General features: G+C 64.5%; 159 protein-coding genes, 5 pseudogenes and 1 riboswitch (2 of these 165 running past the window's edge). Of the genes and pseudogenes, 73 read left to right on the plus strand and 91 right to left on the minus strand.

Features of this window, described 5'->3' with window-relative positions; translation table 11 throughout:
• Window positions 1-763 carry the 3' portion of a 6-phosphofructokinase gene (locus FLG15_RS16990; protein ID WP_057679818.1) on the plus strand. The gene continues 494 nt to the left of window position 1, outside the view, so only the last 763 of its 1,257 coding nucleotides appear in the window; the start codon falls outside the window, past its left edge; the stop codon is at window positions 761-763.
• Between the two features lie 268 nt (window positions 764-1,031).
• Here FLG15_RS16990 and FLG15_RS16995 read toward each other — a convergent pair whose 3' ends face one another.
• Entirely contained in the window at window positions 1,032-1,556 is a 525-nt protein-coding gene (locus FLG15_RS16995) for a hypothetical protein (protein WP_011348509.1), read from the minus strand.
• Between the two features lie 250 nt (window positions 1,557-1,806).
• Here FLG15_RS16995 and FLG15_RS17000 point away from each other — a divergent pair, with 250 nt between their 5' ends.
• Window positions 1,807-3,834, plus strand: a complete 2,028-nt coding sequence (locus FLG15_RS17000; RefSeq protein WP_150146852.1) for a sodium-translocating pyrophosphatase — start codon at window positions 1,807-1,809, stop codon at window positions 3,832-3,834.
• A gap of 299 nt (window positions 3,835-4,133) precedes the next feature.
• Here the strand turns inward: FLG15_RS17000 and FLG15_RS17005 are convergent, their stop codons facing one another.
• Window positions 4,134-4,616 (minus strand): hypothetical protein, encoded by a 483-nt coding sequence (locus FLG15_RS17005; RefSeq protein ID WP_057679816.1) that lies wholly within the window; start codon window positions 4,614-4,616, stop codon window positions 4,134-4,136.
• Between the two features lie 197 nt (window positions 4,617-4,813).
• On the opposite strand from FLG15_RS17005, the gene ppa reads away from it, so the two are divergent.
• Together ppa and FLG15_RS17015 are read left to right on the plus strand one after the other, a co-directional pair.
• Window positions 4,814-5,350, plus strand: a complete 537-nt coding sequence (ppa, locus tag FLG15_RS17010) for an inorganic diphosphatase (protein ID WP_017156830.1) — start codon at window positions 4,814-4,816, stop codon at window positions 5,348-5,350.
• A 113-nt stretch (window positions 5,351-5,463) separates the two neighbouring features.
• Window positions 5,464-6,612: an HDOD domain-containing protein gene (locus FLG15_RS17015; protein WP_017156829.1), complete on the plus strand. Its 1,149-nt coding sequence runs from the start codon at window positions 5,464-5,466 to the stop codon at window positions 6,610-6,612.
• Between the two features lie 418 nt (window positions 6,613-7,030).
• Here the strand turns inward: FLG15_RS17015 and FLG15_RS17020 are convergent, their stop codons facing one another.
• From FLG15_RS17020 to thiC, 4 genes are all read right to left on the minus strand, one after another.
• A complete protein-coding gene (locus FLG15_RS17020; RefSeq protein ID WP_017160076.1) occupies window positions 7,031-9,874 on the minus strand; it encodes a TonB-dependent receptor plug domain-containing protein in 2,844 nt (947 codons plus the stop codon).
• 48 nt (window positions 9,875-9,922) lie between these two features.
• On the minus strand, window positions 9,923-10,816 hold the full coding sequence (locus FLG15_RS17025; RefSeq protein WP_057679240.1) for a helix-turn-helix domain-containing protein: 894 nt from the start codon (window positions 10,814-10,816) through the stop codon (window positions 9,923-9,925).
• Window positions 10,817-10,926: 110 nt separating this feature from the next.
• The gene (locus FLG15_RS17030) at window positions 10,927-13,281 is read right to left on the minus strand and encodes a winged helix-turn-helix domain-containing protein (RefSeq protein ID WP_169790134.1); all 2,355 of its coding nucleotides are present in this window, start codon (window positions 13,279-13,281) and stop codon (window positions 10,927-10,929) included.
• A gap of 425 nt (window positions 13,282-13,706) precedes the next feature.
• On the minus strand, window positions 13,707-15,584 hold the full coding sequence (thiC, locus tag FLG15_RS17035; protein WP_057679242.1) for a phosphomethylpyrimidine synthase ThiC: 1,878 nt from the start codon (window positions 15,582-15,584) through the stop codon (window positions 13,707-13,709).
• A 91-nt stretch (window positions 15,585-15,675) separates the two neighbouring features.
• Window positions 15,676-15,773: riboswitch (TPP riboswitch) on the minus strand.
• A gap of 433 nt (window positions 15,774-16,206) precedes the next feature.
• On the opposite strand from thiC, the gene FLG15_RS17045 reads away from it, so the two are divergent.
• Window positions 16,207-18,978 carry a TonB-dependent receptor gene (locus FLG15_RS17045; protein WP_057679243.1) on the plus strand — a complete coding sequence of 924 codons (2,772 nt, stop codon included), beginning with the start codon at window positions 16,207-16,209 and terminating at the stop codon, window positions 18,976-18,978.
• A 263-nt stretch (window positions 18,979-19,241) separates the two neighbouring features.
• On the opposite strand, the gene FLG15_RS17050 is transcribed toward FLG15_RS17045, so the two are convergent.
• Both FLG15_RS17050 and ggt read right to left on the minus strand, forming a co-directional pair.
• Window positions 19,242-21,098 carry a methyl-accepting chemotaxis protein gene (locus FLG15_RS17050; RefSeq protein WP_170922377.1) on the minus strand — a complete coding sequence of 619 codons (1,857 nt, stop codon included), beginning with the start codon at window positions 21,096-21,098 and terminating at the stop codon, window positions 19,242-19,244.
• 58 nt (window positions 21,099-21,156) lie between these two features.
• Window positions 21,157-22,866, minus strand: a complete 1,710-nt coding sequence (ggt, locus tag FLG15_RS17055) for a gamma-glutamyltransferase (RefSeq protein ID WP_150146855.1) — start codon at window positions 22,864-22,866, stop codon at window positions 21,157-21,159.
• 649 nt (window positions 22,867-23,515) lie between these two features.
• Here ggt and ilvC point away from each other — a divergent pair.
• The 5 genes from ilvC (at window position 23,516) to FLG15_RS17080 (ending at window position 29,288) form a co-directional block, all read left to right on the plus strand.
• The gene (gene ilvC / locus FLG15_RS17060) at window positions 23,516-24,517 is read left to right on the plus strand and encodes a ketol-acid reductoisomerase (protein ID WP_017156821.1); all 1,002 of its coding nucleotides are present in this window, start codon (window positions 23,516-23,518) and stop codon (window positions 24,515-24,517) included.
• 43 nt (window positions 24,518-24,560) lie between these two features.
• Window positions 24,561-26,282 (plus strand): acetolactate synthase 2 catalytic subunit, encoded by a 1,722-nt coding sequence (ilvG, locus tag FLG15_RS17065; RefSeq protein ID WP_150146858.1) that lies wholly within the window; start codon window positions 24,561-24,563, stop codon window positions 26,280-26,282.
• Window positions 26,266-26,523, plus strand: coding sequence for an ACT domain-containing protein (locus FLG15_RS17070; protein ID WP_003483347.1), 258 nt, complete (start codon window positions 26,266-26,268; stop codon window positions 26,521-26,523). The genes ilvG and FLG15_RS17070 overlap by 17 nt, the downstream gene beginning before the upstream one ends.
• A 75-nt stretch (window positions 26,524-26,598) precedes the next feature.
• Complete coding sequence (locus tag FLG15_RS17075) at window positions 26,599-27,729, plus strand: threonine dehydratase (RefSeq protein ID WP_150146860.1); 1,131 nt, start codon at window positions 26,599-26,601, stop codon at window positions 27,727-27,729.
• A complete protein-coding gene (locus tag FLG15_RS17080; RefSeq protein ID WP_017156818.1) occupies window positions 27,726-29,288 on the plus strand; it encodes a 2-isopropylmalate synthase in 1,563 nt (520 codons plus the stop codon). Before FLG15_RS17075 ends, FLG15_RS17080 begins: the two co-directional genes overlap by 4 nt.
• A gap of 868 nt (window positions 29,289-30,156) precedes the next feature.
• Here the strand turns inward: FLG15_RS17080 and leuB are convergent.
• The 3 genes from leuB to leuC all read right to left on the minus strand — a co-directional run bounded on the left by leuB (window position 30,157) and on the right by leuC (window position 33,477).
• Window positions 30,157-31,230, minus strand: coding sequence for a 3-isopropylmalate dehydrogenase (gene leuB / locus FLG15_RS17085; protein ID WP_017157472.1), 1,074 nt, complete (start codon window positions 31,228-31,230; stop codon window positions 30,157-30,159).
• Between the two features lie 90 nt (window positions 31,231-31,320).
• Window positions 31,321-31,968 (minus strand): 3-isopropylmalate dehydratase small subunit, encoded by a 648-nt coding sequence (leuD, locus tag FLG15_RS17090; RefSeq protein WP_007967735.1) that lies wholly within the window; start codon window positions 31,966-31,968, stop codon window positions 31,321-31,323.
• A 69-nt stretch (window positions 31,969-32,037) separates the two neighbouring features.
• Window positions 32,038-33,477, minus strand: a complete 1,440-nt coding sequence (gene leuC, locus FLG15_RS17095) for a 3-isopropylmalate dehydratase large subunit (RefSeq protein ID WP_057679898.1) — start codon at window positions 33,475-33,477, stop codon at window positions 32,038-32,040.
• Window positions 33,478-33,597: 120 nt separating this feature from the next.
• Between leuC and FLG15_RS17100 the strand changes: the two genes are divergently transcribed.
• Window positions 33,598-34,482: a LysR family transcriptional regulator gene (locus FLG15_RS17100; protein WP_039572640.1), complete on the plus strand. Its 885-nt coding sequence runs from the start codon at window positions 33,598-33,600 to the stop codon at window positions 34,480-34,482.
• 238 nt (window positions 34,483-34,720) lie between these two features.
• Here FLG15_RS17100 and FLG15_RS17105 read toward each other — a convergent pair.
• Window positions 34,721-37,722 (minus strand): annotated as a pseudogene (locus tag FLG15_RS17105) (two-component regulator propeller domain-containing protein).
• 217 nt (window positions 37,723-37,939) lie between these two features.
• Between FLG15_RS17105 and FLG15_RS17110 the strand changes: the two are divergent.
• From FLG15_RS17110 to FLG15_RS17120, 3 genes are all read left to right on the plus strand, one after another.
• Window positions 37,940-38,593 (plus strand): TetR/AcrR family transcriptional regulator, encoded by a 654-nt coding sequence (locus FLG15_RS17110; protein ID WP_057679900.1) that lies wholly within the window; start codon window positions 37,940-37,942, stop codon window positions 38,591-38,593.
• 128 nt (window positions 38,594-38,721) lie between these two features.
• Window positions 38,722-39,378 (plus strand): protein-L-isoaspartate O-methyltransferase family protein, encoded by a 657-nt coding sequence (locus FLG15_RS17115; protein WP_017157477.1) that lies wholly within the window; start codon window positions 38,722-38,724, stop codon window positions 39,376-39,378.
• A gap of 20 nt (window positions 39,379-39,398) precedes the next feature.
• Window positions 39,399-40,781, plus strand: a complete 1,383-nt coding sequence (locus FLG15_RS17120; protein WP_017157478.1) for a TolC family outer membrane protein — start codon at window positions 39,399-39,401, stop codon at window positions 40,779-40,781.
• A gap of 266 nt (window positions 40,782-41,047) precedes the next feature.
• On the opposite strand, the gene waaA is transcribed toward FLG15_RS17120, so the two are convergent.
• Window positions 41,048-42,364, minus strand: coding sequence for a lipid IV(A) 3-deoxy-D-manno-octulosonic acid transferase (gene waaA, locus FLG15_RS17125; RefSeq protein ID WP_150146863.1), 1,317 nt, complete (start codon window positions 42,362-42,364; stop codon window positions 41,048-41,050).
• A 76-nt stretch (window positions 42,365-42,440) separates the two neighbouring features.
• Here waaA and FLG15_RS17130 point away from each other — a divergent pair, with 76 nt between their 5' ends.
• Entirely contained in the window at window positions 42,441-43,361 is a 921-nt protein-coding gene (locus FLG15_RS17130) for an LpxL/LpxP family Kdo(2)-lipid IV(A) lauroyl/palmitoleoyl acyltransferase (RefSeq protein WP_017157480.1), read from the plus strand.
• Between the two features lie 93 nt (window positions 43,362-43,454).
• Here FLG15_RS17130 and FLG15_RS17135 read toward each other — a convergent pair whose 3' ends face one another.
• From FLG15_RS17135 to FLG15_RS17145, 3 genes are read right to left on the minus strand one after another with little or no spacing between them, the layout of a single operon-like run.
• The gene (locus tag FLG15_RS17135) at window positions 43,455-44,786 is read right to left on the minus strand and encodes an O-antigen ligase family protein (RefSeq protein ID WP_150146866.1); all 1,332 of its coding nucleotides are present in this window, start codon (window positions 44,784-44,786) and stop codon (window positions 43,455-43,457) included.
• Window positions 44,767-45,879 carry a glycosyltransferase gene (locus FLG15_RS17140; RefSeq protein WP_150146868.1) on the minus strand — a complete coding sequence of 371 codons (1,113 nt, stop codon included), beginning with the start codon at window positions 45,877-45,879 and terminating at the stop codon, window positions 44,767-44,769. The genes FLG15_RS17135 and FLG15_RS17140 overlap by 20 nt, the downstream gene beginning before the upstream one ends.
• Window positions 45,880-45,889: 10 nt before the next feature.
• Window positions 45,890-46,087, minus strand: coding sequence for a zinc-finger domain-containing protein (locus tag FLG15_RS17145; protein ID WP_010364353.1), 198 nt, complete (start codon window positions 46,085-46,087; stop codon window positions 45,890-45,892).
• A gap of 311 nt (window positions 46,088-46,398) precedes the next feature.
• Between FLG15_RS17145 and FLG15_RS17150 the strand changes: the two genes are divergently transcribed.
• Window positions 46,399-49,761, plus strand: coding sequence for a GH92 family glycosyl hydrolase (locus FLG15_RS17150; protein ID WP_057679904.1), 3,363 nt, complete (start codon window positions 46,399-46,401; stop codon window positions 49,759-49,761).
• 567 nt (window positions 49,762-50,328) lie between these two features.
• Here the strand turns inward: FLG15_RS17150 and FLG15_RS17155 are convergent.
• Window positions 50,329-52,638 (minus strand): NADP-dependent malic enzyme, encoded by a 2,310-nt coding sequence (locus tag FLG15_RS17155; RefSeq protein ID WP_039572618.1) that lies wholly within the window; start codon window positions 52,636-52,638, stop codon window positions 50,329-50,331.
• Window positions 52,639-52,834: 196 nt separating this feature from the next.
• Entirely contained in the window at window positions 52,835-54,208 is a 1,374-nt protein-coding gene (locus tag FLG15_RS17160; RefSeq protein WP_003483384.1) for a dicarboxylate/amino acid:cation symporter, read from the minus strand.
• 283 nt (window positions 54,209-54,491) lie between these two features.
• On the opposite strand from FLG15_RS17160, the gene FLG15_RS17165 reads away from it, so the two are divergent.
• The 4 genes from FLG15_RS17165 to FLG15_RS17180 all read left to right on the plus strand — a co-directional run bounded on the left by FLG15_RS17165 (window position 54,492) and on the right by FLG15_RS17180 (window position 61,089).
• A complete protein-coding gene (locus tag FLG15_RS17165; RefSeq protein ID WP_057679151.1) occupies window positions 54,492-55,664 on the plus strand; it encodes an OprO/OprP family phosphate-selective porin in 1,173 nt (390 codons plus the stop codon).
• Window positions 55,665-56,026: 362 nt separating this feature from the next.
• Window positions 56,027-58,672, plus strand: coding sequence for a hybrid sensor histidine kinase/response regulator (locus FLG15_RS17170; protein WP_150146871.1), 2,646 nt, complete (start codon window positions 56,027-56,029; stop codon window positions 58,670-58,672).
• 294 nt (window positions 58,673-58,966) lie between these two features.
• Complete coding sequence (locus FLG15_RS17175; RefSeq protein WP_057679669.1) at window positions 58,967-60,313, plus strand: MFS transporter; 1,347 nt, start codon at window positions 58,967-58,969, stop codon at window positions 60,311-60,313.
• A gap of 8 nt (window positions 60,314-60,321) precedes the next feature.
• Complete coding sequence (locus FLG15_RS17180; RefSeq protein ID WP_057679670.1) at window positions 60,322-61,089, plus strand: substrate-binding domain-containing protein; 768 nt, start codon at window positions 60,322-60,324, stop codon at window positions 61,087-61,089.
• On the opposite strand, the gene FLG15_RS17185 is transcribed toward FLG15_RS17180, so the two are convergent.
• Window positions 61,081-61,983, minus strand: a complete 903-nt coding sequence (locus FLG15_RS17185) for a LysR family transcriptional regulator (protein ID WP_057679671.1) — start codon at window positions 61,981-61,983, stop codon at window positions 61,081-61,083. The two genes, FLG15_RS17180 and FLG15_RS17185, sit on opposite strands and share 9 nt — an antisense overlap.
• 304 nt (window positions 61,984-62,287) lie before the next feature.
• Between FLG15_RS17185 and FLG15_RS17195 the strand changes: the two genes are divergently transcribed.
• The 3 genes and pseudogenes from FLG15_RS17195 (at window position 62,288) to FLG15_RS17205 (ending at window position 64,300) form a co-directional block, all read left to right on the plus strand.
• Window positions 62,288-63,358: an aldo/keto reductase gene (locus tag FLG15_RS17195; protein WP_057679673.1), complete on the plus strand. Its 1,071-nt coding sequence runs from the start codon at window positions 62,288-62,290 to the stop codon at window positions 63,356-63,358.
• Between the two features lie 16 nt (window positions 63,359-63,374).
• Window positions 63,375-63,920: pseudogene (locus tag FLG15_RS17200) on the plus strand (nuclear transport factor 2 family protein).
• Window positions 63,921-63,931: 11 nt separating this feature from the next.
• The gene (locus tag FLG15_RS17205; RefSeq protein ID WP_057679675.1) at window positions 63,932-64,300 is read left to right on the plus strand and encodes an Atu4866 domain-containing protein; all 369 of its coding nucleotides are present in this window, start codon (window positions 63,932-63,934) and stop codon (window positions 64,298-64,300) included.
• A 119-nt stretch (window positions 64,301-64,419) separates the two neighbouring features.
• Here the strand turns inward: FLG15_RS17205 and FLG15_RS17210 are convergent, their stop codons facing one another.
• The 4 genes from FLG15_RS17210 to FLG15_RS17230 form a co-directional block, all read right to left on the minus strand.
• The gene (locus tag FLG15_RS17210; RefSeq protein ID WP_003483405.1) at window positions 64,420-65,058 is read right to left on the minus strand and encodes a response regulator; all 639 of its coding nucleotides are present in this window, start codon (window positions 65,056-65,058) and stop codon (window positions 64,420-64,422) included.
• 303 nt (window positions 65,059-65,361) lie between these two features.
• Window positions 65,362-66,411 (minus strand): ABC transporter substrate-binding protein, encoded by a 1,050-nt coding sequence (locus FLG15_RS17220; protein WP_150147727.1) that lies wholly within the window; start codon window positions 66,409-66,411, stop codon window positions 65,362-65,364.
• Between the two features lie 14 nt (window positions 66,412-66,425).
• Window positions 66,426-67,811, minus strand: coding sequence for a sensor histidine kinase (locus FLG15_RS17225; RefSeq protein ID WP_150146874.1), 1,386 nt, complete (start codon window positions 67,809-67,811; stop codon window positions 66,426-66,428).
• Window positions 67,804-68,505: a response regulator gene (locus FLG15_RS17230; protein ID WP_017157497.1), complete on the minus strand. Its 702-nt coding sequence runs from the start codon at window positions 68,503-68,505 to the stop codon at window positions 67,804-67,806. Before FLG15_RS17230 ends, FLG15_RS17225 begins: the two co-directional genes overlap by 8 nt.
• 278 nt (window positions 68,506-68,783) lie before the next feature.
• Here FLG15_RS17230 and FLG15_RS17235 point away from each other — a divergent pair, with 278 nt between their 5' ends.
• The 4 genes from FLG15_RS17235 (at window position 68,784) to FLG15_RS17255 (ending at window position 73,679) form a co-directional block, all read left to right on the plus strand.
• On the plus strand, window positions 68,784-69,977 hold the full coding sequence (locus FLG15_RS17235) for an OprO/OprP family phosphate-selective porin (protein ID WP_017157498.1): 1,194 nt from the start codon (window positions 68,784-68,786) through the stop codon (window positions 69,975-69,977).
• A 226-nt stretch (window positions 69,978-70,203) separates the two neighbouring features.
• Window positions 70,204-71,532: a CitMHS family transporter gene (locus FLG15_RS17245; RefSeq protein ID WP_057679486.1), complete on the plus strand. Its 1,329-nt coding sequence runs from the start codon at window positions 70,204-70,206 to the stop codon at window positions 71,530-71,532.
• A 164-nt stretch (window positions 71,533-71,696) separates the two neighbouring features.
• Window positions 71,697-72,437 (plus strand): acetoacetyl-CoA reductase, encoded by a 741-nt coding sequence (gene phbB, locus FLG15_RS17250; RefSeq protein ID WP_017157500.1) that lies wholly within the window; start codon window positions 71,697-71,699, stop codon window positions 72,435-72,437.
• A gap of 210 nt (window positions 72,438-72,647) precedes the next feature.
• Entirely contained in the window at window positions 72,648-73,679 is a 1,032-nt protein-coding gene (locus FLG15_RS17255) for a LacI family DNA-binding transcriptional regulator (protein WP_017157501.1), read from the plus strand.
• Between the two features lie 299 nt (window positions 73,680-73,978).
• Here FLG15_RS17255 and FLG15_RS17265 read toward each other — a convergent pair whose 3' ends face one another.
• Window positions 73,979-75,304, minus strand: a complete 1,326-nt coding sequence (locus tag FLG15_RS17265) for an MFS transporter (protein ID WP_057678303.1) — start codon at window positions 75,302-75,304, stop codon at window positions 73,979-73,981.
• Window positions 75,305-75,571: 267 nt separating this feature from the next.
• Between FLG15_RS17265 and FLG15_RS17270 the strand changes: the two genes are divergently transcribed.
• On the plus strand, window positions 75,572-78,028 hold the full coding sequence (locus FLG15_RS17270) for a TonB-dependent receptor (RefSeq protein ID WP_057678302.1): 2,457 nt from the start codon (window positions 75,572-75,574) through the stop codon (window positions 78,026-78,028).
• Between the two features lie 34 nt (window positions 78,029-78,062).
• A complete protein-coding gene (locus FLG15_RS17275; RefSeq protein WP_150146880.1) occupies window positions 78,063-79,982 on the plus strand; it encodes an alpha-amylase family protein in 1,920 nt (639 codons plus the stop codon).
• 184 nt (window positions 79,983-80,166) lie between these two features.
• Here FLG15_RS17275 and FLG15_RS17280 read toward each other — a convergent pair whose 3' ends face one another.
• The 7 genes from FLG15_RS17280 to FLG15_RS17310 form a co-directional block, all read right to left on the minus strand.
• A complete protein-coding gene (locus FLG15_RS17280) occupies window positions 80,167-80,847 on the minus strand; it encodes a type 1 glutamine amidotransferase domain-containing protein (RefSeq protein WP_057678300.1) in 681 nt (226 codons plus the stop codon).
• A gap of 287 nt (window positions 80,848-81,134) precedes the next feature.
• Window positions 81,135-82,397, minus strand: a complete 1,263-nt coding sequence (locus FLG15_RS17285; RefSeq protein WP_057678299.1) for a flavohemoglobin expression-modulating QEGLA motif protein — start codon at window positions 82,395-82,397, stop codon at window positions 81,135-81,137.
• On the minus strand, window positions 82,397-83,488 hold the full coding sequence (gene rsgA, locus FLG15_RS17290) for a ribosome small subunit-dependent GTPase A (RefSeq protein WP_057678298.1): 1,092 nt from the start codon (window positions 83,486-83,488) through the stop codon (window positions 82,397-82,399). The genes FLG15_RS17285 and rsgA overlap by 1 nt, the downstream gene beginning before the upstream one ends.
• A gap of 161 nt (window positions 83,489-83,649) precedes the next feature.
• A protein-coding gene (locus tag FLG15_RS17295; protein ID WP_223842567.1) for an IS3-like element ISXcd1 family transposase occupies window positions 83,650-84,737 on the minus strand; the annotation gives its coding sequence in 2 pieces (ribosomal slippage) (window positions 83,650-84,485 and window positions 84,485-84,737; 1,089 coding nt in all).
• Window positions 84,738-84,922: 185 nt separating this feature from the next.
• Window positions 84,923-89,470 carry a beta strand repeat-containing protein gene (locus FLG15_RS17300; RefSeq protein ID WP_150146882.1) on the minus strand — a complete coding sequence of 1,516 codons (4,548 nt, stop codon included), beginning with the start codon at window positions 89,468-89,470 and terminating at the stop codon, window positions 84,923-84,925.
• 169 nt (window positions 89,471-89,639) lie between these two features.
• Window positions 89,640-91,061, minus strand: coding sequence for an HlyD family type I secretion periplasmic adaptor subunit (locus FLG15_RS17305; protein ID WP_057680120.1), 1,422 nt, complete (start codon window positions 91,059-91,061; stop codon window positions 89,640-89,642).
• Window positions 91,058-93,223 carry a type I secretion system permease/ATPase gene (locus FLG15_RS17310; RefSeq protein WP_150146885.1) on the minus strand — a complete coding sequence of 722 codons (2,166 nt, stop codon included), beginning with the start codon at window positions 93,221-93,223 and terminating at the stop codon, window positions 91,058-91,060. Before FLG15_RS17310 ends, FLG15_RS17305 begins: the two co-directional genes overlap by 4 nt.
• A 288-nt stretch (window positions 93,224-93,511) precedes the next feature.
• Here FLG15_RS17310 and FLG15_RS17315 point away from each other — a divergent pair, with 288 nt between their 5' ends.
• The 3 genes from FLG15_RS17315 (at window position 93,512) to FLG15_RS17325 (ending at window position 96,557) form a co-directional block, all read left to right on the plus strand.
• Entirely contained in the window at window positions 93,512-94,783 is a 1,272-nt protein-coding gene (locus FLG15_RS17315) for a pyridoxal phosphate-dependent aminotransferase (RefSeq protein WP_057680118.1), read from the plus strand.
• Window positions 94,783-95,433 (plus strand): SGNH/GDSL hydrolase family protein, encoded by a 651-nt coding sequence (locus FLG15_RS17320; RefSeq protein WP_057680117.1) that lies wholly within the window; start codon window positions 94,783-94,785, stop codon window positions 95,431-95,433. The genes FLG15_RS17315 and FLG15_RS17320 overlap by 1 nt, the downstream gene beginning before the upstream one ends.
• Window positions 95,434-95,885: 452 nt before the next feature.
• Complete coding sequence (locus FLG15_RS17325; RefSeq protein WP_057680116.1) at window positions 95,886-96,557, plus strand: methyltransferase; 672 nt, start codon at window positions 95,886-95,888, stop codon at window positions 96,555-96,557.
• A 138-nt stretch (window positions 96,558-96,695) separates the two neighbouring features.
• Here the strand turns inward: FLG15_RS17325 and FLG15_RS17330 are convergent, their stop codons facing one another.
• Window positions 96,696-97,487 (minus strand): polysaccharide deacetylase family protein, encoded by a 792-nt coding sequence (locus FLG15_RS17330; RefSeq protein ID WP_170922342.1) that lies wholly within the window; start codon window positions 97,485-97,487, stop codon window positions 96,696-96,698.
• A gap of 45 nt (window positions 97,488-97,532) precedes the next feature.
• Here FLG15_RS17330 and grxD point away from each other — a divergent pair, with 45 nt between their 5' ends.
• Window positions 97,533-98,459 carry a Grx4 family monothiol glutaredoxin gene (gene grxD, locus FLG15_RS17335; protein WP_005913558.1) on the plus strand — a complete coding sequence of 309 codons (927 nt, stop codon included), beginning with the start codon at window positions 97,533-97,535 and terminating at the stop codon, window positions 98,457-98,459.
• A 198-nt stretch (window positions 98,460-98,657) separates the two neighbouring features.
• Window positions 98,658-99,527 carry a hypothetical protein gene (locus tag FLG15_RS17340; RefSeq protein ID WP_057680114.1) on the plus strand — a complete coding sequence of 290 codons (870 nt, stop codon included), beginning with the start codon at window positions 98,658-98,660 and terminating at the stop codon, window positions 99,525-99,527.
• A 154-nt stretch (window positions 99,528-99,681) separates the two neighbouring features.
• On the opposite strand, the gene FLG15_RS17345 is transcribed toward FLG15_RS17340, so the two are convergent.
• Complete coding sequence (locus FLG15_RS17345) at window positions 99,682-100,248, minus strand: DUF924 family protein (RefSeq protein WP_170922343.1); 567 nt, start codon at window positions 100,246-100,248, stop codon at window positions 99,682-99,684.
• Window positions 100,249-100,381: 133 nt separating this feature from the next.
• On the opposite strand from FLG15_RS17345, the gene FLG15_RS17350 reads away from it, so the two are divergent.
• The 5 genes and pseudogenes from FLG15_RS17350 to FLG15_RS17370 form a co-directional block, all read left to right on the plus strand.
• Window positions 100,382-101,791: an amidohydrolase gene (locus tag FLG15_RS17350; protein ID WP_150146887.1), complete on the plus strand. Its 1,410-nt coding sequence runs from the start codon at window positions 100,382-100,384 to the stop codon at window positions 101,789-101,791.
• Window positions 101,788-103,068, plus strand: coding sequence for an amidohydrolase family protein (locus tag FLG15_RS17355; protein WP_057680040.1), 1,281 nt, complete (start codon window positions 101,788-101,790; stop codon window positions 103,066-103,068). Before FLG15_RS17350 ends, FLG15_RS17355 begins: the two co-directional genes overlap by 4 nt.
• Window positions 103,069-103,368: 300 nt before the next feature.
• The gene (locus tag FLG15_RS17360) at window positions 103,369-103,695 is read left to right on the plus strand and encodes a hypothetical protein (protein ID WP_057680044.1); all 327 of its coding nucleotides are present in this window, start codon (window positions 103,369-103,371) and stop codon (window positions 103,693-103,695) included.
• A gap of 354 nt (window positions 103,696-104,049) precedes the next feature.
• Window positions 104,050-105,663: a rhamnogalacturonan lyase B N-terminal domain-containing protein gene (locus FLG15_RS17365; protein ID WP_150147730.1), complete on the plus strand. Its 1,614-nt coding sequence runs from the start codon at window positions 104,050-104,052 to the stop codon at window positions 105,661-105,663.
• Between the two features lie 151 nt (window positions 105,664-105,814).
• A pseudogene (locus FLG15_RS17370) lies at window positions 105,815-106,204 on the plus strand (PA domain-containing protein); the annotation flags it as partial.
• A 271-nt stretch (window positions 106,205-106,475) separates the two neighbouring features.
• Here the strand turns inward: FLG15_RS17370 and FLG15_RS17375 are convergent.
• The 12 genes from FLG15_RS17375 to FLG15_RS17430 all read right to left on the minus strand — a co-directional run bounded on the left by FLG15_RS17375 (window position 106,476) and on the right by FLG15_RS17430 (window position 125,715).
• Window positions 106,476-111,002, minus strand: a complete 4,527-nt coding sequence (locus FLG15_RS17375; RefSeq protein ID WP_057679846.1) for a cellulose biosynthesis protein BcsC — start codon at window positions 111,000-111,002, stop codon at window positions 106,476-106,478.
• Window positions 110,984-112,165, minus strand: a complete 1,182-nt coding sequence (gene bcsZ / locus FLG15_RS17380) for a cellulose synthase complex periplasmic endoglucanase BcsZ (protein WP_057679847.1) — start codon at window positions 112,163-112,165, stop codon at window positions 110,984-110,986. Before bcsZ ends, FLG15_RS17375 begins: the two co-directional genes overlap by 19 nt.
• A complete protein-coding gene (gene bcsB / locus FLG15_RS17385) occupies window positions 112,162-114,489 on the minus strand; it encodes a cellulose biosynthesis cyclic di-GMP-binding regulatory protein BcsB (protein WP_244665587.1) in 2,328 nt (775 codons plus the stop codon). The genes bcsZ and bcsB overlap by 4 nt, the downstream gene beginning before the upstream one ends.
• 44 nt (window positions 114,490-114,533) lie before the next feature.
• A complete protein-coding gene (bcsA, locus tag FLG15_RS17390) occupies window positions 114,534-116,678 on the minus strand; it encodes a UDP-forming cellulose synthase catalytic subunit (protein ID WP_057679849.1) in 2,145 nt (714 codons plus the stop codon).
• Window positions 116,679-116,762: 84 nt separating this feature from the next.
• Window positions 116,763-117,239 carry a hypothetical protein gene (locus tag FLG15_RS17395; protein ID WP_057679850.1) on the minus strand — a complete coding sequence of 159 codons (477 nt, stop codon included), beginning with the start codon at window positions 117,237-117,239 and terminating at the stop codon, window positions 116,763-116,765.
• Between the two features lie 28 nt (window positions 117,240-117,267).
• Window positions 117,268-117,723 (minus strand): cellulose biosynthesis protein BcsD, encoded by a 456-nt coding sequence (gene bcsD / locus FLG15_RS17400; protein WP_057679851.1) that lies wholly within the window; start codon window positions 117,721-117,723, stop codon window positions 117,268-117,270.
• Window positions 117,724-117,928: 205 nt separating this feature from the next.
• The gene (gene pncB, locus FLG15_RS17405) at window positions 117,929-119,107 is read right to left on the minus strand and encodes a nicotinate phosphoribosyltransferase (RefSeq protein ID WP_057679852.1); all 1,179 of its coding nucleotides are present in this window, start codon (window positions 119,105-119,107) and stop codon (window positions 117,929-117,931) included.
• Window positions 119,108-119,499: 392 nt separating this feature from the next.
• Entirely contained in the window at window positions 119,500-120,468 is a 969-nt protein-coding gene (locus FLG15_RS17410; RefSeq protein ID WP_057679853.1) for a glycoside hydrolase family 113, read from the minus strand.
• The gene (locus FLG15_RS17415) at window positions 120,450-121,745 is read right to left on the minus strand and encodes a hypothetical protein (protein WP_057679854.1); all 1,296 of its coding nucleotides are present in this window, start codon (window positions 121,743-121,745) and stop codon (window positions 120,450-120,452) included. The genes FLG15_RS17410 and FLG15_RS17415 overlap by 19 nt, the downstream gene beginning before the upstream one ends.
• Window positions 121,746-121,794: 49 nt before the next feature.
• Window positions 121,795-123,702 carry a glycosyltransferase family 2 protein gene (locus FLG15_RS17420; protein WP_150146893.1) on the minus strand — a complete coding sequence of 636 codons (1,908 nt, stop codon included), beginning with the start codon at window positions 123,700-123,702 and terminating at the stop codon, window positions 121,795-121,797.
• A 10-nt stretch (window positions 123,703-123,712) separates the two neighbouring features.
• Window positions 123,713-124,747 (minus strand): hypothetical protein, encoded by a 1,035-nt coding sequence (locus FLG15_RS17425; RefSeq protein ID WP_057679856.1) that lies wholly within the window; start codon window positions 124,745-124,747, stop codon window positions 123,713-123,715.
• Between the two features lie 128 nt (window positions 124,748-124,875).
• Entirely contained in the window at window positions 124,876-125,715 is an 840-nt protein-coding gene (locus tag FLG15_RS17430) for a glycosyltransferase family 2 protein (RefSeq protein ID WP_057679857.1), read from the minus strand.
• 601 nt (window positions 125,716-126,316) lie between these two features.
• Between FLG15_RS17430 and FLG15_RS17435 the strand changes: the two genes are divergently transcribed.
• The 4 genes from FLG15_RS17435 (at window position 126,317) to FLG15_RS17450 (ending at window position 131,331) form a co-directional block, all read left to right on the plus strand.
• Window positions 126,317-127,474, plus strand: a complete 1,158-nt coding sequence (locus tag FLG15_RS17435) for a phosphotransferase enzyme family protein (RefSeq protein WP_150146896.1) — start codon at window positions 126,317-126,319, stop codon at window positions 127,472-127,474.
• A gap of 31 nt (window positions 127,475-127,505) precedes the next feature.
• A complete protein-coding gene (locus FLG15_RS17440; protein WP_150146899.1) occupies window positions 127,506-129,668 on the plus strand; it encodes a TonB-dependent receptor in 2,163 nt (720 codons plus the stop codon).
• A 253-nt stretch (window positions 129,669-129,921) separates the two neighbouring features.
• The gene (pnuC, locus tag FLG15_RS17445; RefSeq protein ID WP_057679365.1) at window positions 129,922-130,497 is read left to right on the plus strand and encodes a nicotinamide riboside transporter PnuC; all 576 of its coding nucleotides are present in this window, start codon (window positions 129,922-129,924) and stop codon (window positions 130,495-130,497) included.
• A gap of 105 nt (window positions 130,498-130,602) precedes the next feature.
• Window positions 130,603-131,331, plus strand: coding sequence for a UTRA domain-containing protein (locus tag FLG15_RS17450; RefSeq protein WP_057679366.1), 729 nt, complete (start codon window positions 130,603-130,605; stop codon window positions 131,329-131,331).
• A 419-nt stretch (window positions 131,332-131,750) separates the two neighbouring features.
• On the opposite strand, the gene FLG15_RS17455 is transcribed toward FLG15_RS17450, so the two are convergent.
• The 21 genes and pseudogenes from FLG15_RS17455 to xerD all read right to left on the minus strand — a co-directional run bounded on the left by FLG15_RS17455 (window position 131,751) and on the right by xerD (window position 166,594).
• Window positions 131,751-132,581, minus strand: coding sequence for a glycosyltransferase family 2 protein (locus tag FLG15_RS17455; RefSeq protein ID WP_057679367.1), 831 nt, complete (start codon window positions 132,579-132,581; stop codon window positions 131,751-131,753).
• A gap of 107 nt (window positions 132,582-132,688) precedes the next feature.
• Window positions 132,689-132,997 (minus strand): hypothetical protein, encoded by a 309-nt coding sequence (locus FLG15_RS23570; protein WP_139790958.1) that lies wholly within the window; start codon window positions 132,995-132,997, stop codon window positions 132,689-132,691.
• Between the two features lie 35 nt (window positions 132,998-133,032).
• Complete coding sequence (gene gspD, locus FLG15_RS17460) at window positions 133,033-135,318, minus strand: type II secretion system secretin GspD (RefSeq protein WP_057687040.1); 2,286 nt, start codon at window positions 135,316-135,318, stop codon at window positions 133,033-133,035.
• Window positions 135,315-136,112, minus strand: a complete 798-nt coding sequence (gene xpsN / locus FLG15_RS17465; RefSeq protein WP_150146901.1) for a type II secretion system protein XpsN — start codon at window positions 136,110-136,112, stop codon at window positions 135,315-135,317. Before xpsN ends, gspD begins: the two co-directional genes overlap by 4 nt.
• Window positions 136,102-136,755 (minus strand): type II secretion system protein GspM, encoded by a 654-nt coding sequence (gspM, locus tag FLG15_RS17470; RefSeq protein WP_017158142.1) that lies wholly within the window; start codon window positions 136,753-136,755, stop codon window positions 136,102-136,104. Before gspM ends, xpsN begins: the two co-directional genes overlap by 11 nt.
• Complete coding sequence (locus tag FLG15_RS17475; RefSeq protein ID WP_057679016.1) at window positions 136,739-137,860, minus strand: PilN domain-containing protein; 1,122 nt, start codon at window positions 137,858-137,860, stop codon at window positions 136,739-136,741. The genes gspM and FLG15_RS17475 overlap by 17 nt, the downstream gene beginning before the upstream one ends.
• Window positions 137,857-138,708, minus strand: coding sequence for a type II secretion system minor pseudopilin (locus FLG15_RS17480; protein ID WP_057679017.1), 852 nt, complete (start codon window positions 138,706-138,708; stop codon window positions 137,857-137,859). Before FLG15_RS17480 ends, FLG15_RS17475 begins: the two co-directional genes overlap by 4 nt.
• Window positions 138,705-139,340, minus strand: a complete 636-nt coding sequence (locus tag FLG15_RS17485) for a type II secretion system protein J (RefSeq protein ID WP_057679018.1) — start codon at window positions 139,338-139,340, stop codon at window positions 138,705-138,707. The genes FLG15_RS17480 and FLG15_RS17485 overlap by 4 nt, the downstream gene beginning before the upstream one ends.
• A complete protein-coding gene (gene xpsI, locus FLG15_RS17490; protein ID WP_039572946.1) occupies window positions 139,337-139,753 on the minus strand; it encodes a type II secretion system protein XpsI in 417 nt (138 codons plus the stop codon). Before xpsI ends, FLG15_RS17485 begins: the two co-directional genes overlap by 4 nt.
• Complete coding sequence (gene xpsH / locus FLG15_RS17495) at window positions 139,750-140,259, minus strand: type II secretion system protein XpsH (RefSeq protein WP_057679019.1); 510 nt, start codon at window positions 140,257-140,259, stop codon at window positions 139,750-139,752. Before xpsH ends, xpsI begins: the two co-directional genes overlap by 4 nt.
• Before the next feature lie 9 nt (window positions 140,260-140,268).
• Window positions 140,269-140,700, minus strand: a complete 432-nt coding sequence (gene gspG, locus FLG15_RS17500) for a type II secretion system major pseudopilin GspG (protein WP_003490502.1) — start codon at window positions 140,698-140,700, stop codon at window positions 140,269-140,271.
• 269 nt (window positions 140,701-140,969) lie between these two features.
• Entirely contained in the window at window positions 140,970-142,187 is a 1,218-nt protein-coding gene (gene xpsF, locus FLG15_RS17505) for a type II secretion system protein XpsF (protein WP_057679020.1), read from the minus strand.
• A gap of 175 nt (window positions 142,188-142,362) precedes the next feature.
• Window positions 142,363-144,090, minus strand: a complete 1,728-nt coding sequence (gspE, locus tag FLG15_RS17510; protein WP_209228233.1) for a type II secretion system ATPase GspE — start codon at window positions 144,088-144,090, stop codon at window positions 142,363-142,365.
• A gap of 129 nt (window positions 144,091-144,219) precedes the next feature.
• On the minus strand, window positions 144,220-146,103 hold the full coding sequence (locus FLG15_RS17515; RefSeq protein WP_057679022.1) for a diffusible signal factor-regulated S8 family serine peptidase: 1,884 nt from the start codon (window positions 146,101-146,103) through the stop codon (window positions 144,220-144,222).
• Between the two features lie 223 nt (window positions 146,104-146,326).
• The gene (locus tag FLG15_RS17520) at window positions 146,327-153,397 is read right to left on the minus strand and encodes an ESPR-type extended signal peptide-containing protein (protein ID WP_150146907.1); all 7,071 of its coding nucleotides are present in this window, start codon (window positions 153,395-153,397) and stop codon (window positions 146,327-146,329) included.
• Window positions 153,398-153,936: 539 nt separating this feature from the next.
• Window positions 153,937-155,814 (minus strand): S8 family peptidase, encoded by a 1,878-nt coding sequence (locus tag FLG15_RS17525; RefSeq protein WP_057679706.1) that lies wholly within the window; start codon window positions 155,812-155,814, stop codon window positions 153,937-153,939.
• Between the two features lie 102 nt (window positions 155,815-155,916).
• On the minus strand, window positions 155,917-159,111 hold the full coding sequence (locus FLG15_RS17530; protein ID WP_150146909.1) for a YadA-like family protein: 3,195 nt from the start codon (window positions 159,109-159,111) through the stop codon (window positions 155,917-155,919).
• Window positions 159,112-159,784: 673 nt separating this feature from the next.
• Complete coding sequence (gene purL / locus FLG15_RS17535; protein WP_057678016.1) at window positions 159,785-163,831, minus strand: phosphoribosylformylglycinamidine synthase; 4,047 nt, start codon at window positions 163,829-163,831, stop codon at window positions 159,785-159,787.
• 518 nt (window positions 163,832-164,349) lie between these two features.
• Window positions 164,350-165,147, minus strand: a complete 798-nt coding sequence (locus FLG15_RS17540) for a DsbC family protein (RefSeq protein WP_008571787.1) — start codon at window positions 165,145-165,147, stop codon at window positions 164,350-164,352.
• 227 nt (window positions 165,148-165,374) lie between these two features.
• A pseudogene (locus FLG15_RS17550) lies at window positions 165,375-165,599 on the minus strand (hypothetical protein); the annotation flags it as partial.
• 23 nt (window positions 165,600-165,622) lie between these two features.
• Window positions 165,623-166,594, minus strand: a complete 972-nt coding sequence (xerD, locus tag FLG15_RS17555) for a site-specific tyrosine recombinase XerD (RefSeq protein ID WP_057678018.1) — start codon at window positions 166,592-166,594, stop codon at window positions 165,623-165,625.
• A 387-nt stretch (window positions 166,595-166,981) separates the two neighbouring features.
• Here xerD and FLG15_RS17560 point away from each other — a divergent pair, with 387 nt between their 5' ends.
• A complete protein-coding gene (locus tag FLG15_RS17560; RefSeq protein ID WP_057678019.1) occupies window positions 166,982-167,449 on the plus strand; it encodes an RDD family protein in 468 nt (155 codons plus the stop codon).
• Between the two features lie 110 nt (window positions 167,450-167,559).
• Here FLG15_RS17560 and FLG15_RS17565 read toward each other — a convergent pair whose 3' ends face one another.
• The 3 genes from FLG15_RS17565 to lptF are packed head-to-tail and all read right to left on the minus strand — an operon-like array spanning window position 167,560 to window position 170,049.
• Window positions 167,560-167,859 (minus strand): hypothetical protein, encoded by a 300-nt coding sequence (locus tag FLG15_RS17565; RefSeq protein WP_057678020.1) that lies wholly within the window; start codon window positions 167,857-167,859, stop codon window positions 167,560-167,562.
• A gap of 4 nt (window positions 167,860-167,863) precedes the next feature.
• Entirely contained in the window at window positions 167,864-168,970 is a 1,107-nt protein-coding gene (gene lptG / locus FLG15_RS17570; RefSeq protein WP_033473963.1) for an LPS export ABC transporter permease LptG, read from the minus strand.
• Window positions 168,967-170,049, minus strand: coding sequence for an LPS export ABC transporter permease LptF (lptF, locus tag FLG15_RS17575; RefSeq protein WP_007970560.1), 1,083 nt, complete (start codon window positions 170,047-170,049; stop codon window positions 168,967-168,969). The genes lptG and lptF overlap by 4 nt, the downstream gene beginning before the upstream one ends.
• 107 nt (window positions 170,050-170,156) lie before the next feature.
• On the opposite strand from lptF, the gene FLG15_RS17580 reads away from it, so the two are divergent.
• The 4 genes from FLG15_RS17580 (at window position 170,157) to FLG15_RS17595 (ending at window position 175,378) form a co-directional block, all read left to right on the plus strand.
• Window positions 170,157-171,629: a leucyl aminopeptidase gene (locus tag FLG15_RS17580; protein WP_057678021.1), complete on the plus strand. Its 1,473-nt coding sequence runs from the start codon at window positions 170,157-170,159 to the stop codon at window positions 171,627-171,629.
• Window positions 171,629-172,000 carry a hypothetical protein gene (locus FLG15_RS17585; RefSeq protein WP_057678022.1) on the plus strand — a complete coding sequence of 124 codons (372 nt, stop codon included), beginning with the start codon at window positions 171,629-171,631 and terminating at the stop codon, window positions 171,998-172,000. Before FLG15_RS17580 ends, FLG15_RS17585 begins: the two co-directional genes overlap by 1 nt.
• Window positions 172,000-172,425, plus strand: a complete 426-nt coding sequence (locus tag FLG15_RS17590; RefSeq protein ID WP_057678023.1) for a DNA polymerase III subunit chi — start codon at window positions 172,000-172,002, stop codon at window positions 172,423-172,425. The genes FLG15_RS17585 and FLG15_RS17590 overlap by 1 nt, the downstream gene beginning before the upstream one ends.
• Window positions 172,426-172,543: 118 nt before the next feature.
• Entirely contained in the window at window positions 172,544-175,378 is a 2,835-nt protein-coding gene (locus FLG15_RS17595; protein ID WP_057678024.1) for a valine--tRNA ligase, read from the plus strand.
• 545 nt (window positions 175,379-175,923) lie between these two features.
• Here the strand turns inward: FLG15_RS17595 and FLG15_RS17605 are convergent.
• A complete protein-coding gene (locus FLG15_RS17605; protein WP_150146912.1) occupies window positions 175,924-178,803 on the minus strand; it encodes a TonB-dependent receptor in 2,880 nt (959 codons plus the stop codon).
• A gap of 259 nt (window positions 178,804-179,062) precedes the next feature.
• On the opposite strand from FLG15_RS17605, the gene FLG15_RS17610 reads away from it, so the two are divergent.
• On the plus strand, window positions 179,063-181,036 hold the full coding sequence (locus FLG15_RS17610) for a lytic murein transglycosylase (RefSeq protein WP_057678026.1): 1,974 nt from the start codon (window positions 179,063-179,065) through the stop codon (window positions 181,034-181,036).
• A gap of 304 nt (window positions 181,037-181,340) precedes the next feature.
• Here the strand turns inward: FLG15_RS17610 and FLG15_RS17615 are convergent, their stop codons facing one another.
• The 4 genes from FLG15_RS17615 to pssA form a co-directional block, all read right to left on the minus strand.
• Window positions 181,341-182,474, minus strand: a complete 1,134-nt coding sequence (locus FLG15_RS17615; protein WP_150146913.1) for a pectate lyase family protein — start codon at window positions 182,472-182,474, stop codon at window positions 181,341-181,343.
• An 825-nt stretch (window positions 182,475-183,299) separates the two neighbouring features.
• On the minus strand, window positions 183,300-183,782 hold the full coding sequence (gene rimI, locus FLG15_RS17620) for a ribosomal protein S18-alanine N-acetyltransferase (RefSeq protein ID WP_057678034.1): 483 nt from the start codon (window positions 183,780-183,782) through the stop codon (window positions 183,300-183,302).
• Window positions 183,779-184,234 (minus strand): hypothetical protein, encoded by a 456-nt coding sequence (locus FLG15_RS17625; protein ID WP_057678028.1) that lies wholly within the window; start codon window positions 184,232-184,234, stop codon window positions 183,779-183,781. The genes rimI and FLG15_RS17625 overlap by 4 nt, the downstream gene beginning before the upstream one ends.
• 22 nt (window positions 184,235-184,256) lie before the next feature.
• Window positions 184,257-185,030 carry a CDP-diacylglycerol--serine O-phosphatidyltransferase gene (gene pssA / locus FLG15_RS17630; RefSeq protein ID WP_005913472.1) on the minus strand — a complete coding sequence of 258 codons (774 nt, stop codon included), beginning with the start codon at window positions 185,028-185,030 and terminating at the stop codon, window positions 184,257-184,259.
• 131 nt (window positions 185,031-185,161) lie between these two features.
• Between pssA and FLG15_RS17635 the strand changes: the two genes are divergently transcribed.
• The 3 genes from FLG15_RS17635 to FLG15_RS17645 all read left to right on the plus strand — a co-directional run bounded on the left by FLG15_RS17635 (window position 185,162) and on the right by FLG15_RS17645 (window position 188,276).
• The gene (locus FLG15_RS17635; RefSeq protein ID WP_008576986.1) at window positions 185,162-185,563 is read left to right on the plus strand and encodes a DUF4124 domain-containing protein; all 402 of its coding nucleotides are present in this window, start codon (window positions 185,162-185,164) and stop codon (window positions 185,561-185,563) included.
• Between the two features lie 413 nt (window positions 185,564-185,976).
• Window positions 185,977-187,671: a proline--tRNA ligase gene (locus FLG15_RS17640; RefSeq protein ID WP_150146916.1), complete on the plus strand. Its 1,695-nt coding sequence runs from the start codon at window positions 185,977-185,979 to the stop codon at window positions 187,669-187,671.
• A gap of 143 nt (window positions 187,672-187,814) precedes the next feature.
• Window positions 187,815-188,276, plus strand: coding sequence for an H-NS histone family protein (locus FLG15_RS17645; protein ID WP_017159792.1), 462 nt, complete (start codon window positions 187,815-187,817; stop codon window positions 188,274-188,276).
• A gap of 56 nt (window positions 188,277-188,332) precedes the next feature.
• On the opposite strand, the gene FLG15_RS17650 is transcribed toward FLG15_RS17645, so the two are convergent.
• A complete protein-coding gene (locus FLG15_RS17650) occupies window positions 188,333-189,592 on the minus strand; it encodes a threonine/serine exporter family protein (protein WP_017157645.1) in 1,260 nt (419 codons plus the stop codon).
• A 51-nt stretch (window positions 189,593-189,643) separates the two neighbouring features.
• Here FLG15_RS17650 and FLG15_RS17655 point away from each other — a divergent pair, with 51 nt between their 5' ends.
• The 4 genes from FLG15_RS17655 to FLG15_RS17670 all read left to right on the plus strand — a co-directional run bounded on the left by FLG15_RS17655 (window position 189,644) and on the right by FLG15_RS17670 (window position 193,365).
• Complete coding sequence (locus tag FLG15_RS17655) at window positions 189,644-190,873, plus strand: MlaE family ABC transporter permease (protein WP_170922359.1); 1,230 nt, start codon at window positions 189,644-189,646, stop codon at window positions 190,871-190,873.
• Between the two features lie 85 nt (window positions 190,874-190,958).
• A complete protein-coding gene (locus FLG15_RS17660; protein ID WP_150146919.1) occupies window positions 190,959-191,795 on the plus strand; it encodes an ABC transporter ATP-binding protein in 837 nt (278 codons plus the stop codon).
• Between the two features lie 2 nt (window positions 191,796-191,797).
• A complete protein-coding gene (locus FLG15_RS17665) occupies window positions 191,798-192,724 on the plus strand; it encodes an MlaD family protein (RefSeq protein WP_003484185.1) in 927 nt (308 codons plus the stop codon).
• Window positions 192,721-193,365, plus strand: coding sequence for an ABC-type transport auxiliary lipoprotein family protein (locus FLG15_RS17670; RefSeq protein ID WP_057678033.1), 645 nt, complete (start codon window positions 192,721-192,723; stop codon window positions 193,363-193,365). The genes FLG15_RS17665 and FLG15_RS17670 overlap by 4 nt, the downstream gene beginning before the upstream one ends.
• Window positions 193,366-193,841: 476 nt before the next feature.
• Here FLG15_RS17670 and FLG15_RS17675 read toward each other — a convergent pair whose 3' ends face one another.
• Entirely contained in the window at window positions 193,842-194,438 is a 597-nt protein-coding gene (locus FLG15_RS17675) for an alpha-ketoglutarate-dependent dioxygenase AlkB family protein (RefSeq protein WP_057679581.1), read from the minus strand.
• Window positions 194,439-194,563: 125 nt separating this feature from the next.
• Between FLG15_RS17675 and FLG15_RS17680 the strand changes: the two genes are divergently transcribed.
• Window positions 194,564-196,213 carry an electron transfer flavoprotein-ubiquinone oxidoreductase gene (locus tag FLG15_RS17680; protein WP_057679580.1) on the plus strand — a complete coding sequence of 550 codons (1,650 nt, stop codon included), beginning with the start codon at window positions 194,564-194,566 and terminating at the stop codon, window positions 196,211-196,213.
• Window positions 196,210-198,297 carry a glycoside hydrolase family 99-like domain-containing protein gene (locus FLG15_RS17685; protein ID WP_150146922.1) on the plus strand — a complete coding sequence of 696 codons (2,088 nt, stop codon included), beginning with the start codon at window positions 196,210-196,212 and terminating at the stop codon, window positions 198,295-198,297. The genes FLG15_RS17680 and FLG15_RS17685 overlap by 4 nt, the downstream gene beginning before the upstream one ends.
• 56 nt (window positions 198,298-198,353) lie before the next feature.
• Here FLG15_RS17685 and FLG15_RS17690 read toward each other — a convergent pair whose 3' ends face one another.
• Together FLG15_RS17690 and FLG15_RS17695 are read right to left on the minus strand one after the other, a co-directional pair.
• Window positions 198,354-198,983 carry a CoA transferase subunit B gene (locus FLG15_RS17690; protein WP_057679578.1) on the minus strand — a complete coding sequence of 210 codons (630 nt, stop codon included), beginning with the start codon at window positions 198,981-198,983 and terminating at the stop codon, window positions 198,354-198,356.
• Window positions 198,983-199,714 (minus strand): CoA transferase subunit A, encoded by a 732-nt coding sequence (locus FLG15_RS17695; RefSeq protein WP_150146926.1) that lies wholly within the window; start codon window positions 199,712-199,714, stop codon window positions 198,983-198,985. The genes FLG15_RS17690 and FLG15_RS17695 overlap by 1 nt, the downstream gene beginning before the upstream one ends.
• Window positions 199,715-199,848: 134 nt before the next feature.
• On the opposite strand from FLG15_RS17695, the gene FLG15_RS17700 reads away from it, so the two are divergent.
• Both FLG15_RS17700 and FLG15_RS17705 read left to right on the plus strand, forming a co-directional pair.
• On the plus strand, window positions 199,849-201,195 hold the full coding sequence (locus FLG15_RS17700) for a phosphohexomutase domain-containing protein (RefSeq protein WP_150146928.1): 1,347 nt from the start codon (window positions 199,849-199,851) through the stop codon (window positions 201,193-201,195).
• A 47-nt stretch (window positions 201,196-201,242) separates the two neighbouring features.
• Window positions 201,243-202,646: a mannose-1-phosphate guanylyltransferase/mannose-6-phosphate isomerase gene (locus tag FLG15_RS17705; RefSeq protein ID WP_057679576.1), complete on the plus strand. Its 1,404-nt coding sequence runs from the start codon at window positions 201,243-201,245 to the stop codon at window positions 202,644-202,646.
• 302 nt (window positions 202,647-202,948) lie between these two features.
• On the opposite strand, the gene FLG15_RS17710 is transcribed toward FLG15_RS17705, so the two are convergent.
• The 5 genes from FLG15_RS17710 to rfbB form a co-directional block, all read right to left on the minus strand.
• Window positions 202,949-204,115, minus strand: coding sequence for a nucleotide sugar dehydrogenase (locus tag FLG15_RS17710; RefSeq protein WP_057679575.1), 1,167 nt, complete (start codon window positions 204,113-204,115; stop codon window positions 202,949-202,951).
• Between the two features lie 340 nt (window positions 204,116-204,455).
• Window positions 204,456-205,355 (minus strand): dTDP-4-dehydrorhamnose reductase, encoded by a 900-nt coding sequence (rfbD, locus tag FLG15_RS17715; RefSeq protein WP_057679574.1) that lies wholly within the window; start codon window positions 205,353-205,355, stop codon window positions 204,456-204,458.
• Window positions 205,352-205,909: a dTDP-4-dehydrorhamnose 3,5-epimerase gene (gene rfbC, locus FLG15_RS17720; protein WP_150146931.1), complete on the minus strand. Its 558-nt coding sequence runs from the start codon at window positions 205,907-205,909 to the stop codon at window positions 205,352-205,354. The genes rfbD and rfbC overlap by 4 nt, the downstream gene beginning before the upstream one ends.
• Window positions 205,906-206,793, minus strand: coding sequence for a glucose-1-phosphate thymidylyltransferase RfbA (rfbA, locus tag FLG15_RS17725; RefSeq protein WP_057679572.1), 888 nt, complete (start codon window positions 206,791-206,793; stop codon window positions 205,906-205,908). Before rfbA ends, rfbC begins: the two co-directional genes overlap by 4 nt.
• A 45-nt stretch (window positions 206,794-206,838) precedes the next feature.
• Window positions 206,839-207,894 (minus strand): dTDP-glucose 4,6-dehydratase, encoded by a 1,056-nt coding sequence (gene rfbB, locus FLG15_RS17730; RefSeq protein WP_057679571.1) that lies wholly within the window; start codon window positions 207,892-207,894, stop codon window positions 206,839-206,841.
• A gap of 223 nt (window positions 207,895-208,117) precedes the next feature.
• Between rfbB and FLG15_RS17735 the strand changes: the two genes are divergently transcribed.
• From FLG15_RS17735 to FLG15_RS17785, 11 genes and pseudogenes are all read left to right on the plus strand, one after another.
• A complete protein-coding gene (locus FLG15_RS17735; protein WP_057679570.1) occupies window positions 208,118-208,864 on the plus strand; it encodes an electron transfer flavoprotein subunit beta/FixA family protein in 747 nt (248 codons plus the stop codon).
• Window positions 208,864-209,808, plus strand: a complete 945-nt coding sequence (locus tag FLG15_RS17740) for an electron transfer flavoprotein subunit alpha/FixB family protein (RefSeq protein WP_150146934.1) — start codon at window positions 208,864-208,866, stop codon at window positions 209,806-209,808. Before FLG15_RS17735 ends, FLG15_RS17740 begins: the two co-directional genes overlap by 1 nt.
• Before the next feature lie 15 nt (window positions 209,809-209,823).
• Window positions 209,824-210,845 (plus strand): annotated as a pseudogene (locus FLG15_RS17745) (lysylphosphatidylglycerol synthase transmembrane domain-containing protein).
• Between the two features lie 102 nt (window positions 210,846-210,947).
• On the plus strand, window positions 210,948-212,336 hold the full coding sequence (locus FLG15_RS17750; protein WP_150147733.1) for a UbiA family prenyltransferase: 1,389 nt from the start codon (window positions 210,948-210,950) through the stop codon (window positions 212,334-212,336).
• The gene (locus FLG15_RS17755; RefSeq protein WP_057679567.1) at window positions 212,336-213,637 is read left to right on the plus strand and encodes an FAD-binding oxidoreductase; all 1,302 of its coding nucleotides are present in this window, start codon (window positions 212,336-212,338) and stop codon (window positions 213,635-213,637) included. Before FLG15_RS17750 ends, FLG15_RS17755 begins: the two co-directional genes overlap by 1 nt.
• Before the next feature lie 2 nt (window positions 213,638-213,639).
• The gene (locus FLG15_RS17760) at window positions 213,640-214,368 is read left to right on the plus strand and encodes an SDR family oxidoreductase (protein ID WP_057679566.1); all 729 of its coding nucleotides are present in this window, start codon (window positions 213,640-213,642) and stop codon (window positions 214,366-214,368) included.
• A 29-nt stretch (window positions 214,369-214,397) separates the two neighbouring features.
• Complete coding sequence (locus FLG15_RS17765; RefSeq protein ID WP_057679565.1) at window positions 214,398-215,069, plus strand: class I SAM-dependent methyltransferase; 672 nt, start codon at window positions 214,398-214,400, stop codon at window positions 215,067-215,069.
• A 31-nt stretch (window positions 215,070-215,100) separates the two neighbouring features.
• Window positions 215,101-216,045, plus strand: coding sequence for an NAD-dependent epimerase/dehydratase family protein (locus FLG15_RS17770; RefSeq protein ID WP_057679564.1), 945 nt, complete (start codon window positions 215,101-215,103; stop codon window positions 216,043-216,045).
• Window positions 216,046-216,085: 40 nt separating this feature from the next.
• The gene (locus FLG15_RS17775) at window positions 216,086-217,384 is read left to right on the plus strand and encodes an NAD(P)/FAD-dependent oxidoreductase (RefSeq protein WP_057679563.1); all 1,299 of its coding nucleotides are present in this window, start codon (window positions 216,086-216,088) and stop codon (window positions 217,382-217,384) included.
• A complete protein-coding gene (locus FLG15_RS17780) occupies window positions 217,381-217,773 on the plus strand; it encodes a GtrA family protein (RefSeq protein ID WP_057679562.1) in 393 nt (130 codons plus the stop codon). The genes FLG15_RS17775 and FLG15_RS17780 overlap by 4 nt, the downstream gene beginning before the upstream one ends.
• Before the next feature lie 69 nt (window positions 217,774-217,842).
• On the plus strand, window positions 217,843-219,327 hold the full coding sequence (locus tag FLG15_RS17785; protein WP_057679561.1) for a hypothetical protein: 1,485 nt from the start codon (window positions 217,843-217,845) through the stop codon (window positions 219,325-219,327).
• 40 nt (window positions 219,328-219,367) lie between these two features.
• On the opposite strand, the gene FLG15_RS17790 is transcribed toward FLG15_RS17785, so the two are convergent.
• Both FLG15_RS17790 and FLG15_RS17795 read right to left on the minus strand, forming a co-directional pair.
• Window positions 219,368-219,889 (minus strand): hypothetical protein, encoded by a 522-nt coding sequence (locus tag FLG15_RS17790; RefSeq protein WP_150146937.1) that lies wholly within the window; start codon window positions 219,887-219,889, stop codon window positions 219,368-219,370.
• 20 nt (window positions 219,890-219,909) lie between these two features.
• Window positions 219,910-221,514 carry a glycosyltransferase family protein gene (locus FLG15_RS17795; protein ID WP_057679559.1) on the minus strand — a complete coding sequence of 535 codons (1,605 nt, stop codon included), beginning with the start codon at window positions 221,512-221,514 and terminating at the stop codon, window positions 219,910-219,912.
• A 206-nt stretch (window positions 221,515-221,720) separates the two neighbouring features.
• On the opposite strand from FLG15_RS17795, the gene FLG15_RS17800 reads away from it, so the two are divergent.
• Entirely contained in the window at window positions 221,721-223,436 is a 1,716-nt protein-coding gene (locus FLG15_RS17800) for a hypothetical protein (protein ID WP_057679558.1), read from the plus strand.
• On the plus strand, window positions 223,391-224,044 hold the full coding sequence (locus FLG15_RS17805; protein WP_150117270.1) for a hypothetical protein: 654 nt from the start codon (window positions 223,391-223,393) through the stop codon (window positions 224,042-224,044). The genes FLG15_RS17800 and FLG15_RS17805 overlap by 46 nt, the downstream gene beginning before the upstream one ends.
• Window positions 224,045-224,090: 46 nt before the next feature.
• Here the strand turns inward: FLG15_RS17805 and FLG15_RS17810 are convergent, their stop codons facing one another.
• The 6 genes in view from FLG15_RS17810 to FLG15_RS17835 are tightly spaced (at most 57 nt apart) and all read right to left on the minus strand, a layout consistent with a single transcriptional unit that may run on beyond the window.
• Entirely contained in the window at window positions 224,091-225,068 is a 978-nt protein-coding gene (locus FLG15_RS17810) for a CgeB family protein (protein WP_057679557.1), read from the minus strand.
• Entirely contained in the window at window positions 225,065-227,572 is a 2,508-nt protein-coding gene (locus FLG15_RS17815; RefSeq protein WP_150146940.1) for a glycosyltransferase family protein, read from the minus strand. The genes FLG15_RS17810 and FLG15_RS17815 overlap by 4 nt, the downstream gene beginning before the upstream one ends.
• Window positions 227,573-227,618: 46 nt before the next feature.
• On the minus strand, window positions 227,619-228,635 hold the full coding sequence (locus tag FLG15_RS17820; protein WP_081022969.1) for a class I SAM-dependent methyltransferase: 1,017 nt from the start codon (window positions 228,633-228,635) through the stop codon (window positions 227,619-227,621).
• A 57-nt stretch (window positions 228,636-228,692) separates the two neighbouring features.
• Window positions 228,693-229,250 (minus strand): CatB-related O-acetyltransferase, encoded by a 558-nt coding sequence (locus FLG15_RS17825; RefSeq protein WP_057679554.1) that lies wholly within the window; start codon window positions 229,248-229,250, stop codon window positions 228,693-228,695.
• Window positions 229,247-230,593, minus strand: a complete 1,347-nt coding sequence (locus FLG15_RS17830; protein WP_057679553.1) for an ABC transporter ATP-binding protein — start codon at window positions 230,591-230,593, stop codon at window positions 229,247-229,249. The genes FLG15_RS17825 and FLG15_RS17830 overlap by 4 nt, the downstream gene beginning before the upstream one ends.
• Before the next feature lie 41 nt (window positions 230,594-230,634).
• Window positions 230,635-230,686: the end of an ABC transporter permease gene (locus tag FLG15_RS17835; protein ID WP_057679552.1), read on the minus strand. 767 nt of this gene lie beyond the right edge of the window; 52 of the gene's 819 nt are visible here — the last part of the coding sequence; the start codon falls outside the window, past its right edge; its stop codon occupies window positions 230,635-230,637.

Here is a 230,686-nt window from a genome sequence, read left to right on the forward strand (position 1 = left end):
CGAGGCCGCACTGGATGTCGCCGCCATGGCCGACACCTCCACCAAGGTCTTCATCTATGAGGCGATGGGCCGCCATGCCGGTTGGCTGGCCGCAGCGGCAGGCCTGGCCGGGCAAGATCCGGACGACGCCCCGCAGATCATCCTGCTGCCCGAACGCGCCTTTGATCAGACTGCATTCCTGGCCAAGGTGAAGCAGGTGGTGGACAAGGTCGGCTGGTGCGTGGTGGTGGCCAGCGAGGGCATCCAGGACGCGCACGGCAAGTTCGTCGCCGATGCCGGCGGTGCGGCCGACTCGTTCGGCCACGCGCAGCTCGGCGGCGTGGCCGCGTTCCTGGCCGCGCAGGTCAAGCAGGAGCTCGGCTACAAGGTGCACTGGACGCTGCCCGATTACCTGCAGCGCTCCGCGCGCCATCTCGCATCGAAGACAGACTGGGAACAGGCGCAAGCGGTCGGCAAGGCCGCCGTGCAATACGCACTCAAGGGCATGAACGCCGTGATCCCGGTGATCGAACGCGTCAGCGACGCACCATACCGCTGGAAGATCGTGCCCGCGCCCCTGCACAAGGTGGCCAACCACGAAAAGAAGATGCCGCCCAGCTTCCTGCGCAAGGACGGCTTCGGCATCACCGAACGCGCCCGCCGCTATTTCGCCCCGTTGATCAAGGGCGAAGCCCCGCTTGCCTACGGCAGCGATGGCTTGCCGAAGTATGTGACGTTGAAGAACGTGGCGGTGGCCAAGAAGCTGCCGGCTTGGGAGGGGTGAGATCGAAGCCGCGTGGGATGCACAGCGATGTTCAACGCTCCGCCGAGGTGGCGGCAGATCGGGCGACTTACACGCGTGGCCTGCGCACTAACGGATGTGACGCCGAAGGCGTGGGTCATACGACAGGATCATGAAAGCGCGTGGTCTAGGCGATTGTCGAAGTAACTGATCCACCTGTGCATGTACTGCTGATCCACTTGTGCATGTACTGAAAACGAACCCCGGCCTGGCCGGGGTTCGTTGTTGCGGATGCAGAGCAACATCTGACTTACTGACACGCCTTGCCTTCCACCGTCATCTGCGCAGCGAACATGGGTACCTGCGGAATCTTGCCGGCAGCGGCTTGCTGCTTGGCGTCTTCCAAGTAGATGCGCGACTGGCCTTGTCCATCGAGTTGCGGTTTCGCATCCACCGGCTTGCGCCATACGCGCACGACCGCTTGCTGTGACGGGCAGGCTGCGCTCGGTACGCGGATCACATCGTTGAAGATCCAGCCCGAGGCAACACTGGGCGCGGCCTTGGCGAAATCCACGAACCGTGCACGCGGCTGGCAGGTGGGGCTGCTGCGGACTACCGACAATGTATACGGCTGTGCAGCATTTCCGGTAAATACGCCTTCCAGACGTGCGCAGGCTTCCGGGATCTGACGCAAGGTGTGCACGGCGCCGACCGCTTGCGCGGTGCCGGGTGCGCGCGGCTTGAGTTCGGGCGTGGGATCGGCTGCAAACGCTTGGCTCGTCAGCAACAGCGTCGCGAGCATCGCGGCATATTTTTGCGCGGCATGGTGGGACATGGACACTCCTGGGTCGACCGAATCGCGTTGGCCGCAGGCTGTCATGCCGCAACTGAACGACGCGCCAAAGCCGTAATGCTGGTCGCCATGCCAGGCGCGGCGCATACTCGGTCGCGATCCGGCCACCTGAACATTCGCGACGCGCATTACGGCCCGGCGGCCGTCGAGTCCGTATTCGTCAATCCACTCGGTGTGTGCATCGCCCTTGGTTCGTCCCGACCGGACGACATCCATTCTCTTGGGAGGGGTCATGCTGGAACACTACGGGTTGTGGCTTGCGCTGGGTTGTGCGGTCTTGGCAATCGTCCATGGAATCGTGTCGGCGCGCTGGGTGGTCGCGCAGCCGAGCGGCAATGCACGCATGCAGGAGATCGCCGCCGCGATCCAGGAAGGCGCGCGCGCCTATCTCAACCGGCAATACCTCACCATTTCGGTTGCTGGGGCAGTGCTGTTCGTGTTGGTCGGGCTGTTCCTGAGTTGGTACACCGCGATCGGCTTTGCATTGGGTGCCGTGTTGTCCGGGTTAGCCGGCTACATCGGCATGAACGTCTCGGTACGTGCCAATGTCCGCACTGCCGAAGCCGCGCGGCATGGCATCGGCAAGGCGATGGACGTGGCGTTTCGCGGCGGCGCGATCACCGGCATGCTGGTGGTCGGCCTCGGGCTGCTTGGCGTGGCCGGCTACTTTGCCGTGCTGCAAGGCATGGGGCTGCCACTGGAGCAAAACCTGCACGCACTCGTGGGGTTGGCGTTCGGGTCGTCGTTGATCTCGATCTTCGCGCGCCTGGGTGGCGGCATTTTCACCAAGGGTGCGGACGTGGGCGCCGATCTTGTCGGCAAGGTCGAGGCCGGTATTCCCGAGGACGATCCACGCAACCCGGCGGTGATTGCCGACAATGTCGGCGACAACGTGGGCGACTGCGCCGGCATGGCCGCAGATCTGTTCGAAACCTACGCAGTCACCGTGATCGCCACGATGCTGCTCGGCAGCCTGACGCTAGCCGAAACCGGCTCACATGCCGTGCTCTATCCATTGGTGCTCGGCGGGGTATCGATCATTGCTTCGATCGTGGGCGCGGCCTTCGTCAAGGTCAAGGACGGCGGTTCGATCATGGGTGCGCTGTACAAAGGCGTGATCGTATCGGGCGTACTGGCGGCATTGGCCTACTGGCCCATCACCCAATCGCTGATGCGCGACAACACCCACGGCGCCGCGGCGTTGTACGCCTGCGCATTGATCGGCTTGGTGCTCACCGGCCTGATCGTGTGGATTACCGAGTACTACACCGGCACGCACTACACCCCGGTGCAGCATGTTGCATCGGCCAGCACCACCGGACACGGCACCAACATCATCGCAGGCCTCGGTATTTCGATGAAATCTACCGCGCTGCCGGTGATCGCGGTCTGCGCAGCGATCTGGGGTGCGTTTCATTTCGGCGGCTTGTATGGCATTGCGATTGCAGCAACGGCCATGCTGTCGATGGCCGGCATGATCGTTGCGCTGGATGCATATGGGCCGATTACCGATAACGCTGGCGGCATCGCCGAGATGGCCGAGCTCCCGCCCGAGGTCCGCAACATTACCGACCCGCTGGATGCGGTAGGCAACACCACCAAGGCAGTCACCAAGGGCTACGCGATCGGATCGGCGGCGCTGGCTGCATTGGTGCTGTTTGCCGACTACACGCACAACCTGCAGGCGGCCAATCCCGGCCAGGTGTACGCCTTCGATCTATCCGACCACACGGTGATCATCGGGCTACTGATTGGCGGGCTGATTCCGTATCTCTTCGGCGCGATGGCGATGGAAGCGGTCGGCCGCGCCGCGGGCGCCGTGGTGGAAGAAGTGCGCCGCCAGTTCCGCGAACTTCCCGGCATCATGGCCGGCACCGCCAAGCCGCAGTACGACCGCGCCGTCGACATGCTGACCCGCTCGGCGATTGGCGAAATGATCGTGCCTTCGCTGCTGCCGGTGGTGGTTCCGATCGTTGTCGGGTTGCTACTGGGGCCGCGTGCGTTGGGTGGCTTGTTGATCGGCACGATCGTCACTGGCTTGTTCCTGGCGATTTCGATGACCACGGGCGGCGGCGCGTGGGACAACGCCAAGAAATACATCGAGGACGGCCACTTCGGCGGGAAGGGCAGCGAGGCGCACAAGGCTGCGATTACCGGCGACACGGTCGGTGACCCGTATAAAGACACCGCGGGGCCGGCGATCAACCCGTTGATCAAGATCATCAACATCGTGGCGTTATTGCTCGTGCCCCTGCTGTAACGCTCTGTAACGCTGCAATGACCGCAGGTCGCGTGGCCTGCGGTCATGACGACGGGCAGCAGCCGACCGACTAGACGAGTCGCGGCAGGCCGGAACCGGTCACTGCCGCAAGCGGCAACGCTGGGGCATGGGAACCGGGCCACCAAGGACGTCGCCTGGCCGGGTCATTTGCCCTTACCAGCTCAGGATCGGCATCACGCCGGCGCCTGCTGGCGGCGCCCGTCGTCGATGCGAAGATGGGCGCCCCAGGCAGAAGGGGCTGGCCTGTGCCGGCAAGCCCGCCCCGCGCCGGCGAACAATCACAGGCAGCCGATCAAACCGTCATAGATCGGCGGTGCGCCGCCCGGCAGTGGCTTGAACAGCGGATTGGCCACCGCAAGCGTGCGATACATCTCATCCAGGCGGGTACCGGCCTTCAACGGTGCCGTGCAGCGCCACACCCGGCTGTCCGACCGCAGGTAACCGCTGCGCGGGTCGACGCTGACCTCACTGGCGCCGAAGGTCCAGATGCAGCTCCGCACCACGCCGGTGACGCGATGCACCGAGCAGCGGAAGCGCAGCGGCTGGTAGTCGCTGAAGTCGCCGCCACAAAAGGTGTCGCCGCAGATATTGTCGAAATCGCGGTCCAGCCGCTGCTCCAGATCGATGAACGCCTCCCAGCCCTCGCCATTGGCGGGCCAGTCCACCGCATCCACATAGGTGGGTGGAGGCGTGCCGGCGACGGCGACCTGGGCGGTAAGGGACAGCAGCAAGAGAACGAGCAAACGCGCAAGCCTGGACATGGGCACTTCCTATGCGGTGGATGAGCCTGCAGCGTGCGCCGCCGGCCGGGCCGCGACGATCAGCCAGCCACCCGTGATGAACACGGGCTATGCCGCACGCAGCGGTCAGGAGATTGCCCATTCAGTGTCGCTGCAGCGCAACAGCCGAACGCGTAGAATCGCGCTCCACACACTGCTGACGCCTCGGAGCTACCCGCATGGGCCTTGAACTGGTCACCTCTGGCAAGAACCTGCCGGAAGAAATCAACGTCGTCATCGAGATCCCCAAGGATTCCGAGCCGGTCAAGTACGAAGTCGACAAGGCCAGCGGGGCGATCTTCGTCGACCGCATCCTGTCGACCCCGATGCGTTATCCCTGCAACTATGGCTACGTACCCAACACCCTGTGCGGCGATGGCGACCCGGCCGACGTGCTGGTGGTGCTGCCGTTGCCTTTGGTGCCGGGTTCGGTGGTGCGCTGCCGTCCGGTGGGCGTGCTGCGCATGAGCGACGAGGCCGGCAGCGACGAAAAGATCCTGGCTGTGCCGATCGAGAAGATCTTCTCCGGTTACGCGCACATCGAAGACATCAACCAGGTGTCCAGCCACTGGATGGAGCGCATCGGCCACTTCTTCGAGCATTACAAGGACTTGGAGAAGGGCAAGTGGGTCAAGCTGGATGGCTGGGGCGGCGCGGCCGAGGCCAAGCGCATCCTGACCGAGGCGGTGGAACGCTACAATTCCGACGCACCCTGATCCATCGATGGTGATGCTGCCCTGCGTGTAGGGGGCGATCGGGATCACGCTTCTGGCGTGATCCCGGTGACCGCAGTCGGCAGATTGGGTACATTGCCGAAAGCGTTTGGCCGGTGTCTGTCACCGGTGACTTCTGGGGAAGTGTCTTGCGTATTCTGTTTGTTGGGGACGAAGCCAGTCTTCCGTCCGACCTTGTCGCCTACGTCGCCGACCTGGGCGACCAGTGGCAGGCGCAGCAGGTGGCCGATGGCAATTCGGCGATCGAAGCTGCCGCGCTGTCGCCGTTCGACGCCGTCATCGTTGCGCCGGTGCTGCCGGACCTGACTGCCGCCACCTTGCTGGGGCAAATCCGCACGCTGCGCCCGGACACCATTCGTATCGCGCTGATCGATGCGCAAGGCGGCCAGCGCACGCCGCCGGCCCGCATCATCGGCGTAGCGCATCGCTTCTTGCCGATGCCGCTGGCACCCGAAGTGCTGCTCGAAGCGGTCACCAGCCTGGAAGAACTACGCGAGCTGCTCAGCAATCCGCGCCTGCGCGCGGCGATTGGGCGGATCGAAAAGCTCCCCTCGCCTCCGCATTTGTACCTGAGCCTGATGCATGCGCTGGAAGAGGACGACGGCGCCGATGCGGCCGATATCGCCAAGCTGATCGCCGGCGACCCGGCGATCGCGGCGAAAGTGCTGCAATTGTGCAATTCGGCGTTCTTTTCCGGTGGCCGCAGCATCACCGACCTGCGCACGGCGGTGACCCGCCTGGGCGTGGCGACGCTGCGCGACCTGGTGCTGGCCAGCGAAGTGTTTTCGGTCCAGACGCTCACACCGGCCGAGCGCAATGCGATGCAGCGCCGCGCCCTGCTCTCGTCGCGCCTGGCGGCCAAGGTGCTTCCGCCGACCAGCGCAGAACTCGGTTCCACCGCTGCATTGCTGGCCGATATCGGCCTGCTGCTGCCGGGCGTGCGCGATGAGCGCGAACCGCCGGCCGAAGGCGGCGACGAACGCCTGGGTCACACCGAAGCCGGCGCCTACCTGCTCGGTCTGTGGGGCTTGCCGATGCCCATCATCGAAGCGGTGGCTTTCCATCGCCATCCGCTGCGTTCCAGCATGCGCAGCTTCTGGGTCACCGGTGCCGTGCATGTCGCCACGGCATTGGCCAGCGGCGAAAGCGTGGACGAAGAGTACCTGACCAAGGTTGGCGTCATCGCCCGCCTGCCGAGCTGGCGCGAACAGGCCGACACGTTGCTGGGGCTTGCCGAGGCGTAAGTTACTCGCATGCGGCATCCGGAAAGAAGCGCGGCCAAGGCCGCGTTTTTTTATGCCGTTTCTTCGCCCCCGCTGCATGGGGCCGTTGCGCCAGCGCCGCGCATGTCAAACCTTGCGCTGGGGCGATGTGTCACGTCACTCACCCGATGCGCACCGCACCACGGGCAGGCAATGCGCTCGAGCGTTGCGGCAGCTGCACGCGCATAAAGACTGCAGTTCTTTTCGAGCCGCATCGCTCGGCAACGTCCACGTCGTGCGTGCGTTCTTTGCGGGAATGCACACCGCATGAGCCGCGCAACGGCTGCTTTGCGTCCGAATCACGCGTTGCGTTCGCGGCCCCCTCATCGCAACAGCGCATTGCAAATAAAAAAAGACGGGCCTTGCGGCCCGTCTTTCATTCACTACGCGCGTCGATGGATCAGAAGCGCTGGGTGTACTTCATGTACATGAAACGACCGATTTCGAAGCCGCCGTAGTAGGCAAAGCTGCTGTTCGGTGCCGAATACTGCAGCGGACCGCGGTGATCGAACACATTGTTCGCGCCGAGTGCGATCGTTGCATCCCACGGCGCCTTCCAGTTGACCTGCAGGTCGTGGAAGGTGTTGGCGCCGGTGTGACGCAGCGGGTCGGACTCGCCGTTGGCGATATGGTCCGGCGCATCGCAATAGCCTTCGGCCAGCGTGATGCAGCTTTCCTTCATGCCCGAGTAGTAACGCAGGGTGTAGTTGACGCCGAAATCACCCAGCGACCAGTTCACGCCAACGTTCGAACGCACGCGGAAGATGCCCGGCTCGCCGACACGGCCAATCATGATGGCGTTGCCTGCGCTGTCCTGGCCGGCTTCGTCGTACTTGCTGACGTAGCTGGTCTGCCAGTCGAAGGTGAAGGAACCGATGGCCGTTTCCGGCAGGCGGTACTTCACACCCAGGTCGTAGCCTTCGGTTTCCATCTGACCGAGATTGGCCACGCCGTAGCTCATCGCCGAGATATGACCATCGGCTGCGCGCGTGACATTGGCGCAACGTTCCGAATTGCCGAGCACATAGCAGTCGCGCAGGATGCGGTCGACGCTATCGGCGATGATCATGTCGTTGATCTCGTAGCGGTACCAATCCAGCGAGATGTCCAGACCCTGCACCCAACGCGGGCTCCAGACCAGACCGGCGGTCTTGCTGGTGGAGGTTTCCGGCTTCAGGTTCGGGTTGGCGCCGCTGATGAATTCATCAGGCGTCTGGCACGGATAGGTCGTGCAAGGCACGAAGCCCTGGCCGAGCTGGGTGTAGCCCAGCGGCACGCCGGCGTTGGTGCAGGCCGCGTTGCCGTTGACGCTGTTGGGGGCGCCGACGCCGCAAGGATCGATGTAAGACTCGAAGCTGCTGCTCAGGCCACCGTACAGGTCGCTGATGGTCGGCGCACGGAAACCTTCCGCATACGTCGCACGCACCAGCAGGTCTTCCAGCGGACGCCAGGTCAGGCCGAACTTCGAGTTCAGCGTGTTACCGAAGTTGCTGTAGTCCGAATAACGCGTTGCAGCGTTGAAGGTCAGTTCCTTGGCGAAGGCGACATCGCTCAGGAGCGGAACATTCAATTCGAGGTAAACCTCGTCCAGCGAGTACTGGCCCTGCGTGGTCTTGGCACCCAGGCCGGTGCTTTCGCCCGACTGCGCAAACGCATCTGGAGAGAAGCGACCTTCTTCCTTGCGGTGTTCGTAGCCCACCGCAACGCCCAGATCGCCAGCCGGCAGCTCGACCACCGAACCGGACAGGTTTGCGGTGAAGCTGGTGGTCTTGGTCAGACCGGTATCGGTGAAGGTCGGGAACAGGAATTCCTGCAGCGCCGGGTCGGCAAGCGAGCCCTGACCTGCGACGTTGTACGGCAGCAGCGGGTTCCACGGACGGCAGGCCGAAAGCGAGATCGGGTCTGCAGCGGTACCGCACTGCGCAACGCCCTGGCCGTTGATGAAGGACGGGCCCAGCGCCTGACGCGACGCGATCAGGCTCATGTCGCCACGGCTGCGCTTGGTGTTCTCGTTGCGGTTCCACAACGCACCCACATCCCAGTCCCAGGTCTTGCCGCCGATGTCGAAGTAGCCACTCAAGGTCGGCGCGAAGCGCAGGGTCTTGAGCTGGTTTTCGCTGGCGCGCGGCACTTCCCACAGACGACGACGGAAGTCGACATCCTGGCCGATCGGATTGAACGCGCTGCTGCCTTCCAGTGGAGTGCCGAACGAACCGGACTGATACGGGTAGCCCGCGATCTGCCCGTCGGTGGTGCGCTCGTTGTAGGCAATATCGGCGTTGAAGGTGATGGCATCGGCAACGTCGTAGTTGACGTTCGCAAAGACCGACTTCCGCTCGATACCGGTCTGCACCATCATCTGCTGGTTCGAGTTGGCGTACTCGGCCGGCGTGATCGGGTGATAGTCGGCCGGGTTGTTCGGGTTGCCGCCGGCATTGAGCGTCTGCCACACCGCGGTGTCCGGATCATCGCAATCGACCTGCAGCGGATTGCACCACGAGCCGTTCTGACTGATCGGGCTCCAGCTGTTCGGGGTCGAGTTGGGACCACGCGAACCATCGCGGCTGAACCAACGGTTCTTGGCGAACACCGGGTCCTGCTTGGAATATTCGGCAGACAGCGTCACGCCACCGCGCTCGCCCTGCGAGCCAACAGTGAAGGAGTACTGCGTGGTGTCGCCGTCGCCCTGGCCGAACTGGCCGAACTGCACGCTGGCTTCAGCGCCGTCGAAACGCTTACGCGTGATCACGTTGACCACACCGGCGATCGCGTCGGAGCCGTAGATGGACGAGGCGCCGTCCTTCAGCACTTCAATACGCTCGATGGCCGACATCGGAATCTGGCTGAGATCCTGCAGACCGGAGGTCGACGCACCCAGACGCTTACCGTTCACCAGCACCAACGTACGCTGCGCGCCGAGGTTACGCAGGTCGACGTAGTAACCGCCAACGTCTTCGCCGGACGACAGCGCGTCAGCGCGCGAGATGGCCGGGGAGCCGGCGGAGGTCAGGTTCTGCAGCACATCGGCAACAGACGTCAGGCCCTGCTTTTCCAGCGCTTGACGGTCAAGCGTCAAGATCGGCTGCTGCGTTTCGACGTCGGCGCTGCGAATGCGCGAGCCGGTGATCTCGATACGATCAAGCGTGGTGGTCGACTCTTGTGCGGCGGCAAAAGCCGGCGTCAACGCGATCGCAATACCGGCGGGCAACAGGCCCAGCCGCACTGCGGAGGTGCGAAGGTTCATCAATCTCTCCAGGGTTCGTTAGTGGCGCGTTAAGCGCCCCTGTGCAAATTACGATTGCGTGAACGCCGTCGCTTTGCGCGTCACGTTACGTGGCTTTGCCGAATCTGGCGGATTTGCCGTTTGGTCGCGGTAGTGCGATGCGGAGACACCGAAGCGCGCACGGAATGCGCGCGCGAAGCTGCAGCAATTGTCGAAGCCGCTTGCCGCTGCAACCTCGCCGATCATCATCGAGGTATCGCGCAACAAATCGGAGGCACGTTCCAGACGCAAGCGCGCAGACAGCGCCTGCGGGCTTTCTTCGTACAAACTCTGAAACGTCTTGGAGACGTACCAACTGGAAAAGTTGGTCAGCTGCGCCAGTTCGCTGATGCGTACCACCCGGTCGCTATTGCCTTCCAGATACAGCCGTGCACGCTGCATGCGCCCGAACACCTGACGCCGCCGGCTGCGCGAGCGGCCCGGGCAACGCTGTTCCTGCGCAATGAAATCGCGCTGCATCGCCGCCAGGTGCAGCAGCAACGGCCGCGCGGAGGCACTGCCGCTTTGTGCGGCAGCATTGCGCCACAGGCGCAAGGCGATGCGCAGGTCACCGCGCGATAACTGGGCGCGGCCGGGATACAGCGTGGCATCGGTCAGTTCAGCGAGCGACTGCAGGCTCTCGCCATCCAGACCGACGCCCACGCACAGCGCGCTGCGGTCTGCCTGCACGGTGGGATGGGAATCCTTGTCGAAGGCGATCCAGTCCCCGGCACGCAGACGAAAGCGGCCCTCCTTGGATTCCACCCATGCGCGTCCGCGTAGCTGTATCCACAGGGTGAATGTCGCTGCGCTAGTACGGATGCTGCCGAGCCGCGAGACCGCCAGACAGGTCGTCGATGTCGACTCGCTGGCGCTGTCCAGCGCGAGCGCAAGCCCACGATCTGCGGTGATGACCTGTTGCATGTTGGCAGCCCCCTGTACAAAAGAGGGCGTAGTGTTTTGCCGAATGTGGCGTCGGTCAGGAAGTTTTGACGAAACTGTGCCGAAATTGCCACGAAGCCTTTCCGAAAAACTTACGAAGCGATTTTTTTCAATACCGACAACAGGTTAGCAGCGACGCCAACAGGCGCCACGGAATGCTGCGGCAACGGCATGTAGGCGATGGCGCTGCCATCTTCTTCGGCCAGCGACACATACAGTGTGCCGTCGTGCTGGTTCAGGCTGAATCCGTTGATGGTGGTGAACTTGACCGCATCCAGACACTGGCTGCGGCCGCTGCGCAGCTCGCTATCGTAGGCAGCGCAACTGTCGGTCGACGACAGGTAATGCAGCTGGCCATGCGCCCCCGGCGCCCAGCTGCGATACCGCCAACGCGACGGCCGCTGCGGATCGACGGCATGCAAGGTGTCGGCGGCCAGCGATGGAGCGACCTGCCACACACCGCCACCGCTGAGACGGGTCAACAAGACCTGTCCGCTGACGCGGTCCAGCCGCAACTGAGAGACGTCCTGCAGCGTCGCCAGCGCACGCCAGGGGCGACTGCGTCGGTCGTACAGCGTTGCGAAGGTATGCCCGTCGGCGGCGGCGGCAAGTACCAGCAGCCGGTCGGGGTCGGGAAGATGGATCGCCTGCAGCGGGCGCGGCTGCGGCACCGGCAGTCGTACCACCTGGCCGCTGCCGGGGGTCACTTCGAATAGCGCTGCATGCCCGGCCGCATCGCTGCCGCTGACCAGCACACGTTGCGAATCGGCTGACCAGTCGGCGGCCTGGCGCGAATCCGGGCGCGGCCCTTCGATCAAGCGCACCGAGCCGGGTTTGCTGACATCGCCCCACCACAGCCCGTACGCACCGGATCGGTTGGATGCAAAGATCAGCTGCCGCCCATCCGGCGCAATCATCGGCTGATCGTCGCGCCCGCTGGATGGAAACAGGCGGCGGCGAATGTAGCCACCGTTCATCGTGTCGCCAATGACCTGATAGACGCCAAATTGCGGTTTGCGCTGCACGAATACCAGATGGCCGTTCGCCACGTCCGGTGCTTGCGCATCGTCCACCCCCACATCCTGCAAACTGTGGTCCCGCAGATCGAGCAGATACAGCCGCGCCTCGCTGTCCACGCGACGTCCGAAGATCAGACCGCTTCCGTCGGGCAGCCAGCTCCATCCACGGATATCGGCGTTGTCATGGGTAAGCCGTTCGGCAACGCCGCCTTCGGCCGGAATTCGCCACAGGTCCCCGAGCTGCGGATTACGCAGGAATACGATCCAATTCCCATCGGGCGAATACCGCGGCGCGTAATCGAAATCACCTGCCTGCGCCGGGTAGTCCAGCGTCTGCCACTGCCCGGTTGCCAGATCCAGGCGACGCATGCGGGCCGCGCCATGCGGGCCGGTCATGCTGCCGAACACCAGCGCGCGCCCATCCGGCGACCAGCTGAAACTCAGCATGTCGGCACCGTCGCACCGCATGACCTCGCGCGAGGCCACAGGCCCGTTGGCTGCGGCGATCATGACCCGGCAGCTGCCATCGGGCGCCTGCCTGGAAAACGCGATCTGCCGCCCATCCGGCGACCACGCCGGCAAACGATCGGAAACGCCGGGCGCGGGCGTCTCCAGTACCCGCGGATAGGCGTTATCGGTGGTCTTGACCAGGATCGAGGTGCCGGCACGATCGCGGGTCAACGAGGCGTACGCCACCTGCGCGCCATCGGGCGACAGGCTTGGCGTGAGGTCGAATCCACCGCCTGCGGTAATCACCTGATACGGCCGCTTGGGGCTGCCCAACACCGCATGCGCTTGCTCGGTAGAAGGCGCCGGGGCACGGCGCCATGAGGTCCATACCGCAAGGCTCAGCACGACCAGCAACGCCACGCTGGCGACTGCCAGCGCCAGCGCGCGCCGGTGTCGTGACGCGGCCGGCGTCGAAGCGGCCGGTTCCGCAGCGACGGGCGATACGGGCTGGCCAGGCGCGGTGTGGAGGGGGGGCGTGGCAGCGTCGGACTGGTCGGTAACGGCCGCCACGCCTGCGTCCGGCTGCGCCGGCCCGAGCGCGTCCGAACCAGGTGCCTCGCCGGGCAGCGTCGCCGCTGCAGTTGCATGCGCCTCCCACACCACCGCCGCCATCAAGCGATACCCGGTCTTGGCGATGGTCTCGATGTGCTCCGAGCGCTGCCCGCCGTGGCTGGCAAACGCCTTGCGCAGCTGCGTGACCGCCTGGGTCACCACATCGTTGGTCGGCAAGGTATCGGGCCAGACCTCGGCAAGCAGCTGCTCGCGCGTGACCACCTGGCCCGGATGCCGCGCCAGGGTCAGCAACACCGCCAGGGATTTGGGCGCCAGCCGCAGCGGACGCTTTGCGCCGGGTGCGTGCACCTCGCGCGAGGCAACGTCGACCACGCATTGACCGACACGTAGGCGGCCCGCTGGCACTGCGATAACGGGAGGAACACTCATCGGCAAAAACACGCGTCGGCATGCAAGAACAACAAAGAGCGCCCCGCGCAATCCGCGAAACGCCAAATTCAGCAAAGGACGACGACCAACTGTGTCATGCATCCATTTGGTGCAAATTTTACGCTATGCCCCGTTGCTTCCTATGACAGGCGGCAGCGTCAGGCTCTCTCTCTCTCTCGCCGACGAATTCGAATAATGACGATGTACCCTTCGCGCCTTCTGGCGCGATTTTTTTATCTGCGATTCAGCTAGATCAGCCGAAACCCTTATTTCCTGGAATCGCTTGCAACCCTGCCATCGCGCGGCACTTGCGCACCGCGCTGCAATCTGTGCAGTACAAAACTGAACTTCTCCTAAGCAGGCGCTACATCACGTTCTGTGAAACGCGGCCATGTAACGCGTCACGTGGCGCGATAGACCTGCGCGCCCTGCGCGACGAATTGCGCGGACTTTTCCTGCATGCCCGTCGATAACGCCTGCGCCTCGCTCATGCCGTGCTCGGCTGCGTAATCACGCACGTCCTGGGTAATCTTCATCGAACAGAAGTGCGGCCCGCACATCGAGCAGAAGTGGGCCAGCTTGTGCGCGTCCTTGGGCAGCGTCTCATCGTGGAACTCCTTGGCCTTTTCCGGATCCAGGCCAAGATGGAACTGGTCGTCCCAACGGAACTCGAAACGCGCCTTGCTCAGGGCGTTGTCGCGTACCTGCGCGCCCGGATGCCCCTTGGCCAGGTCGGCCGCATGCGCGGCGATCTTGTAGGCCATGATGCCGTCGCGCACGTCCTGCCCGTTGGGCAGGCCCAGGTGTTCTTTCGGAGTGACGTAGCAGAGCATTGCGGTGCCGAACCAGCCGATCATCGCCGCACCGATCGCACTGGTGATGTGGTCGTAGCCCGGCGCGATGTCGGTGGTCAGCGGGCCCAAGGTGTAGAACGGCGCCTCGCCGCATTCGCGCAGCTGCTTGTCCATGTTTTCCTTGATCAATTGCATCGGCACATGGCCCGGGCCTTCGATCATGGTCTGCACATCGTGCTTCCAGGCGAGCTTGGTCAGTTCGCCCAGCGTTTCCAGCTCGCCGAATTGCGCCGCATCGTTGGCATCGGCAATGCAGCCGGGGCGTAGGCCATCGCCCAACGAAAACGCCACGTCGTAGGCCTGCATGATCTGGCAGATGTCTTCGAAGTGCGTGTAGAGAAAGTTCTCCTTGTGATGCGCCAGGCACCACTTGGCCATGATCGAACCGCCACGCGACACGATGCCGGTCACGCGCTTTGCGGTCAGCGGCACGTAGCGCAGCAGCACGCCGGCGTGGATGGTGAAGTAATCCACGCCCTGTTCGGCCTGTTCGATCAAGGTGTCGCGGAAGATGTCCCAGGTGAGTTCTTCGGCGCGCCCATCGACCTTTTCCAATGCCTGATAGATCGGCACCGTGCCGATCGGTACCGGCGAGTTGCGGATGATCCACTCGCGCGTTTCATGGATGTGCTTGCCGGTGGACAGATCCATGACCGTGTCCCCGCCCCAGCGGATCGACCACACCAGCTTCTCGACTTCTTCGGCAATGCCCGAAGACACCGCGCTGTTGCCGATGTTGGCATTGATCTTGGTCAGGAAATTGCGACCGATGATCATCGGCTCGCTTTCGGGGTGATTGATGTTGTTGGGCAAGATCGCGCGGCCCCGTGCGATCTCTTCGCGCACGAACTCCGGCGTCATGCGTTGCTGGATCGAGGCACCAAACGCCTGGCCCGGATGCTGCTTGCGCAAGCTGGCATCGGTCACCGCTTCCAGGCGCTGATTTTCGCGGATCGCCACGTATTCCATTTCCGGCGTGATGATGCCGCGGCGCGCGTAATGCATCTGGGTGACGTTGGCGCCCGGGCGCGCTACCCGCGGCAGACGCCGCGCCGGGAAGCGCACTGCATCCAGACGCGCGTCGTGCTCGCGGCCACGCCCGAAACTGGAGCTCAGTCCGTCCAGGGCGACGGTGTCGTCACGCTCGGCAATCCACTGCGCACGCAGTGGTGCCAGGCCGGCTGCCAGATCGATCGCCACCCGCGGATCGGTGTAAGGCCCGGACGTGTCGTAGACGCTGAGCGGCGGATTCTCTTCGCCACCGAACAGGGTGGGCGTGCGCGTCAACGCGATCTCGCGCATCGGCACCTGCAGATCCGCACGCGAGCCTTGCACGAAGATCTTGCGTGAACCGGGAATCGGCTGGGTGACAGCCTCCGACAACGACTGGGCTTGTTGCTGCAAAACGGTGGGCGCGGCATTCATGGCATTCGTCCTGTGTGCTGGCCCTGCGAAGGAGTCGCAGTGCGGACGAAGCGGCGGCGCTCGATACGGATCGCCCGTGCACGCACGAACCATCGCATCTGACGAAGCTTCCCTACGCCGGTATCAGCCGGATCAGGTTCGAAGGGACTATCTCAACCGCAGCACGCTGCGGTACCCCCACTTCGGCGGCGATTAAACCACATCCCCCCCCTGCGCGGCTAAACAAACGCCGCCAGAGACCTGCGGCGCGCATGGCGCCAAGCCAAACCCATAGGGCATACCGCACTGACGCGGCGCCCGCACCGGCCTGCTGTTGCGCGTGGCAAGGTTGTCGCGTCCGGCGGCGACATATGTCCGCACAGGTCATCCCACGTCGCTGCAGCACACGCCCTGCGTTGCGCAGGCATTACATGGCGCGCCAATGCATTGCGCGCGTGGCCACGCAACAAGGCGCCGATTGACGAAAAACGGCGGCGAAACCCGCTCGTTAAATTCCCGCTAAGCCTGCAGGGCATGCCGGAAACGCCGCGCGCATGCAGGTGTCATTCACGGGGATCGCGCTGTCGCTCCTCCTCTACCGGGAACCGCCGTACATATGACTATGACAACGCTCCACCCGACCATGCGTCGGGGCTCGCTCGCGATCGCCATCAGCCTGTGCGTCAGCACGAGCGCCATCGCCCAGGAACAAACCGACAAGAGTCCGACCAACCTGGACAAGATCGAAGTCACCGGCTCGCGCATCCGCTCGGTCGATGTGGAAAATTCGCAACCGGTGCTGGTCCTGACGCGCCAGGACATCGAAAAGCAGGGCCTGACCTCGGTTGCCGACGTTCTCAAGCGCATCCCTTCCAACGGTGCAACGATGAACAGCACCGTCAACAACGGCGGCGACGGCTCGGCCACGGTCAGCCTGCGCAACCTGGGCGCCTCTCGCACGCTGGTGCTGGTCAACGGCCGGCGCTGGGTCTCGGGCCTGTCCGGTTCGGTGGATCTGAACACCATTCCCTCGGCCATCGTGGAGCGCGTGGAAGTCCTCAAGGATGGCGCCTCGTCGATCTATGGCTCCGATGCCATCGCCGGCGTGGTCAACATCATCACCCGTACCAATTTCGATGGTGCCGAAGTCAACGCCTACGTTGGCCAATATGGCCAGGGCGATGGCCAGCGCACCTCCTTCGATGCCACCGTGGGCGCCACCGGCGAGCGCGGCAACCTGGTCATCGGCTTGTCCAGCGTCAAGGAAGATGCGGTGATGGCAGGCGACCGGGAGATCTCCGCCGAGCCGGTGTACGGCGCGGGCTCTTCGGCCTACAGCAGCTACTCGGCAAGCGGCCGCCTCCGTGCAAATGGCACCAGCGGCGCATGGACGGTGTTGCCCGACAGTGCTACCGCCAGCGGCGACAGCAGGTATCCGCGCTACGGCCTGGACCAGTACACCGCCTTCAATACATCCGAATATGGCTACAACTACGCCAAGGACAATTACCTGGTGACACCACAGAAGCGCGACGCGTTGTATGTGCAGGGCAACTACGCACTCACCGACAACGTGCGCTTCAAGTTCGATGGACTGTATAACCGCCGCCAGTCGTCGCAGCAATTGGCCGGCTTTCCGCTGGCTTCGGTCAACACCGGCATCCTGTTGAGCGGCGACAGCTACTACAACCCGTACAACACGGCCTACGGCGGCGACGGGCGCGATGTGGGCTGGTCGCATCGCTTGACCGAATTCGCGCGCACCTACCAGCAGGACGTCAAGACCTCGCACGTGTACACCGGGCTGGAAGGCGACTTCCAGTTTGCCGACCGGCAGTTCAGTTGGGATGTGGGCTTTGCGCACAACCAGACCGACCAGACCGAAACCCAGTATGGCGATGTCAATCTGCTCAACCTGAGCAATGCGCTCGGGGCATCGGCCATCGTCAATGGCACCCTGGCGTGCCTGGACAGCGGCGGCGCCGTCATTACCGGCTGCGTACCGTTCAACCCCTTGTCGCCGGCCGGTGGCGTGACCCAGGAAATGCTGGACTACATCCTGTTCACTGCGCACAACACCTATCAATACAAAAACAGCAGCTTCACCGCCAACCTCACCGGCGACCTGTTCGAGCTGCCCGCCGGCTGGATGAGTTTTGCCGCCGGTGTCGAACACCGCGAGGAAAGCGGGTTCTCCTCACCGGATGCCCTGATCTCTGCCGGCTATACCTCGGGCAATTCGTTCACGCCCACCTCCGGCTCGTACACGCTCAACGACTACTACACCGAAGTGGCGATTCCGCTGCTGAAGGATGTGCCTGGTGCGCAGTTGCTGGAGTTGAGCGCGGCTGTGCGCTATTCGGACTACAACACCTTCGGCAGCACCACCAATAGCAAGTTCGGCTTCAAGTGGAAGCCGGTCGCCGACCTGCTGATTCGCGGCAATTACGCCACCGGTTTCCGCGCGCCATCGATCGAAGATCTGTATCTGGGCGCGTCGGACAGTTTCGATACCTACTCCGATCCCTGCTCGACCAACAGCACCTCCTACACCAGCGCGATTGCGGCCGCATGCGCCGCCCGCGGCGTGCCTGCCAATTACGTTGCCGAATACAACAGCGCCAGCGGCAACTCCGGCCAGACCATCTATCCGTTCACCTACACCAGCAACGCCAATCTGCAACCGGAAAAGTCCAAGAACACCACGCTTGGCTTTGTCTACAGCCCGGCTTCGGTGCAGGGCCTGGACGTGTCGCTGGACTGGTGGAAGATCCAGATCACCGACGCCATCACCGAATTCAGCGCCAATCAGATCCTGACGCAGTGCTACCAGTTCAACGTCTCGGCGTTCTGCGACCTGGTGACCCGCGATGCGACCGGGACCATCACCGGCCTGGTGATCCAGCCGGTGAATGTCGGCGAGCAACGCATGCAGGGCTACGATTTCACCGCGCGTTACAAACTGCCGCAGACCGCAATCGGCCAGTTCATGCTGACGCTGGATTCGACCTACGTGGCGGTCAACGAGCAGAAGCAGGACGACAATTCTGCGTGGGAAAGCTACAACGGCATCTACCACACCAATAATCCGAACTGGCGCACCCGCGGCACGCTCACCCTGGACTGGAGCTACGGCAATCTGGCCGCCAACTGGGCCGTGCGTTACTACTCGGGCATGAAGGACTACGATTCGGAACTGGACGACAACGGAAACTATCGCCACGTTGCGGCGACTGCGTTCAACGACATGCAGGTGTCTTACCAGCTTCCGTGGAATGCGACCGTGCGGCTGGGCCTGAACAACGTCTTCGACCGCGACCCGCCGGTCGCGCTCAGCGCCTCGGCCAACTCGTTCGATCCGGCCTACGCCATCCCGGGACGCTACAGCTACCTGCAGTACACCCAGCGCTTCTGAGCACGCTGTCCTGATCCACGTGGTGTCACAACGGCCTCCTTCGGGAGGTCGTTGTCTGTGTGCCACGGCTAACACGCAATCGAGCGCCTGGCACACGGCACGGCGATGGCGACATGCACAGACATTTCCACGGCACATCGCACCGTTAGCCTGCAGCCACTACAACAAGAAACCTGCTCTCTCTCCCTGCCGCCGATCTTCGGCGGCTTTTTTTTGTTGCCCGGGTTGACGCACAGCCGCCAAACGCCGGCCGGTCAACGCCATCACTCCAACGTATAGCCCACCCGCAAGCCGCCCCAGTGCTTGCCGCCGACGAAGATCGGCGCGGATAGGTCGAACATGATCTGGCCGGTATCGCGGCGATAGACCTGGAGGCGGTATGGGTCGGTGTGCGCGCCCACGCTGCGCCCAACGCGGTCGGTAAACTTGCGCTTGGTGCGGTTGCCGACCAGATCGCGCTTGGCATCGCCGGTCAACGGTTGCGTGAAGCGCAGATTGTGCGTGGGCACATAGCCATCGGGATTGGCGCAGATGGCGAAGACGATCCACGGGTGCGCGTCCAGCAGCGGCTCTTGCAAAGCGGGCAGTACCTGGTCGCAGAGCGCATCGAAGTCGGTATTGAACTTGGGCGGCTCCACGCCGGCGATCGGCGTATAGGTGCGCGCGAACAATGCAGCCTGCTCAATTTGCCCGCGCGCAATGGCCTGCGCCAGCGCACTGCCGATCTTGCCGGCCGTGGCAACGGCCAGCTCCTTGACCCGCGCGTGCCTGGGCACCAGCAGTGGGTCCGGCGGCAACCGGAACAAGCCCACGCAATCGCGCAGGGTTTCGGTGCCGCGCCCCAGCGCTTCGCTGCGTTCGGCCACGTGCGCAGCATGCTGCAGATTGCTGCGGCCCAACGCCACCACGCCATCTACCGCACGCTCGATCCCGCGAATTTCCCCGTCCTGCGCCTGGATGCGCCCGGCCACCGTGGTCATCGCGCTGCTGGCCTGCCCGAGCACGCGGGTGATGCCATCGAGCACCGCTTCGGTACCACGTGCAGAGGCTGCGCCCTCCCCCACGGCGGCGCTGGTTTCGGCCAGGATCGCGCGCACGTCGCGCGCCGCCGCTGCGGCGCGTTCGGCCAGCCGCCGGATCTCGGTGGCCACCACCGCAAACCCGCGCCCGGCATCGCCGGCATGCGCGGCTTCGATGCTGGCGTTGATCGACAGGATATTGGTCTGGAACGCCACCGAATCGATGACTTCGATGACTTCGCCCGCGCGCGACGCTCGGCGCTCCACTTCATGCATCGCCTGGCCCAGCGCATGCGCGGCGGCCACGCCTTGGCGCGCACTGTCGTCGGCGCTGGCGGCCAGCGCGATCACCTGTGCCAGCTCGGCATTGACGTCCTGCAGGCTCGACGACAACCGCTCCACCGCGGTGCGCGCGCCGTCCAGCGCCTCGTTCTGCGCCTGCGACTGGCGCACCATTTCATCGTTTTCGGCCACCAGCGGCGGCACTTCGGCGGCGATCTGCACCGACAAGGCCACTGCCTGACGGATGGCCTCGGCCAGATTGCCGAACCCGGCTTGCAGGCGCCGGCCCATCTCGGTTTCTGCCAGTCCTGGCGGCAACAACAGTTCGAGTTCGCAGCCGGCCAGCGCCTGCGCGGTGCGCTCGAGCACCGTGCGGTCTTCGTGCTCGGCCTGCAGACGCGCAACCAGCGGTTGCAGCAGGGGCGAGATCGGCACCGGCCGGCTGCCGTCGGCCAGACGCGTGGCCTCGCGCAGCAGGATCGCGGTTTCCACATGCGGCAGCGACAGCATCCAGCCGCCCTGCGCGCGGTCGCGCACATAGCGCACGCGCCGCGCCGGGTCGTCGCCCGGGGCAGCCCAGACGCCTTCTTCGCCCACCAGATCGGCGGCGCTCAACCCCCACACCACCGAGGCCGGCGCCCCCTGCAGCTCGGCCGCGGTCTTGCCCAGCACATCCAGGCCAACGCGGTTGCAGGCCACCACACACGCCTCGGCAGATAGGCGCAGCAAGGCCACGGGCGCATCCGGGAGCACGGCCGTCTGGGCCTGCGACGGCGGGTCGGGCTGTTGCATCGAATTCATGAGGGGCTCCTGCTCCATCCCGTGATTAGCGGCGTGCGGCGGCCGGAATTGAGCGGCAACCTCGACCGTACCGCGCTCAATATCCGGCCGCCTGTCCGTCCTTGCGGCTTTCCGAGGCACCGTAGTACACGCCGCTGGCCGGATCGCGGGCGATCGCCTGATACCCGCCGTACGGGCCGTCGGCAAAGATCACCCGGTGGCCTTTGCGCATCAGCGCGCGGATGGTGTCGTAGGAGAAGCCGGTTTCCAGGTTGACCTCGCCGCCATCGCTCATCGCGGTGGCCTGGCCGGTGGGCTCGGTGGAGCCCTCGTGCTGGATGCGCGGCGCGTCACCGGCTTCCTGCAGGTTCATGTGGAAGTCCACCAGGTTCATCACGATCTGCACATGCCCCTGCGGCTGCATCGCCCCGCCCATCACGCCGAAGCTCAGCCAGGGCTTGCCGTCCTTGGTGACGAAGGCCGGGATGATGGTCTGGAACGGCCGCTTGCCCGGCGCATAGCCGTTGGGGTGATCCTTCTTCAGCACGAACATCTCGCCGCGGTCCTGCAGGATGAAACCCAGCCCCGGCGGCGCCATGCCGCTGCCCATGCCACGGTAGTTGGATTGGATCAGCGACACCATCATGCCGTCGGCATCGGCCACGGTCATATAAATGGTGTCGCCTTCTTCCAGTTGCTTGGGTGTCCCCGGTTGTACTTCCTTGAGCGCCTTGTCCATCGAAATCAGCGCACGCCGCTGACTGGCGTAGTCCTTGGAGATCAGCCTGGCCAGCGGTGCCGGCTGAAACGCCGGGTCGGCATAGAAGCGTGCGCGGTCGGCGAAGGCCAGCTTCTTGGCTTCGGTGAACAAGTGCACGTGCTCGGCCGAGCCGAACGGAATCTTCGAGAAATCGTAGCCTTCCAGGATGTTGAGCATCTGCAACGCGGCGATGCCCTGGCTGTTGGGCGGCAGTTCCCACACATCAACGCCGCGATAGTTGGTGCTGACCGGCTCTACCCACTCACCCTGGTGGCTGGCCATGTCGTCGTAACTCAGATACCCGCCATTGGCCTTGAAGTAGGCGCCAATGGTGCGCGCGATCTCGCCCTTGTAGAACGCATCGCGGCCGCCGTCGGCAATCTGCTGCAGCGTGTTGGCCAGGTTCGGGTTCTTCCACAGCTCGCCCTTGCGCGGCGCGTGGCCGTCGATGGTGAATTGCTCCTTGAAACCCGGGTATTGCGACAGCCGCGGCACCGAACGGTCCCAGTAGTAGGCGATGGTTTCGGCCACCGGGTGGCCTTCGCGCGCGTAGCGGATGGCCGGCGCCAGGTTCTGCGCCATCGGCTTGCGCCCGAAGCGCGCGTGCAGCGCGAACCAGCCATCCACCGCGCCCGGCACCGACACCGGCAACGGTCCGGTCGGCGGAATGTCCTTCAGGCCGCGGCGCTGGAATTCAGCCAGGGTCAGCGATTTGGGCGAGCGGCCCGAGCCGTTGTAGCCATAGAGTTTGCTGGTCTTGGGGTCCCAGACGATCGCGAACAGATCCCCTCCCACGCCATTGCCGGTTGGCTCCATCAGGCCCAGCGCCGCATTGGCCGCGATCGCTGCATCCACCGCCGAGCCGCCGTCCTTCATCACATCCAGCGCGATCTGGGTGGCCAGCGGTTGCGAGGTGGCGGCCATGGCATGCGGCGCAATGACTTCCGAACGGGTGGCAAACGGCAGCCCGGTGACGCGGTCGGCAGCGCCGAGAGGTGACGCGAGCAGCGCCAGAGCAGACACCAACAAGACAGGTACGCGACGCATGTGCAGGCAACTCCCCAAGACACAACAGTGGATGACCCACCATACCAGCGGCCCGGGGCACAGCGCCCGATCAACAGTGCGAGTTACGATAAACCCGCGCAGTTGGTGATCCAGGTCGGCTCTGCAGATCATGAGACGATGCGGTTTCAGCGGTAACCATGCTGCTGCCATGCGGCTTCGCACGATACGTGCAGCGGGCCCGCGGATGTTTCACCCGCAAGGGTTGACACCTCACCGGCGGCGATGGTTATCTCAACCCATGCTGCACCGCCCCACCACCTCGAATGCTCTGATGTCCGCGCCCTTCGGCGCGTCGGCCGCGTCGCTTCTCGTGCTCGTACTTATTACCTCGCCAACCGGTGCGGGACGAGACTTCGTGTAGGCAACAGACACACAAGGCTTCGATCAGACCCCGCACCGGCAACGGCGCGGGGTTTCGCGTTTCAGGGATCACCAAAAGTTTCGAATGACATGAACGACATCATTGCCACATCCGCAACATCGCCGTGCGCCCAGACGCGCATGGCCGCCTGTGGTTGCCTGCGCCGTGTCATCGCGCGTCCCCGCTTTGCTCAGCCGGCCAGTGCCCGCACTGCCGGCTGATCCATTTATCGACCCATCTCCACTGCCAACTCCGCAAGGACATCCCATGAGCAACGACACCCAACCGAAAATCGCGATCATCGGCTACGGCAGCCAGGGCCGCGCACACGCGCTGAACCTGCGCGATTCCGGCTTCGACGTCACCGTCGGCCTGCGTGCCGGTGGCCCGACCGAAGCCAAGGCCCAGGCCGACGGCTTCACCGTCGTGGCACCGTCCGAGGCGGTCAAGAGCGCTGACCTGGTCGCCATCCTGACCCCGGACATGGTGCAGAAGAAGCTCTACGAAGACGTCATCGCGCCGAACATGAAGCAGGGCGCCTGCCTGCTGTTCGCGCATGGCCTGAACGTGCACTTCGACATGATCAAACCGCGCGCCGATCTGGACGTGGTGCTGGTCGCGCCCAAGGGCCCGGGTGCGCTGGTGCGTCGCGAATACGAGATCGGCCGCGGCGTGCCGTGCATCTATGCGGTGTACCAGGACACCAGCGGCAAGGCCGAGCAGTTCGCGCTGACCTATGCCGGCGGCCTGGGTGGCGCGCGCGCCAACATCATCAAGACCACGTTCAAGGAAGAAACCGAAACCGATCTGTTCGGCGAGCAGGCCGTGCTGTGCGGCGGCGCCTCGTCGCTGGTGCAGGCCGGTTTCGAAGTGCTGGTCGAGGCCGGCTATCAGCCGGAAATCGCATACTACGAAGTGCTGCACGAATTGAAGTTGATCGTGGACCTGTTTTACGAAGGCGGCATCACCCGCATGCTGGAATTCGTGTCCGAAACCGCGCAATACGGCGATTATGTCAGCGGCCCACGCGTGATCGATGCCAGCACCAAGGCGCGCATGAAGGACGTGCTGACCGACATCCAAAACGGCACCTTCACCAAGAACTGGGTGGCCGAATACGACGCCGGCCTGCCGAACTACAACAAGTTCAAGCAGGCCGACCTGGAGCACCCGATCGAGGAAGTGGGCAAGAAGCTCCGCGCCAAGATGGTGTGGCTCAACGGGCAACAGCAAGCCGCTGCCGCACCTGCGAATCAACAGGCGGCATAACGCCGCCGCCTCCCCCACCGCTTAAACCGAAGGTCCGCAACGCATGAACACCTCCGCACACAGCACGCCCCGCAATGGCGCGCGCTGGCTGACGCAGGCCCTGGAAGCCGAAGGCGTGGAAACGCTATTCGGCTATCCGGGCGGCACCATCATGCCGTTCTACGATGCCCTGGTGGATTCCAGGCTCAAGCACATCCTGGTTCGTCACGAACAGGGCGCTGCACTGGCTGCCAACGGCTATGCCCGTGCCAGCGGCCGGGTCGGCGTGTGCGTGGCCACCTCCGGCCCGGGCGCGTCCAACCTGGTCACCGGCATCGCCGATGCGATGCTCGACTCGGTGCCGATGATCTGCCTGACCGGCCAGGTCGCCACCCCGTTGCTGGGCACCGATGCATTCCAGGAGCTGGACGTGTTCGGCATGACCATGCCGATCGTCAAGCACAGCTTTCTGGTGCGGCGCGTGGAGGAGCTTCCGGAGATGGTGCGCCAGGCATTTCGCATCGCGCGCGAAGGACGTCCCGGGCCGGTGCTGATCGACCTGCCCAAGGACGTGCAGGTGGCAGATGCCTCGCATCTGCCGCCGCATGTTCCGGCAGCCGTGCAGCCGCCGCCGGCGCCAGCGGACGCGAAACTGGCCGAAGCACTGGCGGCGATCGCCGGCGCCGAACGCCCGGTGGTGTACGGCGGGGGCGGGATCGCGCTGGCGGGCGCGGTGGAGCCGTTCCGGCGCTTTGTCGAAGCCACCGGCATCCCGACCGCGCTGACCTTGCGCGGCCTGGGTGCGCTGCCGCATGCGCATCCCGATTACCTGGGCATGCTGGGCATGCACGGCACCCGTGCGGCCAACATGGCCATCCAGGAATGCGATCTGCTGGTGGTGGTCGGTGCGCGCTTCGACGACCGTGCCACCGGCAAGCTGAGCGAGTTCGCACCGTTTGCGCGCGTCATCCACCTGGATGCCGACGCGTATGAAATTTCCAAGCTGCGCACTGCCGACATCGCAGTGCCCGGCGACGTGGCCACCAGTCTCAAGGCACTGAGCGCAGCCCGGGCCAACTGCCAGGCCTGGCGCACGCGTTGTTTTGCCAACCGCGAAAAATTCGGCGCGCGTTACGACGCGCCCGGTACCGACATCTATGCCCCGGCGCTGCTCAAGCGCCTGAGCGAAGTGGCTCCGGCCGACACCATCATCGCCTGCGATGTGGGTCAGCATCAGATGTGGGTGGCGCAGCATTGCCGCTTCAACGACCCGCGCAATCACCTCACCAGCGGCGCGCTCGGCACCATGGGCTTCGGTCTGCCGGCCGCGATGGGCGCGCAGTTCGCCTGCCCTGACCGCACCGTGGTGCTGGTTTCCGGCGACGGCAGTTTCATGATGAACGTGCAGGAGCTGGTGACCATTGCGCGCTGCAAGCTGCCGGTGAAGATCGTGCTGCTGGACAACAGCTCGCTGGGCATGGTGCGGCAGTGGCAGGAACTGTTCTTTGCCGAGCGCTACAGCGAGATCGACCTGTCCGACAACCCGGATTTTGCGGCGCTGGCGCAGGTGTTCGGCATCCCGGCCAAGCGCATCATCGCCCGCGGTGACGTGGATGCGGCGCTGGCCGATTTGCTGGCGCAGCCCGGTCCCGGCCTGTTGCATGTGGCGATCAACGCGCGTGCCAACGTGTGGCCGCTGGTGCCGCCCAACAACGCCAACAGCACCATGCTGGACAGCAATCCCGCACACGCGGCCAAGGAGACATCGCATGCGTTACCGGCTTGATCTGGTGCTGAAGCCGGCAGAAGGCGCGTTGGTGCGGGTGATCGGCATGACCGAACGCCGCGGCTTCCGCCCATGCGCGATCCAGGGCGCAGCAGCGCCAGACGATGCCGGGCGCTGGCATCTGCTGCTGGATGTGGACAGCAACCGTCCGCCGGAAACGCTGCGCCTGCAGCTGGAAAAGGTCTACGACTGCGAATCGGTGGTGATCACCGCACTGGAATCGGTCGAGGCGGCGGCATGAGCATGCAGACCTCGCGCGACCATCAGACTGCCGTCCGGAGGTGTCTTCTTCCGGATCGCCCGCGCGCGTGCCGCAATGCCTGATTCCGGCCGCCCTTCCGCACAGGAGCCAGAGGTAGGCGACGTGGCCGTCGGCGTGGCCGTCAGCGTGGCCGACGTCCTGGCCGCGCAGGCACGCCTGCGCAAGTACCTGTCGCCCACGCCGCTGCACTACGCCGAACGCTTCGGTGTGTGGTTGAAGCTGGAGAATCTGCAGCGCACCGGTTCCTACAAGGTGCGCGGCGCCTTGAATGCCTTGCTGGCCGGCCTGGAACGCGGCGACGAGCGCCCGGTGATCTGCGCCTCGGCCGGCAACCACGCGCAAGGTGTGGCGTGGTCGGCGTACCGGCTGGGCGTGCAGGCCATCACGGTGATGCCCTATGGCGCGCCGCAGACCAAGATCGCCGGTGTCGCGCATTGGGGCGCCACCGTACGCCAGCACGGCAACAGCTACGATGAAGCGTTCGCATTTGCGCGCGAGCTGGCCGAGCAGAACGGCTATCGCTTCCTGTCCGCCTTCGACGACCCGGACGTGATCGCCGGCCAGGGCACCGTCGGCATCGAGCTGGCGGCGCATGCGCCGGACGTGGTGATCGTGCCGATCGGCGGCGGCGGCCTGGCCTCCGGGGTGGCGCTGGCATTGAAGTCGCAAGGCGTGCGCGTGGTCGGGGCGCAGGTGGAAGGCGTGGATTCGATGGCGCGCGCCGTCCGCGGCGATCTGCGCGAAATCACCCCGGTACCGACGCTCGCCGATGGCGTGAAGGTCAAGATTCCAGGCCTGCTCACGCGCCGCCTGTGCTCGAGCCTGCTCGATGATGTGGTGATCGTGCGCGAGGCCGAACTGCGCGAAACATTGGTGCGCCTGGCACTGGAAGAACACGTCATTGCCGAGGGCGCTGGCGCCCTCGCCCTGGCCGCCGGTCGCCGCGTTTCCGGCAAACGCAAATGTGCGGTGGTCTCTGGCGGTAATATCGACGCAACCGTGCTGGCTACACTCTTGTCGGAGGTGCGGCCGCGTCCGCCACGCAAGCCGCGCCGTCGCAATACCGAGCGACTCCGCAACGAACGCAGCGCCAATCCGCCACCCGCCACACACGTTCTTTCCCGCCCATCCGCAGTCGCTTCAACGCCTGTCACCGCCATCGCCGTAGAGGAGTCTTCCTGGTGAACACGACCGTATCCAACCAGACCCCGCGTATCCGAATTTTCGACACCACCCTGCGCGACGGCGAGCAATCCCCCGGCTGCAGCATGACGCCCCAGCAGAAGCTGGTCATGGCGCGCGCGCTGGACGAACTCGGCGTGGACATCATCGAAACCGGTTTTCCTGCCAGCTCGCATTCGGACCGCGAAGCGGTGGCGATGATGGGCCGCGAACTGCGCCGCCCCACCCTGGCGGTGTTGTCGCGCTGCCTGCAGGCCGATATCGAAACCTCGGCCAAGGCGCTGGAATCGGCAGCCAATCCGCGGCTGCATGTGTTCCTGTCCACCAGCCCGCTGCACCGCGAACACAAACTGCGTATGAGCCGCGAGCAGGTGCTGGAGTCGGTGCACAAACATGTGACGCTGGCGCGCGGCTATATCGACGACATCGAATTCTCCGCCGAGGATGCGACCCGCACCGAAGAAGATTTCCTGGCCGAGGTCACCCGCGTGGCGATTTCCGCCGGCGCCACCACCATCAATTTGCCCGACACGGTCGGCTTCACCACGCCGGAAGAAATCCGCGGCATGTTCTCGCGCCTGATCGCCAGCGTGGACGGTGCCGACAAGGTCATCTTCAGCGCGCACTGCCACAACGATCTGGGCCTGGCGGTGGCCAACTCGCTGGCGGCCATCGAAGGCGGTGCGCGCCAGGTGGAATGCACCATCAACGGCATCGGCGAGCGTGCGGGCAATTGCGCGCTGGAAGAGATCACCATGGCGCTGAAGGTGCGTGGCGCGTTCTACAACATCGATTCGGCAATCAATACGCCGCGCATCGTGTCCACGTCGCAATTGTTGCAACGCCTGGTCGGCATGCCGGTGCAGCGCAACAAGGCGGTGGTGGGTGGCAACGCATTCGCGCACGAGTCGGGCATTCATCAGCACGGCATGCTGCGCCATCGCGGCACCTACGAAATCATGCGCCCGGAAGATGTGGGCTGGGAATCCTCGCAAATGGTGCTGGGCCGCCACAGCGGCCGCGCCGCGGTCGAGCAGCGCCTGCGTGCGCTGGGTTATCTGCTGGAGGAAGAAGAAGTCAAGCTGGTGTTCGAACAGTTCAAGGCGCTGTGCGAGAAGCAGCGCGTGGTGACCGATGCCGATCTGCAGGCATTGATGCAGGACGCCACGGTGCAGGAAGGCTATCGCCTGGCATCGATGACCATCAGCGATGTGGGCAGCCGCGCCAATGCATTGGTGGAGTTGTCCGACCCGGAAGGCAACCGTGTGGCCGAAACCGCGCAAGGCAACGGGCCAGTGGATGCACTGTTCGGTGCCTTGGCCTCGGCGACCGGCGTGAGGCTGGAACTGGACAGCTACCAGGTGCACAGCGTGGGCATCGGCGCGGACGCGCGCGGCGAAGCCAGCTTGAGCGTGCGTCACGACGGCGTGGAATACGAAGGCACCGGCACCAGCAAGGACATCATCGAAGCCAGCGCGCTTGCGTGGCTCGATGTGGCCAACCGCTTGTTGCGTCAGCGCGAGCGTGGCGTGGTGGCCGGCAAGACGGCTGCGGTGGCGTAACCGGCCCTGCGCTGGACGATGCAAACCTGACGGCCGGCAGAGTGATCTGCTGGCCGTTCTGGTAATTGTTGCTTCACTTTTGCAGGCGCGTGGATTTGCTACCGGCGCCTGTGGGTATACGTATGCTGGAAACGGCGCTGCGCCAAGGACCAGCCTGGCGGGCGACGTCTGCGAGTTCTGTACGAATACGTCGGTCTGTGGAGGCGCTTGCATTCGTGCCGACATCGGGCACATACCTCGCATTCGAGGCCTTGCGGGCGGTGTCTGCGAGTTCTGTATGAATGCTTCGGTTTGCTGCGGGCGCTCGCACGCGTACCGGCCCGGGACACGCCGCAAGTACGTCCATGTAGGCGCTGGCGCGGCATCCATGCCGCTCAAGGTCCCACATCGGTACGCGCGCAAGCACCACCGATTTCTGTCGGTCGCGGAACGAAATGCCGACAGCCAGATGGACTGCCCGTTTTTCCGGGCACCCATTCCTTGAGATGCAAGAGCAGATAAATGCCTTGACGATTACATCGGCCACGAAGTGCTCAGGCATCAACACCTGCTTGAAGCATTGCGTGCCGATCAGCAGTAGCAATCTTGAGAGCACGGTGTCGCGCCCGGTGGCGGGACCGTGTGGCGGCATGGATGCCGCCACCGAGCCTGCATGGACGGATCCACGGCGTGTCCCGACACTGGATGCGGCACCGCGCTGCCGACCGCCCCTGGATACCGACCAGTGCTGCACACGACATCCGCCGATTTCATGCCAGCGCTTCGGTCGAATGATGTGATCACGAATCGGTCAACCAAACGAAAGTGGCTATCGTCCGAAGACGATAGCCACCCGCAAAGCCACAACCGGTCGGCGACGCGAACGCTCTTACAGCGCGGCCACCACTGCATCGCCCATTGCCACGGTACCGACCTTGGTGGTGCCTTCCGACCAGATGTCGGCCGTGCGCAGGCCTTGATCGAGCACCTTGCCAACTGCGTGTTCGATCGCATCCGCCGCAGCGGCCTGCGCGAAGGTGTAGCGCAACATCATCGCCACCGACAGGATCGTCGCCAGCGGATTGGCGATGCCCTTGCCGGCGATGTCCGGTGCCGAGCCGTGGCACGGTTCGTACATGCCCTTGCTGTTGGCATCCAGCGAGGCCGACGGCAGCATGCCGATGGAACCGGTGAGCATCGAGGCCTGGTCGGACAGGATGTCGCCGAACATGTTGTCGGTCACGATCACGTCGAACTGCTTGGGCGCGCGCACCAACTGCATCGCCGCGTTGTCCACGTACATATGCGACAGCGCGATATCCGGGTAGTCCTTGGCCACTTCCTCGACCACCGCACGCCATAGCTGGCTCGACGCCAGTACGTTGGCCTTGTCCACCGAACACAACTTCTTGCCGCGCAGGCGTGCCATGTCGAAGCCTGCCTTGGCGATGCGGCGAATCTCGCTCTCGCTATACGGCAAGGTGTCGTAGGCCTGGCGCTCGCCGTTGTCCAAGGTGCGGTTGCCACGCGGCTGGCCGAAATAGATGCCGCCGGTGAGTTCGCGCAGGATCAGCAGATCCAGCCCGGCCACGACCTCCGGCTTGAGCGTGGACGCATCGGCCAGCTGCGGGTACAGCAAGGCCGGCCGCAGGTTGGCGAACAGGCCCAGCTGCGAGCGGATCTTGAGCAGCCCACGCTCCGGCCGCAGCGCCGGGTCGATGGTGTCCCACTGCGGGCCACCCACCGCACCCAGCAGCACCGCATCGGCGGCACGCGCGCGCTCCAGCGTTTCATCGGCCAACGGGCTGCCGTATTTGTCGTACGCAGCGCCGCCCAGCTCGTCATACACCAGCTCGAAACCCAGACCATGTTGCGCGTCAATGCGCTTCAACACCTTGACCGCTTCGGCCATGATCTCCGGCCCGATCCCGTCGCCGGGAAGAATCAGAATCTGCTTGCTCATGCCACCCTCGTGAAGTGACGCCGCAGCGTCATTGAATTCATTGCAATAAGCGCACGCTGCACGATCAACGCACCCGCGTGCGGCTCGACATCACTGCAACGCGCCAAACAACCATGGCTGGCGTGCGCGATGACCCTGCTCGAAGCGCCCGATGGCATCGGCGTCCTGCAAGGTGAGGCCGATATCGTCCAGCCCGTTGAGCAGGCAATGCTTGCGGAAGGCATCGATGTCAAAGCCGTACTCCACGCCATCGGGGCGGCGCACGCGTTGTGCGGCCAGATCCACGGTGAGTTGGTAGCCCTCGGTCGCCAGGCATTGCTCGAACAACGCATCGACCTGCGCTTCGGCCAGCACGATCGGCAGCAGGCCGTTCTTGAAACTGTTGTTGTAGAAGATGTCGGCAAAGCTCGGCGCGATCACGGTGCGAAATCCGTATTCATCCAGCGCCCACGGCGCATGCTCGCGCGAGGAACCGCAGCCGAAGTTTTCCCGGGCCAGCAATACGCTGGCGCCCTGATAGCGCGGGAAATTGAGCACGAATTCCGGATTGAGCGGGCGCGTGCTGTTGTCGCGACCCGGCTCGCCGATATCCAGATAGCGCCACTCGTCGAACAGGTTCGGCCCGAAGCCGGTGCGCTTGATCGACTTCAGGAATTGCTTGGGAATGATCTGGTCGGTATCGACATTGGCGCGATCCAGCGGCGCGACCAGTCCGGTGTGTTGGGTAAAAGGGGTCATGAGAGAGGCCGAGAATGGGGAATGGGGAGTCGGGAATGGGCAGAGCGGGAAGCAGGACTTTGCGATTCCCTATTCCCGACTCTCGATTCCCTGCAGTTCACGCACATCGACAAAATGACCGCTCACCGCCGCAGCCGCCGCCATCGCCGGGCTGACCAGATGCGTGCGGCCGCCGGCGCCCTGGCGGCCTTCGAAGTTGCGGTTGGAGGTCGAAGCGCAATGCTCGCCGCTGCCCAGCTTGTCCGGGTTCATGGCCAGACACATCGAGCAGCCTGGCTCGCGCCATTCGAAACCGGCATCCAGAAACACCTTGTCCAGGCCTTCGGCTTCGGCCTGTGCCTTCACCAGGCCCGAGCCCGGCACCACCAACGCCTGCTTGATGGTGGAAGCCACCTTGCGGCCCTTGGCCACGGCAGCGGCGGCACGCAGGTCTTCGATCCGCGAGTTGGTGCACGAGCCAATGAACACGCGATCCAGGCGAATGGCGGTGACCGGCTGGTTGGCGGTCAATCCCATGTATTTGAGCGCGCGCTCGATCGAATCGCGCCTGGTCGGGTCCTGCTCGGCGGCCGGATCGGGCACGTGCTGATCGATGGCCAGCACCATTTCCGGCGAAGTGCCCCAGCTGACCTGCGGCTTGATGTCTTCGGCGCGCAACTCCACCACGGTGTCGAAGTGCGCGTCCGGATCGGAGACCAGCGTGCTCCATAGCGCCACCGCCGCTTCCCAGTCGGCGCCCTTGGGCGCGAACGGGCGCCCTTTGACGTAGGCAATGGTCTTCTCGTCCACCGCCACCATGCCCACGCGCGCACCGGCTTCGATGGCCATGTTGCAGATGGTCATACGGCCTTCCATCGACAGCGCGCGGATGGCGCTGCCGGCAAATTCCAGCGCATGCCCATTGCCGCCGGCGGTGCCGATCTTGCCGATCACCGCCAGCACGATGTCCTTGGCGGTCACCCCGAACGGCAACGTGCCTTCCACGCGCACCTGCATGTTCTTCATCTTCTTGGCGATCAGGCACTGCGTGGCCAGCACGTGCTCGACCTCGGAGGTGCCGATGCCATGCGCCAACGCGCCGAACGCGCCATGCGTGGAGGTATGCGAATCGCCGCAGACCAAGGTCATGCCCGGCAAGGTGGCGCCCTGCTCCGGGCCGACCACATGCACGATGCCCTGGCGCGCATCGTTCATCTTGAACTCGAGGATGCCGAAGTCGTCGCAGTTCTCGTCCAGCGTCTGCACCTGCAGGCGCGAGACCTCGTCGGAGATCGACTCCAGCCCGCCCTGGCGCTCGGCGCGCGTGGTCGGCACGTTATGGTCGGGCGTGGCGATATTGGCGTCGATGCGCCACGGCTTGCGCCCGGCCAGGCGCAGGCCCTCGAAGGCTTGCGGCGAGGTCACCTCGTGCAGGATGTGGCGGTCGATGTAGATCAGCGACGAACCATCGTCACGGCGTGTGACCTCATGCAGGTCCCACAGCTTGTCGTACAGGGTCTTGGCAGTCATCGCGGCAATCCGAGTGGCGGATGGTGGGTGCGCCCACCTGGCTGAGATCGATGCTAGGAGCTTGCCTTGGATTACGCAAATTCATATTGTTTATTCAAGAAATGAATTTTAGGAATAGCAATGGACCTGGCGAGCCTCAATGCCTTCGTGGCGATCGCCGAGAGCGGCAGCTTTTCGGCAGCCGGCGAGGCCTTGCACCTGACCCAGCCAGCGGTAAGCAAACGCATCGCACTGCTGGAGGCGCAATTGTCGGCGCGGCTGTTCGATCGCCTGGGTCGGCAGGTGGTGTTGACCGAAGCCGGCCAGGCATTGCTGCCGCGCGCGCAACGCATCCTGGCCGAGCTGCAGGACACCCGCCGCGTGCTGGAGCATTTGGGTGCAGCCGTCGGCGGCCGCTTGAGCCTGGCCACCAGCCACCATGTGGGGCTGCACCGCCTGCCGGCCTTGTTGCGCGGTTTTGCCACGCAACATCCGCAGGCGGCGCTGGACATCCAGTTTCTGGATTCGGAGCTGGCGTACGCCGCGGTGCTGCGCGGCGAGGTGGAGCTGGCAGTGACGACCCTGGCACCGGACACGCGCGCTCCGCTGCGCGCGCAGCCGATCTGGCACGACCGCCTGCAGTTCGTCGTTGCACCCGATCACCCGTTGGCAGCACGGCCTGCGGTGTCCCTGGACGATGTGGTGGCGCACCCGGCGGTGTTGCCGGATCCGGGCACCTTCACCCATCGCATCGTTGCCAACCTGTTCGCCGAGCGCGGCCTGGTGCCGAGTCTGCGCATGACCACCAATTACCTGGAAACGATCAAGATGCTGGTGTCGGTAGGCCTGGCCTGGAGCGTGCTGCCCGAGCGCATGATCGACCACCAGATCGTGGCGCTGCCGCTGGCCGATGTGGCGTTATCCCGCGAGCTGGGTTGCGTCACCCATGGCGGGCGCACCTTGTCGCGTGCGGCGCAGGCGTTTGTTGCGTTGTTGCATGCGCAGGCGGACCTGGCGCAGGCGTAGGCTGCCGGCGATATGTCTGCAGCGTGCTGCACGTGTCGGCGAAAGATGACGTCAGCAGTTCGATCTCGGCACGAGCGCACGAGAGGTGCGATGGGTCACACGCGGTTTGTTGACTCGGCGGTGCCGCGGCCTGGCCGGCAATGCGGCGATGGTTCTTCGCCACGCGCCACCCGTGCAATGCAACAACGCCTGTCTGCATCGGGCACACGTTCGACACGTCATGCAACGGCGCAACGCCTTACGGCCCGATCAAACGATTCCGCCCCTGCCGCTTGGCTTCGTACAGACGATGGTCGGCCAACGCCAGCAATTCGCGCCGGCTGGGCGCCTCCTCGCTCATCGCCATGCCCATGCTGGCGGTACAACGCACGGTCATGCCTTGCGCATCGACTTGGATGTCGGCCAGTCGCTGTCGCATGCGCTCGAACAGCGCGCGCGCCTGCACTGCATCCAGCCCGGTGGCCGCCAGCAGGAATTCTTCGCCGCCGTGACGCGCGGCGAAGCAATGCGCCTGCTCCTGCTCGCCCAGCACCTCGCCGATGGCCGATAGCACCGCATCGCCCACCTCATGGCCGTAGTCGTCGTTTATGCGCTTGAAATGATCGATATCCATCAACGCCAGCGCCAACGCCGCGCCACCGGCGTGCGCCTCATCGAACCAGTGCTGCAGCACACGCTCGGCTTCGCGTCGGTTCGGCAAGGCCGTCAGCACGTCGTGGCTGGCGCGGTATTCCAGCTGGCGCATCAACGCTTCGCGCTCCTGGCTGGCCTGCTGCAGCGCCAGGTTCTTGTCGCTCAGTTCGCGCGTGCGCCGGTCGATGACGGTATTGAGCTGGCGCTGACGCAGGCGATAGCTGGCGGTACGCCACAGATACAAGCCGTAGATCACGCTGGCCAGGCCAAGGATGCCCAGGCCGATCACTTCGCCTCGGCGCCACCACGGCGGCGCCAGTTCGATGACCAGGCTGGCTTCGCCCAGCAGATCGTCTTGCCGCCAATCCACCGGCAGCGACATGGCTTGCACGCGGAAGCGGAAACGGCCCGGCGGCAAATTGGTGTAGACCGCTTCGCTGGCATTGTCGGCATCCACCCACTCCGGGTCGAAGCCTTCCAGCCGGTAGCGATACCGCACCTTGTCCGGGCCGCGGAAATTCAGCCCGGCATACACGATCGCGATACGCCGGGTCTCGGCGCCGAACCGGTGCGGGCCACTGAGCGGCTGCACCATGCCATCGACCAGCAGGCGCTCGAAGACGATCGGCACCCGATGGCCTTGCAAGGTGCCCACGCGGGCCGGGTCGATCACGCCCAGGCCTGCGGCGGTGGGGAACAGCAACTGCCCGGACTGGGTCAGCCAGCCAGCCGGTGCGCTGCTGCCGTTGCCCTGGTTGCTGGGCATGCCGTCGCTGCGGTCGACCACCTCCACGCTCAATTGCTCGCGCGTGCCCGCATCGAGCTGGTCGAAGTTATCGCGTGCGATGCGGAACACCCCGTGGTTGCTCGACAACCAGAAATAGCCACGGCCGTCGTCGATCACGCGAAACACCTTGTCGCGCGGCAGCCCGACCCGGTGGTCGTAGACGCGGAAGCTGTCGCCGCGCAACCGCAGCAGGCCGCGATCGCTGGCAATCCACACATCGCCAGCGGCATCGCGCAGGAAATCGAAGGCGTTCTGCCCGGGGAAATCCTGCTCGCCCAGCCAGGCGCGGGTGCTGCCGTCCGGCGAAAGCGCGGTCACGCCGCGATCGGTGCCGATCCAGACAATGCCCTGCGCATCGCGGTACAACACCTGCACCGACCCATCCGGTACGCCGTCGGCGGCGGTGTAGCGGCGCGCCTTGCCGTTGCGCCAGCGCACCAGCCCGGCGGTGGTGCCGATCCACAGATCGTCGCCGTCCGGCAACACCGCACGCACCGACATGGAGGGCAGTCCATCGGCCGCGCCGATGCGCACCAGCACGTGGCCTTGCGCGTCCAGACGCACCACGCCCTGGCTATAGGTACCGGCCCAGACGCCGCCATCGCCAGCATCGGCCAGCGCCAGCACCGATTGCTCGAGCACGCGCCCACCTTCGCTGGGCGACAGCGACACCCGGCTGATGGTGCCGTCGCGCCAACGATCCAGGCCGACGGCATTGCCCACCCACACCGTGCCCTCGCCGGTCTGCAGCACGCAGCGCACGTAGTCCGAACTCAGGCCTTCGTCGTGGGTGACGCCGTGCGCGGCGCCCTCGGCAATACGGAACAGCCCGTGGGTGCTGCCGACCCAGATCAGGCCTTCGGCGTCTTCCAGCAGCGCCGGGCTGGCGACGCCGGAAATGGCGATTGCTCGTCCGGGTCGTTCGGGCCGCTGTGCACCACCAGCATTCCCGAAGACAGGCTCATCCACAGGTGCCCGCGGCGGTCCAGCAACACCGAATCCACGCGTTGCCCCTGGCGGAAGCGCTGCAGGCCACCGCCACGGCTCCACCACCACACGCCATCGTCGCCGGCGACCAGCAGGCCGCCCTGACGGTCGCTGGCCAGCCGCCGCACCGGCGCATCGCGCATCCCGTGCGCCCTTCCCCAGGCCGCAGCCTGGCCGCCATCGTGCGGCAGGCGATACAGCCCGACCTCGGTGCCGACCCACAGGTCGCCGCTTTCGTCTGCAGTCAGTGCGGTGACGCGCGCGCGCGGCAAGCTGGTCTGGCGGCCGACGTCGACCACCCGCCCGTCGCCCTCGATGCGGTACAGCGTCTGCGGCGTGCCCACCCACAGCGCGCCATCGGCACGCCGCAGCAGGGCGCTGACCGCAAGATGGCGCGCCGACGCATCGCCCAGCTGCCGCCAGTGACCGTCCTGATAGTGGTAGACGCCGTCGAACGCAGTGCCGAACAGCATGCCGCCGGTGCTGTCGCGAACCACCACAAATACCCCGCCCAGCTCGACGCCGGGAGTGTTCTGACGGTCGTACACGGTGAAATCGCGCCCATTGAAGCGCGCCACGCCTTCCCAGGTACCCAGCCAGATCAGCCCGTCTTCGCCCTGGGCCACCGCGTGCACCAGGTTGTGCGGCAGGCCGTCGTCCATGTTCCAGCGCGTGACGGTGTGGTAAGCGGAGTGCTTGAGCACCTGCGCGTCGGCAGGCCAGGCGTTGAGCATGGCGCAGCACAGCAGCAGCCACAGCCACGCGTGCCCGATCCGCCGCACGCACGTGCTGCGAACGCAGCTTGTGTGCGCCTGCGTACCGCCCCTTCCCACGCTCCCCGTCCCCTCGTCCGTGCTCGCTGGAGATACCTGCCCGTATGCACTGGCAGGCCTACGGCAAATTTATCACCGGGGTTTTGGTGCCGCCTTCGGTGGATCCCTGACAGCTGCCGGGAGCGGCACGACACCGGGAACCGGGCAGACGGAACCGTTAACGTCGCGGTTGGGCGCCGAGTATAAATATAGAACCCCATGGTCTAGTATTGACGACATGTCCAGCTCGTCCCCCCTCACTTCCAAGACCAAGAGCAACGGCCCTGGCCGTCCCAAGGATCTTGGAAAGCGTGCCGCCATCCTGGGTGCCGCCCGCACCATGTTCATGGAACAGGGCTATGCAGGGGTCAGCATGGATGGGATCGCCGCGCAGGCCGGCGTCTCCAAGCTGACCGTGTACAGCCACTTCGGCGACAAGGAGAGCCTGTTTTCCGAGGCGATCCGCACGCAATGTCAGCACATGATGCCGGACGACCTGTTCGATCATGCTCCCAAGGGCGCGTTGCGCGACCAGCTCACCGAGATTGCCCATGCGTTCTTCGCCATGGTCAGCACCGAATCGGCCATCTCCACCCACCGCATGATGATGGCGCCCGGCACCGGCGACGTGCATATCCGCGAGATGTTCTGGGATGCAGGCCCCAAGCGCACGCAGGGGGCGCTGGCGGATTTCCTGTCCGCGCGGGTGGCCGACGGCCAGCTGGAGATCCCGGACGTCGCGCGCGCCGCCTCGCAATTCTTCTGCCTGCTCAAGGGCGAGCTCTACGCCCTGATGATGTGCGGCCTGCACGGCCAGCCCACCCGCGCCCAGGTCGATGAGCACATCGACACCAGCGTCGACTTCTTTTTGAGGGCCTATGCGCCGCGTTGAGCGTCCCCGGCCTTTGGTGGCGATGACTTCCGGCACTGCGCCGGATGGCAGCGCGCGGCGATGCTAGATGCGCCAGGTGCCTCGCGCACCGGTAAAATGTTCGCCCCACCGCGTTGGATACCCGCACCATGACGATCGATTTCACCCAGGCCCGCGAAAAGATGGTCGAGCAGCAGATCCGGCCGTGGGACGTGCTGGACCTGCGCGTACTCGACGTGCTGGCGCGCCTGCCGCGCGAAGCCTTCGTGCCGGAGGCCTACAAGACGCTGGCCTATGTCGACGTGGAAATTCCGCTGTCGGCCGGCCACAAGATGATGAAGCCGGTGGTCGAAGGCCGCATGTTGCAGGCACTGGACCTGCAACCGGGCGAGGACGTGCTGGAAGTCGGCACCGGCAGCGGCTTTGCCACCGCCTGCCTGGCCGCGCTGGCACGCGAAGTGCTCAGCCTGGAGATCGACCCGGCGCTGGCTGCGGCTGCGCGCGCCAATCTGGATCGCACCGGCCTGGGCAGCAACGTCCGCATCGAAACCGCCGATGTCTTCGGCTGGCAGAGCGAGCGTCGCTTCGACGCCATCTGCGTGACTGGCGCGGTCGACACCCTGCCCGTCCAGTGGCTGCAGTGGTTGCGCCCGAACGGCCGGTTGTTCGTCGTGCGCGGTCACGACCCGGTGATGGAAGCGGTCCTGGTCCGTGGCGAGGTCAACGCCCCGCGCATCGAATCGTTGTTCGAAACCGACCTCGCCTATCTCCAGGGCGCCGCACCGACGCCCCGATTCCAATTCTGATTCCCAAGGAAGCTTCCCCGATGATCCGCCGATCCCTCGTCCTGGCCCTGGCCGCCGCCCTGTCTCCCATGGCTGCGCACGCCACCGACCTGCTGCAGGTCTACGAAATGGCCCGCAACGGCGATCCGCAGTTGGCCGTGGCCGAGTCCACGCGCCTGGTCAATCGGGAGGGTCAGGTGCAGGCGCGTGCGGCGCTGCTGCCGCAGCTGGACGGTAGCGCCAGCTACACCCAGTCGCACCGTGAGCTGGAAGGCGTCGATGGCCGCTCCACGACCAAGCAGCGCCAGTACGCGATCCAGGGCAGCCAGACCATCTTCAACTGGGCGCAGTTTTCCAACCTGCGTGCGCAGCGCGAAGTGGCCAAGGCTGCGGACTTCACCCTGGCATCGGCCAACAACGACCTGATCACCCGCACCTCGGCGGCGTATTTCCAGGTACTGGTGGGGATCGAGTCGCTGGCGGCGGCCGAGACCAACGAAGCGGCCGCAAAGAAGCAGTTCGACTACGCCGACAAGCGTCTGGAAGTGGGTCTTGCACCGATCACCGACGTGCACGAAGCCCGCGCCCAGTACGACCAGGCGCGCGCCGACACCATTACCGCGCGCAATACGCTCAAGGACTACTACCAGGCATTGACCGAGCTGACCGGCCAGCCGGTGGTCGGCTTGCGCGCGTTGCCGGATGAGTTCCGTCCCGAAGTGCCGGCCGCCTACAGCAACGTGGATCAGTTGGTCGCCACCGCGATCGCCGATAACCCCGCATTGAAGGCGCAGCAGTTGCAGGTCAGCGCTGCCGAGGCGCAGGTCAGTGCCGCGCGTGCCGGCCATCTGCCCACGCTGAGCCTGGGTGCCAATGTCGGCCGCAGCAACAGCTGGGGCGGCCAGGGAACGGTCGATGAGGCGGCAGGCAACTTCACCACCGCAGGTCGCGACATCGATACCGATTCGGTGGGCATCACGCTGACGATTCCGATCTTTGCCGGCGGCGCAACCCAGTCGGCCGTGCGTCAGGCACTGTCGCAGCGCGATATCCAGCAGGACACCTACGAGCAGCAGAAGCGCGCACTGGATCGCAACACCCGCAATGCCTACCAGACCGTGGTTGCCGGTATCAGCGAAGTGGAAGCCCGCCGCCTGGCCGTGGTGTCGGCGCAAGCCGCCTACGACGCCTCGCAGGTGGGTCTGGAAGTGGGCACGCGCACCGTGCTGGACGTGGTGCAAAACCAGCGCACGCTGTTCCAGGCGCAGCTGAACTACGCACAGTCGCGTTACAACTTCCTGCAGAACCGCCTGCTGCTGGGCCAGGCCATCGGCAAGCTCGACATCACCGATCTGCAGGACGTCAACCGCCTGCTATCGCAGGATGCCGAGTCCAAGCTGCAGGGCAGTGGTTCGTTGCAGTAAGGCCAGCTGGATGCACAAAAAAGCGGGCCACGGCCCGCTTTTTTTGTGCGCGATGCAACCGCATGCGCACCTGTCGTGACGGCTGCTGCAAGTGCGGTAAATCGGCAACGCCGACATGCAGCCTCCGACGCAAGCGATCCCACCACGCGCATCTCACTGCCCGACGCACACGCTCACTGCGGACCGCAACGAAGGCTGCACTCCGGCGCCAGGCGCGGTGGAGTGCAGCACGTCCATGCACGCCGCCACGCAACGAGCGACACCCCTCACGCCACAACGCCCGCGCTCGCCAGCGGCGGCAGATCGGGCGCGATCTGCACCAAGGTGCGGGCCACGGCGCCCTTGCCGTTGGCGACCAGCGCCAGGCCTGCAGCGGTCATCGCCTCGCGTTGTGCGGGGTCGGCGAGCAGGCGCGCCAACGCCTGGTAGACGCACTCGGCATCCTCGCAGATGGCAACGGCATCGGCTTCGCGCATGCGCCGCGAAATCTCCGAGAAGTTATGCAGATGCGGGCCGGTGATTGCCGGCGTTCCGACGGCGGCCGGCTCGAGCAGGTTATGCCCGCCGATCGGCTGCAAGCTGCCACCGACGAAAGCCACCTGCGCGCACGCATAGAAGCTCATCAGCTCGCCCAGGGTGTCGATGACGAAGACCTTGTCGCCTGCCTGCGGCCATTGCTGCGCCTTGCGCGTGGCAACGCGCCAACCTCGCTCGCGTGCCACTGTCTCGACCTTGGGAAAGCGCTCGGGATGGCGCGGTGCCCACAACAGCAGCACGTCCGGGAATTGCAGCAGCAAACGCGCGTGGATATCGGCAACGGCCGCCTCTTCGCCTTCGTGCGTGCTGGCGGCGATCCACACCGGGCGCGTGGCCGGCACGTGCATGCGGAACTGCGCGACCAACGCCTGCAATTGCGCTGGCGCGGCGATATCGAACTTGAGATTGCCCAGCGCAATCACCTGATCCGGGCGCGCGCCCAGGGTGACAAAGCGCTCGGCATCGTCCTGCGACTGCGCCGCCACGCAGGTAACGGTGCGCAGCGCGCGACTGATCAACGGTGCCAGCAACCGGTACCCGCGCAACGAACGCGCCGACAACCGTGCGTTGAGGATGTACACCGGAATCTGGCGATCGCGGCAGCCGAACAACATGTTCGGCCACAGCTCGGTTTCCAGGATCAACGCCAGCCGCGGGCGGAAGTGTTCGAGAAACCGCCCCACGCTGCCCGGCACGTCGTAGGGCAGATACACATGGTCCACCGCATCGCCCCACAGGGCGCGCACGCGCTCGGAGCCGGTGGGGGTGATGGTGGTGATGACCCAACGGATATCGGGGCGCTGCGCACGTAGCGCATTGACCAGCGGTGCGGCCGCGTTGACTTCGCCCACCGACACCGCATGCACCCACGCGCGCGGGCGCCCGCAGGCATGCGTGTAGGACGCATAGCGCTCGTTCCAGCGATTGAAGTATTCGCGCACGCGAAAGCCACGCCACACCAAGTGGTACACCGTGACCGGCAGCAACAGGTACAACAGCGCCGAGTACAGCCCGCGCAACAGCCATTCGATCGGGTCTTTCCGCATCGGTGCAGGATACGGGAGCGTCCGTGCGTGCGCATGTGCACGCTGCCCGCTAGGCGCAATCCCTTAGAATTGGCGCATGTCCGAGCCCGCCAACGTCGCCGTCCGCCCTTCCCTGCGCAACCCCAAGCACTGGCCGATGTATCTGGGCCTGGCGGTAATGGTGGTGGCCGGGCGCCTGCCCTGGACGCTGCAACGTGCAGTGGGCCGCGGCGTGGGCTGGATTGCAATGCGCCTGGCGGGCACGCGTCGGCGCGCGGCCGAGGTCAACCTGAAACTGTGTTTCCCCGAGCAGGACGATGCCTGGCGGGCGCGGCTGTTGCGCGACAGTTTCGACGCGCTGGGCGTGGGCCTGTTCGAGTTCGCGCGCGCCTGGTGGGGCAGCATCGACGCCATTCGACCAGGCGTACAGATCGAGGGCCTGGAGCATCTGCAGCAACTGCAGCAGCAAGAACGCGGCGTGTTGCTGGTGTCCGGCCACTTCATGACGCTGGAAATGTGCGGGCGCCTGCTCTGCGACTACGTGCCGCTGGCCGGCATGTACCGCAGGCATCGCAACCCGGTGTTCGAGTGGGCGGTCAAGCGTGGGCGCTTGCGCTATGCCACGCACATGTTCGCCAACGAAGACCTGCGCGCCACCATCAAGCATCTCAAGCGCGGCGGTTTTCTGTGGTATGCGCCGGATCAGGACATGCGCGGCAAGGACACCGTGTTCGTGCCGTTCTTCGGACATCCGGCCTCCACCATCACCGCCACGCATCAGCTGGCACGGTTGACCGGCTGCGCGGTCGTGCCGTACTTCCATCGTCGCGAAGGCGGCCGCTACATCCTCAAGATCGCACCGCCGCTGGCCGACATTCCGTCCGATGACGTCATCGCCGATACCACGCAGGTCAATGCCGCCATCGAAGACATGGTGCGCGAAGCGCCGGACCAATACCTGTGGATCCATCGGCGCTTCAAGCGCCAGCCGGGCGGACGTAGCGCGTTCTATCGCTGACGCCGGCGCGGCGAATGCCTGCAACGCATGCGTGGGCGTTGCGCTGCATAGCGCGCAAATCGAACGAGGTGCCGATCAACCGCACGCACCGCGTTACTGCGGCGCGCGGTCCGCATCGTCGTTGAGCAATGCACCGGCATACAGCCCGGCCAGCATCAGGCTCAGCCCGCCCCAGAAGCTGGAATAGAACGCCAGATGGGTGTTGAACGGAAACACCGTGGCCACCAGCGCGATCATCGCCGGCCGCGCCTGCTCGCGCGCCACCGCGCTTGAGTAGCGCCACGCGCGCCATGCCTGCGCCGCGCCGGCCAGCCAGAGCAGCAAACCGATCACGCCGGTTTCGGCCAGGATTTCGAGCACGATCTGATGCGCATGAAAGGCCGGCCCACCGCCCCACGCCGGCGCTTGGCCAGGTGCCGGATTGCAGGCCGGATAGGCCTGCCGGAACCCGCGCGCGCCCACGCCGTTGAGCGGATGCGTGCGGATCATGCACAGCGCCGCCTCCCAGATCTGGGCGCGCCCGGACAGGGCCTGGTCCACGCCCTGTTCGCCATTGCCGAACGCCAGCGTGGTGCGCTGGATGCGCTCGCGCGCCTGTGGCGCCACCGCCACCACCGCCACGGCCAGCAATGCGCCGGCCACCGCCACGGCCAGCAAACGATGCCCGCCCAGCAGCTGCCAGCCCGACAGCAGCACGATCACGCCATAGGTGATCCACGACGCGCGCGAGCCGGCCAAGACCAACACGATGCCGACCGCCGCCGCACCCACAAGCCAGGCCAAGACATGACGCCGCCCCAACGCCAGCAACAGGAACGGCGACAGGCTGGCCAGGGTCTGCCCGAACTTCAGATTGCAGGGGCCCAGCACGCCGCTCAACCGGTCCACCAGCGCCAGTTCCTGGGCCGTGCACAGGCCATGGCCGCTGATCAGTTGCTTGACCTGATCGATGCCAAAGAACAATGGGCTGGTACCGAAGGCGGCCTGCAGCAACGCGTCCAGCGTCCACACGCCACCGATGACCGCCAGCCCGGTAAACGTGCGACGCCGACGCTGTGCATTGGCCACGGCGATGGCGCATAACCACATGAACGGCAGGTAGCGCAGATCGGTGGCCGACTTGCGCAGCGCGCGGCCGGCATCCACCGCGTCGAACGCCGACAGGATCTGCGGCAACCAGTACGCCAGGAACAACACGCTGGTCAGCGCCCAGGCCGCGCCGCTGAGCAGGCGCGTGCCGCCGCGAAAGCGCGCGTGCAACAGGCGGTACGCCGCGAACAACGCACCCAGCGACAACACCGTTTCCGCCAAGCCGGGCGTGGGCCACAACGCCACGAACACGATCACCCACAGTGGCGCCCAGCGGCCGGCATCGGGCGTCAACACGGGCGCCTGCGGGATGGCCTCAGCGGCGGAGTTCGTCATAGACCTTCAGGGTGGCCGTTTGCATGGCCTGCAACGTGTAGGGGATCACGGCCGGCGCTGCCGGGGCATGCTGCAGCAACTGCAGCGCCTGCGTGCATAAGGCCTGGGCATCGAAGGCAGCGACCGCGCCACCGGGCTGCAACTCGGCCAGCAGTTCGCCGACGCCGCCGTGTGCCCAGCCCAGCACCGGCCGGCCGACCGCCAGCGCCTCCACCACGGTGCGGCCGAAGGCTTCCGGCTTGCGCGAAAGCTGCAGCACCAGATCGCTGGCCGCGTAGGCCTGGGCGATGCGCGCGGTGGGCTCGGTCAAGGCGACCGCCTCGGCAATGCCCAGCTTGGCGGCTTCCGTCTCCAGCTCCCGTACATACGCCTCGCGCCCGGGCTCGCGTGCGCCGGGCAACCACAAAAAGGCCGGCACGCCGGCTGCACGGATGTCGGCGAGCAGCTGCAGGCCATCGGCATGGCCCTTCAGGCGCGTGCCGCGGCCCGGTAGCAGGAGCAGCGGTGCATCGGCCGGCAGTCCGGGCAGCAGCGTCTGTACCCAAGCACGAGCGCGGCGGTCCGGCTGCAGCCGGCGCGGGAACTGCGCGATATCCACCCCGCGCGGAATGGTGCGCAGGCGCGCCGGATCGGTCTGTGGGTAGTGCGTGCACACGTATTCGCGCACCGTGTCGGACACGCAGATCACGCGCTCGCCGTAGGTCATCACGGCGCTATAGCGGCTGGGCGAATTGAGCCCATGCACGGTGGTCACCAGGCGCGGCCGCGTCGCCGCGGGCATGCCGCGCAGCGCGTACCAGCCCAGCCAGGCCGGCAGCCGCGAACGTGCATGCACGATGTCGGCCCCGAGTTCGGCGAACAAGCGGCGCAAGCCGGCCACATGCCGCAGCGTCAGCAGCGATTTGCGGCCGATCTCCAGCGTGAGATGTTCCCCGCCAGCGTCCAGCAAGGGCTGGACCAGGCGGCCGCCGGCCGAGACGACGAAGGCGCGATGACCGGCGCGCACCAGCGCGGCAGCGATTTCCAGGGTGGAGCGCTCGACGCCGCCGGACTGCAGTGCCGGCAGCAGTTGCACCACGGTCAGGCGGTGCATCCGGCCAGTATCAGTCGGCGAGCACGAACAGCGCGCCGCAATACGGGCACTTGGCTTCGCCGTTGGGCTCGTCTTCGATCGGCAGGTACACGCGCGGATGCGAGTTCCACAGCGCCATCTGCGGCGTCGGGCAGCTCAGCGGCAGGTCGCCGCGGTGCACGGTGTAACGCGTTTGCGCATTGGCGGGCGCGGTGGCGGTCTGGCTCATGGCGGTGCGATCGGAAGGCAAAGGCAGAGCGCGGATTCTAGCAGCCTGCGTGGTGATCGGCCCATCGACCGGGCGTGCAGGCCCGCGCGGGAGTTCGTTGCAAGCGTTGCCAATCCAATCGCCGAGGCCGCTATGACGACAGCGATCCTGCAGCACACCCCAATCGGCAGCGCGGCAGTGCAACGACACCGCACCGCGCATGCCGCCTATCATCGGGAGCCAGCGTTTCGCCAACCGGCGACGTGAACCATACCGGGCGCAACATCGGCCCAGCGCACGTCCCGCTACGTGCCCCAAGGAGACACTGCCCCGTGACCTTGCCTGTTGTCCTGCTGCATCCGCGTGGTCTACCGCGCGCCATCGCCGTTGCTCTGCTCGGTCTCGCTGCGCTGCCGGCGATGGCCGCCACGCACTTCGCAAGCGCGTTCGAGCACGGCGACCCCGTACCGGCGCAGGCGACCGACACCGCCGTGCAGGTTGCCATCGGCGCCGGCCCGGCAGCGCCGTACGCCGCCAAGCCGAACGCCGGCTACAGCGGAGCGCAGGCGTTGCATTACGCGAGCAACGGCGCGGGTGGGCGACGCGCGTTGTTCACCACCGATCTGCTGATCCAGACGCAGACCACGCTGTCGTGGATGGTCTTGCCCGAAAGCGTGGGCAGCGATCATGTGGCCTCGACCTATGTGTCACTGGATCTGCTGCTGGATGACGGCACACATGTCTCTGCCAGCGCAGTGCGCGATCAACATGGCGTGGCATTGGGTGCGCAGGCGCAAGGCGATTCGAAGACGCTGTACCCACAGCAGTGGGCGCGCAAGCAGGTGCGGTTGGGAGATGTGCCCGGACTGCGTGGGCGGCGCGTGCGCGCGATCGAGCTGGAGGTGGCGCCACCGGCCGGCGCGCGCGCTGCCGGGTGGATCGACAATATCGCCATTGCCGAGGTGCCGCTGGCAACAGCAGGGCGGCCCTCCGATTGGGTGCTGACCACGCGCGGCACGCAATCCAATGGCACGTTTTCGCGCGGCAATAATTTTCCTGCCACGGCCGTGCCGCACGGTTTCAACTTCTGGACGCCGGTCACCGATGCGGGAACGCTGACCTGGCTGTATCGCTGGAACGAGCACAACGGTGCCGACAATCGCCCGCGCCTGCAGGCGCTGTCGCTGAGCCATCAACCCAGCCCATGGATGGGCGACCGACAGACGTTTCAGGTGATGCCCTCGCTGACTGCCGGCGTGCCGGACGCCGATCGCAGCAAACGAGCACTGGGGTTTTCGCATGACGACGAAACTGCCCGCCCCTATCGCTACGCGGTGCAGTTGGATAACGGCATCCATGCCGAGATCGCACCGACCGATCACGCGGCGCTGTTTCGCTTTCGCTTCCCGGCGCGCGGCGATGCCAATCTGCTGTTCGACAACGTGGATGCGCGCGGCGGGCTAACGCTGGATGCGGCGACCCAGACACTGTCCGGCTACACCGATGTACGCAGCGGTCTGTCGACGGGCGCAACGCGCATGTACGTCTATGCCAGCTTCGACAGGCCCTGGCACAGCAGCGGCCTGCTCGACACCGGCCGCCCTACCGGATGGATCAAGTTCGATGCCGGCAGCGCGCGGCAGGTACAGATGCGCATCGCCACGTCGCTGATTTCGGTGGAGCAGGCCAAGCACAATGCAGCCCTGGAAATTGCCGCAGACGCGAGCTTCGAGCAGGTGGCCGCGCGCGCGCAGGAGGCCTGGGATGCAGTGCTGGGGCGCTTCGAGGTGCCCGACGCCACTGCCGACCAGGCCACCACGCTGTATTCCAACCTGTACCGGTTGTACCTGTATCCGAACTCGGCGCACGAAAACGTGGGCACTGCGACTGCGCCGGATTGGCGCTACGCCAGCCAGAACAGCTGGTCGGACGACAATATCGACGGCAGCGCGGTGCGCAGCTTCGCACCGATCCGCGATGGCCGGGTGTACGTCAACAACGGGCTATGGGATACGTTTCGCACGGCCTGGCCCGCGTATGCCCTGTTTGCGCCCGATGATGCCGGTGCCCTGGTGCAGGGGTTTGTCGAGCAATCGCGGGCAGGTGGCTGGATCGCACGGTGGTCATCGCCCGGCTATGCCGACCTGATGGTGGGCACCAGCTCGGATGTGGCGTTTGCCGATGCATGGCGCAAAGGCGTGCAAGGCTTCGACCCGGCTGAGGCCTACGCCGCTGCACTGAAAAACGCCACTGTCGTTGCGCCGGACCGGCATGTGGGTCGCAAGGGCATGGCGCGCTCCACCTTCCGCGGCTACACCGACACCGAAACGCACGAAGGCATGTCGTGGTCGATGGAGGGCGCCCTCAACGATTTCGGCATCGCCAACATGGCCGAGGCATTGTCCAGCCAGGCCGCGACTGCGGCAGCGCGCGAACGCTATGCGACCGAGGCGCAGTATTTTCGCCACCGCGCGGCCGGGTATGCGGCATTGTTCGATCCGGCGGTCGGCTTCTTCCAGGGTCGCAAGCCCGACGGTGCCTGGCGCGTGGGTGCGGCGCAGTACGACCCCCGCGTGTGGGGCAACGATTACACCGAATCCAGCGGCTGGACGTTTGCATTCACCGCGCCGCACGATGGCGAAGGCCTGGCTGCGCTCTACGGCGGCCGCGCGGCCTTGGCCGCCAAGTTGGACATGTTTTTTTCCACGCCCGAAACTGCTCAAGCGCAGTTTGCAGGCTCGTATGGCAACACCATTCACGAGATGACCGAAGCGCGCGATGTGCGCATGGGCATGTACGCGCACAGCAACCAGACTGCGCACCACATTCCATGGATGTATCTGTATGCCGGGCAACCGTGGAAGACACAGCGCATTACCCGCGACATTCTGGCGCGTCTGTACTTGGGGAGCGAGATCGGCCAGGGTTACCCTGGCGACGAAGACAATGGCGAGATGTCGGCATGGTATCTGTTCGCTGCGCTGGGGCTGTATCCGTTGCGAATGGGAGCGCCGGAGTATGTGATCGGCTCGCCGCTGTTCAAGCAGGCGCGCGTGCGCTTGCCGGGTGGCGGCACCCTGACGGTCAATGCGCCGCAGAATTCGCCGCAGAATGTGTATGTGCAGTCGCTCAAACTCAACGGCAAGCCGTGGCACAAGACCTGGTTACCGCATGCGGTAATCGCCAAAGGTGCAACGCTGGACTTCGTGATGGGGCCAATGCCCTCGCGCTGGGGCAGCGCACCGGACGATGTGCCGCCGTCGTTGACCACGCCAGGCAAGCGCCCTGCCCCGTTGCGTGACCTGCTGGGTGCCAGCGCACGCGTGACGCAGGCAGATGGTCGCGCGCTGGCGGCTTTGCATGACGACGATGCGGGCAGCGCGAGCGCGGTGTCGCCGGCTACGGTGCTGACGCTGAGCGGTCTTGATCGCGGTGAGGCCATGCTTTACACCGTGACCAGCGGCGACGCTGCGATTGCGTCGGCTGCGTGGACGCTGGAAGCACGCACTGCAGGAGGCAAATGGCGCGTCGTCGATACGCGCCGCGAGGAGCGTTTTCAATGGCCGCTTCAAACGCGCCCGTTCCGGATCGCGACGCCCGGTTCGTATGCGGAGTATCGGCTGCATTGGACCGCGCCCGCGCGTGCACAGGTGGCGGAGATCGAGTTACTGGGTGCGGTGCCGGATGGGCGCTGAGGCCTGAGGTTTGAGCGTGATCGCTTGGGATGACGACGACCCGCGACGCCTGCCGTTTGCGTAGCTCGTCAACGTTTTGGATGGTCGACGCTGAGTCGCTGCCAAGGGTAGGCCGTACCCTCACCCCTCTACCGCGCGGAGAGGGGCTTGTGGGTCGTTGCTGTTGGCTGGGTGCTGAGTTGTTGGGCGCCTTGCAGTGACAACTTCTCGACCGCTGCGATGCCAAGGCTCGCCCGTACCCTCACCCCAACCCCTCTCCCGCGGGGAGAGGGGCTTTTGGGTCGTTGCTGCTGGCTGGGTGCTGAGTTGTTGGGCGCCTTGCAGTGACAACTTCTCGGACGCTGCGATGCCAAGGCTCGCCCGTACCCTCACCCCAACCCCTCTCCCGCGGGAGAGGGGCTTTTGGGTTATTGCTGCGGACTGGGGACTGAGCGCCCGGGCGCCTTGCAACACCCTATCGAGAAAGACACTTCTCGGCCGTTGTCTTGCCGGCCGAGCGCTTGCTGCTTCAAATCAAGCAGCACTCGGCCAAGTCTTGGACACCTGGCAAGTCGTGAGTATCTCGACTCAGTCGTTGCCCTTATCGGCCGCCGCTTTTTCCGCATCGCGTTGCCTGCGGATCTGCGCATCCACCGCTGCGATGGCGGTCATGTTCATCACCCGGCGCGAGGTGGCGCTGGTGGTGAGGATGTGCACCGGCTTGGAGATGCCCATCAGGATCGGGCCGATCGCCACGCCGTCGGTGAACACGCGCACCAGGTTATAGGCGATGTTGGCCGCTTCCAGGTTCGGCAACACGAACAGGTTGGCGCGGCCCTTCAAGGTGCTGTTGGGCATGATCTGCTTGCGCAGCGCCTCGTCCCAGGCAGTGTCGCCCTGCATTTCGCCGTCGATGTTGAGCTCGGGCTTGCGCTTGAGCAGGGCCTCGCGCACCTGGCGCATCTTCAGCGCATCGCGCGAGTCGTGGCTGCCGAAGTTGGAATGCGACAGCAGCGCGATATTGGGCTCGATGCCGAACAGCTTGAGGCGATAGGCGGCCTGCAGCGTCGCTTCCACCACCTGCTCGACGGTGGGGTCTTCCTGCACATGGGTATCGAGGAAGAAGAACACGCCCAGCTGGTTGATGACACCAGTCATCGCCGAGGTGGAGCTCACCCGCGGCTCCAGCGGGATCACGCTGCGCGCGTAACCGAGCTTCTTGTGGAAGCGGCCGACCACGCCCGACAGCATCGCATCGGCCTCGCCGCGCGCCACCATGACGGCGGCGATCAGGGTCGGGCGCGAGCGCATCAGCTCCTTGGCCGCGGTGACGGTCACGCCACGACGCTCGGTGAGCGCGTGGTAGTACTGCCAGTAATCGTTGAAGCGGGGATCGTCGAGGATATTGGTGATCTCGAAGTCCACGCCGGCGGTCAGGCGCAGGCCCATGCGTTCGATGCGTGCTTCGATCACGTCCGGGCGGCCGATCAGGATCGGGAAGGCCAGGCCTTCGTCGACCACGTTCTGCACCGCGCGCAGCACCACTTCTTCTTCGCCTTCGGCATACACCACGCGCTGCTTGTCGGCGCGCGCGCGGTCGTAGACCGGCTTCATCATCAGGCTGGTGCGGTAGACGAACTGGCCGAGCTTGTCGCGGTAGGCCTCCATGTCGGTGATCGGGCGCGTGGCCACGCCCGAATCCATCGCCGCCTGTGCCACGGCCGAAGACAGCTCGACCAGCAGGCGCGGGTCCAGGGGGCGCGGAATCAGGTAGTCGGGGCCAAAGCTCGGGGTTTCGCCGCCGTAGGCCGCGCCCAGGTCGGAGGCCTCGCGCCGCGCCATCGCCGCGATCGCCTTGACGCAGGCGATCTTCATTTCCTCGTTGATGCCGGTGGCGCCCACGTCCAGCGCGCCGCGGAACAGGTACGGGAAACACAGCACGTTGTTGATCTGGTTCGGATAGTCCGACCGACCAGTGCCGATGATGCAATCCGGGCGCACCGCCTTGGCCACTTCCGGGGTGATTTCCGGGTTGGGATTGGCCAGCGCGAAGATCACCGGCTGGCGCGCCATGCTGGCAACCATCTCCGGCTTCAGGATGCCGGCGGCCGACAGGCCCAGGAAGATATCGGCGCCTTCGACGATCTCGGCCAGGGTGCGCTTGTCGGTGTCGCGCGCGTAGCGCTGCTTGTCCGGGTCCAGGTCGGTGCGACCGGTATGGATCACGCCATCGCGGTCCAGCGCCAGGATGTTCTCCGGCTTCAGGCCCAGCGAGACCAACATGTTGACGCAGGAAATGCCCGCCGCGCCCATGCCGGTGGTGGCCAGCTTGACCTCTTCGATCTTCTTGCCGGTGACCACCAGCGCGTTGAGCACCGCCGCGCCGACGATAATCGCGGTGCCGTGCTGGTCGTCATGGAACACCGGGATGTTCATGCGCTCGCGCAGCTTGCGCTCGACGATGAAGCATTCCGGCGCCTTGATGTCTTCCAGGTTGATGCCGCCGAAGGTCGGCTCCAGGCTGGCGATGATGTCCACCAGCTTGTCCGGGTCGTTCTCATTGATCTCGATGTCGAACACATCGATGCCGGCGAACTTCTGGAACAGCACGCCCTTGCCTTCCATCACCGGCTTGGAGGCCAACGGGCCGATGTTGCCCAGGCCCAGCACCGCCGTGCCGTTGGTGATAACCGCCACCAGATTGCCGCGCGCGGTGAGCTCGCTGGCCTGGGTGGCATCTTCGACGATGGCCTCGCAGGCGAACGCCACGCCCGGCGAATACGCCAGCGACAGATCGCGCTGGGTCAGCATCGGCTTGGTCGCGGTGACCTTGATCTTGCCGGCCGGCTGCTGGCGGTGATAGTCGAGGGCGGCCTGTTTGAAGTCGTCGGTGGACATCGGTGGTGTGGTTCTCGAAGGCGCAGGAGGCTGAATTCTACCCTCCTGCCTGAACAAGGGCCTGTCGCGCAGCTGTCAGCGCGGCAGGGAGATCACGGCCGCAGCGTGGCGGGCGACGCAGCCGGCGTGGAGGCCAAACAAGAACGGCCCTGCATCCCGTCGTTGATACCGACGGAAGACAGGGCCGTAGGAAGCATCAACGCAGGCTGGCAGGTGCCACGCCGGGTTGGCCGACCGGGGCCAGCAGCGGCGGTTCGCCGCCGTCCAGCACCAGCTTGAGCCGGTCGCGGTCCAGGGCGTTTTCCCAGCGCGAGACCACCACGGTGGCCACCGCATTGCCGATGAAGTTGGTCAGCGAGCGGCATTCGCTCATGAAACGGTCCACGCCCAGGATCAGCGCCATGCCGGCCACCGGCACTTCCGGTACCACCGCCAGCGTGGCGGCCAGGGTGATGAAACCGGCACCGGTGACGCCGGCTGCGCCCTTGGAGCTGAGCATCGCCACGGCCAGCAGGGCGATCTGGTGGCCCAGGGTCAGTTCGGTATTGGTGGCCTGGGCGATGAACAGCGCCGCCAGCGTCATGTAGATATTGGTGCCGTCCAGATTGAACGAGTACCCAGTCGGCACCACTAGGCCCACCACCGACTTCTCGCAACCGGCCTTTTCCATCTTCTCCATCAGCGACGGCAACGCCGACTCCGACGAGGAGGTGCCCAGCACCAGCAGCAGCTCGGCTTTCAGGTAACGGATCAGTTTGAGGACCGAAAACCCGCACAGCCGGCTCACCAGACCCAGGATCACCAGCACGAACAACAAGGATGTCAGGTAAAACGAGCCCACCAGCCAGGCCAAATTGACCAGCGACTCCACGCCGTACTTGCCGATGGTGAAGGCGATGGCGCCAAAGGCACCGATCGGGGCGGCACGCATCAGGATATGCACCAGCTTGAACACCGGGGCGATCAGCGCTTCCAGCAGGTTCAGCACCGGCTTGCCGCGCTCTCCCACCAGCGCCAGCGACACGCCGAACAGCACCGCCACGAACAGCACCTGCAGGATGTTCGGCCCGGTCAGCTTGCCGTTGACGACCTGATCGCCGGTGAAGGCGCCGATCAGCGAATTGGGGATGATGTCCATCAGGAAGCCGACCAGGGTCAGGTCATGCGACTTCTCGACGTAGCTCTTGACCGCACTCTGGTCCAGATCGGCCGGATTGATGTTCATGCCGGCGCCGGGCTGCACCACATGGGCAACGACCAGACCGACCACCAGCGCCAAGGTGGAAAAGAACAGGAAGTAGGCCATCGCCTTGCCGAACACCCTGCCCACCGTCTTGAGATGGGTCATGCCGGCGATGCCGGTGACGATGGTCAGGAAGATCACCGGGGCGATGATCATCTTCACCAGCTTGATGAAGGCGTCGCCCAGCGGCTTGAGGCTTTCGGCGAAGGCGGGCTCGAAATGGCCCAGCAGGGCACCGAGGACGATCGCCACCACCACCTGAAAATACAGTTGGCGATAGAAGGGGACGGACGCCGGCAGGGGGCCGGCAGGCTTGCTGATGTGCATGACACCACTCCGAGGGACGAGAGAAGGTGCCGAGCCAGCACCCGTTGCACGCATTCTGGCCGCACGTCACAGCCCCGGCCGATAGCCCATTGGTACTACCCCATGTCCAGCGGCTGAACGTGGGCTTACACTTCAGCCGCGCCGCCGCCGGCCGTTAATTCCGTTTAACGCAGACACCGTTTCTGTGCTGCCGTCGTCCGGACCCTGCGCGCTTGCTGAAGACATTCACTGCGACCGCCATGGCAGGACGCCCGGCCCCTTCTCATTGCCGAAGACCATACCTATGCGCCTCAATCTGCTTGTCCTGGCGTTGGCTGCTGCCATCGTCCCCGCCGCTGCCAACGCAGCCACCTCGATCGAAAACTGGCCGACCAAGTACACCTTCGGTGACGGCACCGAGCTGGGCCTGACCGGCAACTACGCCTACGACGACAACAACTTCTCCGGCGACGACCGCCTGGAAGACCGCACCGACTTCCGCCGCAAGGAATTCGGCGCCACCATCAAGAAGAAGGGCGTCTACGACGCCATGGTGTACTACGACTTCGAGTCCAAGCTGTGGCTGGACGTGTTCTACCGGTTCGAGACCAAGGCCCTGTTCGGCCAGGATTACGGCCGGGTGCGTCTGGGCTACATGAAGGTGCCGGTGGGCCTGGAGGCGGTGCAGAGCTCGCGTGCGGGCAGCTTCATGGAACTGGGCCTGCCGATCCAGGCGGTGTTCCAGGGCCGCCGTACCGGCGCGGAATGGACGCTGGAACGTCAGCAGTACCTGCTGCAGGCCGGCGCTTACGGCGGCAAGGATCTGCAGGGCGACAACCCGGGCACCACCCAGGCCGTGCACGTGGCATGGACCCCGATGAAGGCCGAAGGCGACGTGCTGCATCTGGGCATCGCCGGCTCGATCGAAAACCCGCGCGGTTACAGCGACGGCCGCGGCGTGTCGTTCAGCCCGCGTGTGCGCCTGCGTGCGCGCCCGGAAGCCGGCCTGACCGATGTGCGCCTGATCGACACCGGCACCATCCTCGATGTGGACCATGTGATCCGCACCGGCCTGGAAGCGGTATGGATCCATGGCCCGTTCTCGCTGCAGAGCGAAGCGCTGCGTGCCGAAGTGGCGCGCAACGCCAACCAGCCGCACTTCATCGCCCAGGGCCAGTACGTCTACGGCACCTGGACGCTGACCGGCGAATCGCGCAGCTATGCCGGCGGCGTGCCGGGCAACATCAAGCCGTCGCACGACTACGGCGCGGTCGAGCTGACCGCCCGCTACAGCCGCCTGAACCTGGAAGACAACAACGTCCACGGCGGCCGTCAGCACGACACCACCATCGGCGCCAACTGGTACCTCACCAGCCACTTCAAGTTCCAGGCCAACTACAGCTGGGTGGATTCCTCGCGCAACGGCGTGCATGAAACCCCGCACGTGATGGAACTGCGTGCGCAGGTGCAGTTCTAAGCCGCACTGAGCAAAGGCAGCGCGCCGGCGATTCGCGCCGACGCACTGCCACGCGTCATGGCCGCACGCCGGTTCGCCGGCGCGCCGCTGGCATCGCACCGCAACAGGCATTGGACACGGCCGCATCCACCACGGGTGCGGCCGTTGTCGTATCTGGCGCTTGCCAAGCGTGCGATGAGAGCGGCTGCCCCATATCGCAAGCGGTTGCCGGGCATAGGCGGGCCGACGCCCGGAACCGTCGTCCACGCGTGACGCATGCGGCACCGAGCGCCGGCCGCGTCTGTCTGCGGTGAGCGCAACCGCTCCTGGCCATCCACGCTGGTGGCTGCGCGATCCGGCGGCGGACCGCCATACTTACGGCCATGTACGCATCGCAACGCCGTCGCCTGCTGCTCGCCTTGTCCATCGTGCTGGGCGGGATGATGGTGGCCATGGTCGCGGCCGGGCACTTCGTCGAACAGAGCGCGCTGCACGATGAAAGCGCCACCGTGCGCCGCCAGCTGGGGCTCTACGCGCAGGCGCTGCAGCAGCGCGTGGACCGCTATCGCACGTTGCCGCAGATTCTGGCGCTGGACCCGGAGTTGCGCGCGGCCGTGTCCGGCCCGCTGTCGCCGGCACAGGTGGATGCGCTCAACCGCAAGCTCGAACGCGCCAACAATGTCACGCAGTCGTCCACGCTGACCTTGATCAACCATGACGGCGTGGCACTGGCCGCCAGCAACTGGCGGGCGCCACGCAGCAACGTGGGCGTGGACTACGCCTTCCGTCCGTATTACCAGCAGGCGCTGGCCACCGGCAGCGGCAGCTTCTACGGCATCGGCATGACCACCAGCGAGCCAGGCTATTTCCTGTCGCAGGCCATTGTCGACGGCGCCGGCCAGGTGCAGGGCGTGGTGGTGATCAAGATCGCCCTGGCTGCATTGGAACGTGAGTGGCTGCAGACCCCGGATATCGTGCTGGCGTCGGACGCGCACGATGTGGTGTTTCTGGCCAGCCGCCCGGAGTGGCGCTACCGCGTGCTGGCCCCGCTCAGCGACCGCGATCGCCGCGAACTGCAAAGCACCCGCCAGTACGCCGACCAGCAATTGCTGCCGCTGCGGCGCCGGCTGATCGAGCAAACCGGGTACGGCGGGGTGCTGGCCGACGTGCGCGACCCGCCGCTCGGCGCGCAGGTGCTGTGGCAGACCCTGGAAGTGCCCGAAAGCGGCTGGCGCCTGCATCTGCTGCACGACACCCGCGCCAGCGCCGCTGCCGGCCGCGCCGCGGCGATTGCCGCCGCCGGCGCGTGGCTGGCCCTGGCCTTGCTGTGGTTGTTCGTGCAGCAACGGCGGCGGCTGTCGGCGTTGCGCCAGCGCAGCCGGCACGAACTGGAAACCTTGCTGCAGCAACACGCCGAAGAACTGCGCACCGCCCAGGACGGCGTGGTCACCGCCGCGCAGCAGGCCAATGCCGGCCTGAGCCGCAGCCTGGAACACCTGCCGCAAGGCGTGGTGGTGATCGACGAGGCGCTCAACCTGGTGGCGTGGAATTCGCGCTATGTGGAGCTGTTCCGGTTTCCGCCGGAACTGCTCAAGATCGGCCGCCCGATCGAAGACCTGTTCCGCTTCAATGCACGCCGTGGCCTGCTGGGGCCGGGGCCGATCGAAGCGGCGATCGAGCGGCGCCTGAATCACTTGCGCAGCGGAAAACCGCATATGCGCGAGAGCGAAAAAGAAGATGGCACGGTGCTGGAAATCCGCGGCAATCCGCTGCCCGATGGCGGCTTTGTCACCAGTTACGCCGACATCACCAGCTACAAGAACGCCGCACGCGAACTGCGTTCGCTGGCCGACGCGCTGGAACACCGCGTGGCCGAGCGCACCCGCGACCTGGCGGCGGCCAAGCGCGAAGCCGAAAGCGCCAACCGCTACAAGACCCGCTTCGTCGCCTCGGCGGTGCACGACCTGCTGCAGCCGCTCAACGCCGCGCGCATGTTCGTCTCGGTGTTGCGTGGGCAAGTGCGCGAGGCTGGCAGCGCGCGCGTGGTCGACAACATCGACGGTGCGCTGGCGGCGCAGGACGCCATCCTCAACAGCCTGCTCGACATCTCGCGCCTGGAAGCGGGCAGCCTGAAGACCCAGGTGCGCGACTTTGCGCTTGCGCCCTTGCTGGACACCCTGGCGCGCGATTTCGGCATCCTGGCCGAAGACCGCGGGCTGGTACTGGAATCGGTGCCGACCTCGGCGGTGGTGTTGAGCGATGAAAACCTGCTGCGCCGCATCCTGCAGAACTTTCTCTCCAACGCCATCCGCTACACGCCGCGCGGACGGGTGCTGATCGGCTGCCGCCGTCGCGGCGGCTGGCTGCGCATCGAAGTGCACGACCAGGGGCCCGGCATTCCCGAAGCCCTGCAACACGAAATCTTCGAGGAATTCCGCCGCCTGGACGACGGCGTGGCCAACGATCGCGGCGCAGGCCTGGGCCTGGCCATCGTCGAGCGCATCGGCCGTCTGCTCGGCCATCGCATCGGGCTGCGTTCCACCCTGGGCGCCGGCAGCGTGTTTTCGGTGACGGTCCCGCTGGGCGATCGCACCGCCATCGCACGGCAACTGCCTTCGCCTGTCGGCACTGCCGAACACGGCAACGACCCCATCCTGCATGGCTGCCGGGTGTGGTGCGTGGATGATGAGCCCTTGGTGTGCGAGGCCACGCGCACGCTGCTGGAACGCTGGGAATGCCGCGTGGATTTTGCCGGCGGCCCGGATGAGGCATTGAGCGCTGCCAATGCCGAGGAGGTGCCGGAACTGCTGCTGCTGGATGTGCGCATGGGCGCACACCACGGCCCCATGCTGCTGTCGCAGTTGGTGGAACGCTGGCAACGCGAGCCACGCGTGATCCTGGTCACCGCAGAACCCGACCCTGTCCTGCGCGAGCATGCGCTGGATCTGGGCTGGGGATTTTTGTCCAAACCGGTCCGCCCGCCGGCCCTGCGTGCGCTGGCGACGCAGATGTTGATGCGGCGCGGGTAGCGCTGCCTGCTTCCTCTCCTGCGCCCAAGGCCGGCAGCGTACCCACCGACCCGATCGGCGCAGTGGCAGGCCACCAGAGCACCTGCGGCGACGACATAGGCGGATCGAGCTTGACTTCACGCGGCAACGCCGGCGGCCGTTGGCGGATGCGGCGTGCGCGTCGTGGCGAGGTCACTGCACGTCGCGGACTGCGGCCTCGGGCCGATGCTCAACGCGCATCAATCGATGAGAAAGCAGCAATTATCAACATCCACCATCTCGACCAGAATCGAGTGCCTCGGATGTCATACGTCCATGCATATCTATCGTGGAGGGCGATTTATGCGCAGTTCCCGCAGCGAGGCAACGCAACAGTCGAAACTCGGGATGGTGCTGAGGGTGACCTCGGGCAACTTCCTCGAACAGTTCGACTTCTTCCTGTTCGGTTTTTACGCCACTCAGATCGCCGCGGCGTTCTTTCCGGCGAACAACGAATTCGCGTCCCTGATGATGACCTTCGCCGTGTTCGGCGCAGGCTTTTTGATGCGGCCGCTGGGTGCGGTGATCCTGGGTGCCTATATCGACGATGTCGGGCGCCGCAAAGGCCTGATCGTCACCTTGGCCATCATGGCCAGCGGTACCGTGCTGATCGTGCTGGTGCCAGGCTACGCCAGCATCGGCTTGTGGGCCCCGGCCCTGGTGCTGCTTGGGCGCTTGCTGCAGGGCTTTTCGGCCGGCGCCGAAATGGGCGGGGTGTCGGTGTATCTGGCCGAGATGGCCACACCGGGCCGGCGCGGCTTCTACGCCAGTTGGCAATCGGCCAGCCAGCAGCTCGCCATCGTCGGTGCGGCCGCGATCGGGTTTGCGCTCAACCAGCTGATGGCGCCGCAGGATCTGGCGCAGTGGGGCTGGCGGATTCCATTCGGCATCGGTTGCGTCATCATCCCTTTCATCTTCTTGCTGCGGCGAAGCCTGGAAGAGACGGCGGAATTTGCCCAGCGCCGGCAGCCGGTCACGATGAAGCAGGTGATGCGCGGGCTGGCGGACAATGCCGGCACCGTGATTGCCGGCGGTTTGATGGTCGCGCTGACGACGACCGCGTTCTATCTGATCACCGTCTACGCCCCCACCTTCGGCAAGAGCGTGCTCAAACTCAGTACCGGCGATGCGTTGATCGTCACGCTGTTGGTGGGCGTCTCCAATTTCATCTGGCTGCCGATCGGGGGCGCACTCAGCGACCGCTTCGGACGCAAGCCGCTGCTGGTGACTATGGCGGTGGTGTGCAGCGTGACCGCCTATCCGGTGCTTGCGTTGCTTGCGGCCGCACCGAGCTTTGCGCATATGTTGCAGGCGCTGCTGTGGCTGTCCTTCATCTACGGCATCTACAACGGCGCCATGATCCCGGCGCTCACCGAGCGGATGCCGGCGCATGTGCGGGTGGCGGGATTTTCGCTTGCCTACAGCCTGGCGACCACAGTGTTTGGCGGTTTTACGCCGGTGATGTCCACCTGGCTGATCCACGTCACCGGCGACAAGGCCGCGCCTGGCTACTGGTTGGTCTTCGCAGCGGTGTGCGCACTGGGAGCCACGCTGTTTCTGTATCGCCGCCAAGCCAATCCAGCGCCGGCGAGCGGCCATGCTGCGGCAGGGGCTACCAAATGAGGCACGCCATGTGGAAGAAGTGGCTGGGTGCGATGGTTGCAACGGTCCTGCTGGCGACAACGGCAGGCGCGCAGGAGTTGACCGTGATGACCTCCGGCGGCTTCACCGCCGCCTTTGAACGCCTGGCGCCGCAATACACCAAGCAGACCGGAGCGAAGATCACCACCCTGCTTGGCCCGTCCATGGGCCAAACGCCACAAGCCATTCCCAACCGGCTCGCACGCGGCGAGCCTGCCGATGTGGTGATCATGGTGGGGAGCGCGTTGCAGAAGCTCATCGATGCCGGCGTGGTCGATGCGGCATCGCGGGTGGAACTGGCCGATTCGAGGATCGGCATGGTGGTGCGCAGCGGTGCACCCAAGCCCACGATCGACAGCGTCGAGCACTTCAAACACACGCTACTGCACGCCGATTCGGTGGCCTATTCCGACAGCGCCAGCGGCGTCTACATCGAGACCACGCTGTTCAAGCAGCTGCAGATCCAGGGCCCGATGATGGCCAAGAGCAAGAAGATTCCGCGCATCCCGGTGGGCACGGTGGTGGCCGATGGCAGCTATCAGCTCGGCTTTCAGCAGGTGGCCGAGCTGCTTCCGGTGGCAGGCGTGGAGTTTGTCGGCAAGATCCCCGAGCCGTTGCAGTCGATCACGCGCTACGCGGCCGGTGTGCCGGTCAACGCACAGCACCCCGAAGCAGCCAGGCGCCTGCTGGCGTACCTGCAGTCGGGTGAGGCGCAGGCGGTTGCGCGCATGACCGGCCTGGATCCGGTGTCACCTTGAACGTGCGGGCATCCGGCGCACCAGTTCCGCCAGTTCGAGCGCGGTGGGTGTCAGCGTGCGTCCGCGACGTTTGAGCAGCCCCACGTTGCGCGATACCTCCGGTTCGACAAGCGGCACCGCCGCCAGCACCGGATGCGGGCCGGACGGCATGGCGATGGAAGGCACGGCGGCAATACCGACGCCGGCCTCTACCAATCCCAGCAACGTGGTGACATGTCGGGTCTCGCAGATGCTCGGCTTGTCCGGCGTGAATGCAGCCAGCGCCCGATCCAGCACCAGCCGGTTGCCCGATGTCTTGTCCAGCGTGATGTAGTCGTAAGCGTAGGCCTCCTGCCAGCTGACCTGTGCGCGCCCGGACAGCGAGTGGTCCTGGCGGCAGGCAATCACATAGCGCTCTTGCAACAACGGTTCGAACTCCACCTCCGGCGCCAGGTTGCCGCTGAAGCTGACCCCGAAATCCGCTTCGCCGGAAGCCACTGCCGCACTGACGTGACTGGCACTGCCGTCGAACAGCCGGATGCGGATCTTCGGAAACAACTGATGCAGCCCGTGGATCGCCTGCGGCATGAAGTAGTACGCGGCAGATGGCACGCAGGCCACGGTTACCGTCCCCATCCTGCTGGAACCTGCATCGCCGATGCTCATCAGCGCCATGTCCAGGTCATCGAGCATGCGCTCGACCTGCGGCATGAACGCCTGGCCGACGGTGGTGAGGGTGACCTTGCGCGTGGTGCGCTCGAACAGCTTGACGTTCAACGCCGACTCGAGCTTGTCGATCCTGCGGCTGAGCGCCGGCTGGGTGATGCGGATGCGTTCGGCAGCGCGGCGAAAGCTGCCGTTCTCGGCAACCGCACGGAATGCCTGCAGATCGTTGAGATCGAATTTGATGGTCACGGTGCCGCAGCTTCAGTGTTCGATGGCGGTCGCCATAGCATAGACGCTTGCCTGCGGTGCTGCGTCCGACGCGACGAAGCCATTGCATTCCAGGCGCAGTGCATGCGTTCGCATTGGGCAACCACCCACCTCGAACGTGACCCCGCAACTCCCACGTTTCGCAACACACTGCCTGCGCGCTGGCGCTGCATCGGCCATTCGGACGATCAGGCAAGGATGCCGGATAACCAGGCTCACGCTTGCTCCCCGCGCCGCGGCACAGTGGCTGGCACACGCACCACGTCACGACCGGGAGACATCACGCATGCATCAGCCACGCTCACTGGACCACTACCGCCTGCTCGGCCGTTCCGGCCTGCGCGTCTCGCCCCTGTCGCTGGGCACCATGACCTTCGGCGAAGCCTGGGGCTGGGGCGCAGATGCAGGCGAAGCCAAGCGCATCTTCGACGCCTATGCCGACCGCGGCGGCAACTTCATCGACACCGCGGTGAACTACACCAATGGCGGCTCCGAACGCATCCTCGGCGAGTTGGTCAAGGACCGACGCGAACGCTTCGTGCTGGCCACCAAATTCACCATGGCACGCGATGCGGACAACATCAATTCCGGCGGCAATCATCGCCTGAACCTGATTCGCTCGGTGGAAACCAGCCTGCGCCAACTTGCCACCGACCGGATCGACCTGCTGTACCTACACGCCTGGGATTTCACCACCGCGCCAGACGAAGTGATGCGCGGGCTGGAGCATCTGGTGCAAGCGGGCAAGGTGCTCTATCTGGGCATCTGCAATACGCCGGCCTGGCGCGTGGCGCAATTGCAGACCCTGGCCGACCTGCGCGGCTGGTCGCCGTTGGTGGCGCTGCAGATCGAGTACAGCCTGGTCGAACGCAGCGTCGAACACGAGCTGCTGCCGATGGCGCGCGAACTCGGCCTGGGCGTGTTGCCGTGGTCGCCGCTGGGCGGCGGCATCCTGACCGGCAAATACAGCCGCGCCGATCTGACCGACGACAATGCGGCAGAGGTGTCGAGCAGCCGCAAGGGCGTGATCGCCTCGACCGGGCATCTCAATGCACGCTCGCTGGAGATCGCCGATGTGGTCGGTGCGGTCGCCGATGAACTGGGCGCATCGCGCTCGCAGGTGGCGCTGGCCTGGACCTTGCGCAACCCCGCCGTCGTGTCGCCGGTGATGGGCGCACGCACCTTGCAGCAGGCCGAAGACAATTTCGGCGCGCTGGAGATCGTGCTCAGCGATGAGCACGTTGCGCGCCTGGACGCGGTCAGCGCAGTGCCGCCGATCTTCCCCGAACGCTTCATCGGCAGGCCGATGGCGCAGCAGTTGATCTACGGCACCCATCACGTGCAGCTGCGCACCTGACCACCACGGAGCAGCCATGACCAGACTCTCAACCCTCGCGGCGGCAGCGCTGCTTGTCGCCGCCGCGTTCGCGGGCAACGTCGGCGCCACAGGCAATGACGTTGCATCCACAGACCCCTGTGCAGGGCAACCGGCGCCCATCTGCAACAAGCGCATCGTCGAAGCGGCCTTCGCGCAGTGGCAAAACGGGGGCAGCGGCATCTTCGAGACGCTGCTGTCGCCCGAGGTGGTGTGGACCATCGAAGGCTCCGGTCCGAGTGCCGGCACCTTGCGTGGTCGCGACGTGTTGGTCGAGGCGGCGGTGCGTCCGCTGAGCGAACGCCTGGCCTCGCCACTGCGGCCGGTACAGCAACGCCTCTGGGCCGATGGCGAGCACGTCATCGTGTAGTGGGAAGGCGTGGCCACGCTGCGCGATGGCAGCAGCTATCGCAATCGCTACGCATGGATCATGCGGATGGCAGATGGCAAGGCGGTCGAGGTCAACGCCTTCCTCGACCTGCCCGCCTACGACGCCGTGCTGCAGCGCGGCCATCGCCAACTGCAACGCAGGGCCAGCCCATGAGCGAAAGACCGATGAAAGCCGCCATCGCGGTGGCGCTGGGCGCCGGCTCGGCGCTCGCCTGCCCGTTCGCGGCAGCGACGCAACCGCCCACGGCGCCCACCACTATCGCGACCCAGCAACCAGGACATCTAATGCAAGCACACCCCTATCTCGGCATGTGGGTCACCGGCGACGGACGGATCCGGCAGGAACTCCTGCCGAACGGCCGCTACGACGAAGCCCGCGGCACACGCCAAAGCGCCTACCAGGGGCGCTACGAAATCACCGGCACTCACATCGAATACTGGGACGACACCGGCTTCACCGCCGATGGCCGCTTCGTCACCGATGATGAGCTGCATCATGGCGGCATGGTGTTCTATCGGCAGCCACCGGCTTAGGGCGATTGAAAAAACGGGCTGCTTGCCATGCTTGATCGCCGGGCCTCGCACCGCTGCATCGGCGACGCGTTGCGCCTGCTGCAGACCGCAATGCGCAGCGATCCACGCCGCACGCTGGATCAGCCCTCGCCTTCCGGCTCCAGCGCCTTGACCAATACCGCGGCCTGGGTGCGGCTGTAGCAGTCGAGCTTTTTCAGGATGGCGGTGACGTGCACCTTGACGGTGTTCTCGGCCAGGCCCAGCTCGTGCGCGATCTGCTTGTTGAGCAGGCCATCGGCCAGGCTCAGCAGCACACGGAACTGCTGCGGGGTGAGCTGGGCGAGTTTGGAGGCCAGTTGTGCGTCGGCCTCCGAGCGCTCGGCCGTCATCGGTGGGAACCAGGTGCCGCCTTCCAGCACGCTGGCCACCGCGGTGCCGATCGATTCGGCCGGCGTGGATTTGGGAATGAATCCGGCCGCACCGAACTGCTGCGCACGCCGGATCACCCGCGGATGATCGTTGGAGGAGATCACCACCACCGGAATGTCCGGGTGCTCGCCACGCACATGCAGCAGCGCCGAAAAACCGCGTGCACCGGGCATGGCCAGATCCAGCAGCACCAGCTCGGCCTGCGGGTGCGAACGCAGCATTGCGCTCAAGGTGGCGGCGCTGGAGGCTTCCACCACGTTGGCCTGCGGCAGGGTCTGCTGCAGCACGTGGATGACGGCGGCGCGGAACAGCGGGTGGTCGTCGGCGACGAGAATGGTGAGATCGGCCATGCGCCAAGTCTGGCACATGTGCCGCCGCCGATACCCTGCCCAAGAGCGTGCCACGCGCTTTGAGGTGAGTGCGACGCGTCCTGTGGCGCGCCCAGGCGAGGCGTGCGCCTTGCCCAGGCTGGCCGCTTGGGCAAGGCGCGCAACGCGGTCTCGGCGCGCCACAGGGCGCTTCCCGCAGGGTTGGCCCGCCAGCGGCACGGAGCGGCCGCCGCGCGGCTTGCCTTGGCGCCAGCCAAGCCGGCGCCACGCAGCACCCGCTCCGCCGACGGCCAACGCATCGCATCTCAAAGTGCACAACACGCGCTAGCGCGGCGGCTGCGTGCTTGCCCGCCAGGCATCCAGGAACTGGCGGCGTTTGAGCTTGTCCAGATACACCAGCAGACCGGGACCGAGCGGGATCGGGCGGAACGGTGGCTGCGCCGAACCGCCACGGCCACCGGCGGCCGGCAGGATCGGCATCAGCCGCGCCTCGCGCGACAGCACCTGCTGGCCGCGCGGCGAGAGCAGATAGTCGAGAAACCGGCGCGCCTCCGGCGCATGCGGCGCCGTCTTGGGAATCACTGCCGTGCGCAACGCCACCAGCGTGTAGTCCTGCGGCTGCACGATGCCCAGCGGCGCGCCCGCATCGATGCGGGCCTGTGCGTAGGAGCCAAGCACGTTGTAGGCCAGCAGCAGCTCGCCACGGCTGACGCGATCGAGCAGGCTGCCGGTGCGCTCTTCCAACGCCACCCGGTTGGCTCCCAGCGCCGCGAGCAGCGCCCCGGCGATACTGCCCACCTGGCCGTCCTGGGTCGCGAACAGATACCCCACGCCGCTGCGTTCGACGTCGTAGGTGCCGACCTTGCCGCGCAGCGGTGCATCGGGCGCGCGCAACAACGCCAGCAATTGCCGGCGCGTGCGCGGCACGCGGGCGGCATCCAGCTTGCGTGTGTTGTAGACGATGGCCACCGGCTCGTAGCTGATGCCGAACACTTCATGCCGCCATTGCGCCCATGCCGGCAAGGCCTCGGTCTGTGCGGAGCGATGCGTCAACGCATGGCCGTCGTTCACCAGTTTGGTCTGCAGGTCCATGCTGGCACTGATCAGCATGTCTGCAGCAGGTGCGCCATGGCTTGGATGCAGATAACGGTCGTAGATGTCCCAGGCGATGACATCTTCGTAGATCACCTCGGTGCCCGGGTGCAGCCTTTGATAGTCGCGGATGACTGCACCGAACACTTCCAGGTCGGTGGAGCCCTGCACGCGCAGCTGCACACGCACCGGGCCCTGTGCAGGAAAGCGACGCACATCGCCTGGCGCCGCGCAGGCTATGCCATGGACCAGCGGCACTACCAGCATCCACATCGCCAGCATCCATCTCCGCCGCATCACGCGCCTCCTCCGGGAAAATGCATCGAGGCGATCAAGCCGCCACCGATGCGGTTGGCCAGATCGATGCGCCCACCATGCGCTTCCACCACGCGCTTGACGATGGCCAACCCCAGCCCGGCGCCGCCGGCCGGCGCATCCGCCCCGCGTACGAAACGCTCGAACACCCGCTCGGCTTCGGCAGGCGGAATGCCGGGGCCATGATCGGCGATGGTCAGCACGTGATGGTTGCCGTCGCTGGTGAGCGCCACCTGCAGCGGGCCGCCGGCACCGTATTTGCAGGCGTTGTCGATCAGGTTTTTCAGCGCCTCGCGCAGGAGCAGTGCATCACCACGCAGCAGCGCCGGCTTCGGGTCGATCGCCAGCTGCACGCGCGGTGCAGCTGGGCTGCGCGGCAGTGCTTCGTGCAGGGCCTGATGCAAGACGTCGGCCAGATCCACGGTGGCAAATCGCTGCAGGTTGGCACGATGGATCACGCTGGCATCGCTGAGCAACTGATTGAGCAAGCGGCTCATGTGGCTGGCGTTGCGCTCGATCGCCACCAAACTGCGTTGCATCTCGTGCGGGTCGTCGTCGTCCATCGCCAGCTGCGCCTGCGCGCGCAAGGCCGCCAGCGGCGTGCGCATCTGGTGCGCGGCCTCGGCCATGAACGCGCGCAGGGTTTCGTTACTGGACGATAGCCGCGCCATGAACCGGTTGAGCGCGCTCACCATCAACTGCATTTCCTGCGGCGCCGGCACGTTCAGCGGCTTGAGGTCGGAGGGTTCGCGTCGCGACAGGTCGCGCTCGATACGCTGCAGCGGCCGCAACGCGCGGTAGACACCCAGCCAGACCAGGCCCAGCGCCAGCAACGACAGCACGCCGATCGCCACCAAGGCGTTGAGCACCACATCGCGCGCCACCGCATCGCGTGCGCGCCGGGTCTGGCCCACCTGCACGCGCACCTCGCCCTGCCCCGAGTCCGAGGCCACCCGATGCATCACCACCGCAAAGCGCACCGGCTCGCCGCTGTATTGCGCATCGAACAACAGCGGCCGCTCGTCGCGGGGCGCACGCGGCAGCAGCGGCAGCGTGTCTTCGCCGGTGATGGTGCGGCCCTGTGCATCGAACACGCGATAGAACACGCGGTCTTCCGGTGCCATGCCGAGCAGATCCAGCGAGGCATACGGCAGATCCACCTGCCAGTCGCCGCCGACCAACGCCACGCTGTCGATGATCGACAGGGCCGAGGACGCCAGCAGGTGATCGTAGGACCGGTTGGCCGCCCGCTCGCCGTAATCGCGTGCGGCAAAGAACAGCACCACCGCACCCAGCAGCGACAGGCTGCCCAGATACAGCAGCAAGGTGCGCCGGATCGACGGTGCCACTGCCAGCGGCTCAGCCATCGACGCCCGGCTCCACCGGCGCATGGGGGTCGGCTTCTTCGAGTTTGTAACCGGCACCGCGCACGGTGACGATACGCAACGGCGCGGCGGCCAGCTTGCGCCGCAGCCGGCCGACATACAGCTCGATCGCATTGGGCCCGGCGTCATCGTCGAAGCCGAACAAGCCGTTGCCGATCTCGTCCTTGCCCACCACCTGCCCGAGCCGTCCGATCAGGATTTCGAACAGGCGATATTCGCGATTGGGCAACTCGATGGGCACGCCATCCAGCAGCAGCGTATGCGCGGCATTGTCGAAGACGAATCCACCGATCTGCACCACCTCGCTGGCCTGGCCACGACTGCGTCGCAGCAATACCCGGCAACGCGCTTCGAACTCGCGGAAGTCGAACGGCTTGCCCAGGTAATCGTCGGCACCGACGTCCAGTGCCTGCACGCGGTCTTCGATGCCATCGCGCGCGGTCAGCATCAGCACCGGCGTGGTGTCGCCCCGCTCGCGCATGCCGGCCAGCACCCGCAGCCCGTCGAGCTTGGGCAATCCGATATCCAACACCACCAGGTCGAAGCTCTGATACCGCAGCACACTCGCCGCCGCCAACCCATCGGCCTGCCAATCCACCGCATGCCCGCTACGGCGCATGCGCCGCACGATCGCATCGGCGAGGTCGGCGTTGTCTTCGACTAGGAGAAGGCGCATGTGGCAGGGATTCGTGAATGGGGATTGGGGAATAGGTAATGGGGAATCGGAACGGCGGTTGGTCGCGGCCGGAAGGTAACAGGCCCGGAGAACAAAAGCTTCTACACCTAGGCACCCGTTGCCGGAATCCCGCTGTTGCGATTCCCCATTCCCGATTCCCCATTCCCACGCACTGACAGGTCCATGACAGCTTCGCCGGACTAGGCTGCTGCCAACACGCCGCGGCGGTTGTGCGGCGCATCGCCAAACGTGATTCACACATGTACCTGGGAGGGTCTGTGAGCAACGACACCTTGCGTTTGCGTGCCTTCGGTGCCTGCGCGGCGATCTGCCTGGCACCGGCGGCACATGCCGCCGACGAGGCCGGCCCGGTCACTGCCGAGGTGGGCGGGCGCGTGCATTGGGACTTCACCGTGTTCGACAACGACGACCGCGGTGCGCGCGAACCCAACGACACCCAGTTCCGCCGCGTGTGGCTGGATGTGTCGGGCAAGTTCTACGGGTTCAATTACAAGGCCGAGGCAGATTTCGCCGGACTGCAATACGAACCGGGCAGCCGCGGCATCCTGGCGCGCGATGTCTATATCGCCAAGAAATTTTCGGCCGGCACGCTGACCGTTGGCCAGTTCAAGCAGTACTTCTCGCTGGACGATCGCACCGGCTCCAACTACGGCCCGTTCCTGGAACGCGGCTACGCCTCGACCACGCTGGCGCCGATCTACCGCAAGGCCATTTCCTGGCAGACCAATCGCCCGGATGCGACCTGGTCCACTTCCGCCTACAGCCTGGAAAGCATCGACAATTCCTCGACCAAGGGCGGCGCGCTCGGCACGCGCCTGACCTACGCGCCGGAGATGGGCGAGGCACGCTTGCGCCACCTCGGTATCTCGCTGGCGCACGAGCGCTATTCGCATCCGGGCAGTGGGGGCGCTTCGTCGCTGCTGATCCGCCCACGTCCGGAAAACGATCTGGCCAACAATAGCCGCATCACCCTGGCACGCTTTGCAGATGGCCGCGACACCGATTTCGACAAGTGGTCGCTGGAATACGCCGAAGTGCTCGGCCCGTGGTCGTGGCAGAGCGAATTCAGCGGCGGCCTGCTCGACGATGGCGCGCAGCATGCCAAGGTGTTGGCCAGCTATGGGCTGGTCAGCTGGTTCGTCACCGGCGAATCGCGCGGCTACGACCGCAAGACCGGCCGCTTCAGCCGCATCGCCACGCCCAACCGTCCCTCCGGTGCGTTCGAGCTGGCATTACGCTACGACTACATGCGTGGCAACCAGCATCTGGACGGGCAACCGGACTTCATCAACGCCAGCACGCAGTCGTGGACGCTGGGCGGCAACTGGTACTTCAAGCCGAACCTGCGCGTGATGCTCAACGTGATCGATAGCCGCAACCGCGACCGCACCATGGATGCGGTGGTCGACCACACGCTGGCGGTAACCGGCCGCTTCCAGTACGACTTCTGATGCGCAACTGCATCGTGTCGGCATTCGGAACGACCGAGGTGCGCACGCCGTTCGTGCATCCCGGTGCTATGCGCTGCTACCTGGGCATACCCGCGCGCAGCGCCGCGCTTGCGTTATCTCGCGTGCCTTCCGCAGCAACCGCATACCTGCATCGTCGGCGCTGCGCATCCTGCGCACCCCTGAGCTCCACTCTCCCCCTGCTGTACGCCTCAAAGGATTTGCCCGCATGCTGACCGCGCTCGGTTTCGGAATGGTGATCACCTTCATGTACCTGATCATGAGCAAGCGGTTGTCGCCGCTGGTGGCTCTGATCACGGTGCCGATCGTGTTCGCGTTGCTGGGCGGCTTCGGCACCGGCATCAACGACATGATGCTAGAAGGCATCAAGAAGATCGCGCCCACCGGCGTGATGCTGATGTTCGCCATCCTGTATTTCGGGGTGATGATCGATGCCGGGCTGTTCGATCCGCTGGTCGGCCGCATCCTGCGCCTGGTCAAGGGCGATCCGCTGAAGATCGTGATGGGTACGGCGATCCTGGCGCTGCTGATCTCGCTCGACGGCGACGGCTCGACCACCTACATGATCACCGTCTCTGCGATGTTGCCGCTGTACCAGCGCCTGGGCATGAACGCGCTCAACCTGACCTGCGTCACCATCCTTGCCAGCGGCGTGATGAACCTGACCCCGTGGGGCGGCCCCACCGCGCGTGCCGCTACCGCGCTGCATGTGGATCCGGCCGATGTGTTCGTGCCGTTGGTGCCGGCCATGGTGTTGGCGATCGCCGGCATTCTCACGCTGGCCTGGTATCTGGGCATGCGCGAGCGTCGCCGCCTGGGCGTGGTGCGCCTGCCGGCGGACGGCAACTGGCTGGAAACCAGCATCCCCGAAGACAACGACGCCCTGCCGCGCGTGGAAGACACCGAGGACATGAAGCGGCCCAAGCTGCTGTGGGTGAATCTGCTGTTGACGTTGGTCTTGATGGGCGCGCTGGTGAAGGGTGTGCTGCCGATGCCGGTGCTGTTCATGATCGGCTTCGCGCTGGCGCTGATGATCAACTACCCCAACCTGGCCGAGCAGCGCCGCCGCCTGGTCAATCACGCCGGCAATGTGCTGTCGGTGGTGTCGCTGATCTTCGCCGCCGGCATCTTCACCGGCATCCTGTCCAACACCGGCATGGTCGAAGCGATGTCGCGCAGTTTTCTGGCCGTCATTCCCGACAGCTGGGGCCCGTATCTGGCAGTGATCACGGCGATCGTCAGCATGCCGTTTACGTTTTTCATGTCCAACGACGCGTTCTATTTCGGTGTGCTGCCGATCCTGTCCGAAGCCGCCAGCCATTACGGCATCACGCCGGTGGAAATGGCCCGCGCTTCGCTCGCCGGCCAGCCGGTGCACCTGCTCAGCCCCCTGGTGCCATCGACCTATCTTCTGGTCGGCCTGGCCAAGGTCGATTTCGCCGACCATCAACGCTTCACGCTCAAGTGGGCGGTGCTGATTTCGCTGTTGATGCTGGGCGGCGGATTGTTGTTTGGCTTGTTTCCGTTGGCGCGTTGACGCCCGCCGGGAATGGGGAATAGGGAGTGGGGAATCGTAAGAGCGGCGCTGCGCTTTCGTCTCGATTCCCGACTTCCAACTGAAAAAGCAGGGGCCGCAGAAGCTGCTCTCCCGATTCCCCACTCCCTATTCCCCATTCCCCAACTCCGAAGGAGTGACACCCAATGACTCTCCGCATCGCATACGTCACCAGTGGCATGGGCAGTGTCGGCACCGCGATCTGCCAGAAGCTGGCGCGCAGCGGGCATACCGTGGTTGCCGGTTGCGGACCCAATTCGCCGCGCAAGGCGTCGTGGTTGCGCGAGCAGCGCGAGTTGGGCTTCGATTTCGTGGCATCCGAAGGCAATGCCGCCGATTGGGAATCCACCGTGGCTGCGTTCGCCAAGGTCAAGGCCGAAGTCGGCGAGATCGATGTGCTGGTCAACAATGCCGGCGGTAGCCGCGACACCTTGTTCCGGCAGATGAGCCGCGACGACTGGAATGCGGTGATCGCCAGCAACCTGCATTCATTGTTCAACATCACCAAGCAGGTGGTCGATGGCATGACCTCGCGCGGCTGGGGACGCATCGTCAATATCGGCTCGGTCAGCGCGCACAAGGGCCAGATCGGTCAGATCAACTTCGCCACCGCCAAGGCGGCCATGCATGGCTTCAGTCGCGCGTTGGCGCAAGAGGTCGCCTCGCGCGGGGTCACCGTCAACACCATCTCGCCCGGCTATATCGCCAGCGCCTCGATCAGCAGTTTTCCGCCGGATGTGCTCGATCGCCTGGCCACCTCGGTGCCGGTGCGCCGGCTCGGCAAACCGGCCGAAGTGGCCGGCCTGTGCGCCTGGTTGGCGTCTGACGATGCCGCGTATGTCACCGGTGCCGACTACGCGGTCAACGGCGGGCTCTACATGGGTTGAGCGGGCGCACCACACTGTCACCGCGCACTGCCGATGTCCCGCTGCCCGCCTCCCCTGCACGTCCGGCGCCCGATCTACGGGAGCGCCCACAAGGCTAGGAGATTCGTGCGCGTGCACGCCCTGCCCGCGTGCACAAGCAGCCGCCACCGTGCAGACAACCCGCCTCTAGTGCGAACTGATTACACTCTGGCTTTTCCGCAGCGCGCTGCCATGGCCAAACCTTCAGACCGCACCACGCTCACTGCCCGTCCGCAGATGGCCGACATCGCGCGGATGGCGGGCGTATCCGAATCCACTGTGTCGCGGGCCCTGGCCGGCAGCCCGGTCGTGGCCGAACGCACCCGCGCCTACATCAAGCAGATTGCGGCCGATGCCGGCTACCAGGTCGACCCGGTGGCACGCAGCCTGCGCGCCAAACGCTCCAACACCGTGAGCGTGGCGGTGCCGATGATGCATGCGCTGGATCAACCGCTTTCCGACCCGTTCCTGATGACCATGCTGGCGCTGCTGGCCGAAGAGCTCACCGGACGCGGCTACAGCATGCTGCTCTCCAAGCTGGACCGGCATCAGGATGGCTGGGTGGAACAACTTGCGCGCGGCAGCCGCTCCGACGGCGTCATCGTGCTGGGACAAAGTTTCGAACACGCCGCGCTGGATGCAGCCGCACGCGACGGCCTGCCGATGGCGGTATGGGGCAGCCGCATCGATGGGCAGTCGTACATCAGCGTGGGCAGCGACAATTTCCAGGGCGGCGTGCTCGCCACCGAACATCTCATCGCCAGCGGCCGCCAGCGCATCGCCTTTCTGGGCGATGACCAGTTGCCGGAGGTGGCGCCGCGGTTTGCCGGCTATCGCCACACGCTGGAACGGCACGGGCTGGAATTCGATACGCGGCTGCACGCGCGCAGCCATTTCGTCAGCGAAGATGCCTACCGCCTCACCCGCGCGATGCTTAAGAAAGCCGACCCGCCCGATGGCTTGTTCGCCGCCTCCGATGTGATCGCCGTGGGTGCCATCCGTGCCCTGGTCGAGGCCGGCCACCGCGTGCCGCAGGACATCTCGCTGGTGGGCTTCGACGACATCCCGCTGGCCGCCTACAGCCAACCGCCGTTGACCACCGTACAGCAGGATCTGGGCCTGGCCGCGCGGCTGTTGGTAGACCGGCTGCTGGCGCTGATTGCAGGCGAGCAGGTGCAATCGGTTGAAATGCCGGTGAAGCTGGTGGTGCGCGAGTCGGCGTGAAGCGGGGATTGGGGATTGGGGATTGGGGATTGGGGATTGGGGATTGGGGATTGGGGATTGGGGATTGGGGATTGGGGATTGGGGATTGGGGATTGGGGATTGGGGATTGGGGATTCGGGATTGCGGACTGCGGATTCGGAGATACCAGCCGTCAGCCCGCGTCCTTCTCCCGCCTGCGGGAGAAGGTGCCCGAAGGGCGGATGAGGGGAGCAGGCGGCCAGTCGATCCACCGTCCTCGGCAACCCGGCAGGCATGCACGTCTCGCATCTTCGGCAGCCGGCGATGTCAGCTAGGTATTGCTAAGAATCTGTCAGGATCACTTTCGGCTTGCGGACGCGCACGCACAGCATCGCCGCTGCCGCTGCCAGCATTAGCGCGCCAGCCAGGCGGACCACGTTGCGCGGGTCGCCATGCAGCACGTGCTCGTAATACAGCGGCAAGGTGACGATCTGGATCAGCATCGGCAGCACGATGAACAGATTGAACAAGCCCATATACACGCCGGTGCGCTCGGGCGGGATGCTGTCGGCCAGCATCAGGTACGGGTTGCCCATCATGCTGGCCCAGGCCAGGCCAATGCCGCTCATCGGCAGCAACATCAGCCAGCGATTTTCGATGCCAGGCAGCAGCCACATGCCGATACCGGCGGCGACCAGGCAGGCCGCATGCGTGTACTTGGGACCGAAGCGACGCACCACCGGCACCATCGCAAACGCCGCCAGAAACGCGACGAAATTGTAGAAGCCGCCGATCTGCCCATTGACCAGGCCGGCCTCGCGAAAACCATGCGAGGTGGGGTCGGTGGTGCCGAACAACGTGGTCGACAGCGAGAGCACGATGTATTGCCAGTAGCAAAAGATCGCGTACCACTGAAACAGCATCACCGGCGCCAACTGGCGCATGGTGGGCGGCATCTGGCGCAGCGCGCTGCCGATTTCGCGCACGGTCGCGCCCAGCCCAGCGCCACTCTGGCGGATGCGCGCGATCTCTGCCGGCGCGATCGCCGGCTCGCGCACGCTGCGCGCGGTGAGCAGGATCGAGCCTGCTGAAAAGCCCGCGCCGATCACGAACGCGGCAATGGTGACGTAAGGGATGTGGTGCGCGTTGGCAGCGTCCTGGTTCATGCCCAGCCACACCAGCAACGGCGGCGTCAGGTAGGCCAGCGTCTGCGAAAGGCCGGTAAATGCGCTCTGCGTCAGATAACCCAGCGGCCGCTGCGGCGGCGCCAGTACGTCGCTCACCAGTGCACGGTAAGGCTCCATCGCCACGTTGTTGGCCGCATCCAGCACCCACAGCAGGCACACTGCCATCCATAGCGCGGTACTGAACGGCATCGCCAGCAGACACAGGCTGCACACCAGCGCGCCCAGCACCATGTACGGCATGCGCCGGCCCCACCGCGTCACCGAGCGGTCGCTCCAGGCGCCAACAAACGGCTGCAGCACCAGGCCGGTGATCGGCCCGGCCAGCCACAGGTACGGCAGGTTGGCGTGGTCGGCGCCCAGGTAGTTGTAGATCGGGCTCATGTTGCTCTGCTGCAGCCCGAAGCTGTATTGCACGCCAAAGAACCCGGCATTGAGCGCCAGGATGCGTACGAAGGAGAGCGGAGGAACGGTCGACGACATGCAAGGCCCTGGGCATCGGTGCGGCTCCCACTGGCCGCAGCGCACTGTAACTTGCCGCTTTTGCAATCGATTGTAACGCTGCGTCGCAACACGCTGCCTATATGAAATAAAGCGGATGAAGATTGCAATTTATGCTGCGCCGCAAGATTGCAATCGATTGTATTGCAGCGTATTACTGCGCTTGCACTGCAGGCCACACATGGCCACTCCCTGGGAGGGGACGATGCAGGCGTCGGCATACCACCACCTGTGAGAGAGAGAATCGCAATGTCCACCCTGCACACCATGCGCCTGCATGCTCTGGCCTGCGCGGTCGTGTCCTGCCTGTGCGCGCCCGCCGCGCTGGCCCAGGACGCCGCCGCCGCTGCGCCGGCCACGCCGCCGGCTGCCGACAGCGCCGCGGTCAACCTGGATTCGGTGTTCGTCACCGGTACGTCCACCGCCACCACCAAACTCAAGTCCAGCGTCTCGGTCAGCACCGTCGGTGCCGAGGCCATCGAGCAATCGGCGCCGCGCAGCACTGCAGAAATCTTCCGCAACATTCCCGGTATCCGCTCCGAGTCCAGCGGTGGCGAAGGCAATGCCAACATCGCCGTGCGTGGCTTGCCGGTGGCCTCCGGTGGCGCGAAATTCCTGCAACTGCAGGAAGACGGCTTGCCGGTGATGGAGTTCGGCGATATCGCCTTCGGCAACTCGGACATCTTCCTGCGTTCGGATTTCACCCTGGACCGCATCGAAGCCATCCGCGGCGGCTCGGCGTCCACCTTCACCAGCAATGCGCCCGGCGGCATCATCAACTTCATCAGCAAGACCGGCGACACCGCAGGCGGCAGCGTCGGCGTCAGCCGCGGCCTGGACTACGACAACACCCGCATCGATTTCAATTACGGCGCACCGTTCGCTGAGCAGTGGCAGTTCAACATCGGCGGCTTCTTCCGCCAGGGCGATGGCGTGCGCGATGCCGGTTACACCACCGACAAGGGCGGCCAACTCAAGGCCAACCTCACCCGCCTGTTCGAGAACGGCTACGTGCGCCTGTACGGCAAATACCTCAACGACCGCGCCGCTGGCTACCTGCCGGTACCCACCTCGGTGCGCGGCCGCGATGGCTCGCCAGACCTGGGCGGCTTTCCCGGTTTCGATCCCGGCAACGACACCTTGTACAGCCGCAATTTCCGCACCGACGTGGGCCTGGACGGCAACAACCAGCCGCGCCGCACCGATCTGGGCGACGGCATGCACCCCATCTCGCGCACCATCGGTGCCGAAGCCTGGTTCGACCTGGGCAATGGCTGGAACCTGAGCGAGAAGTTCCGCGTCGCCGACAATAGCGGCCGCTTCGTCAGCCCGTTCCCGGCCGAAGTCACCGACGCCGCGTCGCTGGCCGCGTCCATCGGCGGTGCCGGTGCGCAGCTGGTGCAGGCCAGCGGCCCCGACGCCGGCCAGGCCTATACCGGCAATGCGATCCGCACGCACCTATTTAACGTAGCCATCAACGACCTGGGCAACGTCACCAACGACCTCAGCGTCTCGCGCGAGTTCGGCGGCGACGGGCGGACGCTGAACCTGCGCATGGGCTATTACAGCTCGCGCCAGACCATCGACATGGACTGGACCTGGAATTCCTACGTGCAGAGCCTGGGCCGCAATTCGCGCTTGCTCAACGTGGTGGACGCGGCCGGCGTCTCACGCTCGCAGAACGGCCTGTACGCCTATGGCACACCATTCTGGGGCGACTGCTGCGTTACCCGCAGCTACGATGTGCGTTACGACGTCAACGCGCCCTACGTTGCGCTGACCTTCGACAGCGGCAAGTTCAGCATCGACGGCAGCCTGCGCTACGACATGGGCGATGCGCGCGGCAGCTACAACGGCACCGCCATCGCACAGAACCTGGACGTCAACGGCGATGGCGTGATCCAACCGGTGGAACAGCGCGTGGCCACGGTCGACACCGCCAATTCGCGGCCGGTGGACTACGATTGGAATTACCTGTCGTACTCGCTGGGCGGCAACTACCTGATCACCGACGACCTGGGCGCGTTTGCGCGCATCAGCCGCGGCGCACGCGCCAACGCAGACCGTTTGTTGTTCGGCGTGGTGCGCGACGACGGTTCGGTATCTTCCGAGGAAGGCGTCAATGTGGTGCGCCAGGCCGAAGCGGGCCTGAAGTGGCGCCGCGACGGGCTGAGCCTGTTCGCCACCGCGTTCTCTGCGCGTACCCAGGAGCAGAACTTCGAAATCACCAGCCAGCGTTTCTTCAATCGCAGCTATGAAGCGCACGGCGTGGAACTGGAAGCCAGCTACCGCTATGAAGGGTTTACCCTCAACGGCGGCCTGACCTGGACCGATGCAGAAATCTCGCGCGATCAGATCACCCCGGAAAATGCCGGCAACGTGCCGCGCCGCCAGGCCGATGTGGTGTGGCAGCTCACGCCCAGCTACCGCGGCGACAACTACCAGTTCGGCGTGAACCTGATCGGCACCACCGACGCCTACACGCAAGACGCCAATCAGTTGAAGATGCCCGGCTACACGCAGGTGAACCTGTTCGGCGACTACCGCGTCACCGATGCGCTCACCGTGGCGCTCAACGTCAACAACCTGTTCAACACCTTTGGCCTGACCGAAGCCGAAGAGGCGACCATCCCGGCCAATGGCATCATCCGTGCGCGTTCGATCGCCGGCCGTACCACCAGCATCAGCCTGCGTTACGACTTTTAAGGACCCCGCGCCGGGTTCTGCCCGGCGGCTTCCAATGAGCACCTGCCCGATCGATCCCCCCGCACTGCGCGCGGCTTTTGCCGGGCCGCTGGACCCGCAACACGCCGAGGTGCTGTTGTCGCGCTACGACCAGCACGCGTCGCGTTTGCTGGAGGCCTTGCATGCGCTGTACGGCCAGCGTGCCGACTATGCGTCGTGGTTGGCGCAATGGCTGGGCGAGGTGGGCGACATCGCCCGGCAACGTCCGCAAGCGTTGCAAGCGCTCGACAGCACGCGGCACGCTGGCTGGTTCGGCGAACCGCACATGCTCGGCTACAGCGCCTATGCAGACCGCTTTGCCGGCACGCTGCAAGGCGTGGCCGAACACGTGCCGTATCTGCAGGAACTGGGCGTGCGCTACCTGCACCTGCTGCCATTCCTGCGCGCACGCGCCGGCGACAACGACGGCGGCTTTGCGGTCAGCGATTACGGCCAGGTGGAACCCAGCCTGGGCAGCAACGACGACTTGATCGCGCTCACCAGCCGCCTGCGCGAAGCCGGCATCAGCCTGTGCGCTGACTTCGTGCTCAATCACACCGCCGACGATCACGCCTGGGCACAGGCGGCCCGCGCCGGCGACGCACGCTATCTCGACTACTACCATCACTTTGCCGACCGCACCCTGCCCGACCGGTACGAAGCCACGCTGGGGCAGGTGTTTCCGCACACCGCGCCCGGCAACTTCACCTGGGTGGACGACACCGCCCAGTGGATGTGGACCACGTTCTATCCGTATCAATGGGATTTGAACTGGAGCAACCCGGCGGTGTTCGGCGACATGGCCCTGGCGATGCTGCGGCTGGCCAATCTGGGCGTGGAAGCATTCCGCCTGGATTCCACGGCCTATCTGTGGAAGCGCATCGGCACCGATTGCATGAACCAACCCGAGGCGCACACCCTGCTGGTGGCACTGCGCGCGGTGACCGATATCGTCGCGCCGGCGGTGGTGATGAAGGCCGAAGCCATCGTGCCGATGACGCAACTGCCACCGTACTTCGGGAGCGGCACGGACCAGGGCCACGAATGCCATCTGGCGTATCACAGCACCTTGATGGCGGCCGGCTGGTCGGCACTGGCGTTGCAACGCGGCGACATCCTGCACCACGTGATCGCGCACAGTCCGCCTTTGCCGCGCCACTGTGCATGGCTGAGCTATGTGCGTTGCCATGACGATATCGGCTGGAATGTGCTGCAGCACGAAGCCTCCGGCAATGCAGCGCAGCCGCCGTTCTCGCTACGCGATGTGGCGCGCTTCTATGCCAACGCGGTGCCGGGCAGTTACGCGCGCGGCGAGAGCTTCCAGAGCAGCGGCGACGGCGTGCATGGCACCAATGGCATGGCAGCTGCGTTGGCGGGCATCCAGGCCGCTCAGGAGGCAGGCGATGCTGCTGCTTTGGCCGTTGCAGTGGACCGGCTGGTGCTGCTGTATGCCATTGCGCTTGCCATGCCAGGTGTGCCGCTGATCTACATGGGCGACGAATTGGCCATGGTCAATGACCCCGGCTATCGCGACGATCCGCAGCGCCGGCATGAAGGCCGTTGGCTGCATCGGCCGGCGATGGATTGGCAGCGTGCCGCCCAGCGTCACGATGCCAAGAGCCTGAGTGGCACGGTGTACCGGCGTTTGCGTGGATTGATCCGGCAACGTGCCGCGCTCACCGCGCTGGCGGCAGATCAGGCGCTGGGCAGCATTGCGTTGAACGACTCTCGCGTGTTCGCGTTGACGCGCGGCGACAGCTTTATCGCCTTGCACAACTTCAGCGACCAGTCGCTCGACGTGGAGCTTGCGGCAACTGGCATCGATGGATGGACACTGCTGGCGATCGATGATGCAGTTGATGGCGCAGCGGCGAGCGACGATGGATCGATCGTGCTTCCGGCTTACGGCGTGCGTTGGCTGCAGCGTGGGAACTGAACATGCACTCGATCGGCGTAAGCGGCAGATTGTCGGGCGTTTAGTGAGCCGCACCGTCGCTTGCAGCCACTTCGCTGCCCCTTTGCTAGTGCAAGTGCAGCACAGCCCGCGCACCAGCGGCGCGCGAGCCGTGCCGTAAGTCCCGACGGAGAGGGGCTTTTTCAGGACCCGTCGGTTGCCAAGATCAGCGCTTTGCCATCGCGAGCAGCGTTTGTGCGGCCTTCTCCGACGAGGCCGGGTTCTGACCGGTGACCAGGGTGCCGTCGGTGACCACGTACACGCCCCAGTCGGCGCCCTTTTCGTATTTGCCGCCGAGTTCGGTCAGCACGTCCTCGACCAGGAACGGCACGATCTTGGTCAGGCCCACGCCCTCTTCTTCGCTATTGGTGAAGCCGGTGACGCGGCGGCCGTTGACCAGCGGCTTGCCGTCGCTGCCCTTGACCCGACGCAGCGCGCCCGGCGCGTGGCAGACAAGGCCATGCGGTTTGTCGGCCTTGGCGAACGCTTCGATCAGCGCGATGGAATCGGCGTCTTCGGCCAGATCCCAGAGCGGGCCGTGGCCACCCGGGTAGAACAGCACATCGAAGTCCTCGGCCTTGATATCGACCAGACGGTGCGTGCTTGCCAGGGCTTTTTGCGCCTCAGGATCCTGCTTGAAGCGCTTGGTCGCCTCGGTTTGTGCGTCGGGCTCGTCGCTCTTGGGGTCCAGGGGCGGCTGGCCGCCCTTGGGTGAGACCAGGGTGATCTGCGCGCCTGCATCCTTGAACACGTAATACGGCGCGGCAAACTCTTCCAGCCAAAATCCGGTCTTCTTGCCGGTGTCGCCGAGCTGGTCGTGGGACGTCAGCACCATCAAAACGTTCATCGTATCGCCTTATGTCATGGCCCGACCGGGCAAGATGGCCAGTGTGCGGTTCAGCCCGTTGCAGCCCCGTGTAGAGCGCGTGTGTCTGCTGCATATGTTCATGAATGCAGCGATTGCGTCCAACAAGCGAGTGCAGCTAACAGGCGCCGTTGGTACTCGGCGCGCCGCATGTGTCTTTCACTTGCCGGCTGCTGCGCGCCATCCGCGCTCACCCAACAACGTCTCGCCAGCCTCGCCGGCAACTGTCTGGCGCCGCGATGCGCCGTAACCGCAGCAAACGCCTTGCCTCACACATTCATTGCCGGCGGCTGCAGTTGATCCATGCGGATGCGGTTGGCGAACAACGAGAACGCCAACATACCGGCCAGCCCGCTGATACGGCTCACCCACGGCGGCAGCCAGCGTGGCGCGACCAGTACGCCGCTGTCGAACAACGGCGCAAAGCGCGCCACATCGCCCAATGCCATCTTGCCGGCGAACAGGTAACGGCACAGCTGCAGCTGGTCGCGCTGCAACGAATGGCGGAAGAAGGTGTGCACCGCCACCAAACCACGCAGATACACGGTGTCCTTGGTGAAGGCACCGCCGCCACTGGTCGGCACGCCGCGAAACACGCGCTGTGCCGACGAAAAGCTTTCTGCAGCGCTCTGCCCGCCTGAGGTGAAATAGCGAAATACCTCGATGAAATCCGCACCCGAACGCGCCATCGCAATCGCTTCGATGCGCAGGCTGATGCGCTTCATGCGCTCGATATCGATGCTGCCGGTGATCTGCTCGGCAAACGTGGCCAGGCCTTCCTGCGTTGCGGTCGTGCGCGGGGAAGAAATACCCAGGCTGGGCAGATGCACCTGCGCGCGCCCGTTGAGCGCCGTCAGCGAATGCACCAGCGCTTCGTGATGGAACAGCTGCGCACGGTCGTAATCGCTGAACGTGGCACCGGTACGCAAGCGAATGCGATGCGCGCCGGCCGCGGCCTTGGCGAGCAGATCCGGATCGAGCGTGACGGTGATGACGCGCCCTTCGAAAAACCCGTCCAGGTCGTTCTGCAGCTGCATGCGCAAGGCGGTGGCCGAGACAGGCACCTGCTCTTCCGGCGCCATCAGTTCGCGATCCAGCTCTTGCGCGATCTGAATGAAATGCTGCGCCGCTTCGCGAGTGCTCGGCCCGTTGCCCGGCATGGGGTCCTCCGGCACGCCGAACAATTGCGCCGAGTAATCGCTCACCGCCGTGGTGCCCAACGACTCCAGCAACCCTGCGGCAAGACTCCAGCTATGCGCCGAATCGATGAGGTATTCACCCAGCGGATGATGCGGGTCGGCGTGCTTGGCAATGGCGGCCAGCTCGCGCCGGGTATCGGCGAAATCCAGTGCCGGGTACTCGACCTGCGGCAATTTAGGCTGCCCGCGCGCCACGCTGTCGAGAAACGGCTCCTGCAGCGAGCGCGGCCAGCTGGCCAAGGCCAGCAGACGCACACCGCGTACGGCCTTGACCAGGCGCGCATCCAGCGCCGCGTGATGGACGATGTCCGGCGGCCCCTTGCGCGATGGCATCAGCGCCGCCCGGGGCGATCGACGCTGGCCGGTCGCTTGCCCGAGCCCTTGCCGCGATTGTTCTGCGCAACACGGGTGGCAAGTTTTTCGGCCGCGCTGGCCACTTCCACCCGCAGCTTCATGTAGTTGGCAACGCGCTCCGGGTCGAGCTCGCCTGCATCGATCGCCGCACGCACCGCACAGCCCGGCTCGGCGATATGCGCGCAATCGTTGAAGCGGCACTGCGCCGCCAACGCCTCCACGTCCGAGAAACCGCCTTCGGCCAGATCCTCTTCACCGGTCGGCTTGAGCTCGCGCATCCCGGGCGTGTCGATCAGGCAGGCGCCGGAAGGCAACGGTATCAACGCACGGTGCGTGGTGGTATGCCGGCCGCGCGAATCGTTCTCGCGCACGGCATTGGTCTTCATCTTCTGCGTGCCGAGCAAGGTATTGGTCAGGGTCGATTTGCCCGCACCCGACGAACCCACCAGCACCGCCGTGCGGCCGTCGCCCAGCCATGGCCGCAACGCGGCCACGCTGGCCGGATCCTTGGCATTGACCACGCGCAACGGAATATTCTGCGCCTCCAGCTCTTCCAGCACCGCCAACGCATCCTCGGCGTATTCGGTCTGGTCGGCCTTGGTCAGCACCACCACCGGCTGCGCACCGCCACCGCCGACCAGCAACAGATAACGCTCGATGCGGCGCGGATTGAAGTCCGCATCCAGCCCGCACACGATGAACACCGTATCGATATTGGCCGCGATCACCTGCTGGTGGTAATGCTCGCCGGCCGCCCCCCGCTTGATCGAGGTGCGCCGCGGCAGCAGCGCCACGATGCGCTTGCCCTCCATCAACACCCAATCGCCCACCGCCGCCCGCTCATGGCTGGGAAAGCGCGGCCGCTGCCACTCCGGCAACGACTCGGCCTTCAGGCTGGCCTCCGGCGTATCGGCCACGACATAGCCGGTACGGTGCTGCTCCACCACCCGCGCCGGCAACGCCTGCGGATGCGCGGCAAACACCGCCTGCCAGGCCGCCTCTTCAGGCGGTCCGGGCCAGGGCCAGCCGATGGATTGGAGGGTGGGGTAGTCTGGGGAGATGGGGCTCATGGGGCGATTCTAGAGGGTGCGGCGGGTTTTGCCACGTTTGTTCACTAGGCTTATCCGCACTCACATGCCATGAGACAACAGATTTCAAATCTGCACGTGGGACTCAACATTGCAGCAAGGAATGGTAATCCCCCCGCTTTGAGCGTTCGCCAAAAGTGGAGCTAGGCGGCCATCGCCAATTTCATTGCTGGCGTGATACCGCCGAGCGCCATGTTGGGGCGCTCATGGTTGTACGTCCATAGCCAGCGCGTGGCCTTGTCCTGAACCTGCTCGATGGTGTCGAACAACGTTGTGGCCAGCCAGGCGTAGCGGACGGTGCGGTTGTAACGTTCGACATAGGCATTCTGCTGCGGCTTGCCTGGCTGGATGTGCTCGATCCGAATCCCGCGCTGCTGTGCCCAAGCTAGCAGCGCGCCGCTGATGTACTCCGGGCCGTTGTCGCAGCGAATGGCGTTTGGCTTGCCGCGCCAGTCAATGATCTGTTCCAACGAGCGGATCACCCGGGCCGATGGCAGCGATAAGTCGACCTCGATGCCCAGACCCTCACGGTTGAAGTCATCGAGCACATTGAACAACCGGAAGCTGCGGCCGTCGGCCAGCTGGTCGTGCATGAAATCCATCGACCAGACCTGGTTGATCGTCTCCGGCACCGCCAACGGCTCTGGCCGCTCGCGCACCAGCCGCTTCTTCGGCTTGATCCGCAGGTTCAACTCCAGCTCCCGATAGATGCGGTACACCCGCTTGTGATTCCAGCCAAAGCCCTTCACGTTGCGCAGGTGCAGAAAGCACAGGCCGAACCCCCAATCACGATAGGTTGTGGTCAACCGCACCAGCCAATCGGCAATCCGGGCGTTCTCCTCGCTGGCCTTGGCTTGATAGCGAAAGCAGGTCTCGCTCACCGCAAAGGTCCGGCAGGCATGCCGGATGTTCGTGTGGCCACCATCTACGGCCCATCGGGCCATCTCCCGGCGTTGAGATGGCCTCACCATTTTTTTGCCATCGCCTCCTTCAGCAGGTCGGCGCTGAGCTGGGCATCGGCGTACATCTTCTTCAGGCGCCGGTTCTCGTCCTGCAGCTCCCTGAGCTGGGACATCAGCGATGCGTCCATGCCGCCGAACTTGCTGCGCCACTTGTAGAACGTCGCCGAGCTGATGCCGTGTTCCCGGCACAACTCCGGCACGGGCGTGCCGGCCTCGGCCTGCTTGAGGACGGCAATGATCTGGCTGTCGGTGAAGCGGGATGTCTTCATGGAACCTCCTCGGAAAAGGGTACGAGAAAATTCCACTTCTGGCGTCAGCTAACCTGTGGGGGGATTACCGAATTAATTCAAATTTTTAGATGACCATAGCTCACCAAGCAATAATTTCTGTCGAACAAAAAGAGGGCTCCGCCAGCTAGCGGAGCCCTCAATATCGACTACATTGTGATTTTTATTCAGATAGGCGAGCTTGCAAGCACCAGCCTTGTCTCTTGCATCTCACGTGACACAGTAAATGAAGCGGACGAGGCGTTTGCGACTGCCATAGCATCAATCAAACTAGATACTTCGCTCGCAGCCACCGATCCATCCCGGAAATCCAGGTATTCAACCTGCGCTGCTTCCGAACTAAACCACCCTGCTACGGCAAGTTGATCCTCGCTATCTCTCAGGGCAATCAAGAGATCATTTCCAGATCGCGTGAAAACCGCATCTTCTAAACGGATCTCGCGTCCAAAGCTTACGCGATCCACCGCACCGCTATAGGACGAAGTTTCCACTACCGTGTCGTGGCCGTCGCCCTTGTTGAACACATAGGTGTCCGAGTACCAGCTGCCGCTGAGGGTGTCGTTACCGGTGCCACCGATCAACACGCTGTCGCGGGCCTGCGAGTTCACCGACAACACATCGTCGCCTGCACCGCCGTCCAGACGATCGGTACCACTGCCGCCGGACAAGGTGTCATTGCCATCTCCCCCCAACAGGATGTCGTTGCCAGTCCAGCCGGTCAACGTATCTGCCGCATCGGTGCCTAGCGTGGTCAAACCCATCGCCCGCAAGGTCGCAGGTGTCCAGATCGTGCCGTCGGCAAACACCAGCTGTTCGATGCTGCTCGCATCGTTTTCGTTGCCGCCCGAGAGCCAATCCTTCAACCGCACCGAATCGGTGCCGTTGCCCAGATCCAATACGACATCCGAACCTTGGCGCAGCACGCGTACATCGCCAGCAGCAATACCCTCGCCGAACACGACCTTGTCCACCGCACCGCTATAGGACGAGGTTTCCACCACCGTGTCGTGGCCGTCGCCCTTGTTGAACACATAGGTGTCCGAGTACCAGCTGCCGCTGAGGGTGTCGTTACCGGTGCCACCGATCAACACGCTGTCGCGGGCCTGCGAGTTCACCGACAACACATCGTCGCCTGCACCGCCGTCCAGACGATCGGTACCACTGCCGCCGGATAAGGTGTCATTGCCATCTCCCCCCAACAGGATGTCGTTGCCAGTCCAGCCGGTCAACGTATCTGCCGCATCGGTGCCTAGCGTGGTCAAACCCATCGCCCGCAAGGTCGCAGGTGTCCAGATCGTGCCGTCGGCAAACACCAGCTGTTCGATGCTGCTCGCATCGTTTTCGTTGCCGCCCGAGAGCCAATCCTTCAACCGCACCGAATCGGTGCCGTTGCCCAGATCCAATACGACATCCGAACCTTGGCGCAGCACGCGTACATCGCCAGCAGCAATACCCTCGCCGAACACGACCTTGTCCACCGCACCGCTATAGGACGAGGTTTCCACCACCGTGTCGTGGCCGTCGCCCTTGTTGAACACATAGGTGTCCGAGTACCAGCTGCCGCTGAGGGTGTCGTTACCGGTGCCACCGATCAACACGCTGTCGCGGGCCTGCGAGTTCACCGACAACACATCGTCGCCTGCACCGCCGTCCAGACGATCGGTACCACTGCCGCCGGATAAGGTGTCATTGCCATCTCCCCCCAACAGGATGTCGTTGCCAGTCCAGCCGGTCAACGTATCTGCCGCATCGGTGCCTAGCGTGGTCAAACCCATCGCCCGCAAGGTCGCAGGTGTCCAGATCGTGCCGTCGGCAAACACCAGCTGTTCGATGCTGCTCGCATCGTTTTCGTTGCCGCCCGAGAGCCAATCCTTCAACCGCACCGAATCGGTGCCGTTGCCCAGATCCAATACGACATCCGAACCTTGGCGCAGCACACGCACATCGCCAGCAGCAATACCCTCGCCGAACACGACCTTGTCCACCGCACCGCTATAGGACGAGGTTTCCACCACCGTGTCGTGGCCGTCGCCCTTGTTGAACACATAGGTGTCCGAGTACCAGCTGCCGCTGAGCGTGTCGTTACCGGTGCCACCGATCAACACGCTGTCGCGGGCCTGCGAGTTCACCGACAACACATCGTCGCCGGCGCCGCCCTCCAGACGATCTGTGCCACTGCCGCCGGACAAGGTATCATTGCCATCTCCCCCCAACAGGATGTCGTTGCCAGTCCAGCCGGTCAACGTATCTGCCGCATCGGTGCCTAGCGTGCTCAAGCCCATCGCCCGCAGGGTCGCAGGTGTCCAGATCGTGCCGTCGGCAAACACCAGCTGTTCGATGCTGCTCGCATCGTTTTCGTTGCCGCCCGAGAGCCAATCCTTCAACCGCACCGAATCGGTGCCGTTGCCCAGATCCAATACGACATCCGAACCTTGGCGCAGCACACGCACATCGCCAGCAGCAATACCCTCGCCGAACACGACCTTGTCCACCGCACCGCTATAGGACGAGGTTTCCACCACCGTGTCGTGGCCGTCGCCCTTGTTGAACACATAGGTGTCCGAGTACCAGCTGCCGCTGAGCGTGTCGTTACCGGTGCCACCGATCAACACGCTGTCGCGGGCCTGCGAGTTCACCGACAACACGTCATCGCCGGCGCCACCTTCGAGTTGATTAGTTCCGCTCCCACCATCCAAGGAATCGTCGCCGAGGCCGCCTATAAGGGTGTCATTACCGACATTTCCGTAAAGCGAATCGTCGCCACTTGTTCCTATAATCACATCGTCGGCGCTACCACCTTCAACAGCGCTACCGAAAATAACACCCATTAAACTCTTCGCTTGCTTCTCAAAATCCTGACGATCTAGAGTCAAGTCGCCCAGCTGGACCAAAACATCCACCCAGTTCCAATCTAAAGGAAGCCCACCAGCTCCCTCTTTCAGGTCGTAAAGATCTTCAATAGCAGCTAGGTTACCCTCTGTACGAAGGGCATCCTTTACTTTTTCGGCAACCCGATCCATCTTTAAGACAACTTCCCCATACTCATTAAGGCCGAGCCTTAATTCATCCGTGTAATCTCTTAAACGAGTGTCCAAAACAACGCCATTGTAAAGCTGAAGCCGCAAAGCTTCATAGCCTTTCATCAACAACGCCGTCTGCTCTTGTCCCAGAACCACTTCAAAACCCAGCCTCACTCCCGAGCTAACGGGAGACCAAGTCGAATTCCCAAGTCGGAGAGGAACATCGTCGTCGCCTCCTGAAAAGAAAAGCTCCCCATTAAACTTTTCCATGACAGAAAGTATATGGCCGATATCAAAGACATGGCCATCAACCGAGGTCCCTTTCACGTCAAGGCTTTTTTGACCAGATTGTCCATTGAAATAATCCACACTGGACCGCATCGAGGAGGTGTTAGCCCACTCTAGCAGCACCCCATCCATTTCGGATAAGGCGCTTGATCGCGTAGCACCAACAGTTACACCTTTCAGCAAATAATATATATTACTATTAATGCTAATTGATTCCCGGAGATCCCTTACCATCCCGGAGCCAGCGACATTAACAAAATCCTGCGACAGTGTTGTCAGAATCACCTCATCAGTAAAGTCACGATGGAATGCATTAGAAGCAAGCAGCAAGTCACCTGTGACACCCTGAGTCCCATCTGTACGGGTATAGTATCCGTAACTGTCGACGGCATTCCCATTTCCTAAGGCAACGTTCTCTGTGGACGTAGGAGTCAACGCAATATTTTTTACGCCAATCTCGTTCAGCGAAAAAAGCTCTCCTGCGTTGGAAATTCCGTCTTGATTGAGATCTCTCCAGACCTGAACAGAGAAAAATTTTTCGTCAAGGGAGTCGAAAAAACCGTCTTTATTAGTATCTAGCGAAGATAGCGCACGAAGCCCAGCAGAAAGTTCCGACTTCTCGCCTGCCATTAATGCCGCACCGTCAGTGTAGTCGCCAAAAAGCTCCGCCCCACCATCAATCAAACCATTTCCATTTCGGTCCAAGACCAATATTCCGTCATCGGCACTAATCCAACCAGTTCCTTGCTTGACCGCGTTCCCTTCATGATCGAAAAGTATGCTACCACTTGCACCAACTGTCTCGATCCCATCGCCATCTAGGTCTAGCACTAGCGGGTCTACCGCACGACGCCAACCTTTAGCGCTCTGATAATTATCCCCGGTCGCATCTTGAAGATATTCGTTTATCTCTCTGTCACGATGGCGCAACTTTCCATATACATCACCCAACAACCCATCTGAACCAATTCCACCTAGTTCTGGATCAAAAATATCATCCATTGTGAAGTTTTCGGCAAGCGGAATATCGTAACTTCCAATAAACTTCCCATCAATTGTTAGATCCACTTTTGCTGACGGAACCTGACCGGCATACGGATCTGTTGGGTGCCCAACAAAGCCATTAGGAGTGATATCTAGCCCAACACCAACACCGGCAGGAGTATCAAATCCGATAGAGACAGTATGCCCAGAAGCATTGAAACCACCATTCCCATCAGGTATCACGCTATCGGAACTTATACCAACTGATCCACGCCCGTAATTTACCGTACCCGAAGCACCATCAGCCCCAAGGGTAACGGATGCCCCCGGGCCACCAGGAGTCGAGTAACTGACTGTAACATTGCTACCATCACTCGAAAATCCGAAATCACCACCGACACTAGACTTTCCCTTTCCACTCATCTCAACACTCCTTTTTTGGAAATTAAATCAATAAAAATTATTAAATTTGAAACACAGCAACCAGCGGGTTGACGAGCCCTTAGAATCAAAGAAACGTCACCTGCCTTCACAACAATTATCTAAACAGAACCTCGGATGCGCGTGGCCAAGGCTTCCCGCAAACCAACAATCAGCGTTCTCTCAGAGATTCATTCGCATGTGTTCGGAGAGGACTCAATAGGTAATCAATCACCCGTCGCTTTCCAGTCTTAACCTCAGCACTCAAGCTCATCCCGGCACTCATCCGCACCCTGACCCCATCGATCTCCAACGTGCTGCCGTTCAATTTGATGCGCGCGGGAAAGACCAAGCCCAGCTTTTCGTCCTGTGCGGCGTCATGAGAGACGCTGGCGACCGTGCCGGTCAGATAGCCGTAGCGGGTGTAAGGGAAGCTGTCGACCTTGACGGTGACTGGCTGACCCGGACGCATGAAGCCGATGTCCTTGTTCAAGACGGTGACCTCTACTTCCAACGCTTCTTCGGCAGGCACGACGACCAGTAACGGCTGTGCGGGCGTCACGACACCGCCCACGGTGTGGACGGCCAGCTGCTGGATCGTGCCGTCCACGGGTGCGTGCAGTGCCATCAGCTTGTCGCGCTGGCCGGTCTTGGCAACGTCCTGGGTCAGTTGGCCGGCTTGTTCGCTAGCTTGGCGCAGCGCGTCCAGCGCTTGCTGGCGGGTGTCGGTAACCAGCACGCGCAACTCTTCCTGCGCGGCACTGATCGCCGAGCGGATTTCCTGCAGGCGATTGCGCTGGGTGGCGAGCTGGCTCTCTGCGGCGATGCGCTCCTGTTCTCGTAATAGATAGTCGTGACGGCCGACGTATTTGCCTTCGACCAGACGGCCGTAGTCTTCTGCGCGCACTTTGGAGATGAGTGCGGATTCGGCCAGCGGTGCGATCGCGTCCTGGGTGGTCTGTAGTTCTGCCTGACGTTGGGCAATGCTGGCTTGCAGGTTATGCCGGCGTGCCTGGAAAGCATCGAATTGACTGCTGACCAATTGCTGCTCGCTTGCAACACGTTCTTCCGGAAGATCCGGCGCCGGCCCGAGCTGCGGCGACTGACCGGTGGCGATGGCGGTTGCCAGGGCGGCCTGACGCAGCGCGGCGAGCCGTGCATTGATCAGGGCGTCGCCGGCCTGGGCGAATTCGGCGCCGGTGGCCGTGGCATCGAGTTCGACCAGCAGTTGGCCTTTCTTCACCGCTTGTCCGTCGCGCACCAGGATCCTGCGTACCACCGCGTTCTCTGCGGTCTGCACCACCTTGGTTCGCGAATCGACCACGGTCTTGCCTGGTGCCACCGCGACGATGTCGAGCTTGCCCAGGCATGCCCACAGCAGCGCCACACAGAAGAAGCCGATGATGATGCGCATCGTCCAACGTGCGGTGGGCGAGACCGGTGTTTCGGTCAGCTCAAGATGTGCGGGCAGGAATGCACGCTCATCGGCGCTGCGCTCGGGCGGGTCGAGCTGGCGGCGCACAGCCCAGGCAGATTTGAAGATCTTGAGGTAGCGGAGGAAGAAATCGCGCCATCCCTGGAGCAGGTGCTTCATGGTGTCCCCTGTTGCAGTCTGTATAGATGCGCGTACTGGCCTTCCGGACGGTCGACCAGCTCGGCATGCGAGCCGCTTTCGACAATGCGCCCCTTCTCCACGACGACGATGCGGTTGGCCTGCCGCACGGTAGACAGGCGATGGGCGATGATCAGCACAGTGCGGCCCTTGCAGATCGCGCGCATGTTGCTCATCACCGCGTGCTCGGACTCGTAGTCCAGCGCACTGGTGGCTTCGTCGAGAATCAGGATGCGCGGGTCGCCGATCAGTGCGCGTGCGATCGCGATACGCTGGCGCTGCCCACCGGAGAGACCGGTGCCATGCTCGCCGACCTTGGTGTCGTAGCCCTCGGGCAGTTCAAGGATGAAGTCATGCGCGCCAGCCAGCTTGGCGGCGTGGATCACTCGCTCCAGCGGCATACCGGGGTCGGTCAAGGCGATGTTCTCGCGCACGCTGCGGTTGAACAGGAAGTTCTCCTGCAACACCACGCCCAGCTGCCGGCGGAGCCAGGCAGGATCGGCCAATGCCAGATCCTGCCCATCGATCAGTACCCGCCCACGTTCGGGCGTGTAGAGCCGCTGCACCAGCTTGGTCAGCGTGCTCTTGCCGGAGCCGGACCGGCCCACGATGCCGATGATCTCGCCCGGGCGGATGTCCAGCTCGATGGCATTGAGCACTTCCGGCGCATCCGGCCGGTAGCGGAACGTGACCCGCTCGAACGTCACCTGCCCGCGGATCGGCGGCAAGGCCAGGCGACTGCCCGGCACCTCGGTGCGGGTATTGAGGATGTCCCCCAGCCGCTCGACCGAAATGCCGACCTGTTGGAAGTCCTGCCATAACTGCGCCAGGCGGATGATCGGCGCGGTGACCTGGCCCGACAGCATGTTGAAGGCGATCAGCTGGCCGATCGACAGCTTGCCTTCCATCACCAGCTTGGCACCCCAGAACAGCACCGCCACGGCGGTGAGCTTCTGCACCAATTGCACGCCTTGCTGGCCCAGCGTTGCGATGCGGGTGACGTTGAAACCGGCGCTGACATAACCGGCCAGCTGGTTGTCCCAGGTGCGGGTCACGCGCGGATCGACCGCCATCGCCTTGACCGTGCCGATACCGCTGACGGTCTCCACCAGAAACGATTGGTTGTCGGCGCCGCGCGCGAACTTGTCGTTCAAGCGCTTGCGCAGCACCGGTGTGATCAGTCCAGAGATCGTGGCATACAGCGGCAGCGACAGCACCACGATCAAGGTCAGCCAGCCGCTGTACCGGAACATCACCGACAGGAAGACCACCGTAAAGAACAGGTCCAATACCGAGGTCAGCGCCTGCCCGGTGAGAAAGTTGCGGATGTTCTCCAGCTCGCGGACACGCGCGATGGTGTCCCCGACCCGCCGCGACTCGAAGTACGCCAACGGCAGCGACAGCACATGCCGGAACAGCCGAGCGCCAAGCTCCACGTCGATCTTGCTGGTGGTGTGGGCGAAGACATAGGTGCGCAGGCCGGACAGCAACACATCGAACACCGCCATCGAGACCAGCCCGATTGCGATCACGTCCAACGTGGTCAGGCCGTTATGCACCAGCACCTTGTCCATCACCACCTGATAAAACAGCGGCGTGATCAACGCGAATAGCTGGATGAAGAACGAGACGACGAAGACCTCGATCATCAGCTTGCGGTACTTGACCACCGCCGGAATGAACCAGCTGAAATCGAACTTGGCCAGATCGCCCAGCACCGAGGCCCGCGAGGCAACCTGCAACAACCGCCTCTGGTACCGCGCCTCGAACTCGGCGGGCGAGATGGAACGCGGCCGCTTTTCGACCAGATCGTGGATCAGGATCTGATCCGTACCGACCTTGGCCACGATGAACGCGTCACCGCCCGGCACCAGTGCCAGAGCAGGCAGTGCAGCCATGCCAATACGCGCCGCCGGTTGAGCAACAACCTTGGCTTTCAAGCCCAGTTGCTTGGCCGCCAGCAGCAGCGTGGTCTCGTCGAATGGCTCACCCGCGCGCCCAAAACCATGCGCCAGCTGCACGGCATCCGCTGCGACTCCATGAAATTGCGCAAGTAGCACCAGTCCCTGCAACCCCAAATCCGGTCGGCCTTGCACCGACGAGCCGCCCTCGACTAACGAGAGCGACGCACTTCCCCCTGACATAACGCGATCCTTGCTGAGAGCCGGCGGGCTCAAGTGATGGAATAGAATCTTGGGGTGTTAAGAACCTGTCAATCAGTCAACCCCCTTGCTGATGATCTATTTTCTCAATTAGCCGTCTCTTGGGCTGAGACGCAGCCACTGACGCCACCCCAGTCATTACCTATAAGTCATACCTACTCATATCGAGCAGCAGTGAGCGCGCGCTTGACATCGTTGCCGATGCAAGCATGTCCGCTTGTCATATTTCCGATACCATGCCAAGCCTCACGCCTACAACCGGCCCATCGCATGTCCACTGCCCCGCAAAAGCCGCTCGCGATTCGTGAGCGTCTGTCCGAAGTCCGCTACGAAATCCGGGGCGAACTGGCGCGGCGAGCGCGGGAATTGGAGGCGCAGGGCCGCAAGCTGATCAAGCTCAATATCGGCAACCCGGGTGCATTCGGGTTCCGTGCGCCGGAGCATCTGCAGCGTGCCATCGCCGACGACATGGGCCGCACCGATCCGTACACCCATCAGCAAGGCCTGCCGGAGGCGCGCGAAGCGGTCGCCAAGGCGTACTCGCGGCGCCAGCATCCGGACGCGCATCCGGACCGGATCTTCATCGGCAACGGCGTCAGCGAACTGATCGATCTGTCGCTGCGTGCGCTGCTCAATCCCGGCGACGAAGTGCTGGTGCCCTCGCCCGATTACCCGCTGTGGTCGGCGGCGACCATCCTCAACGACGGACGCCCGGTGTATTACCGCTGCGCACCGGAAAACGGCTTCCAGCCGGACCCGGTGGAGATCGAGACGCTGGTGTCCTCGCGCACCCGCGCCATCGTGCTGATCAATCCGAACAACCCCAGCGGCGCCAGTTATTCGCGCGAGCTGCTGGAGCGCATCGTGGCGATCGCCACCAAGCACAACCTGCTGTTGATGGTCGATGAGATCTACGACCAGGTGCTGTACGACGACGCAGCCTTCGTGCCGGTCGCGCCGCTGGCCGGCACGCACCCGTGCATCACCTTCAGCGGGCTAAGCAAGGTGCATCGCGCGTGCGGCTGGCGCGTGGGCTGGGCGCTGCTCTCTGGCGAGCAGGCGCGCATCAACGACTTGCGCAACGCGATGGACCTGCTCGGCGCCTTGCGCCTGTGCGCCAACGTGCCAGGCCAGTACGCCATCGATGCGGCGGTGAACGGGCCGGACACCATCTCGGCATTGTGTGCACCCGGCGGACGTCTGTATGAAACCCGCCGCGCGGTGATCGAGGCCTGTGCGGCCAGCGAGCATCTGCAGCTGGTGGCACCGGCCGGGGCGCTGTATGCGTTCCCCGCAGTAGTGGGCGCGGCGGCGCGCAACTTCGACGATCACGAATTCGCACTCGATCTGATGAACGAGGAAGGCGTGCTGGTGGTTCCCGGCTCCAGCTTCAACGTGCCGTATCGCCATCATTTCCGCGTGACCTTGATGCCGGAAGCCGGCGTGATGCGCGATGTGTTTGCCCGCATCGACCGTGCGTTGGCACGCCGCGCCGAAGCGGTCACCAAGGTGGTTCCACTCAAGCCACGCAGCGTGGCCTGATGGCCGCGCTTGGCGCGCCGCTGCGCTATCTGGCGCTCGGCGATTCGTACACGATCGGCGAAGGCGTTGCGCCTGCGCAGCGCTGGCCGCTGCAACTGGTCGACGGCTTACGTGCATACGGCTGGAACGTGGCGCCGCCGCAGATCATCGCCACCACCGGCTGGACCACCGACGAATTGCAGGCCGGGATCGACGCGGCTGCACCGGAGGGGCCATTCGCGCTGGTGAGCTTGTTGATCGGCGTCAACAATCAGTACCGCGGGCGTCCGTTAGACGAGTACCGCCAACAGTTCGACGCCCTGCTGCTGCGTGCAATTGCATTCGCGGATGGGCACCCGGCACGTGTATTCGTGCTGTCGATTCCCGATTGGGGCCTGACCCCGTTTGCGCGCGCGCAAAGTGGTGATGCCGCATTGATCGGTGCGCAGATCGATGCGTTCAATGCAATCGCTGTCGACCGCTGCAGTGCGCATGGCGTGCGCTTTGTCGACATCACGGCCACCAGCCGCGATGGCGGCGATGCGGTGGACATGCTGGTGGACGACGGTTTGCATCCTTCCGGTGCGATGTATGCGCGCTGGACAGCATTGGCGCTACCGGCAGCGCGCGATGCGCTGGGGGCAACTGGCTCGGTGGACACCATCGTCTAAAACGAAGCTGGGCGACACAGACTGCGACGCCGCCAGGGGGCTGCGGCCGGCGCCGTAAAACAGCATCTAGCAACCGTACGCTGCAGTTCCTGCATGCAGCCAAGGCCCATCGAATGACTGCGCGCCAGGTCTTGGCAAGACACCACGCCAACGTGGCGTTCTGGGCTTATCGGCGCGATGGCTTTGCGCGCGTCGGTTCGCACTTGCTTGGGTAGCGCGAAATGTTGCATCCGGTCTCTGCCACTCATCCTTCAAGGCCATGCGGTAGCAACGGGCGACGCGGCCAGGCCTTTCGATACGCGCACGTCAGATACCAGGCACCGATGCATCCGTGGGCACGCATCGCAAACTGCCAACCCGCCCTACCCCAACCAGCCCGGCAGGCCCTAAGCTAGCGGCGCAGCACGCCTGATTGCCAAGGAACGACATTGCACACCACTGCCACCCAACCGATGAGCCGCGCGCAGGCGTTGACGATTGCACGCGCTTTCTTGCCGGCGCATCCGCTGGGCAACCGCTACGACTACTACTACACGCAAGCCAAGCTGCGCACCGACCCGCTGTATCCGGGCGTGCTGGCCGAGCTGCGCAATACCGCTGCGCCGGTGCTGGACCTGGGCTGCGGGCTCGGCCTGCTGGCCCATGCACTGCGCGCCGATGGTCAGGCATTGGCGTATCACGGTGTGGACGTGGATGCGTCCAAGATTCGCCGCGCACAGCACATCGCGCAGCGCGCCAACCTGGACACTACCAAGTTCGAGGTGGTCGATCTGAGCGTGGCGTGGCCGCAGCATCGGGGCAGCGTCACCATCCTGGATGTGCTGCAGTATCTGCAAGCGGACATGCAGGCCAGTCTGCTGCGCAGCGTGGCGCAGATGCTCACGCCTGGCGCGAAGCTGGTGATTCGCAGCGCACTGGGCGATGCCAGCAGCCGTGGCCGCACCAGCCGTGTCACCGATGTCCTGGCGCACCTGAGCGGCTGGATGCAGCGGATGCCGCGCAGCTATCCCACCCGCGACAGCCTGCAGGCGCATCTGGATGCGGCCGGCCTGCGCGCCACGTTTGCGCCGCTGTATGGCAACACGCCGTTCAACAACTGGTTAATCGTGGCCGAGCCACGCTGAGCGCGACAGGCGACGCGCTACACGTGGCGAGCAATCGTGGGGTGGATGTCGAAGGGGCGAAGAACCTAGCATGCATGGACGTGACATGCCGCGCCGCGCCCGCCAGGCGGTGAGCGCAGTCGTTTTTGTTCGTCGCGCTTAATCCGGCCGCCGCCCCACCAACCCACGCGCCCGCATCGTCTCCAGCACGCCGCGCAGGATGGTGAGGTTGTGGCCGTGCGCGGCGCCTTCATGCAGCAGCACGATGGCGCCGGGTTGCAGGTCGCGCACGATGCGGGCGATGGTGATGTCCGGCTCGCAGCGCACGCCGTCGAAGCCACGCGCGCTCCAGGCCACCCGGGTCAGCCCGTGCGCGCGCAGCGGCGAGGCGACGAAGGGGTTGGTCATGCCCACCACCGAGCGGTACAGCCGTGGCGCCTGGCCGGTGATGCAGGCCAGCACGCGCTGCGCCTGGCCGATTTCCTGCGCCATGCGGCGCGGCCCCAGCGCCCAGAACCAGGCCTGCGGATGGGTGTGGCTGTGGTTGCCGATGCCATGCCCCCGCCGCACCATCTCGCGCACCAGCTCGGGCCGCTGCTCGGCACGTGTCCCGACCACGAAGAACGTTGCCTTGGCGTCGTACGCATCCAGCAGGTCGAGGATGGCCGGGGTATCGTCGGACGGGCCATCGTCGATGGTCAGCCACACCTGCGGCGCCCGACCGGGCAGCCGCGCCAGTACCGGCGCATACAGCCGCGCGCGTGGCAGGAACACCGGCACCACGAACAGCGCGTGCGACAGCAGCAGCGCAGGCAGCCCCCAGGCCCAGCCCAGATGCCACCACAGCAGGGCCACCGCTACCTGCGAGAGGGCAAACAGGCCCACCCAGCGGTACGGGCGCGAAGGGGTGCGATACAGCGTTTCCGGCGTGGTCATGCCCAATGATGCCATGCGGCGTAGAATGCCCGGTCTCCACGCTGCCACCGAAGTGCTGCCATGTCTCTCGATCCCGCCCTGCGTTCCCGTATCGATACGCTGCTGCAATCCAGCCGCGTGGTGCTCTTCATGAAAGGCCAGCCCGGCATGCCGCAGTGCGGTTTTTCGGCCAAGGCGGTCGGCGTGCTGGACGGCCTGGGCATCGACTATGCCCACGTCAACGTGCTGGCCGACCAGGAAATCCGCGAGGGCATCAAGGCCTATGGCGACTGGCCGACCATTCCGCAGCTGTACGTGGACGGCGAGCTGATCGGCGGCAGCGACATCATCGTGCAGATGGCCGACAGCGGCGAGCTGAGCAGCATGCTCGGCCTGCAGGCGCCCGACCGCAGCCCGCCCAAGATCACCATTACTCCCGCCGCGGTCGAGATGCTCAAGGGTGCGCTGGCCGATGCGCCGGATGCCTCGCTGACGCTGGCCATCGATGCCAATTTCCAGCCGAACTTCCAGCTGGCGCCGACCAACCCGAACGCGATTGCGGCTGAATCCAACGGGCTGCGCGTGCAGTTCGACCTGGCCAGCGCGCGTCGTGCCGATGGCATCACCATCGATTGGGTCGACGACATCCGCGGCCGTGGCCTGGCCATCGATAACCCCAATGCGCCCAAGCCGGTGCAGGAGTTGTCGGTGCGCGACGCCGACGACCGGCTCAAGGCCGGCAGCCTGACCCTGGTGGACGTGCGCCCGGCCGACGAGCGCGCGCTGGCCACGGTGGCCGCACCGTTCCGCACGCTGGATGCGCACGAGCGTGCCGCCATCGAACAGTTGCCCAAGGACACCCCGCTGGCGTTCCTGTGCCACCGCGGCGGCCGCAGCCTGCAGGCCGCCGAACATTTCCGTGGCCTGGGCTTCACCAACGTCTACAACGTCACCGGCGGCATCGATGCCTGGTCGGACGAGGTGGACAACGGCGTGGCGAAATACTGAGCAACACATCAGCGGTCGTCGCACGGTCGCGGCTGCCGCTCACCGATCATGCTGCCTGTGTGGACTGCCGCGCCTGCGACAACCGCGTGCCTGCAGCTTGCCCGCAGGCAGCTTAGGCCGGCACACCGCATACCGAAACGGGCGCTCCCTGGAGCGTCCGTTTTTTCATGGATCAACCTGCATAAGGACATCGCTGCAATGCATACCCGCCTGCTTTCTGTCGCCCTGGCTGCGCTGCTGCCGTTGACTACCCACGCTGCCCAGCCGTCGCGCGCGGTGCTGTTGGTTCAGACCTACGACAACCAGCCGAGCGACGATCCGCTGGAATACATCCCGGTCTGGCTCGGCAAGGACGTCGCCAGGGAATCGACCCTACCCAAGACGCTGCTGGGCCAGCCGTTACAGGTCTTCAACGCCGGCGCTTCCGCCGGCAACGTGCGGCTTGCGGCACTGATGGTGGACGACAACAGCATGTGCGGCGGCACCGCGAAGCTGCGCCTTAAGGGCAACCCCACGCTGTCCGACTCGCCGCTGCTGGCGAACGTGGATGTGAATCCCGGCAAGCGCTTTGCCGGCCGCGCAGCCACTGCCAGCGAACAGGCCGAGCTGTTTGCCCAGGTGAACAGCACCGCGCAGCTGCGCAAGCGCGTCAAGCCGGCAGCCCTGGCGCAGGCGCTGGCCGCGTTCAAGGCCGATCGCGCGCAGGATCTGGCGGCGCTGCAGATCGTCACCGATACGCAGCAACCGCAGCGACGCGTGGCGATCCTGACATCCAACCATCCCATCGAGACCGGTAACCCGGACAACCCCACCGGCGTGCTCGTCGTCCTTGCGATCTTCGAGCATGACGGCAGCCGTTGGCAGTTCCGCAAGGGTCACGCTGCCAGCGGCTGCGACGATTGCGAAGACCTGCCGCTGCGCACGCATCTGCTGCAGTTCGGCGATGTCGACGGCAACGGCACGCTCGATTTCGTGCTGGCCGAAAGCGGCTACGAAAGTTACGGGTTCTATCTGCTGCTCGGCGAAGGCGCCAGCTGGCGTTCGCAAGCATTGCCGGGCGGCTGCTGATCGGTTTTGACGGCTTGCACGCTGCCTGGTGCGCATGCGCATGGCGGCATCTTCTGCGGTGTTATGCCCACGTCTGCCCGGCGATCGCACGGTCGCTATCCGCGCCGCGCGGCAGACCTCGATCTTCGGGCATGCAGATGGCCAATGCCGGTCTTCAACCGGCAAATCCGCCGTCATCCAGAAACTGCTGCTCTTCTGCCGTGGTTTCACGTCCCCGCACCGCATTGCGGTGCGGGAACCGGCCAAAGCGCTCAATGATGCGCTGGTGCTCCAGCGCCCAACGGGTGGTCTCCGCATCGCCCAGTGCAGTGATCAGCTGCACCGCGCGCGCCTGCTCCTCGGCGTCTTCGGCATGCTCGAAGGGCAGGTAGAAAAACAGCCGCAGTTGTGCCGACACCTGCTGATCGAAGCCGCTGGCGAGCGCCTGCTTGGCGTACCGCAGTGCCAGGCCATCGGTGGCATAGGCATGCGCACTGCCGCGAAATGCATTGCGTGGAAATTGATCCAGCAGGATCAGCAAGGCCAGTGCGTCTTCGGCGCGCGCCATCCACTGCGCGTACTCGCCGCGCGCGGCAGCAAAATGCTGCTCGCTGAAATGCTGGCGAAAGTTGGCGTCGAAGGCGTCGTTGTGCGTGAACCAGCGCGCCGCGCCGGCCAGCTCCCAGAAAGCCAACACCACATCGGCCTGCTTGTTGCGCTCTGTTTTGGCAATCATCGACATATCCCCTGACGAATTCGGCATAGCATGCACGGGTGCATGTGATGAGCCCGCCGCTCTCGACCTCCAGCACTTGGCAAGCACGCCGCCGACGACTAGGTTGGCGGCTGACGTTTTCGTGTTACCGGGGAAATCCATGCGTTCCATCCTGTTCGCCGCGCTGGGCGCGGCGGTGCTGTGCGGGCCTGCGTCTGCGGCAGCAGCGGCATCGCGCTTCGTGCAAGACCCGTATCCCAGCACCTATCGCGCGCTCGCGTCCGCTCCGGTGCTGATCCAGCACGCCACCGTGCTCACCGGTACCGGCGAGCGGCTGGACGATGCCGACGTGTTGCTGCGCGACGGCAAGGTGGCTGCAGTGGGCAAGGCGCTCGAGGCGCCCGCTGACGTGCGCCGTATCGACGGCACCGGCAAGTGGGTGACGCCCGGCATCATCGATGTGCACTCGCATCTGGGCGTGTATCCCAGCCCGGGCGTCAGCGCGCATAGCGACGGCAACGAGATGACCGCACCGGTGACGCCCAACGTGTGGGCCGAGCATTCGATCTGGCCGCAGGACCCCGGCTTCGGCACTGCGCTGGCCGGCGGCATCACCTCGCTGCAGGTGCTGCCGGGCTCGGCCAATCTGATCGGCGGTCGCGGCGTCACGCTCAAGAACGTCGCCTCCACCACCTACCAGGGCATGAAATTCCCCGGTGCACCATGGGGCCTGAAGATGGCCTGCGGCGAAAACCCCAAACGCGTGTACGGCCAGAAAGGTGGCCCGGGCACGCGCATGGGCAACGTGGCCGGTTACCGCGCCGCGTTCATCGATGCGGCCGAGTATCTGCAGAAGAACGCACCGAAAAAGAAAACCGCCAACAAGCGCCATTGGTGGAGCCGCGGCGGCGACAACGACAGCAGCGGCGATGCCGGCGGCAAGCGCGATCTCAAGCTCGACACGCTGGCCGGTGCCATCAACGGCGATATCCGCGTGCACATCCACTGCTACCGCGCCGATGAAATGGCGACCATGCTGGATCTGTCCAAGGAGTTCGGCTTCCACATCGCCGCCTTCCACCACGGCGTAGAGGCGTACAAGCTGGCCGACCGCCTGGCGCAGGACAATGTCTGCGGCGCGCTGTGGGCCGACTGGTGGGGCTTCAAGATGGAAGCCTTCGACGGCATCCAGGAAAACATCGCACTGGTCGATCGCCCGGCCAACAGCTGCGCCATCGTGCATTCGGATTCGGAAGAAGGCATCCAGCGGCTCAACCAGGAGGCCGCCAAGGTGATCGCCAACGCGCGCCGCAGTGGCATGGAGATTCCGCCGGAGCGCGCCATCCGCTGGCTCACCAGCAATGCTGCCAAGGCACTCGGCATCGAGCAGCAGACCGGCGCACTGGAGCCGGGCAAGATGGGCGATGTGGTGGTCTGGAACGGCAACCCTTTCAGTTCGTATGCGTTGGCCGAACAGGTGTATATCGACGGCGCGCAGGTCTACGACCGGCATAACCGCGCACTGCAGCCGGTGTCGGACTTCATGCTCGGCCAGGAGGTGGCACGATGAGCCGCGCCACCGTTGTGCACCCGCGGTTGCGCGCGATCGCGGCACTGGTGATGGCCGCGCTGGCATTGCCAACCTTCGGCCAGCAGGTGCTGATTCGCGGCGCCACCGTGCACACTGCCACCGCGCAAGGCACCCTGCAGAACACCGACGTGCTGGTGCAGGGCGGCGTGATTCGCGCCATCGGCCGCAACCTGGCAGCGCCTGCCGATGGCCGCGTGGTCGAAGCGAACGGCCGGCCACTGACGCCGGCCTTGTTCGGCGGCATTACCGAGATCGGCATCGAAGAGGTTTCTGGCGAAGAGAGCACGGTGGACAGCGGCGTCAAACTGGCCGATCAACCGATGCGCCCGGAATTCGACGTCACCCTGGCCTACAACCCCGACTCGGTGCTGGTGCCGGTGGCGCGCGTGGAGGGCATCGGCTTCACCGCGCTGGGGGCGACCACCAGTGGCGCCTTCATCGCCGGCCAGGGCGGCATCGTGCGGCTGGATGGCAGTCCGGATCCGGTCGGTCCGCATGCCTTGTTTCTTCGCATCGGTGCAGCGGCGTCCGATCTCACCGGCAGCTCGCGCGCGGCGCAGTGGATGTTGCTGGATCAACTGGTCGCCGAGGCACGCGGGCGTATCCCGGCCGATTCTCCGCATGCATTGCTGACCCCGGTTGGACGCGGCGTCCTCGCGCACTATTTGGCCGGCCAGGGTCGCATCGTGGTGCAGGTGGAACGGGCAGCCGACATCCGCCAGCTGTTGCGCTGGGCGCAGCGCGAAAAGGTGCGCATTGCCATTGCCGGCGGCGCCGAAGCCTGGAAGCTCGCGCCGCAACTGGCGCAGGCCAAGGTGCCGGTGTTGGTCGACGCGCTGGCGGATCTGCCATCGACCTTCGACCAGATTGGCGCGACGCTGGAAAATGCTGCACGTCTGCGCGCTGCCGGTGTGGAGGTCAGCTTTACCCAGAACGGCGATGCCTCGCATAACGCGCGCAAGCTGCGCCAGCTGGCCGGCAATGCAGTTGCCAATGGCTTGCCCTGGGAAGCCGGCCTGGCCGGTCTGACCCGCGTGCCGGCAGACATCTTCGGCGTGGGCGATCGCATCGGCAGCATTGCGGTCGGCAAGCAGGCCGACCTGGTGCTGTGGGAAGGCGACCCGCTGGATGTGGCGCATTATGCCGAGCAGGTCTGGCTGGGCGGCCGCGACATGCCGATGCGATCGCGCCAGAGCGAGCTGCGCGACCGCTACCTGCAGCAGGCCGGCCCGCTGCCGCGCGCCTACCTGAAGTAGGCGTGCGCTGGGTTGCTCAAGCGCCACCTGAGCATGTCTTTCATCGTTGGCGTGCCGGCACAGCGGATACCGGCGCACCGCTTCACCGCCTCGTTGCTGTGCACAGGCGATGTGCTGTCAGGGTGTCCTGCCGCATCTTGCCGGCCGCCTTCGCTGTCGTGATGTTTCCCACTAGGCCTATCGCATGTTTTCGGTTTCGCTCCTGAGAGCGCTTGGCCGCCTTGGCGTCTTGCCACGGCACACGCCGCGTACCCACCTCGCCATTGCCCAACCGTGAGCTCGCTCTTCCACGGCAGCGGCTTGCGTTCGATCGATCGTGCGGTATTGCGCCAGGCACCTGCCAATCTGCAGCGCGGAATGGAAGCAGTGGGCGGGCGCCTGATTCTCACCGCCGATGCGCTGCTGTTTCAGCCGCATGCGTTCAATGTGCAGCGCCAGTCGCTGAGCGTGCCCTTGCGGCAGATCGTGGCGGTGCAGCCCTGCTGGACGCGCCTGCTCGGCCTGCTGCCGATCGCGCCGACGTCGCTGGCGGTGCGGCTGGATGACCAAACGCAATACCGCTTCGTGATCGGCAAGCGCACGCAATGGATGGCGGACATCGTCTCGGCACAGGATGCCTTGCGCTGAGCCGCGCAACGATGCAGGTGCGTCGCAGAGGCAGCTGGCAAGGCGACTGCGTCACCGCCAGGCCGAAAGCGGCCGCTGATCCGTGCCGCATGTCCCGCTCGTGCAGCGCGGTTGCCGGATGCCGTCCACGCCAACCGACAACCGGCAACGGCTCTCGAGGTTTTTGGTAGCCTCTTCGACTGCGGACGCCAGGCCGGCGCTTTGCGGTTGCCCACTGTGCCGACGCTCGGCGATGCCGCGGTTGGCCAACGACTCCCCACTCGATCGCTGGAATTTCGAACAGTGCGCACAATCTTTGTCTTCAGCACTCGCCTAGCATCGCGCGCACGCATCGCGACCATGCCTTGCTTCCGAATGCTCGCCAGCCTGCTTCGCCATCGTCGGCCTCACTTCGTCTGCGTACTGCTGCTGTATGCCGGCGTCAGCGCACCTGCGCTGGCCGACTTCGGGATCAGCCGCAGCGGCGACCGCGTGATCGTCGACACCGGCGCCGAGCTGGTGTTTGCCATCGATGCCCGAAATGGCGACATCGTCTCGATGCGTTATCGCGGCAACGAACTGCAGACCACCGAATCGAAGGGCTCGCACCTCGCGTCGGGGCTAGGCAGTGCCAGCGTGGATGCACGCATCGTTGGCGGGACGATCGTGGTGTCGGCCAAGGCCGGCGACCTGGTCCAGCACTACATCGCACGCAAGGGCCGCAACGCGATCTACATGGCCACCGCTGCGCCAACCTTGCTGCCGGTGGGCGAATTGCGCTTCGTCGCCCGCTTGAACGTGTCCAAGTTGCCGAATGCGCAGCAGGAACCCGATTCCAATGTCGGCACAGCGATCGAAGGCAACGATGTCTTCGTGTTGCCGGATGGGCGCACCAGTTCCAAATTCTATTCCGCACGTCGCATGATGGACGACCAGGTGCATGGCGTCAGCGGACCTGGCGTCGCGGTATTCATGCTGATGGGCAACCGCGAGCACAGCGCGGGCGGCCCGTTCTTCAAGGACATCGCCACCCAGAAAACCAGCGTGACGCATGAGCTCTATAACTACATGTATTCCGATCACACCCAGACCGAGGCCTTTCGCGGCGGCCTGCACGGCGTGTACGGGCTGCTGTTCACCGATGGGAGCTTGCCGTCGAGTGCGCAGCTGGATACTGCGTTCGTCGATGCCACGCTGGGCTTGAGCGGTGATGTGCCGGCAAGCGGGCGCGGCACCGTGAGCGGGCAGGTCGGCGGCGTGCTGCCGGGCCAGCCGGCCGTCATCGGTCTGCGCAACACGCAGGCGCAGTACTGGGCCACCGCCGACGGCAATGGGGACTACCAGGTGACGGGGGTTCGCCCGGGCAGCTATCGCATGACGCTCTACCAAAACGAACTGGAGGTCGCACAACGCGACATCGAGGTTTCCGCCGGCGCCACTGCGCACGCCGCACTGCAGGCAGTTGCCTTGCCGGGCACGGTGAAGTGGCAGATCGGCATTCCCGATGGCACGCTGGCGGGGTTCAGATATGCGGACCTGTTGCCGCGGGCACACCCTTCCGATGCGCGCATGCACTGGTCGGCGGCGACCTACACCGTGGGATCGAGCAGCCTGAGCAGCTTTCCGGCAGTGCAGTGGCGCGGCATCAACACTCCGAGCCGGATCGACTTCACCCTGCCCGCCAACGAGGTGCGCGGCTATCGCCTGCGTGTCTTCGTGCCGTTGGCACAGGGCGGCGCACGCCCTCAGATCAGCGTGAATGCACGCTGGAACGGCCCGCTGCCTGCTGCGCCCACGCAACCAAAGACACGCGGCATCACGCGCGGCACTGCGCGCGGCAACAATACCCTTTACGAAGTGGACATCCCCGCCTCTGCCTTGCAGGCCGGCGACAACCGCATCGAGATCGGCATTGCCTCCGGCTCCCCCGACAACGGCTACCTCGGCCCGGCAATCGTGTTCGACAGCATTCAGCTGGTGGCGTTATAGCAGCGTCCGAACACATGATCCGCGCAGCGGCCAGGCACGCGCGGCTGGTGCGTGGCGTCGGCATGCAGCGCTCAGCCGTTCCGATGTTCTTCGCACCGGCACCGGCCGTGTAGCGGCACGTCGTTCGCTGCTCCACATCATTGCGCGCCAGCACGTGGCCGGTGGTTCGACGTTCTCGCACTTCGATACCGATCTGCAGCCCAATGCCTTGATGGAACCGTTCGACACACCGGAAGTGCAGGCGCACGTGAACATCGACCTGACCCCGGCGCTGTTTGCCGACATCGGCTGGACCTTGAACACCGGGCTGGCCAAGTTGGGCACCTGCAACACCTTGGTCCCGACGGTGGAAACCGGCGGCCTGATTCCGGGCGCGAACGTGTCCGCCGAAAGCAGCCTGTGCAAGACGCAGAATGCAGGCAACCGCCTGGGTTACCTGACCTGCATGGACGAACACGCGCGTGAGCTGCAGAGCCAGGGCGTGATCAGCCGCGTGCAACAGGCAGCGGTCTTTGTCTGCGCCACCAAGGTGCGTCCGTAAGCGCCGCACGCGGTGCGTAAAACGCGGTAATGCGAACGGCGCCGGGAGGCGCCGTTCGTTTGTCCGCAATCGTGGCGTTCAGTGCCGGCCAAGCGTTCTACGCACCGCTGCGGCCACTCAATACAACAGCTGGAAGCACGTCAGGGCGCAAACGCGATGCACGCGGCAGCCAGCTGTCGCATCATGCTCCGCTGCGTGCATTCGCTGCACACACCCTGCTGCGCGCACTTGCTGCATACCCGATCAGCGCCGCATCAGGCTTGCCAGGCCATCAGCGATCCGCCGCATAGGGCGAGGTCAGCACCTGCGGCGCACGCCCCAGCGCAGCGCCCAGGCGATCCATCACGAAACGCAAGTAGAGGTTGCTGCTGAACTGGTTGTAGTCGCGTGCATTGTTGAAGGTCAGCCGCCCGCCCAGAAACAGCTGCGGCGCCACCTGCCATTCGGCAGCGCCACTGAGGTTGTAGGACACCCCGGTGCGGCTTTCGCCCGCATACACCGGGTCGGTGTAGCGATTGACCAGACCGAGCAGCGCGGCCAGCGACGCGGCGTCGTAGGCTGCCTGTTGCAGGGTCGGGTCGGTGGGGAAATACGGCGAGGCGTCGGTGCTGAAATGCTGCACACCGACGCTGGCGTCCACCTTCCAGTTCACCGTCTGCCCGGCCGTGCGCCCGCTCCAATGCACCGGGAATCCCAGGTCCACATACTCCTGCGGGCTGAAGTAGCCACCGTGCCCGTAGGTGAAGCCGCTGAGATTCTTGTCGTACTGCATGGTGGTCAGATTGACGCCGGCGGTGAGTGATTGATGCTCGGTTTCCAGCGCATGCACGTAAAAGCCCAGGTCGACCTGGCGATGGTCGTTGTCGGCCACGTTGTTGCCCTGAAGCCGGTGCGCGGCAAGGTTGGCGTAGCCGCCGAGCAGGCCGTTGTCGGCAGTGGCCGACAACGAAAGACCGGTGCTGGTCACACCGCCCCATTCGCGACCGCTGCGGCCGTCCTGCGCACCGGCAAACGACAGCACGCTATCGGTGACTGCACGCCGCGAGGCCTCGGCCGACCAACTGACGGTGTCGCCAAGCTCGCCGCGATAGCCCACGCCACCGACCAGGTTCTGTTCCTGGAACCCGATCGGCGTGCTGCCCACATCGGCGCTGAAACCACCATTGCGATACCGCACGCCGACGCCCACGCCGGTGTCGTCCTGGCTGAGCCGGCGGCTGCCATTGCCGCTGGCGGCCATGGCATCGAGCGTGTCGGCCAGGCCGGCCGGCGTCTGCTGCGCGGCAGCCGTGCTGCCGGCCAGTGCGCGCAATGCGGCCGCATCGCCGGCACCCAGCTGTTCGCTGAGCGCGGCATTGCCCAGGATGTCGCGTGCCAGTTGCGCAATCGGCGTGGTGGAAGCGTTGATGCTGAGCAGGTAGGCCGGCAGCGGCTCGTTGGCCAACGCAGCCAGCGCAGCGGCATTGCTGTTGTTGTTCTCCACCAACAGCGCATTGAACAGGCCGGTATCCAAGGTGTAGCGGCGCAGGCGTTCGCGCGTGGCGGCGGTATCGCCTTCGGTGGCGAGCAGCTGATACATCGGCGAATCGATCAGCGTGTCGATCGGGCCACGGTTGGCGGCCAGCGCATCGCCGATGGCGCTTTGCGGGCCGGTGCCGAAGCGGCTGGCGGTAGCGTAGTCGGTGCAGAGCGTGCCGGCATCCACCACGGTCGGTGTCAGCGTGACGCCGAGCTTGCCCTCGCCGACGGCGAATTCGGCCTGCACCGGCATTTCGATATCGTCCAGACGGCCCAGGCCGTCTTCGCCGTCGCGTGCGCGATACAGCGCGCCGCCGGCAAGTCCGCCGCTGTTTTCCGCCTGCACGGCGCGCAATTCGTCGAGCACGCTGTTGCCGCCGCTGCGTGCAGGCAGTGCGTGCGCGGCGTTGCTGCGCGGTTGCAGATCGCTGCCCGACACAGGCGGCAGCGCGCCATGCGTGGAAGCGCGCAAGCGGCTGCCTGGGGCAGGCAACGTGGAAGACGCGCTGCTGGCGCGCACCGGTTGCGGCAACGCGTCGCGACCGATATCGGCGGCATCGACGGGTGCGGCAGTCGCGCCACGTGCGGCGCTGGGCTGCATGGCAAGCGCCGCGCCGTACGCGACCGGTGCGATTGCGACGTCGTTGTAGCCGCTGCCAGCGTCCAAGCGTTCGGACAGCCCCGCCGGCGAACGCGGCATGGCGCCGGTCATGCCGGAGAACGGGTTGAGCTGGCGACCGGACGCGGCGACGGCAGCAGGGCCTCGTGCAGACGCCAGGCCATTGTCGAGCTGCCCGGCCTGCCGTTGCTGCGCCGCCAGCGCTGCACGGAAATACTGCTCGGCCTTGCGGTTCTTGCCGGCACTGCGATACACGCGGCCGGCGGCCGCAAGCACCTCCGGCGACTCCGGCGCCTGCGCCAGTGCGCGTTGCAGATAGCTCTCTGCATTGCGCAGGTCCGATTGCGCGGCGGCGCTGTTGGCCGCTGCGGTGAGCGCGTCCAGATCGCTGGGCTGACGCTGCAGGATCTGCTGGTAGATCGCCAGCGCCTGGCGGTGCTCGCTGGCGGCCGCGTACAACCGCGCGAGCGCGGCCTGCGCATCGCGGTTGTCCGGCTGCTGCGCCAGTATTGGCGACAACGCGTCGTAGGCGCCTTCCAGATTGCCGAGCTCACGCAATGCATCCACCTGCCGCAGCGTGTAGGCGCTGCGCAGGCCCTGGTAGCGGCGCAGCTGCTCCGGGCTCATGGTGGTGGCCTGCAGCTGTCGCAACACCGCCGAGAGTTCGGCGTCCTGATGCGCGCGCAGCAGCACGCTGGCGTATTGCAGGCGGTCTTCGGTGCGCGGGTTGGCGCTGGTGACCAGCCGCTGGGCCAGCACCAGCGCGCGCTGGGTGTTGCCGGCGTCGGCATGTGCGCCGGCCAGGGCGGCCAGCAGTTGCGGATCGTCGAGCTGATTGCCCAGCGCCGTCTCGGTACGCGCCAGCAACTGCTGCGCCTCGCCCACCCTGCCTTGCGCGACCAACTGCCGCGCCTGACGCGCCTGCAATTCGATCCAGGCGGTGGCGCGCAGCTGGGTGATCGCCGGCGTGCGTGCCGCGGCTGGAATGCGGTCCAGACTGTCGTAGGCGCCCTGCCAGTCGCCGCTTTCCTGCGCCAGCAGCGCATTGGCGTGCAGCGCCTCGGGTTGGTCGCCATGGACCGCGAGCAGGCCGTCCATCACGCTGCGCGCCTGATCCGGGCGGCCAGCCTGCTGGTACAGCCGCGCCAGGTCCAGACGGATCCAGGCATCGCCGGGGCGTTCGACCATGGCCGCTTCCAGCTCGGTCTGCGCACTGACCGCATCGCCGCCATCCAGAAACTGCCGCGCACGGGCGCGCTGCACGTTGGAGCGCAGCAAGGCTTGGCCACCGGATTTGGCGCGCTCGGCCGCGGGCAGCCGGTCGAACAACGCGCTGGCTTCCTGCAGGCGACCCTGGCGGCTGTACAGCCCGACCAGGCCCTGCAACGCGCCGGCATTGTCGGCCTCGCGCGACAAGGCTTTGCGATAGCTGGCTTCGGCAGCAACCGGGTCGCCGGCGGCCTGCACGTCACCCAGCGCCACGTGTCCGGCCGGCTCGTTGGGCAGCAGTTGCACCGCCTGCTCCAGCAACTGGCGCGCCTGCGCCAGATCGCCGCGCGCGCGCGCCGCGTCGGCCTGCTGCAGCTGCTGCCAGTAGCGGGCGCTCTCCAGTGCGCTGTTCCATTTGCCGTTGCTGGCCGCGGCCGGGCGCAGCAGTTCCTGCGCCTCGGCAAAGCGCTGCTGACGCAGACGTACCGAGCCCAGGCCGCCGAGCGCTTCGGGGTCGCGCGCACGTGCACGCAAGACCTGGGTGAAGCGTTGTTCGGCTGCGCTCAAATTGTTCGCGCTGAGCGCACGGAAGCCTTCGCCCAGCAGCACGCCATTGGGATCGGCCGGCGTGGCGGCCACCGTGCGTTGCGCGCGCAGCTGGCCAAGTTTGGCGGTCACTTCGGCATCGTTCGGGGTACCGGCGAGAAATGCCTGGTACAGCGGCGCATCGGCCATGCCGGCATTGAGCCACAGCAGCGCCTGTCGCCAGCTGCTGCGTGCCGGCCCACCCACGTCCGCGCGCTGGGCCAGCGTGCGCAATTGCGCGATGCCGTCGCGGCGGGTGGGTTCGCGGTAACTGAGCACCTGCGCCAGCGCCAGCTGCACGGACGGATTGCCCGGGTCGCTGGATTGCAGGCGTCGCAGGCCGTCGCGGGCACGCTCCCAACCGGTGGGAGTGCCCGCCAGCGACTGGTAGTACTCCAGCGCCAGGTTCGGCGGCGGCGACTTGCCGGCGAAGGCGGCCTCGTAGCTGCGCGCGGCTTCCACATAGCGCCCGGCGGCAGACGCGCGGCGTGCATTGCGCAGATTGGAATCTTCGCCCGCGCCGCTGCTGCCGCGCGCGCCGATCGCCACGCGCAGGCGCTGCGCCTGCGGCGATTGCGGATGCGCACCTTCGAGTTGCTGCAGGCGCTTGCGCGCTTCGGACTGGCGCCCCTGCGCCAGATCGATCTGGGCCAGGCCGAGCACTGCGTCGGGTTGGTCCGGGTCGATGCCGAGCAGCTTCTTCCAGGTGTCGGCGGCCAGATCGTCGCGGCCCTGGTCGTGCCAGTAGTTGCCCTGCTCCACCAGCTGCTGGGTGGCGCTGGTCTGCGCCTGCGCTGCCGGTGCAGCGAGCAGGCACAGCGCGAGCATGCCGGCGAGGTAGAACGGCTTCAGGTCGTGGCGGCGCATGCAGGGGTTCTCCAGGCGGGCAACAGGCGCCCGTCTGCGGCGAAGCGGTAGCGGTTCTCAAGCCATCCCTGTCCGAACAGGGCCAGCGTGCGTTCGAAATACGGCAATGCAGCGGCAGCCGGTTGCGTGGCGGCGGGCACCCGCTGCGCCTGCGCCTTGAGCAGCGCGGGCTTGCCCAGTGCGCTCAGGTACGGCAGCAGCGCCGCAGAAAATCCCACCGGCAGCGCGCCGGTGCCCGCACCGCGTGCGGTGTCGATCTTTTCGGCGGGCGTCTGCTGCGCGGCGAGCAGGTCGGCCGGTCCGGACAGGTCCTTCAGCAGGCGCGCGCGCAGCGGCTCGCCGGCGTCCAGCATGCCGGCCCACAGGTACACGCGGATGGCGTCGTAGCTGCCGACATTGCCGCGCTTGGGATCGGCATTGAAGGTCTTGCCGTCCCACACCGTCCAATCCGGGGCAAACCCCACCGGCGCGCTGTCATGCAGCACGCGCGCGCTGTTGGCGGCGATGGCAGCCCATGGGCCCTTGGGGTCGGCGTTGGCGCAACGACGCAGCACCTGGATCGGCAGATAGCTGGGATTGAGCGTCCAGCGCCCGTTGTCGACGAAGCCGGTGCGGCCCGGCAGCAGCATCGGGCCCAACCCGGGCAGCGCGGCCACTTCCTGCGTGCGAATCAGCTGCAGCATCTGCTGGCCGGCCTTGAGGTAGCCCGGGCGGCCCCACAACCGGCCGGCTTCCAGCAGCGCATAGGCAATCCACAACTCGCCATCGCTGGCCGTGTTGGCGTCCAGCACGCGCCAGGCGCCGCTGCCATCGCGGCCCCACAGCCATGCGGGCAGGTTGAGATCCGGGCGGCCGCCGCACAGGTTGTGGCGGGTCCAGCTCAACACCTTGTCGAACAGCACCTGATCGTTGTTGACCAGTGCGAAGAACAGCGCATACGACTGCCCTTCGGAGGTGGAGCGTTGATCGGGATTGAGAAAATCCACCACCCGCCCATCGGGCTGGATGTGCTTGTCGACGAAGGCGCTCCACAGCGGCCACGGCCCGCACTGGCTGGGCGCCGCCATCGCGGCTGCCGGCAGCAGCGCAGCCACGCCAGCCAATGCGCCTGCATGCAGCAGGCGACGGCGCGTCATGCCACCGCCAGGCGCGTGCGCGCTCATGCGCCGCCACCGTCGTTGAGCCGCTCGGCCGTGTGCCTGCGCAGCAGCACGCGTGCGGCCAAGGCCAGCAACAGCGCCAGCAGCACCACGGTGAAGGCCAGCCACACCGGGTGGTGCGAGAAATACCAGCGCAGCCAGGTCGGCAGCGGCAGATGCCCCACGTAATAGCTCTGGTTGCCGACCAGGCTGGTGACCTTCTTCTGCTGCAGCAACACCACGCTGCCCTGGAAATCCTTGAGCAGGGTCGGGTCAAACCAGGCCTCGAACAGGCGGCTCATGTTGGCCGGGTCTTCGGTCTGGAAGGCGACCACGCTGCGGCCAGCTGCCAGTGGCGATTGGAAGCCCATCAGCAGTACGTCGTCCGGCTGCGGCTGCAGGGCGATCTCGGCGGTCGTGGGCAGGTCGGTGCGGCGCGCATCGAAGGAGAGAAAGCGCGGCAGTCGTTCGAACAGCCAGTCGGTCAGCGCAAAGCTGGTCGCCCGCCCGTCCTGGCCGATCGGCAGATACGCGCGCCATTGCTTGAACAACGGTTGCGATTCGGCACTACCGAGCAACAACAGATCGCGGCCGGCATGCTGCTGCACCGCGCCGGCGCCAGTGATCTGCGCATGCAGCGCCGGGTAACCGGTGGACGCGCCGAAATGCCCGAGCAGGGTCAGCACGTTGCTCAGGTCCTGATCGCCGGGATTGTCGGGCAGCACGATGGTGGATTCGGACAAGTCCGCCAGACGCGTGAACGGGTAGCCGGCATTGGCGAACGCCGCCAGGTTCGGCATCGCCATGTAGTGGTGGAAGCCGCTCAGGTCGATGGTGGAATCGGCATCGATGGCGCCGGACACATCCGGGAAGGTGTTCTTGCACGCTTCGCCCTGCGGGCGATCGAAGAAGAAATGAAAGCGCAGCTGGCTGTTGGCCGAAAACGCGCCCACCGGCAGCGTCAGCTCCTGATGCACCGGCATGCTGCCGCGCGTGCCCAGGCTGTTCCACCAGCGCATCGGCGTGGATTGAGCGAACGGGCGACCGGTCAGCGGCAGCGTGGTCACGAACGATTCGTTGATGCTGACATTGAGCGCGGATTTGTTGTCCTGCTCCGGCAGCGTGTAGCGGTAGTTCAACGCAACCGGGATCCCGTCGCGTTCCCACACGAACAGGTCCGGCGGCAGTTGCAGGCCGACCCGGATCAGGTCGGGGTGATAGCCGGTGACGTTGAGCTGGCTGGGCTGGGTGACCAGATCGCCGAAGCGTACCGGGCGCTCGCTCGACACCCAGTTGGGTGCGTCGTAGGGCCGCCGCGGCGCAGGCGCGCTGATGTCGCCGATGCGGGCCACCGCACCGGTCAACGGTGCGTGCAAGGCCAACGCGGTGGCGGCACGCTGCAGGTCTTCGCTGTTGCGGCCGAGCACCAGCAGCAGCTTGCCGTTGCGATCGTTCGGGTTGGCCAGCACGGCCACGGTGGGCCCGCGGATGTCGGCCACGCCGCTGTCGGCGGTCGCAAATTGCGCGGGCAAGGTGCTGGGCGTGGCGAAGACGACCGCGTTCCCGGACGCCGGCAAGGCCTCGGTGGACGCCGGGAACACCGCGCCGCGGTAGCCGGCCAGGCTACCGAACCACGAGGCCACCGTGCCGGCCGCCTGCAACGTGGCGGTGTCCGGGCGCTGCGGAAAATAAAACGGCAATTCCAGCCGGCGCGTGTCGCGCACATCGAAGAACGGCACCGGCAGCAACGCCAGGTTGTTGGCCAAGGCCAGCGGCGTGGTGGTCAGCGACAGGCTGGTGGCCGCATCCACATTCGCCCACAGACTGCTGTGGTCGGGGTCTTCGCAATCGCGCGTGTAGTGGCCGATCAACTGCAGGTTGAGCTGGTTGTAATCGGTGACCAGGCGCGGGTCGACCGGCAGATCGGCCGAGAGCAACTTGCCGGCGTTGGCCTTGTCGGTGGGCAGCGTGGCCACGGTGACGCCGTTGATGGTGACCTTGAGGTGCGACAGGTCGGGCAACAGCGAGGGCGAGTAGCTGTATTTGAGATTCAACGTGGCCGCGGTGACGATCTCGTCGCTGCGCACGCTGAAGGGCACGCCGGCGCTGCCCTGCACCCCGCGCAAGGTGATTTCGTAATCGATGCCCAGCTCGCGCAGCGTTGCCGCACGCGTGCTGCCGCCTGGCAACGGCGCCGCTGCGAAGGCCACGGGCACCTGCGCAGGCGTGGCTGCCTGCATCTGGCCACCCGCCTGCGCAGATGGCGTTGCAGGCAGGGACTGTTGCGCCTGCGCCAGGCCTGCCAGCAAGGTCAACGCACAGCTCAACACAGCCGGGAACATCCGCATCAGCGGCGTCCTGGTAGAGCACAGGGAAACATCACGCATCACACTCACGACTCCAGATCCACCGGGCGCCTGGGACGAAAGCCCTGCCGCGCGCTGTCCACGATATGCCCGCCCAGTCGGCCGAATCCGCGGGCACTGGCTTCCAGCACCTGGCCCATCGAGCGCCAGAACGAATCGCGGTCGTGCTGGCCCCACTGCGACAGCCAGATGTCGGCGCGCGCGAAGGTCGACGCCACCAGCCAGCGCTCCTGTTCCATCGACATCTGCGTGAACTGGATGCTGACCTGTCCATCGCGATCCTGGCGCACCACCGCCGGCAAGGTCTGCTCCACGCCGCGATGGCTCAGGCCGATTTGCACCGGCAAGCCCGGCTCGATCGGCTGCGGCTGCGCGAGCGTGATCGCCATGCCGCCCGTGGAAAAATTCACCGAGCGACTTGGCAGCACACCGCCATCGGGCAGATACAGATTCACCGGCACATCCAGCGGCACACGGTGGGCGCTGCGCACCTGGCGCGTTTCGCTGGCGGTGGCAATCGTGGCGCCCAGCAGCACCATGTTGTAGAGCGTCCAGGCCAGGTTGAACCAGATGGTCTGCTGCTCGCCGCTGCCGCCGACATAGATCAGCCGCAGCACGCCGGCCACCACGCCCACCACGTTGAGCAACAGCAGGAACAGATACGGCTTGGCGATCTGCGCATCGAAATAGCTGCGCGCCACCAGCCCGCCCTTGGGCGTGACGTTGAACTTGCCGAGCTTGGGATTGAGCAAGGCCACCAGCGTGGGACGGAAGATGTACCAGGCCAGCGTGGTTTCGTAGACCTCGTTCCACAGCAGATGTCGGAAGCGGCTCTGCACGCGCAGGTTGGTCAGGTTGGCCTGCAAGATATGCGGCAGGGCGTAGGCCAGGATCATCAACGCCGAGGCCTGGATCACGTGCGCGCCGAAGAACAGATAGGCCAGCGGCGCAGTGAGATAGATGATGCGCGGCAAGCCGTAGAAGAAGTGCAGCATCGCGTTGAGGTAGCACAGCCGCTGCGACAGTTTGAGCCCACGCCCCAGCAAGGGGTTGTCGATGCGTGCGATCTGCGCCATGCCGCGCGCCCAGCGGATGCGCTGCGCCACGTGGCCGGACAGGCTTTCGGTGGCCAGGCCCGCAGCCTGCGGCACGGCCAGGTAGGCGGTGCGGTAACCGCGGCGCTGCAGCTTGAGCGCGGTATGCGCATCTTCGGTGACCGTTTCCACCGCCACGCCGCCCACTTCTTCCAGCGCGGTGCGCTTGATTACCGCACACGAGCCACAGAAGAAGGTGGCATTCCACTGGTCGTTGCCATCCTGCAGCAGGCCGTAGAACAACTCGCCCTCGTTGGGCACCTTGCCATGCGTGTCCAGGTTGCGCTCGAACGGGTCCGGCGAAAAGAAATAATGCGGCATCTGCACCAGTGCCAGCTTGGTGTCGTGCAGGAACCAGCCCATCGCCACCTGCAAAAACGAGCGGGTCGGAATGTGGTCGCAGTCGAAGATCGCCACGTACTCGCCGCTGCACTTCTTCAACGCCGCATTGATGTTGCCGGCCTTGGCGTGCGCGTTGTTGGTGCGGGTGACGTAGTTGATGCCGACCTCGGCGCAGAACGCGCGGAACTCGTCGCGACGGCCGTCGTCCAGCAAATGGATGGTGATCTTGCCGGCCGGCCAATCGATCACGCTGGCCGCCAGCACGGTGGTGCGCACCACCGACAGCGGCTCGTTGTAGGTCGGGATGAACACGTCCACGCTGGGCCACAGGCGCTGGTCGGCCGGCAGCGGCACCGGCTTGCGGTTGAGCGGCCACAGCACCTGGAAGTAGCCCAGCACCAGGATCACGAAGGCATACAGCTCGGCGCCAAGCAGGCCCAGGCCGAGGATGAAATCCACCGCGCTGCCCACGCCCATGGTCTGGGTCATGCGCCACCAGATGTAGCGGCACGACACCGCCAGCGACATCCCCATCATCATCAGGATGACCACGCGCCCGCCGCGGTTGCGCACCGCCAGCGCCACCGCGAACAGCACGCCGGAAAACACCAGCTGCTGGCTCACATCCATCGGCACGGCCACCACGAACACCAGCAGCAACGCACCCAGCAACCACAGCGCCCAGGTCGCCAGCGTGGGCAGCGGTGATGCGGAATGGCGGCTGGCAGCGGTCATCAATCGTCCTTCAGGCATGGCGGCGTGCGGCACAACAAGCGACAAGCGCACCGGCGCCTGCAGCGGGGAACAATGGGCAACAGGTCAACGCGAACGCAGGCGCTTGAGCGGGCTTTGCGCGCAGCTGCGCGCGTCGGCCTGCAACAGGCGCTGGAACAAGCGCTCCAACGGCGTCTGCGCCGGCCGATCGGCCGGCTGCACGCCGCGCGGCGCAGGTTCGTCGAGCTGCCGCAACTTGCGCAGCGGGGCGAGCGCGTCCGGCACCTGGTCTGCTGCCGTCACGACCGGTTGCAGCGCACGCTCCGGTACCGGCACGGCAGCCGGCATGCTCAAGCTCGGCGTCGGCGCTGCAACTCCCACCGGCGGCTGCACGGGATCGGGCGCAACGGCGAACGGTTCGACCGCTGCCGGCGCATCGGCCTGCGGCAGGCTGGAGGTGCGCGGCGGCAGCTGGGTGTAGGCGAAATCGTGGTACCCCTGGCCCGCCGGCGTCCCCAAACGCGCGAACAGGCCCGACACATCGTCATGTTGGGTTGCGTCCTTGCCCTTCTTTGCTGTCATCACACTCTCCTTGCCCGATCAGACATGCTCATGCCGTGCGCGCCAGCACCAGGCAGCGCACATCGACGGTGTCGCTCGGCACGCTCTGTACCGCCAGACCTGCCAGCATCCCCAGTTGCCAAAACCACCCCTCGTACACGCCCTGCAAGAACCCATCGCTCCACGCGGCGCCATGCAGCGCCACGCTCAACGGCGCCCCCGCGTGCCGGATCTGCACATGGTCGGTGTACTCCTCCAACACGCACTGGCCCCAATCGCAGCGGTCCCACACCGCATTGGCCGCGCGTTGCGCGTCATCCAGCGTGGCGCACGGCGCAAGCCGCTGTTCGCGTGCGAAGCGGCGGCCGATTCGCGCCATCAACAGGGCCAGATCGTCTTCGGACAACTCGGCACCGAACTCCTCGGCCATCGCGCGCACAAACCCCAGCCATTGCCGGGAGCAACTGCGCGTGCGGTATAGCGGCAGCGGGTCGAGTGCACTCATTCAACAGACTTCGCAAGGAAAAGGGCCGTCACATGCGACACATGCACCCGATGTGATGCATGTGTGATGACATGTTAGCGGCCGCCACCTTCGAATCGAGAGCTGCGTCTCACTTTTTTCGGGCATTCCCCGACAGCGTGTAAGGAATTTCTGTAGCGGGCGGGCACACCCGCCAGTCAGTCCCCTGCGGGATTGCCCTGATCGATCAACCTTCTGCCATCGGCGGCAGTCCGAACACGTCGCGCAGATAGCGCAGATACCCCGTGTCCTCGCACATGCTCTTGCCGGGCGAATCGCTGAGCTTGGCCACCGGCTGGCCATTGCAGCGGACCATCTTGATCACGATCTGCAGCGGCGTCGGCCCCAGATCGTTGGTCAGGCTGGTACCCACCCCGAAGGCCAACCGGCAGCGCGTATGGAAGTGCTGATACAGCCGCATCACCTTGTCGATATTGAGCCCGTCGCTGAACACCAGCACCTTGGTCCGGGGATCGACGCGATGCGCTTGCAGATGCGCGATGACGCGCTCGCCCCATTCGAACGGGTCGCCCGAATCGTGGCGCATGCCATCGAACAGCTTGCAGAAATACAGATCGAAATCGCGCAGGAACGCATCCAGCCCGACCACGTCCGACAACGCGATGCCCAGATCGCCACGGTATTCGCGCGCCCACGATTCCAGCGCCGCCACCTGCGAATCGCGCAGCCGCGGCCCCAGCGCCTGGAACGCCTGCAGATACTCGTGCGCCATCGTGCCCAGCGGGGTCAGACCGTACTGCTTGGCGAAATACACGTTGCTGGTGCCGACGAACTGCTCGCCCAGGCCATCGCGCAGCAGCGGCAGCAACTCGCCATGCCATTGCCGCGAGTAGCGCCGCCGGGTGCCGTAGTCGGCGATCTTGCAGCCGGCCGGCATGCTGCGCAGGCTCGCCACCTTCTCGCGCAGGCGGCTGCGGCCCTCTTCGAAATCCGGCTCGGAGGTATTGCGAAACCATACCTCGTTGATGATCGCCAGCAGCGGCACCTCGAACAGGATGGTGTGCAGCCACGGCCCGCGGATGGTCAGCTCGATCTCGCCCGGATGGGTGGCCGATGCGGTCAGGCTCAGGTACTTGCGATCCAGATGGAACAGCGCCAGGAAGTCGGCGAAGTCCGGCTTGATGAAGCGCAGGCTGCGCAGGTAATCCACTTCATCCTCGCGCAGCCGCAACCGGCACAGCGCATCGATCTCGCGCGAGATCTCATCGATGAACTGCGCCAGGTCCACGCCGGGAGTGCGGCATTTGAAGCGGTAATCCACCTGCGCTGCCGGGTGCTGGTGCAGCACTGCCTGCATCATGGTGAATTTGTACAGGTCGGTGTCGAGCAGCGAATGGATGATCATGCCGCCGGATTATGCCCTTGGCGGCGATGGCAGCGCGTGCAGTGCGCAAGCCGCGTGACCGCGCACCGCACCTGTGTCCTCGGGCAGACAGCCGCGATCGCCAAGTAGGGCCAGCGCGTTTCAACCCGTCCTGCGCAACGCAGCCGCTGACGGAAGATGAAGTCGGAAGGCATGCAACGTGACGCCAGCACGCGCGTCTGCGCCCGCCTGACGCGCGCATCGCCGGTGCCCCCATACCCGTGCAGCGCGATGTAACGCGACCAGACCACCGACGCGGGCCCGCATCACGTGCAAGGCCGGCGCCAGAAGCCCGCGCGTGCGAGCGGTATCTGGCGATCCGGGGCACTGGCCGCGCCCCGCCAGTGCAGCGAAGCAGCTGTTCGCAGTCGCCCTCAGCGTGCCAGCACCTGCTGCGCCGGCTTGCCCTGCACGGTGAAGTCGCTGTCGCCCGGGCCGCCGGCCTTGGGGTCGGTATACCAGCACCACAGCGCAATGCCTTCCACGCCATGCGCCTGCAGTACCTTGCGCCACTGCTGCAGCACCTGCAGCTGCAGGCGCGTATCGACGGCGGCCGTGCGCTGCTCCGGGCTTTCCCACGGCGCGGCCAGACTGCCGCGCGCCGAACGCAACCCCAGCTCGGCCACCCACACCGGCTTGCCCACGCGCTGACCCAATTGCTGCAGGCGTTGTGCCGCGGCGGTCATTTCAGCGCTGCGTGCATCGGCGGCTTCGGACAGGCGCGGATACAGGCTGGTGCCCACCGCATCGAACAAAGACCAGTAACCGAAGCGCTCGGCGTGCTCCATGCCGTCGGCCACATACAGCAGTTTTCCGTGATAGACCTTGCGCACCGCCGCGACCAACGCCGGCCATTGCGGCGCGTCCTGCAACTTGCGCAACTCGGTGCCGATCACCAGCGCTTCGGCGTGTTCGTCCTGGGCCAGCTTGGCCAACGGCAGCAGTGCCTGCTGGTAGGCCGCAAACCAGGCCGCCGGGTCGGTGGGCGCGGCATCGCCGGCCCAGTGCCCCGGAATCCAGACATGCACCTTGAGCGTCGGCTGCAATCCAGCCTGCAGGCTTTGCCGCAACGCCGCGCGCATGGCCTCCACACTGCTGTCGTTGCCCAGCACCGGGTCGTTGGACTGCGGACTGGCCTGCCACACGAACGCCACCAGCAACGCCTTGCTGGCACCGGTCTTGGCCAATGCGTCCAGCGACCGCGCTGCAGCCTGGCTTTCCCACGGGGCGTTGGCGGAGACCTTGACGTTGGCGCCCATCCAGGTCGGCGCGGCGGCATTGCACCCGTTTGCGAGCAGACACACGCCGATCAACGTTGCGACGCTTAGAACGCGCTTGAACATGCAGCAGACACCTCGGCATTCGGCGGCGCCGCGTGGCGGGAGCACGCCGTCGCACGCAAGGATGCATTGTTGCTGTCCGGCGGCACCACCGTGACCGCTGCCGGGTCGGCCGGCTGGGCAGTGTCGGCAGATGCCGTTGCCGCCGGGGCCACCGCAGCGCCCTCGGCCATCGCCGGCTGCATCACACCGGCATCGTACGTGGCGGGAGCGGCCGCCGCACGCACCGGCAACGCGACCGGCGTCGTCATGACAACGGCCTCGCCCTGCATCAGGGCCTGTTCGTCGGGCGCTGCGCCACGCGTCCAGCTGCCCCACCCCTGCGGTTGTGCCCAGACCGCACCGACCAGGCCCAGCACCAGCAATCCGGCCGCCTGGCCGCGTTGGTCGGCGTGCAGCGCACGCAGCAACAACGCCGCCGGCACCCACAACAGCAGCAGGGCATCGAAGCCAGCCCAGCCGAAGACGAACGACAACGCAGCCGCACAGATCACGGTGCCGGCACTAGCCACCACGCCTCGCGCCAACGCACCGCTGCGCGCCCGCGCCACCAGCGCAAGCACCGGGAAGCACACCACCGCCGCCACACCCCAGCGCACCACCGGCAACCAGCCGTCGGCATGGCCGGCCAGGGGCAGCGGCAACGGATGCGAGGCCTGGGCGATGCTGGATAGCGTCGGCCATGGCGCATTGAACACGACCAGGTTCACGTAGGCCCACATGCCGACCAGGAATGCGAACGGCAGATAGCACACCAGGTAGAACGAGCCCGGCGCCTTGCGCAGCATCTGCGGTGGCATGACCAGCAGCAGCCATGGCGCGACCATGGTCGACAGCGCCAGCGTCTGCAGATCCAGGCACAGCAAAATGCACAACCAGCCCGCAATGCGCAGATAGGTGAAGGCTTCCACCGGCGCCTGCAAGCGGCGCAAGGTGCGGCACAAACCGTAGAAGGCCAGCAACCCCACTGCCTGGCTGCCGCCGGCAGCGATCGGCAGCAGGAACAGCGGGTTGCAGCCCACCAGCAGCGTCAGCGCGCTGGCCCAGCCGCGCCCGAACACGCCAGCCAGATCGCGCCACAGCAGCGACAGGAACAGCGCGTTCGCAGCCACCGCGACACAAGGCCACACCTGGAACGGCAGATTCCAGCGATGCAAGGTGAGATCGACCGCCCACGCCAACAGCCCGGTCGCCGGCACGCCGATGTCCGGCGCAAGCGCGGGCGCCGTGGCCACCGACTGCACCAGCAGCGGCTGGCTCAGCAGCGACAGCGCCACCAAGGCGATGAGGAACGCCGGCAGCCCGCTCTCGCAACGCTGCGCAACCGGCTCACTCTTCGAGTGCGGCGCGGCGTTCGTTTTCCGAATGCTTGCTGATGCCATGCGTGGTCTTCTCCCAATAGAACGGATTGTGGATCAGCTGCCAGAGACCCTTGTAGGCGGCAATCGATTGCAACGCCCAGTAGAACGGCACCGTCAGTGCGTACGGCGCCAGCTTGAAGTAGTCGCGCTTGAATGCCGCAACCAGCGTGATGTAGATGAAGAACGCATTGGCCAGCAGCAGATTGACCAGCGAGACCGCCGCCAGCCACGGTGGGAAGAAGCGCTCGAACATCGTGGTGCCGGTCAGTGCCCACGCCGCGTACAACGCCCAGAGCACCGGCACACCCAATGCGGTGAAAAAGCCGCCGCCGATGAAGAACTGAAACCCCCAAAATCCCTTGAAGCCGGTACTGCGATACAGATGCACCGGGTCGCGCATATGCACCAGCCAGGTCTGCATGTAGCCCTTGAGCCAGCGCGAACGCTGCCGGATCCAGTTGGGGATGCTGACGTTGGCTTCTTCGAAGGTGGTGGAATTGACGACGTTGACGCGATACCCGTTCTGGATCAGCCGCACGCCCAGATCGGCGTCTTCGGTGACGTTGTACGGGTCCCAGGCGCGCACCTTGCGCAGCACGTCCAGACGGAAGTGATTGGAGGTGCCACCCAACGGAATCGGAATACGCAGGTATTCCAGCGCCGGCAGGTAGAAGTCGAACCAGAGCGTGTACTCCAGCGTGAACATCCGCGTCAGCCAGTTCTCGTCGGCGTTGTAGTAGTTCAGCCGCGCCTGGATGCACACCACATCCTTCTCGGCCTTGCGGAATGCCGCCACCACGCGCTTGAGCTGGTCCGGCTCGGGCTTGTCTTCGGCGTCGTAGATGGTGAGCAGCTGTCCACGCGCAAAGTGCAGCGCGTAGTTGCAGGCCTTGGGCTTGGTCTTGGGCTGGGACGGCGGCACCCGGATGATTTCGAAGAACGCTTCCAGGCCGAGTTTCTTGGCCGCTTCGATGGTGTCCAGGTCGTCCGCTTCCAGCACCAGCTTGACGTCCAGCTTGCTGATCGGGTAATCCAGCTTGCGCAGCGCGTTGGCCAGGATCGGCAGGACTTCCGGCTCCTTGTACATCGGCACCAGCACGGTATAGACCGGCAGGTCGTCGTCGCGCAGCGCGGCCACTTCGTCTTCGGTGACCTTGATGTCGATGCGATGGCGCGAGCCGAACCACACCAGCAGCAACTTCAGCCCGAAGGTGGCCAGAAAGCCCAGCGCCACCAGCACGTTGACGGCAATCAAGGCCGGCACCGGGAACACCACCAAGGTCACCAGCATCACCGCCGCCAGCGCCCACAATGCGAACTTCTGCCCGCGCGTGATGACCTGGCGTGCCGAATACGTCGGCGCATGCGCCGCCAGCAGGTTCAACGCGTTGTCGGTGAGCTGCTCGTCGGCGTAGCGCTGCAGGCTCCAGATGATGTCGAACTTGGCGGTCCCGACAAAGCGCACGTCGTCGCCGTAATGGGCACGTGCCCAGGCGAACAAGGCCGGATCCGGATCGGCCACCGCCAGCACCAGCACGCCGCCCTCGCGCCGCCACGGCAACACCAGCCGTTGCGCATAGCTATCCAGATCGCCGGGGGTGAGCAGCGCAGGATCCGGCGGCTGCTGCACCAGATCGATGAATTGCAGCCCGAAGTGCGCGGCAACGATGGCGTAGAACCGCTGCGCCGGCACGCCACGCTGGGCCAGGATCACATCGCCAAGGCGCGAATTCCAGCGTTGCTGCAACGCCAGCGCCGAGCGCAGCTGTTCATCGGTGATGACGCCTGCCGACACCAGCGCACGACCCAGCAGACCGCGTTCGCGGCCGATGTCCGGTGCTCGTCCCAGCGCGTCCGTTTCGCAGGTGACCGTCATGTGCAGCCCCTTAGAAACGCCACCAGGCGGCCACGAATGGCCCGCCTGCGGCACCGGTATTGCGGCCCATCACCGGCTGCTGATACCCCAGCTGCCATTGGCTGCCACCTGGCGCGGTGTACAGCGTGGACAACTGCACCTTGGTGAGGTCGTAGTTGGTGCCGGTGGCGACGAAGCCAACCCCGCCACCGCTACCGACAACATCGAAGTTGCCACGCCCGTTGCCCAACCCCTGGATGACGTTGAGTTCGCCCAACAGCAACCAACTCGGGGTCAGACTCAAACCTGTGGACGCGTCCACCCGCAGTTCGTCGGACGCCGCGCTTCCGCGCAGGCGGACCGCGCCACCCAGATCGACGTAGCCGTTGCGGCCGCCCAACGTGTAACCGCGGCCACGGCTGTAGCGCAGCTCAAGGCCATAGTCGCCCAGGCCAAGCGCAGGGTCGGAATTGGCGGAAGGATTGTTCGGGTGGTAGGTCTTGCTGCGCCCATACGCGGGGATGCTCACCAAGGCTTGCACGGCACTGCGCCAGACATCGTTCTGCGCGCTCGGCAACGCATAGCGCACGCCGATTTCCTGATCGGCAAAACCGGTCGTCGTGGTTTGCTGACGGCCGTTGACAGCATCGTGGTTGCTGAAACCCACGTCGTTGAAATAGAAGTTGCCGATGAAGCTGAGCTTGTCGGTCAGACCATGCTCGACATAGACATTGAGTTGGTCCTGACGGCTGCGGCCGTTGCCGTCGAACTGCTGGCCGTCGCCGAAGGTCGTGCGATGGTGGCCGTCGTCGAACCAGCCACGGCCATCGCTATGCAGCGCCTTGACGATCACCAGGGTGTCGCCCTGCGGCTGGGTCCACGCACCGGCCAATGCGGTGCCCGGCAACGCGGCAAGCACACCACTCAGGGCAAGCGCCGATGCCAGGACCGACAGCGCACGCGGATGGGTTGGACTGGGATGACACAACGAGGCAACCGAACTGGACTGCAGCGGGGTAGCGCACGACCGACGCACCCGCCTTTGCGGGTCGTTCTGAAAAGACATTGCACGATTCCTGATGGGGGACCCGGGAGGGACAGGAAGCTGGGGTTGATCACACTTCGGGGCGAAACGTACCACAGTTGCGGCCGGCGACCCATCACCGATTTATCACAAATTTAACGCGATCCAGATCATTTGCTCTGCAACAAACGCGGCACCTGGGCAACTGCGTGGATCCAGATCGCAAGCCATACGCCAAGCCGCGTCGGCAGCCCGCGTCGATCAGCCTCGAATTTACGAAAATAGCGCCACAACCCGCGATGTTTGTGCCACTCCACGAAGAACGGCCGCGCGCGGCTGGAGACCCCGCGCACGTGCAACACCTGCAGATCATTGGCCACCGCCACCAGGGCACCGGCCTGGCGGGCGCGCCGGCACAGGTCCAGGTCTTCAGCATGCAGCCGGTAACTGCCGTCCCAGCCATCCAGCCGGTCGAACAGGCTGCGCTGCATCAGCATCAACGCCCCGGAAATGGCATCCACCGGCTGCAAGGCCTGTGACGGATCGGCCGGCATCGCCAGATTGGCGGCGACACGCGGCGCGCGCAGCATCGCGGCGAAGTCCGGGTCGCGGCGGCGCACGGCCGCATCCGGGCGCCCCTGCTCATCCACCTGCTCCACCCCCAGCAGCACCGCCGGATGCCCCGCTGCCCGGTCGTGCAGCTTCAGCAAGGTATCGCGCGCGACCATCAGGTCCGGGTTGATGAAGACCAGCCAGGGGGCCTGCGAATCGCGCGCGCCCTGGTTGCAGGCAGTCGCAAAACCGGGGTTGTCGGGATTGGCGATGAAATGCAGCCGCGCATCAGCCAGGGCATGACGCTGCACCACTTCCAGGGTGTCGTCGCTGGAAGCGTTGTCGACCACCCGGATCTCGCTGATGCCCTCGGCCGCGCGCAATCGCGACAGGCACGCATCGATGGTGCTGCTGCTTTCATAGGTGACGACGACGGCGGCGATCTGGACGGGAGTCATCCGGCCATTATCCGGTGCCGGAGCAGCGCAGCGCCATCTTGGGTTGGCCGATGCGCGCGGCGCGACAGCCGCTGCCGCGGCCGCATTGCCTCGCGTCCGGACCCGGTTGGCACTGCGCCACGCTACCGCTTGCACGCAGTGCCCGGCGCGAGCGCGCCTTGCAGCATGGCGACCCATCGCCGCAAGGCGCATACTGCGCGCCCGGAGCCGCACGCGGTCTCCGTTGCCACACTTTGTTCGACCGGTAAACCGACTGCGCAGCCAGGCAAGCGCGGGCAGCACTCGATGTATGTACCAGGTGTACATCCACATCGCAGCGCGTCGCCCGCATGCACCTGATCGCCAGCCGGGTTGCAGGTTGCTTTTGGTGCACTCCCACACCTGATTGTTGAGATGACGGTTAGCGACCTTGCGGTTTCGCGCTGCCTTTTCATTGCCTGCATCGCCGCGACCTGATGGCCGATGCGATGCGACAACGGCCCGGCAGCGCCGTTCTTGTTCTTGACGGCGCGCGCGCCGCGTCCGCAGCTTTACTCCTGATCACTTGGTCTATACCACTCTCCGACGTCGCAAGGCTGCCGCGTCTGTCGGCAGGCGGGCCATGAACGTGCCGCATCAGGTGCATGGCATGAGCCTGGAACTGGCATTGCCCGACTGGCCAGTCCTGACCAACGATGAAATCCATCGCGTGCTGCAGCGGTTTGCGGCGGTGGGCCACCTCCGCGAGGTGCGCTGGCATAGCGCGCGACCGTTCTCGGCAGCGGCCTGCGTGGAGACTGCAAGTGGCCCAGTCATCGTCAAACGCAACCACTGCAGTGTGCGCAGCGTGGCCGCACTGCGCGAGGAACACAGCTTCATGGCCCATCTGCGCTGGGCAGGTGTGCCGGTGGTGGAGGTGCTGCACGACGCCCAGGGCCGCACTGCGCTGGCGCACGCGGATTGGGTGTACGAAGTGCAGCGGGTCGGTGCGGGCCACGACCTCTACCGCGATGCATTGTCGTGGACACCGTTCAACGACGTTGCGCATGCGCGGGCGGCCGGCGCTGCGTTGGCGCAACTGCATCGCGCGGCCCAGGGCTTCGATGCGCCGGCACGCTCCACCAGCGTCCTGGTCGCCAATCTGCGATTGTTTGCGCAGGCAGACCCGCTACAGGCATTGCACGATGCCTTGCCAACGCGGCCGCACCTGGCAGCAGCCCTGCAGGACCGCCCGTGGCCAGACGACCTGGCCACCCACCTGCTGCCCTGGCATGCGCAGGCGTGGCCGCTGCTGTCGGCGCCCGGCGCGCTGCCGCCGCTGTGGACGCACGGCGACTGGCATGCGTCCAACCTGCTGTGGGACACCAACGACGGAGCGACCCGCGTCAGCGCCATCTTCGATTTCGGATTGAGCGATTGCAGCAGCGCGCTATTCGATCTGGCCACCGCGATCGAACGCAACCTCATTCCCTGGTTGCGGCTGGACACCGGCGCACGCGCGCAGGCCGAGCTCGACCAGCTCGACGCGCTGCTGGAAGGCTACGCGCAGCATCGGCCACTGGACGCAAACCAGGTGCGCCGCCTGGCCGCACTGCTGCCGATCGTGCATGCCGACTTCGCCTTGAGCGAAATGGAATATTTCGCCGGCATCACCCGTTCGCCCGCCAATGCCGACATCGCCTATCACCGCTATCTGCTCGGCCACGCGGACTGGTTCGCCAGCGCCGATGGTCAGCAGCTGCTCGCACATCTGCACGCACGTGCGCGCCGGCTGCCGTGAGCACCTTCCCTTCCCTGTCGAGTCTTGCCCAATGTCCGTTGCCCTCCCCCTGTTCTCCCGCTGCCCGCTCGCGCTTGCACTGGCATTGTGCTGCGCTCCTGCACTGGCGCAGCAACAAGCCGGCACCGATGCGGTCGAACTGGACGCGGTCAACGTGCGTGGCGAGCGCGTGGAAACCGGCACGGCATTGAGCGGATTTGGCGCCACCCGGCTGCTGGACGCCCCCGCCTCGATCGCGGTCATCGATCGTGCGCAATTGCTCGATCGTCAGGCGCGCGTCCTCAGTGAGGTATTGCGCGCCGATGCCTCTGCCGGCGATGCGTATGCGCCGATCGGCTATTACGAAAACTTCGTGGTGCGCGGCTATTCGCTCAATGCCGCCAACAGCTACCGCATCAACGGCATGAGCGCGGTGGGCGAACAATCGATCGCCCTGGAAAACAAACAGCAGGTGCAACTGCTCAAGGGCCTGGCCGGGCTGCAATCGGGCGTCAACGAACCGGCCGGGCTGATCGACTACCGCACCAAGCGGCCCGAGCACGTGCGCAGCGTGACCCTGGGCACCGACGAACAAGGCTCGCGCTATGTCGCCGCCGACCTGGGCGACTGGTTCGGTGCCAAACGCACGCTGGGGTTACGCGTCAACGCCGCACGCGAAGATATCGACAGCTATGTCGATCACGCCGACGGCTACCGCAATTTCCTGTCGTTGGCCGGCGACTGGAAGATCACCCCGCAGGCGCTGCTGCAGCTGGACGTGGAGTATCAGCACCGGCAACAGCGCTCGGTGCCGGGCTATCAACTGCTGGGCGGCACGCAGGTACCGCGCGATATCGATGTGCACCGCCTGCTCGGCTACCAGCCCTGGGCACGGCCGGTGGAAATGGATTCGCTCAACGCGCAGCTGCGGTACGCCTACCAGTTCAACGACGACTGGCGCACCACCGCCGAAGCATCGCGCAGCCGCTCGAAGATCAACGATTTCTCTGCATTCGCCTGGGGCTGTTATGGCGCGGCAAGTTGCGCCGACATCGCCACGCCGAACGTCTTCAGCGCGCAGGGCGAGTACGACATCTACGATTACCGCAGCCCCGACGACACCCGCGTGCACGATCAGCTGCGTGCCACGCTCGAAGGCCATGTCGCCACCGGCGCACTGGAGCATCGCCTGAGCATCGGCGGCGAATGGCTGCGCCGCACCGTCGATCGTTTTGGTTCGGTCAACGAATTCGTCGGCAGTGGCAGTATCGATCGCGACCCGGAGGTCTTTGCGCAGACCGATGTTGCGCTGGATCCCAAGCAGCGCCGTCTGGACAGCCGTCAGCGTGCGCTGGTCATGGCCGACCGGATCGGCCTGGGTGCGCAGTGGGAACTGTCGCTTGGTGCGCGCTACGTGCAACTGGACGAACGCAGCTTCGATCGCGACGGCCTGCTGGAACGCCGCACGCGCAAAGACACGGTGCTGCCGCAGGCGGCGCTGTTGTTCAAGCCACAGCAGAACATGTCGCTGTATGCCAGCTACGCCAAGAGCCTGGCGGCCGGTGGCACGGCGCCGTGGTTTGCCGATAACGCCGACGCGATCCTGCCGCCCACCAATGCCTACCAGCTGGAAACCGGCGCAAAGATCGACCTGCAGGGCCTGCGCCTGGGCGCGGCCCTGTTCGACATCCGCCAGGCTTATCAGTTCACCCAACCGCAGGCCGATGGCGGTCTGCTCTATGTGCAGCAGGGCCGCCTGCACAACCGCGGCCTGGAGCTGTCTGCCGACGGCGCAGCGACCCGGCAGCTGCGCCTGTTCGCCAGCGTCGCGGCCATCCGCGCGCGCGCAGAGGACACCGACATTGCCGAGTACGAAGGCCATCAGGCGATCAACGTGCCCAAGCTGCGCGCCAGCGTGCAGGCCGACTACAGCGTGCCCGGTATCGATGGTCTGGCACTGCTGGCCGGCGTGCAATACAGCGGGCGCAAGTTTGCCGACCGTCTCGGCAACGCCAGCGTGCCGGCCTACAGGGTGGCCAACCTGGGTGCCCGCTACGCCACGGCGTTGGGCGGGCTGGCGACCACCTGGCGCTTGAACGTGGACAACGTGTTCGACAAGCGCTATTGGCGCGATTCCGGCGAATATCAGGGCGATGCGTATCTGTTCCCCGGCGCACCGCGTACCGCACGGCTGACGGTGCAGGTGGACTTCTAGGGTCTGCGGCCCCATGAGTCCTTCGGGCATCTTCCCCCGCAAGCGGGGGAAGGACATCGAAGCGACATCACCGGCAGCTGCGCGCTTTTCAGGCACCGGCTGAAGGCGGCAGCAGCGTCGTCAGCGGTGCGGGCGCTGTCGCGTTTCCATCGCACGCAGACTGGGGGGCATCGCGCAGCATCCCCTAACGGCTGCCACACGATTTCGCACAAGCCGCACGTCTGCCCGCTTTCCACTTTCCATTAGGCAATCCATGTCGTTGCTCGAATCCATCGCCGTCGTGATCAACCTGCTTGGGGTGTGGCTCACCGCGCGGCGCACTCGCTGGTGCTGGCCGGTGGGCATCGTGGCGGTGGCGTTGTATGCGTGGCTGTTCTACCAGTGGAAGCTGTACTCGGACATGCTGCTGCAAGGGGTCTACGTGCTGACCCAGCTCTACGGATGGTGGCATTGGCAACCCGGGACCGTTGCCGACACGCGGATACGGCCACTGCCGATGCCGTCCGCCGAATGCTGGCTTTCGCTGGGCATCGGCACGGCGTTCGCTGCGGCGCTCGGCGCCTATATGCATCACCGCACCGATGCGGTGCTGCCATGGCTGGACGCGGCGCTGGCCAGTTTCAGCCTGGTGGCCAGCGTGTGGGCAGCACGCAAGCGCATCGCCAACTGGGTGTTGTGGATCGTGCTCGACTGCGCCTATGTCGGCGTCTTCATCAGCAAAGGGCTGTACCCCACTGCCGTGCTCTACGCAGGCTTTGTGGCGCTTGCGGTGTACGGCTGGCGCAGCTGGAAAACCCAACAGAACCAGAACCCGGCTGTCGCCCGCTAAGCCGGTCGCGGTTTGCGCGCGCGTTCTTCTTTACCATCGCAACATGCACGCCTCCCACCCCATCACCTCGATCACGCCCTGCGTCTTCCGTCTGCGGTTCGCCGCATGAGCGTGTCGCGCCAACACGCCATCACCGAAGCGATCTCCGCACAAATTGCAGCCGGCGAATGGGGACCGGACCAACGCCTGCCGGTGGAACGCGCATTGGCCGAGCGATTCGCCTGCACCCGCATCACGCTGCGCGAAGCGCTGCAGCAACTGGAAGCCGAAGGCCGCATCTACCGCGAAAACCGCCGCGGCTGGTTCGTCAGCGCGCCGCGCGTGCGCTACGACCCCACCAGCATCGCCGGCTTCATGCAGTACGTGGCGGCGCAAGGACGCAAGCCGCGCACCGAATTATTGAGCGCCACCCGGCAGGTCGCGGGTGCGGCTTACGCCGCGGCATTGCGACTGGACAGCCCATACGACGAGGTGTTCGTCCTGCAACGTCGGCGCTGGATCGACCGCCGCGCCGTGCTGCTGGAAACCAATGTGGTGCTCGCGGCCTGGGCGCCGGGCCTGCTCGAACACGATCTGGCCGGGTCGCTGTCGAGCGTGTTCAACCAGCGGCTGGGACTGTTCCTGAGCCGCGCGCAGCTGTCGATGCATCCGGCCGGGTTGGACGCGACACAGGCGATGTTGCTGCAGTCCACCCCCGGCACGCCGTGTTTCCGGCTGCAGCGGGTCAGCTTTGCCGAAGACGGCCGCGCGGTGGAGCTGGATATCGAATCCTGGCGCCATGACGCCTTGGATGTGGTGGTGCGGACCGAGGCGCCGACGCGGCCTGCTTTTTAGGGCTGGGAATCGGGAATCGGGAATCGGGAATCGGGAATCGGGAATCGTTGAAGAGCGTGCCGCATTGCTGCGTTCGTGATGTGTGCGGCGTTGCTGCCGCCTCGGTGTTATCGACAGCAGAACCGATACGGGGGGATGGGTCGTATGGCGTTGTTCGGGATAGAACGCGCAGGTGACGTGCTGCGGCGTGGCACGACTGTCCGCGCGGCGGTTCCGCCCTTCCCTTGATGGCAGGCATCACGGCGTCGATCCGGTAACGCGACACCTGCGATCGCCAGAGGAGCGGGTGCGGCAGCGGAGGAACCTGCGATCGCCAGGTGGGCATGATCGGACGACGAACGCCGTGGCGCATGCGTGATCCATGCGGATTCCGGACGATCACCGCGCCTGTCGGTGGGCAGATCATTTCGGCGGGGCCGTTAGGCCTCGAACAAGGCGCGTTGCAGGTCCGGTGGCGGCAGGTGCGCCAGGAGTCGAGTCAGCTGATCGCGCTGCGCGCGCAACGGGTCGTGCATGAGGAAGTTGGCCAGGCGCGCATGCCAGGCCGGCCAGCGGGTGGCCAGCGCGTCCATATCGCCTTCGGCCGGGCGGCCCTCGTGCGGGGAGGCAACGAAGGCGGTGTCGCACAACACGTTACGCCAGCCCAGCCCGCCCATGCGCAGGCTCAAGTCCACCAGTGCCGCGTACCACGAGCCGTAACTGTTGGCGTCCAGGCCACCGGCCTTGCGCCGCGCCGTTCCGCGCAATAGCACCGCGTGCCCGATCGCCGACGGCAGTTCCGGGTGCAGCGGGGGCATCGCGGCGCAGGCAGCCGCAAGCCGCTCGGGTGCGTCCGGCATGGGGTTGAGTTCGCCCAGCCGCGGCCAGCTGCAGGCTTCGCCCACATTGCTCCATGGCGTGGCAGTGGCGATCGCCGCATCGCGTGCAAAACACGCGGTCAGTTGCCGCAACCATCCGGGCAGCGGGCAGGCATCCAGCCCCAGCACCACCACGTCGGCATCGCCGCAGGCGCCGAGCATTTCGTCCAGATGCGCCACCTCTCCCAGCATGCGCTGGCGGCGGGTGTAGTGCGCCTGCAATTGCGTGCGTGCCAGCCAATGGTCGATCACTGCGCGCCCACGCGGGCCGGCCTGCGCATCATCGGCCAGCCAGACGCGTGTTCCCGCGGGCGTGGCCGCATCCAGTGCGCCCAGACACGCATCCAGCGCCTCGTCGTCGGTGCCCACCGGTATTAAAACAATAGGCTCCATCTACCCTGAGATCGCCCGCATGCTTCTGACTAAATAAAAACCACATTTCAAGAAAGCCTCGGCAATACGCACCGAGACCCTCTCTTCGCAAATAATCACTTTATAGCCTAAATTTCCCGAGTGCAGGTCACTGTCGCGATAACAGTCAAACCCAATGCGGGGTCTTGCCACCACGTATAAGACGTCATAGGACATGTTTTCGACGACAGAGCCGACTGCCCCCAACCGTCTCCATTGTGATAAGCCTTTACCCTTGCCTGGCCTGCGGCAATGTTAATTGCATTAGAAAGTGGTATGCCACTATATTGTTCACTGAAGAACTGACTAAATGGAATTGCACCAGCCCCCGCCACTATGAAAACGTTAGCAGCCACTAAACTTGCGCGAATAAAACGGGAACACTTTTTATTAATCATCTTTTACTCTCCATGTTGATTGACCCCCCTGCAATTTATTTGTGACCACTCAAAGGCTTCATTGCGTTAAATTTAGCACCATACTCGTCAGTTAAATCACGCGCCTCCTGAGGATTGCGAACTATTGACGGAGTGATAAGCACGATAACTTCTCTACGACTGCTATTTTGTGTCTTGCGTCCGAAAAGAGCGCCTACGACTGGCAATTTACTAAGAAAAGGTATGCCATTACTTCCATCAGAAGTATTGTCGTCTATCAGGCCAGCAAGCATGATGGTATCACCATTCTGAACAGCCGCCTCAGTTTTAACTCTGCGAGTATTGATATCAACATTGCAAGCTGCACTGTTGATCGTTGTGGCTGTTGCAGCTGTGCAAGCAGCTGGTCGCGCCCCAGGCGTACTAACTTCCTGGACAATATCGAGAAATACCATGCCATCCTTGGTTACCCGCGGACGCACCTTCAAAATAACACCGGTATCGATGTATTGCACCGACGAATAGCTGGCATCTGTGCCAAGCCCGGTGTTGATGGATGTGGAATTTATAGGAATTCGCGATCCAACGTTAAGTGTTGCCTCTGCATTATTTCGAACAAAAACAGATGGCGTCTGCAAAAGGCGTAGATTGGTCACCTGATCTAGCGCGCTAATAATCGCAGCAGCATTCTTTCCGAGGAATGTCCAAGCTACTCCATTGTTCGTAATACTTCCCGAAATGTCACCCCATATGCGTCTACCTGCAGCCGAGGGGAGGGCAGGGCCGCCGCTTCCATCTGAATTAAATGGGTTAGTAACCGCATTCTCAAAGTACCAATTGACGCCATACTGTAAGTCACCAGTCAACGTCACCTCAGCGATCTGAGCTTCAATATGGACCTGCATCGGCATTACATCAAGCTTTTCAATTACGTCGCGAATAGAGCTCCATGCCTGAGCAGTCGCACGCACTATCAGCGTATTCGTCTCAGCCACGGCCGAGACGCCAACTTTGCCGCCCTCAACATCCAGAGTAACGCTACCGTTTTGATTAGTACTGGGCTGCAGCTGAAGCATGCCACTCCCATTGCTTCCGCCGAAACTTCCTGACGTGCCGGATTGACTGGAACCATCACTCGCGCCACCGATACTTCCGCCAGTGGCTCCGCTACTGCTTCCAAGACTCTCATCTCTATCTGCACTGCCACTGTTATTACCGAGCATATTTACGACACCTCCAGGCACCAGCGAAGGAGAGCCACCACTATTACCACGCCCGCCACCGAACACTTCCGAAAGACGATCGGCCAGATCCTTGGCCTTGATGTACTTCAGCTCGTAGGAGAACAGCCGCACGCCGCCACCGGCACTGTCGATCCGGTCCAGCCACTGCTGGATCTGATCCAGATAACGCGGCTGCGGGGTGATCACCAGCACCGCGTTGGCGTTTTCCAGCGGCATGAAACGGAACATGCCGGCGCTGGGCGTCTTGCTCTGCTCGCCGAAGACCTTTTCCAGATCCGCGCTGACTTTTTCGGCCTTGCCGGACTGGATCGGGAACACGCCCACCGACATGCCCGACAGCCAGTCCACGTCGAAGATCTGCACGGTGCGCAGATAGTTTTCCAGCTCGGCGCGGGTACCGCCCAGGGTGATGACATTGCGCGCCGGGTCGGTGCCGACGATGGCGTTCGGGCGTGCGTAGGGCTCGAGCACCTTCTTCATTTCGCTGGCGGAAATGAACTTCAACGGCACCACGCGCACTTCGAACCCACGTGCGGCCGAGGGCGATGCGGTGCTGGGCGCCACGGTGCCGGCCAGCGCCTGGTCGGCCGGCACGATGTTGTAGCGGCCACCGCTGAACACCATGCGGGCGTTGTTCCAGCCCAGCACCATCTCCAGCAGGTTCAAGGCCTGCGCCGGCGAGACCGGGTTGGGCGTGGCAAGGGTCACGGTGCCCTGCACGCCGGGCGCGATGACGTAGTTCTGTCCCAGCATGTCGCCCAGGATCGCCTTGACCACCGCCTGCACCGACTCGCCTTCGAAGTTGAAGGTGGCGCTGCCGCTGCTGGCCATGCCCAGCGTGGGCGCCGGCGCGGACGCGGCGCCCTGGTTGATCATGGTGCCGCTGCCGCGCCGGATCACCGGACTGGGCTTGGCACTGGCGTTGGCGTTGCCATCGGCAGCCTGCTCGGCGGCAGTCTGGGTGGCGCCGGCAGCCCCGACTTGCGGATCCAGGCGCGCGTTGCGGCGCACGTCCGGCGGCGGAGTGGTGGCGCAACCGGCCAGCAGGCCAATCAGCAGGGACACGGGAAACAGGCGCGGCGTCATGCGTTCACTCATTGGGTCTGACCGGGGGTAGAGCCGCTCTGGCGCTGCTGTTGCAGCTGGCGGCGTCGGGCTTCGATGCGTTCGCGGATGGCACGCATCTGATCGTCGGAGGGGCGTGGGGCTTCCTGTGCGCCATCGCTGCGCTGCGGCGGCACGGTTGGCGGTGCCTGCCCGCCTGGCTGTTGTTGCTGGCCCGGCGCGACAGGTTGCGGTTGCGGCGGCTGCGGCGGGACAAGTGCGGCAGCGTCGGGGGGCGGGACCGGCTGGGCGCCAGTGGCGGCACCCCGTGCGGCGGCATTGGCGGTCGGCGGCTGCCCGCCCTGGCCGTTGAACACGTGCAATTCCAGGGTTTGCGTGCCGCTGGGGCCTTCGACGGTTGCGCTCCGCGGCTGCAGGGCGAGCAGGCGCCAGCCCTTCACCGCTTCGCCGCCCAACTGCACGCGCACCGAATCCTGCGGGTCCAGGGTCAACGTCGCCATCTTGAAGTTGTCGGTCAGCAGCACACCGGTCAGGCGCACTGTCGAGGCAGCGCTGCTGCCGTCGTTGCCGGACAGGAAGAACGGATGCGGCAGGCGGTCTTCGGCAAACGCCGGATGCGCGGCGATTTCCGAATATTTCTCGAATGCGCCCAGGCGCTCCGGCGCCGGTGCCGGCAACGTGGGCAGCCGCTGCACCAGCGCCGGGTCGTCGGGCAGCAGCTCCACGCGCTTGCCCAGGCCGGCGACGGCCAGCACGCACACCAACAGTGCCCAACCGACCACGGTGACCAGCAGCCAGGTGCGCAGGCCGATCATGTCAAGGCGCATTGCTGGCCTCCGCGGCGTTGGGGGCAGCAGGTGCCGCGGCGGCGTTCAGCGGTTCGGCGCTGGCACCGGGGCGCAGATAGCCGGCCAGTTCGAAGGCGATATCCAGGCCATTGCCGCTTTCGTTGGGCGAGAGCTGGTAGCGCTGCGCCATCACGTTGAGGTTGTCCACGAACAGGCGCGGCGTGCCGTTTTCCAGGCTGTACAGCACCGAGGCCAGTTCCGGGGTGCCGCAGCGCAAACGCACCTGCACCGCCACGCGGGTGAAGCGGTTCTTGCTCTCCGGCTGCAACGGCGAGCGATTGCTGATGGCGCAGCTGCGGTTGCCGGGGCTGGCCTCCACCACCGCGCGTTCCAGCCGCTGCACCAGCCCGGCGGAGGCGAGTTCGGCCGAGGTTTCCGGCAGGAAGCCCGGGCGGCTTTCCAGCGTCTGGCGCGCCTGCCGCAGCCGCTTGCTGACTTCCGGCGCCTGCTGCAGTTGCACGCGCACGCGCAGTTCGCGTTCGCGCAGCGCTTGCAGGTCGTCCTGCACCGCGATCATCGGTTGGGTGAACCACGGGTGCACCAGCACCAGGTAGGCCACGCCGATCACCAGCAACAGCAGGCCCAAAGCGATCCAGCGATCGCGCTTAACGCTGCGTGGCATCGGCCGCCTCCTTCGCGTCGGGGCCGGCCAGCTCGGCGGTGATGGTAAAGCGGTCGACATTGCGCCCCGCATCGCTCTGCAGCACCCCGGTCAGCGACGGCGTACGCCACAACGGCGAGCCTTCCAGACGACGCACCAGCGAAGAGGCCTCGTTGCTCAATCCGATCAACTGCAGTTGCCCGCCTTCGACCGAAAATTTTTCCAGATACGTGCCACCAGGCAGGCGCCGGCTCAGTTCGTCCCAGATTTCGACCGAGGTCGGGCGGGTGGCGCGTTGCTGCTGGAAGAACCGCGCGCCTTCGACCAGATCCATCAATTGCTGCCGTTCGGCAGCGACCTTGCGCGCGCGCGCGGCGTTGGCCTGCACCTTGGCGCGCAGATCGTCGGCGGCCTGGCGGCGGTTGTCGAGCAGCAGCCAGCCGGCAACGGCCAGCAGCACCAGCGCAGAGGCGGCCAGCAACAGGTTCCAGCGCTGCATCGGGTCGCTGCGGCGCAGGCGTCGCGCCGGCGGCAGCAGGTTCACCCCCGACGGCAGGCCATTGGCGTCGGTCACGTCGATGCCCGACAGCGCACTGTTCCATGCGTCCGGCACGCCGGCCGGGCCATCGATCATGCGTCGCGGCACCACCACCAGTTCGGCATCGAGCTGGCCGTCTTCGCGCACATCGAGCACGCGTGCATCGAAATACACCTGGTCGGCGGTGAACGGGGTTTGTCGGTCGATCTCGAAACGCGCCACGTCCTGCAGGCGCGCCGCTGCCGCTGCGGGCAGGCGCAATGTCCGGCGCAAGGCGTGCGCGGCCGGCAACAGCCAATGCCGCGGCAGGCCTTCAAGCGCTGTCGGCAGCAAGCCGTTGACTTCCTGCGGATGCACCGGCCACGGCAGGCTGGCGACGGTATCGCAGCTGTGATCGCGCTGGCGCAGCAACTGCAGCGTGTCGCCCTCCTGTTGCAACAACAGGCGTGCCTGCGACAGACCCAACTGCCATTGCCAGCGCTGCGGCAGCCAGGCCAGCAGCGAGTGTTGCCACCAACGCCAGAAGCCTCCGGCTCCCGGCACGGCGCGTACGCCGATACGACCCAAGGTATCCCGCCATGCGGTCATTGCACTGCTGCTCCCTCTTCCCAACGCAACACGGTATAGGCCGACCCTGGTAATGCGGACGCGCTGGTCGACACCACCGCCCGCAACACGGCCTCGCGTCCCTGACTCAGTCGCGCCCGGCTCTCGATACTATAAGTGCCCGAGCCACCGACCGTCGCCTCGCTGCCCGGCAAACCCAGCGGCGCGTCACGCTGGGCCAGCAGTTGCTGCGCGTCCAGCCCCATCGCGGTGAGCACCGGGGCGGGCGCAAACCGCGCTTCAGGCCGCGAACGACCGCTGTACAGCGTGACGTTGGGCAACAGCTTGCGATACAGCTCGCCATCGATGCCCAGCAACAGGCGCAGTTCGCCCAGGGTTTCGAATGGGCTGTCCTTCGCGCCATACGGCAGCCCGGCATCGGCGTAATCGCGATCTTCGGCGCCACCGCCGGGCTGGCTCAATGAATCGCCATCGCGCCAATCGACGATGGCACCGGCGATGCGCCCGGCACTGGCCTGATCGCCGCCCACCGCGCGCACCAGACCGGCGAGCAAGGTGGGCTCGGCCATGTTCAGATCCACCTTGCCGCTTTCATCGGTGATACGAATCTCCACGCTGGCATCGTCCATCTGCCAGCGATAGCGCCGGCCGTCCGGGCGCCAGCGTGCCTGGGTGTCGGCGTCTTGCAAGCGAAACAATGCGTATTCCAGGCCAGAACGCGCGTATTCCTGCGCCTGTGCACCGTTGCGCAGCATGCTGCCCTGCAGCGCTTCCACACGTGCGGTGAGCGCGAACGCACCGATCATCGCGGTGAGCAACGCAATCAACCACAGCACCAGCACCAGCGCGGCACCGCGCGCGCGCGTCATTGCCCTGCCCCCGGGTTGCTGGATTGCGGCAACGCCACCACCATCGGCGGCCATGCGGCATCGTCACTGCGGATGTCGATGCGCACCATGAGCGGCAGGCGGTCGTGCCACTCCCACTGCGGCAGCCACGCGCTCAGGCGTCCGTTTTGCGGATCCATGCCGCGATACCGGAAACTCACCTGCTGCACGCCTTGGGCAAGCAGTTCCGGCGGCAGCGGGCTGCTTTCTTCGATCGGCTTGCCGGACTGCAGCATGGTCAGCGCAATCAGCAGGTTGCGCCGATCGCCATCGCCGGCCACCGACAGGTCGTGCAGATATGGCCCGCCGCGGCCCAGGTAATCGGGCACGTCTGCGGCAAAGCGCAGGCGTTGCGGCTCGCCGATGAACAGGATCGGCTGCTGACTTTGGGTATCGATGCCCATGGCGATCGGCAATGCGGCGGACAGGCGCCGCCGCAGGAATTCTTCCACCGCTCGCACGCGCTCGCTGCGCTGTGCGATCGCTTCGCCGCGCTGACTCACCGCACTGGCCGAGCGCAAGGTGGCAAACGCCAACGCCAACCCACCGACCAGCAACATCGTGGCCAGCAGCACTTCGATCAAGGTGAAGCCGGCGCTGCGCGAACGACTCATGGCGGGCTGCCCTGCGTGTTGGCCGCCACCAGCCGCAACGTGCGCCATTGCAGCATCTGGTTGGGCTGCTCGCCCCAGCGCACCACCAAGGTCACTTGCAGCAGCCGGTGCGCGCCGGGCGACATCGGCGCCTGCGGGTTGCGCCGTGGCTCGTCGTAGGGGCGTACGTCCATCGACCAGCGAAAGTGGCCGTTTTCGAACGTGCCCTGTTGCTGCTCGGGCTCCAGCGGCTTGTCGATGCCCTGCACGGCCAGCAGCGATTGCGCGTGCAAGGTGGCGCGGGTGCTTTCATCGGCCGCGCGCACCTGGCGTGCAGCACCGGACAACGAACCGAGCAACAGGCTCAACGCCAACGCCAGCAACGCGAAGGCGACGATCACTTCGATCAGGGTGTAACCGCGCTGATGCCTCATGGCGCCGGCGTCCGCAATGGGCCCGAACGCACCTCGCCGGTGATCCAGCCCACATCCACGCGCCACCTGGCGTCCTTGACCTGCAGGTCGATGCGCCCGCCGCTGGAAGCGCCATCCGGAAAGAACTGGATCGCGCCCTGGTCCTGCCGCGATTGCACCTGGCGCGCGCCGGTGAAGCGCACTTCCAGCGACGGCGGCAGATCGCCGTGATGGCCGCCGGGTGCGTCCCAGCGCCGCTGCTGCGGGTCGATCAGGAACCGCTGCGGCGTGCCGGTGGCGATCGCCTGCGTACGCGTGTAGCGCAGCTGCGCGGCGATCGCCTTGCCGGCGGTGCGCAGGCGCATGCCGTCGATGCCGCCGTTCAATGCCGCGGCGGCAAGCACGCCGGCAATTGCGATCAACGCGATCACCAGCAGCATCTCCAGCAACGAGGTGCCACGCGCGCGCACCCGACCTGGGCCGACCACTCCATGCCGATGACGCAACGGCTGACACGCAACGCGCATGGCGAGCGCTTATTGGTACTTGATGTCCGCGTCGTAACTACTGCCACCGGGCTTGCCGTCCTTGCCCAGGCTGATCAGATCGAACGGCTGACCGTCGCCGGGGGCGCGGTATTCGATGGCGTGGCCCCACGGGTCGTTGAGTTCGGCCGGCTTGGCGTACGGGCCCAGCCAACCGCTGCTGTCGCCGGGCTGGGTGACCAGGTCATCGAGTTTGCTCGGCAACTTGCCGGTGTCGAGCTGGAAATTCTCGATCTTGCCGGCCAGCGTCTGGATCTGCGACTTGGCCAGATTGGCCTTGCCGCGATCGGCACCGCCAAGCACGCGGCTGCCGACCAGCGTGAGCACCGCACCGATCAGCACGATGACGATGATGATTTCCAGCAAGCTCATACCGGCCTGGCCTGCGCGCGACGGACTGCGGGTGATGGAACGCTTGATCATGAACGATTTCCTTGCACGTCGATGAGGGATGCTGCCGCCAACAGATGACACGGCGGGCATTGCAATGGTTCCCGCATGGGTGTCGTGCGGTCACCGAAACGTTGTGATGAATACGCTGCCCGGTAAGCGCGTAGCTGACAAGGCGTTGCGCGCGGTTGGCCATTGGACGCGGCACACGCGCAGGATATGCAGTGTACGAGCGCTCCATGTCGATTCCGGGCACCGGCTGTGTGCGCGCGACGACTGCACCGTTGCACCGAGCTCCGCTCTCAGCCGATTGCATTGGTAAGGTCATACAGCGGGACCAGGACCGAAATGATGACAAGCCCCACCACCGAGGCCAGCACCAGCGTGATGAACGGCACCAGCGCGGCCAATGCGCGGTCGATGGCCTGCGCGGTTTCCAGTTCGAAGGTGTCGGCGGTCTTGAGCAGCATGGTGTCCAGTGCGCCGGACTCTTCGCCCACCTGGATCATCTGCAGCGCCAGCCGCGGAAAGCGCTTGCCGCGTGCCAGCGACATCGACAGGCCATGGCCGTTCTTGACGTCGTCGGCCGCATTGGCGACATCCTCCACCAAGGCCAGATTGGACATCACGTTGCGCGCGATGCCGATCGCCGCCAGCAACGGCACGCCATTGCGCAGCAAGGTGCCCAGGGTGCGCGTCAGGCGCGCGGTTTCCAACCGGGCAATCAAGCTGCCGACCACCTTCTGGCGCAGCAGCCATTGATCCAGCGATGCACGGAATGCGGCATTGCGACGCTTGCGATCCAGCCACAGCCCCAGCACGCCCGGTACCACGACCAGCACGATCCACCAGTCGCGCACCAGCAGGCCCACGCTCAACACCGCCTGGGTGAACCATGGCAGCGCCACATCCAGGCTTTCGTACATCTGCGCAAATTGCGGCACCACATAACCGAGCAGGAACAGTAACGCACAGCCCACCACCGCCAGCAGGATCGCCGGGTAGATCAGCGCGTTGATCACCTTGCCCCTGAGCGCGCGGCTGCGCTCCAGGTAATCGGCCAGCCGCTGCAGCGTGTCCTGCATGCTGCCGCCGGCTTCGCCCGCACGCACCATGTTGATGTACAGCTTGGAAAACAGCCCGTGCTGGCGCTCGAGTGCGGACGACAACGGCGCACCGCCGCGCACGGTATCGCGCACATCGCCGATCACCCGCCGGCTCTTTTCGTCTTCGGGCAGATCCATCAGGATCGACAGTGCGCGGTCCAGCGGCTGCCCAGCACCGATCAGCGTGGCCAATTGCTGGGTGAATTGCACCAGCGCCGCATTGTCGAACGGCTTCTCGCGCAACAGCATGCGCAGCGACGGCGAATCGTTTTCGCCGGTGGCCAGGCGCGTTTCCACCGGCAGATGGCCCTGTTCCTGCAGACGCAACGCCACCTCGGCATCGCTGGCCGCTTCCATCTGGCCGTCGAGCATTTCGCCGTGGGCGTCGAGGGCTTTGTAGCGGTAGAGAGGCATCAGGCTGGGGGGCCGGGATTGGGGAATCGGGATTCGGGATTCGGCAAAAGCAAAATGCCGCGCTGCGTTAGCGTGGCCGGGCGCACAAATGCGCGCGCGCAACGTCGTGCGATGCCGTTGCTGCGGCTAACTTTCGCTTCTGAGCATCCCATGCCCATTGCCGCCCCATTGATGCTCACGCATCCTCCGTGACGCGCAGGACTTCTTCGATGGTGGTTTCGCCGCGCAGGGCCTTGGACAGCCCATCCTCGTACATGGTGCGCATGCCGGCCTGGCGTGCGAGTTGTTCGATTTCGCCCATGCCGGCGCGCCGCATCACCGCGCGGCGCAGTTCGTCGTTCATCACCAGGAATTCGACGATGGTGGTGCGGCCCAGGTAGCCGGTAGGTGCGGTGGCCGAGGGGCGCGGGCGATACAGGAAGATCTCGCCCTCCGGTTGCAGGCGGCGCAGGTCGAACCTGGCGATTTCTTCCGGCGAGGCGGCGTAGCGCTCGGCGTTGGCCAGGTCGAGTTTGCGTACCAGGCGCTGCGCCAGGATGCCGTTGATGGTGGAGGTGAGCAGATAATCCTCCACGCCCATGTCCAGCAGACGGGTGATGCCGCCGGCCGCGTTGTTGGTATGCAGCGTGGACAGCACTAGGTGGCCGGTGAGCGCTGACTGGATCGCGATGCGTGCGGTTTCCAGGTCGCGCATTTCGCCGATCATGATGATGTCCGGATCCTGACGCACGATGCTGCGCAACGCGTTGGCGAAATCCAGCCCGATCTGCGGCTTGGCCTGGATCTGGTTGATGCCTTCGATCTGGTATTCCACCGGGTCTTCGACGGTGATGATTTTCACATCGGAGGTGTTGAGCTGGCTCAACGCGGTGTACAGCGTGGTGGTCTTGCCCGAGCCGGTGGGGCCGGTCACCAGCATGATGCCGTGCGGTTGCTCCAGCACCTTGCGGAATTGCGGCAAGAAGTCTTCGGTAAAGCCCAGCTTGTAGAAGTCGAACACCACCGTTTCGCGATCGAGCAGGCGCATCACCACGCTTTCGCCATGCGCGGTGGGCACGGTGCTGACGCGCAGATCCAGCTCCTTGCCCTGCACGCGCAGCATGATGCGGCCATCCTGCGGCAGCCGGCGCTCGGCGATGTTGAGCTTGGCCATGATCTTGATGCGGCTGATCACCGCGGCGGTGAGCTTGGCCGGCGGGCTTTCGCCTTCCACCAGCACGCCGTCCACGCGGTACCGCACCTTGAGCCGGCTTTCGAACGGTTCGATATGGATGTCGGAGGCGCGCAGCTCCACCGCGTGCTGGATCACCAGGTTCACCAGCCGGATCACCGGTGCTTCGGAGGCCAGATCGCGCAGCGCTTCGATGTCGTCGCTGCTGTTGGCATCGCCATCGGCGGTTTCCACGATGGTGCCCATCGCACTGCGGCCCTGGCCGTACCAGCGCTCGATCAGGTCATCGATTTCCGAACGCAGGCCCACCTGCAACAGCAACGTGCAGCCGGTAGCAAGACGCACCGCATCGATGGCGTAATCGTCGTAAGGATCGGCGATCCACAGCTCCAGCCGGCCATCGCGTTCGCCGACCGGGCACAGGTGAAATTGTTTGAGAAAGCGCAGCGACAGCCCCTGCACTTCCGGCAGCATTTCCGGCGGCGTGTCGCCAAGCTGGCGTGCGTCCACCAACGACAAGCCAAGGACGTCGGCGCAGGTTTCTGCATGATCGCGTTCGGACACCAGACCCAAACGGCCGAGCAAGGCGAGCAAGCCCATGCCGGATTCGGCCTGCAACTGGCGCGCGCGCAGCAGATCGGTATCTTTCAGACGACGGCGTTCAAGCAGCGCATCGACGATGCGCGCCTCCGCATTTCGATGCTCGATTGGATCGACGGCAACCGCGTTCACACTCGTCTCCACTGGTCCGGCGCCGACTGTAGCAGTTTGCCGCGACGATCAACCGCGCGCATCTGAATCGCCCTGGAAAACAATGCCCCCGGCGATTGGCCGGGGGCATCGGTCACACTATTTCGCTACTTACTGTCGTGCAACGAGCGTCAGCTTCGCGTAGCTCGCCGCACCGACCAACTTGATGTAGTAAGTGCCGGCCTTGGGGGCAGTGAAACGCACGGTTTCGCTGTTGCCAGGACGGGTGGACTTGGCATCGTAGCTGGTCGCGCTGGGCTCGGCCTCGAAGCTGACGTACATCGACACATCGCCGGTGCCGCCGTAGGTCATGAAGCTGAGCACGGCGCCGGCCTTGGCGTCGAAGCTGTACAGCGTGGAGCTGCCGGCGGCACCGCTCAAACCAGCAACAGGCGCCTTGTTGGTGAGCGCGATGGCGCTCGGCGCGCAGCTCTCGGTGGCCGGGTCGCACGGCTCCTCCAGCACCGCTTCCAGCGCGGCCTTGGCGTCGACGATGCCGCTGCCGATCGGGGTGCTGGCCGGCGGGGTCACCGGGAAGGGGCGGCTGGTCTGCTTGAGCAGCGCTTCGACCGCAGCCGGGGTCAGCGGGCCCTCGCCCAGACCGATGGCCGCGCTCTGCACCAGCGCCACGACGCCGGCGACGTGCGGCGAGGCCATGGAGGTGCCGCCTAGACCCATATAGGTATAGCTACCCGAGGTCGGCGTGGTCGCACCGGTGTATCCGGCCTGCCAGACGTAACCGCCCGGATTGCCGTCCACGCTACCGCCGCCGCCCGGGCCAGAGAGGTCGACCTTGCTGCCGTAGTTGGAGTAGTAGGCGATGCCGCCGGTGATGCGCGTGGCGCCAACGGTGATGGTGTTGTTGCAGCTGGCCGGCGAATGGTTGGACGCATCTTCGCTGCTGTTGCCGGCGGCAACCACCACGGTGGTGCCGCGCGACACCGCGCCGTTGATCGCCAGCTGGGTGGCAGAATCGCAGGGTTCGCCGCCACCGAGGCTCATGTTGATCACTTCGGCCGGATTGGTGTTGGTCGGCACGCCGTCAACGCTGCCGCCGGAGGCCCACACGATCGCATCGGCGATGTCGGAGGTGTAACCGCCGCAACGGCCGAGCACGCGCACCGGCAGGATGGTCGCCTTCGGTGCGACGCCCGCCATGCCCACGCCGTTATTGGTCGCCTCGGCCACGGTGCCCGAAACATGGGTGCCGTGCCAGGAACTTTCCTGCGCCTGCGAACCTGCATAGCAGACGTTGTCGGCCTCTTCCCAGTCGCCGTAATCCAGTGCGCCCGGCACGCGCGCATCGGTGGGACGACGCGAGACTTCGGCGTCGGTGATGAAGTCGTAGCCCTGCAGGAGATTGCCGGCAAAATCGGGGTGATCCGGCAGGATGCCGGTATCCAGCACCGCCACCACCACGCCTGCGCCCTGCGACAGATCCCAGGCGCCCGGCGCGTTGATGCCGCCGTTGGGGTTGCTCAGGTGCCACTGGTACTGGGCGTAGAACGGGTCGTTGGGAACCAGCTGCGGGCTCACGTCGGTGGCAGGAACGCTTTTGCTGATGTCGATCGGGCGCAGCATGCGGTCGATCTGCACGTCGGCCACGGAGGGGTCGTTCTTGAGCTCGACCACCACCTTGTCCACCTGCGCGGCGGTCAGCGTGCTGGACAGCTTGATCAGGTCCGAACCGATGCCCAGCTTGCGCACATACGTCGCCTTGGCGGCGGCAGCGCTGCTGCGCGCGCCGGTACTGGCGCCAACGCGGCCCACCGCGGCCTGCACGGCGCTCAGCTTGCTGCTGCGATCGGTTGCAGCGGCGGTGTTGTCCTTGTAGCGCACGATCAACCGGCTACCGAACGCTGCGCCGGCCGGGGCTGCCTGGGTCGGTTCCTTGACCAGCAGTTTGGGGGCGGCAGCGAGCGTGCCAGAGGCACCAAGGGCCATCATCAGGATGGCGCCGGTCAGCGGGTTGAGACGGAAATTCTTGTCGATCACGGTGAAGTCCTCTTCGTATTTTTCGTGAATCAGGCTTGGCGCAGCCGGCGCAATCGCTGCGTCACCGCGGTGCGGTGCGCTGCGTCCTTGTCGGCCACCCCTGGTACGGCCATCATTCCATGCGAATCCGTTGGCCGGCCCAGCCACGGTCCTTGCCCGCCCCCTCAGGCCTTGCAGATCGCGGCGGCGCACCTGGCGCCGCCGCGTTTGATGCGATAACGCCTTACCAGCCGAAACCGGCGCCCACGCCGATCGAGCTGTCATCGCCGCTGAGTGCGCCGCCCACGGTGACCGTGGCGCGCGGGCTGATCGCACGCTGGTAGCCCACCGACAACGCCGACTCCCCGTTCTGGAAACCGACACCGGCACCGATGCGGTTCTGCGAGGCGATACCGGCCACGCTGGCGGACATGTTCAACATCGCCGAGCTCATCGCGCCCTGACGGTCCAGGCGACGGTTCTGCCGGCGCAGGCGGTCTTCGATATCGCCCTGGTAGCTTTCGAAGCTGTCGGCCATCGCGTTGTAGCGGCTGTCGGTGTAGCTGTTGGCGGCGGCAACGCCGCTGTCCAGCTGGCCCTTGTTGACCGCATCGGTGGCACGCGTACCGGCCGCCACATTGGCCACCTGACGCTCACCGCCCACGCTGCCCACCGACACCGTGTCGGCACGATCGGCAACCGAGCCCTGGCCCAGTGCCACGGCGCCTTGTGCCGTGGCACGGGCGCCCTGGCCGATCGCCGTGCCGGACGCGGCGGTCACTTGCGCACCTTCGCCCATCGCCACGGCATTGGTGGCCACCGCCGCGATCTGCGTGTTGGCACCCACCGCCGTGCTGCCATCGGCATTGACGCGTGCATTGCTGCCGATGGCGGTGTCGTTGGGGCCATGCGCATACGCGCTGCCGCCGATTGCCGTGCCGGTGACGTGGTTGGCCACTGCTGCCGTACCGACTGCCGTGGACGTGGCCGCCGGCGTGATGCTGCCGACGGCGGCGGCAGTGGGTGTGCCCTGCACAGCGGCCGTTGCATCGCTCGCGGTGCTTGCGACATTGCTGGACACATCGCCAACTGCAGTCGTCGCCACGGCCGGCACCGTTGCGGTACGCAGCGACGCAGTGCGTGCGACGGTGCCGGAGGCAGTGCCGCCACTGCGTGCATCCAGTTCGCTGACCTTGCTGTCCAAGGCCGTCAGTGCCGCACCGACGTTGTTGTAGCTGGCGCCCTGGATCACATAGGTCGGCGCCACGAACACGCCTTGCGCACCGATCGCCGCACCGCCGCCGAGGAAGCTGGCCGCATTGCTCAGCGACTGGAACAGCTGGCCGCCATTGATCGCATCGGTGCTGGCGCTGGCGATCGTGCCGGCACCCACATTGACGATGCGGCGCGTGGCCGGACCACCGCGGCCATTGCCGCTACCCACCGACACCGTATTGGCCTCATAGGTGCGCGAGCCCGAGCCCAACGCCACCGAATCGGCACCGCTGGCGCCCGCATTGGCACCCAACGCCACGGCATTGCTGCCGCTTTCGCGCACGAAGGAGTTGTAGCCCAACGCGACGCCGTTTTCGCCGATGGAATTGGTCTGCCGGCCCATCGCGGTGCTGTTCACGCCGCTGGCGCTGCTGTCCACACCCATGGCGCTGGCACCGGTGGCCGAGGCACGGCTGCCGGAGGCGACCGCCACGCTGCGTGCGCCGCTGGCGGTGGCGCCAGCACCTGCCGCCGTGGCGCGATCGCCAGTGGCCGAGGCCACGCCGTCGCCGGTGGTCTTGAGCATGCCGCTGGTGGTCTGCACATCGGCCGCCAGTGCATCCAGTTGCCCCTTGTTGACCGCGTCGGTGGCGGCCTGGCCGGCGCTGACATTGACGATGCGGCGCGTGGCCGGACCACCGCGGCCATTGCCGCTACCGATCGACACCGTGTCGGCTTCGTAGGTGCGCGAGCCCGAGCCCAATGCCACCGAATCGGCACCGGTCGCACCCGCATTGGCACCCAGTGCCACGCCGTTGACCGCGCTCTGGCGCACGAAGGAGTTGTAGCCCACCGACACCGCATTTTCGCCGATGGCATTCACCTGACGACCGACGCCGGTGCTGTTGATGCCGGTCGCCGACGCATCCACGCCAACCGCACTGGCACCGACCGCATCGGCGCGGCTGCCGCCGCCCAGTGCCAGGGTGTTGTCGGCAAGCGCCGCCGCGCTCTGGCCCAAGGCGCTGGCATTGACGCCGTCGGCATAGGAATTCCAGCCGATGGCGGTGGTGTAGTCCGCGGTGGCCCAGGCACCGGCACCGAATGCCGCCGCACCCGTGCCGGAGGCACGTGCCGGGATGAACCCGAAAAACGTGCTGCCGCCCACGGCCACGCTCTCGTCGCCGATGGCTTCGCTGAATTCGCCAACGGCGACGGCGCTGGCACCGGAGGCCAACGCAACGGCGCCGACGGCGGTGCTGTAATCGCTCGACGCGACCGCGCCATAGCCCAGTGCCGACGACAGGCGGCCGGTCGATTCGCTGTAGCCACCGAAGGCGGCGCTACCAACACTGGATGCGGTACTGCGGAAACCCGCAGCGATGGCCTGATTGTCGGACGCCACCGCTTCGCTGCCCAGTGCAGTGGTGTAGGTCGAAATCGCCTGCGCGCCCGCACCGTTGGCGGTGGCGCCGATATCGCTGGCCAACGCGTTGCTGCCGACCGCGCTGCTGTTTTCGCCCACCGCCTGGGCATTGCTGCCTAATGCGGCCGCGCCAGTGCCGCCAGCCAGTGCGCCCACGCCCACGGCAGTGGCGTTGTCCACCACTGCCTGCGCGCCCGCGCCCAATGCGGTGGTGCCGGTACCGGTGGCATTGGCACCCTCGCCTGCCGCCAGCGCGTTATCGCCATCGACGTAGGCACCTGCATCGCTATCGGCGCTGCCGCTGGCCTGGAAGTATTTGCTCGTGGCTGCACCGGCTTCGGCAACGGCGTTGAGCTGGTCCAGATTCACCGCATCGGTGCCCTGCGTACCGGCCGCCACGTTGGTGATCTGACGCTCGTTGCCGGCACTGCCCACCGACACCGCGAAGTCGCGATCGGCAACCGAACCGGCGCCAAGCGCCACGCTGCCTTCGCCGGTGGACCCAGCGAAATTGCCCAGCGCCGTGCTGTTGAGGCCCGGTGCCCACGCCGCGCCACCGACTGCAGTGGAGTAATCGCCGGAGGCTTCGGTCGGCAACAGGCCGAGCAAGGCGCCGCCGACCGACACGCTGTTGTAGCCGCTGGCCACACTGCCCTGGCCGGCGGCGATGCTGTAGGCGCCCGTGGCGGTGGCATCACCACCCACGGCCACCGTGTTCGAACCGCTGGCAGTGCTGAAATTACCCAGCGCGGTGCTGTTGAAACCGCTGGCGCTGGAATATCCACCCAACGCAGTCGAGTAGTTGGACGTCGCCTCGGCACCGAAGCCGAACGCCGCCGCGCTGGTGCCGTCGGCAACGCTCTCCGCACCGACGGCGGTGGCCGATTCGCCACTGGCGCTGGCGAAATAGCCCATGGCCGTGGATTCGCTGCCCTGCGCTTCGCTCAGCGCACCGACCGCCAGCGAGCCATCACCATACGCACCGGCGGCGGCACCAAGTGCGGTGCTCTGCGCACCGGCCGCTTCGCTCTCGCCACCTACCGCCACGGCGTAGTCGCCGCTGGCCTGGCTGAAGGCGCCATTGGACACGCTGCCGAAGCCGCTGGCCGCTGCGTTGTAGCCGGCCGCATTGGCGTATTGCGCGGTGGCGCTGGCGCCGCTGCCGATGGCCACCGCACCAATCGCGGTGGCCTGGCTGCTGGACCCGAACGCACTGCTGTAATCGCCGTCGGCCGTGGCATTGGAACCGGCGGCGGTCGCGTCTTCGCCCTGCGCATCGGCGGTGCCGGTGCCGGTGCCCGCGAACAGGCGCGCGGTATTTTCGGCGGCGCCAGCCACGGCGTTGAGCTGGTCGAGATTTACCGCATCGGTGCCCTCGGTGCCGGCCGCAACATTGGCAATCTGCCGCTCGGTTCCGGCTGCACCCACCGACACCGTGTTGGCGCGATCGGCGAGCGAACCTGCACCCAGCGCAACGCTGTTGTCGGCAGGTGTATACGCACCGCTGCCGAGACTAATGCTCTGCTCGCCCGAAGCATTGGATTGCCAGCCCAGCGCGACGCTCTCGGTACCAGGCGCATAGGACTGGCCGCCAATCGACGTGGCGCTTGTACCCGTCGCAAGCGCGTAAGTGCCCAGCGCGACCGAATAGTAGTTGTCTGCCCGCGCATTTGCGCCCAGTGCCACCGATGAATCGTAGAGTGCCCGCGCATTTGCGCCCAACGCCGTGCTGTCGCCACCATCGGCCACACTTTCGGTACCGACGGCGGTGTCGCGATCACTGCGCGCCGCACTGTCAACGCCCATCGCCGTTGCTCCGCGCCCACTGGCGACGCTGCTGCCGCCGACGGCCGTGCTGAAATATCCCGATGCCATGCTGTCGCCACCCAGCGCGGTGGCGTAGTAATCAACGGCACGGCTGTTGTTCCCCACGGCTGTGGCAAAGAAACCACTGGCGCTGGCGTAGCCGCCGATGGCCGTGGAGTACGCATCGGCTTGACCGCCCGCGCCGAGCGCAATGCCCTGCTCGCCTTCAGCCTGCGCTCCCCAGCCCAGTGCAATGCTGTCATCGCCGGTCGCCCTGGATTGGCCGCCGAGCGAAATGGCACGCGGACCGTATGCATTTGCGTAAGTGCCGACCGCAATCGAGTCGGTATCAGCCGCAGCCGCATTCGCGCCCACTGCCGTGCTGTTGTCACCGTAGGCAAGACTTTCGGTACCGATGGCGGTGCCACCGTCACCCCACGCCACGCTGGCAAACCCCAGCGCGGTCGATGCAGTTCCATTGCCGATGGTTTCGTAGCCGATGGCCGTTGCACCACGCCCATTGGCGATGCTGGTGCCGCCCACGGCGGTGCTGAAATAGCCCGATGCGTTGCTGTCGCCGCCGAGTGCGGTGGCGTAGTCGTCGCCGGCACTGCTGTTGAAACCGACCGCAGTGGCATTGGCAATGCTGGCGTTGGCATTGCTGCCGACGGCCGTGGTGCCCAGCGCAGAGGCCTGACTGCTGGCGCCGAGCGCAATGCTGTCGTCGCCCGACGCGTTGCTGGCGCCGCCCAGCGCAACGGTGCGCTCGCCGAAGGCACTGCTGTTTGCGCCGATCGCCGTGGATGCAGTGCCGCCGGCCGCAGCATTGGCGCCGAACGCGGCGCTGTCGGTCCCGAAGGCCACGCTTGCACCACCCACGGCGGTGCTGGTGTCGCCGAATGCCACGCTACCCACACCCAGTGCCGTGGAGTCCGCGCCATTGGCGATGCTTTCGTAACCCAGCGCCGTCGCGCCGTTGGCAGTGGCCTGGCTTGCGCTGCCCACTGCGGTGCTGGCATCGCCAGAGGCGCTGCTGTTGCCGCCAAGCGCCGTGGTGTTCTGCGCCACCGCAGTGCTGTTGAAGCCGACTGCCGTGGCGTTGTCGGTGGTGGCATTGGCGCCACTGCCGACTGCAGTTGCACCCTGCGCAGATGCCGCGCTGCTGGAACCCAGCGCGGTGCTGTAGTCGCTGTCGGCCAATGCGTTGGAACCGGCAGCGACGCTGTCGACGCCTTGTGCAATCGCAGTGCCATCGCCGGTCGCGACGAACGAGCGCGCAGTGGCGGATGCAACATCGGACACCGCAGTGAGCTGGTCGAGATTGACCGCATCGGTGCCTTCGGTGCCTGCCGCCACATTGGTGATCTGGCGCTCTGCGCCGTCCGCACCCACCGACACGGTATTGGCGCGCGTGGCAACCGAATTGGCGCCCAACGCAACCGAATTGGCGCCGCGGGCAGTGCTGTAATAGCCCAGCGCCGTGCTCAGTTCGCCGCTGGCCCACGATTCCGGACCCACGGCAGTTGCGCCTTCGCCCGGTGCATACGCGAAGTAGCCCACGGCGGTGGCTTCGGTGCCGGAGGCTTCGCTGAGCGTGCCCACTGCCGTGGTGTAGGTGCCCGATGCGGTCGCACCGGCGCCCAGCGCAGTGGAGGCTTCGCCGCTGGCCTGGGTCTGCACGAAGAAGCCCAGACCCGGGATGTAATCGACCGGACCACCGACCGCGGTGCTGCTGGTGCCGCTGGCGCTGGTCTGCGTGCCAATCGCAGTGGCGTAATCGCCTGCCGCATTGGCGACCGCACCGAACGCGGAAGACTGCGTACCGGCCGCATAGGCACCAACGCCGAACGACGATGCCGCAAAGCCATCGGCGTTGGCGCTGGCGCCGACTGCGGTGCCGCCGACGCCGGCACTGGTGGCGCCGGTGGTGACCGGCACGCCGCCGTTGGTGACCAACGGCTCGCCGTCTTCGTCCACTGCCGCGCCGCCCACGGCCACGCTCGCCGGACCGTTGGCCTGTGCGTTGTGGCCAAATGCTGCGCTGTTCTGCCCGGACGCGAGCGCGTTTGCGCCCACCGCGGTGGCGTTGTTGGCCACCGCATTGGCGCCGGTTCCCAGTGCCGTGGTCGCCGTGCCGGTGGCATTGGCGCCGTCGCCGGCCGCCAGGGCGCTGTCGCCTTCGACATACGCGCCCACGCTGTCTTCGCCCGGAGAGGCCTTGAAGAACAACGCGGTGTCTTCGGCCACATCGGCCACGTCGCGCAACTGCGCCACGTTGACTGCATCGGTGGCATTGACGCCGGCAGTGACGTTGGTGATGCGGCGCGTGGCCGGGCCACCGCGGCCATTGCCGCTGCCCACCGACACCACGTCGTCTTCGTGGGTGCGCGAGCCTGCGCCCAGCGCCACCGAATTTGCGCCGGTCACGCCGGCATTGGCGCCAAGCGCCACGCCGTTTTCGCCGCTCTGGCGCACGAAACTGTTGTAGCCGATGGCCACGGCGTTTTCGCCGATCGCATTGGTCTGGCGCCCGATCGCGCTGCTGTTGACGCCACTGGCGCTGCTGTTGGCGCCGGTGGCCACGGCACCGGTGGCGCTGGCATGGCTATTGGCACCGATGGCGGTGGCCTTGCTGGCCGGCGCCGCGGCGCCGCGGCCCACTTCCACCGATTGCGCATTGGCAGGAAGCGGCGTGGCCAACCCGGTGCCCAGCGCCAGGGCGATGGCGGCGGCCAGTGCCAGGCTCTGGCGGCGATCGATGAATGCGGCTGAGGCAACCGCTCCGGGACTGTCGCCGCTGGCCAATTCCGAGGCTACGGCCCACACGCCAAGCGATTTGTTCCAGACCTTGCGATAAATCCGATTCATCGACGCACGACTCCTGAGTTGTTGGACTGGTTTTTTGGCGAACACCCGGCGGCAGAAGGCGTTCCAGCCTGCAATTGACCGCAGTTGTTCGCGCTATGGGCCTTGCGGCGGAGCGGTTTGCGCCGGCTTCCTGGATAGTCAAAAAGTGAACGCTACCCAACCATAGAACTGAGCGGAGTGTTAACAGCCGTCATTTCAGGCGTCAAGTTTTTGACAGAAAGCGAAGAGAAGTGCGCGTTTAGTCACACTTCTGCTTGCTTTTATTAGATTTTTAATAAATCTTTGGAAAACATCGACCTAGATCATGTCCTTCGAGACATTTCAGGGCTGAATAGGCGCAACGGGAAAAGACAAAAAAGCCCGCTGGCAGGGCGCCAGCGGGCTTGGTTGCGCAAAATGCAGGGTGTGGCAGGTCAGGCCTGCGGCCAACAGGCCCCGCACCCTGCATGCGCCGTCCATCGGCGCGCGGAGCGGCCGTGGTTCAGGCATTCACCGCCAAGGAAATGGCGATCTCGCCGCACCGACGGCTGGGCGTCGGATCATTGACGCGCCAGCAGGTTCACCGCGTCGAAACCGCTGCCTTCCAGCTTGAGGATGTAGGTGCCGGCACGCGGGGCAGTGAAGCGCACCGTCTGGCTGGTGCCGCGCCGCGTGGACGCGCCGTCGTTGTCGGTGGCGGTGGGTTCGCGTCCGAATGCCACGTACAACTGCGCCTGGCCGCTGCCGCCGAAGCTGATGAAACTCAGCACCGCACCCGCCTGCGCTTGGAACGTGAACACGCCCGCATCGCCCGACAGATTGGAGATGCCGCTCTGGACCACGCCATTACGCAGTGGCTGTGCATCCACCTGACATCCCACATCGCCCCTCTCGCAGCGACGCAATGCGCGGGCAACCGCGGCTCCGGCATCCACGATGCCGGCCCCGGCCGGCGTTGCCACCGGAATCGACACCGGGAATGGACGCGCCGTGCGCTTGAGCAGGCTCTCCATTGCGGCTGGCGACAGCGGCGGTTTGCCGTCGGCGATCAATGCGCTCTGCACCAATGCGGCGGTACCGGCCACATGCGGCGACGCCATCGAGGTGCCGGCGTAATGCGTGCCGCCATAGGTGAACTGCCCGGAGGTTGGTGTGGTTTTGCCGGTATAGAGGGTTTGCCAGACAAAGCTGCGGATCGGACCATCGTTGGTCACGAAGGACATCGAGCTGCCACCCGGACCGGCCAGGTCGATCTGCCGGCCGAAATTGCTGTAATCGGCAAGGCCGCCGGTGGCGCGCGTGGCGGCAACGGCAATCACATTGGCGCAGTTGGCGGGAGCCATCGTCGAGACATCGGCAGTTGAATTGCCCGCCGCCACCACCACGGCGGTGCCGCGCGCCACTGCGCCATCGATTGCAGCCTGCATCGTCGAACCGCATGCGCCGCCACCGCCCAGGCTCAGGTTGATCACTTCGGCAGGATCGCGGTTGTCCGGCACGCCATCGACGTGACCGCCGGAGGCCCAGACGATGGCATCGGAGATGTCGGAGAGTCGCCCGCCGCAGTGCCCGAGCACGCGCACCGGCAATACCTTCGCCCTGTAGGCGACGCCGGCTCCGCCAATGCCGTTGTTGGTGGCTTCGGCAACCGTTCCGGCCACGTGCGTGCCGTGCCAGCTGCTGTCGCTGGCCACCGAAAACAACCCGCAGTCGCCGTCTTCGGCGATCCAATCGCCCAGGTCCAGTGCGCCGGGCACACGCTCGGCCGTGGCACGACGCGAGAAGAACGGGTCGGTGATGAAGTCGTAGCCGGCAAGCAGATTGCCGGCCAGGTCCGGGTGATCGGGCAGGATGCCGGTATCCAGTACCGCCACGACGACGCCTTCGCCTTGTGTTGTTTTCCAGGCTTGCGCGACGTTGATGCCACCCACCGGATCGATGAGATGCCATTGATTGGTTTGCAGCAGCGGATCGTTCGGCAATGCGCCGCTGGCTTGCAGCGGATACATGCGCAAATCCACCTGCGCCGATTCGACGTCCGGGTCTGCGCTCAATTCCTGCACAAGACGGTCGGCATCGGCACGACTGAGCTGGGCAGGCAGCTTGATCAGTTCGCCGCCGGCGGCAAGCGTGCGCAGGTAGGTTGGCGCTGCGGTGGCAGTGGTGCGTGCAGCAGGCGCAAGACGGATGGAGGCGCGCGAAGCGGCCGCACCGACTGCCGTCGAGGCACTGCGGCCGATGTCGTGCGCGGTGCCGACCTGCCCGCTGCGGTAGCGGACGATGATTCTGTCAACCGGCGCATTGGCCATGGCCTGTTGACGTTGGGCACTGGCCGCTGCCGCATCGGCGGTGGCGGTGGCGGCCAACGCTGTACTGCACGACGCAGCCAGGACACAGCAGGCAAGCACAAGGACCTGCGTAGAAGAGCTCTGGATCACGATGGAATTCCTTCGAGGTGAGTGCGAAAGGGCATGACGAAGAAAGTGCGCCGCCCGACGACGGGCGGCGGGAATGCATGCAACCGCGTGGTCCTCCTGCGGCTACCAGCCGAAACCGGCGCCCACGCCGATCGAGCTGTCATCGCCGCTGAGTGCGCCGCCCACGGTGACCGTGGCGCGCGGGCTGATCGCACGCTGGTAGCCCACCGACAACGCCGACTCCCCGTTCTGGAAACCGACACCGGCACCGATGCGGTTCTGCGAGGCGATACCGGCCACGCTGGCGGACATGTTCAACATCGCCGAGCTCATCGCGCCCTGACGGTCCAGGCGACGGTTCTGCCGGCGCAGGCGGTCTTCGATATCGCCCTGGTAGCTTTCGAAGCTGTCGGCCATCGCGTTGTAGCGGCTGTCGGTGTAGCTGTTGGCGGCGGCAACGCCGCTGTCCAGCTGGCCCTTGTTGACCGCATCGGTGGCACGCGTACCGGCCGCCACATTGGCCACCTGACGCTCACCGCCCACGCTGCCCACCGACACCGTGTCGGCACGATCGGCAACCGAGCCCTGGCCCAGTGCCACGGCGCCTTGTGCCGTGGCACGGGCGCCCTGGCCGATCGCCGTGCCGGACGCGGCGGTCACTTGCGCACCTTCGCCCATCGCCACGGCATTGGTGGCCACCGCCGCGATCTGCGTGTTGGCACCCACCGCCGTGCTGCCATCGGCATTGACGCGTGCATTGCTGCCGATGGCGGTGTCGTTGGGGCCATGCGCATACGCGCTGCCGCCGATTGCCGTGCCGGTGACGTGGTTGGCCACTGCTGCCGTACCGACTGCCGTGGACGTGGCCGCCGGCGTGATGCTGCCGACGGCGGCGGCAGTGGGTGTGCCCTGGACCGCAGTGCTTGCGGAAAGCCCAGTTGCAGCGCCCGTCGCTGCAGACGAGAGGGCACTGTCGGCTGTTGCGTCGGTCGCCAGCGCTGCCGACTGCAAGCCATCGGCCGTTGCGTCGACCGCTGCAGTGCGCGCCGTTGCCAGGCGTGCGACAGATACACGTGACGCAGCTGTTGCCGCGCCGCCTCGCGCATCCAGCTCGCTGACCTTGCTGTCCAACGCCGTCAGTGCCGCACCGACATTGTTGTAGCTGGCCCCCTGGATCACATAGGTCGGCGCCACGAACACGCCTTGCGCACCGATCGCCGCACCGCCGCCGAGGAAGCTGGCCGCATTGCTCAGCGACTGGAACAGCTGGCCGCCATTAATCGCATCGGTGCTGGCGCTGGCAATCGTGCCCGCCCCCACATTGACGATGCGGCGCGTGGCCGGGCCACCGCGACCGTTGCCGCTACCCACCGACACCGTGTCGGCTTCATAGGCGCGCGAGCCCGAGCCCAATGCCACCGAATCGGCACCGCTGGCGCCCGCGTTGGCACCCAACGCCACGGCATTGCTGCCGCTTTCGCGCACGAAGGAGTTGTAGCCCAACGCAACGCCGTTTTCGCCGATGGAACTGGTCTGCCGGCCCATCGCGGTGCTGTTCACGCCGCTGGCGCTGCTGTCCACACCCATGGCGCTGGCACCGGTGGCCGAGGCACGGCTGCCGGAGGCGACCGCCACGCTGCGCTCGCCGGCAGCAACCGCCAGGCTGCCCAACGCAGAACTGCCCTGGCCAACGCTGGAGGCATTGAAGCCCACCGCGGTGGCAGATGCGCCAAGCGCGCTGCTTGCGCCACCCAGCGCCATGGCGCCCTGCCCCTGCGCAGATGCCGTCGTTGCGCCCGTGGCCGGCGTTACCGCCAGATAGCCATCGATGCGTGAGGTGGCGGCGCGCACTGTATCGAGCTGGGCCACATTCACCGCATCGGTGGCTTCGGTACCGGCCGCAACGCTGGTGATCTGGCGCGTCAAGCCGGCTTGCACATCGCCAACCGACACCGTGTTGCTGCGAAACGCATAGGAGTGCGCCCCCAGCGCAACCGCGCTGGATGCCGAACGATTCCAGGCATCGTCGAGCCAGGATCCCACCTTCGCGCCGTAGCCGATCGCCACGGCATCCACGCCGTTGGCCTGCGCGTCCGCGCCAATGACGGTGCTGTCACCATTGAACTGCGAGGTCGCGGCACGCGCGCCTAGCGCCACGCTGTTTTCGTTGTAAGCGGTGCTGCCGTGGCCGATCGAGATGCCGCCATCGCCCGACGCCAAGGCAAAGCCGCCCAATGACACGGTGCGTGGTGCGAACGAACCGGCGCTGTGCCCGATCGCCACCGCATCGGTATTGCCGGGCGCATTCGGAAATACGTTGGAATCGTAGCCAATGGCAATCGCATAATCGGATTGGCTTTGCGCACCCGAGCCCAGCGCAATGCCGCCAAGACCGGTCGCTGCGGTAATCGAGCCGAAGTTGCTGACGCCGCCCACGACAACGCTCTGTGCTCCGCTGGCTAAAGAGGTGTCGCCAACGGCGACGCTACTGGCACCGTCGCTTCGCGCCCTGTAACCGAACGCCGTCGAGGTGTCTGCGCTGGCACGCGAGGAATAACCGCCGGCAGTGGAAAGAAAGCCGCCAGCGCTGGAAAGCCCGCCCACGGCAGTGGCGCCGTCGCTGGAAGTCTGTGCGCGATACCCCAGCGCCGTGCTCTGCACGCCACTGGCGCTGGCGCCGCTGCCGATGGCGCTGGCATACGGCGTTCCCGCTACCGCACCACCGCCCACTGCCGTGGCGCCCACACCTGACGCCTGCGTAGCCTGTTCGCGTTGGCCGATGACGAAGCCGTCGGCATCGTAATCAAACACGGTCGCAACGCCGCCGAGGGCGATTGCCGATTCTCCCGCCGCCGCAGCGTTATGACCGATCGCGGTCGCGTCGCGGTCCAACGCCAGGCTTCCACCGCCCAGCGCCATGGTTGCATCGCCCAGCGCATTGCTCGCATTGCCCAACGCCAGCGCATCCTCACCGTCCGCGTACGCCGGGATCTGCGCATCGGCGGCGGATGGTGCAGCCGCTTGCGTGGCGCTGTCGTTGGCTACTGCGGGTGCGGCCTGAGCCCCCGTGCCCGCCTCGCCCGGGCAACGTAGCGTGCCCTCGATCATCTGGCACTGCATGATCGCTGCAGCCGGTGTCGTCGCGGCACCGGCCGCCCCGGCAATGCCGAACAACACGATCGCCACTGCCGTGGCCAGCACTCCGCTGGTATGGTCGCGCGGCAGGCTGCCCTGCGCATTTTCCACCGTGCGAACACGCGGCACCATTTGGTCGTGAGTACAAGACTCGCGACCAGCCTCCAAATAAATTCGCTTCATTAACGCCTATCTCCCCATTTTGGTCTGGTGTGTGTAAAAACCGACCACCGCACGAACAGATCGCACGGTCCCCCTGAGGTTTTATATTCGCGCGCACTCGCCTCAGCTTTGGAGTATTCCAAAGCTGAAAATTCAAAGCATTAAATACACAGAAGCGTAGATCGAAAGATCGATAACGCTAAATTAATTTAATTGAAAAGTAGAGCCATCAATGCGATTGCCGTCACACACCGCAAAATCAGCGATGCGGAATACATAATCAAGGGATTTGAAAGTTACTAAAAAATGTCCAGGTATCGTTTTATTATTTAGTCGCGAATTCGCTACCGCTAACGCAAAGATTAGGTTTCAACAGTTTCGATTGCAGCGCATGGCGCATTCCGCTCATCGAGCGACTATCGCCATTTGAGCCGCTCCATCGCGTGGTTCGCGCGCGCCACAAGCGCCACCGGCAGATTGCAGTCGAGGCGGGCGAGCCCAGCGAACACGCTTGGCTTCCGCGCAAGGCTGTTGATCGCATCGCGCGCATGTGGTGGTAGCGGCAGCACGCGCTGAATCTGCAACTGATTTCAATTGCAGATTCAACGCACCTGCCTAAACGACAACGGCCGTGCGCATCGCTGCACACGGCCGTCGGATCATGCGTCAGCGGCTGCCGATCAGCCGCACGGCATCAACCGCACCACACCCGCGCGTTGCGGAACATCCGCAACCATGGTGAGTCGTCGCCCCAGTCGGCCGGGTACCAGCTCAGGTTTGCGCTGCGTGGCGTGCGCTCCGGGTGCGGCATCAGGATGGTGACGCGGCCGTCGCTGCTGGTCAGCCCGGTGATGCCGTCAGGGGAACCGTTCGGATTGAGCGGGTACTGCGATGCCACCGCGCCATCGCCATCGATGTAACGCAATGCCACCCGTGCGGCGGCCTGGTCCACGGCGCTATCGAACTCTGCGCGCCCTTCACCGTGCGCCACCGCCACCGGGATCCGCGAGCCGGCCATGCCGCGCAGGAAGATCGACGGCGACTCCACCACTTCCAGTAGCGCGGTGCGCGCTTCGAACTGCTCGCTGCGATTGCGCAAGAAGCGCGGCCAATGCTCGGCACCGGGAATGATGTCCTTGAGCTGGCTGAGCATCTGGCACCCGTTGCACACGCCTAGCGCGAACGTATCGCTGCGCGCGAAGAACGCGGCGAAGGCCTCGCGCAACGCCGAGCGCTCCAGGATGGATGTCGCCCAGCCGCGGCCGGCACCCAGCACGTCGCCGTAGCTGAAACCGCCGCACGCCGCAAAGCCCACGAACTCGCGCAGGTCCACGCGGCCCTCGATCAGGTCGCTCATGTGCACGTCATAGGGACGGAAACCGGCGCGCTCGAAGTTGTAGGCCATTTCGATCTGCCCGTTGACGCCCTGCTCGCGCAGGATCGCCACCTTGGGCCGCGTACCGGTGGCCACGAACGGCGCCGCCACATCGTCGGCAGGGTCGAACACCAGCTTCGGGCGCAGGCCTGGCGCCTTGAAATCGCGTGCCAGCGCGCGCTCTTCATCGGCGCTGTCCGGGTTGTCGCGCAGCTTCTGCATGGCATGGGTCACCGACCACCACGCATCGAACAGCTCTTCCCAACGCCATTCGGCCAGCACGCGGCCCTGCCCGCTCACGCGGATGCGCGGCGTGCCGGTGGGGCGTGCAATGCGCTGCGCGCATTCGGTCAATGCGTGGCGCTCGACCAGGTCGGCGAACGCGGCGCGGTCTTCGCTGGCAATCTGCACCACCGCGCCCAATTCTTCGTTGAACAGGCTGCGGAACGCATCGTCGCCCCACGCATCCAGCGTGATATCCAGGCCCTGCCGCGACGCGAAGGCCATCTCGCACAACGCAGCAAACGCACCGCCATCGCTGCGATCGTGATACGCCAGCAACAGCCCGCTGTCGCGCGCGTCGCGGATCAATTCGAAGAAACTGCGCAGACGCTGCGGATCGTCCAGGTCCGGCACCTCGCCGCCGAACGCCGGCAGCGCGCTGTCGTCGGCATACACCTGCGCCAGCACCGAGCCGCCCAGCCGCTGCTTGCCGCCTCCCAGCCCGATCAACCACAACTCGCTCTCTTCACCGCTGCGCAGCAACGGCGTCAGCTGCGTGCGCACATCGCCCACGGGCGCGAATGCACTGATGATCAACGATACGGGTGAAACGCTTTTCAGCGTTTCACCGGAAATAGGGAATGGAGAATCGAGAATGGTGGAAGCGGAGGACTCTGGCGTTTCACCATTCCCGATTCCCGATTCCCCATTCCCAACCTGCCACTGCGCCTGCATCGACAGCGAATCCTTACCGACCGGCACGCTCAGTTCGAGTGCGGGGCACAGCTCCATGCCGATCGCGCGCACGGCGTCGTACAGCAACGCGTCTTCGCCGCTATGGCCGGCGGCGGCCATCCAGTTGGCCGAGAGCTTGATGCTGTCCAGCCGCTGCACCGGTGCGGCGCACAGGTTGGTGATCGCTTCGCCCACTGCCATGCGCGCGGATGCGGCCGCGTTCAACAGCGCCAGCGGCGTGCGTTCGCCGATCGACATCGCCTCGCCTTCGAAGGTGTCGAAACCGGCCAGGGTGATCGCGCAATCGGCCAGCGGCAGCTGCCATGGCCCGATCATCTGTTCGCGTGCGGTCAACCCGCCCACGCTGCGATCGCCAATGGTGACCAGAAAGCTCTTGGACGCCACGGTGGGATGCGCCAACACGCGCAAACCGGCCTGCTGCAGGTCCAGCGACGCGGTCTGCAGCACCGGCCACTGCGGCGCGGCCGGATGCGCCGCATCGCGATGCATCTTCGGCGCCTTGCCGAACAGGACATCCATCGGCAGGTTGATCGGGAGCTGGGAATCGGGAGTCGGGAATGGGGAATGGGGAGAAGCGGCTTCGGCAACCGGCAGCACGCCGTTACCATTCCCGATTCCCGATTCCCCATTCCCGGCGTCCAGGACGCCGTATCCGACCACCAGCCGCTCCTCGGCCGTGGCCACGCCGACCGCGGCGAACGGGCAGCGTTCGCGGGCGCAGATGGCGGCGAATTCTTCCAGGCGCGCCTGCGGCACGCCAAGTACATAGCGTTCCTGCGATTCGTTGCACCACAGTTCCAGCGGCGACAGCGACGGGTCGTCGCTGAGCACGCGACCCAGGTCGATGATGCCGCCCACGCCCGAATCGTGCAGCAGCTCGGGAATGGCGTTGGACAGCCCACCCGCGCCCACGTCGTGGAACCAGCGGATCGGGTTGTCCACGCCCAGCGCCACGCAGCGGTCGATGACCTCCTGGCAGCGGCGTTCCATCTCCGGGTTTTCGCGCTGCACGCTGGCAAAATCCAGCGCCTCGGCGCTGTCGCCGGCCGCCACCGAACTGGCCGCACCGCCGCCCAGGCCGATCAGCATCGCCGGGCCGCCGAGCACGATCACCGCATCGCCCGGCTGCAGGCGCAGCTTTTCCACCTGGTTGCGATCGATCGCGCCCAGGCCACCGGCCAGCATGATCGGCTTGTCGTAGGCGCGGGTCAGGCCCGGGCCTTCGGCCAGCTCGAAACTGCGGAAATAGCCGAGCAGGTTCGGGCGACCGAATTCGTTGTTGAACGCCGCGCCGCCCAGCGGGCCGTCGAGCATGATGTCCAGCGCCGGCGCCATGCGCGGGTTCAGCGCGCGCAGCGTTTCCCACGGCTGTGGCAGGGTCGGAATGCGCAGGTGCGAGACCGAGAACCCGGTCAGGCCGGCCTTGGGCTTGCCGCCGCGGCCGGTGGCGCCTTCGTCGCGGATCTCGCCGCCCGCACCGGTGGCCGCGCCGGGGAACGGGGCGATCGCGGTCGGGTGGTTATGCGTTTCCACCTTGATCGCAAAGGCCGACGGCAGCACCGCCTCGCTGCGATAGTGACCGGTGGCCGGATCCGGGCGATAGCGCGCAGCCGGCACGCCTTCCACCACCGCCGCGTTGTCGCTGTAGGCCGACAAGGTGTGCTGCGGGGTCTGCTGGTGGGTGTGCTTGATCATGCGGAACAGCGAGCGCTCCTGCGGCTTGCCGTCGATGGTCCAGCTGGCATTGAAGATCTTGTGCCGGCAATGTTCGGAGTTGGCCTGGGCGAACATCATCAGCTCGACGTCGGCCGGGTCGCGGCCCAGCGCGCCGAAACGTTCGCGCAGGTAGTCGATCTCGTCCTGCGCCAGGGCCAAGCCCAGGTCGCGGTTGGCCTGCTCCAGCCCATCCAGCGGCACGCGCTGCAGCTGGCCCGGGTCGGGCACGTTGAACAGTGCCTCGGCGGCAGCGGCCGAGCCGAGCAGCGATTGCGTCATCGGGTCGTGCAGCAACTTGGCCACGGCAGCCTGGGCGGCCGCGTCGTCCGGCCAGCCGGCCAGGTCGATGCGGGTGCCGCGCTCCACGCGCTGGATCGGCTGCCCGGCCCCGCGTACCAGCTCGGTGGCCTTGCTCGACCACGGCGACAAGGTGCCCAGGCGCGGCACCACGTAACGCGAGGAGGCATCGGCATCGCGCGCGGCGGGCGCGGCGTTGGCCTGCAGGATCCGCTGCAAGGTGGCCTGGTCGGACGATTGCCCGGCCTCGGCGCGGATGAAGTACACGTGCCAGGCGCCAGTGATACGCAGCGCGGGAACGAGGGTTTGCAGGCGGGTTTCGAGCCGAGCGCGGCGGAACGGCGAAAGGGCGGAAGCGCCCTCGAGGACCATCATGTCCGGGGAACCGTGTCAGAAACGGGGCTGCAGATTGTAACGGAGCCGGTGGGTCGGCGTCGGTCAAGCGTGCGGCGGAAGGCAATCGGCCAGCGAATCAGGCCGAAGACCACCAGCCCACGTTTCGTTCGGCGCGGCCATCGTGACGGGCGGAATAGCGCAGCGACCTGGCGACTAGCTGTCTGGCTAACGCGTTGGCGTCTGGCCATCTGGCTAACGCGCCGGTTGGCAGCGCCCTGCCCTGCTCCCACTGTCTTCATCCGCACCGTCATCGTGGCCCTGCGACTGGCGCAGGCGCGACAGTTGGCAGTGGCGACATCTGCGCGCCGTACGCAGCCGATCGGCACTACCGCCTGGACGAATCGGCGGCCGGACGCCGCACGGCCGCTCGATCCAGCCAGCCACGCCACCCCCGAAACGCAAAAGGCCGGAATGCAGACGCATCCCGGCCCCCTGACAAGCGTCCAGCCAGCGAGGGCCAGCGCCGACGCGGCGTCACACGGCCGCGTCGATGTGGATCAGCGGCTGCCGCCCGCCGTGCTCACGGCGCGCTTTTCCAGCGCCTCGCGCAACTGCGCCGGTGGCAGGTAGCCACCGAGCTGGGTGCCGTCGGGGGCGAAGATCGCCGGCGTTCCGTTGACGCCCAGGCGCTGGCCCAGGTTGTATTCCATCGACACCGGGTTCTTGCAGTCCTTGGAGGCGACCGGCTGACCCGACTTGGCGGCCGTGAGCGCCTGCTTGCGATCGGCAGCGCACCACACCGCAATCATTTCCTTGTGGTCCTGGCTACCCAGGCCCATGCGCGGAAACGCGAGGTATTCCACCGCGATGCCCTGCTTGTTGAGCTCGCCGATCTCGCTATGCAATTTGCGGCAGTAACCGCATTCCACATCGGTGAAGACGGTGACGGTGTACTTCGGGTTGGCCGGCGCGAACACGATGCGGTCGGCCTTGGGCACGGTGTCCAGCTGCTTGCGGCGGTAGGCCAGCAAGCCCGGGCTTGCTGCGAACTGCTTGTTCTGGATGTCGAACGGCTGCGCCTGGATCAGGTAGCGGCCGTCGTCGCTGACGTACAGCACCTGCCCGCCGACGACCACTTCGCGGAAGCCGGGGAACGGCGCAGCACCGATGTAATCGGGCTTGAAGTCCGGGTCCAGCGCCTTGAGCGCCGTGCTCACGCGTTGGTCCACCGTGCCGGTGGCGGCAGGCGCGGCGGCGGGCTTGGCGCCGGCAGTGCTTGCCGCAGGCTGCGAGGATTGTGCGCAGGCGGTAAGGCTGATCGCGCCCAGCAGCGCGGCGATGGCAAGACGATACATTCACGCATCCAGATGGAATGAGGTGCCCGGATTCTCGCACAGCGCAGATGAAGCCTGGCCCCGGCCGCCACAGTTCGTGAACGCGATAGGCAAGTTGCTGCATCTGTTGGACAGACGCAATGCAGCGCGCGGCTTGCCGGGTCTGGCAGTGGGCTCGGCACAGTCGCCGTCGCAGGCGCCTTGAAGATGCCTGCAAGCGCCGCCTCACTCTCTGTTGTTTTCAGGGGTGCACGGCTGCGTGGCGTCCGGCGCTGACCGGCAGCGCGAGGTATGACCATGAGGATATCAGGCCGGCCGGCGCCAGCCTGACCGGCAAGGCCGCCGCGGCAGCCGAAGGTGTCTGGCGAGGCACCACCAACGTCCGCGGGCGGTGTCGATGCGGCCGCCAGCGCGGCGTTGACCTGTTGGCAGTTCTCTGCCGCAACCGCGACAAGCGCGTGGCCTGCGCGCATCCCAGGGCGAGACGCTGCGCCGACTAACCGCGCGGATGATGGCTGGCGTGCAGTTTCTGCAGATGCTGGCGCGCCACCAGCGTATAGATCTGCGTGGTCGACAACGAGCTGTGGCCCAGCAGCATCTGCAACGCGCGCAGATCGGCGCCGTGGTTGAGCAGATGGGTGGCAAAGCTATGCCGCAGCCCATGCGGGCTGACCGTGTCCGGGTCGATACCGGCGACCGCTGCGTAACGTTTCACCAACACCCAGAACTGCTGTCGGCTGAGCGGCTGACGCGCGGCGTCGATGAACAACGGCACCTGCCCGTCAACCGCCGCCACCGGCTTGTTGGCGGCCAGCAGCGGGCGCGCCTCGCGCAGGTAACGCTCCAGCCAATGCTGGGATTCCTCGCCCAGCGGCACCAGCCGGTCCTTGCTGCCCTTGCCGGTCACCCGCAGCACGCCCTGGCGCAGGTTCACCCCCACTGCCGGCAGGTTGACCAGCTCGCTCACACGCAGGCCCGCGGCGTACATCAGTTCCAGCATCGCGCGATCGCGCAGGCCTGCCGGGGTGTCCGCGTCCGGCGCGGCCAGCAGGGCCTCGATCTGACTTTCGGTCAAGGCCTTGGGCAGCGAGCGTGGCAGTTGCGGTGGGTCGATCAGGGTAGTGGGATCGTCGCTGCGCACGCCATCGCGCAGGCATAGCCCGTAGAACGCACGCAAGGTCGACAACAGCCGCGCCGTGCTGCGCGGAGAGTAGTTGGCCTGGGCACGCCAGCGCAGATAGTCGAACAGGGCGGCACGGTCGATGCCGAGCAAGCCGCCACCCGCGCCGTCGCGCCAACGCGCCAGCCCTTCCAGGTCGCGCCGATAACTTTCCAGGGTCTGTCGCGCTACCCCTTGCTCGGCCCAGAACCGGTCGAGAAAGCGTTCGATCACGCTGGCATCAGCCGCCTGCACCGGTGGCAGTTGGCGGGCAAGTTGGCGGCGTTCGGCGGGGCTGCTGGCAGACATCGCCACAGCATAAAACGCGGCGTGCGTTTTGAGAGCCGATGGGCGGCGTTGCCGGGAGGTGTATTGCCTGCGCTCGAGAGGCGCACATGTGGCGCTGCGCGTCATTGTCGCGCGTGATCAGCACGCCTCGGCCGCAGGCGCGAAGGTCATCCGGATCGCGACGCCAGCAAGGCAGCGGCGATGCCGTCGTCAGTTGATCCCATGGCCGGCAGGTCCCGGGCATGGGCATGCGCTCGACTGGACACGCCGAGTCTAGGTACCAGCCCTCGTGCCAGGATGCAGTTGATCGTGCTTGGATTGTCGCCTTGCGTCAGCGCGCGCAAGTACCGGGGCGCGGCTACTGCAGCGCGGCGTTGCGCCGTGCTTGGCGACCGTTATGCTCGCGCCATGACCTCGATCCCTTCGCCTCGCGTTGCGCGCACCCCTGCACTGGTGGGCTGGCGGCTGCTGGCGCTGTGCTACGACGCCTGGCCGGTGCTGGCGCTGTCGATGCTGATCTCCACCGTGTTCACGCTGGGCTTTACGCTTGCCGGGCACCCCGCGCGCGAAAACATCGCGCCTTTCAGCGGCTGGCAGTGGCTGTTGTGGCTGTGCTGCTGGATCGCCGCAGGCCTCTACGCCACCGTGAGCTGGCGACGCGGCGGACAGACGCTGGGCATGCGCCCCTGGCGGCTGCGCTTGATCGACCCACAGGCGTCATGGCATGCGCTGTGGATCCGCTATGCCGTCGGCACCTTGTCGCTGGCGCTGGGCGGGCTGGGATTCTGGTGGGCGTGGCTGGACCGCGACCGGCTGACCTGGCACGACCGTGCGAGCGGGACCCGGCTGCAGCGTATTGCCAAGACATTGAAGTGATCAGGTCGGCAGTCCACGACCTGCATCTCGCCGATCCCGCTTGTTCGATGCATGCGGACTGCACCTGGAGTGCGACGGGGCTGGCGGCGGCAACCCAGCCAAGCTGCGGCTTATTGAGCGCCCAACAAAAGGCGCGCAATCAACCACTGAACTGCATGCCCAAACGCATACAGCACCGCTAAAAATGGCGGAACCAACAAAACATAACTTGTCGCCCAAGGCATGTTGGTTAACCAGGCATCCGCGTGGAGAGCATCCAGCGCGATCAGCTGAGGCGTCAGCGGCAGTTGCAGAAGAACGAAGTAGCCCTTGGGATCGCCTTGTGCACTAAGCGCTCCCCACACGCACAACGCAGTCGCCGCCAGATACAGCAGGCAGAGCGCCACTCCCACCACGCTCACCCGCCGCATGCGCTCAGCTGCTACGCCTGCGGAACAACCACGCCGACACGCCCAGCATCACCATGGGCGGCAGCGCATAGGCAATGCGGTAATCGAGCTTGAGGGCGCCGGCCATGCGGCCGAAGAACAGCTGCAGCAGCCAGAAACCCAGCGCAAACAGAATGCCCAGGAACAGGCGCTTGCCCAGGCCGCCGCTGCGCAGCGAGCCGAACGAGAACGGGATTGCCGCCATGCACAGCGCCAGCACATTGAGCGGATAGAACCACCGGCTCCAGTACTGATCTTCGTAATCGCGCGCGTCCAATCCATTGCGGCGACGGTATTCGATGCTCTGCTCCAGCTCGTGCGCGGAAAGATTGCGCGGCTTGGCCAGGCCAGCGGCCAGCGCGGCAGGGTTCAGTTGCGTTTGCCACGGCAATTCGGGGAAGGTCTCGCGCTGCACCGAGCGTTCCTGGAAGGTGTCGCGACGGACCTGACGCAGGGTCCAACGGCCGTCGCGGTGTTCGGCCACCGAGGCGTAGGTCAATTGCTGCATCCTGCCGCTGGGATCGAGGTGGTAGAGCCGCACATCGTGCAGATCCAGCGCGGTGCCACCGCCATCGAGCAGCTTCTCTTCGCCACTCAAGGCATTGAGGAAGGTGTCGCCCTCGCGTGCCCACAGCCCGGCGTAGCGCGAAGACGCCATATCGCTGTTGAAGCGGGCACTGGCCTTGAGCGTGTCGGCCTGGTTCTGTGCCCACGGCCCGATGGTTTCGCCACTGATCACCATGCTGGCGGTCAGCAGCGCCATCGCTGCGACCACCGAGGCAGACATGCGTTTGCGCGACACGCCCAGCGCACGCAGCGCCGTCAGCTCGGAGGTGGCGGCCAACTGGCCCAGCCCCATCAGCGCGCCAATCACCGCGGCCGTCGGGAACAAGGTATAGGCCCGGCGCGGCACGGTGTAGGCCACGTACGCCACCGCGTGCCCGAAGGTGTAGCTGCCCTGCCCGATGTTCTTGGCTTCGCTGGCGAAGGCGTTGACCAGATCCAGCCCCAGCAGCACCGCCCAGGTCAGCAGCACGGTAAACAACACCACGCGACCGACGTACCAATCGTGGACCCGCGGCGTCAGCTTCATGCGCGCGCCCTCGGCCGACGCACGCGGCCATCGCGCGCATACGCCCACACCGCCACTGCCAGCAGCGGCAGCGTCAACCACCACAGGCCCAGCGCCGCCGGAGTCTTGCCGTTGGCGATCCACTGGGTGCCGACGATCATCAGATTGGTGCCCACCATGTAGGCCAGAAACGCCAGCATGATTCGGCCATAACGCTGTTGCCGCGGTGCGCTGCGCGACAGCGGCAAGGTCAGCAAGGCAAACGCCAGGGCCAACAACGGCGGCGCCAGGCGCTCATGCAGCTGCGCGCGCGCGGCAGGACGCTCGTCGGACAGCAACTGGGTGGTCCACATCACTTCCGGATCGTTGGCATCGTGCACGCGGGTGCGGTCGGGCAAGGCGATATCGCTGCTGGCGAACTTCATCAAGCGATAGTCCAGGGTCGCGCCGCTTGCCGGGCCTTCCGTGCGGTAGCCATCGTCCAGGCGCAGGTAACGGTCGGTCTTGCCCTCGAAGAACATCGCGCCGCGGTCGGCAGTGACCACATCAATGCGGTCATTCTGCTGGCGCTGCATGAAGACCTTGCCCAGGCCCTTGCCGTCGGCAGAGATCGTCTGCAGGTAGACCACCCCACCGCCGGACAACGGCGTGAACTGGCCCGACTCCAGGCCGGCCATCAGCACGCTGCGGTTGGCATCTTCCAGCATCGCCTCGGCAGTGCGGCTCGCCCAGGGGCCCAGCCACAGCGAGCACAACCCGATGACCACCACCACCGGCACCACCAGCATCAGCATCGGCCGCAGCATGCGCCGGGGGCCGACGCCAATGGCGGTAATGACGGCCATTTCTGAATCGCGGTACAGCCTGGCCAGTGCCAGCAACAGGCCAAGCATCAACGCCAGCGGCAGGATAATGGGCAGATACGCCACGAATTGCAGCCCCACCTGCGACAGCAGCAAGCGCGCCGGGATGCGGCCGTCGGCGATATTGCCGAGGATATCCACCAGCACACCGCCAACGCTGACGACCAGCAGCACGATCAAGGTGGCCAGGAAGCTCTGGGTGAAATCGCTAAGCAGGTATCGATCGAGCTTCGGCATGGGGTGGGCTTGTTTTAAACTCTCGGATTCGTTCGCGGCGCCGCCAGCCTAGTCCGGTTGGCGTAAACAGCCCGCGATTGTACGGATTTGCCTACGGAATCTGATCAATGGCCCTGCAATTCACCCTGAACCAAGACGCGCCGGCAAGCGCTGCCGTCGACTGCATCGTGGTTGGCGTGTTCGCCGACAAGACCCTTTCGCCCGCTGCCCAGGCGCTGGACAGCGCCAGTCAGGGCCGCTTGACGGCCTTGGTCGCGCGCGGCGATGTGGCCAGCAAGACCGGCAGCACCACGCTGCTGCACGACCTGCCCGGCGTCACCGCGCCGCGCGTGCTGGTGGTCGGCCTGGGCGAAGCCGGCAAGTTCGGCGTGGCGCCCTATCTCAAGGCCGTCGGCGATGCGACCCGCGCGCTGAAGACCGGCGCGGTCGGCACCGCCCTGCTCACCCTGACCGAACTCACCGTCAAGGCCCGCGATGCCGCCTGGAACATCCGCCAGGCGGTGACCGTCAGCGACCACGCCGCCTACCGCTACACCGCCACGCTGGGCAAGAAGAAGGTGGACGAGACCGGCTTGACCACCCTGGCCATCGCCGGCGACGACACCCGCGCGCTCGCCGTGGGCGTGGCCACTGCCGAAGGCGTGGAGTTCGCCCGCGAGCTGGGCAACCTGCCGCCGAACTACTGCACCCCGGCCTACCTGGCCGAGACCGCCGCGGCCTTCGCCGGCAAGTTCCCGGGTGCCGAGGCCGAGACCCTGGACGAGGCGCAGATGGACGCGCTGGGCATGGGCTCGCTGCTGTCGGTGGCACGCGGCTCGGCCAACCGCCCGCGCCTGATCGTGCTGAAGTGGAACGGCGGCGGCGACGCGCGCCCGTATGTGCTGGTCGGCAAGGGCATCACCTTCGATACCGGCGGCGTCAACCTCAAGACGCAGGGCGGCATCGAGGAAATGAAGTACGACATGTGCGGTGGCGCCAACGTCATCGGCACCTTCGTGGCCACGGTCAAGGCCGAGCTGCCGATCAACCTGGTGGTGGTGGTGCCGGCGGTCGAGAACGCCATCGACGGCAACGCCTATCGCCCCTCCGACGTGATCACCAGCATGTCCGGCAAGACCATCGAAGTCGGCAATACCGACGCCGAAGGCCGCCTGATCCTGTGCGATGCACTGACCTACGCCGAGCGCTTCAATCCCGAAGCGCTGGTGGACGTGGCCACGCTGACCGGCGCCTGCATGGTGGCGCTGGGTCACCAGACCGCCGGGCTGATGAGCAAGCACGACGACCTGGCCAACGAGCTGCTGGCCGCCGGCGAGCACGTGTTCGACCGCGCCTGGCGCCTGCCGCTGTGGGACGAATACCAGGGCCTGCTGGATTCCACCTTCGCCGACGTCTACAACATCGGCGGCCGCTGGGGCGGCGCGATCACCGCCGGCTGCTTCCTGTCGCGCTTCACCGAAAACCAGCGTTGGGCGCACCTGGACATCGCCGGCGTGGCCAGCGACGAGGGCAAGCGCGGCATGGCCACCGGCCGCCCGGTCGGCCTGCTGACCCAGTGGTTGCTGGATCGCGCGGCCTGATGTCGCCGCGCGCTGCACTGGCGCTCATCGCTGGCTTCTCCGTCGTGAACGGAGCCGCCAGCGCAGTGCCGGGCTGGACCAGCCCCGGCATCGATCTGCTCTGGATCGTAGTGCAGCTTTTGCTGTTGTTTGTGTGGCTGGCGGCCGACAGCCGCCAGCTCGGCTACCGCCGACCGGCCTGGATGAATATCGGCATCGTGGCCTTGGCCGTGCTGTTCCTGCCGGTGTACCTGTACCGTTCGCGCCCACCCGGGCGCCGCTTGCGCGCATTCGGCGGCCTGCTGTTGGCCGTGTTCGGCTGCGCGGCCCTGTTCGCGGCCGCCGGCATGACCACCGAAGTGTTGCTCTCCTCCCGTCTTGTGACTGCCTGATGCCCCGTGCCGACTTCTACCTGATCGCCAAGCCGCGCTTCCTCAACGAACCGCTGCGGCTGGTCTGCGAGCTGGCGCGCAAGGCCAACGACGCCAACCTGCCCACCTTGATCCTGGCCCGCGATGCGGAGCAGGCCGAGGCGCTGGACGACCTGCTGTGGGCGTTCGACGACGAGGCCTATATCCCGCACCAGATCGCCGGCACCGATGAGGAAGACGAACTGGCACCGGTGCTGATCGCCTCGCCGGAGTTCGATGCCCCCTCGCGCCCGCTGGTGATCAACCTGCGCGACGACCCCTACCTGGGCGCCTGCGACCGCGTACTGGAAGTGGTGCCGGCCGACCCCGCTGCCCGCGAACCGCTGCGCGAACGCTGGAAGCAGTACAAGGCCCTGGGCCTGGAACTGACCAAGTACGACATGTGAATCGGGAATCGAGAATGGGGAATGGGGAGTCGAAACTTGGCTCCCTCCCACCAGACCGTCACCGATCAGCACTCCCGCTCTACCCATTCCCTATTCCCGACTCCCCATTCCCTGCCTTATGACCACCCTCGCCTCCAGCTACGACCCCTCTTCCTTCGAATCGCGCCTGTACGCGCAGTGGGAGGCGGCCGGTTATTTCGCACCGTCCGGCAAGGGTGAGCCGTACACCGTGTTGCTGCCGCCGCCGAACGTGACCGGCACGCTGCACATGGGCCATGCGTTCCAACAGACGCTGATGGATGCGCTGGTGCGCTATCACCGCATGCGCGGCTTCGACACGCTGTGGCAGGTGGGCACCGACCACGCCGGCATCGCCACCGAGATGGTGGTGTCGCGCAACCTGGCGCTGGAAGGCAAGTGCGAAACGCGCGACTCGCTGGGGCGCGAGGGCTTCATCGCCAAGGTGTGGGAGTGGAAGGCCGAATCCGGCGACACTATCGAGCGCCAGATGCGCCGGCTGGGCACGTCCAGCGACTGGTCGCGCAGCACCTTCACCATGGACCCGCAGCCGTCGGCCGCGGTCAACGAGGCGTTCGTGCGCTGGTACGAGCAGGGCCTGATCTACCGTGGCCAGCGCCTGGTCAACTGGGACCCGGTGCTGAAGACCGCGATCTCCGATCTGGAAGTGGAAAACGTCGAAGAAGACGGCTTCCTGTGGTCGATCCGCTACCCGCTGGCCGATGGCGTGACCTACGAACACGTCGAGCACGATGCCGACGGCAACGAGACCCTGCGCGAAACCCGCGATTACCTGGTGGTGGCCACCACGCGCCCGGAAACCATGCTGGGCGACACCGCGGTGATGGTGCACCCGGACGATGCGCGCTACGCCACGCTGCACAGCGCCCGCATCGTGCTGCCGCTGACCGGCCGGCAAGTGCCGGTGATCACCGACGATTATGTGGACCGCGCGTTCGGCACCGGCGTGGTTAAGGTCACGCCGGCGCACGATTTCAACGATTACCAGGTGGGTGTGCGGCACTCGCTGCCGATGATCAACCTGTTCACCGTCACCGCAACCCTCAACGACGAAGCACCGGAGCGCTATCGCGGCCTGGATCGCTACGACGCACGCAAGCTGGTGCTGTCCGAACTGGAAGACCTCGGCCTATTGGTGGAAACCAAGCCGCACAAGCTGCAGGTGCCGCGCGGCGATCGCACCGGCCAGGTGATCGAGCCCTACCTCACCGACCAGTGGTTCGTGAAGATGGATGCGCTGGCAAAGCGCGGGCTTGAGCTGGTCGAAAGCGGCCAGATCAAGTTCGTGCCGCCGAACTGGATCAACACCTATCGCCACTGGATGGAAAACATCCAGGATTGGTGCATCAGCCGGCAGCTGTGGTGGGGCCATCGCATTCCGGCGTGGTTCGACGAGGCCGGCAAGTGCTACGTCGGCCACGACGAAGCCGAGGTGCGCGCCAAGCACGGTTTAGGCGCGGGCGTCGCCCTGCATCAGGACAGCGACGTGCTGGAAACCTGGTTCTCCTCGCAGCTGTGGCCGTTTTCCACGCTGGGCTGGCCGGATGCGCAGGCGATGGCTGAGCGCGGTTTCGCGCGTTATCTGCCGTCGTCGGTCTTGGTGACGGGCTTCGACATCATCTTCTTCTGGGTGGCGCGCATGATCATGGCCACCGACAGCTTCACCGGCCAGGTGCCGTTCCGCGATGTCTACATCACCGGCCTGATTCGCGATGCGCAAGGCCAGAAGATGTCCAAGTCCAAGGGCAACGTGCTCGATCCGCTGGACATCATCGACGGCATCAGCATCGAGGACCTGGTAGCCAAGCGCACCCATGGCTTGATGCAGCCGCGCATGGCAGAAAAGATCGAAAAAGCCACGCGCCGTGAATTCCCGGACGGCATCATCGCCCACGGTGCAGACGCGCTGCGCTTCACCATCGCCGCGCTCGCCACGCATGGCCGCGACATCAAGTTCGATCTGGGCCGCGCCGAGGGCTACAAGAACTTCTGCAACAAGCTGTGGAACGCCACGCGCTTTGCGCTGATGAACACCGAAGGCGCGCGCTTTAGCGGCGTGCCGCAGCCGCGTACCGAAGCGGAGAAGTGGATCCTGGCGCGCCTGGACAAGGCCACCGCAGAAACCCACGTGCATTACGCCAACTATCGCTTCGACCTGCTCGCGCAGTCGCTATACGAATTCGCCTGGAACGCGTTCTGCGACTGGTTCGTGGAGCTGGCCAAGCCGGCGCTCAACGGTCAGGACACCGACGCGGCCGCCAGCACGCGCCACACGCTGCTGTATGTGCTGGAGTCGTTGCTGCGCCTGTTGCACCCGCTCACCCCGTTCGTCACCGAGGAATTGTGGCAGCAGGTCGCGCCGCGCCTGGGCATCACCACCGCCACGATTTCGTTGCAGAGCTTCCCGCAGGTTGGTGATGTCGATACCAGCGGCTATGCAACCGCCGAAGCCGATGTCGAATGGCTCAAGTCGATGGTGTCGGCACTGCGCCGCGTGCGCAGCGAATTGAACGTGCCGCCGTCCAAGCAGGTGCGCCTGCTGCTGCAAGCCGGCACTGCCGAGGACCGCCCGCGCGTTGCCCGTTTCGCCTCGCAGCTATCGTTCCTGCTCAAGCTGGAAACCATCGACTGGCTGGACGCCGGCCAGGACACACCGCCGTCGGCCGCGGCCATCGTTGGCGAACTCACGTTGCTGGTGCCACTGGAAGGCCTGGTCGACATGGATGCCGAACGCAACCGCCTGGACAAGGAAATCAAGCGCGTGGAAGGCGAGATCGCCAAGTGCAACGGCAAACTCGGCAGCGCCACCTTCGTGCAGAACGCACCGGCCGCGGTGGTCGAACAGGAACGTGCGCGCTTGAACGACTGGACCACGCAACTGACCGGCTTGCGCGAGCAGCGCGCGAAGATCTGAGCCAGGCGGTCAGTCGAGCGCGCTGCAGTCATGCGGGCGCCCTCAGTGCCTGGCATCTCATCCGACTTGCCTGCCGTCGCGCGTTGCGAGGGCTTGGCGATCTTCAAGCCTGGTGTGTCGATTGCGCGGTGCCCTCACCGCTCGCCGGACACCCCGTGACCCCATCCCTGGGGGGCTCGTTGGCGGCATCCATGCCGCCAACGGGTCCGCAATCGGTGACGACACCGCACTAGAAAGTCAGTCGGTGGCTTTCCAAAAGGCTCTACCGGGGCTCGCCCTGATTGGGAAGCTGACACGCCGCGCAGCCATTCCAACAATACCCGTCGTGCCCCGTTTGCAAACTTGCAAACCGACCATCTCGACTGGTCCTTGCCCTCCCCCCATCGAGGGACCCTTGGCGGCATGGATGCCGCCAAGGAGCTTACAAGGACGTACTTGCAGCGTGTCCCGCGATGGTGGGCTGGCAAGGGCCCTGCAGTGAGGCAAGAGCCCCAACGCCTTGCAACCGACTCACGCGCCCACCAACCAGATCAAGTGCGGTTGAACTAGAACTTCAAATCCACACGCGCATACCAGAAGCGTCCGCCAGGGATGTCGTAGGTGGATGCGTCGTAGCCATTGAGGGAGCACGACAAGCAGATCGGCGGATCCTTGTCGAACACGTTGTTCACGCCGGCCGTGAGTTGCAGGCCCTTGAGCCAATCGATGCGATAGCCCACCTGCGCATCGTGATAGGTGATTGCATCCAGGCGGTTGGTTCCCGCCGACGGATCCGAACACACCGCAAACTCCACCGCATCACCGCACTGCTCGGTCAGTTTGGAAATGTGCCGCGCAGTCCACGAAGCCGTCCAGTTGCCCAGCGACCAATCCAGTACCGCGTTGCTGGTCCACTCCGGAATTGCGCTGTCCACCACCTCGATGCCCGGCCCTTGCGGCTGTCGCTGCCCCGCCGCACCCAGCGCCTCGTAGCGGCCCACCAAGGTGTTCTGCCACGAAAGTTTGAAGCGCCCGAATGCGGTTTGCGGCAAGGTCCAGAACAGATCCACGTCCCAACCGTCGGTCTTGATCGAGCCCAGGTTGGTCAAGCGGTTGTTGAAGGCGTTGATGCCGCCGGTGGACGCCCGCCCGATGCCATTGCAGTACAACGCATCCAGCGTATCCACGCACAGATCCAGCTGCGTTTGCGCATTGATCGCCTGGATCGCACCATCCACATGATGGCGATAGAAGGTCACCTCCAGATCGAGGCGGTCGGACCCGCTGGCATCGCTCGCAAATCCCGGGCTGAAGACGAAACCCGCACTGAAACTGCGCGAACGCTCCGGATCCAGCTGCTCGTTGCCGCCGGTGGTGACCGAGATCTGCTGGTTGGCCTGCTGGTAGCCGGCAGGCACGCCGAGCGCGGCGCAATTGGCCGCACTGCCGCGCGGCGCAGTGCCGCCCAGACCGATCGAGCACGGGTCCGACAACTGCAGGTCCGCACGCGCCGCCGAACCGAACAACTCGCCGATGGTGGGCGCGCGGAAGCCTTCCGCATAGCTGGTGCGCAACACGAACTCATCGGTGACCTGCCAGCGCAGACCGTATTTCGGCGTGAACTCGCCACCGAATGTCGAATAGTCCGAATAACGCCCGGCGATATTCAGATCGAGTTTGTCGCCCAATGCCGAGTTGGCGAAGATCGGAATATTGAGTTCGAGATAAGCCTCGTTGACGTCGTAGCTGCCCGAGGTCGGCAACGAGGGCACGCCGTTGTAACGCCCGGCTACCGTGAGCGGATCGGGCTGATAGGCGCCTTCGTACTTGCGGTATTCGTAACCGCCGGCGAACGACACCGCACCGCCAGGCAACTGGAACAACTCGCTGCTGAGGTTGGCGGTGAACAGGCTCAATTCGTTCTGGCTGCGGTCGCGCACCACCGGCTGGATCCAGCGCAACATCTCCGGCGTGATGCTGCCGGCACCGCTGAAGATATCCAGCGGCACGCAGCCCGCCACGGCCGCGCAGGCAGCCGGGTCGCCCAACGCCAGGTTGATGTTGTAGAGGTTGTAGCTGCCGTAGTTGGTCTGCTCGGCCTTGTTCTTGCTGTACATGCCGTTGACGTCCCAGAACCAGGTCCGCCCTGCGCCTTCGAACGTGCCGACCAGCCCGGTGCCGAAATATTGGGTATCGACCTGTTGCTCGTAGCGCCGCGGCCCGCCTTCCACCGGCCTGCGACCGATCTGGATCAGATTGGTGGCCGAATCCAGATCGAATCCGAACGGGTTGAACGGATTGAGCGCGGAGATCACGATGTTGTCGGCCAGCGGGTTGCCGGTACCGGCATCGGGCCCGAGGAAGATGGGCTCCGGTGCGGCCTGGTTGGTCGATTCGCGCCGGTTGCCCAACGCCTTGACGTACCACTGCACGTCGTCGTTGAAGTAATAGCGGAACTGCGCAAACACGCCCTTGCGCTCGGACGGCGTCAGCAACAGGTTCTGCTCGGCAAAGTTGTAGCGGTCTGCGGTGCCGAAGCAGTGATAGTCGTCGCTGCGCGTGCAACCGCTGCTGCCATCGTATTGCGGTGTACCGACGCCGGCATTGGGCGTGAGGTTCTGGCGTACGCCGGTGTTGGGATCGACGAACTGGAAGCGGCCATCCGGCGTAGCCGAGCTGGCGAAGGTCAGCCCGGTGCCAGGAATCGGGAAGCGTGCCTGCGCACGATCACGCGCATAGATCGGATCCTGCTTGACATAGCTGGCGCCCAAGAACAGGCTGAAATTCTCTCCGCTGGTGCCCCAGGCCAGGTCCATGCCCTGGTTGGCGCCATCGCCCTTGCCGTACTGCCCGTAGTTGAGCGTGACCTGCGCACCGTCGAACGTGCGACGGGTGATGATGTTGACCACACCGGCAATGGCATCCGAGCCATACAGCGACGAGGCGCCGTCTTCGAGCACTTCGATGCGCTCGACGATCGCCAGCGGAATGGTGTTGAGATCGGTCGACGAGCCCACGCCGGACGCAGAGGATTCGTTGACCCAGCGAATGCCATCCACCAGCACCAGCACACGCTTGGAACCGAGATGGCGCAGATCCACCTGCGCCGAGCCGGCGCCCACGCCGCTGCCATCGGGCGGAAAACCGAAGTTGCCGGAGGAATTGAACTTGGCATTGAGCGCCGAACCGGACGCGGTGAGTTCCTGCAGGACCTCGCCGATGGAGGTCAGGCCGGTGCGTTCGATATCGGCGCGATTGAGCGTCTGGATCGGTACCTGGCCCTGCAATTCGGCGGTTTTGATACGTGTGCCGGTGACCTGCACGCTGTCGAGCGTACGCGTGCTCGACGCGGCTTCGGGCTGTTGCGCCCAGGCGAGTGTGGGAATCAGACACAACGACAACTGCACGGCCAGGCATGACCGACGGGGGCCAATCAGACGCTTCATCCTTTCTCTCTCCAGAAGGATTCTTGAGTGTCCGCACGCCCCCGTGCCCTGCGGTCCTCCCCAATTCTTAAACGAAACATTAACGCGCCGCAACTGGCGGTGCAGCAGCCAACGGCGCAGCAGCGGTGGTGACGCGGTGTTGTCTGCACATACCTGCGTGCTCGGCCCATCACGCGTGCTACCGAAAGTGGCCTTCCCATCACGCGCGAGCGACGCGCATTCACTCAGGTGCTCAGGCGTGCTTGGGTATCATCGCGCCATGACTTATGCCCCCCGACTTGCCACTATTTTCATCGGCCTGCTGTGCCTTGGCAGCACCGCATTGCACGCGCAAACCCTCGACCCACAACTGACTGCCATGCGCGATGCCATCGCGGCCGCAGAGCGCGGCCAGACCGATGCCGGCCAGCTCGCTGCGTTGAGCCGCCATCCGCTGTATGGATGGCTGGAATTTGCCACGCTCAAGCGCACGATCGACACCGTCTCCAATGCCCAGGCGCAAGCATTCTTGCAGCGTTACGCCGGCCAGCCCGTGGCTGAAAGCTTCCGCAGCACCTGGTTGCCGGCGTTGGCACGTCGGCAAGACTGGAACGCGCTGCTGGCCAACTGGAAGCCCACCGACAACGTCGGCCTGCGCTGCGCACAACTGACTGCGCGCCAGGCCACCGGCAAGGCCGATGCACAGTGGAGCCGCGATGCGCTGACGCTGTGGCGCAACGGTAAGGCGCTGCCCGACGCCTGCGATGCAGTGGTTGCCGGGCTGGAATCGCGCGGCGAACTCACGCCGGCGCTGCGCTGGGAACGCGTGGAAGCCGCTGCCGATGCACAACTGCCTGCGGTGATGCGCACCGCCGCGCGTGGGCTGCCGGCGGCCGATCTGACGCTGGCCATCGATTACGCTGCCTTTCTCGACAAGGTCCACCCGCGCGCACTAGGTTGGCCCAAGACCGAGCGCAGCCGCCGCATCGCCGTTGACGGACTGGCCAAGCTGGCCAAGAGCGATCCCGACGCCGCCGAACAGCAGCTACCGCAACTTGCCAGTGCGCTCGGCTTCAGCGAAGCGCAGCGTGGGCAGGTGCTGTACCAGATCGCGTTGTGGACCGTCGCCTCTTATCTGCCGGATTCGGCGCGGCGACTCAATGCCGTACCGGAAGCGTCCTACGACGAGCGCCTGCACGAATGGCGTGCACGCGAGGCGATGTCGCGCGGCGACTGGCCGGCGGCGTTGGCCGCAATTCGCAGGATGCCGGCGAGCCAACGCAGCGACTCGCGGTGGCAGTACTTCGAAGCCCGCCTGGCCGAAAAGACCGGCGCCGCTGCAGCCGCCCAGCCGCTGTATCGCGCCGCCGCGCAATCGCCGACCTTCCACGGATTCCTGGCCGCCGACCGCCTGCAGCAGCCTTACCGGCTGTGCCCCTGGGAGCCCAACGACAGCGCGCAGGCGAAGGCTGCTGTTGCGCGCGACCCGGCCTTGGTCCGCGCAATCGCCCTATTTCAGATCGACCGCCCCGGTTGGGCCGTGGCCGAATGGAACGATGCCGCCACCCGCTTCGACGACACCCAGCGCCGTCTGGCAGTGGAAGTTGCCAGCGACAACGGCTGGTTCGACCGTGCGGTATTCGCGCTCGGCAAGCAGCCGGACGAACAACGCCTCTACTCGTTGCGTTTCCCGCTGCACCACGACGACAGCATTCGCCGCGAGGCCGCCAAGAATGCAATCGACCCCGCCTGGGTGGCTGCGGAAATTCGTGCCGAAAGCATCTTCAATCCGCGCGCGCGCTCGCCGGCCAACGCAATGGGCCTGATGCAGGTGTTGCCTGGCACTGGCGCGGCCGTCGCCAAGGGGATCGCTCTGCCCGGCTATGCAGGCGCCAGCAGCCTCTATGAGCCGGCCACCAACATCGCCATCGGCACGGCGTACCTGCGCCAGCTGCTCAACACCTACGGGCTGCCCTATCTCACCATTGCCGCCTATAACGCAGGTCCCGGCCCCACCGGACGCTGGCAGTCGCAGCGGCCGAATTTCGAGCCGGATTTCTGGATCGAAACCATCAGCTACAAGGAAACCCGCGACTATGTCGCGCGCGTGTTGGCCTTCAGCGTGATCTACGACTGGCGCCTCAACGGCGACATGCTGCCGCTGAGCGACCGGCTCATGGGCAAGCTGGTGGACAAGCGTTTGAAGCCGGTCTGTACCCCGGGCCAGGCAGCCAATAACGCCGCGCAGGATTGAGCGATGCCAGAAGACCTGCACGGTTGCAGGGCCTTGGCGAGTGCGCGGCGCCGTCATTGCGTACAGAACCTGACGCAGCACGGATGCCGCGCGGGTACCGGCAGGGATGTACCTGCAGCACGTCCAGCAGCCATGGATAGGCATGGATAGGTAAGGGTGCTGCAAGCAGCTCCCATCCGCGCGTTGCAACGCCGCATCTCCGCCAGGCGACATCCACCTCCACCTGAAACGCACAACGCCCGCATCACTGCGGGCGTTGTGCAACTGCGTGCAGCGCTGCATGAGAGCCTGCAACCGGTGGCGGTTAGAGCTTGCCGGCGCCTGCCTTGGCCTTGACGTCTGCAGCGACCTTGTCGGCCGAGAGCAGGTTGTAGGTATACGGCGGTGTCCAGCCGATGTTGGTGTTCCACGAGCACGACAGCGCCTTGCCATTGAGCAGCGAACCCTGATCGCGATACACGCTGCCACCGTAGTCGGCAGCGATCTTGTCGCAGCTACTCACGCCGCTGATCTCGAACACGTTGCGCTCGGAGAAGATCTTCGACTCCTTGCCCACGCCATGCGCGTAGGAGAACGGGTAGACCGTATTGCTGGTGCTGCCGACGTGGTAGTTGTTGTACAGATGCACCTGACCGAAGCGCACGCGCGGAGCGCGCGCAGAAATGTTTTCGAACAGGGTGTTGTGAATGGTGACCTTGAGCTTGCCGCTGTCGGTGCTGGAGGCGCTGTCGCTGGAGCCAATCAGGTTGTTCTTCTCGTGCGACTTGAAGGCCGAATACGAGACGGTAACGAAATTGGCGCCTTTCTTGATGTCCATTGCGCCGTCGTGATGCTGTTTGGGACGGCCATTTGCGGTGCCGTTCTGATCGTCGGTACGACGGCCATCGGTGAAGGTGACATGGTCCACCCACACGTTGCTGGCGCCTTCCACGGTCAGGCCGTCGTACTCCGCATTCCAGTTGCCGGCACTGCCATCATCCGGATCCCAGACCGGCTCCGGGTCCCAGGGATTTTCGATCGTGATATTGCGGATGATGACGTCGTTGGCCTTGACGTACAGATAGCCCTCGCGAATTTCCGCGTTGCTGGTGATGCCGATCAGCGTGGTCTTGGTGGGCACGTCCAGACGCGCGCGCGTCTTCATGTCCGAGGTCTTGGTGTACGGCTTGCCTTCGCTGATATCGATGATGCCGCTGACCTTGATGATGCGTCCATTGCTACCGACGCTTGCGCTCAATGCAGCTTTCAACTCGGCAGCATTCTTGACGGTGTAGATATTGGCGGCAGCTGCCTTGGAGCCGCCCTTGGTGCCGCCGTTCTGGGTTGCCCAACCCGTGGTTGCAACATCCAACGCCGCATCGGCATAGGCAACGCCGGTGAGCAGCAACGACCCAACGAACAGCGACGCGGCGGCCGCCGTCGAAAATTTCGGCTTCATCTTGATCTCTCCCTCAGATTGGTTCGATGCGCCGCGCCGCGGCGCACCCCTGGTCCAGCAGACTCGGAACGTATTATTCAGCTGTGGAATATTACATTCCGCGGATCCGATACTAGGAGCATTGCAACCGCTTGTATCTAGACGTTTTTCGGATATGCATGCGTAATCACGCAAACGCTTGCGAGACAAAAAATAAGAGACAAAACGCTTCGATCAGGACACGCAGAGACAGCGCAAGGACACTGCAACGCAGCAAGATTGCGTGTCACGCCATGCGGGATGCCACGCGAGAATGCGGGCCACCATTCAAATACCGGTATTTCTTGGCGCGCTAGTCGTTGCAATCCATTGCCGCGCTGCGGCATTCGACATAAATCGCCGCCCACATCCGACCGGAGCAACGCATAAGCGCCTATCGGTCCGTGGCGAAACATTCGCCACCTCGCAGGCGGACGTATCTGCCCGCATCCTGTGCGAAGCGCAAATTTATCGCTGCGCTGCTACCGGCGTTTCGCGTGACCGCGATGGAATCGATTGCACAGGCGCAGCATCGTGTTGACGCCACGCGTCTTGATGCGCCTGGGTCAGCGTTGCCATCGATCGATCCCGACTGCCGCTTCGCTGGAGACCTCATCAAGCCGCTCGGCAGTGCGCAAGACACGCCCGTTGGGCAAGCGTGATACCGCACGGCCCATGCGCAGATGCGCCATGCAGTCGCTCAGCGCAAGCATCGAATCGAAAAACTATCAGCGCCGGCATCCAGCGCAACGACCGCGCAGCGCAGCGATACCAACCAGCCGCATCCTCAACGACGAGTGCGTGCGCTTACGAAAATCCTTCGAAGAACAACTCGATCGCCATCACCAACGCGTCTTCGCGCCCGGTGTGGGATGGGTAGTAGCGCGGACGCCGGCCGATTTCGTTGAAACCTTCGGAGTGGTACAGCGCAATCGCCGACGGATTGGACGGGCGCACCTCCAGAAACGCCCGCCGCGCACCGCGATCGCAGGCGCCCTTGATCAGCGCGCGCAGCAACACGCGACCGTAGCCTTGCGATTGCGCCTCCGGTGCGATGCAGACGTTGAGCACGTGCGCCTCGTCGGCGGCGATGCTGATCACGCCATAGCCAATGACCCGGCCGCCCTGCTCCATCACCCAGCCCGGATACCCCGCCTGCAGGCAGTCGCGGAAGATGTTGCGCGTCCACGGAAACGGATAGGCGCGCAGCTCGATCTCCATCACCGCATCCAGGTCGCTCTCGCGCATGGCGCGCAGCGAGGTGGGTTGCGGCACGTTCAATGCGCTCACGCCGGGTCCCGGCGCCGACGCAGCGCGCGCAGCTGCGGCCACAGCGCACGCTTGGCGGCCGGATTGCCGCGCAGTTCCGCCAGCGGCCAGGAGGCCATCAAGGCCTGGGTCGCAGGATCGCCCGGATTGCAGCCGGACGCGCGCAGCAAGGCCATCTGCAGGCGATCCGGCATGCCGACACGGCTGCGCCGTTGCGGCGCCGACACTGGCGCAGCGCTGGGCGCGCGGGGCGCTTCGGCCGGTGCCGCCGGTGCAGTGCGCCGCGCAACGGGCGCATTGGCCGTCGCAGCTTGCGGCGCACGCTCCACACGTGCCGGTGCAGCCATGGGCGCGCGCTCGGCAACCTCGACAGGCGCGGGCAACGCGTCGACCGCATCGCGGTCCAGATACACGGTGTGCCCCAGCGCCTGCAGATACGACACCTGCAGATCGGACCACATCGGCTCGCTCATCGAGTCGCTCACGAAAACCGGCTCATGGCAGCTCGGGCACGCGCCGCCAGCGTCGCCACAGCCACATCAACGGGCCAGACAAGGCGTACAGAACCCCGATCACCAGCAGCGAGCGCGCCAGATCGATCACCAGCAGCGCAATCACCACCGTGGCGATCGCAAGTGCCAGGAACGGCACGCGGTCGGCACGCGGACCACGCGCGCCGCCCTTGAAGCTCCAGAAGCGGATCCGGCTGACCATCAGCAACGCCGACACCACCGTGACGGCCAGCGCCACATAGCGCAGCTGCTCGCCATCGAAGCCCAGGCTGTCGTCGGCAAAGGCCCAAACGAAGGACATCATCAGGCCAGCCGCCGCCGGGCTGGCCAGACCGATGAACCAGCGTTTGTCGACCACGCCGACCTGGGTGTTGAAACGCGCCAGCCGCAGCGCCGCGCAGGCCGCATACAGAAAGGCAGCCGACCAACCGACCCGGCCCATCACGCTACTATCGTACTTCAACGCCGACAGCGACCAGTGGTACATCACCAGCGCGGGCGCCATGCCGAAGCTGACCAGGTCGGCCAGCGAGTCGTACTGCACACCGAATTCGCTGCTGGTATTGGTCAGACGCGCCACCCTGCCATCCAGCCCGTCCATCACCGCAGCCACGAACACCGCCATGGCGGCCTGGACGAACTGCCCATTGGCCGCGGCGATGATGGCGTAGAAACCGGAAAACAGCCCGGCGGTGGTGAACAGGTTCGGCAGCAGGTAAATCGTGCGCGAGCGCGGGGGCGGTCTCATCTCATCCATCCGCCAAGTGTAGGGCCTGAGGTCTGTCCGGCGGTAGCGCTCTTGCTGGTTCAGCACCCTGCGCGCCCATCACTTGCCAGGGCCCGCTGCGGATGCTGCAATCGCGACGGGAATCATCCAGGGGAAGCCACATGCAGCTGTCGTCCGGGCTTTGCGCCCTGTTGATGCTGGTCAGCGCCGCCGCCGGCGCGACCGATCTTTATAAGTGGAAGGACGCCAAGGGCGTGACCCACTACACCGAAACCCCGCCACCCACCGGCCAGCGCTATGAAGCGCGCCGCATCGACGCGCGCAGCGGCACCGCGGCCATTGCTGCAGCAGAGACAGCCGCGCCCGAATCGGCCGACTGCCTCACCGCGCGTCGCAATCTGGAACTGCTCAGCGGCAAGGGAGAGGTTTCCATGGCGGCCGGCGCCGATGGCAAGCCTGGCGCCGTGTTGGACCAGGAAGCCCGTGCGACCCAGAGGAACCTGGCCGACGCTGCCGTCAAGGCCTATTGCAAGCCGGCCGCCCCGGGCGGCCCGGCCACCTGAGCGGGATCGGGGCACGGCACAGCGGCAAGCGCCTGCCGGCCTGCGGGATGACGTGCACGAAGCGTGTCATGCCGCCGGCCTCTGTCGCGCTCACCCGCTGATATGCCGGCGGTAGGCGCCTCGAACCGCTTGGAGTCGCGCCGGCTAGAAACGAGAGCCGACGACTCGCACGGCTGTCAGGCACGCCGGGGTTGCTGCCCTCCAGCTGCCCAGGTTGGCATCGGCCACTCGTCCAGCCCAAATTTCAGCGCATTCCCCTTCCCCTGGCAACGCATTCGCGACCGCGGGCCAGCCACCTGAGAGCCGCTGCCCAGCGGCCTACCTGGCCGGCGACACCCGGCAACGCGCGCCTGGCGATGACCGGCAGGGCGCGAGACTGGCAAACTAGCGGCTTTCCGCCCAAGCGAAGCCCGATGCGTCTTTCCCAGTTCCACCTGCACACCACCAAGGAAACCCCGGCCGACGCCGAGCTGGTCAGCCACCGTCTGATGCTGCGCGCGGGCATGATCCGCAAGCTGGCCTCCGGGCTGTATACCTGGTCGCCGCTGGGCCTGCGCGTGTTGCGCAAGGTCGAAGCCATCGTGCGCGAAGAGATGAACCGCGCCGGCGCAGTGGAAGTGCTGTTTCCCACCATCCAGCCGCGCGAGCTGTGGGACGCCACCGGGCGTTGGGAAAAGTTCGGCGGGCAGCTGCTCAAGATCAAGGACCGCAAGGAACAGGAGTTCTGCTACAGCCCCACCGCCGAAGAGGCCGCGGCCGAATTCGCGCGCCAGGAAATCAACAGCTACAAGCAGCTGCCGCTGAATTTCTATCAGATCCAGACCAAATTCCGCGATGAGATCCGCCCGCGCTTCGGGGTGATGCGTGCGCGCGAGTTCCTGATGAAGGACGCGTACTCGTTCCATCTCACCGACGAGGACATGGCACGCGAATACGACAACATGCGTGCCGCCTACACACGCATCTTCACCCGCCTGGGACTGGATTTCCGCGCCGTGCAGGCCGATTCGGGCGCCATCGGCGGCGACGCATCGCAGGAATTCCACGTCATCGCCGACTCCGGCGAAGACTCGCTGGCGTTCTCCACTGGCTCCGATTACGCAGCCAACGTGGAAACCGCCAGTGCGGCACCGCCGGCCCCACGCGCCGCGGCCAGCGAGCCGATGCAGCAGGTGGCAACGCCCACCCAGAAGACCTGCGAAGACGTGGCCCAGTTGCTCGGCATCGCGCTGCAGCGCACCGTCAAGTCGGTGGCGGTGATGACCCAGGCCGGCTTCGTGCTGGTACTGGTGCGTGGCGATCACGCGGTCAACGAGATCAAGCTGGCCAAGGTGCCCGGGCTGGCCGATTACCGCCTGGCCAACGAAAGCGAGATCCGCGACCACCTCGGCTGCGAGCCGGGCTTCCTGGGCCCGGTCAATACCGCGCGCCCGGTACGCGTGGTGGCCGACCGCGATGTCGCCGCCCTGGCCGATTTCGTGGTCGGCGCGAATGTGTCCGGCGCGCACCTGGTCGGCGTCAACTGGGGCCGCGATCTGCCCGAACCGCAGACCGTGGCCGATGTGCGCAACGTGGTCGAAGGCGAACGCGCGGCCGATGGCGGCGAACTGCGCCTGGCTCGCGGCATCGAGGTGGGCCATGTGTTCCAGCTCGGCAGCCAGTATGCGCAGGCGCTGCAAGCCACGGTCATCGACGAAGGCGGCAAGGCGACGGTGATGAAGATGGGCTGCTACGGCATCGGCATTTCGCGCATCGTGGCCGCGGCGATCGAACAGAACCATGACGATGCCGGCATCATCTGGCCCGCGCCGATGGCGCCGTGGCAGGTGGTGGTCTGCGTGATCAATCCCAAGCAGGACCCGCAGGTGCTCGTTGCCGCCCAGGCCTTGCTGGACGAATTGCTTGCCGCCGGCCTGGATGCCGCCCTGGACGACCGCGGACTGCGCCCGGGCGCGATGTTCGCCGATATGGAACTGCTGGGCATTCCGCATCGGGTGGTGGTCTCGGAGCGTGGATTGGCGGCTGGCACATTTGAATATCGCGCCCGTACCGCCGATGCAGCGGAAAACCTGGATAAAGCCGGGTTATTCTCCCGCCTGGCGCCTTGATCAAACCCCGGGTATCGGCTTCCAATGGATGAACACAAAGCGCCGAATTATTTCGGCGCATTTGTCACACCGGTTTTCTCACTTTATGATGGCCACCGCTGCCATGGACCGGCATTCTTTTTCTCTCATCTTCCGGAGCAGTGATGTCGATCGATCTCAGTGGCCTGTCGGCCAAGCAGTTGAGCGCCCTGATCAAAAATGCAAAGAAGCAGCAGACCGTGGTTGCCAAGCGCGCGCCGATCGCCAAGGTCCGCACGCAGCTGACCCGCGCTGCAAAAGCCCAGGGTTATTCCATCGAAGAATTGTTTGGCGCTTCTGCCAGTGCCGGTCCGGGCCGTCCGGCCGGTGCCGGCAAGCCGGGTCCGCGTGCCGGCCGCAAGCTGGGCAAGGTGCCGCCGAAGTATCGCAACCCCGCCAACGCCCAGGAAACCTGGACCGGCCGTGGCAAGCAGCCGCGCTGGCTGGCCGAGTTGACTGCCGCCGGCAAGAAGGTGGAAGACTTCCTGATCAGCAAGGTCGGCGGTGCGAAAAAGGCGACCGCAAAGAAGGCTTCGCCACGCAAGGCCGTCACCAAGCGCGCCACCAAGAAGTCCAAGGCTGCCTGATTCAAACCAATAAAAACGCCGGCCATGCCGGCGTTTTTATTGCGCGGTGTTTCCCCTTATAAATTCTTGCGGGCAGGAATGAGCAGATTGCCAAACAGCAATCCGGCCATCAATGCCATGACAATATTTGTCACTGCCAAGAGTGCGGCTTGTCCGACGCTGACATCCTGTTGCTGCACCAAGGTCAGAAAGCCACGCAAACTGACGCTCCCGGGAACCAGCATGATGATGCCGGGCAACCGGATCAGCGCGCCGGGCTTGTGCACCACGCGCCCGAATAAATTTCCCGCAGCGGTCAATGCCATCGCCGAGGCGAATACCCCGGCCGGGCCGCCCCAGGCATGTCCTGCATAACGCGCGATGACATAACCTGACATGGCCGCCGCCATGATCCATAAATAATCACGTCGATTGGCCTTGAACAACACCGCGAACGCATAAGCGGCCACTACCAGCGAGGCCCATTCCACCCAGCCGGCCTGCGGCCGCAGCGCGGCCACCTGGGGATGCAGGCCAACCAGCTGGGTCAGGGTCACCGCAATGACCGCACCCACGGTCAGCTTGAGCACCGTGGTCACCGCACCGGCCAGACGCGCGGTGCCGGAGACCCAATGCTGGCTGGCCAGCTCGTTGAACGCATTGGTCAATGACATGCCCGGCAGCAGCACCACCAGCGAGGCGATGATCACCGTATTGAGGTTCAACGGCCCCAGCAGCGAGGCCACCAGCGCCGCCACCACCCCGGCCAGCAGGCCGGCCAACGCCTCGCCGGCTTCCTTGGTGGCAGCGCGCTTGTCGGTGTACTGGGTGAGCAGGCCGATTGACATGCCGATCGCCCCGGCCGTGGCGATATCCAGCCACGGCAGCTTCCACAGCCCGGCCACGCCGGCAGCGGCCAGCCCGAACGCCAGCACCTGCAGGGTCTTGCCGCGCCGGTCCACCTCGCGGTCCAGCCGGCGCAATGCGGTGTGTCCTTGCGCGATGCTCATGCGCCCGTTGGCCACGCTGTCGGCCACATAATCGGCCACGCTGAGCTTGTAGAGATCGTTTTCGCCCGGCGCCAGGCGAATCACCCGCGTGATATCGCTGGAGCCAATCGCCTTGGTGGGGTCGCTGAAGCTCAGGATGATGCCGGTGGGGTTGGACCAGGGCTCGCAGTCCAGGCCCAGCTTCTGCGACAACCCCACCACGGCTGCTTCCAGCCGCTGCGCGGTGGTGCCATAGGAATGCAGGCGCCCGGCGATTTCGGACACGAAGGCGACGCGTTGGGCGTAGGTAGCGCTGGCGGACGGGAGGACAACGGTGGCAGCGGACATGCGTGGCGGGTCGGATCGGAGAAACGCCGTGTCCGGCGAGGCAGCCAGTGTATGCCGCAGCACGCGTGGCCGGCGTCCTCATTGACGGCCATCGGCACACCGCTGCGGTTGCGTCCCCATCCGTCGCTCACATTGGCCCTGTATGCTGGCGCCACGGACAGGCCACCCATGATCAAACCGCAACCTCCACGCATCGAACAAGACTCGCAGGATCAGGCACAGGTCCGCCTCGCTGGCAGTTGGGTCCTGGCGACCGCCCTGCCCCAGGCAGAACTGCTGCAGGCCGTACCCGACGGGGTGCGCCGCATCGACGCGCGCGGCATCCAGCAGCTGGATTCGGCCGGCGTCCTGCAGCTGCTGCGCTTTGCCGGCCGCATGGGACTGAAGGAAGACGCGATCGATTTCCGCGATGAACACCAGGCACTGGTGTGCACCATCGAGGAACTCAACGACGAGCGCCCCAAGCCCAAACGCGATTACGGCTTCGTCGCCGCGCTCGACCGCCTGGGCCGGGCCACGCATCGCGTCGGCCAGGACATCCTGGAGCTGAACAGTTTTCTGGGCGAAAACCTGGTCAAGATCATGCGGCTGATCCACGAGCCGCGGCGCTTCCGGCTGACCTCCACCGTGCACCACATGGAACAGGTGGGCCTGGACGCGGTGCCGCTGGTGGTGCTGCTGTCGTATCTGGTGGGTGCGGTGATCGCCTTCCTGGGCTCGACCATCCTGCGCGACTTCGGTGCGGAAATTTACGTGGTGGAGCTGGTGTCCATCGCCTTCCTGCGCGAATTCGCGGTGCTGCTGACGGCAATTGTGTTGGCAGGCCGCACCGCCAGCGCCTTCACCGCGCAGATCGGGGCGATGAAATCGCGCGAGGAAGTGGACGCGATCCGCACCCTGGGCCTGGACCCGATCGACCTGCTGGTGATCCCGCGCTTGCTCGCACTGATCTTCACCCTGCCGCTGCTGACCTTCATCGCGATGATCGCCGGCCTGGCCGGCGGCGTCACCGTGGGTGCGTTCGACCTGGATATTCCGCCGCAGATGTATCTGGCGCGCATGCACGAAACCATCCAGTTGCGGCATTTCCTGGTCGGGCTCTCGAAGGCGCCGTTGTTTGCGCTGGTGATCGGCCTGATCGGCTGCCTGGAAGGGCTGAAAGTCAACGGCACCGCGCAATCGGTGGGCGAACGCACCACGTCCTCGGTGGTGCAGACGATTTCTCTGGTCATCATCCTCGACGCGATCGCGGCGTTGTGGTTCATGAAGATGGGGTGGTGATGGGGCGGGGATTCGACATTCGGGATTCGGGATTGGTGCAAAGCAGAAGCGTGGCTGGCGCACTGAGCTTCGGGAGAGTTGTGCTGTGACCAATCCCGAATCCCAAATCCCCAAGCCCGCCCCAGAGGCCGACGACGACCAGCTGGCGATCTCCGTGCGCGGGCTCACCAACCGTTTCGGTAGCCAGACCGTGCACGAAGACCTGGATCTGGACGTGCGGCGCGGCGAAATTCTTGGTGTGGTCGGCGGTTCGGGCACTGGCAAGTCGGTGCTCATGCGCAGCATCCTGGGCCTGCGCGAGCCTGATGCCGGCAGCATCCAGGTGCTGGGCGCGGACGCGCGCTCGGACCGGTTCGCCGACCGCCAGCACATCACCCGCAATACCGGCGTGCTGTTCCAGGACGGGGCGCTGTTTTCGTCGATGACCGTGGGCGAAAACGTGCAGGTGCCACTGAAGGAACACCATGGCGAGTTTCCCGAGCGCTGGTATTTCGAACTGGCGCTGCTGAAGATCAAGCTGGCCGGCCTGCCTGCCGATGCGCTGGACAAGCTGCCCTCGCAATTGTCCGGCGGTATGCGCAAGCGTGCCGGCCTGGCACGTGCGCTGGCGCTGGATCCACCGTTGCTGTTCCTGGACGAACCCACCGCCGGGCTGGACCCGATCGGCGCGGCCGCCTTCGACCGCCTGATCCGCACCCTGCAGCAGGCGTTGGGCTTGACCGTGTTCCTGATCACCCACGACCTGGATACGCTGTACGCCATCTGCGACCGCATCGCGGTGCTGGCCGATCGCAAGGTGATCGCCAACGCGCCGCTGGCCGAGGTTGAGCAGATCGATCACCCCTGGATCCAGGACTATTTCCACGGTCCGCGCGCCCGCGCCGCGCGCGCGGCCAAGACCGACTCCACCGAGACCGCCTGAGCATGGAAACCAAAGCCAATTACGTCCTGATCGGCGCCTTCACCATCGTGGCCGGCCTGGCCCTGCTGCTGTTCGGGCTGTGGGCCGCCAAGTACTCCTCCGACCGCACCTGGCAGCAGTACCGGGTGGTGTTCCGCGAGGCGGTGACCGGCCTGTCGGTCGGCAGCCCGGTGCAATACAACGGCATCGCAGTCGGCTCGATCACCGAGCTGACCCTGGCGCCGAACGACCCGCGCCAGGTCGTCGCACACGTGCGGGTCAATTCGACCACGCCGATCAAGAGCGACACCCGCGCCAAGCTGGCGATCACCAGCCTCACCGGCCCGTCGATCATCCAGCTCTCCGGCGGCACGCCCGAAGCGCCGGCGCTGACCACCATCGACAAGAGCGATGCGCCGATCATCCAGACCACCCCGTCGGCGCTGCAGAACATCACCGACACCGCCAATCGCATCGTCGAGCGCATGGACCAGATGCTCTCGGACAAGAACGTGGCCAGCATTTCGGCCACGCTGCAGAACCTGGAAAAGATCAGCGGCGGCATTGCCGATCGCGATGAGGGCATGCAGGCGCTGATCGTCAGCGCGCGCGATGCCGCACGCAATCTGGACACCACCCTGACCACCACCAACGGCACCATCAAGCGGCTGGACCAGAACCTGGTGCAGCAGCTGCCCGGCATCCTGGAAAAGCTCGATGCCACCCTGGTCAAGCTGGATTCGGCGGCCGGCAATGCCGACAACATCCTTGGCGAGAACCGCGCGGCCATCAATAGTTTTGCCAACGATGGGCTGGGCCAGCTCGGCCCCACCCTGACCGAATTGCGTGGCCTGATCCGCGACCTGCGCCGGGTCAGCGACAAGCTGGACAACAACCCTGCGCGCTACCTGCTTGGCCGCGACGCACCCAAGGAGTTCGAACCGAAATGACTGCCATGCGCCTGTTGCGTCCCCTGTTGTGCGTGTCGTTGCTGGCGCTGGGCGGCTGCTCGGTCCTGGCCGGCGGCGACAAGAAACCGGCCACCATCTACGCCCCCACCGTACGCGTGACGCCCAATCCCACCTGGCCGCAGGTGACCTGGCAGCTGGTGGTGGCCAAGCCCAGCGCCGCACGCGTCATCGACAGCCCGCGCATCAATGTGCGCCCGACCCCTGGCGAACTGCGGGTCTACCACGGCGCGGGTTGGGCACAGCCGGCCACCGACATGCTGGAAGACAGCGTGGTGCGCGCGTTCGAGGACTCCGGCAAGATCGCCGCGGTGGCCCATATCGGTACCGGCATCCGCTCCGATTACAAACTGGCGATCGACCTGCGCCGCTTCGAATCCGATTACGCCGGCCAGTCGCTGCCCTCGGCCACGATCGAACTCAACGCCAAGCTGCTGCACTCGGCCGACCAACGCGTGGTCGCCTCGCGCACCTTCCTGGTCGCACGCCCGTCCAGCGGCACCGATGTGGCAGCGGTTGCCGCGGCGTTCGAGCAGGCGCTGACCCAGGTCACCACCGAGCTGGTCGGCTGGACGCTGACCACCGGGCAGCAGGACAGCGCGGCGCTGCCGCGTACACCTTAAGCCGACGCGTCTCCCTGTAGCCGGAACGTATCTCACCCGGCATCAGATCCAGCACCCTGCAATCGACGGGATCCGCCGGCCTCCCTTCTCCCGCACGCGGGAGAAGGTGGCGCGCAGCGCCGGATGAGGGCACACACCGTCTGCCGAGTATGCCGTAACCCCGTACGTCTCCCTGCAGCCGGAACGTATCTCACCGGCATCAGATCCAGCACCCCGCAATCGACGGGATCCGCCGACCTCCCTTCTCCCGCAAGCGGGAGAAGGTGGCGCGCAGCGCCGGATGAGGGCAAACACCGTCTGCCGAGCATGCCGTAATCCCATCCGTCTCCCTGCAGCCAGAACGTATCTCACCGGCATCAGACCCAGCACTCTGCAATCGACGGGATCCGCCGACCTTCCTTCTCCCGCACACGGGAGAAGGTGGCGCGTAGCGCCGGATGAGGGCAAACACCGTCCCTCGGCAAGCTTGCCCCGCCTCAACCTACCCCAGCCGACGCAATCTGCCGAAAGGTCAGATTGATCCGTTCCCCCACCGGCCGCGCCGTGCGTGGCAGGGCATGCTTGTAGTAGCGTTGGGTATCGCTGCTCATTACGAGCAAATCGCCGTGCCCCAATTCCAGCGTCTGCTTCAGCGCCGCATCGTCGCGATGCTTGAACGCAAAGCGCCGCGTGGCACCCAGGCTCACCGAGGCAATCAACGGCTGCGCGCCCAGCTCAGGCTCGTCGTCGCTGTGCCAGCCCATCGCATCGCTGCCACTTCGGTACCGATTGACCAGCACGCTGTTGAATGGGTGCCCGGTCTCGGCCTGCAGGCGCGCACGCACCGGCTGCAATGCATCCAGCCACGGCTGTGGCGCGAACCGCGTGCCGGAATAGCGGTAGCTGGCATCCGCATCGCCGATCCAGCTGCTCAGGCGTGGCGAATCCACCACCCGCCCGAACATGCGGATGCGGTGCACTTCCCACCGCACCTGCGCCAGCAAGGTCTGCAGCAGTGCATCGGCCTGCGCCGCGTCCAGCCATCCTCGCTGCCAACGGATCTGCGCCCCCGGCAATGCCACCTCGATCTTCATCGGCCAGACGCTAGCACGCGTGCCCACACCGCGCCGTCGGCAGCGGATGAATCGCGCCGATTTGCCGCCGTCACATGCAATCCCGGAAAATGCGCAACAGCCATCGAGCCAACGGGAGCGGAGCAATGTCGGAAGCGGGAGTGGGCGCACACGCGTCAGAGGCGGTCGAGCGTGACGTCATGGAATACGACGTCGTCACCGTCGGTGCCGGTCCGGCCGGCCTGTCGTTTGCGATCCGGCTCAAGCAGCTCGATCCGAACATCAGCGTCTGCGTGATCGAAAAATCGAGCACCATCGGCGCGCATATCCTGTCCGGCGCGGTGATCGAACCCGGCCCGCTGGATGCCTTGCTGCCTGGCTGGCGCGACAATCCGCCGCCGATCTGCGTGGCGGCCACCGACGACGAATTCTGGTTCCTCGGCAAGGACCGCGCACGCAAGTTCCCGGTGGTTCCGCCCGGCATGCGTAACCATGGCAATTTCATCGTCAGCCTGGGCGCGATGTGCGCCTGGCTGGCGCCGCAGGCCGAAGCGCTGGGCGTGGAAATCTACCCCGGCTTCGCCGCAGCCGAAACGCTGCACGACGACAGCGGCCAGGTGGTGGGCGTGCGCATTGGCGACATGGGCATTGCAAAAGACGGCACGCACAAGCCCGGCTACACCGCCGGCATCGACATCCGCGCCAAGGTCACCGTGCTTGCCGAAGGCGCGCGTGGTCACCTGACCAAGCGATTGTTGAAGCGCTTCGACCTCACCGCCGACAGCGACCCGCAAGGCTATTCGATCGGCATCAAGGAGCTGTGGCAGGTCCCGGAAGGCCGCGTCACGCCCGGCAAGATCGTGCACACCATCGGCTGGCCAGCCGACAACCGCACCTACGGCGGCAGCTTCGTGTATCACCTGGACAACAATCAGATTGCGCTCGGTTATGTGAGCGGGCTGGACTACAGCGACCCGACCTACCAGCCGTGGGAAGCCTTCCAGCAATGGAAGAACCATCCCATGATCAAGCCGCTGCTGGAAAGTGGCAGCATTTTGTCCGCCGGTGCCCGCGCACTGGTCAGTGGCGGTTGGCAATCGCTGCCGAAGGTGGACATGCCCGGCGCCTTGCTCATCGGCGACACCGCCGGCCTGCTCAACGTGCCCAAGATCAAGGGCACCCACCAGGCGATTCGCAGCGGCATGTTGGCCGCCGAACACCTGGTGCAATCGCAGCTGGCGCCGCAGGGCTTCGATGCCAAATTGCGCGCCTCCGAGGTCATGGCCGAGCTGAAGCAAGTCCGCAACATCAAACCCGGCTTCAAGAAGGGCCTGTGGTTCGGCCTGCTCAACGCGGCTTGGGAAACCGCGCTCAAGGGCGCCTCGCCGTGGACGCTGAAGAACAAGCCCGACTGGTCGGCGCTGCACAAGCTCGGCGAGTACGAACAACCCAAGCGCGACTACGTCACCCGCGACCTGGCCCCGCGCGATCGCCTGCAAGCTGTCTATTTCGCCGCCACCGAGCATGATGAAGACCAGCCGGTGCATCTGAAGGTGCTGGACACCGATGTGTGCGCCACCCGCTGTGTCACCGAATACGACAACCCTTGCACGCGCTTCTGCCCGGCCAACGTCTACGAAATGGTCGCAGACACCGCCAGCCCCTCCGGCAAGCGCCTGCAGATCAACGCGGCCAACTGCGTGCACTGCAAGACCTGCGACATCAAGGATCCGTACGAAATCATCACCTGGGTCACGCCGGAGGGTGGTTCGGGTCCGAACTACCAGAATCTGTGAGTGCGCCCGGTCGCTCGTTGCAGTCGCGCCTGCGCACATCGGTATTCGGCCTGTTGCGCGCAGGATTTCGTGCGATACCGCTGAGTGACGCGACGCGCGACCGCTGGCGCGGCTGGTTTCTGGATCGCCATGCGGACTGGGTCCCGGAACCGGCACGCGGCCGGGTGCGCCATGGCAGCTCGCGACGCCCGGCAGTCCGCAGCGACGAAGCAGCGATTGGGTATGTCCCATACGGCGCGGCCACGCTGCCTGCAACGCTTCCTGCAAAGCTGATCGCGTTTTATCTGCCGCAATTTCACCCGATCCCTGAAAACGATGCATGGTGGGGCAAGGGATTCACCGAATGGCGCAATGTCAGCCGTGCACTTCCCCAGTTTGAAGGCCACCAACAACCCAGACTCCCGGCGGATCTGGGCTTCTACGACCTTCGCAATCCCCATGTCATGCGCGAGCAAGCGCGCCTGGCCCAAGAGTATGGCCTTGGCGCCTTCTGTTTTTATTTCTATTGGTTTGCCGGCAAGACCTTGCTGGAAATGCCGATTACCCAATGGCATCAGGATGACACGATCACCCTGCCGTTCTGTCTTTGCTGGGCCAACGAAAAATGGGCACGCCGCTGGGATGGCCGCGGCGACGATATCCTGATCGATCAGGCGCATGATGCGGATGACGACCTGGCCTTTATCGCGCATGTCGCGACGTACATGCAAAATCCCAAGTACCTGCGCGTCGAAGGGCGGCCAGTACTGTTGGTGTATCGACCACACTTGCTGCCTGAGCCCGCACAGACGGCCGATCGCTGGCGGGGCTGGTGCCGCGACCACGGAATCGGCGAGATTCACCTTGCGTATGTGCAGGGTTTCGAACGACCCGACCCGCGCGACATCGGATTCGATGCTGCCGTCGAATTCCCGCCGAACATGAGCACGCCGCCTTCGGTGGCTTCCAGACAGCGCTTGATCAATCCAGACTTCAATGGCGAAGTACTCGACTGGCGAGAACTTGCCCGCGACATGGAGCAGCGACCGCTGCGCGAGTACACCTTGTACCCGGGTGTAAACCCTGGCTGGGACAACGAGCCGCGGCGCTCGGGAAAGGGCCGCATTTATCTGCATGCATCACCTCGTCGCTATCGCGATTGGCTGATCTGCACCATGCAGCAGCGCCTGGCCAATACTCTGCCAAGCCAGCGTCTGGTGTTCATCAACGCCTGGAACGAGTGGGCCGAGGGCGCCGTGCTCGAACCCGATACCCGCCTTGGATACGCATGGCTGCAGGCGACACGGCAAGCGCTGTTGCACACGGCAGGAGCCGCCACCGGCGCTGATCAGCGCGATGCCTGCGTGGTGTTGCACGCCTGGTACCTCGACGTACTGGACGAAGCGCTAGACGCAATCGCTCACTGCGGACTGCCGCTGCGGCTTGTCATCACTACCGATATCACGATGGTCGAGCAGGTTCGCCAGCGCCTGCAGCAGCGCCGCGTCCAGGCGCAGGTGGAAGGCTTCGAAAATCGCGGCCGCGATATTCTTCCTTTCCTGCGGGTTGCCAATCGATTGCTCGACGAAGGTGAGCAGGTGGTTTTGAAGCTGCACACGAAAAAATCGACCCACCGCGAGGATGGAGACATGTGGCGGCGCGAAATGTTCGCCGCATTGCTCGCGCCACAGCACGTCGACGCAATCGTGCGCGGATTCGCCGAGGACCCGCTGCTCGGCCTGGCGGCGCCCGCGCAGCATCTATTGCCCGTCACCGAATTTATCGGCGGCAATGCCGATGCACTCGACTACCTCGCTGTCCGCACAGGCACGCACGCAATAAACGAACACAGCGTGTTCGCGTCCGGCAGTATGTTCTGGGTCAAGCTGGAAGCGCTGCGTCCGTTATTGGATGCGCACCTGCATCCCAGCGAATTTGAAAACGAGCAAGGTCAGATCGATGGAACATTGGCCCATGCGATCGAGCGCTTCCTGGCTGTTGTGGTGAGCCATTGCGGACACCACGTCGCAACCATCGAACAGCTGTCGGGAATCCCTCAACCTACCGCAACCGGACCTTACCGCTACGCACGCAAGGCGCCTTGAGGCGCCTTGCGTGTCGCTAGTTGCTCATGCGCTCGCCGTTGCGTAGATCGCCTCGGTCAGGCAGCGAATTCAACACCCGTCTTGGCACGCAGCTCGTCCAGCGCCACACCTTCTGCCGCCTCCACCAGCACCAATCCATCTGCAGTGACATCGAACACCGCCAGATCGGTAATGATGCGGTCCACCACGCCGACGCCGGTCAGTGGCAGGTCGCATTCGCGCAAGATCTTGTGGCTTCCGTCCTTGGCGACGTGCTCCATCAACACCACTACGCGCTTGACGCCGGCCACCAGATCCATTGCACCGCCCATGCCCTTGACCATCTTGCCTGGAACCATCCAGTTGGCCAGATCGCCACGGTCGGTGACCTGCATCGCGCCGAGAATCGCCAGGTCGATGTGGCCGCCACGGATCATCGCGAACGAATCGTGGCTCCCGAAATAGCTGGCACCGGCGCGGGCGGTCACGGTCTGCTTGCCTGCATTGATCAGGTCTGCATCCACTTCGTCTTCGGTCGGAAACGGGCCGATGCCAAGCAGGCCATTTTCCGACTGCAGCCACACATCCACACCGTCGGGGATGTGGTTGGCGACGAGCGTCGGCAAGCCGATGCCCAGGTTGACGTAGGCGCCATCGGTCAGTTCGCGTGCCGCGCGTGCGGCCATCTGGTCTCTGGTCCAGGCCATCACTGCTGTCCTTCGCGCACGGTGCGCTGTTCGATGCGTTTTTCCGGCGTGGCGTTGAGCACCAGGCGGTCCACGTAAATACCGGGCAGATGCACCTGATCCGGATCGATAACGCCAAGCGCCACGATCTCCTCGACCTCGGCGATGCACACGCGTCCGGCCATGGCGCAGGCAGGATTGAAATTGCGCGCGGTCTTGCGAAATACCAGGTTGCCGGCGGTATCGGCGCGCCATGCCTTGACCAGCGCCACGTCGGCCTGCAACGCGGTTTCCAGCACGTAATGCTTGCCGTCGAATTCGCGCGTTTCCTTGCCCTCGGCCACGATCGTGCCGTAACCGGTGGCGGTGTAAAACGCTGTAATGCCGGCGCCACCGGCACGCAAACGCTCGGCCAGGGTGCCTTGGGGATTGAACTCCAGCTCGAGTTCGCCAGCCAGGTATTGGCGTTCGAATTCCTTGTTTTCGCCCACATAGGACGAAATCATCTTGCGGATCTGCCGGGTGGCCAATAATTGACCAAGCCCGAATCCGTCGACGCCGGCGTTGTTCGAGATCACGGTCAACCCTCCGATCCCACTGTCGCGCACGGCTGCAATCAATGCCTCCGGGATCCCACACAACCCAAAGCCGCCCACCGCCAGGGTCTGGCCATTGGCCAGTACCCCGTCCAGTGCTGCCTTGGCATCGGCATAGCGTTTGCCGCTTGCCGCACCGCGTCCGTCACTGCGCATCACCGCCCTCACCTCGCCGATGTGAAGCGCCCATTCTATCCGCTGACTGTTCCCTGTCCCCGGTCGCAATTCCGCCACACCCAAGACACGGCGCAGCCGCTAAACTCGGGCGTCCCCCACTTCAGGATTTGCCCATGACGCTACCCGCCTTCAAGGCCTACGACATTCGCGGCCGTGTGCCGGATGAACTCAACGAGGACTTGGCCCGCCGCATCGGCGTGGCGCTGGCGGCGCAACTGGATCAAGGGCCGGTGGTCCTGGGCCACGACGTGCGCCTGGCCAGCCCGGCGCTGCAGGAAGCGCTTTCGGCCGGCCTGCGCGCCAGCGGCCGTGAAGTGATCGACATCGGCCTGTGCGGCACCGAGGAAGTCTATTTCCAGACCGATTACCTCAAGGCCGCTGGCGGCGTGATGGTGACCGCCAGTCACAACCCCATGGACTACAACGGGATGAAGCTGGTCCGCGAGCAAGCGCGACCGATCAGCTCGGATACCGGCCTGTTCGCTATCCGCGACACGGTCGCGGCCGATACCGCCGCGCCCGGCGAGCCCACCGCAAATGAGCAGAGCCGCGCCGACAAGACCGCGTACCTGGAGCACCTGCTCAGCTACGTGGACCGCAGCACGCTCAAGCCGCTCAAGCTGGTGGTCAACGCAGGCAACGGCGGCGCCGGTCTGATCGTCGATCTGCTTGCGCCGCACCTGCCGTTCGAGTTCGTGCGCGTATTCCATGAGCCCGATGGCAATTTCCCCAACGGCATCCCCAACCCGCTGCTGCCGGAAAACCGCGACGCCACCGCCAAGGCAGTCAAGGACAGCGGCGCCGATTTCGGCATCGCGTGGGACGGCGACTTCGATCGGTGTTTCTTCTTCGATCACACCGGACGCTTCATCGAAGGCTATTACCTGGTCGGACTGCTCGCGCAAGCCATCCTTGCCAAGCAGCCGGGCGGCAAGGTCGTGCACGACCCGCGCCTGACCTGGAACACGGTCGAGCAGGTCGAAGAAGCCGGTGGCATTCCGGTGCTGTGCAAGAGCGGCCACGCCTTCATCAAGGAAAAGATGCGCAGCGAAAATGCCGTCTACGGCGGAGAGATGAGCGCACACCACTATTTCCGCGAGTTCGCCTACGCAGACTCCGGCATGATTCCGTGGCTGCTGATCGCCGAGTTGGTGTCGCAGTCGGGCCGTTCGCTGGCCGATCTGGTCGAAGCGCGCATGCAGAAATTCCCCTGCAGCGGCGAGATCAACTTCAAGGTGGCCGATGCCAAGGCCTCGGTTGCCCGCGTGATGGAGCACTACGCCGCGTTGTCGCCGAAGCTGGATTACACCGACGGCATCAGCGCCGATTTTGGCCAATGGCGTTTCAACCTGCGGAGCTCCAACACCGAGCCGCTGCTGCGCTTGAACGTGGAAACGCGCGGCGATGCCGCACTGCTGGAAACGCGTATGCAGGAAATTTCCAACCTGTTGCGCGGCTGATTGACCCCTCTCCCACCCATAGACGCACTTTGGAGTTTCCCCCGCCCATGAGCGACGTCCTACCCATTATCTTGTCCGGCGGCTCCGGCACGCGCCTGTGGCCGCTGTCGCGCGAGTCCTATCCCAAGCAATTCCTGCCGCTGGTCGGCGACAAGAGCATGCTGCAGTCCACCTGGCTGCGCGCAGCTCCCGTCGCAGGCCACGCCCCCATCGTGGTCGCCAATGAAGAACACCGCTTCATGGCTGCCGAGCAGCTGCAGCAGTTGGGCGTGAAGCCTTCGGCCATCCTGCTCGAGCCCAAGGCACGCAACACAGCGCCGGCAATTGCCGTTGCAGCGCTTGAAGCAACCCGCGATGGCGCCGACCCGCTATTGCTGGTGTTGCCTTCCGATCACGTCATTCAGAACGAGGCTGCATTCCAGGCGGCAGTGACCTTGGCAGCGGCTGCTGCCGAGCAAGGCAAGCTGGTGACCTTCGGCATCAAGCCGACTGCGCCCGAAACCGGCTATGGCTATATCAAGGCCAGCGCCGGTACCGGTGCCAGCGCAGTCGAGCGCTTCGTCGAAAAGCCCGACCTCGCCACCGCACAAAGCTACCTGGCAAGCGGCGAGTACTACTGGAACAGCGGCATGTTCCTGTTCAGTGCGTCGCGTTATCTGGAAGAACTGCGCAAGTTCCATCCGGCAATCGCCGATGCGTGCCAGAAGGCGTGGGAAAACGGCAAGCGCGACGCTGATTTCACCCGTCTGGACAAGGACGCCTTCGCTGCCAGCCCGTCGGATTCGATCGACTATGCAGTGATGGAAAAGACCGCCGATGCGGTCGTGGTGCCGTTGGATGCGGGTTGGAACGACGTCGGTTCGTGGTCCTCGCTGCTGGATGTTTCCAACCAGGATGCGCAAGGCAACGCGCACCATGGCGACGTGATCCAGCTCGATTGCCAGAACACCTACGCGTACGGCTCGCGCCTGATCGCCATGGTGGGGCTTGAGGATGTGGTGGTCGTCGAAACGCCGGACGCCGTGCTGGTCGGTCACCGCGACCGCATTCAGGAGGTCAAGGACGTCGTCAGCCAGATCAAGACCGCTGGCCGTTCCGAGGCCACCTGGCATCGCAAGGTCTACCGTCCATGGGGCGCTTACGACTCCATCGACATGGGCCAGCGCCATCAGGTCAAGCGCATCACCGTCAAACCGGGTGCGGTGCTGAGCCTGCAGATGCATCACCACCGCGCCGAACACTGGATCGTGGTCAGCGGCACGGCCGAAGTGACGCGTGGCGAAGAAGTGCTGCTGCTGACCGAAAACCAGAGCACCTACATCCCGCTTGGCGTGACCCATCGCCTGCGCAATCCGGGCAAGCTGCCGCTGGAGCTGATCGAGGTGCAGTCCGGCAGCTATCTGGGCGAAGACGATATCGTGCGCTTCGAAGACACCTACGGGCGCGCTTAATCGCGCGTCTCAACGTAGAAGGCAAGATCGACGGCGGCCTATGGCCGCCGTCTTGCGTTATGCACCACTCACTTTCGATTGCGACACGCTACGCGTTGGCAGATCAAAGGTCGCATGCTTGCGCGAACGGCATTGCACTCCCATGCATGCGGGCGACGCAGTTGCATCGCCCGCACTCGGATACCGTTTTGGAAAGCCAAGCGGGGCCGCCTGCGAGGCGACGACAGCGCCGCATCGCGTGAACCTCATGGACGCCTAGACGAGTAGCATTGCCACCGGCTAGAACCCGGCGCCGGCCGGGCTCAGTTATCGCCAAACAGGTCGCGCGTATACACCTTGTCCTGCACGTCCTGCAGCGCGTCGGCCATACGGTTGCTGATGATGACATCGGCCTCGCGCTTGAAGGCCTCCAGGTCGTTGACCACGCGCGAGCGGAAGAACTCCGGATCGCTCAGCGTCGGCTCGTACACGATGACGTCCACGCCCTTGGCCTTGAGGCGCTTCATCACTCCTTGGATGCTGGACGAACGGAAATTGTCCGACCCGGCCTTCATGATCAGCCGATAGATGCCAACCACCTTGGGGTTGCGCCGCAGCACGTCGGCGGCAATGAAGTCCTTGCGGGTGGTGTTGGAATCGACGATCGCCCGGATGATGGTCTGCGGCACGCTTTGGTAATTGGCCAGCAACTGCTTGGTGTCCTTGGGCAGGCAGTAACCGCCGTAGCCGAAGGAAGGGTTGTTGTAATGACTGCCGATACGCGGATCCAGGCAGATGCCCTCGATGATCTGGCGGCTATCCAGCCCATGGGTGAGCGCGTAGGTGTCCAGTTCGTTGAAGTAGGACACCCGCATCGCCAGGTAGGTGTTGGCGAACAGCTTGATCGCCTCGGCCTCGGTCGGCTCGGTGAACAGCACCGGCACGTCGGGCTTGAGCGCGCCTTCCTGCAACAGCCGTGCGAAGGTCTCCGCACGCGCTGAGCGCTCGCCGACAATGATCCGGGACGGGTACAGGTTGTCGTACAACGCGCGGCCTTCGCGCAGGAATTCGGGCGAGAAGATGATGTTGTCGGTACCGAACTGTGCACGCAGCTTGGCGACGTAGCCGACCGGAATGGTCGACTTGATCACCATCGTCGCCTGCGGGTTGATCTCCAGCACCTTGGCGATCACGACCTCGATCGACTTGGTGTTGAAATAGTTGGTGTCCGGATCGTAGTCGGTGGGCGTGGCGATGATCACGAATTCGGCGCCGGCAAACGCCTCGTTGGCATCGAGGGTGGCCTTGAAGTTCAAACCACCCTCGGCCAGCGCGGCCTCCAGTTCCTTGTCGACGATCGGCGAGCGGCCTTCGTTGAGCAGCTTGACCTTGGACTCGACGATGTCCAGCGCCACCACTTCATGGTGCTTGGCGAGCAACACGCCATTGGACAGACCGACATAGCCGGTACCCGCGACAGCGATCTTCATTGGAATTCCTTGCGACTTTGGATGGGGGAGGATGTAGCGCGCTGCATGCAGGTCATGGCGTAATGACGGTGCGGCCGAGCCCGCAATGGGACCGGCGCGCCCGCTGGGGGATACGCAAGAACCTGCACGGTGCCGACTGATGCGATGCAGCGCACACCTGCATACGTCCAACGTATGCATCGTGAGTGGCATCGCTTCAGCGGCACATCCGCGTCGACGGCGACCTGCGCGGAGCAGCTCGCCGGTACGGCGCGGATCAGCCTCCGATGGTAGCCGAAGCGAAGTGCAAGCTATGAGTCGGTGCTGAAGCTGCACCAATCAATGGCACCACTGACGAGGTTCACTGTTGGGCGAGCGTGTCCAGCACCTGGCTCAGTCCATCCTGCCAGTCCGGCAGGCGGACGCCGAAGGTGTCCTGCAGGCTGTGGGTATCCAGTCGCGAATAGGCCGGGCGCGTGGCCGGCGTCGGATAGTCGGCGGTGGTGATCGCCTCCACACGCGGCGTGCGGGCGAGCAGGCCGCGCGCGCGCGCCTGGGCGAAGATGGCTTCGGCGAAACCGTGCCAGGTGGTCTGCCCGGCGGTGGTCAGATGCCACAAGCCGGAGGGTTCGCCTGGCTGGCGTAGCGCATGCGCCGTGATGTCGGCAATCAATGCCGCTGGCGTGGGCGTGCCGATCTGGTCGGCGACCACGCGCAGCACGTCGCGCTCGGCGCCCACGCGCAGCATCGTGCGCAGGAAATTGTGCCCGTGCGCCGCGTAGACCCACGCTGTGCGGAAGATCAGGTGACGGCCGCCAGCCGCCTGCACTGCCTGCTCGCCAGCCAGCTTGCTCTGCCCGTACACGCCGAGCGGCGCGGTGGCATCGTCCGGCCGATAGGGGCGCGTGCCCTGCCCATCGAAGACATAGTCGGTCGAATAATGGACCAAGGGCACATCGGCGCGCGCACACCATTGGGCAATGACCGCCGGCGCCTCCGCATTGGCGCGGAAAGCCGCATCACGCTCCTGCTCGGCACGATCGACGGCGGTGTAGGCGGCTGCGTTGATAACGCAACTTGGCTGCAAGCGGTCCAGCAATTCGCTCAGGCGATGCGGTGCGTCGAAGTCAGCTACTTCACACGCGGTACCATCCGCCAATCGACCGCTGCGTGTCGTGGCCAGAATCGGGCCATCGCCTGCCAATGCCCGCAGCAATTCCGTGCCGACCTGTCCATTGGCTCCCAGTACCAACGTGGTCACGGCGTATACACCGGCAAGCGTTCGGCCGGCACATCGCCCAGGAACGGCGCGGCGGAGTCTTTTGCAGACAACAACGGGTTGCTGATCGGCCAATCGATGCCAATGGCCGCATCATCCCAGCGCACGCCGGCGTCGGCCTCCTTCACGTAGACGTCGGCACATAGGTAACTGAACACCGCTCGCTCCGACAGCACTGCAAAGCCGTGCGCAAACCCTTCTGGAATCCAGAATTGTTTTTTATTTTCCGCGCTCAACACCACTGCTACCCACTGCCCGAAGTTGGGCGAACCATGGCGGACATCGACAGCCACGTCGTAGACCTCACCCTCAAGCACGCTGACCAGCTTGCCCTGGGGACGCGGCCACTGGTAATGCAGCCCGCGCAGCACGCCCTTGGCCGATGTGGACACATTGCTTTGCACGAATTTGGTCGGCAGACCATGCTGGCCGAAGCGCTCCGCATTCCACGTTTCAAAAAAATATCCGCGTTCATCGCCGAACACGGCCGGCTCGATGACCACACAACCTGGTAAACGGGTTTCGACGATTTTCACGGCACTACTCCTCGCACAGCCAATTCCTGCAGATACTTGCCATAGTCGTTCTTCAGCAACGGGGCGGCCAACCGCTCCAGCTGTTCCGCATCGATCCAGCCCTGACCGAATGCAATTTCCTCGGGGCAGCACACCTGCAGGCCCTGACGCATCTGGATGGTCTCGATGAAATTGGCCGCTTCGTGCAGCGACTGGTGCGTTCCGGTATCCAGCCATGCATACCCGCGTCCCAGCGGCTCAAGATGCAGCTCACCAGCATCGAGATAGCAGCGATTGAGATCGGTAATCTCCAGCTCGCCACGCGGGGAGGGTTTCAGGGCAGCCGCATAATCGCTGGCTTTTCCATCGTAGAAGTACAGGCCGGTGACCGCATAGTTGGAGCGAGGCCTTTCAGGCTTTTCGGCAATATCGATAACCTTGCCCTGCTGATCGAATTCAGCCACGCCATAGCGCTCAGGATCGTTGACCCAATAACCGAACACTGTCGCGCCCTGCGCGCGCGCGTCTGCGCGGCGTAGCGTTTCGGTCAGACCGTGACCATGAAAGATATTGTCGCCCAGCACCAGGCAACTCGGCTTGCCGTCGACGAAGTCGCGGCCGATCAGATAGGCCTGCGCCAGCCCGTCCGGGCTGGGCTGCACGGCGTACTGGATATTGATTCCCCATTGCGCGCCGTCGCCGAGCAAAGACTGAAACAGCGCCTGCTCATGCGGCGTGTTGATGATCAAAATATCGCGAATACCTGCCAGCATCAGGACGCTCAGCGGGTAGTAAATCATCGGCTTGTCATACACCGGCAGCAGCTGCTTGCTGACGCCCTTGGTGATCGGATACAGGCGCGTGCCCGACCCACCCGCCAAAATGATGCCTTTACGTTGTGTCATGAGATAGTTCCTTGTGAGGCCCGCGCACGACCGCGCGGACTCGCGTTACGCCGATGCGCCGATCCGTTCCAAGCGGTAACTGCCATCCAGCACGCCCTGCACCCACGCCTGGTTGGTCAAATACCAATGCACCGTCTGTGCGATGCCTTGCTCGAAGGTGTAGGCGGGCTCCCAGCCCAGTTCGTTCTTCAGCTTGGAGGCGTCGATCGCGTAGCGGCGATCGTGGCCCGGGCGATCCGTCACATAGGTGATCTGGCTCGCACGCGGCTTGCCATCGTCGCGCGGACGGTGCTGATCCAACAGCGCGCAGATCGCCTGGACGACCTCGATGTTTTGCCGCTCGGAATTGCCGCCCACGTTATACGTCTCGCCGACCTTGCCCTTCGCCAGCACGGTACGAATCGCTTCGCAGTGATCGCTGACGAACAGCCAGTCGCGCACCTGCTTGCCATCGCCGTAGACCGGCAGTGGCTCGCCAGCCAGCGCTTTGGCGATTACCAGCGGAATGAGCTTTTCTGGGAAGTGGTACGGACCATAATTGTTCGAACAATTGGTGGTCAGCACCGGCAGACCGTAGGTGTGGCGGAATGCGCGTACCAGGTGATCGGAAGCAGCTTTCGACGCGGAGTACGGCGAGTTGGGCGCATACGGCGTGGTTTCGGTGAACTTGCCGGTCTCGCCCAACGTGCCGTAGACCTCATCGGTGGACACGTGAAGAAACCGGAACGCATCCTGGCGCTCCTTCGGAAGCGCCTTCCAGTGGTCACGGACCGCCTCAAGCAGGGCCAGGGTGCCGACCACGTTGGTCTGGATGAATGCACCCGGGCCTTCGATCGAGCGATCCACATGGCTCTCGGCCGCGAAATTCAGCACCGCATCGGGCTGGTGTTCGTGCAGCAGACTGGCGACCAACGGGCCGTCGCCAATGTCGCCCTTGACAAAGACATGGTCCGGATTGCCGTCCAGGGAAGCCAATGTGTTCAGATTCCCCGCATAGGTCAGCGCGTCGAGATTGACCACGCGCACCCCGCGCGCCACCGCTTCAAGAACAAAGTTGCCACCGATGAAGCCGGCTCCGCCGGTTACTAGCCAAGTTGCCACTGCCTGTCTCCTGGTCGCGCGCGAACCGCGCGGCGTAAACGGCACAGGATATACGGTTGGAGCAATACCGGGCCTAAGTATGGCCTTACAAACGTCATGAGGTGCTGCACCGCAACATCCATACGCCATCGCATGGTGCGCTTCACCCGGTTAGAATGCCCTCACTCCCGTGCCTGCCGCCGCGGCCGGGCCTTCCCGCAATCGCTGAAGGATCTCGTACACGATGAAAATCCTCGTCGCCTACAAGCGCGTGGTGGACTACAACGTCCGCATTCAGGTCAAGCCGGATGGCTCCGGCGTGGTGACCGAGGGCGTCAAGCTCTCGCCCAACCCGTTCGACGAAATCGCCCTGGAAGAAGCCTTGCGCCTGCGCGATGCCGGCATCGCCACGGAAGTCGTGGTCGCCACCCTGGCGCCGGCCGATGCGGCTGCGCACCTGCGCAACGGCCTGGCCATGGGTGCCAATCGCGCAATCCATGTGGTGACCGACGCGGCTGTTCAGCCGCTAACCGCCGCGCGTGCGCTGCTCAAATTGGTCGAGAAGGAACAGCCGGATCTGGTCATCCTCGGCAAGCAGGCCATCGACGACGACGCCAACCAGACCGGCCAGATGCTGGCCACATTGTGGGGCCGGCCGCAGGCGACCTTTGCCGGCAAGCTCGTTGTTGCCGACCGCAAGGCCACGGTCACGCGCGAGGTCGATGCCGGCCTGGAGACGCTGGAAGTGGACCTGCCAGCAGTGATCACCACCGACCTGCGCCTGAACGAGCCGCGTTTCATCAAGCTGCCCGACATCATGAAGGCCAAGAGCAAGCCATTGGAAACGCTGGCGTTTGCCGATCTGGGTGTCGACGCGCATGACAGCCTGACCACCACCCATTACGCCGCGCCGTCCAAGCGCAGCCGTGGCGTGATGGTCAAGGACGCCGCCGAGCTGGTGGCCGCACTCAAGCAGAAGGGGTTGCTGTAATGGCCAAGGTTCTCGTTGTTGCCGAACATCTCAACGGTCAGCTCAATGCGGCCACCGCCAAGACGTTGAGCGCTGCGTTTGCGCTCTCGGCCGAATCCATTGACGTGGTGGTGCTGGCAGCTGATCCGGCAGCGGTCGCAGCGCAGGCTGCGCAGCTCGCCGGCGTTGCCCGCGTGCTGACGGTGGCGAACGCCGCCAACGAACATGCCATCGCGCAGGTGCTGGGCCCGCAGATCGCCCAGCTTGCCGGCCAGGGCTATACGCATGTCTTCGGCCCCTCCACCACCTTCGGCAAGGATCTGATGCCAGTGGTGGCTGCGCTGCTGGGCGTCAACCAGATCTCCGATCTGATGTCGGTCGAAGACGCTTACACCTTCAAGCGCCCGATCTACGCAGGCAACGCCATCATCACCGTCAAGGCCCCGGCCGAGCAGACCGTGGTCGCGACGGTGCGCAGCGCCTCCTGGCCGGAAGCTGCCGGCGGTGGAAGCGCGACGGTTGAGTCGGTCACGCTGGAAGCCGCGCTGCCGACCCATACCCGTTTTGTCGGCCTGGCCGCAGGCAGCTCCGACCGCCCCGACCTGCAAAGCGCAAAGCGCGTGGTCTCTGGTGGCCGCGGCGTCGGCTCGGCCGAGAACTTCAAGCACATCTACAGCCTGGCCGACAAACTCGGCGCCGCCGTGGGTGCCTCCCGCGCGGCAGTGGACGCCGGCTACGTGCCCAACGAGCTGCAGGTGGGCCAGACCGGCAAGATCATCGCTCCGGAGCTGTACGTGGCCATCGGCATCAGCGGCGCGATCCAGCATCTGACCGGCATCAAGGATGCGGGGACCATCGTGGCAATCAACAAGGACCCGGAGTCGCCGATCTTCGAGATTGCCGATATTGGGCTGGTGGGTGATCTGTTTGCGCTGCTGCCGGAGTTGGAGGCTGCGTTGGGCTGAGGCCCGTCTGCTGCAATGGATTCGCCTTCGCCTTCTGGCATCAACGGTGCCGCAACATCGCGGCACCGTCTGGATTATCTGGTCGGCTTCGTCGTGCTGTTATGCGGCGGCTATATCGCCGCATTGGTCTGGGTAGACCACGGGAACGGCACATTTTCGCGGCTTAGTGATGTCTGGCACCTGATGTTGCTCGCAATCGTGCCCGTGTCGCTGACGTACCTGTTTCGGTACTGGCGCTGGCAATGGCTGCTCCGTCGCAAAGGACATCGCGTGCCAATGGGGCGTGGCCTGGCTGGCTATTTGGCGGGCTTCGCACTGACCGCTACGCCAGGCAAGGCAGGCGAACTGATGCGGATTCGCTACTTCGCAAGGCAGGCGAACTGATGCGGATTCGCTACTTCGCGCGCATGGGCATTCCGGCCGAGCGCACATTGGGCGTCTTCGTCTTCGAGCGCGCATCCGACCTGCTGGTCATCCTGTCGCTGTCCTTGCTGGCCGCGTCGATATTCCCCACCTTGGGCGCGCTAGCTGCAATCGTGCTGGGTTTTGTCTGTGCGCTGTTCGGCGCAGCCGCCTGGCCCGCGTTGTTGGACAACCTGAAAAGCGTGGCCGCGCGCCTTCCCGGCCGCTGGCTGCGGCGACTGGCGCATTTTTTCCTAGCGGCAGCGCTGGAATTGCGTAGTTGCCTGGATCTGCCTGCGTTCGCGCAAAGCATGCTTGCCGGGTTCATCGCCTGGGGACTGACATCAGCAGTATTCGTGAGCCTTTGCGTCGGCATGGGCCTGCAACTGGATCCCATGGTCGCGCTCGGTATTTACCCGCTTGCGATGCTGATCGGCGCACTGTCGTTTGTGCCCGGTGGCGTCGGCTCGACCGAACTGGCCATCGTCCTGATGCTCAATCGGCTTGGAATTTCTACTGCGGACGCCATTGCGGTTGCTGTCGCCGCGCGGCTGGTGACGCTTTGGTACGCCATCCTCGTCGGGGCAGTGTCCATGCTCGCCGCAGAATTCGCCATCCGCAAGAGCACGCGGTGAACGACAGGTATAATCGGCGCCCCGCAATGGATCGCCAGGCAGTCGATGTCCGCCCCTATCAATAGCACCACCGGTCCGGTTGTTTCGGGACGCGCCTTGTGCGTGGATCTGGATGGCACGCTTTTGAATTCGGACATTCTCTATGAGTCGGTGCTGGCGTTGCTGGCGCGAAACCCGCTGTACGTGTTCTTGCTGCCACTGTGGCTGTTGCGTGGGAAGGCCGCACTGAAGCGCGAACTTGCCTCCCGCGTCGTCCTGCCTGCAGAGACCCTGCCCTACAACCACCAGGTGCTCGAGCTGTTGCGCACCACAACGCAACGCCCGCGCGTGTTGTGCACCGCCTCCGATGCACTGCTGGTGCAGCCTATTGCAGAGCATCTAGGCCTCTTCGAGCAGGTCATTGCCAGCGATGGCAAGCGCAATCTGTCTGGTCGCAACAAGGCAGACGTACTGGTCGACGCGTTTGGTCAGGGCAACTTCGATTACGCCGGCAACGGCAGCGTGGATTTGCACGTCTGGGACAAGGCCGGTGGCGCCTGGGTCGTCAACAACGGCACCGCACTGGCAAAGGCAGCGGCGCAACGCACGACCGTGTATGCGCATTGGCCTGCCCCGTCGCGCGCCCGTGCATGGCTGAAGGCGTTGCGCCTGCACCAGTGGCTGAAAAATCTGCTCGTGTTCGTTCCGCTGCTGACCGCGCACCGATTCCTGGATCTGGAATCGGTGCTGCAATCCACGATTGCGCTGGTCGCGTTCGGGTTATGCGCTTCCGGCGTCTATGTGCTCAATGATCTGCTGGATTTGACGCCTGACCGTCAGCATCCACGCAAACGCAAGCGCCCGTTCGCGGCAGGTCGGCTCCCGCTTTTGCATGGGCTGCTGGTCGCCCCCGCGCTGACCATTGCCGGGCTCCTGCTGTCGCTGGCATGCAACATTGAATTCACCCTGGTCTTGCTTGCCTACTACATCATGACCTTGGCGTATTCGCTGCGCTTGAAGCGCATTGTGATGATCGACGTGGTGCTGCTCGCAGCGCTCTACACCGTACGCATCATCGGCGGCGCGGTGGCGATCGGCATCGAGTTGTCGTTCTGGTTGTTGGCATTTTCAATGTTCATGTTCCTGTCGCTCGCGCTGCTCAAGCGCTACACGGAACTGCATGCCATGTTGAGCAGCGGCAAGACCAGGGCCAGTGGCCGGGCCTATTCGGTGGAGGATCTCTCGCTGCTGCAATCCATGGGCGCGGCCGCCGGCTACATCGCGGTCATGGTGATGGCGCTGTACATCAACAGCCCCGAGAGCGTGGAGCTGTACCGCAATCCCAAGCTGCTCTGGCTGGTGTGCCCGGTGCTGCTGTATTGGGTGAGCAGGGTCTGGATCATTGCGCATCGCGGAGAGATGCATGACGACCCGATCGTGTTCGCTGCCACCGACCGTGTCAGCCAGATTGTTGTGGTGCTGTGCGGGTTATTCGCACTGAGCGCCATCTGATGGCCGCAGGGCAATCCTGGGGGCGGTATCCCAGCGCGCAGCAGACGCTGCTACCGATCAACGATCGTGCAGCGACTCTGCCCGCATTCGACGGCCTTGCGCTGCCGCGTGGTAACGGGCGCAGTTATGGCGATAGTTGCCTGAATCCGGATGGTGTATTGCTGCGCGCGCGCGGGCTTGATCGATTCATCGCTTTTGATCCCGCCAGTGGCGTGCTGCGCTGCGAGGCTGGCGTCACTCTCAACGAGATCATCGAGCTGGTATTGCCGCAAGGCTGGTTTCTGCCGGTGACTCCCGGCACCCGCTACGTCACTGTTGCCGGCGCGATTGCCAACGACGTGCATGGCAAGAACCACCATCGGACCGGCAATTTTGGTCACCATGTGCGCGCATTCGAGCTGTTGCGTAGCGACGGCGAGCGGCGGGTGTGCACTCCGGATCACGCCGATCGCTGGTTCGCAGCGACAGTGGGAGGACTCGGGCTGACCGGCCTGATCACCTGGGCGGAAATTCAGCTGCGCCGCGTCGCAAGCTCCGCGCTGGAAGCGGAAAACATTCGCTTCGGCTCGCTTGAAGAGTTCTTTGCGTTATCGGCAGCCGCGGCCGAAAGCCACGAGTACAGTGTGGCGTGGATCGACTGCCTGGCAAGTGGCAAGGCGCGCGGGCGCGGGCACTTTACCCGCGCAGATCACTGCACCGGGCTTGCGCACGAGCGACCGAAACCGCCAGGCGCAGGTTTTTCCATGCCTGTCACTCCACCGATTTCGTTGGTGAACACGTTTTCCCTGCGGCCTTTCAACGCGCTCTACTATTGGCGCCAGCCGGCTCCGCACAAACGCTTCGTCAGCCATCTTTTGCCGTTCTTTTACCCGCTTGACGGCATCCGTGACTGGAACCGCATGTACGGCCCCTCCGGCTTTCTGCAGTACCAGTGTGTCTTGCCGCCCGCAACCGCGCGGGACGCAGTGGACGCGCTGCTTGCAGAGATCGCGCGCAGCGGCAGCGGCTCGTTCCTGGCTGTGTTGAAGGAATTCGGCAACACACCTTCCATCGGCATGCTGTCTTTCCCAAGGCCAGGCACGACCTTGGCATTGGACTTTCCCAATACCGGTCCTGATGTCTTCCGCCTGCTTGAGCGACTGGACCGCATCGTCGACGAAGCAGGCGGTGCTCTGTACCCTGCCAAGGACGCACGTATGACAGCACAGTCGTTTCAGCGTGCCTATGGCCGCTGGCGCGAGTTCGGCAGCTATCTCGATCCACGTTTTTCTTCCGGCTTCTGGCGCCGGGTCACGGAGTAGACATGCAACGCGTCCTTATTATCGGAGCCACCTCGGCCATTGCCGAAGCAACCGCCCGACGCTACGCCGCACGCGGTGCGGCCGTCCACCTGCTCGGCCGCCAGGCCCCACGCCTGGAAACAATTGCGGCCGATCTCACCACCCGCGGCGCGCGAACCAGCATCGGCGTGCTGGATGTCAACGACAATGCGCGTCATGGCGAGGTTCTGGATGCAGCGTGGGCTGCATTGGGCGGTGTCGATGTCGTGTTGATCGCGCATGGCACGCTCCCGGATCAAGCTGCATGTAACGCATCGGTCGAACTGTCGCTGCGCGAATTCGCCACCAACGGCACCTCCACGATCGCGCTGTGCGCAGCGCTTGTGCCGCGACTGACGTCGGGCGCCACACTGGCAGTCATTTCTTCGGTGGCTGGAGATCGCGGCCGAGCCAGTAATTACCTCTATGGAAGCGCCAAGGCAGCCGTGACCGCCTACTTGAGCGGCCTCGGACAGCGCCTGCGCCCGCAAGGCATCAACGTGCTCACGATCAAGCCGGGCTTCGTCGACACCCCCATGACTGCAGCCTTCAAGAAGGGCGCACTGTGGGCAAAGCCGGACCAGATTGCCAAGGGGATCCTCAGTGCAGTGGACAAGCGTCGCGCTGTGGCCTACCTGCCCAGTTTCTGGTGGGCAATCATGCTGGTGATCAAGAACATCCCGGAATTCATCTTTCGTCGCATCTCGCTATAAACCACCCCATCCACAGAGGAAGTGCTGAGATGCCAGATATCGATCACGATCTCGACGTGCTCTATCAACACCGTTTCCCGAAGGAAGAACTCGCCAACAAGAACCGGATCTGGCAAGTCTTGTGCACGCAGTACTTCAGTCGGTTCGTCAAACCCAATGAGACCGTGGTCGACATCGGAGCAGGATATTGCGAGTTCATCAACAATATTCCGGCCGCGCACAAGATCGCCGTTGACCTCAATCCTGACGTACGCAAGTTCGCCGCTGATGGTATCCGCGTGATCAATGAGTCATGCATTGCGGTCAGCTCGATCCCTAGCGCCAGCGTGGATGCGGTGTTCATGAGCAACTTTCTCGAGCACCTGCCAACCAAAGATCTCGTATTGCAAACGCTGCGGGAAAGCGCGCGCATGCTCAAGCCGGGCGGAAGGGTCATTATCTTGCAACCCAACATTCGCTTCCTGTATGACGAGTATTGGGATTACTTCGACCACCACACGGCACTAAGCGACCGTAGCCTCGTCGAGGGAGTACTGATGGCGGGATTGGAGCCGCAGGTAGTGATCCCCAAATTCCTGCCCTATACCACCAAGAGCCGGCTACCGCAGGCGCCGTGGCTGGTATCGCTTTACCTGCGCATCCCGCTCGCCTGGCACTTCTTGGGCAAGCAAGCGCTGGTCGTTGCCTACAAGCGCGGCTGATCCATTCCTCCATTCGTTTCAGAGTCCATCCATGGCACAGAAAAGTGACAAGATCGTGTTGACCGGTGCCGCAGGCCTGGTGGGACAGAACCTCATCGTCGAAATGAAACAGCAGGGCTACACCCAGCTGGTCGCTATCGACAAGCACGAGCACAACCTTGAGATCTTGCGCAAGCTGCATCCGGACGTAAAGACGATACTGGCCGATCTCGCCGAACCCGGTGTCTGGAGCGAAGCGTTCGCAGGCGCTCGCCTGATAGTGCAGTTGCATGCACAGATCACCGGCAAGTTCCGCACGTTATTCGACCGCAACAACCTACAGGCGACCGAAAACGTGCTGAAGGCTTGCGTGGATCATCAGATTCCCTATATGGTGCACATCAGTTCTTCGGTCGTGAATTCAGTTGCAACTGATGACTACACCGAGACCAAGAAGCTACAGGAGGCGCTAGTCCGCAACAGCGGGATCCCTCACTGCGTTTTGCGCCCGACGTTGATGTTCGGCTGGTTCGACCCCAAGCACCTGGGATGGCTGTCGCGCTTCATGGCCCGCACTCCGGTATTCCCGATCCCCGGCGACGGCAAGTTCATGCGCCAGCCGTTGTACGAGCGCGATTTCTGTCGCTGCATCGTGCAGTGCATAGAGCGCGAACCTGCGGGCGACATCTACGATATCGTTGGCGCTACGCGCGTGGATTACGTTGATATCATTCGCACCATCAAGCGCGCGAAACAACTGCGCACTGTGATCGTGCATATCCCGATTGGCTTTTTTGCCTTTTTACTCCGGGTGTACAGCCTTTTCAGCAGCAAGCCGCCCTTCACCGCCGATCAACTCAAGGCACTCTCGGCAGGCGATGACTTCAAAGGCGTAGATACACAGGCGATTTTCGGCGTGACCCAGACCCCGTTCGAAGAGGCCATCCGCGAAAGCTACTGCGACCCGCGCTACAGTCATATCGTCCTCAAGCGTTGACGCCCTGCCCTGGCTGTCATCCATCATCTCCAAGGTAAACATGAGCACGTACTCAATCATCGGTAGTGGCCCCATGGGCCTGATGGCCGCACTCGAACTTCTGGACCGTGGTCACAGGGTCGATCTCTATGAGCGCGACGACCGCATCGGCGGCATGTCGGCGGCTTTCGACTTCGACGGCCTTTCTATCGAGCGCTATTACCATTTCATCTGCAAAACCGACTACCCGCTGTTCAAGTTGCTCGACCGCCTTGGCATGGCCGATAAACTGAAGTGGACCGACACCAAGATGGGCTATTTCTACGATGGCCGGCTCTATAAATGGGGATCACCTTTCGCCTTGCTCAGCTTCCCTCATTTGGGCCCGATCAGTAAGCTGCGTTATGCGTTACACGTGATGCACACCAAAGGCATCTCCGACTGGTCGGCGCTCGACAAGGAGAACGCACGCGACTGGATCACAGGCTGGATCGGCAAGAAAGCCTATAAGGTCATGTGGGAGAAAGCGTTTGGACTGAAGTTCTTCGAGTACGCCAACGATCTGTCGGCGTCGTGGATCGGCACACGCATCAAACGCATTGCACTCTCCCGGCGCAATCTGTTCAACGAGAGCCTGGGTTATTTGGAGGGGGGCTCGGCCATCCTGCTGGATGCAATGGTGGCCGAGATTAAGCGTCGTGGCGGCCGTATTTTGCTCAGCCAGCCGATCGATGAAGTAGTTTCCGAAGCCGGCCGGGTCACCGGCATCCGCGTGGGCAACCAATTCCACGCATACGATGCGGTGATCTCAACCGCACCGATTCAGTATGTGCCGGCGATGGTACCGGGACTGCCTGCAGCATTCGCTGATTCCATACGTCGAATCGAAAATATTCCAGTCGCATGCGTCATTCTCAAGCTTAGCCAACCGATCAGCGAAAACTTCTGGATGAATATCAGCGATGACAGCATCGCTATTCCTGGCGTCATTGAATATAGCAATCTCAACCCAGGCACGGACCCCGCGCAGAAGATCCTGTATGCGCCCTATTACATGCCCAAGACCCACCCGAAGTGGCAATGGAGCAATCAGCAGCTGATCGATGAAGTGATCAGCTATCTGCCTAGAATCAACCCTGCATTCAAGCCGGAATGGGTCCTCGCCACGCACTGCCATCGTTACGAATTTGCGCAGACTATCTGCCCCCCGGGGTTCCAGGACATGCTGCCGGCGATGAAGACGCCATTGACCGGCTTCTACATGGCCGACACAGCATATTACTATCCTGAAGACCGCTCAATTTCCGAAAGTCTGGCGGTTGGTACTACCCTGGCTGAGACTGCAGCAGGCGAGCCGTGATCAGCAAGCGCTTTTTCATGTTTGTCTTATCTGGCGGCATCGCTGCTGCTGCCAATTTCTGTTCGCGCATCCTCTTCAGCCAGTGGGTGCCATATTCACTTGCGATCGTTCTGGGGTTCATGGTCGGCCTTGTCGTGGCATTCGTGCTGATGCGCAAGCTTGCTTTTAATGACACGAACAATGCAGCGCACTCGCAAGTAATGTGGTTTCTGGTTGTGAATGCTATTGCGCTCTTGCAGACGTTCTGCGTCAGCCTGCTACTGGCGCGCTGGCTCCTGCCCTTGCTGGGCGTGACCCGTGGCGCCGAGACTATTGCGCATGCCATCGGTGTCGCCACCCCTGTACTCACGAGTTACATCGGTCATAAACGTTTATCTTTCCGCAGCTGAAAACCCTGCACGCTTCTCGCCAGCGCCACGACCTCGCTGCTCTACATAATGACAAGTACTCCATACGACATGATTCCCAGCGAGCCCTTCGACGGCACAAGCAAAGTGGTAGAGACCTGGCACGTTGTCATCGCCTTCGTCGTTTTCTCCTTGCTCTTTGCGGCATACAGCCATCTGATCGGACTCAACATGACGCCGTTTCGGGCAGAGTCTGGCTTATTCATTGCGCAAGCCTGGAGCCATGGCGACCATTTCGATTTCATCAAGCCGCTGTTGACGCACGCTCGCAACGGCCATTACACCCCTGTGTTCTTCATCTTGGAGTTCGTACAGGCCGGCTGGTTTGGCGCTGATGAGCAGTACTGGTTCATTCGTCAGATGCTTGTACTTGGACTTCTGTCGACATCGCTCTATCTACTCAGCCACTCCGCGCTTGCACTGACATCTCTGCACCCGCGAGCCTGCGCGGTCATCGCAGGGCTGGTGGCAATGGCATTCGTGGTCCAACCCACCGTTTTGGAACTGACTACGTGGCCGTTTATGGCCGCCCAATTGCTTTGCCTTGCTTGCGGCGCAATGGCAACGTCGAACCTGCTGAATGCAATACGCACAAATCACATCAAGCCCCTTTACTGGGCTCTCGCATGGGGCTACGCCTCGATGCATTTGTTCGGCGTGGGCTTTACGATCAGTGTTACCGTTATCGTGGCTACGATTGTATGCACATGGGCGCTCAGATTGCCTGCCAAGGCATATGCCGCCGCCGCCGTTTCCACGATCGTGACCTTGATGCAAGCTGCGATCATGGCGCAGAGCACAGAGCAAGCGACTGGCGAGCGAACGATTAACCTAGGCGATCACGTGATCAGAATGGGCGCGCTGTACATGGGATCTTTGCAGGGCGGCGCCCGCTCGCTATGGGCCAACGGCCGCTTCCCTTGGCCGAATCCCGATACATACGCCACCGATGCAGCGTATGGTTATGCGCTGCTTCTCGCCATCGTCGCGACATCAATCGCACTGCTGTGGAAGGGCCGACAGGAGCAAAAACCGCTACTAGTCGCTTACGGGCTGCTTTCTGGAACTTTTGCGTTTTCACTGGGGCTGTATTGCGCACTGATCGTGGTCCGCCTCCAGTATTCGCCTGGAAACACAGCAATAAATCCTTTCCTGTTTGGTACGCGCTACCTGATCTTTCCTGCATTCTTCATTTTTATGCTCAGCCCCCTACTTCTGATTCCGTTGGCAAAAAGCCTGGGAAATTGGGCCATCCTTCCGGTCAGCGCAATCGGGGGTGGAGCCGCTGTAGCGACTTACGTGTTTTTCACGACTGTGACGACGCTTTGGCCAATTTTTGCAACGCCGTTCTCGGAAAAATGGTCCAAAGTCGTGGAAGACGCCCGTGTACAACTGAAGACAAGTGGCTTCATTCAAGACCGGCCACTTTTAGAATTGGATCCCGAGTTCCACGCTGAACTGCATCAGTTCAGCGGATTGCTGGAAAACGAACTTGGCTGCCGCGACTGCGTGAAATTCCAAGATCAAGATAAGTGAAATGATGAAGGGCAGGTCCACATGCCTGCCCCGCTGAAGGCTAATGCTGCCGAAGCATTAGGTTCAATGTTTCATCCGTGCTGCCTGCAGCCAACGTTAATCCAGTCTGCCGACCAATACCGGGATAGATCCAAGCGACCATTTCCTTGGTGCCGGACAGTCGTTTGAACTCGTAGCTGATCATGCCTCCCTCGAACGTCACTCCAAGATTAGAACGTAATCCAACCTCCAGGTAATCATTGTCCTTAGAACCCTGTAGCGGAGCTTTGCCCTCGACACAACGGCCATCCTGGCAAAGCCGGAACTCCACCTCGCCATCTGCAGCGCCCCCGCCGTTTCCAATTTGCACCGCAACTGCATCCACACGCAATGCCCCGGCAGGAGAAAATGTTCCACGAATCGTCTCGCCCGCAGAGAGGCGAATGGATCGATTTGAAGAATCGTCGAGTGGGGACCGCACTTGCACCTGCACATTGCCGCTGAGCTGGCAGTCGCGCGGAGGATATTGATGACAAGCCGCCAACGATAACGGCAACAAGCTGACAAGAAGATGTTTGAGCATGATTCCTCCGAAAAAACCGCTCAGCCGGACAGCAACGCGTGTCCGCGGTGTAGTAATAAGACGATATTAATTGCAATCTGCCCGGAGACGCAGGCCAGCATCAATGAATAAAAGTTTCTCTGCTGCATCCAACGCAAAGAGAGCATCAACAGCGCTACAGACACCGCCTGGAGGCCGTGAACTGCCGGGATGCTCAGTACGCTAAACACGCCAATCAACAGTGCCGAGGGCAGCGCCAGCAACAATACGAACTCTTTCGAATGCTGGCGAATGCATTGCACGGACGCAAATGCGGCTGGAGGCAGTAGCAAAATCCCCACCGCGCCGACAATACCGTGCAGCGACGCCTGCACCAGATCGCCAACTGTTGGCAGGACGCGGAAGCTGATGGGCGCGATCGCATTGAGTAAGTTGACGAAACGCGCTTCCGCATGTGAAGCCAGGCTGGCGCCTACGCTAAGATTTTGCTCGACCAAATCCGATGACAATTGCAAGTACCAGTTCGCCCATAACCACCATATCGCGAGGCCTCCGAAAGCAACTACTGCAAACGGCAACAGTCCGCGGCTAGGGTTCATGTCGTTGCGTTCCCGAATCAGGAGGTACAACCCGAATGCACCTAGGAACACGACGGCATATGGATGCGACCAGTAAGCCAAGGCCCCCAATAGACCTGCAATCCACGTGGGTTTGCGTGCCAGCAGTGTGAACGCGCTCAGTACCAAGAAGAACGCAGCGAGCGATTTTGGCCAAGCGAATAGTGTCTGTGCCACAAAATAAGGACTACTGCCGAACACTAGCAAACCCGCAACCCAGTAACCCCGACTCAGCCCGAAATACTGGAAGAGCAATGCAGCGCCGATAAAAAGCGATGCATTCAAGACCAGGGACACCGCCAGAAACCGGCGGTAGCTACGGTCGTCACCAAAACGGCCAACGTCAGGCCATTGTCTGCCGACATAACGAAACGTCGGCAGAGGCCCATTTAATTTTTGCGGCGCATCCAGTGCTGCTCGCAGCGGTACGGCCGCTAGCGACATCAAGATTGGTCGGTTGGCAAGCTCCTGGCCTGGCATCAACGGTCGCTCCTCCGCAAAGGGAATATCGCGTAGTAGATACTCGGTCGCGGCGAAGGGAATGAAATTATCGGCTGGGAATGCCCCAAGCATCACCTGCACTTTGACGTGCAGGTGGTCATTCTTGATTACGTAGGCACCATCAGGTAGCTCTGAAGGCATCTTGATGGGCACGAATGTCATCAGCATCGGGATGGCTGCCATTAGCAGCCATCCAAGCGCAGCAAGCCGAGATTGAAGCACCGCCTCACCAGCACCGGAGCCGAACAGACGCGAGAAGACATCCGACCGGCTCCACTGCACAACAGAGGCCACTAAAGTGACGGAGAGCAGTAACCACGCATTGCGCTCGTAGTCCCAAGATATGGACACTGTGCCAATGCCAAGGATCGCTAGTCCCAAAATGCCAAACCCAATGGAGTAGGCAAGAAGCTCCAGCCCCTTAAGCGAGCGCCCGCCTGCAGTGCACGAGAGAAGCGCGCCGCCAATCAAGACCACTAACAAGGCAGTCAATACGATTAGCCCCAATGCAACCAGCACTGCCATCATCCTCTGTGCTCCATTCTCACAAATCCCACAGCGCCGGCGGCTGCTCCTAAGGTTAATGATAAAACAAAACCGGCGAATTCTTCACACAGCTCATTGGCCGACAGCTGATGAAGCAAATTCCACGCACTTGACTCACTGTCCACTCTATAATTTAGGATCGACCTGCTACATAGACGGCTACTGCCGCGGATCCTTGGAATCACACGATGACTCAGCTGCAGATTGTTGTCCTGACGGCTATGGTTGGGCCTGCCTATCTAATTTTTCTGTGCCTCATTGGTGACATGATCGGACGTGCTTGGCTAAGCACTATCGAGTCCAGCTGGGAACGTGGAGCCAGTACCATGCTCGCTGGACTGTTGGCGCATGCCGCATTGACCAGCGTTGCTCTGGTAGTTGCCCCAGGGTGGAGCGGCATGGCTCTTTGGATATTGCTTGCTGGCGCTGTGATCAGCTGGCGTTGGCGGCGTCCGATGGCGGTCACCTTAGCAAAGCCTCTCTTGCTGGTTATAGCCTATAGCGTTGCCTGCTACCTGGTCCTTCTAAGCTTCCACTACGGTCCGGCTCGCGGCAGCACGATCTTCTGGAGCATCTTTTCGCTCACCAACGTTACTCCGGGCGATTCGCCACAATCGGCGTTCCAGGCACAGTATCTGCTGTTTGGTCATCAACTCATAGGTGCTCAGCAGTTTGCTCTTTTTGACAGGCCATTCTTGGGCGGCATCATTACTGCTGGAACGCTGCCTGCCTTTGGCATCCATCTGCAGCCCAAGTTTTATGACTATGACGAATTGACGGCGTTCGCATACACAAACCTGTGGATAGCGATTAACTCGATCGCGGCGCTGAGCCTCTTGAACGTGGTAGAGCGCTTTAGCAATGGACGCAGCACGTTGATCATCAGCATGCTGCTTCTGGCATCCCCCTTTCTGGTTTTTAACACTATCGGGTTGTGGCCGAAATTATTGGCACTCTCGCTTATATGCCTCGCCTGCACCCAGGCATTACGGAAAAACTGGATCATTGCGATATTACTCAGCGGGGCATCCTTCGTTGCGCACGGATCATTCCTCTGGGCGCACCTTTCATTTGGCGGTGCGCTCATCCTCATCCTCTTGGCCCAAAGACAGAAATATGGGATTACTTGGCCACGCCTAGCGGCGGTCCCATTCGCGTGCGCGGCCGTACCGATCGCCTGGTTCGTGGCAGAGCACCTCGTCGGAGGAGCTACGCCCCTGCGCACTTACTATTTATACAACGTACAAGTCGCCTATGGATTGGACCACACCGCTGAGCAGATCGCGAAAGAGTTCTACTCTTCGACAAATCCTGCAAACCTTGCAGTCCTGCCATGGATGAACATGATCAAGGGCATTCTGCCGATCGAGACGCTCGACGCGATCCTCAACTATCGCCTGTCTAACGAAGCGATCAGTTGGCGCACCCTTGGTGAGACACTTTTCTATACACAGCACATGCGCACATGGTTTGCTTTAGGACTGATCGGAGGCATCGTCACGCTGCGCGGCCTGCTCCACAGCCACTCGGAGCGCTGGCTCCCACGATTGGCGTTGATCGTCTTTTTTGTACTACCATTAATTCCAGGACTTGGCCTTTACAGGCGCGATGATCTTTTCCTCCTTATCATCATGATGTTTTCAGCCATTCCCGTACTCATCTCATTCAGTATAGGATTCAGCTCCCTGAGGGAGCCAACGATGACGGCGATTGCACTGGCGATGATTGCCGAGTACCTGATGATTTATTTCTGGCGATATCCTCCCGGAAGCTACGCCGGAGAATTTCACGCTTATTACCTTGCCGTGATAGTGCCAAGCTTGTTAATCGTCGCGGCCAGTATTGTGTGGCCCCGGAAATGGCAGCCATCCAAACTGAAAATATTTTCGAGCGCCACTCGATGAGCAAGCAGTCGTGGGGGATAACACCTAACTCCTGCGCAGCTGCGGCACTGGGCCTCCTTGCAGCGTGCGCATTAATAGCGCCAAAATTTGTCTATCACTTTAGTCATGACGGCGGCTTCGTTGAAAATGGCGAGAAAATAAATCTAAGCCGCTGGACTCAAATTTCTGCTTATCGAAATGGGGGCGCCATCCTTGGAATAAATCGGCCAGACAAAGAGATAATTGGCATCAATCGACCGGACAGAGAGCCACCATCTCACTACGAATCATGGATTAACGCGGGACAGTGGTTGCGTTTTGATCATGTGCCAATCACGCGACGTAGCCGTTTTATCGCCGAGGTACGTGTCCACCCGGAATGGCCGCGCGATCGAGCAACCGAGGTGGAGTTTCGCATATTCGCCAGCGCAGAGGGGCGTCCGCCTCTTCAGGCTGTATTTGTTCCCAGGTTGGACAAGCAGACAGAATGGACACGCATCGAACTGGATCTTGCGCCGCTGGCCGGACATGATGCTGGCATCCAGCTCAAGCCGAGCGCCAACCAAGAGGTCTGGACACTGATGCGCGACCCGAAGATCGTAATCGTCGAAGATCGCGCACCGCACTAGCTAAAACGCATTGAGAGCCATATCTCTCGCCATTCAATTCTTCGAATTAATGGCCAGACACTCGCCACTCGTCGACAGTGTCCAGAATTCTCTGTGCTCGGGACTTGTACGTGTGCTCAGCGATCGTGCGCTGTTGTGCAGCCTCGGCGATGCGCATACACCTGGGCTGATCGTTCAGCACCTGCTCCATTAAATGTGCAAACTCAACAGCCGAGTTGTAGAGCAAGATTTCGCTGTTCGGTTGATAATAATCGGTGATCTCCAGACTCTCGACGAAGAATGCCTGGGTGGTTCCGGCCATGGCAGCCTCGAAGGTCCGCGGCCCGGGCGTGGAAGGCTCGAGCTTGAAGCGATCATTGGCGTAATTGAAATCACGGCCCATGTTGAGCGTCACCCAAGAACGTGCATAGTGGTCGGATAGCTGATCATTGGGCAGTCGACGATTGCTGCAGAACGCGAGCTCGCTCGGCCAGCCATCACCAAGAATCATCGCATCGTACGATTGCAGAGTCTTGCGCAGGTCACCCAGGAGGCGCTTGCGGTTAGCGAAAGCGACGCCGCAGAAAAAAATGCTGATGCCCTTAACAGTGCTAACCGGCCGCCAATGTGCTTGCTGGCTTGCGGCCAGCGGCAGGTGCCTTGCAAACGGGTGTGCGTAGTGCTCTGCGCACCAGCGATCGTTGCTGAAGACGATGTCTGCAACGTCACGGATCTTGTAGTTGTAATCGAATTCATAGGGATCGTCGTGCAGCCAGAACACCATAGGCACGCCGGCCTGCGTGCAGTAGCGTCGAAGACGGGCATACTCGGCATCGTCAGGCATGCACGAGCCAAAACAGACAACCACGTCCGGCTGTAACTCGCTCGCGCGTTTGGCGGCAAACTCAAGCGGGGTGGCTAACGCTTGCGCCACCTGCGGCAACTGCGCGAACCCTTCAGTCACGTAGTCGCGCAGAACGACATTGCGATTCTGGTTATCAGGAGATGCCCCGCTGACCAAGATCTTTTGGGCAAAAACGCTCATGTCCGCACTCCTCCGAGGCGCCGCGCAATTCCCTGCAGAACTCTCGCGATCGTATTTCTGAGTCCATTTTTCTTATAGAAGCGGTACCCCCTGCCGACGATTCCCAGAGGAAGAACCGGGACTGGGCCACTGCCTCCATCGGCCACGCTTGCTGCACGCGGTGGGATTACCCAGTTCGGCTCGACTAGCAAAATACCCAGATCTCGAATGGTATTGCCGCGCGGATAATTCTGCGTACGCTGCACGAACGGCTGTAGCGGCAGCAGTTTGGTATACAGATCCCGCAGCCACCGCATATGGTCGTCGTGATGTTGCGTGGTTGTTGCCAACACGCGCACACGGATGGCTTCCAAACCGGAACGGTCGGCAATCAGCTGCCGGATTAGACGCACCATACTGCCGGCTTCGCTGACCGGAACGACGTAGCCATTTTCTCCATCGATCACCCGTTCTCCCAGCGCGCCAATATCAGAAACAATCGGCACCACTCCAGCCGACCATGCTTCGGACAGGCTGATGCAGTAGGTTTCGGGCCAAATCGAGAAGTGGATCGAGAGGTCATGACCTGCCAGGATCTGCTTTAACGTTCCCGGTTTGTAGGCACCATGCAGCGTCAAATTAGGAATCTTAAGAATATCCAGAATTGTCTGATATTCGGCAGGAACCGGCCCCACGATGCTAATTTCCACCTCGTCGTAACGCAGTTGATTGATCACATGGATCAGTTCGTTACCGCCTTTATTGCGAGTGAAGTTGCCGGGTATAGCGATTCGAAGCCTGCCCTGGCGCAACTGTGGCAATGGCACAGCGGAGATTTCGTCGTTCTTTGGCATGGGCACCGCATTGACGAGAAGACGCCCGGAATCCGATAGCCCCGGATACATGCGCTGGTAGAGCGCAGCAACTCCAGGCGTATTCACGTGCAGCACGTCCATGTGGTCCAACACGCGGCTGAAAAAAGCGCGACGGCGCGCTTGACTGCCGATATCGGCACCTCGCGAAGCATTTAGGCAGACATCGCAGGTTTCGATCGGCAGCGAGGGAATATTGCAGTACACCTCACGATAATCAAGCAGATTAAAGCGAGAACACACGGCATGGTAATCGTGGAGACTGAAGATACATCGCAACCCGAGGGCAGCTGGCAACAGACCGATAGAAGGCGGATGCCCGATCAAGTGTTGGAAATGCACCAATTCAATGCCGTACTTGTACAGCAGTCCGGAGAAAGCTTCCTCTCGTTGCGGGCAGGTCAATGCGGCCTCGTCCAGCCCCCCATCAAAGTCGAACGTTTCGACGACGTCCAGTGCCTCGTTGCGCAATGTATAGCGGCGGCCGCTAGGCTGAACAGTACGGTCGGGCGTATAGAACAGGAACTCGATATCATCGGCCAACGCCTGGCGTACCGACTCTTGATAGACCTCCACACCGCCGTAAGGCGCTACACCAATGATGTTGTGCGACACTACCAGCACTTTGCGGCGAGTCAGCGGAGAATCTTTTTCATTCTTCACGATCGGCTTGGGCTCACGCTGCAAAGCGTCTACGCAAGACAGGAGATACTCTACCCGGTTCAGGTATAAGTGTTTCTTCAACGTCACTGCCTGTGCCGATCTGGCAACCGCCATGCGCTGCTCAGGATGAGCGAGGTAGTGCCTGAGTTTTTCAATACAATCTGCAGGACCGTCGAAGCCAACGTAGTCGCGGCCTTCTTGATAGTAGTCCTGGACCCGAATCTCGGGAATAGAAATATCGACCAGCTGGAAACCACCCGCCAGCGCGACCTCAAAGAAGCGCGGACCAGGCGTATGCGCAACCGGATCGTTGCCAGAAGACGAAAAGGAGCGATGTAACGTCAAGACAGAACGGCTACGGTTTGCGAACCGGGCGAACTCGGTATTTGGCGTGCGCCAGTCGTATGCGCTGGGATCCATACCGAGTTTAGGCGCCGGAATGTATGGATTTGCGGGCAGCGCTAACTTCAGATTGATCTCTGGAATCGCTGACTGCAGCCGCGCCAGGAATTCGGAGCGATTAGGCCATGCCGTACCCGCGAAAAACAAATCGTATAGATAATGGGTATCGTCATGATCATCGGGAATGGAATGAAAATGGAAGCGTGGATCAGCTGCCAACGGCAGCGACACACCCTTGCTGCCATATCCAGATACACTTCCCGAGTCATTGGTAAATATCAGATCGAAAAGATCCGCATTAGCGATGTTGATACTGCGTTCGTACGGATCCTCAGTCACCCAAAGTACGCTGCGTCCGCATATCTGGGCGATGCGTTCGACGATTGGACGGTCCAGCTCTTCGCCGTCGAAGGCGATGAAGAGGTTGCAGGCGCTATGCTGTGCCGCCAGGACGGCATCGGCGTAGTCTGCACGCACCACACACTCAACTGCGCCCGCTTCGGACAAGGCTCTAGCCATCGCCAAGCAGATGTAGTGATTTGGATTGCTCCTCTTGGTATCAAGGATCAGAACGCGCCATTGCTTCATCGGGACATACCAATTCGCCGTGTGGTGGTGGGTAATCAGATTCAAATCAACCGAATAATCTACGTACCCGCCGGAATGGCCCCATCAACCGCCAACTCAATGATCCCCGCATCCGCTCCAGCTCTCTTGTCATAGACAGCAACGATGCATTCAACTCTTGATTATCCTTTTCACGTAAGGCAAGGATTTCCTGAGTTTGACTTAGCTGCTCGCCAAGCAAGTTTGCTCTGTGCAAGGCATCTATCCGCTGTTCAAGATTCGCCTTTAGATCGACGACCTCTTGATTAATTATCTGACGTGCGGCTTGATGCTCATTAACCAATCCGATGAGACGCCCCTGCTCTTGAGCCAGAGTTCCTATATCGATATTGGCCCCGATCAGCTTCCCGAGTTGATCGAATAGCCTATTACCAAGCACTGCATCTCCGTTAGCAACATCCAGACGACAGAGATCCAACAACGGCTGGGGCTGTTCGGGACCAACAAGCAAAACTCCCAATCCATGTGTGTGGGTGAAAGCGAATGATGGATACTGGGTTCGCATCTCGTCCCAATACTTCCAGACGCCAAAGCCACGTTCCCGCACATTGATGTCATGAAACAGCACGACTGCGCGCTTGGAAAGTTTGGCCTGCCATGTCTCGAAATCGTTCTTGACGGCTTCGTACGTGTGCAGGCCATCGATATGCAATATATCGACAGTACGGTCGTCGAAATATTCGACAGCTTCCTCGAAGCGCATGCGCATGAGACGGGAGAAATCTGCATAGTTGCGTTGGTGGTAATCCAACAATGGCAGGAAGACTTCATCACCGTATTCGCCAGCGTGCTCATCACCTTGCCACGTGTCGACTGCGTAGCATCGTGTCGGAGCAGCGCAAGCCTGGACAGCCTGACAGAACGCCAGGTACGAGGCGCCACGGTGCGTTCCCAACTCCACAAGAATATCTGGGCGTACGAGTTCAACCAGCCAGGCTGCAAACGGAATATGCCCCAACCACGCACTTTCAGGCGTGTTGCGCGGCTGCATGAACATCGAGTTGTTGATGGTAACGCTAATCATCATGGCCTCATAAATCTTGTCTGGAGCAACGAGGCCGTGGCCCAGGTGCCGTCTGGTTCAACGAAATTGCTGGACGAACGCTTCCACGCTACCGCCACAAAGATCGGACTGCCGCGCATGGATCTCCTCGATCGGCCAGTCCCACCAGCGGATACGCATCAACGCCTCGACCTGTGCGGGGGTAAAACGCATTTTCACTTGGCGTGCAGGATTGCCGGTCACGACCGAATACGGCGCCACGTCGCGCGTCACCACAGCGCGCGCACCAACGATGGCGCCGTCCCCTACCGTCACGCCGGAAAGAATGGTCGCGCCGTAGCCGATCCATACATCGTTGCCGATCCGCGTCGGTCCCTTGGTCGCCGGATGGCCGTCGCGCCCAGCGAGAGGATCACCGAACGCAATGCGCAGGGGAAATGTCGTCACCCATTCGCTACGGTGCTCGCCACCACCGAAGATGACAACTTCTTCTGCGATCGAGCAAAACGACCCAATACCCACCGACTCGTTATCGCTCCACACCTTGAACTGCGGGTTCCCGTAGGTGAAGCGGCCGACCTGGACGCGCGGATCCTGACTGAGCAAAGGAGCTATCTGGCTTGCGTATTCACTCACGGATTGTCCACCACCTGCATCTGCACACGGTCAAACGGAATGCCGACCAATCCATAACGCAAGGTCGGCGAGGACACCTTCAAGATCACCGCATCGTGCAGCCAATGATGCTGGGTGTTTGTCACTGGGTCGCCCTCTGCGATGGAAACCGTCATGGAGTAGTCGCCATTCGGCAGCAATGGCAAATAGAACTCGAATTCGGCCTCCACTGCTTGCCCAGCTTTTAACTCCATCGGCGGCTGCACATGGGTATAGGTATGCTCACCAAACAACGACTGCCCGAGACTGTCTTTGACGAAAAATCCGACAATCGGGCTATTCATGTCACGGTGGACCTGCGCGGAAATCCTCAGCAGAACATGTTCACCACCATAGAAGAAAGGCCGGGAAGGATCGTCGATGTTGGTCAACGAGACACTTTCGATACTGGCCTCGCCTGACTTCCATCCGTCCGAATGGGCGATGTTATCGAACATCTCCAGGGTGACTTCTTCCACGGTTTTGATCGGAGCTCGTCCGCTGGGAGATATACTGCCTTTGATCTCCCGACGGTCCAGTGCCTGCAGCTTTACCTCATCGCCATAACTTTCCTGGGCACAATACTCGATGTAAGCCTGGGTGGTTTCTTGCGCACTGGAGTGCATGCGCATCACCCCTTTGTCCAGCCAAATCGCAGACTGGCAAAAACTCAGCACCGAGTTGGTGTCATGACTGACGAACAACAATGTACCGCGCTCGCGGAAAGAACGCAGAAAACGCATGCATTTCTGCACGAACACCGCATCGCCGACGGCGAGCGCCTCATCGACCACCAGGATGTCGGCATCGACGTGCGCGATCACCGCAAACGCTAGACGCACGTACATACCACTGGAATACACCTTGACAGGTTGATCGACGAAGTCGCCGATGTCGGCGAAGGCCACGATCCGATCAAAACGCTCGACGACCTGCTCGTGACTCAGCCCAAGGATGGCGGCGCTCATGAACACGTTTTCGCGCCCAGTGAACTCAGGATTGAAACCCGCGCCGAGTTCCAGCAGCGCAGCTACGCGGCCCTTTACCTTGATGTCGCCAGTCGTGGGCGTGAGTGTGCCGCAGATCATCTGCAGCAGCGTCGACTTGCCCGAGCCATTCCGCCCGATGATACCGACCGTGTCGCCTTTGCGGACCTCGAAAGAAAGGTCGTGCAGCGCCCAGAACTCCTTGAAATATCGATTGGAGTCTAGGCCAATCGCGCGACGCATGCGCGGTACGACAGCCTGCTTGATCCGGTCGTGCGGTTTATCGTAGACCTGGTAGCACTTGGAAACGCCAGAAACCTGGATCGCCAATTCCGGCATGGGGAGCCCTTCGTTCGATGTCAAAATACGGATACGACTGTTCAAACAACGTCCGCGAATCCGCGACGGACCAGCTGGAACCAGTAGTAACCA

This window comes from Xanthomonas phaseoli pv. dieffenbachiae (assembly GCF_008639345.1).
GTDB lineage: Bacteria > Pseudomonadota > Gammaproteobacteria > Xanthomonadales > Xanthomonadaceae > Xanthomonas > Xanthomonas phaseoli.

What these genes read in the sequence shown, in the direction of transcription:
- FLG15_RS17210 (WP_003483405.1), bottom strand. Translation starts at nt 65,058, where the DNA reads ATGGCCGATCTCACCATTCTCGTCGCCGACGACCACCCGCTGTTCCGC.
- ppa (WP_017156830.1), top strand. Translation starts at nt 4,814, where the DNA reads ATGGGCCTTGAACTGGTCACCTCTGGCAAGAACCTGCCGGAAGAAATC.
- FLG15_RS17280 (WP_057678300.1), bottom strand. Translation starts at nt 80,847, where the DNA reads ATGAACGTTTTGATGGTGCTGACGTCCCACGACCAGCTCGGCGACACC.
- FLG15_RS17735 (WP_057679570.1), top strand. Translation starts at nt 208,118, where the DNA reads ATGAAAATCCTCGTCGCCTACAAGCGCGTGGTGGACTACAACGTCCGC.
- FLG15_RS17450 (WP_057679366.1), top strand. Translation starts at nt 130,603, where the DNA reads ATGAGCGTGTCGCGCCAACACGCCATCACCGAAGCGATCTCCGCACAA.
- gspM (WP_017158142.1), bottom strand. Translation starts at nt 136,755, where the DNA reads ATGCCACGCAGCGTTAAGCGCGATCGCTGGATCGCTTTGGGCCTGCTG.
- FLG15_RS17675 (WP_057679581.1), bottom strand. Translation starts at nt 194,438, where the DNA reads ATGAAGATCGAGGTGGCATTGCCGGGGGCGCAGATCCGTTGGCAGCGA.
- FLG15_RS17255 (WP_017157501.1), top strand. Translation starts at nt 72,648, where the DNA reads ATGGCCAAACCTTCAGACCGCACCACGCTCACTGCCCGTCCGCAGATG.
- FLG15_RS16995 (WP_011348509.1), bottom strand. Translation starts at nt 1,556, where the DNA reads ATGTCCCACCATGCCGCGCAAAAATATGCCGCGATGCTCGCGACGCTG.
- FLG15_RS17175 (WP_057679669.1), top strand. Translation starts at nt 58,967, where the DNA reads ATGCATATCTATCGTGGAGGGCGATTTATGCGCAGTTCCCGCAGCGAG.
- FLG15_RS17785 (WP_057679561.1), top strand. Translation starts at nt 217,843, where the DNA reads ATGATTCCCAGCGAGCCCTTCGACGGCACAAGCAAAGTGGTAGAGACC.
- FLG15_RS17315 (WP_057680118.1), top strand. Translation starts at nt 93,512, where the DNA reads ATGTCCACTGCCCCGCAAAAGCCGCTCGCGATTCGTGAGCGTCTGTCC.
- FLG15_RS17075 (WP_150146860.1), top strand. Translation starts at nt 26,599, where the DNA reads ATGCCTGATTCCGGCCGCCCTTCCGCACAGGAGCCAGAGGTAGGCGAC.
- FLG15_RS17765 (WP_057679565.1), top strand. Translation starts at nt 214,398, where the DNA reads ATGCCAGATATCGATCACGATCTCGACGTGCTCTATCAACACCGTTTC.
- FLG15_RS17050 (WP_170922377.1), bottom strand. Translation starts at nt 21,098, where the DNA reads ATGGAGCAGGAGCCCCTCATGAATTCGATGCAACAGCCCGACCCGCCG.
- FLG15_RS17775 (WP_057679563.1), top strand. Translation starts at nt 216,086, where the DNA reads ATGAGCACGTACTCAATCATCGGTAGTGGCCCCATGGGCCTGATGGCC.
- FLG15_RS17560 (WP_057678019.1), top strand. Translation starts at nt 166,982, where the DNA reads ATGACCTCGATCCCTTCGCCTCGCGTTGCGCGCACCCCTGCACTGGTG.
- FLG15_RS17635 (WP_008576986.1), top strand. Translation starts at nt 185,162, where the DNA reads ATGCAGCTGTCGTCCGGGCTTTGCGCCCTGTTGATGCTGGTCAGCGCC.
- FLG15_RS17655 (WP_170922359.1), top strand. Translation starts at nt 189,644, where the DNA reads ATGCCGCAGCACGCGTGGCCGGCGTCCTCATTGACGGCCATCGGCACA.
- FLG15_RS17160 (WP_003483384.1), bottom strand. Translation starts at nt 54,208, where the DNA reads ATGCACATCAGCAAGCCTGCCGGCCCCCTGCCGGCGTCCGTCCCCTTC.
- FLG15_RS17115 (WP_017157477.1), top strand. Translation starts at nt 38,722, where the DNA reads ATGACGATCGATTTCACCCAGGCCCGCGAAAAGATGGTCGAGCAGCAG.
- FLG15_RS17020 (WP_017160076.1), bottom strand. Translation starts at nt 9,874, where the DNA reads ATGAACCTTCGCACCTCCGCAGTGCGGCTGGGCCTGTTGCCCGCCGGT.
- xpsN (WP_150146901.1), bottom strand. Translation starts at nt 136,112, where the DNA reads ATGCGCCTTGACATGATCGGCCTGCGCACCTGGCTGCTGGTCACCGTG.
- pncB (WP_057679852.1), bottom strand. Translation starts at nt 119,107, where the DNA reads ATGATCATCCATTCGCTGCTCGACACCGACCTGTACAAATTCACCATG.
- FLG15_RS17285 (WP_057678299.1), bottom strand. Translation starts at nt 82,397, where the DNA reads ATGCCATCGCGCAAGGGGCCGCCGGACATCGTCCATCACGCGGCGCTG.
- FLG15_RS17810 (WP_057679557.1), bottom strand. Translation starts at nt 225,068, where the DNA reads ATGAGCGTTTTTGCCCAAAAGATCTTGGTCAGCGGGGCATCTCCTGAT.
- FLG15_RS17225 (WP_150146874.1), bottom strand. Translation starts at nt 67,811, where the DNA reads ATGGCTGAGCCGCTGGCAGTGGCACCGTCGATCCGGCGCACCTTGCTG.
- leuD (WP_007967735.1), bottom strand. Translation starts at nt 31,968, where the DNA reads ATGACCCCTTTTACCCAACACACCGGACTGGTCGCGCCGCTGGATCGC.
- waaA (WP_150146863.1), bottom strand. Translation starts at nt 42,364, where the DNA reads ATGCGGAAAGACCCGATCGAATGGCTGTTGCGCGGGCTGTACTCGGCG.
- FLG15_RS17680 (WP_057679580.1), top strand. Translation starts at nt 194,564, where the DNA reads ATGTCGGAAGCGGGAGTGGGCGCACACGCGTCAGAGGCGGTCGAGCGT.
- FLG15_RS17770 (WP_057679564.1), top strand. Translation starts at nt 215,101, where the DNA reads ATGGCACAGAAAAGTGACAAGATCGTGTTGACCGGTGCCGCAGGCCTG.
- FLG15_RS17480 (WP_057679017.1), bottom strand. Translation starts at nt 138,708, where the DNA reads ATGACGCGCGCGCGCGGTGCCGCGCTGGTGCTGGTGCTGTGGTTGATT.
- FLG15_RS17310 (WP_150146885.1), bottom strand. Translation starts at nt 93,223, where the DNA reads ATGTCAGGGGGAAGTGCGTCGCTCTCGTTAGTCGAGGGCGGCTCGTCG.
- rfbA (WP_057679572.1), bottom strand. Translation starts at nt 206,793, where the DNA reads ATGACACAACGTAAAGGCATCATTTTGGCGGGTGGGTCGGGCACGCGC.
- purL (WP_057678016.1), bottom strand. Translation starts at nt 163,831, where the DNA reads ATGATGGTCCTCGAGGGCGCTTCCGCCCTTTCGCCGTTCCGCCGCGCT.
- FLG15_RS17330 (WP_170922342.1), bottom strand. Translation starts at nt 97,487, where the DNA reads ATGGCATCATTGGGCATGACCACGCCGGAAACGCTGTATCGCACCCCT.
- FLG15_RS17110 (WP_057679900.1), top strand. Translation starts at nt 37,940, where the DNA reads ATGTCCAGCTCGTCCCCCCTCACTTCCAAGACCAAGAGCAACGGCCCT.
- FLG15_RS17820 (WP_081022969.1), bottom strand. Translation starts at nt 228,635, where the DNA reads ATGATTAGCGTTACCATCAACAACTCGATGTTCATGCAGCCGCGCAAC.
- FLG15_RS17705 (WP_057679576.1), top strand. Translation starts at nt 201,243, where the DNA reads ATGAGCGACGTCCTACCCATTATCTTGTCCGGCGGCTCCGGCACGCGC.
- FLG15_RS17585 (WP_057678022.1), top strand. Translation starts at nt 171,629, where the DNA reads ATGTCGCCGCGCGCTGCACTGGCGCTCATCGCTGGCTTCTCCGTCGTG.
- FLG15_RS17830 (WP_057679553.1), bottom strand. Translation starts at nt 230,593, where the DNA reads ATGCCGGAATTGGCGATCCAGGTTTCTGGCGTTTCCAAGTGCTACCAG.
- FLG15_RS17615 (WP_150146913.1), bottom strand. Translation starts at nt 182,474, where the DNA reads ATGAAGCCGAAATTTTCGACGGCGGCCGCCGCGTCGCTGTTCGTTGGG.
- thiC (WP_057679242.1), bottom strand. Translation starts at nt 15,584, where the DNA reads ATGAATGCCGCGCCCACCGTTTTGCAGCAACAAGCCCAGTCGTTGTCG.
- FLG15_RS17700 (WP_150146928.1), top strand. Translation starts at nt 199,849, where the DNA reads ATGACGCTACCCGCCTTCAAGGCCTACGACATTCGCGGCCGTGTGCCG.
- FLG15_RS17130 (WP_017157480.1), top strand. Translation starts at nt 42,441, where the DNA reads ATGTCCGAGCCCGCCAACGTCGCCGTCCGCCCTTCCCTGCGCAACCCC.
- FLG15_RS17690 (WP_057679578.1), bottom strand. Translation starts at nt 198,983, where the DNA reads ATGGCCTGGACCAGAGACCAGATGGCCGCACGCGCGGCACGCGAACTG.
- FLG15_RS17430 (WP_057679857.1), bottom strand. Translation starts at nt 125,715, where the DNA reads ATGACTCCCGTCCAGATCGCCGCCGTCGTCGTCACCTATGAAAGCAGC.
- leuB (WP_017157472.1), bottom strand. Translation starts at nt 31,230, where the DNA reads ATGAGCAAGCAGATTCTGATTCTTCCCGGCGACGGGATCGGGCCGGAG.
- FLG15_RS17670 (WP_057678033.1), top strand. Translation starts at nt 192,721, where the DNA reads ATGACTGCCATGCGCCTGTTGCGTCCCCTGTTGTGCGTGTCGTTGCTG.
- FLG15_RS17650 (WP_017157645.1), bottom strand. Translation starts at nt 189,592, where the DNA reads ATGTCCGCTGCCACCGTTGTCCTCCCGTCCGCCAGCGCTACCTACGCC.
- FLG15_RS17220 (WP_150147727.1), bottom strand. Translation starts at nt 66,411, where the DNA reads ATGCTGGCGATGTGGATGCTGGTAGTGCCGCTGGTCCATGGCATAGCC.
- FLG15_RS17695 (WP_150146926.1), bottom strand. Translation starts at nt 199,714, where the DNA reads ATGCGCAGTGACGGACGCGGTGCGGCAAGCGGCAAACGCTATGCCGAT.
- FLG15_RS17145 (WP_010364353.1), bottom strand. Translation starts at nt 46,087, where the DNA reads ATGAGCCAGACCGCCACCGCGCCCGCCAATGCGCAAACGCGTTACACC.
- FLG15_RS17005 (WP_057679816.1), bottom strand. Translation starts at nt 4,616, where the DNA reads ATGTCCAGGCTTGCGCGTTTGCTCGTTCTCTTGCTGCTGTCCCTTACC.
- FLG15_RS17265 (WP_057678303.1), bottom strand. Translation starts at nt 75,304, where the DNA reads ATGTCGTCGACCGTTCCTCCGCTCTCCTTCGTACGCATCCTGGCGCTC.
- FLG15_RS17135 (WP_150146866.1), bottom strand. Translation starts at nt 44,786, where the DNA reads ATGACGAACTCCGCCGCTGAGGCCATCCCGCAGGCGCCCGTGTTGACG.
- FLG15_RS17100 (WP_039572640.1), top strand. Translation starts at nt 33,598, where the DNA reads ATGGACCTGGCGAGCCTCAATGCCTTCGTGGCGATCGCCGAGAGCGGC.
- FLG15_RS17340 (WP_057680114.1), top strand. Translation starts at nt 98,658, where the DNA reads ATGCATACCCGCCTGCTTTCTGTCGCCCTGGCTGCGCTGCTGCCGTTG.
- FLG15_RS17815 (WP_150146940.1), bottom strand. Translation starts at nt 227,572, where the DNA reads ATGAAGCAATGGCGCGTTCTGATCCTTGATACCAAGAGGAGCAATCCA.
- FLG15_RS17610 (WP_057678026.1), top strand. Translation starts at nt 179,063, where the DNA reads ATGACTTATGCCCCCCGACTTGCCACTATTTTCATCGGCCTGCTGTGC.
- FLG15_RS17640 (WP_150146916.1), top strand. Translation starts at nt 185,977, where the DNA reads ATGCGTCTTTCCCAGTTCCACCTGCACACCACCAAGGAAACCCCGGCC.
- ilvG (WP_150146858.1), top strand. Translation starts at nt 24,561, where the DNA reads ATGAACACCTCCGCACACAGCACGCCCCGCAATGGCGCGCGCTGGCTG.
- xerD (WP_057678018.1), bottom strand. Translation starts at nt 166,594, where the DNA reads ATGTCTGCCAGCAGCCCCGCCGAACGCCGCCAACTTGCCCGCCAACTG.
- FLG15_RS17425 (WP_057679856.1), bottom strand. Translation starts at nt 124,747, where the DNA reads ATGTCTTTTCAGAACGACCCGCAAAGGCGGGTGCGTCGGTCGTGCGCT.
- FLG15_RS17270 (WP_057678302.1), top strand. Translation starts at nt 75,572, where the DNA reads ATGTCCACCCTGCACACCATGCGCCTGCATGCTCTGGCCTGCGCGGTC.
- grxD (WP_005913558.1), top strand. Translation starts at nt 97,533, where the DNA reads ATGTCTCTCGATCCCGCCCTGCGTTCCCGTATCGATACGCTGCTGCAA.
- bcsB (WP_244665587.1), bottom strand. Translation starts at nt 114,489, where the DNA reads ATGCGGATGTTCCCGGCTGTGTTGAGCTGTGCGTTGACCTTGCTGGCA.
- FLG15_RS17790 (WP_150146937.1), bottom strand. Translation starts at nt 219,889, where the DNA reads ATGCTCAAACATCTTCTTGTCAGCTTGTTGCCGTTATCGTTGGCGGCT.
- FLG15_RS17325 (WP_057680116.1), top strand. Translation starts at nt 95,886, where the DNA reads ATGAGCCGCGCGCAGGCGTTGACGATTGCACGCGCTTTCTTGCCGGCG.
- bcsZ (WP_057679847.1), bottom strand. Translation starts at nt 112,165, where the DNA reads ATGAGCGCGCACGCGCCTGGCGGTGGCATGACGCGCCGTCGCCTGCTG.
- FLG15_RS17205 (WP_057679675.1), top strand. Translation starts at nt 63,932, where the DNA reads ATGAAAGCCGCCATCGCGGTGGCGCTGGGCGCCGGCTCGGCGCTCGCC.
- FLG15_RS17155 (WP_039572618.1), bottom strand. Translation starts at nt 52,638, where the DNA reads ATGTCCACCGACGACTTCAAACAGGCCGCCCTCGACTATCACCGCCAG.
- FLG15_RS17165 (WP_057679151.1), top strand. Translation starts at nt 54,492, where the DNA reads ATGCGCCTCAATCTGCTTGTCCTGGCGTTGGCTGCTGCCATCGTCCCC.
- FLG15_RS17345 (WP_170922343.1), bottom strand. Translation starts at nt 100,248, where the DNA reads ATGTCGATGATTGCCAAAACAGAGCGCAACAAGCAGGCCGATGTGGTG.
- FLG15_RS17520 (WP_150146907.1), bottom strand. Translation starts at nt 153,397, where the DNA reads ATGAATCGGATTTATCGCAAGGTCTGGAACAAATCGCTTGGCGTGTGG.
- FLG15_RS17140 (WP_150146868.1), bottom strand. Translation starts at nt 45,879, where the DNA reads ATGCACCGCCTGACCGTGGTGCAACTGCTGCCGGCACTGCAGTCCGGC.
- FLG15_RS17375 (WP_057679846.1), bottom strand. Translation starts at nt 111,002, where the DNA reads ATGCGCCGCCACGACCTGAAGCCGTTCTACCTCGCCGGCATGCTCGCG.
- FLG15_RS17530 (WP_150146909.1), bottom strand. Translation starts at nt 159,111, where the DNA reads ATGAAGCGAATTTATTTGGAGGCTGGTCGCGAGTCTTGTACTCACGAC.
- FLG15_RS17595 (WP_057678024.1), top strand. Translation starts at nt 172,544, where the DNA reads ATGACCACCCTCGCCTCCAGCTACGACCCCTCTTCCTTCGAATCGCGC.
- FLG15_RS17045 (WP_057679243.1), top strand. Translation starts at nt 16,207, where the DNA reads ATGCGTCGGGGCTCGCTCGCGATCGCCATCAGCCTGTGCGTCAGCACG.
- lptG (WP_033473963.1), bottom strand. Translation starts at nt 168,970, where the DNA reads ATGAAGCTGACGCCGCGGGTCCACGATTGGTACGTCGGTCGCGTGGTG.
- leuC (WP_057679898.1), bottom strand. Translation starts at nt 33,477, where the DNA reads ATGACTGCCAAGACCCTGTACGACAAGCTGTGGGACCTGCATGAGGTC.
- FLG15_RS17455 (WP_057679367.1), bottom strand. Translation starts at nt 132,581, where the DNA reads ATGGAGCCTATTGTTTTAATACCGGTGGGCACCGACGACGAGGCGCTG.
- FLG15_RS17070 (WP_003483347.1), top strand. Translation starts at nt 26,266, where the DNA reads ATGCGTTACCGGCTTGATCTGGTGCTGAAGCCGGCAGAAGGCGCGTTG.
- FLG15_RS17795 (WP_057679559.1), bottom strand. Translation starts at nt 221,514, where the DNA reads ATGATGGCAGTGCTGGTTGCATTGGGGCTAATCGTATTGACTGCCTTG.
- FLG15_RS17760 (WP_057679566.1), top strand. Translation starts at nt 213,640, where the DNA reads ATGCAACGCGTCCTTATTATCGGAGCCACCTCGGCCATTGCCGAAGCA.
- FLG15_RS17275 (WP_150146880.1), top strand. Translation starts at nt 78,063, where the DNA reads ATGAGCACCTGCCCGATCGATCCCCCCGCACTGCGCGCGGCTTTTGCC.
- FLG15_RS17365 (WP_150147730.1), top strand. Translation starts at nt 104,050, where the DNA reads ATGCTCGCCAGCCTGCTTCGCCATCGTCGGCCTCACTTCGTCTGCGTA.
- FLG15_RS17025 (WP_057679240.1), bottom strand. Translation starts at nt 10,816, where the DNA reads ATGCAACAGGTCATCACCGCAGATCGTGGGCTTGCGCTCGCGCTGGAC.
- xpsH (WP_057679019.1), bottom strand. Translation starts at nt 140,259, where the DNA reads ATGCGCGTTGCGTGTCAGCCGTTGCGTCATCGGCATGGAGTGGTCGGC.
- pnuC (WP_057679365.1), top strand. Translation starts at nt 129,922, where the DNA reads ATGTCGTTGCTCGAATCCATCGCCGTCGTGATCAACCTGCTTGGGGTG.
- FLG15_RS17645 (WP_017159792.1), top strand. Translation starts at nt 187,815, where the DNA reads ATGTCGATCGATCTCAGTGGCCTGTCGGCCAAGCAGTTGAGCGCCCTG.
- FLG15_RS17230 (WP_017157497.1), bottom strand. Translation starts at nt 68,505, where the DNA reads ATGCGCCTTCTCCTAGTCGAAGACAACGCCGACCTCGCCGATGCGATC.
- FLG15_RS17120 (WP_017157478.1), top strand. Translation starts at nt 39,399, where the DNA reads ATGATCCGCCGATCCCTCGTCCTGGCCCTGGCCGCCGCCCTGTCTCCC.
- FLG15_RS17170 (WP_150146871.1), top strand. Translation starts at nt 56,027, where the DNA reads ATGTACGCATCGCAACGCCGTCGCCTGCTGCTCGCCTTGTCCATCGTG.
- phbB (WP_017157500.1), top strand. Translation starts at nt 71,697, where the DNA reads ATGACTCTCCGCATCGCATACGTCACCAGTGGCATGGGCAGTGTCGGC.
- FLG15_RS17605 (WP_150146912.1), bottom strand. Translation starts at nt 178,803, where the DNA reads ATGAAGCGTCTGATTGGCCCCCGTCGGTCATGCCTGGCCGTGCAGTTG.
- FLG15_RS17355 (WP_057680040.1), top strand. Translation starts at nt 101,788, where the DNA reads ATGAGCCGCGCCACCGTTGTGCACCCGCGGTTGCGCGCGATCGCGGCA.
- FLG15_RS17300 (WP_150146882.1), bottom strand. Translation starts at nt 89,470, where the DNA reads ATGAGTGGAAAGGGAAAGTCTAGTGTCGGTGGTGATTTCGGATTTTCG.
- FLG15_RS17350 (WP_150146887.1), top strand. Translation starts at nt 100,382, where the DNA reads ATGCGTTCCATCCTGTTCGCCGCGCTGGGCGCGGCGGTGCTGTGCGGG.
- FLG15_RS17000 (WP_150146852.1), top strand. Translation starts at nt 1,807, where the DNA reads ATGCTGGAACACTACGGGTTGTGGCTTGCGCTGGGTTGTGCGGTCTTG.
- FLG15_RS17395 (WP_057679850.1), bottom strand. Translation starts at nt 117,239, where the DNA reads ATGACAGCAAAGAAGGGCAAGGACGCAACCCAACATGACGATGTGTCG.
- FLG15_RS17305 (WP_057680120.1), bottom strand. Translation starts at nt 91,061, where the DNA reads ATGAAGCACCTGCTCCAGGGATGGCGCGATTTCTTCCTCCGCTACCTC.
- FLG15_RS23570 (WP_139790958.1), bottom strand. Translation starts at nt 132,997, where the DNA reads ATGATTAATAAAAAGTGTTCCCGTTTTATTCGCGCAAGTTTAGTGGCT.
- gspD (WP_057687040.1), bottom strand. Translation starts at nt 135,318, where the DNA reads ATGAGTGAACGCATGACGCCGCGCCTGTTTCCCGTGTCCCTGCTGATT.
- xpsF (WP_057679020.1), bottom strand. Translation starts at nt 142,187, where the DNA reads ATGCCTCTCTACCGCTACAAAGCCCTCGACGCCCACGGCGAAATGCTC.
- FLG15_RS17410 (WP_057679853.1), bottom strand. Translation starts at nt 120,468, where the DNA reads ATGTTCAAGCGCGTTCTAAGCGTCGCAACGTTGATCGGCGTGTGTCTG.
- lptF (WP_007970560.1), bottom strand. Translation starts at nt 170,049, where the DNA reads ATGCCGAAGCTCGATCGATACCTGCTTAGCGATTTCACCCAGAGCTTC.
- FLG15_RS17485 (WP_057679018.1), bottom strand. Translation starts at nt 139,340, where the DNA reads ATGAGTCGTTCGCGCAGCGCCGGCTTCACCTTGATCGAAGTGCTGCTG.
- FLG15_RS17435 (WP_150146896.1), top strand. Translation starts at nt 126,317, where the DNA reads ATGAACGTGCCGCATCAGGTGCATGGCATGAGCCTGGAACTGGCATTG.
- FLG15_RS17565 (WP_057678020.1), bottom strand. Translation starts at nt 167,859, where the DNA reads ATGCGGCGGGTGAGCGTGGTGGGAGTGGCGCTCTGCCTGCTGTATCTG.
- xpsI (WP_039572946.1), bottom strand. Translation starts at nt 139,753, where the DNA reads ATGAGGCATCAGCGCGGTTACACCCTGATCGAAGTGATCGTCGCCTTC.
- pssA (WP_005913472.1), bottom strand. Translation starts at nt 185,030, where the DNA reads ATGGATGAGATGAGACCGCCCCCGCGCTCGCGCACGATTTACCTGCTG.
- FLG15_RS17800 (WP_057679558.1), top strand. Translation starts at nt 221,721, where the DNA reads ATGACTCAGCTGCAGATTGTTGTCCTGACGGCTATGGTTGGGCCTGCC.
- ggt (WP_150146855.1), bottom strand. Translation starts at nt 22,866, where the DNA reads ATGCGTCGCGTACCTGTCTTGTTGGTGTCTGCTCTGGCGCTGCTCGCG.
- FLG15_RS17475 (WP_057679016.1), bottom strand. Translation starts at nt 137,860, where the DNA reads ATGACCGCATGGCGGGATACCTTGGGTCGTATCGGCGTACGCGCCGTG.
- gspG (WP_003490502.1), bottom strand. Translation starts at nt 140,700, where the DNA reads ATGATCAAGCGTTCCATCACCCGCAGTCCGTCGCGCGCAGGCCAGGCC.
- FLG15_RS17195 (WP_057679673.1), top strand. Translation starts at nt 62,288, where the DNA reads ATGCATCAGCCACGCTCACTGGACCACTACCGCCTGCTCGGCCGTTCC.
- FLG15_RS17245 (WP_057679486.1), top strand. Translation starts at nt 70,204, where the DNA reads ATGCTGACCGCGCTCGGTTTCGGAATGGTGATCACCTTCATGTACCTG.
- rsgA (WP_057678298.1), bottom strand. Translation starts at nt 83,488, where the DNA reads ATGAGCCCCATCTCCCCAGACTACCCCACCCTCCAATCCATCGGCTGG.
- FLG15_RS17805 (WP_150117270.1), top strand. Translation starts at nt 223,391, where the DNA reads ATGGCAGCCATCCAAACTGAAAATATTTTCGAGCGCCACTCGATGAGC.
- FLG15_RS17580 (WP_057678021.1), top strand. Translation starts at nt 170,157, where the DNA reads ATGGCCCTGCAATTCACCCTGAACCAAGACGCGCCGGCAAGCGCTGCC.
- FLG15_RS17665 (WP_003484185.1), top strand. Translation starts at nt 191,798, where the DNA reads ATGGAAACCAAAGCCAATTACGTCCTGATCGGCGCCTTCACCATCGTG.
- FLG15_RS17625 (WP_057678028.1), bottom strand. Translation starts at nt 184,234, where the DNA reads ATGAGCGAGCCGATGTGGTCCGATCTGCAGGTGTCGTATCTGCAGGCG.
- FLG15_RS17540 (WP_008571787.1), bottom strand. Translation starts at nt 165,147, where the DNA reads ATGTATCGTCTTGCCATCGCCGCGCTGCTGGGCGCGATCAGCCTTACC.
- FLG15_RS17755 (WP_057679567.1), top strand. Translation starts at nt 212,336, where the DNA reads ATGGCCGCAGGGCAATCCTGGGGGCGGTATCCCAGCGCGCAGCAGACG.
- FLG15_RS17710 (WP_057679575.1), bottom strand. Translation starts at nt 204,115, where the DNA reads ATGAAGATCGCTGTCGCGGGTACCGGCTATGTCGGTCTGTCCAATGGC.
- FLG15_RS17740 (WP_150146934.1), top strand. Translation starts at nt 208,864, where the DNA reads ATGGCCAAGGTTCTCGTTGTTGCCGAACATCTCAACGGTCAGCTCAAT.
- bcsD (WP_057679851.1), bottom strand. Translation starts at nt 117,723, where the DNA reads ATGAGTGCACTCGACCCGCTGCCGCTATACCGCACGCGCAGTTGCTCC.
- FLG15_RS17180 (WP_057679670.1), top strand. Translation starts at nt 60,322, where the DNA reads ATGTGGAAGAAGTGGCTGGGTGCGATGGTTGCAACGGTCCTGCTGGCG.
- FLG15_RS17320 (WP_057680117.1), top strand. Translation starts at nt 94,783, where the DNA reads ATGGCCGCGCTTGGCGCGCCGCTGCGCTATCTGGCGCTCGGCGATTCG.
- bcsA (WP_057679849.1), bottom strand. Translation starts at nt 116,678, where the DNA reads ATGACCGCTGCCAGCCGCCATTCCGCATCACCGCTGCCCACGCTGGCG.
- ilvC (WP_017156821.1), top strand. Translation starts at nt 23,516, where the DNA reads ATGAGCAACGACACCCAACCGAAAATCGCGATCATCGGCTACGGCAGC.
- FLG15_RS17440 (WP_150146899.1), top strand. Translation starts at nt 127,506, where the DNA reads ATGTCCGTTGCCCTCCCCCTGTTCTCCCGCTGCCCGCTCGCGCTTGCA.
- FLG15_RS17420 (WP_150146893.1), bottom strand. Translation starts at nt 123,702, where the DNA reads ATGACGGTCACCTGCGAAACGGACGCGCTGGGACGAGCACCGGACATC.
- FLG15_RS17590 (WP_057678023.1), top strand. Translation starts at nt 172,000, where the DNA reads ATGCCCCGTGCCGACTTCTACCTGATCGCCAAGCCGCGCTTCCTCAAC.